The sequence below is a fragment of the Mesorhizobium sp. P2_B5 genome (genome assembly GCF_056404775.1).
The window spans coordinates 1-181539 of sequence record NZ_JBFUDJ010000012.1; the positions used below are offsets into that span (position 1 = coordinate 1).

169 protein-coding genes and 4 pseudogenes are annotated in these 181539 nt (G+C 63.1%); 82 read left to right on the forward strand and 91 right to left on the reverse strand.

Annotated elements, in window-relative coordinates:
• Positions 1-111: pseudogene (locus tag AC1D1N_RS27185) on the forward strand (IS5/IS1182 family transposase); the annotation flags it as partial.
• A gap of 180 nt (positions 112-291) precedes the next feature.
• Here AC1D1N_RS27185 and AC1D1N_RS27190 read toward each other — a convergent pair.
• A complete protein-coding gene (locus tag AC1D1N_RS27190) occupies positions 292-954 on the reverse strand; it encodes a LexA family transcriptional regulator (RefSeq protein WP_477352174.1) in 663 nt (220 codons plus the stop codon).
• A gap of 531 nt (positions 955-1485) precedes the next feature.
• Between AC1D1N_RS27190 and AC1D1N_RS27195 the strand changes: the two genes are divergently transcribed.
• Positions 1486-2178 carry a GcrA cell cycle regulator gene (locus tag AC1D1N_RS27195; protein ID WP_477352176.1) on the forward strand — a complete coding sequence of 231 codons (693 nt, stop codon included), beginning with the start codon at positions 1486-1488 and terminating at the stop codon, positions 2176-2178.
• Positions 2179-2473: 295 nt separating this feature from the next.
• Positions 2474-3073, forward strand: a complete 600-nt coding sequence (locus AC1D1N_RS27200; protein WP_477352178.1) for a DUF6456 domain-containing protein — start codon at positions 2474-2476, stop codon at positions 3071-3073.
• Between the two features lie 61 nt (positions 3074-3134).
• Here AC1D1N_RS27200 and AC1D1N_RS27205 read toward each other — a convergent pair whose 3' ends face one another.
• Positions 3135-3455, reverse strand: a complete 321-nt coding sequence (locus AC1D1N_RS27205; protein ID WP_477352180.1) for a hypothetical protein — start codon at positions 3453-3455, stop codon at positions 3135-3137.
• Positions 3456-4007: 552 nt separating this feature from the next.
• Complete coding sequence (locus AC1D1N_RS27210; RefSeq protein ID WP_477352182.1) at positions 4008-5288, reverse strand: DUF763 domain-containing protein; 1281 nt, start codon at positions 5286-5288, stop codon at positions 4008-4010.
• A 182-nt stretch (positions 5289-5470) separates the two neighbouring features.
• On the opposite strand from AC1D1N_RS27210, the gene AC1D1N_RS27215 reads away from it, so the two are divergent.
• Positions 5471-5647 carry a hypothetical protein gene (locus tag AC1D1N_RS27215; RefSeq protein ID WP_477352184.1) on the forward strand — a complete coding sequence of 59 codons (177 nt, stop codon included), beginning with the start codon at positions 5471-5473 and terminating at the stop codon, positions 5645-5647.
• Positions 5648-5697: 50 nt separating this feature from the next.
• On the opposite strand, the gene AC1D1N_RS27220 is transcribed toward AC1D1N_RS27215, so the two are convergent.
• The 5 genes from AC1D1N_RS27220 to AC1D1N_RS27240 all read right to left on the reverse strand — a co-directional run bounded on the left by AC1D1N_RS27220 (position 5698) and on the right by AC1D1N_RS27240 (position 11975).
• Positions 5698-7647: a GAP1-N1 domain-containing protein gene (locus AC1D1N_RS27220; protein WP_477352185.1), complete on the reverse strand. Its 1950-nt coding sequence runs from the start codon at positions 7645-7647 to the stop codon at positions 5698-5700.
• 2 nt (positions 7648-7649) lie between these two features.
• Positions 7650-8546, reverse strand: coding sequence for a TRAFAC clade GTPase domain-containing protein (locus AC1D1N_RS27225; protein WP_477352187.1), 897 nt, complete (start codon positions 8544-8546; stop codon positions 7650-7652).
• A 2-nt stretch (positions 8547-8548) separates the two neighbouring features.
• Positions 8549-9463: a TRAFAC clade GTPase domain-containing protein gene (locus tag AC1D1N_RS27230; protein ID WP_477352189.1), complete on the reverse strand. Its 915-nt coding sequence runs from the start codon at positions 9461-9463 to the stop codon at positions 8549-8551.
• Between the two features lie 119 nt (positions 9464-9582).
• A complete protein-coding gene (locus tag AC1D1N_RS27235) occupies positions 9583-10668 on the reverse strand; it encodes a GTPase-associated system all-helical protein GASH (protein WP_477352191.1) in 1086 nt (361 codons plus the stop codon).
• Positions 10668-11975, reverse strand: coding sequence for a metallophosphoesterase (locus AC1D1N_RS27240; RefSeq protein ID WP_477352193.1), 1308 nt, complete (start codon positions 11973-11975; stop codon positions 10668-10670). The genes AC1D1N_RS27235 and AC1D1N_RS27240 overlap by 1 nt, the downstream gene beginning before the upstream one ends.
• Positions 11976-12222: 247 nt before the next feature.
• On the opposite strand from AC1D1N_RS27240, the gene AC1D1N_RS27245 reads away from it, so the two are divergent.
• Positions 12223-13104 (forward strand): transglutaminase family protein, encoded by an 882-nt coding sequence (locus AC1D1N_RS27245; RefSeq protein WP_477352195.1) that lies wholly within the window; start codon positions 12223-12225, stop codon positions 13102-13104.
• 196 nt (positions 13105-13300) lie between these two features.
• Here AC1D1N_RS27245 and AC1D1N_RS27250 read toward each other — a convergent pair whose 3' ends face one another.
• Together AC1D1N_RS27250 and AC1D1N_RS27255 are read right to left on the reverse strand one after the other, a co-directional pair.
• Positions 13301-15256, reverse strand: coding sequence for an acyltransferase family protein (locus AC1D1N_RS27250; RefSeq protein ID WP_477352196.1), 1956 nt, complete (start codon positions 15254-15256; stop codon positions 13301-13303).
• 318 nt (positions 15257-15574) lie between these two features.
• A complete protein-coding gene (locus AC1D1N_RS27255) occupies positions 15575-15796 on the reverse strand; it encodes an alkylphosphonate utilization protein (RefSeq protein ID WP_112567164.1) in 222 nt (73 codons plus the stop codon).
• A gap of 188 nt (positions 15797-15984) precedes the next feature.
• Here AC1D1N_RS27255 and AC1D1N_RS27260 point away from each other — a divergent pair, with 188 nt between their 5' ends.
• The gene (locus AC1D1N_RS27260; protein WP_477352198.1) at positions 15985-16338 is read left to right on the forward strand and encodes a cupin domain-containing protein; all 354 of its coding nucleotides are present in this window, start codon (positions 15985-15987) and stop codon (positions 16336-16338) included.
• A 78-nt stretch (positions 16339-16416) separates the two neighbouring features.
• On the opposite strand, the gene AC1D1N_RS27265 is transcribed toward AC1D1N_RS27260, so the two are convergent.
• On the reverse strand, positions 16417-16656 hold the full coding sequence (locus AC1D1N_RS27265; RefSeq protein WP_477352200.1) for a hypothetical protein: 240 nt from the start codon (positions 16654-16656) through the stop codon (positions 16417-16419).
• A 169-nt stretch (positions 16657-16825) separates the two neighbouring features.
• On the opposite strand from AC1D1N_RS27265, the gene AC1D1N_RS27270 reads away from it, so the two are divergent.
• From AC1D1N_RS27270 to AC1D1N_RS27280, 3 genes are all read left to right on the forward strand, one after another.
• Positions 16826-16999, forward strand: coding sequence for a hypothetical protein (locus AC1D1N_RS27270; protein WP_162712445.1), 174 nt, complete (start codon positions 16826-16828; stop codon positions 16997-16999).
• 48 nt (positions 17000-17047) lie between these two features.
• A complete protein-coding gene (locus AC1D1N_RS27275; RefSeq protein ID WP_477352202.1) occupies positions 17048-17530 on the forward strand; it encodes a pyridoxamine 5'-phosphate oxidase family protein in 483 nt (160 codons plus the stop codon).
• 86 nt (positions 17531-17616) lie between these two features.
• Positions 17617-17847: a hypothetical protein gene (locus AC1D1N_RS27280; RefSeq protein ID WP_436259267.1), complete on the forward strand. Its 231-nt coding sequence runs from the start codon at positions 17617-17619 to the stop codon at positions 17845-17847.
• 519 nt (positions 17848-18366) lie between these two features.
• Here AC1D1N_RS27280 and AC1D1N_RS27285 read toward each other — a convergent pair.
• A complete protein-coding gene (locus tag AC1D1N_RS27285) occupies positions 18367-18645 on the reverse strand; it encodes a hypothetical protein (RefSeq protein ID WP_436259268.1) in 279 nt (92 codons plus the stop codon).
• A gap of 87 nt (positions 18646-18732) precedes the next feature.
• Between AC1D1N_RS27285 and AC1D1N_RS27290 the strand changes: the two are divergent.
• Positions 18733-18915, forward strand: a pseudogene (locus AC1D1N_RS27290) (alpha/beta fold hydrolase); the annotation flags it as partial.
• Positions 18916-18996: 81 nt separating this feature from the next.
• Here the strand turns inward: AC1D1N_RS27290 and AC1D1N_RS27295 are convergent.
• The 15 genes from AC1D1N_RS27295 to AC1D1N_RS27365 all read right to left on the reverse strand — a co-directional run bounded on the left by AC1D1N_RS27295 (position 18997) and on the right by AC1D1N_RS27365 (position 34341).
• Positions 18997-19380 carry a response regulator gene (locus AC1D1N_RS27295; protein ID WP_477352204.1) on the reverse strand — a complete coding sequence of 128 codons (384 nt, stop codon included), beginning with the start codon at positions 19378-19380 and terminating at the stop codon, positions 18997-18999.
• Positions 19373-20425, reverse strand: a complete 1053-nt coding sequence (locus AC1D1N_RS27300) for an HWE histidine kinase domain-containing protein (RefSeq protein ID WP_477352206.1) — start codon at positions 20423-20425, stop codon at positions 19373-19375. The genes AC1D1N_RS27295 and AC1D1N_RS27300 overlap by 8 nt, the downstream gene beginning before the upstream one ends.
• An 82-nt stretch (positions 20426-20507) precedes the next feature.
• Positions 20508-21578: a sensor histidine kinase gene (locus AC1D1N_RS27305; RefSeq protein WP_436259271.1), complete on the reverse strand. Its 1071-nt coding sequence runs from the start codon at positions 21576-21578 to the stop codon at positions 20508-20510.
• A 784-nt stretch (positions 21579-22362) separates the two neighbouring features.
• Complete coding sequence (locus AC1D1N_RS27310) at positions 22363-23193, reverse strand: metal ABC transporter permease (RefSeq protein ID WP_352560725.1); 831 nt, start codon at positions 23191-23193, stop codon at positions 22363-22365.
• A complete protein-coding gene (locus AC1D1N_RS27315) occupies positions 23177-23971 on the reverse strand; it encodes a metal ABC transporter ATP-binding protein (protein WP_477352208.1) in 795 nt (264 codons plus the stop codon). The genes AC1D1N_RS27310 and AC1D1N_RS27315 overlap by 17 nt, the downstream gene beginning before the upstream one ends.
• A gap of 26 nt (positions 23972-23997) precedes the next feature.
• Positions 23998-24879 (reverse strand): metal ABC transporter solute-binding protein, Zn/Mn family, encoded by an 882-nt coding sequence (locus AC1D1N_RS27320; protein WP_477352210.1) that lies wholly within the window; start codon positions 24877-24879, stop codon positions 23998-24000.
• Between the two features lie 227 nt (positions 24880-25106).
• The gene (locus AC1D1N_RS27325; protein WP_477352212.1) at positions 25107-25985 is read right to left on the reverse strand and encodes an intradiol ring-cleavage dioxygenase; all 879 of its coding nucleotides are present in this window, start codon (positions 25983-25985) and stop codon (positions 25107-25109) included.
• A 5-nt stretch (positions 25986-25990) separates the two neighbouring features.
• Positions 25991-27745 (reverse strand): FAD-dependent oxidoreductase, encoded by a 1755-nt coding sequence (locus tag AC1D1N_RS27330; RefSeq protein WP_477352214.1) that lies wholly within the window; start codon positions 27743-27745, stop codon positions 25991-25993.
• Entirely contained in the window at positions 27738-28826 is a 1089-nt protein-coding gene (locus AC1D1N_RS27335) for a branched-chain amino acid ABC transporter permease (RefSeq protein WP_477352216.1), read from the reverse strand. The genes AC1D1N_RS27330 and AC1D1N_RS27335 overlap by 8 nt, the downstream gene beginning before the upstream one ends.
• 5 nt (positions 28827-28831) lie before the next feature.
• Complete coding sequence (locus AC1D1N_RS27340) at positions 28832-29695, reverse strand: branched-chain amino acid ABC transporter permease (protein ID WP_477352218.1); 864 nt, start codon at positions 29693-29695, stop codon at positions 28832-28834.
• Between the two features lies 1 nt (position 29696).
• Positions 29697-30401, reverse strand: coding sequence for an ABC transporter ATP-binding protein (locus AC1D1N_RS27345; RefSeq protein ID WP_477352220.1), 705 nt, complete (start codon positions 30399-30401; stop codon positions 29697-29699).
• The gene (locus AC1D1N_RS27350) at positions 30401-31120 is read right to left on the reverse strand and encodes an ABC transporter ATP-binding protein (RefSeq protein WP_112567134.1); all 720 of its coding nucleotides are present in this window, start codon (positions 31118-31120) and stop codon (positions 30401-30403) included. Before AC1D1N_RS27350 ends, AC1D1N_RS27345 begins: the two co-directional genes overlap by 1 nt.
• A 2-nt stretch (positions 31121-31122) precedes the next feature.
• On the reverse strand, positions 31123-32403 hold the full coding sequence (locus tag AC1D1N_RS27355; RefSeq protein WP_436259279.1) for an ABC transporter substrate-binding protein: 1281 nt from the start codon (positions 32401-32403) through the stop codon (positions 31123-31125).
• A 22-nt stretch (positions 32404-32425) separates the two neighbouring features.
• Positions 32426-33487, reverse strand: coding sequence for a maleylacetate reductase (locus tag AC1D1N_RS27360; protein ID WP_477352223.1), 1062 nt, complete (start codon positions 33485-33487; stop codon positions 32426-32428).
• The gene (locus AC1D1N_RS27365) at positions 33484-34341 is read right to left on the reverse strand and encodes a dioxygenase family protein (protein ID WP_436259281.1); all 858 of its coding nucleotides are present in this window, start codon (positions 34339-34341) and stop codon (positions 33484-33486) included. The genes AC1D1N_RS27360 and AC1D1N_RS27365 overlap by 4 nt, the downstream gene beginning before the upstream one ends.
• A gap of 90 nt (positions 34342-34431) precedes the next feature.
• On the opposite strand from AC1D1N_RS27365, the gene AC1D1N_RS27370 reads away from it, so the two are divergent.
• The 3 genes from AC1D1N_RS27370 to AC1D1N_RS27380 all read left to right on the forward strand — a co-directional run bounded on the left by AC1D1N_RS27370 (position 34432) and on the right by AC1D1N_RS27380 (position 38227).
• Complete coding sequence (locus tag AC1D1N_RS27370; protein ID WP_477352225.1) at positions 34432-35382, forward strand: LysR family transcriptional regulator; 951 nt, start codon at positions 34432-34434, stop codon at positions 35380-35382.
• Between the two features lie 471 nt (positions 35383-35853).
• A complete protein-coding gene (locus tag AC1D1N_RS27375; RefSeq protein ID WP_477352227.1) occupies positions 35854-36588 on the forward strand; it encodes a class I SAM-dependent methyltransferase in 735 nt (244 codons plus the stop codon).
• A gap of 100 nt (positions 36589-36688) precedes the next feature.
• Positions 36689-38227, forward strand: a complete 1539-nt coding sequence (locus AC1D1N_RS27380; RefSeq protein WP_477352229.1) for a winged helix-turn-helix domain-containing tetratricopeptide repeat protein — start codon at positions 36689-36691, stop codon at positions 38225-38227.
• A 43-nt stretch (positions 38228-38270) separates the two neighbouring features.
• Here the strand turns inward: AC1D1N_RS27380 and AC1D1N_RS27385 are convergent, their stop codons facing one another.
• A complete protein-coding gene (locus tag AC1D1N_RS27385) occupies positions 38271-38564 on the reverse strand; it encodes a hypothetical protein (RefSeq protein WP_477352231.1) in 294 nt (97 codons plus the stop codon).
• 231 nt (positions 38565-38795) lie between these two features.
• Here AC1D1N_RS27385 and AC1D1N_RS27390 point away from each other — a divergent pair, with 231 nt between their 5' ends.
• The 7 genes from AC1D1N_RS27390 (at position 38796) to AC1D1N_RS27420 (ending at position 47423) form a co-directional block, all read left to right on the forward strand.
• Positions 38796-40343, forward strand: a complete 1548-nt coding sequence (locus AC1D1N_RS27390) for a winged helix-turn-helix domain-containing tetratricopeptide repeat protein (RefSeq protein WP_477352233.1) — start codon at positions 38796-38798, stop codon at positions 40341-40343.
• Positions 40344-40573: 230 nt separating this feature from the next.
• Complete coding sequence (locus tag AC1D1N_RS27395; RefSeq protein ID WP_477352235.1) at positions 40574-41458, forward strand: AraC family transcriptional regulator; 885 nt, start codon at positions 40574-40576, stop codon at positions 41456-41458.
• Between the two features lie 230 nt (positions 41459-41688).
• Positions 41689-42747 (forward strand): ABC transporter substrate-binding protein, encoded by a 1059-nt coding sequence (locus tag AC1D1N_RS27400; protein ID WP_477352237.1) that lies wholly within the window; start codon positions 41689-41691, stop codon positions 42745-42747.
• Between the two features lie 92 nt (positions 42748-42839).
• Positions 42840-43664, forward strand: a complete 825-nt coding sequence (locus tag AC1D1N_RS27405; protein ID WP_477352239.1) for an ATP-binding cassette domain-containing protein — start codon at positions 42840-42842, stop codon at positions 43662-43664.
• Positions 43661-44920: a sugar ABC transporter permease gene (locus tag AC1D1N_RS27410; RefSeq protein WP_192248854.1), complete on the forward strand. Its 1260-nt coding sequence runs from the start codon at positions 43661-43663 to the stop codon at positions 44918-44920. The genes AC1D1N_RS27405 and AC1D1N_RS27410 overlap by 4 nt, the downstream gene beginning before the upstream one ends.
• A gap of 24 nt (positions 44921-44944) precedes the next feature.
• Entirely contained in the window at positions 44945-45673 is a 729-nt protein-coding gene (locus AC1D1N_RS27415) for an SDR family oxidoreductase (protein ID WP_436259285.1), read from the forward strand.
• A 142-nt stretch (positions 45674-45815) separates the two neighbouring features.
• The gene (locus AC1D1N_RS27420; RefSeq protein ID WP_477352242.1) at positions 45816-47423 is read left to right on the forward strand and encodes an FGGY-family carbohydrate kinase; all 1608 of its coding nucleotides are present in this window, start codon (positions 45816-45818) and stop codon (positions 47421-47423) included.
• Positions 47424-47439: 16 nt separating this feature from the next.
• Here the strand turns inward: AC1D1N_RS27420 and AC1D1N_RS27425 are convergent, their stop codons facing one another.
• The 7 genes from AC1D1N_RS27425 to AC1D1N_RS27455 form a co-directional block, all read right to left on the reverse strand.
• Positions 47440-48372 carry a phosphatidate cytidylyltransferase gene (locus tag AC1D1N_RS27425; RefSeq protein ID WP_436261951.1) on the reverse strand — a complete coding sequence of 311 codons (933 nt, stop codon included), beginning with the start codon at positions 48370-48372 and terminating at the stop codon, positions 47440-47442.
• 34 nt (positions 48373-48406) lie between these two features.
• Positions 48407-49075 carry a lysophospholipid acyltransferase family protein gene (locus tag AC1D1N_RS27430; RefSeq protein WP_112567450.1) on the reverse strand — a complete coding sequence of 223 codons (669 nt, stop codon included), beginning with the start codon at positions 49073-49075 and terminating at the stop codon, positions 48407-48409.
• A 3-nt stretch (positions 49076-49078) separates the two neighbouring features.
• Positions 49079-49513, reverse strand: coding sequence for a hypothetical protein (locus AC1D1N_RS27435; RefSeq protein ID WP_477352244.1), 435 nt, complete (start codon positions 49511-49513; stop codon positions 49079-49081).
• On the reverse strand, positions 49510-50856 hold the full coding sequence (locus AC1D1N_RS27440; protein WP_477352246.1) for a phosphatase PAP2/dual specificity phosphatase family protein: 1347 nt from the start codon (positions 50854-50856) through the stop codon (positions 49510-49512). Before AC1D1N_RS27440 ends, AC1D1N_RS27435 begins: the two co-directional genes overlap by 4 nt.
• Positions 50857-50861: 5 nt before the next feature.
• Positions 50862-52643: a bifunctional alpha/beta hydrolase/class I SAM-dependent methyltransferase gene (locus AC1D1N_RS27445; protein ID WP_477352405.1), complete on the reverse strand. Its 1782-nt coding sequence runs from the start codon at positions 52641-52643 to the stop codon at positions 50862-50864.
• Between the two features lie 41 nt (positions 52644-52684).
• Entirely contained in the window at positions 52685-53287 is a 603-nt protein-coding gene (locus AC1D1N_RS27450; protein WP_477352248.1) for a CDP-alcohol phosphatidyltransferase family protein, read from the reverse strand.
• A 150-nt stretch (positions 53288-53437) separates the two neighbouring features.
• Positions 53438-53920 carry a hypothetical protein gene (locus AC1D1N_RS27455; RefSeq protein WP_477352250.1) on the reverse strand — a complete coding sequence of 161 codons (483 nt, stop codon included), beginning with the start codon at positions 53918-53920 and terminating at the stop codon, positions 53438-53440.
• 220 nt (positions 53921-54140) lie between these two features.
• On the opposite strand from AC1D1N_RS27455, the gene AC1D1N_RS27460 reads away from it, so the two are divergent.
• Together AC1D1N_RS27460 and AC1D1N_RS27465 are read left to right on the forward strand one after the other, a co-directional pair.
• The gene (locus AC1D1N_RS27460; RefSeq protein WP_477352252.1) at positions 54141-55514 is read left to right on the forward strand and encodes an NfeD family protein; all 1374 of its coding nucleotides are present in this window, start codon (positions 54141-54143) and stop codon (positions 55512-55514) included.
• The gene (locus AC1D1N_RS27465; protein WP_436259292.1) at positions 55511-56269 is read left to right on the forward strand and encodes a slipin family protein; all 759 of its coding nucleotides are present in this window, start codon (positions 55511-55513) and stop codon (positions 56267-56269) included. Before AC1D1N_RS27460 ends, AC1D1N_RS27465 begins: the two co-directional genes overlap by 4 nt.
• Before the next feature lie 119 nt (positions 56270-56388).
• On the opposite strand, the gene AC1D1N_RS27470 is transcribed toward AC1D1N_RS27465, so the two are convergent.
• The gene (locus tag AC1D1N_RS27470; RefSeq protein ID WP_477352254.1) at positions 56389-57318 is read right to left on the reverse strand and encodes a LysR family transcriptional regulator; all 930 of its coding nucleotides are present in this window, start codon (positions 57316-57318) and stop codon (positions 56389-56391) included.
• A gap of 97 nt (positions 57319-57415) precedes the next feature.
• Between AC1D1N_RS27470 and AC1D1N_RS27475 the strand changes: the two genes are divergently transcribed.
• Entirely contained in the window at positions 57416-58426 is a 1011-nt protein-coding gene (locus AC1D1N_RS27475) for a zinc-dependent alcohol dehydrogenase family protein (RefSeq protein WP_477352256.1), read from the forward strand.
• A 64-nt stretch (positions 58427-58490) separates the two neighbouring features.
• On the opposite strand, the gene AC1D1N_RS27480 is transcribed toward AC1D1N_RS27475, so the two are convergent.
• From AC1D1N_RS27480 to AC1D1N_RS27490, 3 genes are read right to left on the reverse strand one after another with little or no spacing between them, the layout of a single operon-like run.
• Complete coding sequence (locus AC1D1N_RS27480; RefSeq protein WP_477352258.1) at positions 58491-60806, reverse strand: xanthine dehydrogenase family protein molybdopterin-binding subunit; 2316 nt, start codon at positions 60804-60806, stop codon at positions 58491-58493.
• A complete protein-coding gene (locus AC1D1N_RS27485; protein ID WP_477352260.1) occupies positions 60803-61786 on the reverse strand; it encodes an FAD binding domain-containing protein in 984 nt (327 codons plus the stop codon). The genes AC1D1N_RS27480 and AC1D1N_RS27485 overlap by 4 nt, the downstream gene beginning before the upstream one ends.
• Complete coding sequence (locus AC1D1N_RS27490; RefSeq protein WP_436259297.1) at positions 61783-62277, reverse strand: (2Fe-2S)-binding protein; 495 nt, start codon at positions 62275-62277, stop codon at positions 61783-61785. Before AC1D1N_RS27490 ends, AC1D1N_RS27485 begins: the two co-directional genes overlap by 4 nt.
• Positions 62278-62552: 275 nt before the next feature.
• Between AC1D1N_RS27490 and AC1D1N_RS27495 the strand changes: the two genes are divergently transcribed.
• Positions 62553-63194, forward strand: a complete 642-nt coding sequence (locus AC1D1N_RS27495; protein WP_436259298.1) for a TetR/AcrR family transcriptional regulator — start codon at positions 62553-62555, stop codon at positions 63192-63194.
• A 59-nt stretch (positions 63195-63253) separates the two neighbouring features.
• A complete protein-coding gene (locus AC1D1N_RS27500) occupies positions 63254-64252 on the forward strand; it encodes a bestrophin family protein (protein WP_477352263.1) in 999 nt (332 codons plus the stop codon).
• Positions 64253-64405: 153 nt separating this feature from the next.
• On the opposite strand, the gene AC1D1N_RS27505 is transcribed toward AC1D1N_RS27500, so the two are convergent.
• Together AC1D1N_RS27505 and AC1D1N_RS27510 are read right to left on the reverse strand one after the other, a co-directional pair.
• Positions 64406-64678, reverse strand: coding sequence for a hypothetical protein (locus AC1D1N_RS27505; RefSeq protein WP_112566658.1), 273 nt, complete (start codon positions 64676-64678; stop codon positions 64406-64408).
• 236 nt (positions 64679-64914) lie between these two features.
• Entirely contained in the window at positions 64915-67005 is a 2091-nt protein-coding gene (locus tag AC1D1N_RS27510; RefSeq protein WP_477352265.1) for a bifunctional AfsR/SARP family transcriptional regulator/alpha/beta hydrolase, read from the reverse strand.
• A gap of 171 nt (positions 67006-67176) precedes the next feature.
• Here AC1D1N_RS27510 and AC1D1N_RS27515 point away from each other — a divergent pair, with 171 nt between their 5' ends.
• The gene (locus tag AC1D1N_RS27515; RefSeq protein ID WP_477352267.1) at positions 67177-67497 is read left to right on the forward strand and encodes a hypothetical protein; all 321 of its coding nucleotides are present in this window, start codon (positions 67177-67179) and stop codon (positions 67495-67497) included.
• A 27-nt stretch (positions 67498-67524) separates the two neighbouring features.
• Here the strand turns inward: AC1D1N_RS27515 and AC1D1N_RS27520 are convergent, their stop codons facing one another.
• The 5 genes from AC1D1N_RS27520 to AC1D1N_RS27540 form a co-directional block, all read right to left on the reverse strand.
• Positions 67525-67815 carry a hypothetical protein gene (locus tag AC1D1N_RS27520; protein ID WP_477352269.1) on the reverse strand — a complete coding sequence of 97 codons (291 nt, stop codon included), beginning with the start codon at positions 67813-67815 and terminating at the stop codon, positions 67525-67527.
• Positions 67816-67827: 12 nt separating this feature from the next.
• Positions 67828-70377: a caspase family protein gene (locus tag AC1D1N_RS27525; protein WP_477352271.1), complete on the reverse strand. Its 2550-nt coding sequence runs from the start codon at positions 70375-70377 to the stop codon at positions 67828-67830.
• Positions 70378-70642: 265 nt separating this feature from the next.
• Entirely contained in the window at positions 70643-71647 is a 1005-nt protein-coding gene (locus tag AC1D1N_RS27530; RefSeq protein ID WP_477352273.1) for a zinc-dependent alcohol dehydrogenase family protein, read from the reverse strand.
• A 49-nt stretch (positions 71648-71696) separates the two neighbouring features.
• Entirely contained in the window at positions 71697-71969 is a 273-nt protein-coding gene (locus AC1D1N_RS27535; RefSeq protein WP_436259306.1) for a hypothetical protein, read from the reverse strand.
• A 153-nt stretch (positions 71970-72122) separates the two neighbouring features.
• Positions 72123-72875 (reverse strand): DUF899 domain-containing protein, encoded by a 753-nt coding sequence (locus tag AC1D1N_RS27540; protein WP_477352276.1) that lies wholly within the window; start codon positions 72873-72875, stop codon positions 72123-72125.
• A gap of 387 nt (positions 72876-73262) precedes the next feature.
• Between AC1D1N_RS27540 and AC1D1N_RS27545 the strand changes: the two genes are divergently transcribed.
• Both AC1D1N_RS27545 and AC1D1N_RS27550 read left to right on the forward strand, forming a co-directional pair.
• Complete coding sequence (locus AC1D1N_RS27545) at positions 73263-74483, forward strand: helix-turn-helix domain-containing protein (protein WP_436259308.1); 1221 nt, start codon at positions 73263-73265, stop codon at positions 74481-74483.
• A 29-nt stretch (positions 74484-74512) separates the two neighbouring features.
• On the forward strand, positions 74513-75145 hold the full coding sequence (locus tag AC1D1N_RS27550) for a Vgb family protein (protein ID WP_477352407.1): 633 nt from the start codon (positions 74513-74515) through the stop codon (positions 75143-75145).
• A gap of 49 nt (positions 75146-75194) precedes the next feature.
• On the opposite strand, the gene AC1D1N_RS27555 is transcribed toward AC1D1N_RS27550, so the two are convergent.
• On the reverse strand, positions 75195-75500 hold the full coding sequence (locus AC1D1N_RS27555) for a hypothetical protein (protein WP_112566614.1): 306 nt from the start codon (positions 75498-75500) through the stop codon (positions 75195-75197).
• Positions 75501-75753: 253 nt separating this feature from the next.
• Between AC1D1N_RS27555 and AC1D1N_RS27560 the strand changes: the two genes are divergently transcribed.
• The gene (locus tag AC1D1N_RS27560) at positions 75754-76365 is read left to right on the forward strand and encodes a sulfotransferase family protein (RefSeq protein WP_477352278.1); all 612 of its coding nucleotides are present in this window, start codon (positions 75754-75756) and stop codon (positions 76363-76365) included.
• Between the two features lie 164 nt (positions 76366-76529).
• Here the strand turns inward: AC1D1N_RS27560 and AC1D1N_RS27565 are convergent, their stop codons facing one another.
• The 3 genes from AC1D1N_RS27565 to AC1D1N_RS27575 form a co-directional block, all read right to left on the reverse strand.
• Positions 76530-77261 carry a DUF2270 domain-containing protein gene (locus AC1D1N_RS27565; protein ID WP_436259310.1) on the reverse strand — a complete coding sequence of 244 codons (732 nt, stop codon included), beginning with the start codon at positions 77259-77261 and terminating at the stop codon, positions 76530-76532.
• Positions 77262-77422: 161 nt separating this feature from the next.
• Positions 77423-77653 (reverse strand): hypothetical protein, encoded by a 231-nt coding sequence (locus AC1D1N_RS27570; protein WP_477352280.1) that lies wholly within the window; start codon positions 77651-77653, stop codon positions 77423-77425.
• A 95-nt stretch (positions 77654-77748) separates the two neighbouring features.
• Positions 77749-78051, reverse strand: coding sequence for a hypothetical protein (locus AC1D1N_RS27575; RefSeq protein WP_112566602.1), 303 nt, complete (start codon positions 78049-78051; stop codon positions 77749-77751).
• A gap of 303 nt (positions 78052-78354) precedes the next feature.
• Between AC1D1N_RS27575 and AC1D1N_RS27580 the strand changes: the two genes are divergently transcribed.
• The 8 genes from AC1D1N_RS27580 to AC1D1N_RS27615 all read left to right on the forward strand — a co-directional run bounded on the left by AC1D1N_RS27580 (position 78355) and on the right by AC1D1N_RS27615 (position 87791).
• Positions 78355-79497, forward strand: a complete 1143-nt coding sequence (locus AC1D1N_RS27580; RefSeq protein WP_477352282.1) for a helix-turn-helix domain-containing protein — start codon at positions 78355-78357, stop codon at positions 79495-79497.
• A 327-nt stretch (positions 79498-79824) separates the two neighbouring features.
• A complete protein-coding gene (locus tag AC1D1N_RS27585; protein WP_477352284.1) occupies positions 79825-81567 on the forward strand; it encodes a putative bifunctional diguanylate cyclase/phosphodiesterase in 1743 nt (580 codons plus the stop codon).
• Between the two features lie 246 nt (positions 81568-81813).
• Positions 81814-82356, forward strand: a complete 543-nt coding sequence (locus tag AC1D1N_RS27590) for a ubiquinone biosynthesis methyltransferase UbiE (RefSeq protein ID WP_477352409.1) — start codon at positions 81814-81816, stop codon at positions 82354-82356.
• A complete protein-coding gene (locus AC1D1N_RS27595) occupies positions 82353-83531 on the forward strand; it encodes a methyltransferase domain-containing protein (RefSeq protein WP_436259315.1) in 1179 nt (392 codons plus the stop codon). Before AC1D1N_RS27590 ends, AC1D1N_RS27595 begins: the two co-directional genes overlap by 4 nt.
• A complete protein-coding gene (locus AC1D1N_RS27600) occupies positions 83528-85894 on the forward strand; it encodes a SpoIIE family protein phosphatase (protein ID WP_436259316.1) in 2367 nt (788 codons plus the stop codon). Before AC1D1N_RS27595 ends, AC1D1N_RS27600 begins: the two co-directional genes overlap by 4 nt.
• Before the next feature lie 2 nt (positions 85895-85896).
• Positions 85897-86457, forward strand: a complete 561-nt coding sequence (locus AC1D1N_RS27605; RefSeq protein WP_162712409.1) for a slr1658 superfamily regulator — start codon at positions 85897-85899, stop codon at positions 86455-86457.
• An 18-nt stretch (positions 86458-86475) separates the two neighbouring features.
• Positions 86476-86814 carry a slr1659 superfamily regulator gene (locus tag AC1D1N_RS27610; protein WP_112566593.1) on the forward strand — a complete coding sequence of 113 codons (339 nt, stop codon included), beginning with the start codon at positions 86476-86478 and terminating at the stop codon, positions 86812-86814.
• Positions 86815-87122: 308 nt separating this feature from the next.
• Complete coding sequence (locus AC1D1N_RS27615) at positions 87123-87791, forward strand: ATP-dependent DNA ligase (protein ID WP_477352286.1); 669 nt, start codon at positions 87123-87125, stop codon at positions 87789-87791.
• A 49-nt stretch (positions 87792-87840) separates the two neighbouring features.
• On the opposite strand, the gene AC1D1N_RS27620 is transcribed toward AC1D1N_RS27615, so the two are convergent.
• Complete coding sequence (locus AC1D1N_RS27620) at positions 87841-90063, reverse strand: sensor domain-containing diguanylate cyclase (protein WP_477352288.1); 2223 nt, start codon at positions 90061-90063, stop codon at positions 87841-87843.
• 145 nt (positions 90064-90208) lie between these two features.
• Entirely contained in the window at positions 90209-90397 is a 189-nt protein-coding gene (locus AC1D1N_RS27625) for a hypothetical protein (RefSeq protein ID WP_142868598.1), read from the reverse strand.
• Positions 90398-90576: 179 nt separating this feature from the next.
• On the opposite strand from AC1D1N_RS27625, the gene AC1D1N_RS27630 reads away from it, so the two are divergent.
• From AC1D1N_RS27630 to AC1D1N_RS27640, 3 genes are all read left to right on the forward strand, one after another.
• Complete coding sequence (locus AC1D1N_RS27630) at positions 90577-92865, forward strand: cation:proton antiporter domain-containing protein (protein ID WP_436259320.1); 2289 nt, start codon at positions 90577-90579, stop codon at positions 92863-92865.
• Positions 92866-92933: 68 nt separating this feature from the next.
• On the forward strand, positions 92934-93548 hold the full coding sequence (locus AC1D1N_RS27635; RefSeq protein WP_352587666.1) for a LysE family translocator: 615 nt from the start codon (positions 92934-92936) through the stop codon (positions 93546-93548).
• A 353-nt stretch (positions 93549-93901) separates the two neighbouring features.
• Positions 93902-94204 (forward strand): DUF1330 domain-containing protein, encoded by a 303-nt coding sequence (locus tag AC1D1N_RS27640; RefSeq protein ID WP_142868601.1) that lies wholly within the window; start codon positions 93902-93904, stop codon positions 94202-94204.
• Between the two features lie 50 nt (positions 94205-94254).
• Here AC1D1N_RS27640 and AC1D1N_RS27645 read toward each other — a convergent pair whose 3' ends face one another.
• Together AC1D1N_RS27645 and AC1D1N_RS27650 are read right to left on the reverse strand one after the other, a co-directional pair.
• Positions 94255-94884, reverse strand: a complete 630-nt coding sequence (locus tag AC1D1N_RS27645) for an ankyrin repeat domain-containing protein (RefSeq protein WP_477352291.1) — start codon at positions 94882-94884, stop codon at positions 94255-94257.
• A gap of 136 nt (positions 94885-95020) precedes the next feature.
• Positions 95021-96232: an MFS transporter gene (locus tag AC1D1N_RS27650; RefSeq protein ID WP_477352293.1), complete on the reverse strand. Its 1212-nt coding sequence runs from the start codon at positions 96230-96232 to the stop codon at positions 95021-95023.
• A gap of 246 nt (positions 96233-96478) precedes the next feature.
• Here AC1D1N_RS27650 and AC1D1N_RS27655 point away from each other — a divergent pair, with 246 nt between their 5' ends.
• Positions 96479-96907, forward strand: coding sequence for a VOC family protein (locus tag AC1D1N_RS27655; protein WP_436261954.1), 429 nt, complete (start codon positions 96479-96481; stop codon positions 96905-96907).
• A gap of 93 nt (positions 96908-97000) precedes the next feature.
• Here AC1D1N_RS27655 and AC1D1N_RS27660 read toward each other — a convergent pair whose 3' ends face one another.
• Positions 97001-97585, reverse strand: a complete 585-nt coding sequence (locus AC1D1N_RS27660; protein WP_112566575.1) for a dihydrofolate reductase family protein — start codon at positions 97583-97585, stop codon at positions 97001-97003.
• A gap of 120 nt (positions 97586-97705) precedes the next feature.
• Here AC1D1N_RS27660 and AC1D1N_RS27665 point away from each other — a divergent pair, with 120 nt between their 5' ends.
• Positions 97706-98122 (forward strand): winged helix-turn-helix transcriptional regulator, encoded by a 417-nt coding sequence (locus AC1D1N_RS27665; RefSeq protein ID WP_112566572.1) that lies wholly within the window; start codon positions 97706-97708, stop codon positions 98120-98122.
• A 374-nt stretch (positions 98123-98496) separates the two neighbouring features.
• Here AC1D1N_RS27665 and gcvA read toward each other — a convergent pair whose 3' ends face one another.
• Positions 98497-99396 carry a transcriptional regulator GcvA gene (gene gcvA / locus AC1D1N_RS27670; RefSeq protein WP_477352295.1) on the reverse strand — a complete coding sequence of 300 codons (900 nt, stop codon included), beginning with the start codon at positions 99394-99396 and terminating at the stop codon, positions 98497-98499.
• 118 nt (positions 99397-99514) lie between these two features.
• Here gcvA and AC1D1N_RS27675 point away from each other — a divergent pair, with 118 nt between their 5' ends.
• On the forward strand, positions 99515-100219 hold the full coding sequence (locus tag AC1D1N_RS27675) for an SDR family oxidoreductase (RefSeq protein ID WP_436259324.1): 705 nt from the start codon (positions 99515-99517) through the stop codon (positions 100217-100219).
• Between the two features lie 30 nt (positions 100220-100249).
• Here the strand turns inward: AC1D1N_RS27675 and AC1D1N_RS27680 are convergent, their stop codons facing one another.
• The 8 genes from AC1D1N_RS27680 to AC1D1N_RS27715 all read right to left on the reverse strand — a co-directional run bounded on the left by AC1D1N_RS27680 (position 100250) and on the right by AC1D1N_RS27715 (position 108382).
• Positions 100250-101158: a carbohydrate ABC transporter permease gene (locus tag AC1D1N_RS27680; RefSeq protein ID WP_477352298.1), complete on the reverse strand. Its 909-nt coding sequence runs from the start codon at positions 101156-101158 to the stop codon at positions 100250-100252.
• Between the two features lies 1 nt (position 101159).
• Entirely contained in the window at positions 101160-102011 is an 852-nt protein-coding gene (locus tag AC1D1N_RS27685) for a carbohydrate ABC transporter permease (protein ID WP_477352412.1), read from the reverse strand.
• Positions 102012-102299: 288 nt separating this feature from the next.
• On the reverse strand, positions 102300-103625 hold the full coding sequence (locus AC1D1N_RS27690) for an ABC transporter substrate-binding protein (protein ID WP_112566560.1): 1326 nt from the start codon (positions 103623-103625) through the stop codon (positions 102300-102302).
• 39 nt (positions 103626-103664) lie between these two features.
• Positions 103665-104750: an ABC transporter ATP-binding protein gene (locus tag AC1D1N_RS27695; protein ID WP_477352300.1), complete on the reverse strand. Its 1086-nt coding sequence runs from the start codon at positions 104748-104750 to the stop codon at positions 103665-103667.
• 196 nt (positions 104751-104946) lie between these two features.
• Positions 104947-105537 (reverse strand): DUF922 domain-containing Zn-dependent protease, encoded by a 591-nt coding sequence (locus AC1D1N_RS27700; protein WP_477352302.1) that lies wholly within the window; start codon positions 105535-105537, stop codon positions 104947-104949.
• Positions 105538-105617: 80 nt separating this feature from the next.
• Positions 105618-106901 carry a D-tagatose-bisphosphate aldolase, class II, non-catalytic subunit gene (locus AC1D1N_RS27705; protein ID WP_477352304.1) on the reverse strand — a complete coding sequence of 428 codons (1284 nt, stop codon included), beginning with the start codon at positions 106899-106901 and terminating at the stop codon, positions 105618-105620.
• Positions 106898-107884, reverse strand: a complete 987-nt coding sequence (locus AC1D1N_RS27710) for a tagatose kinase (RefSeq protein WP_477352306.1) — start codon at positions 107882-107884, stop codon at positions 106898-106900. The genes AC1D1N_RS27705 and AC1D1N_RS27710 overlap by 4 nt, the downstream gene beginning before the upstream one ends.
• Positions 107885-108124: 240 nt before the next feature.
• Entirely contained in the window at positions 108125-108382 is a 258-nt protein-coding gene (locus AC1D1N_RS27715) for a DUF1127 domain-containing protein (protein WP_436259330.1), read from the reverse strand.
• Between the two features lie 170 nt (positions 108383-108552).
• Between AC1D1N_RS27715 and AC1D1N_RS27720 the strand changes: the two genes are divergently transcribed.
• The 3 genes from AC1D1N_RS27720 to AC1D1N_RS27730 all read left to right on the forward strand — a co-directional run bounded on the left by AC1D1N_RS27720 (position 108553) and on the right by AC1D1N_RS27730 (position 111132).
• Positions 108553-109974 (forward strand): LuxR C-terminal-related transcriptional regulator, encoded by a 1422-nt coding sequence (locus tag AC1D1N_RS27720; protein WP_477352308.1) that lies wholly within the window; start codon positions 108553-108555, stop codon positions 109972-109974.
• A 131-nt stretch (positions 109975-110105) separates the two neighbouring features.
• Positions 110106-110735 carry a glutathione S-transferase family protein gene (locus tag AC1D1N_RS27725; RefSeq protein WP_477352310.1) on the forward strand — a complete coding sequence of 210 codons (630 nt, stop codon included), beginning with the start codon at positions 110106-110108 and terminating at the stop codon, positions 110733-110735.
• Positions 110736-110883: 148 nt separating this feature from the next.
• On the forward strand, positions 110884-111132 hold the full coding sequence (locus AC1D1N_RS27730) for a hypothetical protein (RefSeq protein ID WP_112566670.1): 249 nt from the start codon (positions 110884-110886) through the stop codon (positions 111130-111132).
• Positions 111133-111163: 31 nt separating this feature from the next.
• Here AC1D1N_RS27730 and AC1D1N_RS27735 read toward each other — a convergent pair whose 3' ends face one another.
• The 5 genes from AC1D1N_RS27735 to AC1D1N_RS27755 all read right to left on the reverse strand — a co-directional run bounded on the left by AC1D1N_RS27735 (position 111164) and on the right by AC1D1N_RS27755 (position 116537).
• On the reverse strand, positions 111164-111661 hold the full coding sequence (locus AC1D1N_RS27735; RefSeq protein ID WP_477352312.1) for an N-acetyltransferase family protein: 498 nt from the start codon (positions 111659-111661) through the stop codon (positions 111164-111166).
• 10 nt (positions 111662-111671) lie between these two features.
• Positions 111672-112688 carry an ABC transporter permease gene (locus AC1D1N_RS27740; protein ID WP_436259334.1) on the reverse strand — a complete coding sequence of 339 codons (1017 nt, stop codon included), beginning with the start codon at positions 112686-112688 and terminating at the stop codon, positions 111672-111674.
• Positions 112685-114250: a sugar ABC transporter ATP-binding protein gene (locus AC1D1N_RS27745; protein WP_477352315.1), complete on the reverse strand. Its 1566-nt coding sequence runs from the start codon at positions 114248-114250 to the stop codon at positions 112685-112687. The genes AC1D1N_RS27740 and AC1D1N_RS27745 overlap by 4 nt, the downstream gene beginning before the upstream one ends.
• 87 nt (positions 114251-114337) lie before the next feature.
• A complete protein-coding gene (locus AC1D1N_RS27750) occupies positions 114338-115285 on the reverse strand; it encodes a substrate-binding domain-containing protein (RefSeq protein WP_192249021.1) in 948 nt (315 codons plus the stop codon).
• Positions 115286-115529: 244 nt separating this feature from the next.
• On the reverse strand, positions 115530-116537 hold the full coding sequence (locus tag AC1D1N_RS27755; protein WP_477352317.1) for an aldo/keto reductase: 1008 nt from the start codon (positions 116535-116537) through the stop codon (positions 115530-115532).
• Between the two features lie 324 nt (positions 116538-116861).
• Between AC1D1N_RS27755 and AC1D1N_RS27760 the strand changes: the two genes are divergently transcribed.
• The 20 genes from AC1D1N_RS27760 to AC1D1N_RS27855 all read left to right on the forward strand — a co-directional run bounded on the left by AC1D1N_RS27760 (position 116862) and on the right by AC1D1N_RS27855 (position 140102).
• Positions 116862-117056, forward strand: a complete 195-nt coding sequence (locus AC1D1N_RS27760; RefSeq protein WP_477352319.1) for a hypothetical protein — start codon at positions 116862-116864, stop codon at positions 117054-117056.
• A 91-nt stretch (positions 117057-117147) separates the two neighbouring features.
• The gene (locus AC1D1N_RS27765; RefSeq protein ID WP_112566525.1) at positions 117148-117372 is read left to right on the forward strand and encodes a hypothetical protein; all 225 of its coding nucleotides are present in this window, start codon (positions 117148-117150) and stop codon (positions 117370-117372) included.
• 46 nt (positions 117373-117418) lie between these two features.
• A complete protein-coding gene (gene ligD, locus AC1D1N_RS27770) occupies positions 117419-119908 on the forward strand; it encodes a DNA ligase D (RefSeq protein WP_477352321.1) in 2490 nt (829 codons plus the stop codon).
• A 418-nt stretch (positions 119909-120326) separates the two neighbouring features.
• Positions 120327-121232, forward strand: a complete 906-nt coding sequence (gene ku, locus AC1D1N_RS27775; protein WP_477352323.1) for a non-homologous end joining protein Ku — start codon at positions 120327-120329, stop codon at positions 121230-121232.
• Positions 121229-122350: a tetratricopeptide repeat protein gene (locus tag AC1D1N_RS27780; RefSeq protein ID WP_477352325.1), complete on the forward strand. Its 1122-nt coding sequence runs from the start codon at positions 121229-121231 to the stop codon at positions 122348-122350. The genes ku and AC1D1N_RS27780 overlap by 4 nt, the downstream gene beginning before the upstream one ends.
• A gap of 232 nt (positions 122351-122582) precedes the next feature.
• The gene (locus AC1D1N_RS27785; RefSeq protein WP_477352327.1) at positions 122583-123227 is read left to right on the forward strand and encodes an alpha/beta hydrolase family protein; all 645 of its coding nucleotides are present in this window, start codon (positions 122583-122585) and stop codon (positions 123225-123227) included.
• 7 nt (positions 123228-123234) lie between these two features.
• Positions 123235-124005, forward strand: coding sequence for an exodeoxyribonuclease III (locus AC1D1N_RS27790; RefSeq protein WP_477352329.1), 771 nt, complete (start codon positions 123235-123237; stop codon positions 124003-124005).
• Positions 124006-124111: 106 nt separating this feature from the next.
• Positions 124112-125710, forward strand: coding sequence for a WD40 repeat domain-containing protein (locus AC1D1N_RS27795; RefSeq protein WP_477352331.1), 1599 nt, complete (start codon positions 124112-124114; stop codon positions 125708-125710).
• A 203-nt stretch (positions 125711-125913) separates the two neighbouring features.
• Entirely contained in the window at positions 125914-127656 is a 1743-nt protein-coding gene (locus AC1D1N_RS27800; RefSeq protein WP_477352333.1) for an alkaline phosphatase, read from the forward strand.
• 116 nt (positions 127657-127772) lie between these two features.
• A complete protein-coding gene (locus tag AC1D1N_RS27805; RefSeq protein ID WP_436259345.1) occupies positions 127773-128234 on the forward strand; it encodes a hypothetical protein in 462 nt (153 codons plus the stop codon).
• Positions 128235-128239: 5 nt separating this feature from the next.
• Positions 128240-128944, forward strand: coding sequence for an ABC transporter ATP-binding protein (locus AC1D1N_RS27810; RefSeq protein ID WP_477352335.1), 705 nt, complete (start codon positions 128240-128242; stop codon positions 128942-128944).
• An 18-nt stretch (positions 128945-128962) separates the two neighbouring features.
• A complete protein-coding gene (locus AC1D1N_RS27815) occupies positions 128963-130210 on the forward strand; it encodes an ABC transporter permease (RefSeq protein WP_477352337.1) in 1248 nt (415 codons plus the stop codon).
• Positions 130211-130414: 204 nt separating this feature from the next.
• Positions 130415-132433, forward strand: coding sequence for an amidase (locus tag AC1D1N_RS27820; RefSeq protein WP_477352339.1), 2019 nt, complete (start codon positions 130415-130417; stop codon positions 132431-132433).
• 176 nt (positions 132434-132609) lie between these two features.
• On the forward strand, positions 132610-133146 hold the full coding sequence (locus AC1D1N_RS27825; protein ID WP_477352341.1) for a cysteine hydrolase family protein: 537 nt from the start codon (positions 132610-132612) through the stop codon (positions 133144-133146).
• A 31-nt stretch (positions 133147-133177) separates the two neighbouring features.
• On the forward strand, positions 133178-133627 hold the full coding sequence (locus tag AC1D1N_RS27830) for a GFA family protein (RefSeq protein WP_477352343.1): 450 nt from the start codon (positions 133178-133180) through the stop codon (positions 133625-133627).
• A 328-nt stretch (positions 133628-133955) separates the two neighbouring features.
• A complete protein-coding gene (locus tag AC1D1N_RS27835) occupies positions 133956-134954 on the forward strand; it encodes a LacI family DNA-binding transcriptional regulator (protein WP_477352345.1) in 999 nt (332 codons plus the stop codon).
• Positions 134951-136474, forward strand: a complete 1524-nt coding sequence (locus AC1D1N_RS27840; RefSeq protein ID WP_477352347.1) for a sugar ABC transporter ATP-binding protein — start codon at positions 134951-134953, stop codon at positions 136472-136474. The genes AC1D1N_RS27835 and AC1D1N_RS27840 overlap by 4 nt, the downstream gene beginning before the upstream one ends.
• On the forward strand, positions 136467-137516 hold the full coding sequence (locus AC1D1N_RS27845; protein ID WP_477352349.1) for an ABC transporter permease: 1050 nt from the start codon (positions 136467-136469) through the stop codon (positions 137514-137516). The genes AC1D1N_RS27840 and AC1D1N_RS27845 overlap by 8 nt, the downstream gene beginning before the upstream one ends.
• Positions 137517-137638: 122 nt before the next feature.
• Positions 137639-138622 (forward strand): substrate-binding domain-containing protein, encoded by a 984-nt coding sequence (locus AC1D1N_RS27850; RefSeq protein WP_477352351.1) that lies wholly within the window; start codon positions 137639-137641, stop codon positions 138620-138622.
• A gap of 172 nt (positions 138623-138794) precedes the next feature.
• The gene (locus AC1D1N_RS27855) at positions 138795-140102 is read left to right on the forward strand and encodes a mechanosensitive ion channel family protein (protein WP_477352353.1); all 1308 of its coding nucleotides are present in this window, start codon (positions 138795-138797) and stop codon (positions 140100-140102) included.
• Here the strand turns inward: AC1D1N_RS27855 and AC1D1N_RS27860 are convergent.
• Together AC1D1N_RS27860 and AC1D1N_RS27865 are read right to left on the reverse strand one after the other, a co-directional pair.
• A complete protein-coding gene (locus tag AC1D1N_RS27860) occupies positions 140077-140526 on the reverse strand; it encodes a pyridoxamine 5'-phosphate oxidase family protein (RefSeq protein ID WP_477343139.1) in 450 nt (149 codons plus the stop codon). The two genes, AC1D1N_RS27855 and AC1D1N_RS27860, sit on opposite strands and share 26 nt — an antisense overlap.
• Before the next feature lie 62 nt (positions 140527-140588).
• Positions 140589-141128: a flavodoxin domain-containing protein gene (locus tag AC1D1N_RS27865; RefSeq protein WP_477352355.1), complete on the reverse strand. Its 540-nt coding sequence runs from the start codon at positions 141126-141128 to the stop codon at positions 140589-140591.
• A 403-nt stretch (positions 141129-141531) separates the two neighbouring features.
• Here AC1D1N_RS27865 and gloA2 point away from each other — a divergent pair, with 403 nt between their 5' ends.
• Positions 141532-141915: an SMU1112c/YaeR family gloxylase I-like metalloprotein gene (gene gloA2 / locus AC1D1N_RS27870; protein WP_477352357.1), complete on the forward strand. Its 384-nt coding sequence runs from the start codon at positions 141532-141534 to the stop codon at positions 141913-141915.
• A 598-nt stretch (positions 141916-142513) separates the two neighbouring features.
• Here the strand turns inward: gloA2 and AC1D1N_RS27875 are convergent.
• Both AC1D1N_RS27875 and AC1D1N_RS27880 read right to left on the reverse strand, forming a co-directional pair.
• The gene (locus tag AC1D1N_RS27875; protein WP_477352359.1) at positions 142514-142828 is read right to left on the reverse strand and encodes a hypothetical protein; all 315 of its coding nucleotides are present in this window, start codon (positions 142826-142828) and stop codon (positions 142514-142516) included.
• A gap of 178 nt (positions 142829-143006) precedes the next feature.
• Positions 143007-143846 (reverse strand): hypothetical protein, encoded by an 840-nt coding sequence (locus AC1D1N_RS27880; RefSeq protein ID WP_477352361.1) that lies wholly within the window; start codon positions 143844-143846, stop codon positions 143007-143009.
• 332 nt (positions 143847-144178) lie between these two features.
• Between AC1D1N_RS27880 and AC1D1N_RS27885 the strand changes: the two genes are divergently transcribed.
• Positions 144179-144661, forward strand: coding sequence for a HEPN domain-containing protein (locus AC1D1N_RS27885; protein ID WP_477352363.1), 483 nt, complete (start codon positions 144179-144181; stop codon positions 144659-144661).
• A gap of 71 nt (positions 144662-144732) precedes the next feature.
• Here AC1D1N_RS27885 and AC1D1N_RS27890 read toward each other — a convergent pair whose 3' ends face one another.
• The 7 genes from AC1D1N_RS27890 to AC1D1N_RS27920 form a co-directional block, all read right to left on the reverse strand.
• The gene (locus tag AC1D1N_RS27890) at positions 144733-145545 is read right to left on the reverse strand and encodes an SDR family NAD(P)-dependent oxidoreductase (RefSeq protein ID WP_477352365.1); all 813 of its coding nucleotides are present in this window, start codon (positions 145543-145545) and stop codon (positions 144733-144735) included.
• Positions 145545-146561 carry a sugar phosphate isomerase/epimerase family protein gene (locus tag AC1D1N_RS27895; protein ID WP_477352367.1) on the reverse strand — a complete coding sequence of 339 codons (1017 nt, stop codon included), beginning with the start codon at positions 146559-146561 and terminating at the stop codon, positions 145545-145547. Before AC1D1N_RS27895 ends, AC1D1N_RS27890 begins: the two co-directional genes overlap by 1 nt.
• Entirely contained in the window at positions 146558-147322 is a 765-nt protein-coding gene (locus AC1D1N_RS27900) for an SDR family NAD(P)-dependent oxidoreductase (protein ID WP_477352369.1), read from the reverse strand. The genes AC1D1N_RS27895 and AC1D1N_RS27900 overlap by 4 nt, the downstream gene beginning before the upstream one ends.
• Positions 147323-147351: 29 nt before the next feature.
• Complete coding sequence (locus AC1D1N_RS27905) at positions 147352-148458, reverse strand: ABC transporter ATP-binding protein (RefSeq protein ID WP_477352371.1); 1107 nt, start codon at positions 148456-148458, stop codon at positions 147352-147354.
• An 82-nt stretch (positions 148459-148540) separates the two neighbouring features.
• Positions 148541-149446: a carbohydrate ABC transporter permease gene (locus tag AC1D1N_RS27910; RefSeq protein ID WP_477352373.1), complete on the reverse strand. Its 906-nt coding sequence runs from the start codon at positions 149444-149446 to the stop codon at positions 148541-148543.
• Positions 149439-150374, reverse strand: coding sequence for a carbohydrate ABC transporter permease (locus tag AC1D1N_RS27915; RefSeq protein ID WP_112561838.1), 936 nt, complete (start codon positions 150372-150374; stop codon positions 149439-149441). Before AC1D1N_RS27915 ends, AC1D1N_RS27910 begins: the two co-directional genes overlap by 8 nt.
• A 77-nt stretch (positions 150375-150451) precedes the next feature.
• A complete protein-coding gene (locus tag AC1D1N_RS27920; RefSeq protein ID WP_477352375.1) occupies positions 150452-151720 on the reverse strand; it encodes an ABC transporter substrate-binding protein in 1269 nt (422 codons plus the stop codon).
• Positions 151721-151865: 145 nt separating this feature from the next.
• On the opposite strand from AC1D1N_RS27920, the gene AC1D1N_RS27925 reads away from it, so the two are divergent.
• Complete coding sequence (locus AC1D1N_RS27925; RefSeq protein ID WP_203280668.1) at positions 151866-153071, forward strand: ROK family transcriptional regulator; 1206 nt, start codon at positions 151866-151868, stop codon at positions 153069-153071.
• Positions 153072-153338: 267 nt separating this feature from the next.
• Here the strand turns inward: AC1D1N_RS27925 and AC1D1N_RS27930 are convergent, their stop codons facing one another.
• The 6 genes and pseudogenes from AC1D1N_RS27930 to AC1D1N_RS27955 all read right to left on the reverse strand — a co-directional run bounded on the left by AC1D1N_RS27930 (position 153339) and on the right by AC1D1N_RS27955 (position 161141).
• On the reverse strand, positions 153339-154094 hold the full coding sequence (locus AC1D1N_RS27930; protein ID WP_477352414.1) for an alpha/beta fold hydrolase: 756 nt from the start codon (positions 154092-154094) through the stop codon (positions 153339-153341).
• Positions 154095-154600: 506 nt separating this feature from the next.
• Positions 154601-154717, reverse strand: a pseudogene (locus tag AC1D1N_RS27935) (short-chain dehydrogenase); the annotation flags it as partial.
• Between the two features lie 76 nt (positions 154718-154793).
• Complete coding sequence (locus tag AC1D1N_RS27940; protein WP_477352378.1) at positions 154794-155465, reverse strand: VOC family protein; 672 nt, start codon at positions 155463-155465, stop codon at positions 154794-154796.
• 125 nt (positions 155466-155590) lie between these two features.
• Positions 155591-156877, reverse strand: coding sequence for an epoxide hydrolase family protein (locus tag AC1D1N_RS27945; protein ID WP_477352380.1), 1287 nt, complete (start codon positions 156875-156877; stop codon positions 155591-155593).
• A 125-nt stretch (positions 156878-157002) separates the two neighbouring features.
• On the reverse strand, positions 157003-159876 hold the full coding sequence (locus AC1D1N_RS27950; protein ID WP_477352382.1) for an ATP-binding protein: 2874 nt from the start codon (positions 159874-159876) through the stop codon (positions 157003-157005).
• A 224-nt stretch (positions 159877-160100) separates the two neighbouring features.
• The gene (locus AC1D1N_RS27955) at positions 160101-161141 is read right to left on the reverse strand and encodes an aminopeptidase (RefSeq protein WP_477352416.1); all 1041 of its coding nucleotides are present in this window, start codon (positions 161139-161141) and stop codon (positions 160101-160103) included.
• Between the two features lie 245 nt (positions 161142-161386).
• On the opposite strand from AC1D1N_RS27955, the gene AC1D1N_RS27960 reads away from it, so the two are divergent.
• The 7 genes from AC1D1N_RS27960 to AC1D1N_RS27990 all read left to right on the forward strand — a co-directional run bounded on the left by AC1D1N_RS27960 (position 161387) and on the right by AC1D1N_RS27990 (position 168093).
• A complete protein-coding gene (locus AC1D1N_RS27960; RefSeq protein ID WP_112561833.1) occupies positions 161387-161617 on the forward strand; it encodes a hypothetical protein in 231 nt (76 codons plus the stop codon).
• Between the two features lie 306 nt (positions 161618-161923).
• Positions 161924-162589, forward strand: a complete 666-nt coding sequence (locus AC1D1N_RS27965) for a hypothetical protein (protein ID WP_112561868.1) — start codon at positions 161924-161926, stop codon at positions 162587-162589.
• A 7-nt stretch (positions 162590-162596) separates the two neighbouring features.
• Positions 162597-165275, forward strand: coding sequence for an OmpA family protein (locus tag AC1D1N_RS27970; RefSeq protein ID WP_477352384.1), 2679 nt, complete (start codon positions 162597-162599; stop codon positions 165273-165275).
• Between the two features lie 11 nt (positions 165276-165286).
• On the forward strand, positions 165287-165781 hold the full coding sequence (locus AC1D1N_RS27975) for a Rab family GTPase (protein WP_112561831.1): 495 nt from the start codon (positions 165287-165289) through the stop codon (positions 165779-165781).
• A gap of 3 nt (positions 165782-165784) precedes the next feature.
• Entirely contained in the window at positions 165785-166855 is a 1071-nt protein-coding gene (locus AC1D1N_RS27980; RefSeq protein WP_477352386.1) for an adenylate/guanylate cyclase domain-containing protein, read from the forward strand.
• A gap of 134 nt (positions 166856-166989) precedes the next feature.
• A complete protein-coding gene (locus tag AC1D1N_RS27985; RefSeq protein WP_477352388.1) occupies positions 166990-167580 on the forward strand; it encodes an ankyrin repeat domain-containing protein in 591 nt (196 codons plus the stop codon).
• A 12-nt stretch (positions 167581-167592) separates the two neighbouring features.
• Positions 167593-168093 (forward strand): YHS domain-containing (seleno)protein, encoded by a 501-nt coding sequence (locus AC1D1N_RS27990; RefSeq protein ID WP_477352390.1) that lies wholly within the window; start codon positions 167593-167595, stop codon positions 168091-168093.
• Positions 168094-168105: 12 nt separating this feature from the next.
• On the opposite strand, the gene AC1D1N_RS27995 is transcribed toward AC1D1N_RS27990, so the two are convergent.
• Entirely contained in the window at positions 168106-170295 is a 2190-nt protein-coding gene (locus AC1D1N_RS27995; protein ID WP_477352391.1) for an adenylate/guanylate cyclase domain-containing protein, read from the reverse strand.
• A gap of 104 nt (positions 170296-170399) precedes the next feature.
• On the reverse strand, positions 170400-172577 hold the full coding sequence (locus AC1D1N_RS28000) for an adenylate/guanylate cyclase domain-containing protein (protein ID WP_477352393.1): 2178 nt from the start codon (positions 172575-172577) through the stop codon (positions 170400-170402).
• Positions 172578-172755: 178 nt separating this feature from the next.
• Here AC1D1N_RS28000 and AC1D1N_RS28005 point away from each other — a divergent pair, with 178 nt between their 5' ends.
• The 4 genes from AC1D1N_RS28005 (at position 172756) to AC1D1N_RS28020 (ending at position 176956) form a co-directional block, all read left to right on the forward strand.
• Positions 172756-173451, forward strand: coding sequence for a class I SAM-dependent methyltransferase (locus AC1D1N_RS28005; protein WP_477352395.1), 696 nt, complete (start codon positions 172756-172758; stop codon positions 173449-173451).
• 476 nt (positions 173452-173927) lie between these two features.
• On the forward strand, positions 173928-175454 hold the full coding sequence (locus AC1D1N_RS28010; RefSeq protein ID WP_477352397.1) for a winged helix-turn-helix domain-containing tetratricopeptide repeat protein: 1527 nt from the start codon (positions 173928-173930) through the stop codon (positions 175452-175454).
• 349 nt (positions 175455-175803) lie between these two features.
• On the forward strand, positions 175804-176148 hold the full coding sequence (locus AC1D1N_RS28015) for a hypothetical protein (RefSeq protein ID WP_477352398.1): 345 nt from the start codon (positions 175804-175806) through the stop codon (positions 176146-176148).
• 652 nt (positions 176149-176800) lie between these two features.
• Complete coding sequence (locus tag AC1D1N_RS28020) at positions 176801-176956, forward strand: DUF1127 domain-containing protein (RefSeq protein ID WP_352561095.1); 156 nt, start codon at positions 176801-176803, stop codon at positions 176954-176956.
• 101 nt (positions 176957-177057) lie between these two features.
• Here AC1D1N_RS28020 and AC1D1N_RS28025 read toward each other — a convergent pair whose 3' ends face one another.
• Complete coding sequence (locus AC1D1N_RS28025) at positions 177058-177450, reverse strand: sulfotransferase (RefSeq protein WP_477352400.1); 393 nt, start codon at positions 177448-177450, stop codon at positions 177058-177060.
• A gap of 111 nt (positions 177451-177561) precedes the next feature.
• Between AC1D1N_RS28025 and AC1D1N_RS28030 the strand changes: the two genes are divergently transcribed.
• Positions 177562-178773, forward strand: coding sequence for an aminotransferase-like domain-containing protein (locus AC1D1N_RS28030; protein WP_477352418.1), 1212 nt, complete (start codon positions 177562-177564; stop codon positions 178771-178773).
• Between the two features lie 158 nt (positions 178774-178931).
• On the opposite strand, the gene yghU is transcribed toward AC1D1N_RS28030, so the two are convergent.
• Entirely contained in the window at positions 178932-179801 is an 870-nt protein-coding gene (gene yghU / locus AC1D1N_RS28035; protein ID WP_477352402.1) for a glutathione-dependent disulfide-bond oxidoreductase, read from the reverse strand.
• Positions 179802-180226: 425 nt separating this feature from the next.
• Here yghU and AC1D1N_RS28040 point away from each other — a divergent pair, with 425 nt between their 5' ends.
• Positions 180227-181138 (forward strand): S1C family serine protease, encoded by a 912-nt coding sequence (locus tag AC1D1N_RS28040; protein ID WP_112566930.1) that lies wholly within the window; start codon positions 180227-180229, stop codon positions 181136-181138.
• A 291-nt stretch (positions 181139-181429) separates the two neighbouring features.
• Here the strand turns inward: AC1D1N_RS28040 and AC1D1N_RS28045 are convergent.
• Positions 181430-181539 (reverse strand): annotated as a pseudogene (locus tag AC1D1N_RS28045) (IS5/IS1182 family transposase); the annotation flags it as partial.

Below are 181539 nucleotides of genomic sequence, written 5' to 3' on the forward strand. Positions count from 1 at the left end.
CGCATGCGACTTTGCGCCATCCGCTATCGCGGCCTGGCCAAGGCGGCAGGACAGGTCCTCATCGCGGCCATGGCCTTCAACATGCGCCGCTGGGTAACGCTGGCCACCTGAGCCTGGGTCGCACTGCGCCCGAAACCCACCGAATACGCCAACTCCTACCCTATCCGGCCGCAAACCCGCGCCGGAAAGCACCTCGATGCGCCCCTGCCGTCTCTCCAGGCATCCAAAGCCCGATAACGCAACAGGCCCGCAAGGAGGGAGATTAGCTGTATGGCCGCCGGCGCCCGCGCCTCACATATCGATCATCGAGCGCTTCACCCGGCCGATGATGGTGATGGCGCCTTCGAGCGCTGGCGGCGGGATGTCCATGTAGGAGGCCGGCTGGAAGGGCGGGTTCTCGTTGGGGCGATAGCGCTTGTAGGTGGCCTGGCCGCTTTCGTCCGAAATGACGTAGCAGCCATTGGTCACCAGCCGCTTGTCGCGCAGGTTGACGAAGATGATCGAATCCGGCGGCGATATCTTGTTCATCGACGGGCCATCGACGCGCAGCGCAATCCACTGGCCCTGCTCGAGATCGGTGGTGGGGATGGTCGGATAGTCGCTGAGATTGACCACCATGTCCTGGCTGCCGAGTTCGCCGGCGCTGATCCACGAGACGATGGGCACGTCGACCGTGGCCAGCGACGGCATCGGGATCTGCCGGCCCGCCTCGTCAAAGCGGAAATGGCCGCCCGCAAGGCTGCCGCCCTCACCGTTGAACAGCAGCCAGCCGGGGTCGACGCCGAACAGGCGGCCGTATTTCTCCGCCGCCTTGCGCGACAGCGGCCGGTTGCCGTTCTCGTGGCTGATCAGCGTGTTCTTGTTGATGTCGCGCAATGCCCGCGCGGCGTCGCTCGGCGAGGCATAACCCGCCTCCGCCCGTGCCTGCTGCAATCTGTGCCTCGGTTCCTGCATCGTACAAATTGCCTGAAAACTATCGTCCAATACGTACGATTTCGCTTGCGTACGTTTCGTACATATCGTACGCTTAGCGCATGATCAAACAAACCGCAAGCGTTTCCGCAGGCATCGTCAGCTTTCTCCCATCGTCCGGGCCGTCCTCCTCCCGGTCCGGACGCAAACCGGGGCTTCTGCCCCGGATCCGGTCGGCCTCCCCCTGTCGATCGGAACGGCCGGAGCCGCTCCTCTCCCGGCTCCGGCCACCTTTTTGCCCGATGGCGCCGCCGGTGCGCCAAGGGCTGCTTCCGGCGGGCAGGGCATCTCCTGTATCCGCACGGAAGACGGCACTGTCATCCTGTTTGACCGGCTGACGGGGAGGGCGGTTTCCGCCCTCACCAAAGCGGCAGCGGAAGCTGCATTGCGGCATCTCGTAGGCTCCCTGCCGGCCGCCAGCACCGCCTGACAATACCAAACCCGACGTTCTGAACCTTTGCCTTGGCCCTGAGGCCGAGCGCCTGCCTTTTTGCGCAAATCAATGGATCCGACATGACTGCCTATACCGAGACCGAATTGCAGGAGATTGCCGGCTGGCTCAGGGATGGCCTGTCGGCGGCCAGGATCGCCATCCGCTTCACGGCGCAGCGCGGCAGCCCGGTCTCGCGCAACGCCATCATCGGCATCGTCCACCGCAACAGCGCGCTGAAGACCATCGGCTTTGCCAATCCCGAGGGCGGCCGGTCCGGCGGCCGACCCAGGAAGAATGCGGCAAGGGCGAGTGCGGCCAACGAGAACACCGCGGGGAAGAATCCGCCGGTGCAGCCGAACAAGCCCGTAAGGCAGCCAGACGTTTCGAAGCAGGCAGCACCAACCGCGCCGGTCGCCAAACCGGCCCCTCAGTCACCGGCCAAGCCACTATCGCCGCCTCGGCCGGCACGCTCGATCCCGGACGAGGGGCGACTGGTGGTCGACGGCGAAATCTACCGCTTCAAGATCCCGGCGCCGCGCCCCGCCGCCATCGGTCGCCAGCCGCATGTCGCCGCCATGCGCTTCATCGATTGCCTGTTCGACCGCTGCCGCGCGCCGCTCGACCTGACGCTGGAGGAGGACCTCGAAAATGATGAGCCAGGCAGCCGGCCGGGATCGGACATGCTGTGCTGCGGCCTGCGCACAAGCGCGCTGAAAAGCTACTGCGAATATCACCAGGCGCGCTTCCACCGGGCTGTGGTGGAGGTGGTGTAGACACCAGTTTCGGCGAGGGCTGATCGCCAGGCATCGGCTCCGGTGCGCTGGCGAAGCGATGAGCAGTGACAGGTCGGCGGGACAGCGCCCCCCTCTGTCCTGCCGGACATCTCCCCCACTTGGGGGGAGATCGGATGTCGCCGCCGCTTTCGCCAATCGCCAACGTTGCAAAAAGGCGCCGCCGCGGAAACTGCCAATCTCCCCCCTCGTGGGGGAGATGTCCGGCAGGACAGAGGGGGGCGCGAAGGAACGCCAACCTTTCCAGCTCAACAATCCACCCCACAAGGATCACCCGATGAGCAAAAAAACCGCGCAGAAAGCAAAGCCCCCAAAACTGCCCAAAGACGAAGCCGAGCAGGTGCGCATTCGTCGCGAGATCGGCCATGATTTCGCGCTGACGGATGATCGCTTCGGCCGCAAGCGGCTCAGCGTCGGCACCGAGGAGGCGCGGCGCGTCTACGAGGTTTCCAATGGCGGCTACACCGCGACCGGTGGTGTCGTGCGGCTGCGCAATGTCGATCCGCTCGTCGGCATCACCTCGCTGACGCGCCAGCAGCGCGAGGCCGGCCAGCGCTTTCGCGATGATTTCGAGCGCGCCTCACGCGAGGGGCTGCGGCCGATGCCGTGGGAAGAGCGCGTCGACGGCGGCCGCATCAATGGCGGCATGCCCGATCGCGTGCTCAACGCCGGCCGCGCCCATGCTGGCGCCAATGCCGCATTGGCGCATTGGGAACTGGCCGACGCCGTGCGCCAGATCTGCCTCGACGGCCAGTCGGTGAAGTCGCTCGCCGAGCGCACCGGCGAGGGACGCGATGTGGTGGTGAAGCTGCTGAAGGTCGGGCTCGACCTGCTGGCCGTGCATTACGGGATGATGCTGATGCGCAAGCCGCGATAAGGCCGGCGCAAGAAATCGGCCGGCCGACAGATGCCGGCCGGACCGGTTCACGCTATCGGGATCACCGCTCGCAAACGCGGATTTCCTCAACGATCCTGTGGTGATGGCGCCAATGCTTGACCAGCTCTATGTGGCAGCGGCGATGATGCCTGTGGTACCTGTGATACCGGTGATACCTGTAGCTGTTATCGTAGGCATCATACTGATAATAGGGCCGAGGTGCGTAGCGATCGCGGTAATAGTCGCGATATCCGTCATTGTAATAATCGTCATAGTAGCCGTTACCGATGCCGATCACGACGCGCCCGCCGGCATTCGCCGGGGCAATCATCGCCGCCGCTGCGGAGATGGCGATAATCGAAGCAAGCAGGAGCTTTCTCATGGCTGCCTCCTGTTCAAGGTTGATCTAATATAACCCCCGGGGCGCGACCTCGTTCCATAGTTACGAGATGTGACAACCCCCTGCGCGTGGTGCATACGCGATGAGGGTAGCCACCGTCGCCACCTGTCAGCATCATCCTCCCTTTTTTGATCCGTTCGCCACGCCTGTTGAAGGGCGCAGCGTGAAGGGTATGAAAACAGGCGCTTGGAGCAATTCAGTGAATCAAGTCCTGAGCCGGAAGGTGCCTACAGGAGCATTTACACAAGGGTAGCGCCGCCCCTCATCCGCCTGCTGTCCCCTTCTCCCCGTATAGTGACGGGGAGAAGGGGACAGCCGCGACCTCGGCGCCCTTTCTGCGACGTTGGTGATTGGCGAAAGCGGCGAGGACAGCATCTTTCTCCCCGTCACTATACGGGGAGTTGAGGAATGGTCCGCGAAGCGGACGAAAAGCCAACTGCTTGGCTTTTCGAATGACGAATGTCCGGCAGGACAATGAGGGGCGGCGCTGACAAACGATCCTTGTCAATGCGTCAGGCCGATTCAGCGTGCGTGCTAGGCACCCTTCTTCAGCGGCTTCCGCACTTCACCATCCTCCGGCGCCTTCTCCCACCCGAACACGCTGCGTCCGCCAAGCAGATGCGACTGGTCGAACTCGCCGGCGACGATCTCCTTCAGGCTTGGCCCGGTGACGTAGCGCTCCAGCCGCCGCGCTTCGCCATCCAGCCGCTGCAGCGCGCCGAGCTCTTCGTTGCGGCCGAGCTTGGCCTTGCCGACGGCCGATTTCAGCACCGCGATCGTCTCGTCATACACTTTCAGCGGCACCGGGAAGGGGTGCCGGTCCTTGCCGCCATGGGCGAGCGAGAAGCGCGCCGGATCGGAGAAGCGGCAAGGCGCGCCATGCACCACCTCCGCCACCATGGCCAGCGCTCGCACGGTGCGCGCACCGACGCCCGGCACCAGCAGCAGTTCGGGAAAATCCGCCGGCCCGCTTTCGATGGCGGCGGAAATGTTGCCGTGCAGCCGGTGCATGACGATGTCGCTCTCGCGCACGTCATGATGCGCCGGCATTACGAGGTTGGGCAGCATCGGCTGAGCCGCGGGTTTCGCAGGCGGTGCTTTCGGCGGCGGCTCCAGCACGGCAAGCTCGTCCAGGATCCGCTCCGGGCTCATGGTCTTCAACAGGTCGAGCTGGCCGGTCCGCGACGGCTCGGCGCGATGGTCGGTGAGGTTGACGATCTCGCCCTGGGCCTCGCCCTCGATCGCTGCATGCGGCTGGTCGACGAAGCTGGTCAGCCCTTCCGACAGCCAGTGGTAGCGGCGCGCCTGGCGGCTGTCGCCGTTCATGCCTTGCTGCACCACCACCCAGCGGCTGTCGTCGGTGACGATGAAGCCGTGCAGATAGAGGTCGAAGCCGTCCTGCACGGCCGCACTGTCCACCTTGGCGACCAGGCGGCTGGCGGTGGCGAGGGCTGCGCCATCGATGCCGACACGTTCGCCGATCGCCGTCAGTTCCTGCGGCGTCTTGCGTGAATGCGCGCCGCGCCCGCCGCAGACATGGATGCCGAGCTCACGCGACATCGGGTTCAGCCCCCGCTTCAAAGCGCCGACGACCGAGGTGGTGATGCCCGAGGAGTGCCAGTCCATGCCCATGACGGCGCCGAAGGACTGGAACCAGAACGGATGCGCCAGCCGCCGCAACAGCTCGTCGCGGCCATAATGATGGATGATCGCCTCGCACAGCACCGCACCCAGCCGCGTCATGCGGTCGCCCAGCCATTTCGGAACCCGCCCGCCATGCAGCGGCAGGTCCGCACTGCCGCTTCGCTGCGTCAAAGTCTTGTTCTCCGTGGCTAGGTGCGCACCGGCTGCGCGCCTGAGATCTAGATGGCATCTGAGTGAAGATTTGCAAGCGTGGTAGGCGCAGTCCTTTTCGCTCGGCTGTCCCCCGCTGGCACCCGTCCTTGCGATCCCACCAAAACCGTTTGAATATGCGCGTCGCCGCTTGGGGGAGCCACGTGGCGCACATCGCTGTGGTCACGCATGAATATGACCGGTTCCAGATCCACCAGGGCCAGCCGGTGCTGCTCGACGCCAACCCGACGCCCGGCCGCCCGAGAAGCGTGCGCTCCATGCTGGTGGAGGCGGCGGCGAATCTGGCTTATGGGTTTGAGGGGATGATGGGGAGGCGATGAGGGGCGGAGGCGCTCCCGCCGCGAGGCGGGATAGAGGCTGGCGAGCCGCGCTACCAACCTCGAAACGGGTTCCAAGTGCTTATCCTTTCGGATTGCTTCGTAACCCGTGTCTCGAACACGACATCCTGGTCGCTACGCAGCAATCCGAAGGTTTGAATTTCGTGTCGGCCCAGCCGCGACTCTCGATGCATGTTTCCGACGGCGAGCAACAATCTGCGTCGAATATCCCAGTTATCCCAACTGAGATCTGGAAGGTTCTTGCGAAGCAGATCGATAGACCGGTCTGGCAACAAGCTGCTGGAAGCGGCCCTTAGAAGGTCTGAGATGCCGAATGCGACAAGAGTTACGCTTGCTGGGCTCGAAGATTTCATCGCTAAGACGAAAAGAAAGGCCTGAAGCTCTAGTCGGGCTGCAGACCGAACATCGTCTGTGATATGCGACAGTGCATTGGCGAATAGTTTAGCTACCTCATTGCCATGGTCGGGTATTGGATACTCCATGAGTCGAACAATGCGGGCCATGTCAGAAGTCGTTACAAGTCTTTCGACAATGCCGCAATTTAGTATTTCTTCAGACCGAGCATGTAATGCCTGAGGCCAAGACGAGTCGAGCTTTTCATTTTCATCCGCCCAAAGAACCGCGTCGAACATCTCGTTGGGGTAGAGATCGAATAGCTCCAGCGCGTCTGAGGATGGTCGCTGCGCGATCGATCGTAGTATCGTGGAACGCGTATCGAGCCAATCTGTGTCAGAATATAAGGTAACTAGTTCGGCGGGAGTAAAATACTCTAGCGCACGGGGTGCTATGAGATCAGGGCGGACCCGGAGAATCTTTGCTCGTACTGAGTTTGGAAGTTCCGCATTGTGAACGATGCTTTCATCGGCGGATGCATAGAGCGCACGCTCAATGGGGGCCGATCGATTCGCAAGCGATTTGCCTTGCGAGCCATAGACCCAACCAACGGTTGCCATTTCGCTAGGCGAGCCAGAAAGTCGCGCTTCGATCTCGTCGTCGGTGGCAAGTTCGGTAAGACCGTCAAAGTCCGCGAGCAATCTGATCAACGCACTCGTCGATACGGCCGGACAAATTGCGAGCCCTGGGGATCCTACGCCGAGAATATCGCGTTTAAGCGTCTTGGCGTCAGCTGGATCACGGAAGGTTTCAAATACCGAAATCGCCCAATCGTACGGGAACTGCTTGATATGCCCTGACGCTAAATTCTGATGGAGCTTCACGAGTGTCTGATAACGTTTGCGAGGCTCCTGGAGATCGCCGCCATATCGCCAAAGGAATCGCCGAAGAGGAGTTATTGTGCCAGTACACGCATCGGCAACTGCGGCCGAGAGCCATGATAGCTCGCCGCGCCCAGCTATCTCTGGGATTTGCTCGCTGCGCGTGAAAGAGAGGTCATACTTCTCGGCGACACGTGTGTGCGGGTTGCTCCGTGCGGTTCTAAAGCTGAAGTTGGATCGAAGGCGCGGCCATTGCTGGGACCAGATCGCCATGATTGCTACTTCAAGTTCCTCTTCCTCGAAGTTGACACTCAGAGGCGAATTCCTACCGTGGTAATAGGAGTCCATTATCAGTCGGATCGGTCCACTACTGGAGGGCTTTCTCTGAGAAAAACTCTCCATCACGTGCAAAGGTGACTCGAACGCCTGCGTGCTGGCGTTGTCGGGCTTTCGAAAAAGCTGCAACAACGGCGCAAGATCCGCTAGAGACACAAGTAGCCTCGAACTGATAATGAGAACGTGGCTCCATACGCAACCTGGTCGAGGCATTTCCGGGGCGGACCAGGTCCGAACTAAGGCGTAGTGCCGAGACTCGCGCAACAACAAACCTGTTAGGTAACTATCGGCGCCTTGCATGGTGACGCCTGTTGCCAGGTCGCTCGCCGCGGCCAAATCGTACGTATCGCGCGACGGGAGTCGCACGGAGGCAGCCAATTGGCGATGGCCGTCCGAATACCCGAACAGGGCCTGATCGACTTTGTTACCCACGGTTACCCACGCTTTTCATCGGTCGCAGTTCCGCTCAACCACGCGAGGGGATCAGTTAGATCGTGTTTTTCGGCCCCAAAGCCTTCGACCCTGATTCTTGTACTCGCTTTTGCAACCTTCAATAGCTTGTCCCTGTCGTTAGCCGCCGCGGTTGGAATTTCTTTGTTTGGAACACGCCCTCCCTGAGCCGAAATGCCATAGACGCGAAAGCTGATCCAATCATTCGCCCGAAGGAATTGATCTAGAAGGGGCATTTTCTCCTCCAACCAAGCCTCGGGACTGACATTTCTGACTAAGTCCCAAGCCGAAATGATGACCGCGATCTTCTGTAATCTTCTGGGGAATGGGGGGGCGACGAATGTCTGAAGAAGATCGACAATCTGAACCTGTTGGGGCGCCTTGGCGGCATCCCACGCCACCTCCCTCGTTTTTGCCGGCTCGTGCTGATCTGTTCCAAGTTCGGGGAACTCTCCAAGCATCTTCAGTATCGTCAGCGAGTCTTCTTTCCGATTGGCGCTCACGAAGAGAAGGATGCCGTCTGTCGCCTCGATGAGTTCGCCGAAACTAGCTTGGCATGTCCTGGTTGCGAAGCAGCGCTCATAACTTTCGCCAGATAGGTCGGTAAATTCGAGAGCAGTCTCTCCTCCGCCAACTTCATCGACAAGATTGATGCGAATGAGTTCTGATCTTTCGGTGTTGGTGCGGCCGATCTCCCAACCTTCCGCCCAAGTTTTAGCTATCTCTTCGAGGTACCGAAATTCACCACGGTGTTTGCCTTTCTTCAATTTTGTGGGCACATCCCGGCTATCCAAAATGTGCCACAGAGCGGCAGCAAATGTGGTCTTGCCGGAGCCCTGTAGGCCAACGACAAGATGACGGTGCGTGATCTGTGTGGCCATAGTCAATCCCGCCAAACCCAATACGTATCGAGCTTGTCAATTTCCCGGGCAGCCGAACGCAGCGCGCGGGGCGCGATATCGGGAAGCGGACCAGGTTCCATCCATCTCTTCAACAGCTCAGCGATTCCAATCAACCCCATACTTGGGTGCGCTTTCGGCATGGCGCAAATGCGATGCGATGATAGGTTGAAGGAAGCGCTCTTCATTTCGGCGGCGATTTGCCACTCGATCTCGTTTACGAAGTCAGCAACATCCTTGGCTATCCGCTTGTCGACAGTCTTCACCAAGTCAATCTTTGTCAGAAGCGTCTCCACGCTGTGAGCGTGTTCCAAGGCGCCGTTGTCATTCAGAGCGTGTATCATCTGCTTGAAATGTCTGATGTAGACGTGTCGTTCCTCGGGGTTGCATAATTTCTTGCCGTCCAGCACGAACGCGACCCGATCCGCCTGTTTCAGTTCCGTCAATTCACCAACTAGCGTGGTGTCTTCGCGCGCAGCGGAAAATATCTCTCCAGATCTATCGGAAATCACGAGTTGCCCGAGCTCGCCTATTGGGTCGCGAAGTGAGAGATGAAAATAATAGACCGGATCGTCGCGACTTGTCCTCGGCGTTGCGGGAACAAAGGATTCGGACGTTGTCCTAGCGCGGTGAAACCGCTTGTCAAATCCGATTAAGGTTCGGCTTCCCGCGAAACGAAAGTTTCCAACTGGGCCTTCGCAAAACGCTCCGTACAGAGCGGCGAGAAGCGTCGTCTTCCCTGCGTCATGTTCACCAACAAGCGAAACAATCTGTGGAGCAGCGCCGGCAAGCAACTCGTTCAGTTGTTTTTGAGTCATCGCATCGGACGATGCGACGGTCCACTCGTCGTCCGATTCTTTTGGGTTTTCCACTGCGGCAGATTGATCAGCCTCTGCCACTGTCTCCTCGTCCAGCTCAGTAAAATTCGGGCAGGACTCCAAGGGGTCTCGATGGAGTTCGCAAACTCCAGTTGTTGGTGCTTTGCATGTTGGTTGCGAGCAAGTGCGCGCCACAATGGTCACTGCGCTATGACCCTTCCGAGCAAGATCCTTTCTCGAAAGGTCTGCAATGCCAAGTCAACGGACCTAATTTCGACCTCCGGCTCAAGCCCAGTTTGACGCTTGTACGAGGTGTGCCATTCGTTCTTCCCATTGGCCTTGGCGAATGACAGAGCAGTGTGGACCGGAAATATGCCTCCAACCACTGGCGATACTCCATGGACTAACGAATCCAGTTCTGTCGGTTCCAGAGCGTCGATAGCCGAATGTAACGACAACAGCGAAGAAGCCGACTCTCCAATAGACCGACGCAGTATCGCAGCTACTCCGTATGGGCCTGGAGGCTGTCGTATGAAGGCCCCGGTGTCCGCTCCGACAATCAGTGGGCGCGCATTTGCGTTGATTTCCGACAATGGCTTTTCTACCGCTTTTCCCCAGCCGCCGATGTGCCACCAGAGAAGATCGATTTCTTCGGCAAGGCGGTCTTGGCGCCGATTTGCAGCCGCCAATGCAGCCGCCACGCTAGATGCGAAATCTGTGCCATTCGAATAAAACTCGTCCATGATGCCTTCGATGGTTTGGCTCAGATGCTCGCCGGCAAGCTCAGATTTTATCGCGGCGTAATCTTCGGACCAGTCAGATTGTTCGGGAAAAGTGACATCGAGCTTAGGTGGGGTCGGACCGGCGACGGCTAGATTCGCCAGCGCGTCCGCGGCGAACCGAGGCAGTTCGACATCTACACATCTCCTAACCCCCGCGAACGTTGTGGCGAGGACCGTGGTGGCCGTCGACACTCCACCATCGCTGGTGGCGATCAGATCCCTCAGCACAATTGCGGCAAGGCGTCCCGCCTCAACATTGTCCTGCTGCATTACAAACTGCGCATCGGCTGCGGCGACGATCTCGGCAAACCAAGCGCTGTCAACCAGACTTTGTGGCAGCGAGAATGCAAGTTCGCAAAGCTTGTAGACGCGATCGCTGCTGGCAATCGCCTTTCGCAGTTCGGCGTGCGCTGCCTCTCTCATCGCGATGATGGGTCGGTCGGCGTTTGGTAACAGATTGCGATAGGATTCTATGAAACTGAACGGCGCCGATCCTTGACTCATCAAATGCCCTTTCCGGGGGATTCCGCCGCCGTCAAAGCAGCATCCAATTCTTTTAATTTGCCTTTTTCGTCCGACCGTCGAACCGCGGCAACAGCAATCTGGTAGTCTTTCAACTTGTCGTCACCAGGGTCAGTCAAGCCCAATTCTTCGATCACGGCACGCTGCTCCGCCACCTTCAGCCTGAACATCTTCAACGTCACCGTCCGGATGTCCGGAACTGTCCTTTGAGGCATTGATGCAGAACTATTTTCGCTACTCGACGCTGGAACTGCCACGACCGCCTCCGATGACAAGGCTGCCGGAGGATACCATATGGGCAGCTTGAAAGTACTTTTCCATGTCGGTTCGCCTTCATCATTAGGCAAAGCAAGGAAGCGATTTGCCGCATACATCCTCACCGAGATCTCCACCTCGAGATTTCGATCGGCACCTTTTCCATCCACGCGGACATCGATCCAATTGTATCCAGGATGCCAACCTGGCTCGTCTCGATCGGGCTGAAGTGCGCCAGCCTTGATCCTAACAAAGCGTTTTGTCGGCTCCACGCGGACGTCGTGCTCATGACCGAACACATGTATTTGCGCCATCTTCTCGATGCGATCCTTGAAGTCACGGCCGTTGCGGAGCCATTCGAACGGATGATGACACGCCACAAGGTGCACAACGCCTTTCTCCCGCTCAATTTGCGCCGCGGCAGGATCGATGAACATCACGTTCGCCGCGTCGTCGTCGTTGCTGACCAAGACGGAATTGAACCCCCACAATCGCAATATCGAGTTGTCATTCAGCGTTAGGTCGCGAGAAGCGAACGGCAACGACTTCTCATTATTTTCCCGATAGGGACCTAGATCGCATAGGAATTGAGCGGCAAACCGATTATAATTTTCGATCGGTTCGAAGAACGTCTTCGCGGATCGTTCGTCATGCATATATGCCGAAAGCCTGTCGTTTAGCGTCGGCCCTTTTAGCATCCGAAGCTGTTCTCTTGCAGATACGTCTACAGGCGCCTTTGCAGCATCTCGGTTGAAGTCATGATTTCCTGGGATGACAAAAATGTTTCTAAAGTCACATCCGGCGGCTGGGCATAGCTTTTCTTCCAGCCATTGCTTGGCAAAGTCGTATTCCTTTTTCTTCCCCGCGAACGCTATATCGCCGGACAGCAAAATTGCATCGGCGCTGCAGCCTTTTTTTTCTCGTTGGGATTCAACATCGTCGATGATGTCGTCTCTCAGGCCCTTATTTGGATCGTCGGGTTGGCCGACATGCTTTTCTTTGAAATGGATGTCGGAAACGTGGATCAGCATCATCTTTTTATTTTCCCCCGCCCGACATGCATATCAGCGACGCCCTTTGGCGCGCAACAATCTGTTTTCCGGTTTGCGCCTTTGGTCATGTCGACGTAGCGGGCCTTGGGGAAGGCGCCCGCGCCATCCTTTCGCGACCCCGAAGGCTTGCATCGAAAACAGTTCGCGAAGGCCCCCAAACCCGCCCCATCGGCTGCACCCCCAAAACACTATATGATCGCGCCCCAGGCCAATTTGCCGACGAGCTCCGATGCCGATTTTTTCAGTCAAGCACACGACCGTCTATCGCTATCGCCGGCCCGTGAGCTTTGGCGAGCATCGGGTGATGTGTCGGCCGCGCGACAGTTTCGATCAGCGGCTGCTGGACCATGCTTTGTCCGTGGACCCCGAACCCAAGGCGGTTGGCTGGATCCATGACGTTTTTGGCAATTGCGTTGCGGTGATCGATTTCGAGGGTTCGGCCAAGGAACTCCGTTTCGCCACGGACATCCGGCTCGATCACACGCCGCAGCATGCGCCCGATTTCCGCATCGATGAGACCGCGCTGATTTATCCATTCTCCTACGATCCCGACGAGGCGGCCGACCTTGCTCAGACCATGGAGCGCCATCATCTCGACGACGGCGACGAGGTCGGCAAATGGGCGCGACAGTTCGTCAGTGCCACGGGACACACCGAGACCGGCAAATTGCTGATGACGCTCTGCTACGCCATCCACGAGAGCTTCGTCTATTCCCGGCGGGTCGAAACCGGGACGCAGCCGCCGCTGATGACCTTGCATCTGCGCAAAGGCACATGCCGGGACTTTGCGCTTTTCATGATGGAGGCAGTTCGCTCGCTCGGCTTTGCTGCCCGCTTCGTGACCGGCTACGTCTATGTGCCGAGCCGCGACAGTGCGGATGTGCGCGGCGGAGGCTCGACACATGCCTGGTGCCAGGTCTACCTGCCTGGCGCCGGTTGGGTCGAGTTCGATCCCACCAATGGCATTGTCGGCAACCGGGATCTGATTAGGGTGGCCGTCGCCAGGCATCCTCAACAAGCCATACCGCTTTCTGGAAGCTACTCCGGCAGCGCCTCGAGTTACCTGGGGATGACCGTTGAGGTGAAGGTGACGAAGGAAACCGGCGCATAGGCTCCCTCGGCATGGGTTTCTCCAGCATGGCGTTCGGCCGCCGACAGGCGGGAGCCGGGTGAAAGGTGCTCCAGCCTGGAAGCACCTCTCACCCGCATTTGCCCCGATCCGGGAGGGGACGGATCGGAGCAATGTGACCTCTCCCTTATGCAGAAAGGTCAGGCCGCCAGCGCCCCCGCTGTTCCCATCTAACCCCCTAAAACAGCGCCTTCTCCACCACCGGCTCCAGCGATTCCGCAAACGGCGTCGCCAGATGGTGGCGGTCGCGGTAGGCGAGTTTGCCGTTGATGAAGGCGTGACAGGTGTGCTGGTCGCAGAACTGGTTGGTCAGGTCGATGTAGCTGGCGCCGGGCACGGCGCGCACGATGTCGCGCTCTATCGCCGCGCCGGCGTCGTTGGCGGCCTCGGCCCGTTTCTGGTCGCACAGCGACGGCGTCTGCCCGCGCCACAGCGCACGCGCCACGCAGGTGTCGACATGGTCGTCGTTGAACGGCACGTCGCGGATGAAGGCGACCTTCAGTCCGGCCTGGCTGAACGCTTCCAGCGTCGCGCGCAGGCCGGCGCGCGCATCGGCATCCCGGCTTTCGGGCATCTGCATGCCGACCGACATCTTGCGCAAACTCGACTGCGCGATCTCCGAGATCACCACCAGGCTCGGCCGCGCGGCGATGATCTGCCTGATCGATCGCTCGCGCCACTGATCGCACTCGGTGTAGTCGCGTTTCAGCTTGCTCACCCAGACCGTCATCCGCGAGGCCCGGCAGGACGATTTGAGCCAGGTGACGACCTTGGTGTCGTTTTTCTCGGCCGCCTCGATCAGCGGCGTCGACCAGTGGTCGGCATGCGAGTCGCCGAACAGCGCGATGGTGCGCCCAGCGGTCCTGGTCCCGAACATGCAAGGTTTTGGCGTCACCGTCTCATAGCTGAGAACGCAGCCGGCCTCGCGGGCAGTGGAGGGGCGCGCCGCGCTGGCGGCGATGCTGCGCTGCTGCGGATCGAGATCGTGGACGACCAGCCTGGCATTGGCGTAGGCGGCTGCGACGCCGGTGCCGGTGAGGAGGAGAGCCGGCACCAGCGCCCGCGCCGCATTGGCCATCAGCCAGCCGTTGCGGCGGATCGGGTTCTCGATGACATGGTAGGTAAACAGCGACAGCGCCAGCGTCAGCGCCATGCAGCCGAGCCGCTGCAGCGGTGAAAGCTCGGGCACCAGCGTCGCGGCATAGACGATCACCGGCCAGTGCCAGAGATAGAGCGAGTAGGAGAGCTTGCCGACCCACTGCAGGGGCGGCAGCGCCAGGACGGCGCTGGGGCCATTCCTGACCTCATTGTTCACGCCCTTGCCCGCTCCCGCCAGCAGCAACAGCACGGTGCCGGCCACCGGCATCAGCGCCATGAAGCCGGGGAAGGGGGCGTCCTCGTTAAAGCTGAGATAGGCGCCGCCGATGAACGCCAGGCCGAGCCATGCCAGCGGCGCGGCGAGAAGCGGGCGGTCCTGCCAGAATTTTTGCGGCACCATGGTCGCCAGCCCGCCGGCGGCGAATTCCCAGGCGCGCAGCGGCGAGAAATAGAAGGCCCAGGGCTGCGCCATGGTGGTGAGCCAGGCACAGACGGCGAACGAGATGAGGCCGGCAATGCCGATCACCAGGATCGCGCCGCGCTTGCCGGGGCGCAGCCATGCCGCCAGCACAAGCAGCGCCGGCCAGGCGAGATAGAATTGTTCCTCCACCGACAGCGACCAGAAATGGATGAACGGGTTGCTGGTCGCATCCGCCGCGAAATAGTCGAACGACCAGCGGATCAGCCAAAGATTGATCATGTAGGCCGAGGCGTACATGGCGCCCTTGGAATAGAGCGACTGTTCCTCCGGCGCCAGGATGAAGGCGCCGGCCACCAGCGTGGCAAGGATGACGAACAGCGACGCCGGCAACAGCCGCCTGGCGCGCCTGGCGTAGAAGCGCCACAGGTCCAGCCGTCCGGTCTCGGTGATTTCGGCGAGCAGATGGCGGGTGATCAGATAACCCGAGATGACGAAGAAGATGTCGACGCCGGCAAAGCCGCCGGGCAGGCCGGTGAGGCCGAAATGGAAGGCGATGACACCGGCAACCGCCAGTGCGCGCAATCCTTCGATATCGGGCCGGAACGATGCTGGCACGGTGAAACCTCGTCCTGTCGCATGATCCCGGAGCAAAGTCCGCCTGGCCGAGATGCCGGAACATCTGGCCGGGGATCACACGTGCTGCAGCGTCCCTGCGCGCCGGGATGGACGCGTGGGGCCGTAGCCGTTGACAGCCCGCCCGATGCAAAGACTCGACCCTGCAGGCCGATATCGCAATGCAACAAATCTAACGCAGTGCAACATAAGTGGAGGTTAACTCTCTTCTCCCCGTTCACGCGGAGAGGGGACGCTCTTACCCCGCGTCTGCAATCTCCGACATTCGGGGTCGGCACCCGCCTCGCCTCTCCCTTGTAATCACGCCTTCTTCAAAAACTCCGTTTTCAGCACCAGGCCCTTGACCTGCCTGGTGTTGCATTCGATCTCACCAGGATTGCCGGTGAGGCGGACGTTCTTCACCAGCGTGCCGCGCTTGATCGTCTCCGATGTGCCCTTCACCTTGAGATCCTTGATCAGGGTGACGGAATCGCCCTCGTTCAACTGGGTGCCGTTGCTGTCTCTAACGATCGCGTCTGTCATAGTGAGCCTTTCCTGCTGCTGGTTTTCGCGCAGCCGCACGCTTCGCCTATCCCGCCGATGCCGGCCCGGTCAAGCGTGGCAGGCTATGGCCGCGCCGGGGCGCCCACCGCAACCGCCCCCGCGTTGCCCTTGTCATGAGCATCGGCTATTTCACCGCCAGCCAATGCAGGCGCAAACGGAGCCCGACCATGACCAACACCACCATCCTCAAATTCGGCGCTGTCGAGCATGCCGATGGCGAAGACTTGCCGGGCTGGATCGCGGTCGAGGGCAGGCCGACCATGCAGACCGCCGTCCACCACACCACCGCCGACGGCACGGTGATGTCGGGCACCTGGCGGGCCTCGCCCGGCACCTACCACGCCACCTATACCGACTACGAGTTCGTGCACATGATCGCCGGCCGCATCATCATCACGCCGGATGGCGGCACGCCGGTCGAGGTCGGTCCGGGCGATGCGTTTGTGGTCGAAGCCGATTTCAAGGGCACCTGGCAGATCCTCGAGCCGGTGACCAAGCACTTCGTCGTCAGGGCTTCCTGATCGACCGTCGTCAGGGTTGCCTGATCGACTCTTCGTCAAGCTTGCTTGATCGACGCCAATATCACAGATCGGCGCGCTTCATCGCGCCGGTTTGTCGCGCGTCCTCTGCGGAATGCATTGCGGCGCCGATCTGCCGACGATCCTGTTGATTATGGCTTCATCGGCATCTTCATGGCCGGTCAGTTCGCGCAGCAGATCCCTTGCATGCTGGATCCAATACCGCTCGACGATCAGCCCTTCGGCGACCGAGAGCCTGAACGCACTTCTGACAATGTCGAAGTCGTGCGCGGATATGAAGGGTGCTGTGTTGTCTTCCATCGTATGGCTCCCGCAGGGCGGGAGTACGATGTACACTCTCAAGCACCGGTGCCCGTGACATGGCCGGCGACACCGGCATTATACGCCCTGGCAAAACATTAGCGAGTCATTCCGGTCGAGACGGAACCGATCGCCATCCCCGACGGTTGTGTCGCAGGAAGGCGGCCGCATGCCCCTCACGGTTCGAGCCACACTCTGCGAAATCCGCGACGACCTCCATGCCTTGCGCAAGACGGTGGCCGCGCGCGGCCAGATCGAGACGATCCAGGCCATCGATGCGCTGATCGGCGTCGCCGAGTCGGAGGCGGTCCGCGCCATTCGGCGCATCGATCTCGGGGCCTGATTTTCAACGCAGGGATTTCAACGCACACGATTATCGACGGGAAGAACAATGGACATCAGGGAGATGACGCAGCAGGAATGCACCACCATGCTGAAGTCGGCCAGGCTCGGCCGGCTGGCCTGCGTCCGCGACAACCGGCCTTACGTGGTGCCGATCCACTTTGCCTTCGGCGACAATTTCATCTTCAGCTTCTCGCTGCCGGGCAAGAAGGTCGAATGGATGCGAGAGAACCCGAATGTCTGCCTGCAGGTCGACGATGTCGGCACCGTTCATGGCTGGAAGAGCGTTGTCGTCGACGGCCTGTTCGAGGACCTGCCCAAACCGCCCGCGCTCGACGCCACGATCCCCGCCAGGGATCAGCAGATCCCTGCATCCAATCACGACCGGGACTTTGCCTGGTCGCTGCTGCAGAAGCACTCTAATTGGTGGGAGCCGGGCGCGTTGAAACCCGGCGAGCAGGCCGGTTCGGGCAGCCATCTGTTCTACCAGATCAGGATCGAGGCGATCTCGGGGCGACAGGCGTATCGCTAGGCGCGCCGCCCGACAGGTCGACGGGGGCACCGCTCGTCGGTGGAGGCCATTGCAGGATTGGAACGTCTTGGCGCTCGAGCGCGTTTATGTCCATCAGGGAGTATCAAAAACAAATGGCCATTCACACGGATTACCGAACGAATAGAGCCGACTATGCGATTGCAGCAAAGCCGAAGCCGACTGGCGCTGCTGTTGCCGCCGAAGCAAAAAAGAAGGCGGTGCGACTTAATGATCAGCTTAACGATCAGCGTTCCGCCAGGCTGTCAGCAAATCCATCGGATACATCGGACAAGCCCAAGCCCCGGCCGCGCGGTTGATTTCGGCGCCCAACGCCGCCGTCTTAATATTGTCCCCCAGTACCGAAGCTTTGCGGATCGAGCGGCGCGTTTCCACGATCCGACCGAATTGAGGCACCGCCTTGCGAAGCGGCGTTTTGCGGGCAGGGCCGTCTCCTCCTGGAACACGACAGGAATTCCAGGCGCAAAAAAACCCGCGTCCGGAGGGGGTCGGGAGGCGGGTTCTTTAACGACCAAGCGCTTTGGGACGCTCGATGTACCTATCAACGCATCAGTAAGGCGTTTGTTCCCTTGGAAGACAGTTAGTCGATAATCTGCACAAACTCCTTGGTGGGCTTCGCCTTCGCGGGACTGGCGAGCCCTTGGCGCTAACTCTGGCCAACGCCTATCATTCCACGTCGCCTAAACGCGGCGTCACCAAAGATCGGCAATTTCGAGAGTCAGGAGGACACAAAAAGCCCACGCCTCCGGCGGAGGACGCGGGCCGATCAAGCGGCGTGCGGGAACCAAAGGCTCCGGACTGGGCGATGATCTTTGTTGTCAGTACCAGCGTCCGCGGCCGTAAAAGCCGCCGCCACCGAGTAACAGAACAATAAGAACGATGACGAGAATTGTGGTGATATCCATATTTCGTCTCCTATGCGCGGCGCCAACGTTCGGCGTATGCCGCTCTTGCCTGACCAGTGACTTGTGCCTGCCGTAAACCGGGTGGCCTAACGCAAACCAAAAAAGCTCATTATCGCCAGCACAATAACGACGGCTCCGACCAACCAAATAATGCTGTTCATGACGGCCCGCCTTTTTCTTGAGCTGCAGCAAAACAATTGCCGCTCAATACCAACGGCCGCGCGGCGTTCTTGTTCCAAAGGGCGGAACCTCCGGCCGCGGCCAAGGTTTAGCTACTTGATGTTCGAAGGTTTCCGGCTCGAGACAATCCAGCTGCCCGAGGCGACGCTTCGGGTCCGGCACGGCGGTGCGGGACCGCCGGTTTTGCTTCTGCATGGCCACCCGCGGACGCATGCCACCTGGCACCGTGTCGCCCCGCCTCTCGCCGAAAACCATACGGTGGCTTGTCCTGATTCCAGAGGCGCTCGCGGCAGAAATCCTGGCCTTCCTGAGTTCCACCTAGCTCTGAACGCCAGACAGCCGGCCAAACAGTTGCTCCCGTATTCAGGGAGCAAGAAGGTGGTCGAGTTTTGCGGTCAGTTCGTCAAAGCTGAACGGCTTGCGAAGCACGGCGCGGCTGCTGAAGCCTTCGCGCATGTCGCGATCGTTGTTGCCGGTCGAGTAGATGAACGGCACGCCATGCTCGGCAAGCGCGTCGGCTACCGTGTGGCTGTCGTCGCCATCCAGATTCATGTCCAGCATGGCGGCGTCGAAGACCTGCGCCTCGATCAGCGCGATTGCCTTTTCGATCGTGGCGGCTGAGGTCACGGATTCGCAGCCAAGGTCGCCCAGCATGTCCTCGATCATCATCAGGACCAGAATTTCATCCTCGACAACGAGGAGGCGACGGCCAGAAAGAAGTTTATCTCCAGACAGCAGTTTATCCATCGCGTGATCCCGGTACCGGAATGTTCATCGTGCAAATCAACCCATCCGGACGATAGTCGAGTTGCACAGTGCCTTCGAGTTCGTGGGTCAGGCCGCGCTCGATCACACGCGAGCCGAACCCTTTTCGCAGCGGCTGCGCAACCGGCGGCCCGTCCTTCTCTCGCCAGGAAAGGACCAGCAATCGGCCATCGGGCGTCGGCTCGATCGTCCAGTCGATCCGGATCGAACCCTTGTCATTGGAAAACGCGCCGTATTTCACCGCGTTGGTTGCGAGTTCGTTGAAGGCGATGCCAAGCGCCAGGGCCGCCTTGGTCGAAAGGCGAATATTCTCGCCTGAAATCACCAGGCGCTCCGCCTGCCCGTCACTGACCCCGAACGGTTCCAGGGCATCGTGCAGCACGTCAAGCAGCCCGGCGCTGTGCCAATTTTCACGGGTCAGCAAATTATGCGACCGGGAGAGTGCAAACAGCCTGGACTCGACGGCTTCGCGGATCGCCCGCGGGTCGGAATTGGCGCGCGACGCCTGCCAGACGATCGACTGAACCGTTGCGAGCGTGTTCTTGACGCGGTGGTTCAGCTCTTCGATCAGCATTTTGGACTGCGCCTGCTCCTCCTTGTGTTTGGTCAGATCGACGAAGGAGGTAAAATACTGGACGATGGCGCCGCTCTTATCCCGCACAGGACTGGCGAAAAGCCCCGCCCAGAATTCGCTGCCGTCCTTGCGCCGGTAGAGGATTTCCGTGCCCGCCTCCGCGTTGGCTTCGAACTCGAGCTTTATGCGCTTCAGCGCCCCGGCGTCGCTGGCGTCGGCCATCAGGAAATTCAAGGACTGACCAAGGACTTCTTCCCTGGCGTATCCGGTCAAGGCGAGGAAGGCGTCATTGGCAAAAATGATCGGATTGCCGGGTTCCTTTGCATCGGTGAAAACCATCGCCATTCGTGTCGTCTCGGCGGCAACCACGAACGGGCCGAGGTCGTCGTGAAAGCCATCGACCTCGGCTTCGGCATCTTTCTGCTCTTCGGACTTGGCAACTATCTGCGACATATCGACTATCGATCCCGCGCCTTAGTGTAATCCAATCTGATGGCGAAGCGTGTCCAGGCTCTCGCGGCAGGATGGATTCACGCTACGCCGCGCGCGGTATCCGCGAGGTGAATGTCGCCCTGGTCACCGACACGCTGGTGCCGTTGGAGTCGCTGACGACGTCCACCCGGGCTTCAAGCTGCTTGACCAGCGCTTCGACGATGGCTGTTCCCAGGCCCACGCTCGACACGTCGTTGGCGAGTTTGCCGGCGCCATTGTCCGAGACCGTCAGTTTCCAGTCGCTGCCGTTGGTCTCCCAGGACACCTGGATCAGCGCTGCCGCCTTCTCCCGGGGGAAGGCATATTTGATCGCATTGAGAACGAGTTCGGTGACGATCAGGCCGAGGCTCACCGCCTTCTGCGAATCGATTCTGCCGCCTTGCGCTGTGACGTTGACGGCGATCGGCTGAGCATCGCCGACCATCGACGAGGCCAGGCTGCTGCACAGTTTCGGCAGATAGGAGCCGACATCGATTTCGTCGAGACCGGCCTCGGTGTGGAGATGACGCTGCACTTCGGCGACCGACAGCACGCGCTGATGGGCGTCCTTGAGGTGCTGGCGGGTTTCCTCGGAGGTGACGGATCGCGCCTTCAGCAACAGGATGCTGGCGATGATCTGCAGGCTGTTGGCAACCCGGTGCTCCATCTCGCGCAGCAGCACATCCTTCTGCCGAAGCAATTCTTCGGTGCGGCCGAGAAGCTCTGCTTTTTCCTTCTCGATGACGCGGCGCGCCGTTATGTCGTTGAAGGCAAGCAGGATGGTGATGGCCGAACTGTGGTCGTAGAGGACTTTCCGCGCGTTGAGCAGCATCGTGCGTCGGCCGATATTGGGGAAATCATAATCGACCTCGAAGCCGTCCATGGCGGTCTTCTCGGGGATGATCGTCTCCAGCAACAGACGCAGGGCGGGAATATCCCATTGGCCGTCGCCGAGCGCATAAAGCAAGGCGCCGTGCGTCTGTTCTGGGTCGACCTTGAAGGTCTGATAGAAGGAGCGGCTGGCCGCCAGCACATGAAACTTTTCGTCGAGCACGAGGAAGGGCTCGACAATCGTATTGACGATCGCCTGCGCCAGCGTCTGCGCGTCCTCGATATTCGCGATGGGGTGGAACAAGGCTCAAAGCCGATCTGGAGGCGCACCGCCTCCGCTCAACCTCTTCTCTTACACCATTGCCAGGCAGGAGTCGCGAATTGAATCGATCCGGCCGGTGCCGACGCGATGTTGTGATTTCCTTGCGCAGTCGCCAGCGTCCCCCTCATCCCGTCGGGAAGAGGAGGACGTAGCAAAGCGAATATCGGTTAAGGGGCGTCACCTCGTTCGCTTCGAACCGATGCGGATCGGAAAGCTGAGACGATGGCGTTCGGCGGTGCTTTGTCGATGAGGTCGCCCGTCAAGATCGCCGCACCGCTGCCGGGCGACCTTGCCGATTGTCAGCCAAGAGCGAGCGGCGCACTCCGAGAGTGCATGCCGCCCGTCCGGCGCCGGGCCGTCAATGCTGTTGTAACGAAACCCCCCAGCCCCGTCTCAACCGCCACGGCCATGGCGTGACCCATGGCTTGGTATACGCATGCACCCCCGCGGTCTGTCAACGCCCGCCCAGAGGGATGCCTGGAGGTCGATTTTGTACCTCCCGGCTGGCTTTCCGGGCAAGTGCATGGAGGCCATCTGTCACGACAAAATCGTTGTAAGTGGCGGTTTTCCGGGCTTTCCCGCGGCTCGGGAGCGGCGACGCCGGCGTCACTTCCGTCGCGATCTAGGCGCTTGAATCGATTTGCCTTTCCCGGCTGAAACGTTTCAGGAGGCTGGTTTTCAACCTGACTTTTTTTGGGTGTAATTCCCCAACGTCCGTTTTGGGCTTTGCAAGCCGGTCTGGCCGATCCGCCGCCCGGCATTGCAATCAGGGATTGCCGTCGGCCAATCGCGCCTCCGGTGCGGCCGTCGAGCGCCGCGCCATGCCGCTGATGACATAGGCGGCAGCGCCCAGCGCCGTGATCCAGAAGCTGGTCGGCCAGTCGGTCAGGAAGGCGAGCGACAGGCTGATCCAGGCAATGACGACGGCAAGCGCGATCGAGGCCAGCACGCCGGCGGCGACGCCGCTGGTCAGCCTGAGCGCGGTGGCGGCGGGCGCCACCATCAGCGCGAAGACCAGCAGCACGCCGACGATCTGCACCGCCTCGGAGGTGGCGACGGCGACCAGCACCATGAACAGGGTCGAGACCAGGGTGATCGGCACGCCGCGCGCTTCGGCGAGTTCCGGCTGCAGGCTGGCGAACAGCAGCGGCCGGGCGATCAGCACCAAAGCGGCGAGGATTGCCACCGCCAGCACCGCCAGCACGATGACGGTGCGCAGGCTGATGCCCAGCACATTGCCGAACAGCACGTTGGTCGCCTGCGAGGCGAAGGCGGTGTAGAAATGCAGAAACAGCAAGCCGAGACCCAGCGACAGCGTCAAAACGATGCCGATGGCGACGTCGCGATGCGCGCGTTCCCCGAGCAGTCCGATACCGATGCCGGCAGCGATCGTGAACACGGTGAGACCCAGAAACGGCGACAGCCCGATCAGGCCGGCACCGGTGGCGCCGGGAAAGCCGACATGGGAGAGCGCATGGCCGGCGAAGGTCTGGCCCCTGAGCACGAGGAAATAGCCGACTGCGCCCGAAACGATGCCGACAATGGTGCAGGCATAGAAGGCGTTGCGCATGAATTCATAGTCAAAGATCGTGGACATGCGCCCCGCTTTCCAGTTCGACATCGTCGGCCATGACGAAGATGCGGCCGGCGACGCGCACCACATTGATGTGGGTACCGTAGAGCCTCGACAGCACCGGTCCGCTGATGACCTCGTCGACGGAGCCGATCGCGGCCTTGCCATTGCCGAGATAGAGCACGCGGTCGACAGCGCGCAGCAGCGGGTTGATCTCGTGCGAGCAGAACAGCACCGCTATGCCCAGCCGCTCGCCGATCTCGTGCACCAGCTCGATGATCGCGCGCTGATGCGCCGCGTCGAGGCTGATCAGCGGCTCGTCGAGCAGGAGCAGTTGCGGATCGCCGATCAGCGATTGCGCGATCAGGACGCGCTGGCGCTCGCCGCCGGAAAGCTCGGCCAGCGGCCGCCGCGCGAGATCGGTGGCGCCGATTGCTTCCAGCGCCTTCCAGGCGGCTTCCTTCTCGGCGCTGGACGGGATCGGCCAGCCCCAGCGATGCCCGCCGGCAGCACTCAGCACGAAGTCGAAGCCGCTGATGCCGACATCGCCAAGCGCGCGCCGCGCCTGCGGCATATAGCCGATTGCGGCATTGCCGCGCGTCGGCGGTTTGCCGAGCACCGAGATGGCACCGCCGGCCGGCTTTATCAGGCCGAGTATGGCGCGCAGCATCGTCGTCTTGCCGGCGCCATTGGCGCCGAGCAGGCCGATAAAAGCGCCTTGCGGAATCGAAAAGGAGACGTCGGATAAAACCCGGCGTCCCCCATAGGTCAGCGTGACCTTGTCGAATTCAATTGCGTTCATTTAGTCACGTTTATTGGCAGTCATGTTCATTGTGTGCGGGCTGCGAGCGCCTTCTGGACCGCGTCGATCTGGCCGCCGAACCAGGTCTGGATCGTCTGTCCCGCCGGTTCCGTCTCGGTGACGCCGATGACGGTGACTTTGTTCTGTTTTGCGATGTCGAGCAACCTTGTCGTGGCCTCGTCGGTCACCTGCGAATTGTAGAACAGGATCTTGGCCGAGCCGTCCTTCAGGCTGTTCTCGAATGCCGCCACCTGGGTGGCGCTCGGCTCCGCATCGTTCATCAAGGCCACCTGGAAATCATAGTTGAGCATCTTGAGGCCGAGCGCTTCCGCCATGTAGCCGAAGACAGGCTCGGTGGCGGTCACCTCGGTGCCGGCGTAGGTCTTCTTGACGTCGGCGATTTCCTTGTCAATGGCCTCGAGCGAGGTCTGGAATGCCTTCAGGTTCGCCTCGTAATGCACGGCATTGGTCGGATCGCGCTTGGCAAGATCGGCGCTCAGCGCCTTGGCGATGGCCGGCAGCGTCGCCGGGTCATACCAAAGATGCGGATTGTCGCCTGACTTCTTGCCGATCAGGTCGGCGGCAACGATGGTCGTGCGGTCTTTGCTGGTCGAGGCTGACAGCAGCTTGTCCATCCATGGATCGTAGTCGGCGCCGTTGTAGATGACGATCTTGGCGTCGGCGATGGTGCGCGCCGTCGACGGGCTGGTCTCGAACAGATGCGGATCGTCATCGGGATTGGCCAGGATGCTGGTGACCGTGACATCGCTGCCGCCGATCTGGCGGGCGAGGTCGCCATAGAAATTCTCGGCCGCCACGATGGTCAGCTTGTCTTCAGCGCGGGCGGCCGTGCCGGTCAAAAGCGGCACCGCAACCAGCAGCGCGGCGAAAAAGGGAAGGGATCGCATCCGTGGTCTCCTTGCAGTCTGGAAGGCCCGTCGCCGGAGAGGCGGCGCCGTGTAACTGTATAACAGTAACAATATAACGTTTGCGTCAAAAATACGGCCGATGTCAATGGGCTTTTTGAGCGGCGAAGTTTTTCGCGCGCACAAAAGCGTGAGCGGCCCCACGCCGATCGGGCGAGGGCCGCTCACGCCTTCAAATGATGTCCGAAAGGGCAGGGCTGACGGAGCGACTAACCTCTCGCCAGTACGAAATCGTGCTCCACTTCCCAGAACGGGCCGGCGAATTCGAGGTCCTTGGCGCGCGCTGGATCGTCGACGCGCTTGAACTCGGCGAGCAGGCTTTCCTTCACGCCGAACACCGCGTCCGAATCGATGTAGGGGTCATCAGGGTCGAAAATGTGGGTGGTCAGCGTCTCGAACCCATCGGCCTTGAGGATGTAGTGGAGATGCGCCGGGCGGTAGGGGTGGCGTCCCATCGCATCGAGCAGTTTGCCCACCGTGCCGTCAGCCGGGATCGGGTAGAATTTCGGCTTCACCGCGCGGAACCAGTAGCGGCCGTCGGCGCCGGTGCGGAAGACGCCGCGCAGGTTGAAATCGGGCTGGATGCCCTTTTGCTGCACGTCATAGAAACCTTCGTCATTGGCTTGCCAGACATCGAGCACGGTGTCGGTGATCGGTTTGCCCTCGGTGTCGAGGATGCGGCCATGGATGAACATGTCCTCGCCCTTCTGGTCGAGGCAGATGTTGGCGCCCATCGGCAGTTCCGGCGCGTCGGCGATATGGAACGGTCCGAGCACCGTCGATTCCGAAGCGCCTGACGGTTTGCGGTTGTTGATGGCGTCGACCAGCATCGAAACGCCGAGCACATCCGACAGGAGAATAAACTCCTGTCGCCATTCGGTGCAGAGCTGGCCGGTTTTGGTCAGAAACAGGATGGCGTCGAACCATTCCTCCTGCGTCGGCTCGATCTCCTTGACCGCCTCATGCAGCTTTCGCGTGATAACCTTCATCACCGCCTTTAGCCGCTCGTCCTTGGCGTTCTTGTTGCGGCCGGTGACGACCTCGACCGAATTCGCCTCGGTGAAGAAGCCTTTCTCGTGCGCTTCCATATTTCTCACCTGTCCAGGATTGATGTCAGGGCTTTGCGTAAGTCGGCGGTCGGATCGCTGCTGATAGCATCCTTGCGCCAGCCGACATGCTGGTCGGGCCGCACCAGAAGCACGCCGCTGTCGCGGATTTCGCGGGCACGAGCCCAGTCGCCGGAGAAGTCCTGCCAGGCCTGGCGTGGGCCGATGAGATGGCCAGCAATGTCGATGCCGAGCTCCTTGCCGACGGCCTTTGCCGCGTCGAGCCAGCCCCGGCCGCCAATGCCGGTCAGCACGGTGAACTGGCCATGGCCGGTCAGGTCGAGCGTGGAAACCTTGTCGCCTTTGTCGGAGTGCACCCAGACATGTGGCAGCCGGGCGCCCGGCCAGGATGTCGGTTGATAATGCAGCTCAGCGTCCTTTTCGAAGGCCGGCTCTTCCTGGCCGTCGCTGACGATGGCGTTCGAGATATAGCGCTGGTTCATCTCGACGCCATGGGCGTCGAATTCATAGACCTTGGCGGCGATGGTCTCGCGGATACTCGCCCGCTGCGCCTCGGCTGCCGGCGTGTTGTCGCAGCGCGCATCCATGTTCGACTGCATCTTCACCGGGTCGATGGAATCGAGCAGGCCGAGCGCTTTGAAGATCGGGCCGAATTCCTCGATCGACTTGTTGGCGCGGGTGACGATCTGCTTGGCAACCGGCGCGCGCTCCTGCGAATAGCTATCGAGGAGTTTTGGGCCGGCCTTGCCCTTGATGACATGGGCAAGTTTCCAGGCGAGGTTGAACCCGTCCTGGATCGAGGTGTTGGAGCCTAGTCCGTTCGACGGCGGATGACGATGGATGGCATCGCCCATGCAGAACACGCGGCCCTTCGAGGTCTGCGTGGCGTACATGTTGTTGACCGTCCAGGTCGACACCGACTGGATCTCGATCTCCAGATCGGGATCGCCGACGAGGTCGCGTGCCACCTTTTTGGCGAAGGCGTCGTCGACCTTGGGTGCGGGCTGGTTGATGTCGTAGCCCCAGACGATCAGCCACTCGTTCCACGGCCGGATCATCCGCACCAGGCCCATGCCGATGCCGCCGACATCGGCGCCCGGTTGCACCACCCAGTAGAGCACGGAGGGACGGTGCGCGACGTATTTGGACAGATCTGCCTTGAACAGGATGTTCATCGAACCGCCTACGCCCATCTTGCCTTCGAACGGCAGGCCGGCATGTTCGGCAACCAGCGAATTGCCGCCATCGGCTCCGACCAGATATTTCGAGCGGATGGTGACGTCCTTGCCGGTCAGCCGGTCGCGGCAAATGGTGGTGACGCCGTCGGCATCCTGCACATGCGAGAGATACTCCATCGACATGCGCGCTTGCGTGCCGCGCGAACACGCCGTCTTGAACAGCAGCGGCTCCATGAAAGTCTGCGGCAGATCGTTCATATGCGCCGGCGAGGATAAGAGATGTTCGGCGCGCGACAGCGGATGCTTGCCCCAGCTGCGCATGCGGCCAATCTCTTCGCCGGCGAGCGAGGTGCAGAACACGTTCTCGCCCATCAGATCCTGCTCGGTCGCGTGCATATAGGCCTCGCCTTCCACATCCTTGCCAAGGTCGCGCAGCACCTCCATCGTGCGCTGGTTGGTGATGTGGGCGCGCGGTGTCGCCGCCAGCCAGCGATAGCGGTTGATGACCATGTTCTCGACGCCATAGGTCGAAAGCAGCGCCGCGGTCGCCGAGCCCGCAGGCCCGGTTCCGATGGTCAGCACGTCGGTAGTGATGTCAGCCATGCGGCCCTCCCTTTTTACTTGATGGCATAGGTCCGCCGGTCAATCGGCGGCGAACCGGAAAAAGCTGGATGCCGGTGCGCTCGGCGAAAAGGCCCCACAGGCCACGCGGCGCAAACAGCATGATGACGATGCCGATCAGCCCGAGGATCAAGAGATACCAGGAGCCGTAATCGGCGAGCAGGTTTTGCAGGATGTAGAAGACGATGACGCCGACGATCGGCCCTTCGATGGTGCCGATGCCGCCAATGACGACGATGAAGATGACATAGGCCGTCCAGTCGACGACGGAGAAGGCGGCGTCGGGCGAAATGCGAGCTTTCTGTACATAAATCAGCGCGCCGGCCAGGCCGGTGCCGAAGGCGGCTGCGAGATAGACCAACGTCTTCATGCGGCGCGCATCGACACCGACCGAGCGTGCTGCCTCCTGGTTGTCGCGCACGGCGGCGAGGCCCAGCCCCTGTTTCGAACGCAGCAGGCGATAGACGAGGCCGATCGTGGCGATGGCCAAGAGCAGCGCCAGCCAGTAGGTCAGGATGTCACCTGCGCCTGACGATTTGACGCCGAACAGCTCACCAATGAACTTCAGTGCAGGCATGTCGCGGGTCGCTTCGCGCGGCAGCGAGGTGCCGGTGCCGCCGCCCAGCATCTTCCATTGCGCCAGCGCCAGCCGCACCACTTCCGCGATGACCCAGCTGCCGATGGCGAAATACGCGCCTTGCAGGCGAAACAGGAAGAAGGCGGTCGGGATGGCGAGCAGGGCACTGGCGATGCCGGCGAGCAGGATCGCGATCAGCGGGTCGAGCCCGGCGAAGATGACAAGCGCGAACATGGCGTAGGCGCCGAAACCGACAAAAGCCTGCTGCCCCACCGAGACCAGCCCGGCATAGCCTGCCAGCAGGTTCCAGTTCTGTGCCAGCACCAGCATGGTCAGGATGAAGAACAGGTCCTGCAGCACGCTGCGCGAGGCGAAGAGCGGCGCGGCGAAGGCGAGCAGGATGACGAGCGCGGCGACGATGGCGAATGTCGCCGATGCTTTGGTGCGGGTCTCGACTTTCCAGGGTGTGAGTGTGACGTCGGTCATGGCGCTCAATCCACCGCCCGCGGGAACAGCCCGCGCGGCCTGACCAGCAGCACCAGCAGGAAAGCCAGATGCCCGGCGAGGATCTGCCATTCCGGATTGATCGCGGCGCCAAAGGTCTGGGCGATGCCGATGACGATGCCGCCGGCGAGAGTGCCCCACAGCGAGCCGAGGCCGCCGATGATGACCGCCTCGAAGGCATAGATCAGCCGCGCCGGTCCGATGGTCGGATCGAAATTGGCGCGCGTGCCGAGGTAGAGCGCGGCGATCGTCACCACCACCATGGCGATGCCGGTGGCGGTGGCGAAGATGCGTTTCGGCTGGATGCCCATCAGCCCGGCGGTGACCGGATCGTCCGAGGTGGCGCGAAAGGCGCGGCCGAGCGAGGTGCGATAGAAGAGCTGGTTGAGGGCAACGATCACTGCGATGGCCGAGGCCAGCGTCAACAGTGGCATCACGCCGACATTGATCGGCCCGAGCCCAACCGAAGCCGATTCCAATCCACCGATGGAGATGCGCCGGCTGTCAGCGGAGAAACCTTCGAGCAGGCCGTTCTGGATAACGATAGACAGACCGAAGGTGACCAGCAGCGGCGGCAGGATATCGGTGCCCAATGTGCGGTTGAGCAGGAAGAACTGCAGCGCCCAGCCGATGGCGAACATCAGCGGCATCGCCACCAGCGCCGCCAGGAATGGGTTGAGGCCAAGGGTGGTCAAGAGCACCAGGATCAGAAAGGCAGCGAGCACGATGAGGTCGCCATGCGCCAGATTGACCAGCCGCATAATGCCGAAGACGAGGCTCAAGCCCGCCGCGAAGAGCGCGTAGAGGCCTCCGAGCAGAATGCCCTGGATGATGGTGTCGAGCCACGCCATGTCAGGCCACCCCGAAATAGGCGGCGTGGATCTTTTCGCGCGTCAGCGCTGCCGGCGCCCCGGAGAGCGTGATCCGCCCTTCCATCATGCAGTAGACGCGGTCGGCGACTTTCAGTGCCTGGCCGATATCCTGCTCGACCACGACGATGGAAGCGCCGGCTTCGCGGATGCGCGGGAAGGCGGCGTAGATATCCTTGATCACCACCGGCGCCAGGCCAAGGCTGATTTCGTCGCACAGAAGCACGCGCGGGTTGGACATCAGCGCGCGGCCGATCGCCAACATCTGCTGCTGGCCACCCGACAGCGCCGTGCCCGGATTGGCACGCCGCTCCCTGAGGATCGGGAACAGCTCGTAGACGGTGTCGAGGTTCCAGTGTCCCTCAATCGTGCGGCCATAGCGGCCGATGAGCAGGTTCTCCTCGACGCTGAGCGAGGGAAACAGTTTTCGCCCCTCGGGCACCATGGCGATGCCATGTGCAACGATGTCTGGCGCGGGCAGGGCGCCGATCTTCTTACCATCGAACAGCACGGCATCAGGCTGGTTCGCCAATATGCCTGATATCGAGCGCATCAGCGTCGTCTTGCCGGCGCCATTGGCGCCGATGATGGCAATGGTCTCGCCCTGATCGAGCGCGATGTCGACGCCGAACAGCGCCTGGAAATCGCCATAGCGCGCGGTGAGGTTTTTGGTCTCGAGCAGCGCCATCAGACTTCGATCCCGAGATAGATCTCGCGGACCTCTCGCGACGCCATGACGGCATCCGGCGCGCCCATCCCGATGATCTTGCCGAAGTTCAGAACCAGCAGCCGTTCGACCACCGAGTTCAGCGCATGCAGCACATGTTCGATCCAGATGATCGACATGCCGCCTTTGTGGATGCCTCTGATGGTGTCGACCAGCATCCCGCATTCGCCTTCCGTCAGACCGCCGGCGATCTCATCCAGCAGCAGTAGCCTCGGTTCGGTCGCCAAGGCGCGGGCCAGTTCCAGCCGCTTGCGCTGCAAAAGGCTCAAGCCGCCGGCGGGGTGGTTAGCGCGGTCGATCAGCCCGGTCTCGACCAGGATCTCGGCACAACGCTTGCTGACCTCTGCTTCGGTCTTCCTTGCGCCGAAGGCGCCGGCGACCAGCAGGTTCTCGAACACGGTCAGCTTTTCGAAAGGCTGTGGGATCTGGAATGAGCGGCCGACGCCGGCAAAGCAGCGCTGCATCGGCGGCAGTCTTGTCACGTCGCGGCCATCGAAAATGATGGTGCCGGCATCGGCCGCTATGTTGCCGGTGATCAAGTTGAACAGCGTCGACTTGCCGGCGCCGTTCGGGCCGATGATGCCCAATGCCTCGCCCTCGCCTAGCTCGAACGAAACCGCGTCGGCGACCGTGAGGGCGCCGAAGCGTTTCGAGACATTGGCGAGCGCGAGGATGGCCATGGCTAGGCGATGGCTTCCATCTTGCCGCCGGTCGGGATATTCGGCGCAGTCTTGTTGTCGGTGATGACGAGGTCGTAGCCGCCACCATCCTTCAGCCGCCACTGGCCGCCGACCAGCGGCGTCTTGGCGATGTTCTTGGCGGCAAAGGGCGGCAGGTTGGCGCCGTCCCAGGCGATCGGCCCGACGAGCGTGTCGAGCTTGGTCGCGGCAATCGCTGCAGCCACCTTGTCGCCGTCGTCGGGCGCGCCGGCGCGCTTCATCACGTCGACGGCAATCTCGAACAGCGCATGGACAAAGCCGATCGGCTGGGTCCATTGCCGGCCGGTGGCCTTGGTGAAGCCCTCGGCGACCTGCGCCGAGCTTTCGCCGGTCAGCGACGATTTGAACGGATGGTTGGGCGTCCACCAGACTTCCGACGACAGATTGTGACCGGACTTGCCGAGCGCCTCGACCGATTGCGGGAACAGGATCGCCTTGCCAATCGACGCCACTTTTGGCGTGAAACCCTGCTGCTTGGCCTGGTTCCAGAAGGTGGTGAAATCGGGCGGGATCATCACGCCGGTGATGATTTCGCAGGAGGCGCCCTTGAAGGCGTTGATCTGCGCGGAAAAGTCGTCGGTCAGGTTCTGGTAGCGGCCGGTGTCGGTCAGCCCGTAGCCGCCCTTGGCCAGCACCGGCGGGAAGCCGACCGTGCCGTCACCCCAGGCGTTGCCGTCGCCATCATTGGGGAACAGGCCGCCGACCTTCTTGTTGGTCTCGACCTGCGCCCACATGTTGGTGAAGACGGCAATGACGTCCTCCAGCCCCCAGAAGAAATGGTAGGCATAGTTGAACGGCTTCCACGAAGCGGGATCGCCGGGATTGCCTTGCTGGCCGATGAACCAGGGTTGCCACGGCGCCACCGTCGACAGGCACGGCACCTCTTCCGCCTCGCAGGTGGTGGCGACGGGATTGGTGGTCTCCGGTGTCGAGGCGACAAGCATCAGATTGACCTTGTCGTTGACGATCAGCTCCTTGGCGACCTCCGCCGCCCGATTGGGGTTGGACTGGCTGTCCTTGACGACCACCTCATAGTTGAGACCGGCGGCCTTGGTGGCCGCGAGAAAGCCGTCGATGATGAATTTGTCGGCCTCGGCGAAGGCGGCCAGCGGGCCGGATTGCGGGCTGACATAGCCGAGCTTGATCGGCGCGTTCTGGGCGATCGCCGGCATGGCGAGACCCGATGTCCCGGCGAGCAAGCCGGTAGCGGCCGTGTTGCGGATAAATTCGCGTCTGGTAATCATGGATAGTCCTCCCTTGTTGCCGTCAGTTCTGCGGTCGTCTTCCCTCCCACGCGTCCTGCAGCAGGGCGCGGATTGCGGCGCGGTCGAAAGGCCGTGGATTCCAGTATGGATTCTTGGTCGCGATCTCGGCGGCGCGGTCGAGATCGGCCTGCTTGAGGCCAAGTTCCCTGAGTGTCAGCGGCGCGCCGACCGCCTTGGCGAAATCATGCAGACCGCCGCCGGCGCTGCCGCCAAAAATGTCGGCGACAGGTTTGAGCAGGTCAGGCACGGCGACGGCGTTGAAGCCGATCGTGTGCGGCAGCATCACTGCATGCGTCTCGGCGTGCGGCATGTCGAAGGAGCCGCCCAGCGTGTGGCAGATCTTGTGATGCAGCGCCATGCCGACGGTGCCGAGCACCGTGCCGCACAGCCAGGCGCCGTAGAGCGCCTCGCCGCGTGCCTCAAGATTTTTCGGATCCTTGATCAAGACCGGGAGGGCCGTCTTCAGGGCGCGCAGCCCATCGGTCGCCATCAGGGTGGAAATCGGATTGCGGTACTGTGCGTAGAGCGCCTCGGCCGCATGCGCCATGGCGTTGAGGCCGGAGGTGACGCTCACCGCCACCGGCAGGCCGATGGTCAGCTCCGGATCGTAGATCACCACTTCCGGCAGGATCTTTGCGTCACGCACTGTGGTCTTTTCGCCCTGCTCGGTCTGGCCGAGGATCGGCGTGACCTCCGAGCCGGCATAGGTGGTCGGGATGACGATCTGCGGCAGGTCGGTGCGATACGCGATCGCCTTGCCGAGGCCCGTGGTCGAACCGCCGCCGAGCGCGACGACGCAATCGGCGTTGACCTCTTGCGCCTTCACCATCGCCGCCTCGGTCACTTCGACCGGCGTGTGCATGGCAGCGCCGGAGAAGACGCCTGCGGCTAGTGATCCGATTTGCTTCGCCAGCATCTCGCCATCGGCTGCCTGATGCGGTGTCGACAGCACCAGCGCGCGCTTGCAACCGAGCTTTTCGATCCAGGTGCCGACCTCGGCCGATGCGCCATTGCCGAAGACGATATGCGCCGGGCTGCCGGAATAGGTGAACGTCCTTGTCATGCCGCCCGGCTCCCTTTGCGCGCCATCGCCAGAACGAAGGCGAAATCGAGCGACCAGTCTTCACCGGTACGCTTGAAGTCGCCGACCAGCTCCGGCTTGACGCCAAACAATGCGTCTTCGCTCAGATGCGGATCGCCGCTCTCGAACACTTGCGTGGTCAATGTCTCGAAGCCATCGGCGCGGATGAGGAAGTGGATATGCGCCGGGCGGCTGAGCGGATAGTTCAGCTGCCTGAGCATCTGTCCGACAGGTCCGTCGTCCGGCACGCCGTAGCCAGCAGGCTTAACGGTGCGATAGTGGAACCGGCCCTCCTTGTCGGTGGCGAAGACGCCGCGGAGATTGAATTCCGGCTGTAGGTCAGGCTGCTGGTTCTCGTAAAAACCTTGCGCGTTGGCTTGCCATGTCTCGACCGTCGCGCCGGCGATCGGCAGCCCGTCGAGATCAGTCACCCGTCCCGTCACGGTCAGGGATTTGCCGGCGCCGTCGAGCGAAATGTCGGCGCCGAGTGCCAGCCTCGGCGCGTCGGAGCGATAGAACGGCCCGCGCACTGTGTTGGGCGTCGCGCCGTTCGGCCGCCGCGAGTTGATCTCCTCGACCAGCGCGGTGACGCCAAGCAAATCGGACAACAGCACCCATTCCTGCCGCTTGTCGTCGCTGGCATGGCCGATCTCGGTGAGGAAGGCGATGGCCTGGCGCCAGTCGGCCGCGCTCGGGCGGGTTTCCCTGACGATCTGGTGGAGGTGGTCGACAACCGTGGCGAGAAAACGCGGCAACGGTCCAGCCTTCGCCTTGAGCAGGCGCTGGGCGACCATCTCGGCCGAATTGGCCTCGCTGAACGACGGAATGCCGGACATGTTCCTCCTCGGTTTCATCTCAGGGAGGACATTAACGCAGGCCAAAGACAAAGATGATGATTTCTGCCCGATTTAATATACCATATCGTTATGAAGCTCGATGAAAGGCATTTGATCCAACTGGCCGCCGTGGTGCAGGCGGGCGGAGTCACCGAAGGGGCTGCCCTCATCGGCCTGTCGCAGCCGGCTGTCTCGCGCACTTTGTCGATGCTGGAGAAGCGGCTGGGCGAGCCGCTGTTCCTGAAAGGGCGTCGACCCTTGCAGCCGACCCCACTCGGCCGCGCGCTCGCCGATCATGGCCAGGTGATGCTGACGGCGTCGCGCAAGGCGTCCGACATCGCCGCAAATTTCAGCCAGGGCCGCTCCGGCGTGGTGCGGGTCGGCGGCACGCCGTTCTTCATGGATGCATTGATCTCCGGCATGATCGCCGATTTCCAGAACGCCTATCCGGACGTCCGCGTCGACCAGAGCTATGGCTATCTCTCCGACCTGCGCGCCGCCATCAATGCCGACCGCATCGACCTTGCCGTCTGCCCAATCGACATTCTCGAAGAAGGGTCGGGTATGGAGTTTCGCGAGATCCTGCCGGGCCGCAACGTCGTCGCCTGCCGCGCCACGCATCCGTTGCTGCTGCGGCGCAAACTGAAAACCGGCGACCTGCTCGACTATCCCTGGATCGCGCCGCCGCCAGGCAGTCCACTGCTGGAGGATCTGCGCAGCCTGCTTTTGTCGCTCGGCGCCACCGAGATCAAAATCCGCTATTCCGGCGGATCGCTGACCAGCGCCATCAACTACATGAAGGAAACGGACGCGCTGACGGTTTTGCCGCACAGCGTGGTCTTCGCCTTTCGCAAGGACAAGTCGATCACCGCACTTCCCGTCGCCATCCCGCATCCCGAGCGTGCGCTCGGCCTGCTGAGACGCGCCGACACGCCGCGCGCGCCGGCCGTCGATGCTTTTGCCCGCCACATCCGCCAGAGCTTCGACAACCTCAAGCACCTGATCAAGCGCCATGAGCAAGCGGTGATCTGGGGGGCTTAGGCGCGGCTGGCTCTCACGCCAATTTCGGCCGAATTTCAGCCTGCGGTCAGGACGGTTGACCGGGATCCAGGCACCATGGCTGCATTCCACGTGGCTGAAGGATCACGCCATGACGCCCGCCGAAATCGTCCTTGCCGCATTCACGGTCTTCAACGCATATCGTGTCCTACATCCGCAGATCGTCTGTGTCGTACGCGATCCCCATGGCGCCTCGGCTATCGACCTGGATCATCTGGCTCGCCGGCAGTGCTGCGACCACGGCATATGCGTTCGTCAACATATGGGACATCTGGCTTGCCGCTGTGAACGCCGTGTACACGCTTTGCTGTCTCGCCATCATCCTCCTCACCGCGTGGAAACGGGCGCGGCATCGTGATCTCGAATGGACATCGTCGGCGCCCGGCCCTCTTTGGCCCCGCTGTAGGAAAGCAGCAGGCAGAACCACAGACTTGAAACGGGAACAAAACCGCCATGGCAGACGCGCACATCAAACACTGGGATGAGAACCATTCCCGCGGCTTCCTGGACAACGGGCGCTATTTCGTGCCGGAACGCGAGCGCCAGATCGAGATCATCGCCGACCTCATTCCGCAACCCGCGCGGGGCGGCCTGCTGGTGGAGCTGTGCTCGGGCGAAGGGCTGCTCAGCCGCGCGCTGCTGGAGCGCTTTGCCGACTGCCATGTCCTGGCGCTCGACGGCTCGGCCGAAATGCTGGAGCAGACGCGGCAAACCTGCCGCGACCATGCCGGCCGCCTGACCGCGGCCGCGTTCGAGCTGGCGGAGCGCGACTGGCGAGGTTTTGCCGAGCCGCCGCATGCCATCGTCTCCTCGCTCGCCATCCATCATCTCGACGGCCGCGAGAAGCGGACATTGTTTGCCGACCTTGCGGCGGCGCTTAGCCCCGGCGGGGTACTTATTGTGGCCGACATCGTGCGCCCGCCAAGCGCCAGCGGCCTCGCCATCGCCGCGCGGCAATGGGACGAGGCGGTGCGCGCCCGGGCGCTGGCGATCGACGGCGATCTCGCCGCCTTCGCCGAGTTCAATCGGCTGGGCTGGAATTACTTCCGCAACCCCGACGGCGAACCGATCGACAAGCCGTCCTCGCTGGCCGAGCAACTCACCTGGCTTGCGCAAGCGGGCTTCACTGAAGTCGACTGCGCCTGGCTGTTCGCCGGCCACGCCATCTTTAGCGGGCGAAAGCCTTGATGTCTTGGGGCGGGCGTGATGTCTTCGAGCATGCGACGGCCGTGACAGACTCCTAGCCGTCGCGCGGATCGAATTGGTTGACGTCTCCTCGAGGGGCGACATGACGACGTTCGAATTCTCCGGCCACAGGCTCGATCTGCACAGGGGCAGGCTGCAGAGGGGCAGGCACGACGTCGACCTGCGCGCCAAGTCGCTCTCGCTGCTCGTCTACCTCCTGGAAAATGCCGGCCGCGTCATCGGCAAGGACGAGTTGGTCAATGCGGTCTGGCCGAACGTCGCCGTTTCCGACGATTCGCTTACCCAATGCATGAAGGACATCCGCAAGGCGCTCGGCGCCGAGGCCGATGGCCTGATCCGCACTGTGCTGCGGCGGGGCTATGTGATCGACGAGGAGCGCGTGCGCCGCCTCGAGGATCGGGTCGCGACCGGGAGCGGGGAGGGCAGCGCCGACGACAGGCCGTCGATCGCGGTGCTGCCTTTTGAGAATCTCAGCGGCGACCCGGCGCAGGACTATTTCGCTGACGGCATGGTCGACGAGATCACCACGGCGCTGTCGCGCATGCGCTGGCTGTTCGTCATCGCCCGCAATTCGAGCTTCGCCTATAAGGGCGAGGCCGACGGCGTGAAACGGGCCGGAGCCGAACTCGGTGTGCGCTACGTGCTGACCGGCAGCGTCCGCAAGGCCGGCGATCACATCCGCCTCACCGGACAGCTCATCGACTCCGCTTCCGGCAAGACGATCTGGGCCGACCGCTACGACGGCATCATGGCCGATGTGTTCGACCTGCAGGACAGGCTTGCGGAGAGTGTCGTCGGCGCCATCCAGCCGTCCATCCTGTCGGCCGAGATCGAGCGTTCGCGGCGCAAGCGGCCGGAAAGCCTCGCCGCCTACGACTACGTGCTGCGCGCCTTTCCGCTCACCTGGTCGCTCGAGCGCGTGCAGAACGAGGAGGCCGGCACGCTGCTTGAACGTGCGATCGCGATCGAGCCGGATTATCCGCTGGCGCTTTCGCTGCTGGCCTGGTGCCATCTGCAGCGCGCGGGCTACCGCTGGACCGAAACGCCGGCCGCTTCCCGGGAGGAGGGCCTGCGCCTGGCGCAGAAGGGCGCGGCGCTCTCCGGCGACGACCCGATGGTGCTTGCCGTGCTCGGCGCGGCGCATTCCTTTGCCCGCGACTACGATGTCGCCGACATATATCTGGCGCGGGCGCGCGCGCTCGATCCGAATTCCGCCTGGGCCTGGCTGCGCAGCGCCTGGCTCGATGTCTATCGCGAGCGGCCCGAGGCGGCGATCGAGAAGTTCGAGCATTTTGGACGGCTGAGCCCGCGCGACCCGATGGGCTACATGGCCGAGATCGGCATCGGCGCCGCGCATTTCGTCGCCGCGCGCTATGACGAGGCGGTGGCGCTGACGCAGCGCGGCCTTAGCCGGCAGCCGGGCGCCTGGTGGGGACTGCGCCTGCTGGTCACGGCGCTGGTTCATGCCGGTCGCAAGGACGAGGCACGGCACGCTTGCCGCAGGCTCATGGAAACCTACCCGGGCCTCACCATTGCCAGGGTTGGCGACGCCTCGCCCTTCGACGCGGGCACGAGCGAACGCATCGCCGCCGGCCTGCGCGAGGCCGGCCTGCCGGACTGACCGTGATCCGGAACCAGATCCGGTGCGGGGCTTGCGCCGGTGCTCAGCATTCGCGGCAATGGCGGCGATCATCTACTATCTGCGCAAGCACCTCGGTGGGGTCGCGCTCGACCGGCAGGGTGAGCGCGTTTTCAATGTCGAAGGCGGTCAGGCCGATGTCGCGGCGCTCGCATTCACTCAAAGCGGCAAGCACGGCCAGCTCGCCGCGCGCCTTCCAGAAGCGCGGTAGCCACAGCAGCGTCCATTTCGCCGCCGCGTACAGCCGGAAGAACAGGGAGAAGGAAGGGCGCCGCCCGTAGCCGGTTTCGGCACCGATGAAATGATCGATCGTCGTCATGGGGTTTGTCTCCGTGCTGGACATGGTTGCCTCCTGTTGTGATCTCCGGCATTCGGCGCAGCCTTGGCCTGTGCGTCGGTTGCAGTGATCTCGCCCACGCGTTGCGGCTTCGGTTTTCTTGCCACCTTCATCGTTGAGTGCGAGATTGCGCTCGTCCGAGATGCATGTCCGGAAAGCGGTCTGAAAGAGTACTGACGAAGCCCTGAAAATTGCGAGGAGCAGACAGTCGCGATGAACGCCGAGCCGCAGCCGATCTATCGCTTCGCCGGCTTCAGCCTCGACACGCGCGCCGGAGTGTTGCGCGACGGTTCGGGCGAGATCGCGCTTCGCCCGAAATCGCTCGACCTGCTGATTTTTCTTATCCGCAACGCCGGCCGGCTGGTGTCGAAGGACGAGCTGCTGCATGCGGTGTGGAGCGACGTGATCGTCACCGAAGATTCGCTCACCCAATGCATCAGCGACATCCGCCGCGCCCTGGGCGACAAAGCGCAGACGCTGGTCCGCACCATGCCACGCCGTGGCTACATGTTCCCCGGCGAAGTGCTGGAGCGACCGCCAGCTGTCGATGCGCGTCCGTCGCCTCAGCTCCCCGACAAGCCGTCGCTCGTCGTGCTTCCGTTCGAGAACCTGTCGTCGGACCCGGAGCAATCCTACCTGGCCGACGGCACGGTAGAGGAGATCACGGCGGCGCTGGCGCGCATTCGCGGCCTGTTCGTCATGTCGCGCAACTCGGCCTTTGCCTACCGCGGCCAGGCGCTCGACCTGCCGCGCATCGGCCGCGAGCTCGGTGTCCGGTACGTGCTGGAAGGAAGCGTGCGTCGGCATATCGATCAGCTCCGCATCTCGGCCAGGCTTATCGAGGCCGAGACCGGCAGCCTGATCTGGGCGGAAGGCTTCAAGGGTGACATCGCGGATACGTTTGCGCTGCAGGATAATGTGACGGCGGGTGTCGCAGGCGCCATCCTGCCGTCGATCCAGATGGCGGAAATCGAGCGTGCGCGCCGCAAGCGGCCGGGCGACCTGCAAACCTACGATCTGGTGATGCGCAGTCTGCCGCATGTCTGGGCGCTCGGCCGCCAGGACAATGCGATCGCCATCGAGACGCTGGAGAAGGCTTTGCTGGGCGATCCCGACTATCCGCTGGCCCTGTCGCTGCTGTCCTGGTGCCATGCGCAGCGCAGCGTCTACAATTGGTCGACCTCGCCTGAGGCCGACCGGCGGCGTGCGCTGGGGCTGGCGGAGCGATCTGCCGAACTCAACGGTGACGATCCATTTTCCCTGGCCGTGCTCGGCGCTGCCCACACCGTGTCGAGCAATTTCGTCACTGCAGCCGCGTTGCTTGAAAAGGCGTGTTCGATCGATCCCAATTCGGCCTTCGCCTGGAACAGGAGCGGCTGGGTTGCAGCCTACAGAGACGAGGTCGAGCGGGCGGTCGAATGCTTCGAGCGGTCGTTGCGACTGGGGCCGTTCGATCCCATGGTTTATACCTGTCATTTGGGTCTGGCTGTCGTGCATTTCAGCGCAGGGCGGCCCGGCCAGGCGGCGGATCTGTATCTGCGTGTCCTGGCGGAGCATCCGAACGCCTTGTGGATCCTGCGTACGCTGATCCCGGCCCTGGTCGAAGCGGGACGCCTCGACGAAGCCCGGCAGCATATGGCGCGTTGTCAGCGCGAATATCCGGAGCTCACCTTGCGGGCGGTTCGCGACTCGATGCCCTTTAGAGTTGAAATTCTCGACCGACACGAAAACGCGCTGAGAAGCCTTGGAGTGCCGGAGTAGGGAACCACTTGCTGGGGCGGAGTACGATGCGAGAGACGCCGCCCTGTTCGCAAATGCGTCGCCTCGGCCGCAAAAATGTCAAAAAAGTATCAGTGTGATGGACACACCGTGGTGGCGGCGTCGCCGATTGCCGCCTAAGCTTTGATCACTGCAGAGAGCGGCAAACGCGGCCTGCGGGAGAGGGCACTGCAACTGGTCGCATGACCGGACCGGCGCCGGGAGGAACTGACATGAATCCGGACTTGGAAGTCGTCCAGATCAGACGTGGCGAGTCGTTCAAGGCCTGGGCCCACGGCTACCCCTTCCACACCGTGCGCTGGCACTTCCATCCCGAATACGAAATCCATCATGTCGTCGCGACGTCAGGCCGCTATTTCGTCGGCGACTTCATCGGCGAGTTCGAGCCCGGCAACCTCGTGCTCACCGGCCCGAACCTGCCGCACAATTGGGTCAGCGACGTTCCGCCTGGCACCAGCGTGCCGCTGCGCGGCCGCGTCGTGCAATTCTCGCAAGAGTTCATTGCCGATGCCACGACGGCGCTGCCGGAGCTTGCCGGCTGCGCGCCCATCCTCGAGCTCAGCCGCCGCGGCGCTTTGTTCTCCACTGCCACAGCTAAGCTTGCCACACCTGTGCTGGCCGAACTGGTCGAAGCGCAAGGCGTGCGCCGAATCGCTTTGTTCATGGAGCTCATTGACATTCTGAGCCGCGCCGCGGATGTGCGGACGCTGACCAGCGCCAGCTATCTGCCCGATCCCTCCGGCTTCATGTCGGCCGGCGTCAACAAGGCGCTTGCCTATATCAATGCTAATCTGACGGAGCCGTTCAGCGAGAGCGATCTGGCGGCGATTGCCGGGCGCAGCCCGAGCGCGTTTTCGCGCAGCTTCCGCCGCCACACCGGCATGGCGCTGGTGCAATATGTCAACCGGCTGCGCATCAACCTCGCCTGTCAGTTGCTGATGAGCGAGGCCGACATGCCGATCACCGAGATCTGCTACGCCGCCGGCTACAACAACATCTCGAATTTCAACCGCCAGTTCCTGACGCAGAAAGGCATGTCGCCTTCGCGCTTCAGGGCCTTGCTGGCGGAAAACATCAGTGCGGAGATTGCCGCCTAACAGGGAGGACCGGGAGGAGCTTTAGACATTTTGGGAAGAAAGGACGCGGGGCGTGCGTTGGAGGTGCCCCGTGCTGGAGATCGCTTGTCCTGAAATCCAGCGATATCAAGAGGATGCGCAGCACGGATCAAGTGCGTCGTCATCCCTCGCAACAGTTCGACTTGCAGTCAAGGCCCGGCGCGCCATGTGGTGACAGGGCTTCGTGAAACAATTGAAACGGAGATATCAGAATGACCAAATTTGCTTCGACGGGAGCCATTGCGCTCACGCTTTCTCTCCTCAGCGGCACCGCCGCCTTTGCAGCCCCTGTCACCGATGCCACGGTCGCCTTCCTGATGCCCGACCAGGCCTCGACGCGCTACGAGCAGCACGACTATCCCGGCTTTGCCGCCGAGATGAAAAAGCTGTGCCCCGGCTGCAAGGTGATCTACCAGAACGCCGATGCCGACGCCTCACGCCAGCAGCAGCAGTTCAACTCGGTGATCTCGCAAGGCGCCAAGGCGATCGTGCTCGACCCGGTCGACTCGACCGCTGCTGCCTCGCTGGTCAAGCTGGCGCAGAGCCAGGGCGTCAAGGTCATTGCCTATGACCGGCCGATCCCGACGGCACCGGCCGACTTCTACGTCTCGTTCAACAATGAAGGCATCGGCAAGGCCATCGCCGACTCGCTGGTAGAACACCTCAAGGCGCTCAAGGTCGATCCGGCCAGCGGCGGCCTGCTGCAGATCAACGGTTCGCCGACCGACGCGGCCGCCGGGCTGATCAAGAAGGGCATTCACTCGAGCCTCGACAACAGCGGCTACAAGATCCTGGCTGAATACGACACGCCGGAATGGGCGCCGCCGAAGGCGCAGCAATGGGCAAGCGGCCAGATCACCCGCTTCTCCACCCAGATCGTCGGCGTCGTCGCCGCCAATGACGGGACCGGCGGTGGCGCCATCGCCGCCTTCAAGGCAGCCGGCGTCGATCCGGTGCCGCCGGTCACCGGCAATGATGCGACCATCGCCGCCCTGCAGCTGATCATCGCCGGCGACCAGTACAACACCATCTCCAAGCCCAGCGAGATCGTGGCCGCTGCTGCCGCCAACGTCGCCATCCAGCTTCTGTCGGGCGAGACGCCGAAGGCCGAAATGACCCTCTACGACACCCCTTCGCAGCTGTTCACGCCGGCGGTGGTGACGCAGGAAAACCTCAAGGCCGAGATCATCGACAAGAAGATCAACACCGCCGAAGAGCTCTGCGTCGACCGTTACGCCGAAGGCTGCAAGAAGCTCGGCATCACCAACTGATCGGATTATCCTGACCCTGACTTCCGGCTGCCTTTGCGGCGGCCGGAAGTCCGCAGCCACTCTTGACCGGTCATCCGGAAAGGTTTGCCACTATGTCTGACATCTCTGACGGACCGGTTTCGGCGGGTGAGCTGGTGCTCAGCCTGCGCGGCATTTCGAAGAATTTCGGCGCCGTTTCGGCGCTCACTGACATCGATCTCGACGTCCATGCCGGCGAGGTGGTGGCGCTGGTCGGCGACAATGGCGCCGGCAAGTCGACGCTGGTCAAGATCCTCGCCGGCGTCCACCAGCCGACCTCGGGCACCATCAATTTCCGCGGCAAGCAAGTGACCATGCCCGACCCGAGCGCTGCCTTGACGCTTGGCATCGCCACCGTCTTCCAGGATCTGGCGCTGTGCGAAAACCTCGATGTCGTCGCCAACATTTTTCTCGGCAAGGAGCTCAGCCCGCTGCGGCTGGACGAGGTGGCGATGGAAATCCGCGCCTGGACGCTGCTCAACGAATTGTCGGCGCGCATTCCAAGCGTGCGCGAGGCTGTCGCCTCGCTGTCCGGCGGCCAGCGCCAGACCGTGGCGATTGCCCGCTCGCTGCTGCTCGACCCAAAGGTCATCCTGCTCGATGAGCCGACCGCCGCGCTCGGCGTCGCCCAGACGGCGGAGGTGCTGAACCTCATCGACCGGGTGCGTGAACGAGGCCTCGGCGTGTTGATGATCAGCCACAATATGGAAGACGTGCGCGCCGTCGCCGACCGCATCGTCGTGCTTCGGCTCGGGCGCAACAACGGCGTATTCGAACCCGACGCCTCCAACCAGGACCTGGTCAGCGCCATCACCGGCGCCGCCAACAACGCGGTGTCGCGCCGCGCCGAACGGCGCAAGGCAGCCGAACAAGCGCACAATCTGGAGCAGCGGCCATGAGCGCGGAGCCCAAGCAGGACATCTCCTCGTCGACGGCACTCGACCGCAGCGACGTGCGCGTCAAGCACCAGGCCGGCGTCGGTGGCGCGATCAGCGCCTTCTTCGACCGCGTCCGCTCCGGCGACCTCGGCTCGCTGCCGGTGATCGTTGGTCTCGTCATCATCTGGAGCGTGTTCACCGCCCTCAACCCGGTCTTCGTCTCGTCGAGCAACCTGGTCAATCTGCTGTTCGACTGCTCGACCGTCGGCGTCATCGCGCTCGGCATCGTCTGCGTGCTGATGGTCGGCGAGATCGACCTGTCGGTCGGCTCGATCAGCGGCTTTGCCTCCGCCATGGTCGGTACGCTGTGGGTCAACCAGGGCTGGCCGGTGGCGCTCGCGATTGTCGCTGCACTCGCTGTCGGCGGCTTCATCGGCGCGCTCTACGCTTTGCTGTTCAACCGGCTCGGCATGCCGAGCTTCGTCTCGACGCTCGCCGGCCTGCTCGCCGTGCTCGGCCTGCAGCTCTACATCCTGGGCTCCACTGGCTCGATCAATCTGCCCTATGGCTCGAACCTGGTGAATTTCGGCCAGTTGCTGGTCATGCCGGATTGGCTCTCCTATGCGCTGGCCGCAGTTCCCGGCATCGTCATGCTGATCACCGGCCTGCGCACTGTCAGCCGCCGCCGCGCCGTGAATTTGTCGGCGCCGTCGGTCGGCGGCCTCATCGTGCGGGTCGCCGCCTTGACCATCCTGCTCGAGCTGATCGTCGGCTATCTCAACCAGGCGCGCGGCATACCGTGGATGTTCGGCCTGTTCGTCGGCCTGGTGGTGGCGATGAACTATGCGCTGACCCGCACCCAATGGGGCCGCTCGATGACCGCCGTCGGCGGCAACCGCGAAGCGGCGCGCCGCGCCGGCATCAAGGTGCGCTCGATCTATCTCAGCGCTTTCGTCATGTGTTCGATGTTCGCCGCTCTCGGCGGCGTGCTGTCGGCGGCGCGGCTGGCCTCGGCCAGCCAGCAGGCCGGCACCGGCGACGTCAACCTCAATGCCATCGCGGCGGCGGTCATCGGCGGTACCAGCCTGTTCGGCGGCCGCGGCAGTGCCTACTCCGCGCTGCTCGGCATCATCGTCATCCAGTCGATCGCCAGCGGGCTAACCTTGCTCGATCTGTCGTCGTCGCTTCGCTACATGATCACCGGCGCCGTTCTGGCGATCGCGGTCATCGTCGACTCCCTGGCACGCCGCTCGCGGGTTTCCCACGGCCGCGCCTGAACGCAATCATAACTCGAGGATAAAATGGCTCAGGATTTGAGTGGAAAAGTCGCGGCGATCACCGGCGCCGCCTCGGGCATCGGGCTGGAATGTGCTCGAGCGCTGATTGCCGCCGGCGTCCGCGTCGTGCTGGTCGATCGCGCCGAAGACGCCTTGAAAAGCGTCTGCGCCGAACTCGGTCCCAATGCCATCCCGCTGGTCATCGATCTGATGAAGCCGGCCAGCGTCGCGACGATGATGCCGCAGATTCTGGAGAAGGCCGGCCAGCTCGATATCTTCCACGCCAATGCCGGCGCCTATGTCGGCGGCCCGGTGCTCGACGGTGATCCCGATACATGGGACCGGGTGCTGAACCTCAACATCAATGCGGTGTTCCGTTCCATCCACGCCGTGCTGCCACATATGGTCGAACGCAAGACCGGCGACATCATCGTTACCTCTTCGATCGCCGGACTGGTGCCGGTCGTCTGGGAGCCGATCTACACCGCCTCCAAGCATGCCGTGCAGGCCTTCGTCCACACCGTGCGCCGGCAGGTCGCCCCGCACGGCCTGCGCGTCGGCGCGGTGCAGCCGGGGCCAGTGGTGACGGCGCTGATCAGCGATTGGCCGAAGGATAAGCTTGATGATGAACTGGCCAAGGGCGGCCTGATTCAGCCCGTCGAGGTGGCCGAAGCCGTGCTGTTCATGCTGACGCGGCCAAGGAACGTCACCATTCGCGATCTGGTGATCCTGCCGCAGAGCAATGATCTTTGAGGGAGTAGGGCAGTAAGGCAGTAGGTGAGGGACCTTTGCCCTTGCGGCCGACCGTTCACGACTGACAATCTCCCTACTGCCCTACTGCCCTACTGCCCTACTGCCCTACTGCCCTACTGCCCTACTCACTCGAGGTCCCCCCATGTCCCACTTCCTCGGCATCGACGTCGGCACCGGCAGCGCCAGGGCAGGGGTGTTCGATAGCAAGGGCACCATGCTCGCCTCGGCCAAGCGCGACATCGCTCTGTTCATCGAACCCGGCGAAGTCGCCGAGCAGTCGAGCGAGGACATCTGGTGCGCAGTCTGTGCCAGCGTGCGCGAGGCGGTGACGAAGTCGGGGCTCGCCGGGCGCGACATTGCCGGCATCGGCTTCGACGCCACCTGCTCGCTGGTTGTGATCGGCAAGGGCGGCGCGCCGTTGCCGGTCGGCCGGTCCGGCGATAACGAACGCAATATCATTGTCTGGATGGATCACCGCGCGCTCGACCAGGCGCAGCGCATCAATGCCGGCAAGCACGCCGTGCTCGACTATGTCGGCGGCACCATCTCGCCGGAGATGGAAACGCCGAAGCTGCTGTGGCTGCGCGAGAACCTGCCCGCGACCTTCGATGCAGCGGAGCATTTCTTCGACCTGACCGACTATCTGACCTGGCGATCGACCGGCAGCCTGGAACGCTCGATCTGCACGCTGACCTGCAAATGGACCTATCTCGGCCATGAGCGGCGCTGGGACGACGCGTATTTCCGTGCCATCGGTCTGGGTGCGCTCGCCGACGAAGGCTTCGCGCGCATCGGCACCGAAGTGGTCGAAGGCGGCACCGCGCTGGCTCAGGGCCTCACCGAGGCGGCGGCCGTCGATCTCGGCCTGCTGCCGGGAACGCCGGTCGCAGCCGGCCTGATCGATGCGCATGCCGGCGGTGTCGGCACGGTTGGCGGCACCGGTTCGGTCGGCACGCTGCAGTCGCGCATGGCCTATGTTTTCGGCACGTCGGCCTGCACCATGGCCAGCACCAGCGAGCCGGCCTTCGTGCCGGGCGTCTGGGGGCCGTATTTCTCCTCGATGGTGCCGGGCCTGTGGCTCAACGAAGGCGGCCAGTCGGCGGCGGGTGCGGCGATCGACCATCTCGTCGCTTTCCATCCGGCCTCGGCGGAAGCATCCGCAAAAGCCAGGGCGGAAGGTCTCGGCCTGACGGCCTGGCTTGGCCGGCGGGCGACGACGAAGTCCGCTGATCTGCCCGCAGTGGCGCGCCTTGCCGAAGGGCTGCATGTCGTGCCGGAATTCCTCGGCAACCGCTCACCCTTCGCCGATCCTGAATCCAAGGCGCTGATCGCCGGGCTCGGGATGGATACGTCTCTCGACAGCCTGGTCGCGCTCTATGTCGCCGGCCTGCTGGGCATCGGCTATGGCGTGCGCCAGATCGTGGCGGCGATGGCCAACAAGGGCATCGCCATCGACACCATCGTCGTCAGCGGCGGCGCCGCGCAAAGCGACCTGGTGCGCCAGCTGCTGGCCGACACGACAGGGCTGACCGTCGCCGGATCGACCTCGCCGGAGCCGGTGCTGCTCGGCTCGGCCATATTGGCCGCAGTGGCGGCGGAAAAATATCCCGACGTAACAGCGGCGATGACTGGCATGTCGCGCATCGGCGACATCTATCGCCCGACCGGCGGCGATCTCGTGCCCTGGCACGACAAGCGCTTCGCCGCTTTCGAACTGCTGCAGCAGGCGGGCCGCGCGATCCGCGAGTGAAGGAGCGCGCTTCCGCTCACACCGTCCAGAAATAGCGGACGATGTGAAAGAACACCGGGGCGGCGAAGACCAGGCTGTCGGCGCGGTCCATCATGCCGCCATGGCCTTCAATGAGGTGGCCCCAGTCCTTGACGCCCTGGTCGCGCTTGATGGCGGACGCGACCAGACCGCCGAGAAATCCCATCAGGCAGGCGATGAAGGCGACGCCTGCCGCTGCCAGCGGCGAGAACGGCGTGAGGAACGACAACAGCGCGCCGAGCAGGCTCGACGCCACCAGCCCACCGACCAGCCCTTCCCAGGTCTTTGACGGCGAGACGGAGGGCGACAGCAGATGCCGGCCGAACAGCTTGCCGAAAATATACTGGAAGACGTCGCTGCCTTGCACGGTGATGATCAGGAAGGCGATGAGCAACAGGTTGCGGCCCTCGAAACCGGGCACGTTCAGCGTCAGCAGTGCCGGCACGTGGCTGACGCAGTAGACCGAGATCATGACCGCCCATTGCTGTGCGGACACGCGCTCGAGGAAGCGCTCGGTGTCGCCGTTGAGCGCGGTGATCGCCGGCATCAAGAGGAAGCAGTAGACCGGGATGAAGATGGTGAAGAGCCCGTACCAGGCGGTCCACACCAGCCAGTACTGGTAGGGGATGATGATGCCGAACATGCCGAGCAGCACCCAGTGGTCGCTGCGCCGGCTGTGGGTCAGCGTCACGAATTCGCGCAGCGCCGCAAACGAGATCAGTGCAAACAGGATGGTCATGCCGGTGCGGCCGAAGAAGAAGGCAACGGTGATCGCCACCACCATCACCCACCAGGCGTTGATGCGCTGGTTGAGGTTGACGAGCGTCGAGGGCAGCGGCTTCGGCGCCCGCCACGACAGGATGCCGGCAACGATGCTGGCTGTTGTCAGCACGCAGACCAGGCCGACCAGCAGGATGACGGTTTCATGCATTGGCGGCAGTGTCATGCGACGTCTCTGATCATGGCTAGTCGTCCCGATCGGGGCGCGGGTCGAGCGATAGCAGCGTCTGGCGCGCGCGCTCGAGGAAGGCGCGGCGTTCCTCGCCGGGTTCGATCGCCACCGGCGGACCGAAGACGACGCGGCACAGAAGCGGCACAGGCAGGAACTGGCCCTTGGGCAGCACGCGCGACATGTTCTCGATCCAGCACGGGATGAGTTCGACGTCGGGCCGCGCCATCGACAGATTGTAGAGGCCGGAGCGGAACGGCAGCAGATCTTCTTCCGATGTGTTGCGGGTGCCCTCGGGAAACAGGATCAGCGAATGTCCCTGGTCGAGCACCGACAGCATGATCGAGATCGGATGCTGCGTTTCGTCGGTCCATTGCCGGTGGATGAGCACGGAAGACAGCATGTCCTCGGCAATGAAGCGGCGCAGCCGCGACTTGCCCCAATATTCGGCCGCCGCCACCGCATGCGTGCGGGCGCGCACCTTTTCGCTGAGGCAGGCCGACAAAAGGATGAAGTCGCCATGGCTGGCATGGTTGGCGAAGTAGATGCGCTGCCGCTCCGACGGCTGGCTGCCGTTCCAGATTGGCCGCACACCGGTCACCACCCAGGCCAGCGCCGACAGGCCGACCGAGGTCACCGTCTGCAGCAAGGTGAAAGTGTTGGCGCGAAGGTGAAGCTTGGTCATGGCTCAAACAAACGCCGCGACGAGGCATGCCGCCGCAAACACCGCGAGCGCCATGCGCTGTCTTGTCAGCAGGCCTTGCGTGCCTGCCATGCGATGATCGAGCGAGCGGCCGCCGGCAGCGGCGGGTTTCAGGCGCATGCGCGCCAGCACATCGTCGACCACGGCGCCGCCGGCGGCCTCGGTGGCGTGGCTCGCCATCAGCCGGAACAGCAGCGCGTCGAACAAAAGCAAGGCCGAAAGCGCCAGCGTGGCCACGGCACTCGCCGCCGCGGCCAGCCAGGCGGCCGCAGACAGCGCTGTCGTCTGCGGGGCGGCCACCAGGCCGATGATCGGCGCTGCCATAACGGCGGCCACCACCAGCAGGATCGGCCATGCGGCCTGCACCATCAGCCGGGCGGCGAAGACCTCGGCCTTCTCGGGAAAATTCTCGCCATTCATGCCGCTTCGTCCGCCTTGCTGTGGAGATGCACGGGCCGGCCCGAGGCGGCGAGTTTCTTGCGCGCCTGTGCGGCTGTGTGCGCGCGCCCGGTCACCACCAGCCAGTCGGCGACGATCGCCGCACTGCGCTGGAAGCCGAGCGCGCAGCAGACCAGCACGGTGCCGCGCCGGCGCGCCAGTTCGATCGCCGCCACCGCCCGCTCCAGCCTGTCATGCGGCGGCGCCACGAGGTCGAGCATGGCATAGCTGATCCAGCGGCAGGTCACCCCACGCGGCCGTTCCAGTTCGCCGGCTAGGTCGACCACCGTGCCGAAGCGATTGGCCTCGTCGGCGGTCGGAAAGCGGCCGAAGAAAACGCTATCGGTGATCTCGGACTGCGGCGCCAGTTCGCGGGTCCATGCCCAGACATTGACCCGGGCGCCAAGCCGGTAGGGCAGGAGCAGGAGGCGGCTGGCCAGCGAGACGCTGCCGTCGGCCGCCTTCTGGAACACCTTCGCGCCGGCCCCGGCATAGCCGAAGGCGACGATGGCCAGCGCCAGTGCAGGCCACAGCAGGATGAGCGAGACGGCCGAGATAAAGGCGCCCCCGGCGGCGCCGGCAAAGGCAAGGACCGCGCCCAGCGCATAGTAGCTCGCCAGTCGCCGCGCCTTCGGGTCGGCGGTCGGTCGGAAGCCCCAGAAAGGCAATTCACCTTTGGCCGGAAACAGCCACAGCGCAAAGAGGCCGAGCAGCGTGCCGGTCGGAATGTCGATGAAATGATGCTGCCAGGTCGTCAGCACCGAGGCGCCGATGAGAAAGCACCAGACATGCCAGACCGGTCTCAGAATGGCGCCGAGACGGTGGCGTGCCAGAACGTGACGCCAGTGATCCCAGATGATCACCAGGAGTGCGATGTGCAGGGATGGCGCCTGGTTGAAGGGTTTGTCGAAGCCGCCGAGCACCGCAAACAGGAAGCCCGGCAGGCCGGTAGTCGTGGGCCGCACGAAAGTCGCCGTCAGCGGGAACAGGATGAAGCAGGAAACGGCAACGACCTGCGCCGTCAGATAGCGGCCTGCGAGCCGGTCGACGCCGCGTCTGGTCGTGTTGAGCAGCAGCGACAGGCCATAGAACAGATTGATCGACCAGTAGGGCACGATCGTCCAGGCGATGAACGGGATGGCGTGTTCCCAGGCAAAGACGATGCTGCCGACATGGTCGCGCCGCGATGCCAGCCAGTTGGCAAAGCCATAGGTTGAATAGAAGAACGGCGCCAGCAGCGCCAGCCAAAGTGCGGCCCGCAGCACGATGCCGAAATAGGGTTCCCGCGCCGGGGCGGGAGCAGGGTCGGTCACAGGCACGGCCATGGTTCTCAGACGCGCCGAGCGACTGAAACAGTGAAGATGCCCCACTGGTCGATGCGCTGGTCGATCTTCTCGAAACCGGCCGCCGTCACCAGCTGGTCCATCTCGCCTTGCGTGCGCCGCCGCATCACCCAGGCCTGGCCGCCGCGATGCGAGGTCAGGCTGCGCGCGATCATTTCCAGCTGTGGGTGCCAGGGCTGATTGGTGTAGATCAGCAGGCCGCCGGGCTGCATGGCGCTGGCCAGCCCAGCGAGCGAGCGGGAAATCATCTGGTTGTCGGCGAACAATTCGTACAGGCCGGAGACGATGGCGAGGTCCGGCGCCGGATTGAGCCGGGCCAGCATTTCGGCATCGAAGGCGTCGGCCTTGCGGAAAGAGACGCTGGTCGGCAAATCCCGGTCGGCGATCAGTTTCGAGCCCAGCCCGACATTAATGTCGGAATAATCCTGCAGCCGCACACTGGCCGGCGGCTCGGCGCATTTGGCGACGGCATCGAGCACGTAGCGGCCATGGCCGGCGGCGATGTCGAGCATGTGGACGGGACGGCCGGCCGCCTTCAGGCTGGCGACGGCATTGCCGATCAGCTCTTCCAGATGCAGCTTGCGCTGGCGGATGCCGCGCCAGCCGATGGCGTCGAGGAAGGTGCGGTCGATCATGTGGCCGATGAAGCCGGTGCCGCGCGCCTCGTTCTCGTAGACATAGTCCAGCGTCGAGCCGGAATCGAAGCCGGTGGCAATGCCCGTCTTCATACCCGAAGACAGCCAGGCGCCCATGCGGATCGAGGCGCGGCTCATGGCCCAGTAGAGGCCTTTCGGCGACAGCAGCGCCAGCGGCGAGGCCAGCTTCTCGGCCTCATCGCGGGTGTAGCCGACGCGGTCGGCTGAGGTCAGGTCGATTGTCTTTTCCGGTGCGGCGAACTGCTTTTCGAGGAACGGTCGGATAAGGTCCAGCGCCTGGCGGCGATCGCGTTCGCCCAGCGTATCGTGGAAAAAGCCGGGCAGCACATGCCGCTCCTTGGCGCTGCTGCCGAGATTGACGAAGAATTCGTGCTGCGGTGCATGCCGCACCACCCAGTCGCTGCCCGAGATCAACAGCTGCGTCGGCACGGTGATGGCACGGGCGTCCGAGACGATGCGGGCGGCGTGGTCATAAAGTTCGACCAGGATGTTGGAAGCGATCGGCCGCGTGATCAGCGGGTCGGCATCGAAGGAAGCGATGCGCTCGGCATCATGCGTCAGGAACTTCGCCTTGACGTAGGAATTGACGAAGAAGCGGCCCTTGAGCTTCTGCCACAGCGCAATGCCCTCCTTGGCGAAGGGCACGTATAGCTTTACAGAAAAGGCCGGCGAGGCCACCACCAGTGCACGGATGTCGGGCGCATAATCATGTACCCAGGCGGCGGCAAGGACCGCGCCGAAGGATTGCGCGATCAGCGCGATGTCGCGCCGGTCAAAACCATCGCGGCCGATCTCGCGCACCAGGCAGTCGATGTCACGCACCAGCGCGGCAAAGGACGGCGCATAGCCGCGCTCGCCGGCCGAGCGGCCATTGCCGCGCGCGTCCCAGGCATAGAAGGCATGGTCGGGCATGGCGAGTTCGTCGACCAGATGCGCCATGCGGCCGCCGTGCTCGTGGCCGCGATGGAACAGAAGGATCGCGCCTTTGGGTGTCGGCCCTACCGCCGGCCAGTAGCGGTAAAAAATCTCGGTGCCGTCATGGCTTTTGAAGGTGCGCTCCTGCGCCACGCGCTCGAGGCTTGCCGGTGCTGCAGCAGCGATGGTCTGGTGGATCATGGTTTCCCTCTGGCGGCCGGGTCCCTGACGCTTCGGCATCAGGCGTCGCCCGCTCTAAGGCCGCTGCGTATCCGGTTGATGGCGGTTACCACAGACAGTGTAGCCAAGACCGGAAACACAAAGGGCGCGACCACCTCGATCCACAGGCCGCAAGCGATGAGGAAGCCGATGACACCGAGCATCAGCGCCCGGTCGCTCTTGCCGAACGGGCCGGTATAGTTGCGCCCGCTTCCGGCAGCGACGCCGAGCACGCCGGCGAACTCGACAAGCACGGCGGCGATGGCGAAGGCCACGACGCCCCAGGCCGGGAACAAAGTGGCGAAGGCCAGGATCAGCGCCAGGTCGGAGACGACGTCGCAGAGTTCGTTGAGATACATGCCGAGTTTCGAGGCCTGCCCGTGTTCCCTGGCCAGCATCCCATCAATGGCGTTGAGCGCCATGCGCACGAACAGCACCACCGGCATCAAAAGGAAAACCAAGGGATAGAAGGCAAGGATGGCAACCACCAGGCCGGTGGCGATGGAGAGCGCGGCGGCAAGAAGCGTGATCTGGTTGGCGGTGACGCCGGCGCCGGCCAGCCGGTCGGCCAGCGGCCGCAACCTGGCCTGAAAGGCCGGTTTCAGTGCATAGAGCGTAGGCATATGCGATCCCCCGACCGCGGCTCATGACAGTGTCGGCGAGATTGGTCAATCGCGGGGCGAGACGCAAGGGGTGGGCCTCTTCACCGGCAAACAAAATGGCGGGCTCAAAGCCCGCCATCTCCATGCAGTAATTCGGTCAGGGCTATGGCCTCAGTCAGCGTCGCCAGCTGAACCCTTGCCGCACTGCGCCAGCACCTTGCCGATGGCAGCGCTCGACCCCGTCAACGGAAAGCTGTTCTCGCCGTATTTGTCGGCTGTAACCGTGACGTCGCCCTTGCCTCGCAACAAGGCGAGCAGCGGGTCGGCCGCGCCTGACAATTCCAGCGTGAAATAATTGTACATCGCCTCGAGTTGGAGTGTTTTGGTGACGCTCTTGTCGCCGGCCTTGAAGGTGAAGGAGCCGCTGATGCCAGGCTCCAGCTGCTGGCCCGAGGCGCCGAGATCGTAGCTCAGCACCGGCTTGTCGAAACAGACCAGCATCAGATGCGCATCGGCCTTCGGTCCGCCGCACACCGAGGCCGTCAGCACGCTGCCGCCCTCGTCTTCCTCCATCTTCGCGGTCCAGCCGCACGCTGCCGCAAACACCGGCTGCGCGGCCTGGAGTGTGGCCGCGACGGCCACGATGAATTTCACCAATCCCCTTCTCATGGTCTCCCCCAGGCCACCCAGGCATCCGCGGCCCGGATCACAGAGAATAACTGAAGCCGGGCGTTACGCCGATAGTTGGCGAAAACTGCTGCGGGCGCAATCTCCCCCTGAGATTGCGCGCTCAGCCGCGTTCGCCAATCATCGGCACCACTCCCCATGGACTTCGCCAAAATACAACCCATATTGAATCTATGGAGCTTTGAGCGTGACCTTCGCGCGGGTGGCCCTTTTTGCTGCGGCCTTCGTTGTCGCGGCTGTCGTTTCTCCCTTCTCATCAGCCGAGAGCGAGAAGGTCGCGCTGAGCGTCGCCATCGACGGCGCCATCGGGCCGGCAAGTACCAGGCAACTCAAGGAAGCGCTTGATGTTGCCGCCAGGCGGGACGCCGAAGTCCTCATCCTTCAGCTCGACACGCCTGGCGGGCTGGTCACTTCGATGCGCGAGATGATCGCCGACATCCTGGCTTCGCCGGTGCCTGTCATCGGCTATGTCGCGCCGGCCGGCGGCCATGCGGCGAGTGCCGGCACCTATATCCTCTATGCCACCCATGTGGCTGCGATGGCGCCCGGCACCAATCTGGGCGCGGCGACGCCGGTCGAGATGGGCGGGCTGCCGTCGCTTCCCGGCGGCGACAAGAACAAGGGCGAGGAGAAGGACGCCACCGGGCGGCCGGCGAGCGACGCCATGATGGCCAAGGTAACCAATGATGCGGTCGCCTTGATCCGCTCGCTCGCCGAACTGCGCGGGCGCAATGCCGACTGGGGCGAAAAGGCCGTGCGCGAGGCGGCGAGCCTGTCGGCCAACGCGGCGCTGCAGGAGCATGTCATCGACTTTGTGGCCCGCGACACCACCGAGCTCCTGCAACTGGCCGATGGGCGCACGGTCGATGTGGCCGGCAAGAAACAGGTGCTGGCGACCAAGGGCCTGCCGGTCGAAACGCTGGAGCCCGGCTGGTTCATCCGGCTGCTCTCCGTCATCACCGATCCGAACATCGCGATCATCCTGATGCTGGTCGGCGTGTACGGTATTGTCTTCGAGTTCACCAGCCCCGGCGCGGTCGCGCCCGGCGTCATCGGCACGATCTGCCTCGTGCTCGGCCTCTATGCGCTCAATCTCCTGCCGATCAACTATACCGGCCTTGCCCTGATGCTGCTCGGTGTTGCCTTCCTCGTCGTCGAGGCCGTCAATCCCACCGTCGTGCTTGGATTCGGCGGCGTCGCCGCCTTCCTGCTCGGCGCCGCCATGCTGCTCAAGACTCAGGGGCCGGGCTTCGCCATGTCCTGGGCCGTCATCGGCCCCGCCGCGGCGCTGACGCTGGGGCTGGCGCTGCTGACCGGCACCTTTGTCTGGGCGGCGCGCAAGAACCCGCCGCGCGTCGGCGGCGAGGCCATGCGCGGCCAGCCCGCCGAGATCCTCGACTGGCAGGGCGGTGAGGGCCATGTGCTGGCCTTGGGCGAGCGCTGGCGGGCGAAGGCCGACGAGCCCATCGCACCCGGCGACAGCGTCGAGGTCACCGATGTCAGCGACCTCGTGCTGACCGTGCGGCGGCGCGATGCGGCAAGGAACGGAGCAAAACAATGAGCATCGGTTACGTGGCCTATCTGTTGCTTGCGCTGGTCGTGGTCATCTTCCTGTCCGCGGCCATCCGCATCCTCAGGGAATACCAGCGCGGCGTGGTCTTCACGCTCGGCCGCTTCACGGGGGTCAAGGGTCCCGGTCTCATCCTCCTCGTCCCCTTCGTCCAGCAGATGGTGAAGGTCGACCTGCGCGTCGTGGTGCAGGACGTGCCGCCGCAGGACGTCATTTCGCGCGACAACGTCTCGGTGAAGGTCAACGCGGTGCTCTATTTCCGCATCGTCGATGCCGAGCGGGCGGTCATCCAGGTCGAGGACTTCATGGCCGCCACCAACCAGCTGGCGCAGACCACGCTGCGCTCGGTGCTCGGCAAGCATGAGCTCGACGAGATGCTGGCCGAGCGCGACAAGCTCAACAGCGACATCCAGGAGATCCTCGACCAGCGCACCGATGCCTGGGGCATCAAGGTGTCCAATGTCGAGATCAAGCATGTCGACCTCAACGAGAACATGATCCGCGCCATCGCCAAGCAGGCCGAGGCGGAACGGCTGCGGCGCGCCAAGGTGATCAATGCCGAGGGCGAGCAGCAGGCGGCGGCGAAACTGGTCGAGGCGGGCCGGATGCTGGCGGCCGAGCCGCAGGCCATGCAGCTGCGCTATTTCGAGGCTTTGCACGACATCGCCGGCGAGCGCTCGTCCACGGTGGTGTTCCCGCTACCGGTGGATCTGCTCAGCCAGTTCCTGAAGCAGCAGGGGAAGTGAGCGAAGGCCTGAGTCGGCGCGACGGGCGAGGAAACCAAGCTGGAATGAAAGCCGCTTTCCTTCGCACCCACCTTATGGTCTGCCGGCCATCTCTCCGCAAAAGGGGAGACTGGCAAGCCTCACCGCCGCCAGGGCGGCTCCGGGGCGAAGCGCTTGCCGATCCAGTCGGCGAAGGCGCGCGTCTTGGCGGCTTGTCCCTTGGCTGAGGGCGTGACGACATAGATCGCGCCTTCGTCGGCCAGCGTCCAGCCTTCCAGGATTGGCACCAGCCGTCCGTCGGCGAGTTCGCGGCCGACCAACCAGTCAGTGCTCATCATCAGGCCGACGCCTTGCACGGCGGCCTCGACCAGTACCTCGGCATCATCGGTGACCAACGGCCCGGAGACTTCGACGCGCACGCTCCGGCCCTCCCGGTCGGTCATCTCCCAGGCGGGAAAGGTCTGGAAACCGCTGAAGCCCAGGCAGGAATGTTCGAGCAGCGCCCGCGGTGTCTCCGGCCTGCCCTTTCGGGCGAGATATGAGGGGGCGGCGCAGAGCAGCCGCCGCCGCGTCGCCACCTTGCGCGCCACCAGGTGCGAATCCTCCAGCGCGCCGAGCCGCACGGCGACGTCGAAATTCTCGGCGACCAGATCGGCGAAACGGTTGGAGAATTCGGCCTCGATGCGGACATCGGGAAATTCGGCAAGGAATTGCGGCAGCAGCGGCCCGATCCACATGCGCCCGAACGTGCCGGGCAGCGCCAGCCTGAGCAGGCCGCGCGGGCCGCCGCCGGCATGCGCCGACGCGGCAGCCTCGGCCTCGTCCACGGAGGCGAGGATAGCGCGCACCCGCACCATGAATTCGGCGCCCGCTTCCGTCAGCGACACGCTGCGGGTCGTGCGATGGAGCAGCCTGACGCCCAGCCGCTCCTCCAGCGATTGCAGGCGCCGCGACAGGATGGTCGCGTCGCGCCCGATACGCGCCGCCGCCCTGGTGAAGGACCGCGCCTCGGCGATGGCCGCGAAGGCCGCCATTTCGGCAAGGGTCATCGGCTCATGAGATTGCTGCATAAGTCACACTACTGAAATGTAAAAGGCAAGGATTATCCAGACATATCGCAGCAGTTAGCTTCACTCAACCCATCAATCGTCCCACCGGAGTGAAACCATGAAAGCCATCGAACTGAGCCAACCCAGGCTGGACGCCTTCCGCGCCGCCACCATTACCACCCCCGAACCGCAGCGCGGCGAGGTGCTGATCCGCCAGCGTGCGGCGAGCCTCAATTTCGTCGATGTCGCGGTGGCGAGCGGCAACTATCCCGGGCCGAGCTTTCCGCTCATCCCGGTCGCCGACGGCGCCGGCGAGATCATCGCGCTGGGCGAGGGGGTTACGGGATTCGCCGTCGGCGACCGCGTCGTCGCCCATGCCAAGCCACGCTGGATCGGCGGTCCGCCGCGGCCTTACGAGATGACGCAGATGCGCGGCATCTCGCTGCCGGGATCGCTGGCCGAATATGTCGCGCTGCCGGCCAACTCGCTCGTGCCGGTCCCGGCGCATCTCTCCTTCGAGGCGGCTTCGACGCTGCCGATCGCCGGCACCACCGCCTGGAACGCCATCCGCGCCGCCGATGTCGGGCCGGGCTCGGTCGTCGTGCTGCTCGGCACCGGCGGCGTCTCGATCTTCACCTTGCAGCTTGCGAAAGCCGCCGGCGCCACCGTCATCATCACTTCGTCGTCGGACGAGAAGCTGGAGCGCGCGAAGGCACTCGGCGCCGATCATCTCATCAACTACCGCGCGACGCCCGACTGGGACGGCAAGGTGCTGGAACTGACCGGCGGCCTCGGCGCCGACCTCGTCGTCGAAACCGCCGGCACCGCCACCTTCGCCCGCGCCGTCAACGCCACCGCGCCCGGCGGCACGCTGTTCACCATCGGTTTCGTCACCGGCGCCGAGGCCACGGTCAACCTGCTGCCGATCATCATCAAGGCGCTGAAGGTGGTGGGCAACAACACCGGATCGGTGTCCGACCTTCGCGACGCCGCCCGCGCCATCGGTGCAGCCAGGATCGAGCCGGTCGTCGACAAGGTTTTTTCGCAGAACGAAGCGGTCGAAGCCTACGCACACATGGCCGCCGGCGGCCTGCACTTCGGCAAGCTGGTGTTCGGGTTGGAGTGGTAGGTAGGGGCCGACGCCGGAGATTGGCGAGGCGAGGGTGACGACGATCTCCCCCGCCATCGCTTCCCTAAATCAGCTTCTCCAGCGTGATCGGCAGGTCACGCACTCTTTTGCCCGTGGCGTGAAACACAGCATTGGCGATCGCCGGCGCCACGCCGACGATTGCCAGTTCGCCCACGCCCTTGCCGCCGAGCACCGAGGAATGCAGGTCGGGAATGCCGACCGAGATCACTTCGATATCGGGGATGTCGGCATTGGTCGGCACCAGATAGTCGGCGAGGTTGTTGTTGACGATGCGGCCATGCCTGCGGTCGACGATGCCTTCTTCGAGCAGTGCCTGGCCGATGCCCATGATGATGCCGCCCTTCCACTGGCTTTCGGCCAGTTTCGGATTGTATAGCCGGCCGGAATCCAGCGCCGACACCACGCGCGACACGCGCACCGTGCCGAAATCCTCGTCGACCCGCACTTCGATGAAATGCGCGCACCAGGAGTGGCGCGAGTAGTCGCCCTCGGTGTGCGGCACCGACGTGGCGATGGTGGTGTAGTTCTTGTAGCGGTCTTCGGCGCTCGAATTGGCCGGCATGGTGTCGCCGGTGGCTTCGATGCGGTCACGGCCGACGCTCGCCAGCAGTTCGGCAATCGAGACATCGGGACCATCGCCGCGCGGCGCGGTGATGCGGCCATTGGCGACGACCAGCGTGTTGGCCTGCAGCGCGTGGAAGGGCGAGCGCGGATCGCTGATCGCCAGCCCGACCAATTGGTCGAGCGCCGATGTCGCCGCCTTGTAGACGGCGCCGGTCATCACGCCGGCCAGCCGCGACCCGCCGGCGACGCCGGCGCGGGGAAAGCGCGAGTCGCCGAGCTTGACCACGACATCGTCGGCCGGCACGCCGACCGTCTCGGCCGCTGTCTGCGCCAGGATGGTGTAGGTGCCCTGGCCCATGTCAATCGAGGAGCTTTCGACCTCGACGGAGCCGTCGGCGAGGATGCGCACGATGGCCTCGCCATAGGCGCGCCGCACCGGATAGGTGCCGGCGGCGACGCCCCAGCCGATCAGCTGCTGGCCGTCGCGCATCGAACGCGGCTTGGGCGTGCGATTCGACCAGCCGAAGCGTTCCGCACCTGCGGCAAAAGCCTCGCGCAACTGCCTTGTCGACCAGGCCTTTTTCGCCTCAGGATCCTGTTCGGCGTAGTTCCTGAGCCGGATCTCCAGCGGGTCGATGCCGACCTCATAGGCGAGCTCGTCGATGGCGCATTCGATGCCGAAGGCGCTGGGGTTCTCGCCGGGCGCCCGCTTGGCGCCGGGCACCACCGTGTTCACCCGCACAACATTCTGCTTCGAGGAGAAGTTGGGCGTGGCGTACATGATCGAGGTGACCGAAGCCAGCGGCTCGACCCACATGCCGTCGACCGCGGTCTCGTTGACGCCGCGATGCACGATCGACTGGATCTTGCCGTCACGGCCGGCGCCGATCGTCACCGTCTGGCGGGTCGCGGCGCGGCCGCCATAGGAGGTGAAGTTCTGCGGCCTTGTCAGCACCAACTTCACCGGCCGTCCGAGCATTTTCGCCGAGGCCGCCGCCACCGCGCTGTGGGCGAGCGCCAGCGCCTTCGAGCCGAAGCCGCCGCCAATATAGGGCGAGACCAGCCGCACATTCTCGAACGGCACGCCGAACCATTCGGCATAGGTGCGCGCCATGCCGTCCAGCCACTGGCTGGGCTCCCAGATGGTGAGCTCTTCGCCCTGCCAGCGCGCGATCAGCCCATGCGGCTCCATCGCCGCCTGGTATTCGCGCTGCGTATTGTAGGCGGCGCAGATGCGCACCGGTGCGGCGGCGAACGCCGCTTCGGCGTCGCCCCATTCCTTGGTCATGGCATCGATCGGGATGCCGTCGCCGGCCTTGGCATCGCTGAGGTCGACGATGGCCGGCGTCTCGTCATAGCTGACCTCGATCAGGGCCGCCGCGGCGACCGCCTGCTCGAAGGTCTCAGCCACGACGGCAGCTATATGCTGGCCGGAATACGTGACCGTGCGGGCGAGCGGTGAGTATGTCTTCTGCGTTGGCGGATTGCCCAGCCAGTCCGACGCGCCTTTGATCTCCATGATGGTGTCGGGCGTCAGCACCAGAAGCACGCCCGGCGCGGTCTCCGCGGCCCGTGTGTCGATCGCGCGCACCGTGCCGGCGGCGATGGTGGCCTCGACCATCACCGCATGCGCCAGCCCGTCGAGCTGCTGCTCGAAGGCGTATTTGGCAGCACCGGTGATCTTGGCCGGGCCGTCGACGCGCGACAGCCGTCCGCCGACCGCGCCGTCGGAGGCGTCGCCATGTCTCGAATCGGCATGTCTTGTATTGGCATGTCTGATGTTTTGAACGGTCATGCCGTCTCTCCCAGTTTGAGGATGGCGCGCGCGACCACGCGGGGCGCGAGCTCGATCTTGTAGTGGTTGGCGCCATGGTCGACGGCGCCTTCCATGGCGAGCCCGCTCGCCTTGCGCACGGTGTCTTCGTCCAGGACCTTGCCTTTCAGCGCCTCTTCCACGGCGCGCGCCCGCCACGGTTTTGTGGCGACGCCGCCGAGCGCGACGCGCAGGTCGCGGATGGTACGGCCGTCGGCTTCCAGCTCCAGCCCGACCGCGGCACTTGCCGCGGCGAACTCGTAGGACTGGCGGTCACGCACCTTGAGGTAGGTCGAGCGCCGCGCCGCGGCCGAACCGGGGATCTCGATCGCGGTGATCATCTCGCCGGCGCGGATGTCATGCTCGCGCTCAGGCGTGTCGCCCGGCAGCAGGAAGAAATCGTCGACCTTGAGCACGCGCTGGCCGAGATGGACCGTCGCATCGAAGGCGACGAGCGCGGTGGCGAGGTCACCGGGATACATGGCGATGCAGGCCTGGCTGGTGCCGAGCAGGGCGTGGCCCCGCGTCACGCCGCCGATCGCCGAGCAGCCGCTGCCGGGCTCACGCTTGTTGCAGGCGGAAAAGTTGGAGGGATCGCGGAAATAAGGGCAGCGCGTGCGCTGCATCAGATTGCCGCCGACGGTCGCCATGTTGCGCAGCTGCGCCGAGGCGGCCTGCCACAGTGCTTCCGAGACGGCAGGAAAATGGCTCTTGATCCCGGCATGGTCGGCGACATGGCTCATTTTCGCCAGCGCGCCGAGCGTGGCGTGGCTTGCATCGACGCTGATCGTGTCCAGCCCCTTGAGATGGGTGATGTCGACCACGGTCTCAGGCTGGGCGACGCCGCATTTGGCGAGGTCCACCAGCGTCGTGCCGCCGGCAAGCAGCATGGCGCCGGGAAGCGCCGTCGCCTTGCGCGCGGCCTCGATGCTGTCGGCGCGAACGTAGGAAAAATCCCTCATGATGCCACCTCCAGGGCCGCCTGGCGCACGGCGGCGACGATGTTCGGATAGGCGCCGCAGCGGCAGAGATTGCCGGCCATGTATTCGCGGATCTCGTCGTCGGAACCGGCATGGCCCTCGCGGATGCAGGCCACCGCCGACATGATCTGTCCCGGCGTGCAATAGCCGCACTGGAAGGCGTCCTGGTCGAGGAAGGCCGCCTGCACGGCGTCGAGCGTGCCGTCGGCTCCGGCGAGCCCCTCGATGGTGGTGATTTCGCGGCCTTCGACCTGCGCGGCCAGGGTCAGGCAGGCAAGCACGCGCTCGCCGTCGACATGCACAGTGCAGGCGCCGCACTGGCCGTGGTCGCAGCCCTTCTTGGTGCCGGTCAGGTCGAGGCGATCACGCAGCGCGTCGAGCAGCGTCACGCGCGGCTCGACCTGCAGTTCATGGGAATGGCCGTTGATGGTGAGGTGGATCGGGATGGTGGTGGAGGTGATTTGGTCGGTCATGAGGCGTCTGGCTCCAGTTGCTTGACGCTAGGGGATTGAAATGGGGCTTGGGTGGGGGAGGGCAAGGGCGGCGGAGAGCGTGATCTCCCCCACGAGGGAGGAGATTGGCAGCTTTGCCGCCCCGACTCTCCAGCGGGCAGGGGATGCTTCAGTCTTCACACTCTCAGCACGTGACATACCGGCTCCCCTGATTATATGATAAGACTGCTCCACTAAAACGGAGGCGCCTCCGTTTATCTAGGTGGGGGCTTACCCCTCGGGGTTCAAGCCCCCATATGTCGACAGTGGAGAAAAAATTGGACGACCAGCAGACAACAACCGCCCAAGGTGCGCGCGAAGCTGCAGCGCCGAAGCCGCTGCGCGCCGATGCGCAGCGCAACCGCGACCGGCTGGTCGAAGTCGCGGCAACGGCTTTTGCCGAGCAGGGCGTCGATGCCTCGCTGGAGGAGATCGCACGCCAGGCCGGTGTCGGCATCGGCACGCTCTACCGGCATTTCCCAACCCGCGAGCATCTGGTCGAGGTGGTCTACCGGCGCGAAGTCGAAGCACTCTGCGCGGCTGCCGACGACCTCGCCAGCCACCATTCGGCCGACATGGCGCTGGAACAGTGGATGCAGCGCTTCGTTGACTACATCGCCACCAAGCGCGGCCTGGCGGCCAGTCTCCGCATCCTGTTCAACACCAATTCCGCCGTGTTTTCCGACTTGTCGGGCCGGGTGTCGCTGGCCTTGCGGCAGCTGGTCGAGGCGGCGGTGGCCGAAGGCTCGATCCGCGGCGACGTCGACGCTTCCGATGTGCTGCATGCACTCGGCGGCATCTACTCGGCCCCCGACACCAAGGACTGGCGCGACCGCTCGCGCCGGCTGGTCAAGCTGCTGATGGACGGGCTGCGGTTTGGGGCTGCCAAGGCGCGGTGAGGTAGATTTCATATCGGCAGGGCAACAACCAAGCCCAACCACATTTTGAGGGACATAGGATGTATGTAGGCCGCTCCTACAAGGTGATCGATTTTGCGCTGTGGTCGCGGCGCAGTGTCATCTACATGGTGGTTGTGAGCGCACTTGCCGTGGTCGCTTACCGTCTGCCGGCCATTGCCGGGCTCTCGGTGCCGTGGTCGGTGGTGCTCGTGCTTGGAACCACCGTCTCGCTGGTCGCCGGGTTCAAGAATTCGCAGGTTTTCACCCGCAGCGGCGAAGCGCTGCAGGCCTTTGCACAAATCACTGCGAGCAGCCGGATGTGGTCCAATTTCTGCAGGGACTTCACCGATGCGCCGGCGGCAAATGAGCTCATCTATCGCCATATCGCCTGGATGACAGCGCTGCGCTTTTCCCTGCGGCGACCGATGCCGTGGGAATCCATGGCGCGGGCCGCCAATATCGAGTACCGGCGGCGCTACCGCATCCAGGAGGACACCGGCTCGGTCGCCGACGAATTGCGCCCGCTGCTGGGCGAACGGGCCGAGAGCGTGTTGAAGTCGCCGCGGCCGGCGATAGCCCTGCTCGAAATGCAATCGGTCCAGGTCAACGGCTTGTTCAAGGACGCAAAGATCCCTGCGCAGATCTATGCCGAGATGACGAAACTGATCCGCGACTTCCATGACCAGCAAGCGCGCTGCGACCGCATCAAGAACAATCCGTATCCCCGCCAGTATGCCATCGTCAGCTCCATGTTCGTCATGATCTTCTGCACGCTGTTGCCGTTCGGCGTGGTTCCGGTGTTTGCGGATATGGGCAAACTGGGCGGCGCGCTCAGCCCGATCGCGATCTGGCTGACGATCCCGTTCAGCACGCTGTTGGGCTGGGCTTACATGTCTCTCGATCAGGTTGGCGAGAGCAGCGCAAACCCTTTCGAGGGCAACGCCAACGATGTTCCGATTTCGCAGATCTGTCGCGACATCGAGATCGAACTGCGCGCCGGGCTTGGCGAAGCCAATCTTCCCAAGCCGTTGTTGCCGGTTAACGATATCGCGACCTGACTTGGCGAGCGTCCGTCCCTGCAAAGCACTTTCGGGGAACCAGCTTCAGCCCGATCACGCCGGCCACAATGAGAACGCTCCAGAAAATTTCTCGTCGCCGCCTCTGGCGCTTGAAGCCAAAAATCCGGTCTGCCGGTTTCCGCAGGTCAATGGCTATCCCTTCGTCTCGACCAGGATCACCAGCGACTCCGGCACCACGCCATCGTGAGCCATCGCATCCGCGGCCGCCTTGCTTTGCATCATGGCCGCGAGCTTATCCATGTCCGGAACGTCCATCATGATCGCGACCCGTTTCGGGTTCTGCGGATCGACGAAGGTGCGGACGTTGGTGATCCCGAGCGAACCGAAAAGCTCCTTGCGCTTCGGTGACGAGAGCCAGTGCTTGGTATCTTTCGAGATGTTGTGATGGCCAATAACGGTCGGCATGGCATCCTCCCAAGGTGCCGCTGCGGTCGCAATCGCCCGCTTGTTGCGGTCTACCTGCGCGAGCCAGTGAGCGCCGTTTCTCCCGGGCTGTCAATTAGCCGCTTCTGATGTGCAGTCTCCGGTCGATCGCGGTTAGCAAGGACAGAAGCGCCTCCCTCGTAGCTGACGACTTTCGGCTGCTGTGATTGGTGGACCCTCGAGCGCTGGCGAGCGTCGCTTTCCCACACTTCGGCCGCTCAAGCCGTACCATCGACCGAATAGAACGGAAACGCGCCGGGCAGGCCGCTTGCTGCCATTTCGCCACGCTCCTCGAACCGAAGGCCGGAGCCGACCACGAGATCGCGCACCGTCCGTGACGCGATGATTTCGCCCGGCTGCGCATGATCCAGCAGCCGCAACGACAGCTCGATCGCTGCGCCGGAAAATTGATAGCCGCGCTGCTCGCACTCGCCGATATGCACCGCCGAGCGGACCTCGACACCGGATCGCCGCAAGCGATCGCGAATGGCGATCGCGCACTGGATCGACCGTGTTGGCCGCTGGAACACCGCGAGCACCTTGCCGTCCGCTCGGCTGATCTCTCTGCCTTCGGCCGCGACGAATTCACCATGGAGCGCCTCGGCGTGCCGCTCGGCCGGCTCGATGCCGAAAGGCGAGCCCGTCATATCTAGGGACAGCACCGACACCAGCAGCCGTTCGCCTGGAACCGCCGGCAAGGCGCCGGTGACGAAAGCCTGGATCTCGTCGACGAGGCGATCGGAATTCTCGCCCCAGATCACGTGGTCGCGGCCGGCGAACTCGACGTATCTGGCGCCTTCGATATGTGTCGCCAGGTAGCGTCCCTCTTCCCGCTTTACCCAGCGGTCGCCGGTCGCCTGCACGATCAGCGTCGGAACATGGATGGCAGACAGAATGTCGCGAACGTCGATTTCGGTTCCCCAGCGCCAGAGCGCGATCGCGTCGGCGGGCGAGGCTGAATTCCTGAGATAGGCGGCGAACCATTCCTGCTCGAACGTGTCGCTCATCAGACTGGGCGCTGCGTTGCTCATATCCGCCGCCGCTCCCCATTCTCTCTCGACGATCGCCAGATCTTCTTCCACCTGCTCGCTTGTCTTCGCCCAGGGATAGTTTTTCGACCATCTGCCGCTGGCATAGGCTCCATTGAGCACGAGTGCCGCGGTGCGCTCGGGATAGGTCGCCGCGAACAGCATGCACATTGGGCCGCCCTCGGAACTGCCGAACAGAACCGTGCGCTTGGAACCGACCGCATCGAGCACCGCCCGCATGTCTTCCATGCGTTCTTCCAGCGTCGGCAAGCCGACATTGCGGTCGGACAAACCGGTGCCGCGTTTGTCCGTGCGGATCAGGCGCGAAAAGCTGCCGAGACGCCTGAGCACATGCGCAAGCCGCGGCGAGTCCCAGGCAAGGTCGAGGTTAGACACCCATCCCGAGACATAGATCAGGTCGATCGGGCCGTCGCCTGTGACCTGATAGGCAATGTTGACCCCCGCCGATTTGACGTAGCGGGTCTGCGGCCGCGCGGGTTGGTGACTGAAGCCGGTGGCGTCATCCGCATCGGTCGTGGGTGGCCGTGCCGGCGCTATCGTGCGGCGTGTCCGCAGCGTCTCGAACAATTGCCGCGTCTCCGGCTCCGGCTGCAGCTTGAGATCGCGTTGAAGCGCAGTGCGGCAGTGCTCATATTGCTTCAGCGCGAGATTGGTCCTGCCTTGCGCCGCATAGGCGCGCATCAAGGCACGGTGGACGTCCTCCCTCAGCGGCTCCATGGTGAGCAGGCGCGTCGCCGCACGCACGCACGCGGCAGGATCGTTCGTCGCGGCATAGTGCGCGACGAGCCTGTCGAGAGCGGCCACGGCCAAAGCCCGCAGCCGCTCGCGTTCGATCCTCAGCCAGTCCTCGAATGGCTCCTCCTTCAGGCCGAAGCCGTCGAGCAGGTCGCCGCGGTAGACATTGAGCGCCAGTTCGAGGTCTTCGGGTGCGGGGCTGGCGACCAGTGCCTCGAACCGCGCTACATCGAAATCAAGGCCGTCGAGATGCAGAGCGACGCTGTCGCCGTCGGTGAGGAAGCGGCCGCCGCCGCATGCCTGCATGGCCTTCCTGACCGACGATACCGCCTGCCGCAGGCTCATTCGCGCCTGCGCCTCGCTGTTGATGCCCCAGAGCAAGGTCGCCAGCTTCTCGCGCGACTGCGAATGCCCCGACTGGAGTGCGAGATAGGCGACCATCGCACGCGCCTTGCGGCTGATGGCCGGAACCGCGGCCCCGGCAAAGTCGAAACCACCCAGCAGGTGAAGATAAGGTCCGGTCATCGGATCCCGCCACGGTCACAGCATGACGACGATCCGCTCAAGCTCACTCCATTTCAACAATTATTCCGCCGCCGAGGCGCTTTTCACGATTCCATCACGCAGGTTCCCACGCGTTTCTCACGACGCTTGAGGAGATTGTCCGCACTGGCTCTCTTTTCGCAGGAGGACACCGTGCATCACCCTGGCTCGACCGAATGGCCCATCTGGCATGACAACCCCGGGCGCGACCGGCAGGAGCTTGGCGCGCCATCGCGGCACGACATTGCGCTGGCTCGCTATCTCGAAACGCAACAAGCCCATCGGGAATCGACGGCTCGCAGGCTCGATCCGGCGGCGGTCGCAGCCTCTGCAGCGTTCGTCGGCCGCGCTTTCCGCGCAGCGCTAGGCCCAATTGTCCGCGGCGCGGCCAATGCCGTGGCCTGGATGGACGATTTCGGCTTGACGTTATCCAAGGCCCATGCGGTCTTCAGCAAGACCGTCTGGGGCCGCTGAACGCGGCGGCGCCCCTTGGTGACGATCTCATCCCCAACCACCGCCGCCGCCACCACCGCCGCCGCCTCCGCTGCCGCCGAGGGCAGGAATCACGGGCGGCTTTTGGGGGTTCTCCTCGGCCGGCTTCACCACTTTGCCGGTGGCCGCCTTCTTGTATCGGACCACCTTCGGCTGAGGCGCTACGCGAACCACCTTGCGATGTTCCACCGGCGGCGCCGGCTCAAACATCGGCGACACCGAGGTGCAGCCCATGAGCCCGGCCAGAACGCCGGATAGAATTGTCCCGATGAATACCTGCTTCAATGCCTTGCCCACCATGGCCTCCATTGTTCAGAACAAGTCCCGACGCGGATTGGCTTCTTCCCAGACCCCCCGGGCCGCTTTGACCAGTTGCGTGTCCAGCGAACCGGACATAGGGGTCTTCGACTTGAGCTCTTGACGGAGCGCATCCAAGGCTGCCGTTTTCGGCTTCGTGCCGAACTGCGCCAGGCCTTTCTTTGCGTCCGGAAGCTCCTTGCGCAGGTCCAGCGCGACGGCGAATGCCAGGAAACGCACCGCGACAGCCTGATCGGCCGTGTCGCCTTTCGCCATTTCGAGTGCGGCGCGATCATAGGCGCTGGACGGATCGCCGCGCGCGGTTGCCAGTTCGAACAGCCTTTGCGCTTCCGCCGGGTCCTGGCGCACGCCGACGCCATCCCTGTACATGCGGGCGAGACTGCCGGGGGCGTAGGGCTGGCCAAGATCGGTGGCCTGCTGGAACAACGCCTGCGCTGTCTTCGGATCCTTGTCGATGCCCTGGCCGGCGAGGTAATTGCGGCCGAGCAGGTTCATCGAATACATGTCCTGCCGCTGCACGCCCGCCTGCAGGAAGGCGACCGCGCGGGCCGGGTCGGCAGGCACGCCGTTGCGGCCCTCGGTGAAGATCGCGGCCAGATCGTTCATGGCATAGGTGTGCCCCATGGCCGCCGCCTTGAGCAGCAGGTCGAGGCCCTTGGCCGTGTCGCGGTTGACGCCATAGCCATTGAACAAAGCGCGGCCCCACGAGGTCATTCCGTAGGGATCGCCCTTGTCGGCGGCAGCCTTGTAGAGAGCGTTGGCCTGGGTGCGGTCGATGGGCGTCCCGGTCCCTGTTGCGTGGAGATAGCCGAGTTCGAAGATGGCGCGCACATGCCCCTTCTTGGCGGCGTCCTCGATCGCTGTCTTGGCCTCGGCGACCTTGCCGGCAGCTAGCAGCGCGCGGCCGAGCTCGTAGCGGAAGCGGGCGACATCGGGATAGGTTTTCACCGCGGCCTCGCAGGCCGCAACAGCATCGGCGCCGATCTCGTTCGGCAGCAGGCCGGGCACCACTCCTTGCAGGTCGAGAGGCTCGCCGGCGGCGGTATCGCAGGCATCGACCGTCGGCGACAGCTTCATCGTCGCGGGCTTCGACGAATTGCTGTCGGCCCGGATTTCGAAGCCGACCTCGACCGGCGCTCCGGCGCCGATCTGCGGCTCGTAACGAAGGTGGTCGACTTCACCCGCCAACAGGCTCGATTGCGGCGACAGGGTCCGATCCGGCAGCGACAACGTCCCCGTTGCCGGATAGCCCGAGACCTTCAGGCTGACGGCCGGATCGTCGGTCGGGAAATCCAGATTGAGCGCAACAGGGCCAACGCCGACGGGAATATCAAGTTTGCGGTTCTCGATCGCTTCGGCGGCACCGGTGATGTGGATGCCACGCTCCAGCACCTGCTGCTTCTGCTCGGCCTCGAGCGAAGCCATGATCTGCTGGCCGGCGGCACCTTCGCCGCTCTTGACGCGAAACACCAATATGCCCTGGCTTCCGCCGCCCCAACTGTCATGCGTGGCATAGGCGAGCATATCCACCTCGTCCTGCGTGGCGGCCCCCTTGGGGACATCCATCTGCAGGCGCGGCAGGTCCTTGCCCGCGATCGGTTCGCCCACCGCGACGTCCTTGCCGTCCAGCATCAGACGGCCCATTGCGGGTGGCCTTTCGATGCTGACGGTGATGGCGCCGCCATCGATATCGACCGGCTCCGGCAGTCCGAGGGCGACAGGACCGACCCCCGACAGCACCACCTTCTCCAGCACCGGCGGCAGCGAAGGCCGGTTGCTGCGGCGCACCAGCACCACGTCATCGATGAGCGAGGAATTTTCCCACGGCACCTGCATGCCGTTGGTGGCCTGCACGACATCGCGGCGCACCGCCGACATGACCGTGCGGATCTCCTGGTTCGGCGCCAGCGCGCGGCGTGAAAATGCCGATGAAAACGGGCTGAGGTCGCCGCTGCCGTCATAGGCGACGGCGCCCGGTTCGGTGGCGAAGGCAATCAGCGTGTTGAGCGAGCTGCGCACCTGCGCCAGCCCGGTGTTCCCGGCGGTGACAAGCTGGTCACGCAGCCAGTAATTGTTGCGCGGGAAGGGGTTGTTGCGGCAGGCATCGAGGATGATCACCTGGATCTTCGACTTCGAGCGCAATTGCTCCAGCACATCGTTGAGCTTGATGGCCTGGACCTCGATGTCGGCGGCCTTTTTCAACGAGGCGTCGACCGGTATCAGGAAATTCTCGCCGCCGATCTGGAAGCCGTGCCCGGAATAGTAGACGACGGCGAGATCGGCGCCGTCGACGGCGGCCAGGTAGTCCCGGAACTGGCCTTCGAATTGCTGCTTGGTGAGATTCTCGGCGACGAAAACCTCAAAGCCGGCCAGCCGGAACGTGGCCGACACGTCCTCGGCATCCTTGGCCGGGTTCTTCAGCGCCGGGATGTCTCGGTAGTCGGAATTGCCGATGACGAGAGCGACCCTTCGATCGGCGCAGGCCTCAAAGGTTGTGAGGCTAACGAGGATGAAGGCCGCGATGAATCCGCAAAGTCGGAGCATGGCAAAACCCCTGGCCGCTGCCTGACGCCGACGAGAATACCGCTTGCGGCATCAAGGTCCGTTGACAGTATGCAACCTGCCACAGGATAAAGTGAAAGACCCGTCACCGCCAGCCCATGGCAGGCGATTTCTTTCGACGCCGACGGACCATGGTGGCAGTAGCACGCGCTTCAAGAGCGGGTATGTGACAAGTCTCACAGTTCGCATGGACGTGCTGAATGCGCCGTTCGACGCCAGGGACTGGTGGGCTGCGGCCAGGATGCGTTCAAACTTCGAGGCAAACCTTGCCGAAATGCTGTTGCGTCTCGTAGTGGCTGAAGGCGGCGGCGATGTCGTGCAGTGGAAAGCTGCTGTCGATGACAGGTTTCAAACGGTTGACCTCTATCGCCCGGATCATGTCTTCCTGGTCGGCCCTGCTGCCGATGGAAATCCCGCTGATGCGGATCTGGTTCGAGAACAGCGCCGGGATCGAAACCTCGGCCGCAAAGCCGGTCAGCACGCCGACGAGCGCGATGTGTCCGCCCGTCCGACAGGCCGCGATCGACTGCGCCAGCGTCGCGGGTCCGCCAACCTCGATCACGTGGTCGACGCCGCGTCCGTTCGTCAAATCCCTCGCCTTGCCGCCCCAGTCGGACACAGCCTTGTAGTTGATAACGCTGTCGGCGCCGAGGCGTCTCAGCTTCTCCAGCTTTTCTTCGCTGGACGAGGTGGCGATGACCCGGGCGCCAGCGGCCTTGGCAAATTGCAGCGCAAACAGCGACACGCTGCCGGTGCCAAGGATCAGCACCGTGTCGCCGGGCTTCACCTTGCCGCACGTCACCAGGCCTCGCCAGGCGGTAACGCCCGTGCAGGTAAGCGTTGCCGCCTCGAGATGCGTATAGCCCGCCGGCGCCTTGGTGAAGGCCTGCGCCGGCATGCACACATATTCGCTGGCGAAGCCGTCGAAACTGTCTCCCGGAATGTCGCGCCTTGTCTCTAATGTCATGTCGCCGCCCAGCCAACCGGGATAGAAGGTGCTGACGACGTTATCTCCTGACTTGAAGACATTGACGCCGTCGCCGACGGAAATCACTTCGCCGGCGCTGTCCGACAGCGGCACGCGGCCGTCTGCGAGCGGCACCTTGCCTTGCACGGCGAAATCGTCGCGCATGTTGAGCGAGCAGGCGCGGATCCTGACCAGCACCTCACCCGGCCCAGGCCGGGGCTGATCCTCCTCGACCAGGTCGAGCTTGTCCAACCCGCCCGGCGCTCTCAGCCTGACCAGCCTCATTATGTCTCTCCGACGTGCGGGGTGTTCAGAATGGCAGTGGCGAGCCGGACTATTGCCGGACCAGCCGGCCGGAAATCACATGCAACCATGGCGCCAGATGAAAGGCGCTCATCAAGAGATACATCACAGGCATGCCGGTGAGCAGGGAGGCATTGGCGCCCAGGCACGACATCATGCTGTCGCCAGTGTGAATGCAGGTAAGCAACGCCATAGCAGCGAAAGTCGGCGCCGCGGCGAGGCACAGCCAGTCGGCGACGCCGAGAGGCGCCGCGCCGGTGGATTGAGGGATCTCGCTGCCGATGCCTGTGCCGATATCGCTCATGGTTCTCATCCTTCGAAAGGTTGGGTTCCTCGCCCCCACAAAGTGGGGGAGAGGTGGCTCGGCGAAGCCGAGACGGAGAGGGGGCTGCGCCTTACAAAGGCCGCTCCGCGGCCACCTCTCCCCCGCCGTCGGCGGGGGCGAGGAACTCGGTCCTTACTTGCCGTCCTTGTCGCGGAACGCGGCTTCGCCGGCGGCGGCCACCGCTTCCCATGTCTTGTCGGGCGCGGCGTCGTAATTGTCGTGCCAGTTCCACCAGCTGTAGAGTTCGGTCTGGGGATAGCCTTCGGGCGAATCCTCCCAGACCTCCTGGCGGCCGAGCGGTGTGGCGTCGAGATAGCTCCAGACCGTGCCCATCTGCTCGTCGCCGCGGCTGTTGATGAAGTAGGTGCGATACACCTTCTTGCCGTCCTGGATGAACACGTTATGGCCGTGCCATTCGTCGACGCCGAAGTCTTTGTCGAAGCCGTCGGTGATTGTGTACCAGGGCATCTCCCAGCCCATCCGCTGCTTCAGGCTGACAATGTCGGCCTGCGGCGCGCGCGAGGCGTAGACCAGCGTGGTGTTGCGGGCGTTGAGATGGGCGAGATGGCCGACCTGGTCGGCGCCGAGTGAACAGCCGCGGCAGGCATGTTCGGGCCAGCCATAGACGCCGGGTTCGTAGAATGCGCGGTAGACGATCAGCTGGCGGCGGCCCTCGAACAGGTCCAGCAGGCTTGCCTTGCCGTTGGGGCCTTCGAACACATAGGCCTTGTCCACTTCCATCCACGGCATCCGCCGGCGTTCGGCCGAGAGCGCATCCCTGGCGCGCATCGTCGCCTTTTCCTTCACCAGCATCTTTTCGCGCTCGGCTTCCCATTCCTGCCTTGAAACGATTGGCGGGGTCTTCATTGCCACGTGCTTGGTCATTGCTCATCTCCTTTGCCGGTCATTACGCCGCTGCGGCCTGTCGTTGCCTGATGATCGTGAGGTAGGGTGGGGCCGGGAGGCGGCGAGGGCGGAGTTACAAATGTGACGGGATTTGACGGAGGCCCACCGCAGCAGGGGTGGCGGGGCCGCGCAGTGTGCTCAAGATCCTCGGAAGCAGGCATTGTCAGTTATCTCCAATGAGAAGCTCAAAAATACCATCTGAGATGCTCAGGCTAGCGAATGCCGATATTGGCGTCAACGACAGCCCGAGTGTCTCCTGCCAGTCCAGATGGCTAGGTTGCCGTTCCAGCTTGCTGCTTGGCGGCAGTGACTTAAGTTAGGGCCGTGACCGGCGGGGATGGGAGTTACAAGTGTGACGGGATTTGAATGGACTCGCTGATCACCGCAGCAGGGCTGGCGCTGGCGGCGGGTGATCCGCTGGCCGCGCTCGACCGCGTCGCCTTGCGCGAGGATGCACCGGCGCTGGCGCTGCGCGGCATCGCGATGGCGCAGCTCGGCGATCTCGATCGCGCCAAGCTGCTGCTGCGGCGGGCCGGGCGCGCCTTCGGTCCGAAGGAGGCGGTGGCGCGCGCTAGATGCGTCGTCGCCGAAGCCGAGATCGCGCTGGTCTCGCGTGACCTCGGCTGGCCGGCCAAAGCGCTCGATGCGGCGCGGGTGACATTGGAAAAGCATGGCGACCGGCTGAATGCCGCGCATGCCGGGCATCTCAAGGTGCGGCGCCTGCTGCTGATCGGCCGGCTCGACGAGGCTGAAGACGTGCTGGCCGGGCTCGATCCGGCGCCGCTGCCGCCGGCCTCACGCGCCGCGCATGAACTGGCCGTCGCCGGCATCGCCATGCGCCGTCTCAAGACGAAAGCCGCGCGCGCAGCCCTTGAATGGGCGCGCCATGCCGCCCGCCGGGCCGGCATTCCGGGTCTTATGGCAGAGGTCGACAGCGCCTTCCTGTCACTCGAGACGCCGGCGGCTCGGCTGATCGCGGCTGGCGAGGAACGCCCGCTGCTGCTCGAGGAGGTCGAGGCGCTGGTGGCGTCACCGGCGCTGGTCATCGATACGTTCCGCTATGTCGTGCGCAAGCAGGAAATCACTGTCTCTCTGGCCACGCGGCCGGTGCTGTTTGCGCTCGCACGTGCGCTCGCCGAAGCCTGGCCGGCGGATGTGCCGAGGGCGACGCTGATTGCCCGCGCCTTTGGCGGCAGGCATGTCGATGAATCGCATCGTGCCAGGCTGCGGGTCGAGATCGGCCGGCTGCGCGCCGAATTGCGGCCGCTGGCTGGCATCGAGGCGACCAGCCAAGGCTTTGCGCTTGCGCCGCGCCAGGCAGGCGTGGTGGCGGTGCTGGCGCGGCCGATCGAAGAACGGCACGCGGTGGTGCTGGCCTTCCTGGCCGATGGTGAATCCTGGGCAAGCTCGGCGCTGGCGCTGGCGCTCGGCGCCGGCCAGCGCAGCGTGCAGCGAGCCCTCGAGCAACTGGCCGAGGCCGGCAAGGTGCAGTCGTTCGGTCACGGTCGCGCGCGCCGCTGGATGACGCCGCCTGTGGCCGGTTTCACGACCACCTTGTTACTCCCGGCGCCGCTGCCGAACGGCTAGGAAAGGTGACCATGATCGAGGACCAGGACGTGAAACATTCAGCCGCCGAAATCCTGCGTGAATACGGGCCCTTTCCGGATGTCGACACCGTGCATGGCGTGAGCTTCGACGGACAAAATGTCTGGTTCGCCGCTGGCGAGCGGCTGACCGCCTTCGATCCGGCAAGCGGTGAGACGCTGCGCTCGATCGATGTCGCAGCCCATGCCGGCACCGCCTATGACGGCCGGCATCTGTTTCAACTGGCCGGGGATCGTATCCAGAAGATTGATCCGGATACGGGGCAGGTGCTGGCCACCATCCCGGCGCCTGGCGGTGGCCGCGATTCCGGCATGACCTGGGCCGAGGGCACGCTGTGGGTGGGGCAGAACCGGGCACGCCAGATCCACCAGATCGATCCCGACACCGGAAAAATCCTGCGCACCATCGAATCCAACCGCTTCGTCACCGGGGTGACCTGGGTGGATGGCGAACTGTGGCATGGCACCTGGGAAGGTGACCACAGCGATGTCCGGCGCGTCGACCCGCAGACCGGAAAGGTGCTGGAGCGGCTCGACATGCCGGCGGGGAAGGGCGTGTCTGGGCTCGAATCCGACGGTGGCGATCGCTTCTTCTGCGGCGGTGGCCCCGGCGGCATGGTGCGAACGGTGCGCCGGCCGAGATAGGGCCGCGGCCGGCGGCGTTCGCCTTATGGTGCGGAACCTTCTGCCGAGATCATATGCCGGAGCCGTCGAGCTGCTGGGCGTCTTCGCCTGCCCAGGGCGCCGGCATGGAAGCCCGACTCAGATTGGCCGTCGGCAGCGGCATCCAGCATTTCAATTCGGGTTCAGGATATTCGATCACGCGTCCCGGCGACGAATCGGAAGAGCGCCAGCCTTCGCTACCGAACTGGTCGGCGCGCGACCAGTAGGCGAGGTCGACCTCGGCCGGCCCCTGTTCCGACGGCCTCACGGTGACCAGGATGCGGCTGCCGTCCTTGGGGGCGCTCGCCATATGCCGCCAGCGATCGGGTTCATCCATCTCATGTCCTCCTGCGGTCTGCAATCTGGCTGAATAGTCGCTTCGTGGCCGAGGCCGGTCAACCGATCTTTGTGTGGGACAGATCTATCGTTGGCGGCTAATCTGGCCCGGGCGCAGTCCTGATATATGCGATGAAGAGTGAAGAGTTGCTGCCCACGCGGCGCTTCCTGCGGAGAGGCTGCTATCGTGCAGCCGCTGAGCGATGCCAACCTGCCAGCTGACCGACCTCGGCGGTTCGAGCCAGGGAGGAAAAATGTCGATCAAGGTGATCGGGACGGGCTTTGGTCGCACCGGAACGGATTCGATGCGCGAAGCGCTGACGATACTCGGCCTGGGCCCCTGTCATCACATGTCCGAAGTCATCGCCAACGAGGAGCAGAAGCGGCTCTGGCGTGCACTGGCGAAGGGTGCTGCGCCTGATTGGAGCGAGCTGTTTGCCGGCTATGCCTCCTGCATGGACTGGCCATCGGCGCATTATTGGCGCCAGCTGATCGAGGTCTATCCCGATACCTCGGTCATCCTCACCTGGCGCTCGCCGGAAAGCTGGTGGCAGAGCTTCGAGAAGACCATCCTGGCCGGCATCAGCCAGCTCCAGGATCAGGAGGCGCTGGGCATTTCCTTGGTCGCCAAGCAGGTCTTTGGCGGCAAGGCGCATGATCGCGCGACCGCGATCGCCCTCTATGAAGCCAACGTCGCCGCGGTCATGGCGACAGTTCCGCCGGAGCGGCTGCTGGTCCATAAACTGGGCGACGGCTGGGAGACCCTGTGCGCGCATCTGCGCGTTCCAGTGCCCGACCAGCCCTATCCCAACCGCAACGACACCAAGGAATTTCAGGCGCAATTTGGGCTGAACCGGCGGCGCTGAGCAAGGTCTGCGGCTTCGCCAAATCCGCTGCACGACCGGTGATGCCGACCACCTTGTCCTTGATATCGCTCGATGCGCTGCGCCATCGCGGCTAAGCCGACACGCGTCGGTATGCCTGCGAAACAATTGCATCCAAAACCGGATTGCGCTTTCGGGGACAATGTTCAGACGTGCACGGTACCATGCGAAAGCTCGCCCTCGTCGCTGGAGATGAGGAAAGCGGCGGCAAGCATGCCGACATAGAGCAACCCGACCAGGCACACCACATAGATCCCCGGAACAGGGCCGAGCTGCGCCACGCGAGCGGCATCGAGGAACGACGCGCCGAAACCGATCGGCGATCCTTCGCGTTGCAGGCTGGGCGTCGTGATCTTCAGCACCCAGGCCAGCGTCAGGATCGTGTACATGAAAATGTAGTTGCGGCGCAGCCGGCGCACCAAAGCCGCGCGCTGCGAAATCAGGAAGCGCGGCGAACGCAGGCCCTCGCCGACGATGGCCAGCCAGTTAGAGGCGTAGTCCGGCTGCGGCGAGAAGATCTGTGCGAAATAATAGCGCTCGAATTGGCGCACCCTGGCCCGGTAGACGTCGAAGAAGCGATAGCGCCGCGCCTCGATCCACAGAAGCAGCGTGATCAACAGCATGGCGAACAGCAGCACGCCGTGATGGGCGCTGGGTGTCGACAGCGAGACAGAGAGCATGGCGGCGACGACGGTGATCGCCCAGTTGCTGGTGCGGTCCAGACGGTCGCGCCAGCCGGCCATGCGGGCGATTTCGGCGCGATGGAAATGTGACATGGTGGTCGCGAGTTCCGATGAGGTGAGCTTCAGGGCGAACGCATCCGACACCCGCGGCGCTGCTGCCGCTTCGGCTGGCTTCACAGTCTGGACCTGGGACATCCCTTTGCCATGCGCCTCCCAACGCCATGGCCGGCCGAAACGACGCCGGCCACTCCCCAAAAACCACAACGCGCGGTCGGCTGAAACGTTCCAGCCTCTTTCCTTGGAGGGGTTTATGCGCTCAGCCATACCCGCTCGGCTACGCGATCGAATACGGTGCGCTAATGCCCGCTTCCCGCGACCTTTTGCCGGCGAGACCTGACGGCTCCCAGCAGTTCGCGCTCGCTGGTGTGAGCATTTCGAAAAATGGCCACAACCATCACCGCCAGGATTTCGGCGTCCGGGTCCAAGGGGTTGAGATGTTCATCCGCGCAGACCTGATCGAACACGTGTTCGCAAATACCCAGATCGTGGGGGCTGAGGCAGGTGCGGTTGAAGCGCTCACGCGGCATTTTGGTGCGAACCTTTCAGGGCCCGCTGCCCGACGAGTCGCTGAGGCGATGGAATGCTCCAGCGATAATATCGTCGACAGTGTATTGCGGTGAGTTTACTCGTTTCCTGACGATCGAACGGTCAGCAATCCCAAAATTTCCGCGCACTCACGAGCTTTATACTGACCAATGTTCATCAACTGGTAGTAATCATTCCGCTTGTTTTCCGGGATATGAAAGCCGCGCCTAAAATCGGCCGCCTCCTTCGGAGTTCGAGTGCAGCCGATTTTACTGGCTGTGACTTTCAAACTTGCCAGTGAGCATCCGATCCTGGCCGCAATATCCTTCAACGGCTCGTTGTTAACGTATCCGTCAAGAATTATCTTGCGACGAGCTTCGCTGTTGAGTTTTGCGTTCATTTACAGGGTCTCCCCAACTACGCTTCCACAATGCTCAATTCTATATGCAGCGGGCTGAAGAGTGTCGTTAGCGCCGCATCCAGAAACTTATCTCGGAATGCATTTCTTGCTGTTACTCGGCGTTATCGCCGGCTCTGTCGACGCGAGTTCCGCTGTAGTTGGCAGGGTTGCGGCTGTGGTCATCGAACGGCTTGATCTGGCTGATCTGTCGATATCGGCCTCAAAGTCTTGCCAGATGCCCGAAGTACACCACATGATTGAGAGGGGCATGGGACATACCCGAATCGGATATGGCACCACGCGATGGACGCTAAAAAGCCAGACGAGGCACCTGCGAGGCGGCCGCCGGAGCGTGATCGACGTCGTTGGCCGCGCGAAGCTCAACCTCACAACGAGTCAGCTTCGCCACTCGCGCCGGCGCTCGAGCCTTTGTCCTTTTCAACGCTCGAACTGGCGCCAGAGGATCAATTCGCCGCCTGGCAAGCGCATATGGCTCCGCTTGTCGAGGTCAAGTTGCCGGATGACAAATCGCCGGACGATGGCTTTCTCGCCGACCACACGGCCTGGAACCTCGGTGGCATGCTGATCGTTCAGCAGCGCGCAGCGGCACACAGTTACATGCGTTCTGCCGCAAAACTCCGGTCCAGTTCGATCGATCACTGGTGCATCGCCTTGCCCCATACTGGCCGGTCATGGACGGAGGTCGATCGTCGCGTTGCAGAAAGCCAGCCGGGCAAATTGGAGATCAGATCGCTCGGCTACCCGTTTCGCGGGAGGGCAACGGACTCTGAAAGTCTCCTTCTGTATATGCCGCGTGATTTGTTCGCCGATGCGGCGGCAAGCCTCGACGCGAAGAACAATTCAATTCTGTCTGGCAACTTTGCCAACCTGCTGGTCGGCTACATCAACAGCATAGAGGCAAGACTGGGCAGCCTCACGGCTGACGATCTGCCTCGCATCGTACACGCAACGCGCAGCATGGTCATCGCCTGCCTCGGGCCTGCGGCGGAACATGCTGCCGCCGCCGAACAACTGGCGAATGTTGCGCTCATGGAGCGGGCGCGCAGATACGTCCACCAGAATCTGGATGCGGCTCATCTGACACCGGATTCAATGTGCCGGGCGCTCGGTGTCTCGCGCTCCCGTCTCTATCAGTTGTTCGAACCAAGCGGTGGTGTTCTCCATTACATCCAAAGCCGCCGGCTTCTGGCAGCGCATATTGCACTCAGCGATCCGCTGGACAGCCGGCGAATTGTTGAAATAGCCGAGGCCTTCGGGTTTAGTTCAGCGGCCAATTTCAGCCGGGCATTCAGCAAGGAATTCGGTTACAGCCCCCGCGAAGGTCGCAGCACGGTGGTGTTGTCGCGACCGGCCCACTCTGCTTCGCATGCCGAACACCAGAAGGCCTCTTCCTTTGAAGGTTGGCTCAAAGCGCTGGGAAGCTGAAACAGGATCGGCGATTTTTGGACGGACCGGTCTCAAAAAAGGTTGCCGGGCGGGGAAGGCCACACCGCCTCATGGACCACAATATTTTCGTGTCGCGTCCACCGCGCCATCAATCATATGGCTAATTCCCACCGCTTGCCGATTTATTAACGAACTGTGACTGGTCATCATTCTCGATAATTTGCCGCCAATCACTGCCGGGCATACATTGCAACTACGCAGCACGCGGAACTTGTTAAGACTGCCAGTTGAAAGTTTGCCAAGCCTGACAGTTATGCTATTTCTGGACTGGGGGAAGCGAATTTGCACCGCCTATGGAGGTGGCTCTTGCACCCAGAGGCATCAGGCGTCGGCACGGAGAGTGAGGAGCCCTCCTCAAGCGATGTTCCACGTGCCGGCGAAGCGCTTCTCGCTGACCTTTTGGCAAACACGACCGAACTTTTGTCGTTCTATGACCGCGACTTCTGCCTGACGCACTACGCAACCAAGCTCAAAGGCGTGTACGGAGGCGCGGTAGCGCCGGGTGTCGCCGTTTGGGAGATCTACCCGAGCTTCCTCGATGCGGGGTACCGCGACGAATTTCTTCGTGTGTTCCACGGCGGCACTCCGGCAAGCATCGACTTGCCGCGATCATCGGACGAAGCGCCCCGTTCCGTTTTCGTCTTCGCCGCCGCGAATGGTGTGGGAATCATCGAGACAAGGGGGCACGGCGAGCGGAGCGCGGCGGAGGAGCAGGAGCATGTAATTCTGCTCCATCAGGCGACGCACGACGTGCTGACCGGACTGCAGAATCGGCGGCGGTTCGGCGAGCGGCTACAGCAGGCGCTCGCGGCCATCGGCGGAGCAAAGCCGAAAGCCGCCCTGCTGCAAATCGACCTCGACGATTTCAAAGCGGTCAACGACACGCTCGGTCATGGAGCAGGCGACACGCTTCTTCAACTCGCAGCGGGTCGAATCCGCGACGCGCTGCAGGACGGCGAATCCGCATACCGGTATGCCGGCGATGAGTTCGCCGTCATCCAATTGGGAAAGGATCAGCCTGCGGAAGCCGAGCGCCTCGCAGGATCGTTGGTCGACGCGTTCAAGGAGCCGTTCGTCATCAACGGCATTCCCGTCTTCGTCGGCTCGAGTATCGGAATTGCTTTCGGGCCGGAGCACGGTACCGATGGCGAGCAGTTGATGAAAGCCGCGGACATTGCTCTTTACGCAGCCAAGACGGATGGACGCGGTTGCGCTCGAACGTTCAACCGTTCGATGCTGCTCTTGCTCGAGCAACGCGAGAATCTGAGGCGCAACCTTCGAACCGCGCTGGAGCGGGGCGAGCTTTATTTGGAGTATCAGCCGCTCATTCGGTCTCCCGCTTCGGTGATCGGTTTCGAAGCGCTACTACGGTGGCGGCACCCCGAGATCGGAATCATTCCACCCGGCGTGTTCATACCGATTGCCGAGGCGGACGGTCTGATGGACGAGATTGGACGATGGGTGCTTGAGGAGGCCTGTCGCCAGGCATTGACGTGGCCCTCCTCGCTGACGATCGCAGTGAACCTGTCGCCTGCTCAGTTCCTTAGCGGATCGCTGACTGACACCGTGGCTCAGGTCATCGACGCAGTTGGAATCCGGGCCGACCGACTTGAACTCGAGATAACCGAAACGGTTCTTCTCGAGAAGACGATCGACAATATCGACACGTTAAACACTCTGAACGTCTTGGGAATACGAATATCGCTCGACGATTTTGGAACATACTACTCATCGTTGAGCTATCTTAAGAACTTTCCCTTCGACACGTTGAAGATAGATCAGTACTTTATTGCGGACCTGGGGACCGATCTCAAAAGCCAGACCATCGTGCGATCGATCATAAATCTGGCGCACGGCCTGGGAATAAGCGTCACCGCCGAGGGGGTCGAGACGTCGGCACAGGCGCGGTGGCTGATCAAGGAGAACTGCGATTGCCTGCAGGGCAATTTCCTGGGACGCCCACTCGGAGCCGATGCAATTGGCAATTTCATCAGACGATCCCAGCTGAGGGTGGTGCGAGCGATGGAGGAATCAAATCGGGCGGTTTAGAGCGGTTTGATAGAACCACTGACCCTAAGTATTTGTTTTTACACAAATCCGGACGGAAAACCGCTACGCATGTTTCCTGGAATTGCTTTGCACCTTGCACCCTTTGTTAACGGTGAAGTGGAGATTTGTGGAAACGACCGAGGCAGATGCCGCTCAATTCTTCGAGTCGGTGCAAGAGTGACTCATCACGGCGCGGGGTGAAATTTTTCGTCGCGGAGACCATCGCCTTACCAGGGCTCAATGCTGATGGAACAAGGGAGGATGCCTGTGGGACCTGTTCATCATGAACTGGCTGGCGAGCCGACTTTTGCGCCCATGATCCAGATCGACATGGAAATCAAAGCTTTCGTCTCCGCCTGGAGACACTGCGATTATGTCTCGACATACACGGCCCGGATGATCAGTCAAAACAGATCAGACTCGGTCCGGCATTCAAATCTCTTTTCCTCTGCCCTCAATGAATTGCTGGAAGTCGCCTTTCGTACGCGCCATGCCGGTGGTGAACTGGCATGCAGGGTGTCCCGCCACGGCGCGACGGACAGGATCGAACTGACGTTCCCATGCGTGCCAGAGGAGCGCCAATTCTATGAAGAAGCCGTGTCACGCGTCGCAGGGACAGAGGCCAGGGAGCGATACCTCAATTCGGTGTCTGGGGATGTCGCGCCCAGCCGGGAGGTTGTGCTCCTGGAACTGGCTGTCGACTACAACGCGGCACTCAGGGTGGAGGAAGCCGATGGTGATGCAATCAAGCTTGTCGTGGATCTCCCGCTTGAGGGCCTGCAACATTGAGCCCTTACGACCTCCTCCCGCGCTTCAAGGCGCAATATGACGCCAACAACCAGGAGTTCTCCATATCCGGGGTGGTCCGGCCTCAGGCAATCGATGAACTTGGGCCCAGCATAGCATTGCTCCGCGATGCGATCGGCCGTGTGCGCGGCGTTCTCTACGTCAATGTCAGACGCCTGACGCAGATGAACAACGCTGCGTTTCACGCCTTTTCGAGGATCCTCATCGACGCCTGCCGCGCTCGGCCCGATCTCAAATTCGTCGTCATCACGTCAAGCGTCGTCGGATGGACCTCGCGAAAATTCGGTCGCTTGAGCGGAATCGAGCCGAACATCACGGTCGAGGAGTATGACAGCGAATTCTATCCGGGACAGGGCTTCCTCGAGGAAGGCGGGTTCGTTCCGATCCTGCGTTCACAGACGAAGATGACCTGGCGCCACGAGCGCGCAATCTTGCCGCGACACGGCATGAGGCAGGGGATCGTCATGGCCGACATCTGTTGCGGGATCGGCGATTTCGCCGTGCTCGTGCAGAAGGAGTTCCAGCCATCGCGGATCGTCGCCCTCGACCACTCCATATCGAGCCTGAACTATGCTCGACAGGTGATGCGGGAGTTCGATATCCGGGGCATCGAATATACCTATGGCGATGCGTCGGAGATGCTGCTCGACGAAGCGCAGTTCGACCTGGTGACCTGCCGGCATTCCCTTCAGATATTCAATCGGCCTGAACTCATCCTCAAGGAGCTCTACCGCATATGCAAGCCGGGCGGGCGGGTCTACATCACCAACGAGAAGAATTCGCATTGCCTCGGCGAGCCGCGCGCCGAAAGCATCCGTTGGACCTATAACGAGGTGGCGAAGCTGTTCGGGCATTTCGAGATGGACGTCGAGCTTGGGCCCAAGAGCCGGCGATATCTGATGGAAGCAGGATTCGAAGACATCCGTGTGGAGACCTTCATGGTCACTAACCTGGACGGCGATCCGCAGGATTTCGCCGATGTCATTGCGGCATGGGCGGATGTCTATGCGGGCGAGATGGCGACCAGGCGCGGCGATGGACCTGAGTTCGTCTCACAGTTCCGGCAGGGTTTCGAGGACCACATTTTCGCTGCGCTCCACCCTAAAGGTTATGCGGGTTGGCCGATCTGGGTTGCATCGGGGCGACGGCCGCAATGAAAGCCGACAATGAGCCTACACCGCGCTTCGGCCTGCGCTCCTTTCGAGCGAAATTCGTGTTGGTCGTTGGCGGCGCCGTCCTGTTCGACCTCCTGCTGAGCGGTGGCCTGGCCCTTTGGAACGTTCAGAAGCTGTCGCGCGACGCAACATCGGAAGTCGGTGAGGGCCTGACGACCGCAAACCAGGAATACATTCGTTCCTATGCCGAATCGACAGCGTTGAGCGTCGATCTGCTGCTCGATCGGGTTCACGGCGACGTCAAGGCGCTGGCTGGCGTACTGCAGGCCCAGATCAACGAACCGACGAGGCAGCAAGAGGTCGGAGCGACGCTTTCGCATGAAGCGCCCGGCTCCGTGAAGGTCGTCTACGACGCGCAGGGCGATTGGGCGCAGAACCTGCCCGGCGCGCCTTCCGTGGTCAGTGTCTGGGGCTACCTGCTGGGCGCCGACCACGCTCCGCTGCCGGGCGTTCAGAAGGAAATAGATGACAGTACCGTGATCGATCTCGTCGCGCCGACTCTCATGGCCAGCGGATCGTCCAAACTGCAAATGTACTATATTGGTCCAAAAGAACGGCCGATCTTCAGGACGGTGCCGTATACGGACCAGGCGCAGACCTTCGACAAGCTTTATCCGGGCCACAACAAGGCGGAGTTCTGGGAGTTCTTCTTTCCGGGAATCTATGGTTCATGGCAGCAATGGGCCAGGGATCCGGGGTCGCGTCCGGTCCCTGACGATATCACCCAGACAGCGCCTTACACCGATGCAATCACGGGAAAGCTGATCGTCAGCTTTTTCCACCCGCTGTGGACGCGCGATCGCACCGGTATCGCCGGTACGGCCGGGGCAGACATCACTCTCGATCAGCTCGCGGAAGTCGTCGAAAGGGTGAAGATCGCTGAAACCGGGTTCGGCTTCCTCACCATGTCGACTGGCAATGTGGTGGCGATCAATCCGTCGGGCCAGGCGATCATCGGCCTGACTTCATCAAGCGACGCGGGCACGCAGGGCGTCACCGGCCTGGAGCGGTCCCTGCGGGGAAGTACTCAGCCGGCTATCGCATCGCTGCCACTCGGCCAGAACAATGACGGTGTCATTCAGCATATCATGCTCGACAACAAAGGCGAACGCGTACCCTACATTGTTGTCCTCAAGCGCCTGAAGCCGACCAATCTGTGGAGTTCGGGACCGATCAAGTCCGAAACGATGTCGGTCGGGATCGTCGTCCCCGAAGGGGAGATCTACGCGTCCCTGTTTGCCGCGCAGAAGAGCATTTCGCGCGCAACCAATCGTATCCTGCTCTTTCAGATCGGTGCGATCATCGTTTCGCTTCTGATTGTTTTCGCGGCCGTGCTCGGAATTTCGAAGCGGATCACCGCAGGCCTCAGGGCGCTTGCCAGTGCCGCCCAGCGGCTCCAGACCAAGGACTATTCAGTCCGCGTCAGCATTCCGACGCGCGACGAGGTTGGAGCCGCTGGCATTGCTTTCAACCGCATGGCCGAGCAGATCAGCTTCCACACGGAAAACCTCGAGCAACTCGTCGACGAACGAACCAGAGAACTCGGCGACGCCAATCAGGAGATTTCCGCTCTCAACGAAAAGCTGCAGGACGAGAACGTCCGCCTCGGCGCCGAGCTCGCGGTTGCCAAGCAGATCCAGTTGATGGTCCTGCCGAAACCATTCGAACTCGAAGCGATTCCGGGGCTGGAGATCGCAGCCTACATGCGGCCGGCCGACGAGGTCGGCGGTGACTATTACGACGTCCTGCAGAACGGATCACGGATCAAGATCGGCATCGGCGACGTGACCGGTCATGGTCTCGAGAGCGGCGTGCTGATGCTGATGGTCCAATCCGTCGCACGCGCGCTGCAGGAGACCGACGAAGCGGATCCGCACCAGTTTCTGGACCGGCTGAACAGAGCGATCTACAAGAACATCGAGCGGACGAACACCGGCAAGCATCTCTCGCTGGCCTTTCTTGACTTCGAGGATGAGCGGGTAACGCTATCCGGCCAGCATGAGGACGTGCTCGTCGTGCGTGCGGACGGGGAGGTCGAACGCATCGATACGCTTGATCTGGGTATGCCGGTTGGTCTGGAGAATGACATCTCGAAGTTCATCGACACGCGTGACATCCAGTTCGAGAGTGGCGACGTGATCGTGCTGCACACCGACGGTGTGACCGAGGCGGAGGATCAGGACAAAAGGCTATTCGGGTTCGAGCGCCTCTGCCAGAGCGCAAAAAAACGTTACGGCGGGAGCGCCGAGGACATCAAGACCGGGATCATCGAGGATCTGATGGCGCATATCGGAGTCCAGAAGATCCATGACGACATCACCCTCGTGATCATAAGGCACACATAGCAATGACAACGCTGTTCGGGACCCCTGACATTGCAATCGGGATGAAGGAGAGCGTCAGTCGCGTTCGGCTGTTCGACGGACCTCTCGACTTGAGTTGGCGTCATTGTGCCACGACCTCGGACTTCATCGCCGATCTTTTCGCGTTGCGCTTCCGGTCATCCCGCAATGACTACATCGAAGTGCGGCACAGCATCGGATATCTGGTCAACGAGCTCATCGAGAACGCCGTCAAGTTTCGCGCACCGGGCGAGATCGTGATCGAGGCGTCGATGGATTCGGAGTGCTTCAAGCTCAAGGTGTCGAATGACGTCGATGGCAAAAACGCCTCCGAGTTCAAGAACCTCTTGGCGGACATCACGGTTGGCGACCCCAGAGACCTGCTGATACAGCGAATTGAAGCGAATGCCGCGAGCCCCGACGTGTCACGCTCCGGACTCGGATTGCTGACGTTGATGAGCGACTATGGCGCACGCCTGGCCTGGATATTCAGCTCCGCCGACGAAAGCGATCGGATTTGCCTGGAAACCTACGCCTCCATTCCGATCTCGCAAACGCACAACTAGAAGAAACGAAGCCAGGTCATGGAAATCAAGACAGACGACTACCGAGTGTGGAACGAAGGAAGCGATATTTTCTTCGACGGCGCTATGCGGCTTGCCAGTTCCGAGGCCGGTGCGCCCATCACGGCTCTGGCGACCAGTGTTCTTGCCTCAAATCCCGCTTCCATTACACTCAATCTGAAGGACCTTCACTTTCTCAACTCTTCTGGCATCAACCTGCTGGCGAAATTTACCATCGAGGTACGCAAGCATCCCGATGTTCGACTCGTCGTGCGTGGAACGCCCGACATACCCTGGCAATCGAAATCGCTGCCAAACCTGAAGAAGCTGCATCCCACCCTGGTGCTTTTGATGGACTAAGGCCTGTTGGTTTTCAGGCCTGAAGACCAACAGGCCTAACTGGGTCGTCTAAATTGGCCAAGGGACTGCGTGAGCCAGCGGCAATCCCGGGTAGCATCGACCGGTCGGTGCGAGTGCGCCGCACCGAGAGCGAGATATGTACGCCAGGATAAGTATCTGGATGCGAAGCTAACGACATTCCGGCCCCGTCCGTAGATGTTTGCGATAGTCCGGCGGGGGCTCGGCACAGGCGGCAGGCGTCCAGATAGCTGGTGTGTCGCCGCCTGTGCCGACAAACGCCCCCCTCTACGCGGTCAAAGGTGTCCGTCTTGAGTAAGCGTAGCAAGGTCAGCGGCGGCCGGCTGGAGTTCATTCCGCCGCAGATCCCTACTCTGGTCAAGCAACCGCCCGAAGATGAGGGATGGGTTCACGAGGTCAAGTTCGACGGCTACAGGACGCAGCTCATCATCGATCAAGGTGGTGTGCGTCTTTTCAGTAAGAACGGCCATGACTGGACGGCAAAATACTGGCCCATCGCGCTGGCAGTCGAGCTGCCATGCAGGGCTGCCATTCTCGACGGCGAGGTCATTGTAGCCGGTGAGCAGGGCGCTCCCGATTACCCTGCGCTGGAAGCCGCGATCTGGAATGAGCCGAGCCGGCTGGTGTTCGTGGCGTTCGACATCCTCCATCTCGATGGTCGCAATCTTGCCCCCTTGCCCCTGCTGCAGCGCAAGCACGCGCTGTGGCAACTGGTTGAGCCTGGCGCCGGCAAGATTCGGTACAGCGAGCATTTCGACGGCGATGCGCTGGCGATCCTTCGCGCCATCGACAAGATGGGGCTTGAGGGCATCATCTCGAAGCGCGCCGACGGCCGCTACCGGAGCGGACCGTCGACCACATGGCTGAAGGCCAGATATTTCGAGGAAGGCGATTTCCGAATTGCCGGGCGTCATTCGCAAGCCTGGCACGGCTCCAATGGCCCTGATGGCCACGCTTGACGGCGAGAGACGGTACATCGGCAGCGCTGACTGCAGCTCGGACCGCCAGTTAGCCCTTGTTGTCTACACTCGCTTTCGCGGCGGCCGATACCAGCTGGATCGCGGGCCGCTCGCCGGGAGTTCCGCTCTTGGCGACGACGACGCGGTCGCGTCCTTCGCCTTTGGCATCGTAGAGCGCGTGGTCGGCGGCATTGGTGATTTCTGCCCAACCCGACCCATGCTCGGGGTAGGCGGCGACACCGAACGAGACCGTCACGGTGCCCAGCGTGCGGCCGCGATGCGTCAGGTGAAGCTGCCTGATTGCCTGGCGCAAGGCTTCCGCGCGCTCGGCGCCTTCCTCGAGCGAGCATCCCGGCATGACGATGGCGAATTCCTCGCCGCCGTAGCGCGAGACGACATCGCTGTCTCTGGCGTGCTCGATCAATGTTGCGGCGACCTGCTTCAAGACGAGGTCGCCCGCTTCGTGCCCGAACGTGTCGTTGAATTGTTTGAAATGATCGACGTCGAGCATGAGGATCGTCAGCGGCTGGGCCGAGCGCTCCATCCGGCGCAGTTCGCGGCTGCTCGTTTCCTCGAGATAGCGCCGGTTGAACAGGCCGGTGTTCGGATCGCGGATCGATTGCTGCCGCAACGTCTCACGCAGGCGCAGATTGGCCAGCGCCAAGGCCAGCGTGTCGACGACGCCGCGCAGGATCTGCTGCCTTTCAGCCAGCCATTGCGGCTTCTCGACTGCGTTCGGCTCGCACAGATGCAGGATGCCGAGCGTCTCGCCTTGCGCCGCCAGCGGCATGCAGACATAGCCCTTCTTGCCATTCTCGGTGATATGGGCGCAGCGCGGCGTCAGCAGGCCCGGGCCGGCGACATGCTCCTGGCCGCGCCGCAGCGCCCAGCAGTCTTCGGGCGCAAATTGCGTGGCGCTCGACCGCACGTCGCCCCAATGCGCCATCTCCTCGACCAGATTGCGCGAGGCGCTGGTCAAATGCACGGTTCCGCTCAAACCGCCGAGGAACTCTGTCATGGCCGTGCCGACCACTGAGAAAGCTTCGGGGAAGGTCACGCAGGCTTGCAGCAACTCGCCAAGCTTCACCAGGCGGGTGGTGGTTTCCGACTTCTCGTGCAGTTCGCGGTTAAGCACCGCCAGCTGATCGGCACGCTCGTTGACGACCCCTTCGGCGCGGCGCAGCTCGCTGATGTCGTTGAGGGTGAGGACCAGACCGCCGTCGGATCGGCTGAGCGGACTGCAGCTGGCGATAACCGGCAGATGCGATCCATCGGATTTGGTCAGACGCACCTCGCCCTGGTGCTGGCGGCCGGTGGCCAACGCCATTTCGATCGGTGAAGCGCCGGCTGCGAACGCACCGCCTCTCGGGTCGCGCACCGTCAGCACAGCATCCCATTGCTGCCCGACGATCTTGTCGGCGCGGCGCCCGATCATTGTTGCGGCCGCCGGATTGGCGCTGGCGATGCGGCCGTCGCTGTCCAGCACCACGATGCCTTCGGCCGCCGTCTCGACGATATCCTCGACATGCGCCCGCGCCGATGCAAGCTGGTCCGCCATGATGTTGAACCCGTCGGCCAGCTGTCCGAACTCATCCTTGCGGGCATGGCTGATGCGGGTCATGGCATTGCCGTTCGCCAGCGCTTCCATGCCGCCCATCATATCCTTGAGGCCGGAGCCGAAACGGCTAAGCAGCATCCATGCAAACCCCACCGCGACCAGCACGGCCGCCGCCGCGCTGAGACCAACCAGCCAGAGCATGCTGTTGGTGCGCTGTTCGGCTGCATGCAGAACGGGATCATATTCCAGCAGCACGGCGCCGATGATCATATCCTCGGGATATTCGATCGGCACGGCGAGTACGGCGTTGACTTCCTCCGGGTCGACGAATTTGCGCGGGATGCCGTCCTCCAGCGTCTGGCCGATTTCGTTGCCGGGATCGTGTTCGAATTTTTCGCCGATCTTGTGCTCTTCGTCGGCGGCATGGGCAACGACGTTCTTGTTGCGGTCGAGGACCAGGAAATCCCGACGCATGCGGCGATGCTGGTGCTCCATGAATTGCTTGAGCGCCTCTGGCCGCTCGAACAGCGAAGGCGTCCCGTCGGACGGCTTGAAGACGATGGTGTCGGCCAGTTCGCGCGCGACGTTGGTCGCTTCGGTCAGTCCAAGATATTTGGTCGCGGCGATCTGCGTGAAGATGGCAACGCCGCCAACCAGCCCGATCAAGGCCGCGGCGCTTACCATGCTGAGGATGATCTGGCTTCTAATGCGCATGACACGAATCCGCCGAGGATACAGGCATCCTATGCGCTGGATCGAGCCTGTATTTCATTGTCTGTCTTTTATTACCAAATGCTTATCAACGTGCTAACGGCGGCATGCCGAGGCCGCTCCTACCCGAAGCGGCCTCTTCGTGGGACTACCGCAGCCTTGCCGACCGTGGAAAATCCACCACCTCCGCCACCGGCCGTGTGTACTGGGCCGCAACGATCGCCTCGATCAACAGGTCGAGCGCCGCAAGGGCCTCGCTGCTCGTTTCGTCGTCGCCGCGCAGATAGTGGCCGGCCCGCTCCAGATGCAGCCGGGCGGCGGCAAAGTCGCTTTTCATTAGCTTCTCCTTATTTCCCGCCGTGCGCCGAACATGAGCGACTCGCTTTACCCGAAAGCAAACATCCACAGCCGCCTTTGAATCGAATTGTCCTGATCTCGCCGGATGTGCTGGATGGGAGCGGCACCCGTGCAACCGATGTCGCATGCAACCGTTATTTCGGGCAGAATGAGGGGTGCATGTCTTTATCGTTCCCGCACAAATGGCGCTGGCTTGTCGCGACCGCGGCGGCGACCCTGTTGCTCACCCCGGGCGCTGCCTTGCCGGCTGAAAAGACCGGCATGTCCAGCGAAGGCATTTTCGTTCTGGAAATCATCCTGCTGCTGGTCGTCGGGCGCGGCCTCGGCGAGCTGCTCGAACGCATCGGCCAACCGGCCGTCATGGGTCAGCTCATCGGCGGCATCCTGCTCGGACCCTCGCTGCTCGGCTGGCTTTGGCCTGAGGCGGAGCGTCTGGTTTTCTCCGGCGACGCCTCGCAAAAGATCATGATCAACGCCATCGCCCAGCTCGGCGTGCTGATGCTGCTCCTGCTCACCGGCATGGAGACCGACCTCAGACTGGTGCGCAGGGTCGGCCGCGCCTGCTTCTCGATCTCCGCCGCCGGCGTCGCGATTCCCTTCGTGCTCGGCTTCGCGGCGGCGCAGGCCATGCCTGCGTCGCTGCTCGCCGAGGGCAGCGAGCGCGTCGTCGCCGGCCTCTTCCTCGGCACCGCGCTGTCGATCTCCTCGGTCAAGATCGTCGCAATGGTGGTGCGCGAGATGAACTTCATGCGCCGCGACCTCGGCCAGATCATCGTCTCCTCGGCGATCATCGAGGACACGATCGGCTGGGTGATCATCGCCATCACAATCGGCATCGCGACCAAGGGCCGCATCGACCTCGGCAGCCTTGCCTTCACGCTTGCGGGCGTCGCCGCCTTCATGGCCTTTTCCTTCACCCTCGGCCGCCGCATCGTCTTCGACGCCATCCGCTGGACCAACGACAGTTTCAGCAGCGAATATGCCGTCGTCACCGTCATCCTCGCCATCATGGGCGTAATGGCTTTGATCACCGAGCTGATCGGCGTCCACACCGTGCTCGGTGCCTTCGTTGCCGGCATCCTTGTGGGCGAGTCGCCGATCCTGTCGCGCCACATCGAGAGCCAGTTGCGCGGCGTCATCACGGCGCTGTTCATGCCGGTGTTCTTCGGTGTCGCTGGTCTCTCGGCGGACCTCACCGTGCTCCTTGATCCGCAACTTGCGCTGCTCACCGTGGCGCTGGTTGCCATCGCCAGCTTCGGCAAGTTCGCCGGCGCCTTCACCGGCGCGGAGTTGGCCGGCATGAGCCGCCGCGAGGGCATCGCGGTCGGCTGCGGCATGAACGCGCGCGGCTCGACCGAGGTCATCGTCGCCTCGATCGGCCTTTCGATCGGCGTGCTTTCGCACAACCTCTTCACCATGATCGTCACCATGGCCGTCATCACCACGCTAGCGATGCCACCGACGCTGCGCTGGGCACTTGGTCGCCTGACACTCGGCGAGGCCGAAAAGAAGCGGCTGGAGCGCGAGGAGGTCGACCAGCGCGGCTTCGTCGCCAATCTGGAGCGGCTGCTGGTGGTGGCCGACGAAGGCGTCGTCGGCCGCTTCGCCGCCTACATGGCCGGCGTGATCGGCGCCGGCAAGCCGATGACAGTGCTGCATGCCGGCGGCGAGAACGAAGCCGAGCCGGGAGTGGAACCGAAGCTGGAGGAGATCGAGAAGGGGGCCGAGCACAACCGCGAGGCGGCGAAGGAGGCCGACGAGCAGCCCGCCGCCAAGGCTCCCGTCACCCGCAGGCACGGCAGGCACGTATCGGCCGAGACCGTGGCGAAGGAGGCGCGCAAGGGTTACGGCATGCTGATTGTCGGGCTCGGTCGCGCGCTTACCGCCAAGGGCGGCTTCAGCCGCCGCCTCGACGAGATCGCCGGTGCCTTCGACGGTCCGCTTTGCCTGGTGCTGAAACCCGCCACCGCCGGCCGGCAGATGCCGAGGCTCGGTCCCGAGTCGGGCCGGATCCTGGTGCCGGTCAACGGCACGTCGGTCGCCCGCCGGGGCGCCGAGCTGGCGCTTGCCATTGCCAGCGTCACCGGCGCGCCGGTCAAGATGCTCTATGTTGCGCGGGTCGGTCGCGACGAGCCGCGCGACACCGTCTCGCATCGCCGCAGGGAGGCGGTGCTGAAGGACATTGTCGCGCTTGCCGACCGCTACGGTGTCGAAGTCGAGACCGCCATCCGCAGCAGGGCCGCCGCCGCCGATGCCATTGCCCGCCAGGCTGGCAGGGGGGTGGCGTTGATCGTCATGGGCGTGGCGCGGCGCCCGGGCGAGGAACTGATGTTCGGCGAGACGACGAGCGATGTGCTGCAGCGCTGCCGCTGCCCGGTGGTGCTGGTTTCCGACGAGCGGCTGCCTCGCGAAGACACCCGCGTGGCCTCGCGCTCCAGCACCGGTTGACAGGGCAGGGCGGCGATCCGATTGTCGGCGCCTCCATTCCGCATCTGGTCATCGAAAGGCAGACAAGAATGACTTTGTCGGGTTTTGCCGCCTATTCCGGCGCACTGGCGATCGCCGCCATCATTCCCGGTCCGCAGATCGTCGCCATCGTCGCGCAGGCGCTGAAAAGCGGCTACCGGCAGGCGGCCTGGATGACCGCCGGCATGGTGCTGGGCGACGTGCTTTATCTCGCCGCCGTGCTTGCCGGCCTGGCCTTCATCGCCGAGACCTTCAGCTTTCTCCTGATCGCCATCAAATGGGCAGGTGTCGTCTATCTCTGCTATCTGGCGGTGCAGTTCTGGACTTCGGGCGAGACCTTCAATGTGGCTGAGACGGGCAAGGCCGGCGGCGGCAGAAGCGCGTTCGTTTCCGGTGTCCTGGTCACGCTCGGCAATCCCAAATCGGTGCTGTTCTACATCTCCATCCTGCCGACGGTGGTCGATATCGGCGCGCTGTCGCCGCTCGACGTGCCTGTCCTGCTAGCCATCACCGCGATCATCCTGACGGCGGTGCAATTCCCGTTCGCTATTGCCGGGGCGAGGACCCGCCACACCCTGCAGTCGCCACGTGCCACGCGCCTGTTCAACCGCGGCGCCGCCGTCTGCATGGGCGGCGCAGCGGCGACGATTGCGCTCAGGAACTGATCGTCCGGCCTCAAAGTCGGACCAGATCGGCTATTCCTTAGCGGCGCGGAAGGCGCTCGGTCGCAGGCGCCTTCCTGCACAATGGCACGCTGGCCATGTTCGAACGCCAGGGCTTTCAACGCAGCCGCCAGATCGGCAAGCATCGCTGGGTGGTCGCAAGGACGGTGGAGGCCGGCGGCGCCTGATAGCTTGGTTCACCAAGCCGTCTCCTCGGATGCGCTTAATATGATTTGATACTAATATGATTGCCGCATCAGCAGATTTCGACGACTTCGGCGGGCGCCGATGCCGTTGCTGATGATGTGCAAGGCAATTTGAGAAGGGACGATTGGCAAACAGGGAGGAGACACGGGATGGCGGCCTATCTTATTGCCGATGTCGATATCACCGACGCGGCCGTATTCGATCAATACAGGCGTGAGGTTCCGGCCACCGAGGAGCGCTACGGCGGCCGCTATCTCGCGCGCGGCGGTGCGACCAAGGTGTTCGAGGGCGACTGGCACCCGCACCGCCTCGTCATCATCGAATTTCCCGACATGGCATCGCTTTCGGCCTGGTATGACTCGCCGGAATACGAGCGTTTGAAGGAGATCCGCTTTCGCAGCGCCAGGACACGCATCCTGGCTGTCGAAGGGATCGCGTTGTCGCCGACCTAGGCCGTGATCTGTCGCGCTGGGAGAAATGTGGCGGAGCGATCCGCCGCGCTTTACTTGCCTTCGAAGAAAGCGTGGATTGCGGCTTCCAGCGTCTCGATAAGCTCGGCATTGCGGGTGCTGCCGGCCCAGATCAAGGCATTGAGCCGCATGTCCTTGTTGAGGAAGTTCACCTTCCTCGTTTCCAGCAGATATTGCACCACGTCATAGTGCCGCCCCTTGATCGCCTCGATGAGCGCGCTGTTGCGGCCGGTCTTGTCGGCCGCATTGACATCGGCGCCGTGTTCGACGAGCAGCTTGACGATATTCAGATGCCCGGTCCTTGCCGCCTCGATCAGCGCTGTCCGGCCATAATAATCGGCGCGCGCGTCGATATCGATGTCGGGATGCTTGATCAGCGCCGTTATGGCGGCGTGGTGTCCCTTGGCCGCGGCGAGGCTGAGCGGCGTGCACTTCCATTTGTTCCTGGAATTCACGTCGATCTGCGGATGCGAAATCAGCGCTTCGAGCACCGGGCCGCGGGCGTTGTGGGCCGCCAGATGCAACGCCGACCAGCCGCCTTCATCCGTCTGGTTGATGTCAGCCCCCGCCGCCAGCTCGGCGCGGAGGGTCTCGACGTCGCCTTTCTCCGCCGCGCCCAACAGGGTCGACCAGCCTCTCGCGTCCTCGGCTTCCAGGCCCACTGCAACTGCCTCCGTGAACAGACTTGGCTAGGATCGCACGCCGGCCTGGCCGGCGTGCGGTATCTTCGGCCGGAAGCCTTTCATAATCGCATGCATGGGGCAAACAGATTTCCGCGCCTGGCGGGAACCAGGGATTTCAAGCCGCTTGCAGCCGCTCCCGGCCGGGCTGCGGCGGGAAGGCGATGGCGATGCCGGCCGCACCCAAGCCAACTAGCGCCGAGCCGATGAACAGCCAGGAATAGCTGGCATAGGCGTCGAAGATCATGCCGCCGGCGAGCGGCCCGAACGACATGCCGAGGCTGGACAGCAGCGTGGCGGCGCCAAGCACCGTGCCGATGATGCGCGGCCCGAAATAGTCGCGCGCCAGCACGGCATAGAGCGGCATGACGCCGCCATAAGTGGCGCCGAAGATGATCGCCAGGAGATAGAACTGCTCGAGATTGCCAACGGCGAGATAGGCGGCAATCACCACCGCCTGGATGGCGAGGCCCACGATCAGCACCGGCTTGGCGCCCAGCCTGTCGCCGAGCACGCCGTAGAGCACGCGCCCGCCAAGGCCGGCAAGGCCCTCGACGCTGTAGATCGACACGGCGGCCATGGGTGCTACGCCGCAGGACATGGCATAGCTCACCATGTGGAAGATCGGCCCGGAATGCGCCGCGCAGCAGGCGAAGAAGGTCATCCCCAGCACCAGGAATTGCGGCGAGCGCAGCGCCTGGCCGACGCTGAAGCCGGGATCGTCCGCGGCAGGCGCGGGCGCACTGCCATCCGCTGCCGCGACCGCCATCGATGGCTGGCGCACCAGGAAGACGGCCGGCAGCAAAAGCACCCAGGCCATGATGCCGATGTCGAACATGGCCGTGCGCCAGTCATAGGCGGTGATCAGCCAGCGCGCGAAGGGCGAGATGGTCATCGGCGCCACGCCCATGCCGGCCGAGACCAGCGACACGGCAAGGCTGCGATGAGTGTCGAACCAGGCGGTGGTGAGCGCGATCATCGGCGCGAAGAAGGCGCTCGCCGCCAGCCCGACGATGACGCCGTAGCTCAGCTGGAAGACGATGAGCGAATTGGCGCGGCTCGCCACCACCAGCGACAGGCCAAGCAGTACCGCGCCGGCAAAGACGACGGGGCGGGCGCCGACGCGGTCATAGATGGCGCCCCAGGCGAAACCACCGGCGCCCATCACCAGAAAGTTCAGCGTCATGGCGCTGGAAATGCCGGTGCGCGACCAGTTGGTGTCGAGCGCCATCGGCTCGAGAAAGATCGCCAGCGAAAACATCGCGCCGAGCGCCACACAGGTCATCAACGCGCCCGCCGCGACGATCACCCAACGATAGGAATTGTTCATGGTCTTCTCCCGAATCGGTTCGATGCGGCGCGCCAGCTCCGTTGCGCCGCTTGCGTCCGAAGGACGTTGGTGGGATTTCGAATCCGACAATCCGGTTGCATTTTTTATCCGGTTTAGGCGGAAGTCCATCCGGATGTCGTGAAGGCAGGGCGCACGAGGTCAGAATCAGGTCGTGATGCAACAAAAATGCCGTGCCGAATTGACGAGGCGCTTCTCGACCATAGTTTACGATCTTCTGAACCGGAGATATCGTTCATGGAGCTGCATCGCGGCCGCCTCATCGACCACATTCAGCTGGTGGTCAGGAATCTCAAGGCCAGCCGGCGCTTCTACGAAGCGGTGTTCAAGGTGCTCGGCATTCCGATCGGCGGCGAGGCCGAGGACTATTTCTGGGCCGACGAATTGTTCATCTCCAGTCTCGACAGCCGGGCGGCGAGGGGGCAGCTGACCGGGCGTCACCATTTGGCCTTCCAGGCCAGGGACAACGCCATGGTCGATGCCTTCTACAAGGCGGGCTTGGCTGCCGGCGGCACCGACAATGGTGCGCCGGGCGAGCGGCCCTACCATCCCGGCTACTACGCCGCCTTCCTGCTCGACCCCGACGGCAACAACATCGAGGCGGTGTTTCACGGGCAGGCGAAGCGCAGCGCTGCTTCGGTCGAGATCAATTTCTAGAGCAGTTCCAAGAAGGCTCCCAGCGGTTCTCGCCCGGAATTCTCTTGAAAACAAGGAGTTGCAGCGGTTCACCGATTCAATCGTTGAACCAGATCAAGCCGGGGCGTAGCGGTTCACCACCATGCCGCAGGCATAGGCTTTCGAGCCGACGAGGCGCAGTTTTCTGAAGCCGCCCTGGTCGAAAACCCGCTCGCCGTCGCCGAGCGCCGCCGGATTGATGAACAGCTGGAACTCATCGACCAGCCCCGCCGCAATCAGCGCCGAGGCAAAGCCGGCGCCGCCGAACACCGCCATGTCGCCACCGCCCTCGGCTTTCAGCGCCTTGACCTCGCGCGGCAGGTCGCCGCTGGCAAGCGTCGTGCGCTCCCACCGCGATGATGCGAGCTTGTCGCTCAGCACCACCTTGCGTGCCTCGACGATGCGCTGCGCAAAGGCGTAGAAGGGATCGCGCGGATAGTTTTTCGCCGCATTGCCCCAGTGGGTGAGGTAACCCTCTTCGGCCATCTTGCGGCTGAGCAGGATGGTGTCGATGCCGGCGAACACGGCGTTGAAATCGTGCTTCAATTCGTCGTCCCACGGGGAATTGCCGCCCCATTCCCAGAGCTGCCAGTGCTCGTCGCCGGCCGCGCCGACAAAACCGTCGACCGACATCTGCATTTGCAGGATCAGCTTTCTCATCGTCGTTCTCTTCATTCGACCTGAGTGTCGTCCAGGTGGAAAATGGTTTACTTCTAAAATCATTGACGCAAGGAGAAAATGATGTCAATAGTAAAGTGATTTAAAAACGGAACCATAGAAATGTCGACCAGGGAAAGATCCGGTTGCCCCATCAGCCTCTCGCTCGAACTGCTCGGCGACCGCTGGACGCTGCTGATCGTCCGCGACCTGGTTTTCGCCGGGAAGACTCACTTCCGGGAGTTTTTGCAGTCCGACGAGGGCATCTCGTCGCGCACGCTGGCCGAGCGGCTGCAGACCTTGCAGGATGAGGGCATTGTCACCAGAAGCGACGACCCCACCCACAAACTCAAGGCGATCTACCGGCTGACCGAGGCCGGCATTGACCTGTTGCCCGTGCTGGCGACGCTTGGTGCCTGGGGCAGCAAATACCGCAACGCCGATAACGAATTGGCCAGGATCGCCGACGAACTGGCCGCGGGCGGGGAGGTTGCCCTTGAGCAGATGAAGAAGAAGCTGCGCGCCGAGCATATCGGCTAGGGCGAGAAGTTTCTGCCGGCAGAACTGCAGCCGGAACGCAGCGGCGTCAACGCCCGCTCTTCGCAACTCGGCCTCTACCTCGTCGGCTTCTACAATCCGGTCACCGGCCTGCTCAGGGAAATCGGCAGGGAGGCGAAGGCGGTGGCGGCTGACATTGCGCGGCGAGGGTAAAGGGAGCGCTGTCAGCGAAGATGCCAATCTCCCTCCTTGCGGGGGAGATGCCCGGCAGGGCAGAGGGGGGTGTGCTGTCCCTCTGGCCTGTCAAACTATCGGTCAGCCCCTGGATTCGGGGGTAGGAACGGACGACGTCGATCGTTGGCGTTCCTTCACACCCCCCTCTGTCCTGCCGGACATCTCCCCCGCAAGGGGGGAGATCAGCTATCCTCCACCCCCGCCTCATCCAGCAGCCATTGTCGCACCGCCTGCGTCGGTTCGGGATGGCGTTGCTTGCGCGGCATCACGACATAGAAATCCTGCGTCCCACGCATCTCAGCGTTGATCGGCTGCACCAGCCGGCCGGCGGCGAGGTCGGCGGCGACCAGGAAGCGACTGGCGAGCGCGATGCCCTGGCCGGCAATGGCGGCGTCGATCGCCAGTCCGGTCTGGTTGAAGCGCATTCGTTTTGCCTCTGGGGCCATCTTCAGGCTGAGCGCCTTTTCCATGAATTCGGGCCACAGATTGTGCGTGTCGTGCAGCAGGACATGATGCTGGATATCCGTCGGCGCAATCTGCTTCGCGCCGGCCGGCAAAAGGGCAGGGCTGCAGATGGCGACGATCTGCTGTGGAAACAAAAGATCCACCATCAGGCCGGGGCCGAAGGGCGAACGCCCTTGCCTGACCGCAATGTCGACGCCGTCGGCCTGGAAACTCGACAGGCTTTCGCTGGCCAGAATGCGCAGATCGACCAGCGGATTGTGCGCCACGAACTCCGGCAGCTTCGGGATCAGCCATTTGGTGGCAAAGCTCGGCGTCACGCTGATTGTCAGCCGCGCCGGTTCGGGGCGCAGCAGCAAAGTGGCCTCCGAGATCAGCTCGAAGGCACGGCGGATGTTGGGCACATAGGCGCGGCCCTCGTCGGTGAGCGCCAGGCCGCGGGGCAGCCGCTCGAACAGTTTTGCGCCGAGATCGGCCTCCAGCCCGCGTATGTGCTGCGCCACCGCCCCTTGCGTCACGTTCAGCTCCTGCGCGGCGATGCGGAAGTTGAGATGACGCGCGGCGGCTTCAAAGGCGCGCAGAGCATTCAACGGCGGCAGGCTCAGGAAGGCTTCGGGCATGCAGGAGTTTTTCTACAGCTTGATTTCAGGCTTTCTGGTTCGAACCAGCGGCGGAATCCAGCTATATCACCTTTTGAATGCGCAACGCATGCGCCGCAAGACCGCAAGGAGAGAAGAAATGAGTGTAGAAAAAGTGGCAGTCGTCGTGGCCGGTGGCAGCGGCATGGGCGCGGCAGCGGCAAAGCGCCTGGCGGCGGACGGTTTCAAGGTTGCGATCCTGTCGTCCTCCGGCAAGGGCGAGGCGCTGGCCAAGGAGCTTGGCGGTCTCGGCGTCACCGGCTCCAACCAGTCGAATGACGATTTGCAGCGGCTCGCCGATCTCACGCTTGAGCGCTTTGGCCGCATCGACGTGCTGGTCAACAGCGGCGGCCACGGGCCGCGCGCACCGATCCTCGAAATATCAGACGAGCAGTGGCACACCGGGCTCGACGTCTATCTGATGAACGTCATCCGACCGGTGCGCATCCTAGCGCCGCAGATGGTCAAGCAGAAGGCCGGCGCCATCATCAACATCTCGACGGCATGGGTTGTCGAGCCGAGCCCGATGTTCCCGACTTCCGCCGTGTTCCGCGCCGGCCTTGCCGCTTACACCAAGATCTTCGCCAACACCTATGCAGCGGACAATGTGCGCATGAACAATGTGCTGCCCGGCTGGATCGACAGCCTGCCGGCCACCGAGGAGCGCCGCGACAGCGTTCCGATGCAGCGTTACGGCACGTCGGAGGAGATCGCCGCCACCATCGCCTTCCTCGCTTCCGAAGGTGCGGGCTACATCACCGGCCAGAACATCCGCGTGGACGGCGGCATCATCCGCGCGATTTGATGCATCGCGCAGCCTGCATGAGCCGGCGCGTTACTCCTTCACCGCGCCGGTCATCGAGGAGACGTAGTGCTCGACAAAGAAGGAATAGAGCACGACCACCGGAAGCGAGCCGATCAATGCTCCCGCCATCAGAGCCCCCCATTCATAGACGTCGGAGCGCACCAGTTCGGTCAGCACGCCAACCGGCACGGTCTTGTTTTCCGAAGATTGGATGAACGTCAGGGCATAGATGAACTCGTTCCATGACAGGGTGAAGGCGAATATGCCGGCCGAGATCAGGCCGGGCACCGACAGCGGCAGCACGATCTTGGTGAGTATCTGCCACCGGCTCGCCCCGTCTATCAGCGCGCATTCCTCCAACTCGAACGGGATCGAGCGGAAGTAACCCATCAAAAGCCACGTGCAGAACGGTACCAGGAAGGTCGGATAGGTAAGGATCAGCGCGAAGGGCGTGTCGTAAAGCCCAAGGTTGAACACCATCACCGACAGCGGAATGAACAGGATCGAGGGCGGCACGAGATAAGCGAGGAAGATGCCGAGGCCGACCTGCCGCGCCCCGGAAAACCGCAGCCGCTCGATCGCATAGGCAGCGAAGACCGACGCCAGCAGCGACAGGAAGGTAGCGGCGGTCGAGATGATGATCGTGTTGAGCAGCCAGCCCGGATAGGACGTCTCGAACAAGAGATAACGGATGTGCTCCAATGTCGGATGCACGACCCAGAACGGATTGAACTGCGCATAGTCGGTCATTTCGAGATTGGGCTTAACCGCCGTGATCGTCATCCAGTAAAAAGGAAACAACAGCACGATGACGAACACCAGCAACGGCAGATAGACCGTTACCACGCGGCGCGGCAGGCTCTGCAGGTAGCCCATGCCGCCTTCGTCGAAGTCCGGACGCTTCGTCTTTTTGGTCGCGGCCGTCTTGATCATGACCATGTCAGTCTCTTCCACCTTGTTGCCATTTGCGGCGTTGCAGGCCGAAATAGCTGAACAAAATCGCCGCCAGCAGGAACGGGATCATGGCAACCGCGATGGCCGCGCCCTCGCCAAGCTGGCCGCCGGAAATGCCGCGCTGGAAGGACAATGTCGCCATCAGATGCGTGGCGTTGACCGGTCCGCCGCGGGTCAGCACATAGATCAGCTGGAAATCGGTGAAGGTGAACAGCACCGAGAAGGTCATGGTGATGGCGATGATCGGCGTCAGCAGCGGCAGCGTCACATAGCGAAACAATTGCCAGCGAGTGGCGCCGTCGAGCGTGGCGGCCTCGTAAAGCGACTGCGGGATCGTCTGCAGGCCGGCAAGCAGTGTGATGGCGACGAAAGGAATGCCGCGCCAGACATTGGCCGCGATGACCGAGGCGCGCGCGTTTGTCGGATCGCCGAGGAAATTGATGCGGTGGTCGATCAGGCCCATCTGCTGCAGCGCCCAGGACAGGATCGAGAACTGCGAATCGTAGATCCACCAGAAGGCGATGGCCGAGAGCACGGTTGGCACCACCCATGGCAGCAGGACTACCGCGCGGAAGAACGATTTGAACGGCAGGTTTTCGTTGAGGATAAGAGCGAGCCAGAGGCCGAGCACGAACTTCAGGATCGAGGCGCTGATCGTGTAGAGCAAGGTGTTGAAGACGGAGAGCCAGAAGACGTTGTCATTCCACAGATATTGGTAGTTCTCGGTGCCGATGAAGATGCCGGAGCGGCCGATGCGGGCGTCGGTGAAGCCGAGCCAGACGCCGAGCCCGAGCGGATAGGTCAGGAAAACCAGGAGCAGCGCCGCGGCCGGCAGCATGAATCCGAAGCCAAGGGCATTGCGGCTCTCGGACAGGCGCGAAAGCAGCGACGGGCGCGGCTGGGCGGCAACGGACGACACGGCCATGAACAGCTCCTCACGAGCAATTCCAGGAAAAGTGTGTAGCGGCTTTCCGTCCGGAATTGCGTAAAAACGAACACTCAGAGCAGGGCAGCGGTTCTATCGAAAGCCGAACTGCTCTAGCAGGCCTCCTGGTCGACCCGCACGGCCACCAGGCGATTTCAGGAACCGGACCGGGCAGCACGGCTGCCCGGTCCGGCTGTGCTCCTAGACGCGGTAGTACCGGTTGGCGCGCTTCTCCGCCTCTTCCATCGCCTCCTGCGGCGTCGCCTGGCCGGTCACGGCCTTGGCGAACATGTCGACCAGCACGTAGTCGGCCATGGTCGCCGCCGAGGCGTAGCCGAGCGGCCCGGCATAGCCGTTGGGACGCAGCGTCGCCGAGGCCTTGGCATAGGCGGCATTGTTCGGGTCGGCCGTCCACACCGGATTGCTGTCGAAAGCCTTGAGCGTCTGGCAGCAATAGCCGGCCGAGGAGGTGATCCAGTCCGACATTTGCGGATCCTCGAACATGAACTGCAGATAGGCCTTGGCCGCATTGGGGTAGGGCGTGTAGTCGAAGATGACAGCCGTGGTCACCTGGAACAGTTCAACCGATTTTCCGACGGGACCGATCGGCAGGTTGGTCGTGCGGATGTCCTTGGCGATCTCTGCCAGTTTCGGATCGTTGTCCTTGTTGGTCTTGGCCGTGTAATAGGCGGAAATGCCGTTGGCGATGACGCCGAGTTCGCCGGCCAGGAAGGCGCGGTTGTTGTTGACGTCGAGCCAGCTTTCGGTGCCGGGAATGAAGGTCTTGTAGAGCGCCTGCGCGTACTCGATCGCCTTCAGCGTCTCGGGACTGTTGATGGTCACCTTGCCGCTCTCGTCGACCATCTGGCCGCCATGGCTCCACAACAGCCAGTGAGCGTAGTTGTTGCCGTCGCCGACGCCGTGGCCATGCGTGAAGCCGGCCGGATGTCCCTTTGCCTGCAATGCCTTGCAAAGCTCGAGGAAGCCCTTCGTGTCCTTCGGAAACTCCGAGAAGCCAGCCTCCTTCACCCAGCTTTCGCGGTAGACGATGGCATTGCCGATCGTGGCCAGGGGCAGGCCGATGAATTTGCCGTCCCTTGTCGCATACTGCTTCGGCCCGTCGTGCCAGCCGCCGTATTTCGAACCCAGATACTCACCCAGTTCCGTCACGTCGTGCAGCTTGTCGGGATATTGATGCGGATCGTCGAACCAGACGAGCATGAGGTCCGGGCCGGAGCCGACATTGGCGGCAACCGCCGCCTTGGGGCGAATGTCCTCCCAGCTTTCCTTGTCGACGCGAACCTCGACACCTGTCGCCTCGGTGAACCGCTTGGTGTTGGCCAGCCATTGAGTCTCATCGCCCGAGACGAAAGGCGACCAGCGAAGCAGCCGCAGCTTCGCGCCGTCCTCAGGCTTGTACTTCAATCCCTCCTGGGCAAAAGCGGGCGAACCGACGAAGCGGCTTCCCAAGGCTCCCGCCGCAACACCTGCGGTCGTGCGGATTACATCCCGTCTCGTGAATTTCATGGTAGTCTCCTCCGGTTTATTTTCCTTGCAGTGCGGTCCTTACCATCCAGTGGGCGTTTCGAATCGTGTTCCGGTTTTGCCGTCAAACAGATGGATCAAACCAGGTTCGGCGGCGAGCCGTATGATTTCGCCCGGCGCGAAGGAATGGCGTTCCCGGAAATTCGCGACGATCTCGTCGCCGCCGGCGGTGCGGCCGATCAACTGTATTTCCGACCCGGTCGGCTCGACCACCACGACGGTGACCGGAATGCCCTGATGGGGCGACAGGCGCAAATGCTCGGGCCGTATTCCCAGCACCACCGGATGACCATTGGCGACGGCCGGCGCTGCGGTCAACGGAAGGGAAATCCCCCCGGAGCCTCGAAAGGACGGGGAGCCGTCGGTTGCGATTTCACCCTTGATAAGGTTCATGGCCGGCGAGCCGATGAAGCTTGCGACGAAGAGATTGTTCGGCCTGTCGTACAGTTCCAGTGGGGGCCCGATCTGCTCGACGATGCCGTCATGCATGACGACGATCTTGTCGGCCATGGTCATGGCCTCGATCTGGTCGTGGGTGACATAGACCGTGGTGGTCTTGAGACGCTGGTGCAGTTCCTTGATCTCGGCGCGCATCTGCACCCTGAGCTTGGCATCGAGATTGCTGAGCGGTTCGTCGAACAGGAAAACCTGCGGATCGCGTACGATCGCCCGGCCCATGGCGACGCGCTGGCGCTGGCCGCCGGAAAGCTGACGTGGATAGCGCGTCAGCAATGGCAGCAGCCCCAGAATTTCGGCCGCGCGCTGAACGCCGGCATCGCTTTCTGCTTTCGAAACACCCTTGAGCATGAGCGAGAACGCCATGTTCTCGGCCACGGTCATATGCGGGTAGAGCGCATAGTTCTGGAAGACCATGGCGACGTCGCGCTCTTTTGGCGCAACGTTGTTGACGACACGCTCGCCAATGGCGATCTGGCCGCGCGAAATCTTTTCCAGGCCGGCGATCATCCTGAGAAGGGTCGATTTCCCGCAACCCGACGGCCCGACCAGCGTGACGAACTCGCCGTCATTAATGTCCACACTGACGCCATGCAGAACCTCGACGGTCCCGAACGATTTGTAAACGTCGCCGATCGCGACAGACGCCATCGATTTCCTCCCGAACAGCTTCTTGCGACGCCCCGAAGGAAACCGCTCCTCTCCCGCCTCGCGACCGTCTCCCATTCCCCCCAATAGGTCGCGCGACGATCAGACGGTAGCGCTACCAAGCCTGCCTGTAAAGCGGCCACGCGGCCGGTGCTCTTGTCGTTCGAAGGCTCGGCGCAACGACTGGCAGCTCGGCAAACTACCCTCCATTCACAAAAGCCAGCACCAGCTTCTGCAAATTGCCACCAGGACCGAATTCGACCTTGTCGAAGTCGCGGCTGGCCTGCCGCTGCGCCAGTGAGATCTGGGCAAGCTGCCGGGTCAACTCGGTCCTGATCTTTGTGCAGCCGGGGTCGTCGGCGACGGTCATGCCGACGCTGATCGCCTCGATCTTGCGCACCATCTCGACGATGGCTGCGCCATGCACCTTTTCATGGGCGGCGAGCCCGGCGGCGAAAATCTCCCAGCTCTTCTGCACGGCGGGAGACAGCGGCGCGGCCGGCTTTGGCAAGGTGTAGGTTATGATGAGTTTCGGCCGCGCCGATTTGAGCACGCAGGCGCCGCCTTGCGGCTTGTAGTCCCGGGTCCAGGTCAGCTTGAAATTGGTGTGTGCAATGACGCGGCCTTTGCCCAGCAAGGGGCCTGATTCGCCGATCGACGCGTAGAGTTGAGGGCCGCTCTTGCCTGATATGGCGTAGGTCTCGACCTTCTCGACCGGCTTCCAGTCCGCGCGTGCGGGCGAGGCGAGCAGCGAAGCCGCCAGTAGTACGAACAAAACGACTGGTTTCATGCTGATGTCAAAGGGCTGCCAAGGGTTGTGCCCTTCGCTCTAGCATTGAGCGCGGAGGCTGACAAAGCGGCTTCGGGATTTTAATCCCTGCCGCCGCGGCAAGCGGCGTCGTAGTCCGCCAGCACCTGGCCGACCGCCGCATGAAAAATCGCCTCGGGATTGCCAGCCGGTCCAAGCGTGGCCGGCAGCGTCGGCAGGAACTGCCGCATCAGCGTTTCGGGAATGGCGACGTCGGTGAGCGCCTTGCGCAGGCGGTCGACGGCGGCGATGGCGGTGGGGTTGCTCCAGTAGTAGCGGATACGGTCGCTGTAGCTGTAGTGCCGCTGCAGATAGAGGCTCGCCTTGTCGCCATGATAGTGGCTGTGCCAGTGGCCCGGCGCGGCCAGCATCACTTGCTCCATGGTGCGGGCGAGTGGCCGTTCGCCATATTCGGCAACCATTTCGGAGGCGATGAGGTCGAGACCGTAAAACGCCTCGCGCAGGGCAAATGTCAGGCCCGGGCCGACCTTGAGGATCGGAAAGCCGTTTGCGACGAGTGCTGTCAGTGCCGTGCGGCTCTGATAGTCGGTGGAATGCGCTTCGTACACGAGCGACGGCTCCTCATCGAGCAATCCGGTCAGCGCTTTCGACGCCTCCGGCGCATAGGCGACGACATTCTGGCTGCCGAATTCCACGCCCGGCTGTACCACCACGGCGATAACGCGGCCAAAGGCATCCGTCAGGCCTTCGCGGGCAAAGATGTCGCGATGAATCTCGATCGTGTGGCGCGCCGCTGCCGCTTCAGTAGGCTTCAACTCGCCGATCGCATGATCGACGCCTCCCGGAGCGGGAACCTCGGTGCCGATAATGTAGACTGGCAATGCGCCACCGCGCGCGAGCGCTGCTTTTTCAGCCGCCTTGGCCAACCGCGCCGCCCTGATAGCGATGATCTCGTCATCGAGTGCCGCCGGCTCGCCGGCGCATCCCATCGAGGCGTCGAGATGGATCTTGCTGAAGCCGGCCCAGACGCAAGCCGTGACCATGGCTTCGGCCTTGCTCATCGCCTGTGCGGCCGGCTCCGCACGCCACGGGTTCGGCCCGAGATGGTCACCGCCAAAGATGATGCGCCGGGGGTCGAGACCTTCCCTGCTGGCGATCTCCAGTACGAAGGCCACGAACACCTCCGGCGTCATCCCGGTATAGCCGCCGAACTGGTTGACCTGATTGCAGGTTGCCTCGATCAGCAGGGTGGCTTCCTTGTCCGCGACGGCGCGCCGTATCGCCGTCTGGATCACGACAGGATGGGCCGAGCAGATCGAGGTGATGCCGTAGGGCGCCCCATTCCGGCGCGCGCTGGCGAGACCAGCAAGCGGGTTGGTCTTCATGTCGCTCTCGCGGTCCCGGCGATGAAATCGTCAAGCACGTCGAAGCCGGCGGTGCCTTCCATCGGGCCTTGCCGCGTGACGTTGCGGGCGCCGGCGGCGTTGGCATAGAGCAGCGCCTTGCCGGGCTCCATCCCCTGGCGTCGGCAGGTCAGATAGGTGGCGCCAAAGCAATCGCCGGCGCCGGTCGGGTCGACCTCTTCGACCTGGAAACCGGCGCAGTCGATCCGGGTGCCGTCGGCGCCGAACCAGGACGAGCCGGCGGCACCGCGCTTCAGCACGATCTCGCCGACGCCTCTGGCAAACAGCGCCGTCACCGCCTGTTGCTCGTCATCGACGCCGGCCGCGGCCAGCAATTCGCCGCCGGACGGCAGCAGCAGGTCGGCATCGTCGACCAGTGCTGAAAACAGCGCGCCGTCGGCACCGTCAATCAACTCCTTGCGCATGTTCGGGTCGAAGGAGGTCGAACCGCCGCGGGCGCGCACTGCCTGCACGGCGTAAGTGACGATTTCCCTCAGCCCGGCCACCGACAACGTCGACCCCATAATGTGCAGATGGCCGGCTCTATCCGCCAGCAGACGTGCAGCGGCGGTGAGGCGGATTTGGCCGGCGGCGGATTCGGCGATGTTGTAGACAAAGTCGCGGCCGCCATCGGGCCGGTAGCGCACAAAGGCGCATCCGGTCGGTAAGCGGTCGCTGACATCGACCGCAGAGATGTCGACGCCGTCGCGCTTCAGTCTTTCCAAGTTGAGGGTACCAAAATCGTCGCGGCCGACGCAGCCGATGATGCCGGCGCCGCCGCCCAGCCTGCCGACCTGGTCGATGAAGATCGCCGGTGCGCCGCTCGGGTAGGGACCAACAAGTGTCAGCGGTTCGAGGAAACCCATGCCCCGGTCGGTCGCCATGATCTCGACCAGGATTTCGCCGGCCACGATCGTCGGCCCCACGGCCTCGGCGGCGATCTCGCTGCGGCGCGAAAGGCTCATGCTTGCACTTCCTCCTCATCCCACCCGACTGCCCGTGGGCATGGCCGTCCAAGCCTGTTGCCGGGGTAAATCGCAGCGATGGCGAAGTCAACGAAACTTTACGCGCGTATATTTTATTTTTTCACCGCGCTGATATCGCAGGATTCGGGTGGCTGCTGTTAGGCCACATGCAAAGCAGGCGGCGACCGCAGCGAAAGGAAGACCATGCTCACGCTTCATGGGACAAGTCTGCTCCAGATATCATCGCCGCCAGAACGGCTTGGCAAGCTCGATCTCGACGTGCTCCATGGTCAGGCCGATGTCGTCGATCAGTTCGGGCGTGTCCCTCGCCATCAGCGCCAGCTCCTCGCGAAACAGGGCACGCTCGGACCATGTGGTAATCAGGCCGATCAGGCCCAGCCGGCGCTCAGAGCGGCTGGTCGCGCTGGCCGGCGGTTGGCGAAGGTCGAGCTGCACGGCATCGTAAAGCTCGGATACGGTGGTCAGCATGGTTTTCATCGCTTTGCTCCCTCGGCATGAATGGCCCTGTTGGGAGGGCATGCGAGAAGCTTCGGCCTCAGACGGCGATCGCGCCATCGGCCAGATGCGGTGTTTGGGTTCCCGCATTTGTAGTATTTTGCGTCGGCAACAGTTGAAACCATGCCGATCAGATGGCAGGAAGTTTCTTCATGAACCGCATCGCGACGTCTTCACGGGCTGGCGCGCTATCGGACCGCGAGCGCGCGGTGGCGGAAAAATTTGCCTCGGGCCTGACCTATCGCGAGATCGGCGAGGCGCTGTTCATCGCCCCTTCGACGGTCCGGACCCATCTCGCCGCGATCTATGACAAGCTCGGCGTCAACAACAAGATCGCGCTTGCCTCGCACATCAATGGCGCCGCCGTGCTTGCGCCTTCGCCGGCCGAGGCTCTGCCGGTGCTCGCCATGTTTCCGATCGAATGCCTGAACACCGAGGAGCGCTGGCGTCGCTTTGCCGATGGCCTGTCATCGGACATCAGCATCGATCTCGCGCGTTACGCCGATCTGCCGGTTATCGCGTTCCACACCATGAAGTCGCTGGGCAGCAAGCCCGCCGATTTCGTCGCCGACGGCAAGGCGCTGGGCGTCACCTATATCGTCTCGGGCCAGTTGCGGGCCGATGATCGGCGGGTCCGGCTGACGATCGAATTGGCCGACGCGCTGAACGGCGTCAGCTTGTGGAGCGATCGCTTCGATCGCCCGCTGGAGGATGTGTTCGCCTTGCAGGACAGCCTGACCGAAAGCGTCATCAACGTGCTGGCTGGATGTGGTGGAGCGATTGCTACCGTCGGCCGCAACGCCATTCGCCGCAAGCCGCCCGCCAGCCTGCGCGCCTATGACCTCTATCTGCTTGGCGTCGAGCAGCACAACACCTTCAGCCGCGAAGGCAATGCGGCGGCGATCCGGCTGCTGTCACGCGCGCTCGAGCTCGATCCCGGCCTGGTCAGGGGCTGGATCGAGCTCGCTTACGCCTATTCGATCCAGTCCTGCCACGGCTTCGGCGGCGATCTGAAGGGGGCGGTCGAGAGATGGCGGGTGGCGGTCGAAAATGCGCTCCGGCTCGACCCTTTGGACTGCAGCGCTCAAACCTGCCTGGGCGACCTCATGGGATGCCTTGGCGATCTCGATGCGGCGGAGCGCGCCTACCAGCGCGCTTTCGAATACGGTGCCAACCATGCCGACACGCTGGCGCTGCTGGCCGGCAGCAGGGCCCTGGTCACTGGCGATCCGGCCGAGGCGATCCCGCTGATGGAACGCGCCATGCGCCTCAACCCGCTGGCGCCTTCCTGGTATTTCGGCATGCAGGGCCGCATCCTGTTCGCCGCCGGCAGGCATCGCGAGGCCATCGCATCGCTGCGCAGGGGCGCGCCGGATTCCCCCAACATACTGATGTTCCTGACGCTGGCGCACACGGCGGTCGGGGATGGCTCGGAGGCAGCCGTGTTTGCCGCTAGGCTCCATGCAGAGTTCCCCGAGTTTTCGGTCGAACGCTTCATCGCCGGCTATCCCGTGACCAACCCTGATGCCGCGCAGGCCATTCGTCACGCCGCAAAGCTGGCGAAGCTCGGCTGAGACCGGGTCAGAGGGGCGCTGTCCCGCCGGCCTCGAAGCGCGTGGCTTGACCCGCGACCCCGTCGCGGGAAACGGGTGGCCACTACGCGGCCGTCGTGCAAACTTATGCCGTTCGCACGAGGGGGACAGCCATGCTCACGCTTCATGATTATCTGCCGTCGCAAAATGGCTGGAAGGCGAGGGTCGTGCTCGGGCTGCTCGACATTCCCTACGAGAGCCGCCTGGTGTCGATCTTCGAGGGCGAGAGCCATACTGACACCTTTCTGAAACTCAACCCGGCCGGCGCCGTCCCGGTGCTTGAACTCGAAGATGGGCGCGCGATTGCTGAATCGAATGCGATCCTCATTTACCTCGCCGAAGGCACGCCGTTTCTGCCGGCCGACCGCTATGTCAATGCCAAGATCATGCAATGGCTGTTCTTCGAACAGTACCATGTCGAGCCGGTCATCGGCTCGCTGCGTTTCTGGACGCTGACCGGAAGGCTGGAGCGCAACCAGGCTATGGTCACGGCCAAGCGCGAGGCCGGCGCCCGCACGCTCGCCGCGCTGGAGCGCAGCCTGACCGACACGCCGTTCCTTGTCGGCGACACGCTCACCATCGCCGACATCGCCGTCTATGCCTACGGCCATCTGGCCGAAGACTGCGGCTATGCGCTGGCGGATTTTCCGGCGGTCCTCGCTTGGATGGACCGGGTGCGCCACGCCATTGGTCCCGGCTATCCCGTTCATGTCTACGGCATCGATCCGCATTCGGGTGCCTGACGGCAAAAGCCGCACGTTCACCTTGTCTGGTCGAAAACAAGACCCAGATTCTGCTTTGTCGGCGGTTTTCGAGCTCGCAATCCGCCGGCTGGATGCCGGATCCCGGCGTCATCTCGACGACAGGCCGGCACCTTGCATGGAGGTGACCATGACACGCGACGACATCATTTCGGTGTTGGGGCCGGTAGACGAGGCGGTCATTGCCGACATCGCGCTGACCGACGCCAGCCTTGAAGAACTGCGCGAGGCCTTCGCCTGGCTCAGTGCCGACGAGGCGCTGGTCAACGAGGGCCGCCCCTTGCCGGGAACGAAGGTGGCGCGGCTGATCGAAATTCTCGATATGCCGGACGACGAGGACGGGCCACGGGCGTTGGCGGCCCAGGGGTTAGGGCAGTAGGGTCCGGACTACCTTACTTCTTCCTATTCCCTCACGCCCTCGACAGCAGCCTGCGCATGATCACTGAGGCATGGCCGCCGACGCCGTGCGCGGCCGGCCGGCGCTCGACCGCTTCGAAGCCGTGCTTGCGGTAGAAGGCGATCGCCCGGTCGTTGCCTTCGATCACTTCCAGCGCAATGCTGGGGATACCGGCGTGGGCGGCGAGTACCGCGTGCAGCAGGTCGGTGGCGAGCCCGCTGCCGAATTCGGTCTTGTCGATATGCAGCCGGTCGAGCAGGACGTCGCCGCGATCGTCCATCGCCGCCATCGCATAGCCGGCGATCGACCCGTCCGGCCGTTCGGCCACGAAGGACATCTTGTTGTCATCCAGCAATTCAGCGGCCAGCCGCGCGGGCGCATGCTTGTCGTCCGAGAGCCGCGCGGTGGTCTCGGGCCCCATGATCGGTGAATAGGTGCGTCGCCAGGATTCGCCCAACAACCGTGACACCGACGGCACGTCTTTCCTGGTCATCGCCCTGATCTGAACCATCGCCGAACCCTTACCGCCTGACCCGCGACTTCAGCCAGCGGTCGAAGGCCACCGCCAGGATCAGGATCAGGCCGATGACGATGCTTTGTGTGTAGGACGAGACATTGTTGAACTGCAGCCCGTTCTGCAGCACACCGATCAGCGCCGCACCGACCACCGTGCCACCGACCGAGCCGATGCCGCCGAACAGCGAAGTGCCGCCGATGACGACGGCGGAAATCACCGTCAGTTCGTAGCCGATGCCGGCGACGGCCTCGGAGGAGTTCAGTCTTGCCGACAGCACGAAGGCGGCCAGCCCGGCGAAGAAGCCGACGATGACATAGACCGAGATCAGGATGCGGTCGACGCGAAGGCCCGACAGCCTTGCCGCTTCGGCATTGCCGCCGACGGCATAGACGGCGCGGCCGTAGCGCGTGTAGCGCAGCACGATGTGGCACAGGATCGCGGCCACCGCGAAGATGATCGCCGGCACTGGCACCGGCCCGATCAGGCCCGTGCCGAACCAGCGCATCGAGGCGTCGAAGCCCGAGATCGGGCCGCCATTGGAGATGGTCAGTGTCAGGCCGCGAAACACCGTCAGCCCGCCCAGCGTGACGACGAAAGGCGGCACTTTCAGCCGGGTTATGGCGAAGCCTTGTACACCACCGGCGAGCGCCCCGACGACGACGGCGGCAAGCAGGGCGGCGAACCAGCCATATCCTTGAGTGCCCGAGGTCGACAGCGACAGCGTGTTGGCGGTGCCGCCCTTGGCCACCACCGCCGCCACCATGCCGCAGAAGGCGAGCAGCGAGCCGACCGAGAGATCGATGCCGGCGGTGAGGATGACGAAGGTCATGCCGAGCGCGATCAGCCCGGTGATCGAGATCTGCCGCAAAATGTTGAACAGGTTGATCGGGTCGATGAAGCTCGGCTTCAAGACGGTGAAGATGACGATTAGCACCGCCAGGAACATCAGCGGTCCAAAGCTCATCAGAAGCCGCGCGATGTTGATGCCGCTACGCTCGGTCTGTTCGGTGGTGCTGGTCATTGCGTCGCTTCCTGCTTCCGGTCGAGCGCCATCAGTTCCATCAGTTTTTCCTCGGTCGCTTCGACGCCCGGCATCTCGCCGGTGATGCGGCCGCGCCGCATGGTGACGATGCGGTCCGACACCGCCAGCACTTCGGGCAGTTCCGACGAGATCATCATGATGGCGATGCCGCGGGCTGCCAATTGCACCAGGATCTGGTGCACTTCGGCCTTGGCGCCGACATCGACGCCGCGCGTCGGCTCGTCGACGATCAGCACCTTTGGGTCGCGCGCCAGCCAACGCGCGAGGATGACCTTTTGCTGGTTGCCGCCCGACAGGCCCTCGATCGCCTGTTCGGGCGAGGCCATGCGGATCGATAGCGCCTTGCGGTAGCCGGCCAGCGCCTCGCGCTCGCGCCGCTCGGCCATGAAGCCGGCGCCGTTGCTGTAGCGGCCAAGCGAGGCGATGGAGAAATTGTTGAGGATGCCAAGTGCTGCGAAGATCGCCTGGTGCTTGCGGTCTTCCGGCACCAGGCCGATGCCCAGTTTGATGGCATCGGCGGGGGAAGCCGGCGCGATCGGCTGGCCGTCGAGCGCAATCGTGCCGGCCGCGATGCGGTCGGCGCCGAAAATGGCCCGTGCAAGCTCAGTGCGGCCGGAGCCGACGAGGCCGGCGACGCCGAGGATTTCGCCGGCCTTGAGGTCGAGATCGACGCCTTCGAGCACGATGGCATGCGGCGCCAGCGGATCGCGCACTGTCCGCAAGCCGCGCACTGAGAGCCTGACCGCGCCGGCAACATCGCGCTGCGTCGGCCGGGCGTAGAGTTCGGAGGCGGCGCGGCCGACCATCTTCTCGATGATTTTAGGAATCTGGATCGGTTGGCCGTCACGGTCGAGATGGCCGGCCAGCCTGCCGTCGCGCAGTACCGTCATGCGGTCGCAGATAGCCGACGCCTCTTCCAGCCGATGGGTGACGAACATGATCGCGACGCCGTCCTTGCGCAGCCGGTCCATGATCGACATCAGCTTCTGGACCTCGGTCTCGGTCAACGCCGAGGTCGGTTCGTCCATGATAATGAGGCGGCTTTTCAGCGACAAAGCGCGGGCGATCTCGACCAGCTGCTGCTCGGCCACCGACAGCGACGACACCGGCGTCGACGGATCGATGGCGAGGCCGACGCGGGCGATAATCGCGCGCGAGGCGTCCTCCATCTTGCGCCAGCTGACCAGCCCGAGCGGCCCGAGCGGCGCGCAGCCGATGAAAATGTTTTCCGCCACCGTCAGCGTCGGGATCAGGCTGAGTTCCTGGTAGATGGTGACGATGCCATGGCGCTTGGCGTCCTGCGGACTGGAGGGCGCGTAGTCGGCGCCGTCGAAGACGATGCGGCCGCTCGACGGCGGCATCACGCCGGACAGAATTTTCAACAGCGTCGACTTACCGGCGCCGTTCTCGCCGAGCAGGCCGAGAATCTCGCCTGGCCGGACCTCGAGCGAGACGTCGCTGAGCGCGGTAACGCCGGAAAAATGCTTGGTCACGCCTTCGACGAAAAGGAGCGGGGGCGATGATGCGGTGGCTTCAGCCATGGACAAGGGTGGCTCCCGGATTGCGACAGGAAAGAGAGAGGCGCGACAAAGCACGACCTCCCTCCGTCATGTACTTGCCTCTCACCCTTACTTCGTCTCGTTCAGCCTCTCCGCCTTGTCGAGATTGTCCTTGCCGATGACGATCGGCGTCAACAGCACCAGCTTTTCCTTCGGCTCGGTCTTGTCCCTGGCGAAGGCGACCGCGATCTGCACGGCGGTGCGCGACTGCTGGCCGGGGAACTGTTCGACCGTGCCGGCGAGCTTGCCGTCACGCACGGCGACGAGTGCTTCCGGCAGCGCGTCAAAACCGTAGATCTTGACGTCGTTGAAGTTGCGCGCAGCACATGCCTCGAGCGCGCCGAGCGCCATGTCGTCATTGGCGCAGATGATGGCGTCCGGCTTGCCGTTGGCGGCAAGGCCGGCCTCGGTCACCGACAGCGCTTCGGCGCGGGCGAAGTTGGCGGTCTGCTCGAAGATGATCTGGTATTTGTCCTTGAGCGGATCGAGCACATTGTGCACGCCCTTGTTGCGGTCGATCGCCGGACCGGCGCCCGGCTGGCCCTGCAGATGGAACAGCTTGGCGCCGTTCGGAAACGCCGCCACCATGGCCTGCGCCTCGGCTTCGCCACCCTTGACGTTGTCGGCGCCGACATGGGCGAGGATACCCTCGACCCCGTCGACGCGGCGGTCGATGGTGACCACGGGAACGCCGGCCTTGACCGCTTCCTCGATCGCCGGCGCCAGCGCGTTGACGTCAAGCGGCGAGATGACGATGGCGTTGACCTTCTGCACCAGTGCGGCCTCGATATCGGCGGTCTGCTTCGGCGCCGAGTTCTGGCCATCGCTTTCGGTCAGGTTGACGCCTTGCGCCTGCGCCTCCGCCTTGATCTCGTTCAGCATGTGGACGAAGAACGGGAAGCCGAGATTGGGCACCGAGCCCAATATGGTCAATTTGTCGGCGGCAAAGGCCGAGGACGCGGCCAGCGCCATTGCGCCGGTCGCCACGGTCGACAGCAGGAATTCGCGTCTGTTCATCAGATATCCTCCACACATAGACGCAGGGCGCCGAAGCCTGGAGCGGCTCGGGACGGTTCATGCGTCAATTCAAAAATGGAGTGTCCTGTGAACGCCCAAGGGGACGTGAGGCGCTCCAACCGGTCCGCCGCAACGTTCTCCTCCGCACGGCGCCGACGGTGGGGATGCTAGCCAAGGTAAATCGATTTCGCAAGAACGGCTGGGGCTGTCCTTTTCTCCTACAGGGGGGAGGGGGAAGATCGCTCTAGCGATCGATCGTCGACATCACCCGCTCATTATAGCGCGGGCCTGAGACCTTGCCGGGCGCAAGTGCTGCATCGAGGGTGGCCATCTCGGCGGCGTCGAGTTTCAGCGCGGCCGCCGCGACGTTCTCGTCCAGATACTTGCGCCGTTTGGTGCCGGGAATCGGCACGATGTCGATGCCGAAACCGTTGCTCTTGCCGAGCACCCAGGCCAGCGCGATCTGCGCAGGCTTTACCCGCTTGGCGCTGGCCACCTCCTGCACAGCGGCGGCGGCCGCAACGTTGGCGTCGAAATTGGCACCCTGGTAGCGCGGGTCGCCGCGGCGGAAATCGCCTTCCGGATAATCCTCGGCGCGCTTGACGTCGCCAGCGAGGAAACCGCGGCCGAGCGGCGCGAACGGCACCAGGCCGATGCCGAGCTTCTTGAGCAGCGGGATGATGTCCGGCTCCAGGTTGCGCTCCCACAGCGAATATTCGCTCTGCAGCGCCGATACCGGATGCACGGCATGCGCGCGGCCGATGTTGACGGCACCTGCCTCCGACAGGCCGAAGAAGCGCACCTTGCCCTCGGAAACCAGCCGGCCAATCGTGCCGGCGACGTCTTCCATAGGTACCGCAGGGTCGACGCGGTGCTGGTAGTAGAGGTCGACATGGTCGGTGCCGAGCCGCTTCAGCGAGCCTTCCAGAGCCTCGCGGATATGCGCCGGCCGGCTGTCGCGCTCGGTGCCGACCTGTCTGCCGTTTTCGATGCGGAAGCCGAATTTGGTGGCAAGCTTCACCGCATCGCGCCGGCCCTTCAGCGCCCGCCCAAGCAGTTCCTCATTGGCATAGGCGCCGTAGACTTCGGCCGTGTCGAGAAAGGTGCAGCCGAGTTCGATGGCGCGGTGCAAGGTGGCGATCGATTCCGCCTCGTCGGCCGGCCCGTAGGACTGGCTCATGCCCATGCAGCCGAGGCCGATGGCGGACACCTGCAGCCCTTGGCTGCCGAGTTTGCGGGTCCTCAATGTCATTGTCTGTGATCTCCGGGAGGATAGATGGAGTTATAGGAGCCGCTCGCCCAACTTCCAGTGGCGCTCGGCGGATTCCGCATCGATCGCATAGGGCATTCACGCCAGCGAGCCTGGCCGCGTCTGGCAACTCAGCGAACTGGCTGCCGCCGCCTTCAAGCGTATCACCGGCGGCGCGCCGAAGATCTATCGCAGTAGGGTGAGAGCGCGGCGCGAGTTGGCGGCGGAATTGAGGTGTTCTCAGGTTGAAATTAGAGCAAACGCCCTAATTCCCTGGTCGAGTTGTGCAAAAGCCCTATATGCGTGGCGGAAAGCATAGGAGATGACATGATCGCCAATCGCACAACCGCCGAAGAGATGGCTCGAACTGTAGGTGTTGACCCGGACACATTCCGCGCAGCGTTGCGGAGCGTGAAGCACCCCCGGAAACGCAACACAGATTGGGAAGTGAAAATTGGCGGCCCTTCGTATTCGGGAATGCGCACCGTTCTGGCCAGTCTGATACAGCGGAAGGCTGCCTGACGCCGACAAGCAGTCAAAATTGACAGAGCACCTGATCTCCAGCATCCTTAGGTAGCCGTTATGTCCTGCGGCTGTTGTGTATGAGCGTCGGATGGTCAGTCCTACTTCCAGCCAGAATTCCAAGCGCGCCGCCGTGCGCAAGGCGCTCGACCGGCACAAGGTGTATGTCACCGCGCAAAGCTTTTCCGGCGGCGTCTACTCTGCCCGCGTGCTGGTCGATGGCGAAGCCTACTGGGTCGACGAGTTCCGGCTGAGCCAGCTTCAGGGCGGTCTTTCCCCGGCCGAGCTCGATCTGACGCCGGCCACCGACGATTGAGCTGCCATCGATTGAGCACCGACCGCATCCCGCCTAGCATGCGGACATGACCGCCCCGCCCAAGCTCAGAGCCTATCGCGCCAAGCGCGAATTTTCGAAAACGCCGGAACCGGCGGGCGGGCTGGTTTCAGGCGATGGCAACCGCTTCGTCGTCCACAAGCATCACGCCACCGCCGACCATTACGATTTGCGCCTGCAGGTCGGCGGCGTGCTGAAAAGCTGGGCGGTGCCGCGCGGGCCCTCGCTCAAACCGGCCGACAAAAGACTCGCGGTCGAGACCGAGGATCATCCGCTCGAATATATCGACTTCGAAGGCGTCATTCCCGAAGGCGAATATGGCGGCGGGCCGATGATCGTCTGGGACACCGGCACCTGGGCGCCGATGGACGATGTCGAAAAGAGCCTGCGCACCGGCGCGTTCAAGTTCCGGCTGGCTGGCGAGAAACTCAACGGCGGCTGGATGCTGACCCGGCTGAAGCCAAAGCCCGGCGAGGACGAGAACAAGAAGAACTGGCTGCTGTTCAAGGAGCGTGACCTTGCCGCCGATACCAGCCTCGACATCCTGGAAGCGCGGCCGGAAAGCGTGAAATCCGGCAAGCGCATCGAGGAGCTGGTGGCGCCGCCGAAAAAGCCGGCCCGCCTGCCGCCGAAACCCGGCGCGCTGAAACCTGGCGCATTGCCCGGCGCCGTGCGAGGCGATCCGCCGTCGCGCATCGAGCCGCAACTCGCAACCCAGGTGCCGAAGCCACCGGGCGGGCCGTTGGAGGATACGGGCGAGCTCTGGCTGCACGAAATAAAATTCGACGGCTATCGCACCATGGCGCATATCGTCGATGGCGAGGTCCGGCTGATCACGCGCGGCGGCATCGACTGGACGAAACGCTATGGCGACCTGCCGCAAGCCTTCTCGCGCCTGCCGCTCAGCCAGGCAATCATCGACGGCGAGATCATGGTGCTGGACGAAAAGGGCATTTCGCGTTTCGCCCTGCTGCAGGATGCGCTGTCGGCGGGTGCGGGCAGCAAATTGCATTTCTACGCCTTCGACCTGCTGCATCTCGACGGTTGGGATCTGCGCAAGGCACCGCTCGCAAGGCGCAAGGCGTTGCTCGCGGAGCTGCTCGCAGGGATGGGCGCCAACTCCGCCATCCAGCTGAGCGATCATGTCGAGGGCGACGGGCAGGGGCTTTACGACCAGGCGACCGAGCACGGGCTGGAAGGTATCGTCTCCAAGCGCGCCAACGCGACCTACCAGAGCGGCCGCACCAAGAGCTGGACCAAGGTCAAGGCGCTGCAGAAGGGCGATTTCGTCATCGCCGGCTACACCATCTCCGACGCGGCCGAAGGGCTGGCCGCGCTCGGCATGGCCGAATTCGAGGATGGCGAACTGCACTATCGCGGCAAGGTCGGCACCGGCTTCGATGCCGCGACGGCTGCCGAATTGCTGGCCCGGCTGGAGCCGCTGCGCGATGGCGCGACGCCACCCGAGGGTGTGCCACGCGAGATCATGCGCGAGATGAAATGGGTGCGGCCAATGCTGTCGGCCCGCATCCACTATGCCAACCGCACGGCGGACAATTCCCTGCGCCATGGTGTGTTTCGTGGCTTGCGCGATGTCGGCCTGTCGACGCCGGTCTCACCCAAGCGCAAGCGGCTGATCGCCGAGGCCGATCTCGCCACCATCTGGGTGACCAATCCGGAGCGCCGGCTGTTCGGCAAGACCGGGCCGACCAAGCTCGACATCGCCGTCTATTACGCGCTGGTCGGCGATTTCATGCTGCCGCACATTATGGGTCGCCCGGTGTCGCTGGTGCGCTGCCCGACCGGCCTGCCGAAGGACTGCTTCTTCCAGCGTCACGCCTTCACCGGAATGCCACCCTCGGTGGTGACGTTCGATACTGTCAATTCCGAAGGCGAGACCAAATCCTTCCTGTCGGTCGAGGGCGCCAAGGGCTATCTGGCGCTGGCGCAGTTCGGCGTCGTCGAGTTCCACACCTGGGGCACGCACCGCACCAGCCTCGACAAACCCGACCTGATCGTCTTCGACCTCGATCCGGGCGAGGGCATTGCCTGGCGCGAAGTGGTCGAGGCCGCCGTCCACATCAAGGGCCAGTTGGAAGGGCTCGGCCTTGTACCGTTCGCCAAGACATCAGGCGGCAGCGGCATCCATATCACGGTGCCGGTGACGCAAAAGCAGAATTGGAAAAAGCTGCATCAGGCGACCAGCGCCATCTCCACCCATCTGGCGGCCACTGCCCCAGACACCTTCACCACCACCATGGGCAAGGAAAACCGCAAGCGGCGTATCTTCATCGACTACCACCGCAACGCGCGCGGCCACACCTCCGCAGCCCCCTATTCGCTGCGCGCCCGTACCAACCTGCCGGCCTCGACGCCGGTGAGTTGGAGCGACCTGGAGACGATCGATGCGCCGCAGGATCTGAACTACTCCTCGCTGCCGGGGCTGTTGGCGACGTCGGGCGATCCCTGGGCGGACATGGAGGATTTCGCCCGGGATTTGCCGACTTTCAAAATCTAGGTTCCTCGCTCCCACACAGTTGGGGGGAGAGGTGTCCGCGTAGCGGACGGAGAGGGGGCCAGCGCAGGCGCTTCGAGGTTGAGGCACACCCTGGAAACACTCAGGCCGCGCCATTCCCCCTCTCCGTCTCGGCTTCGCCGAGCCACCTCTCCCCCGCCAAAGCGGGGGCGAGGAACCCAAATCCATCGACGCTTCGGACAATTTGAATTATTCTCGACCTTGGACCTCCGAGGCGGCTGGAAGATTTCGCTAGGGATTTGCCTGTATCGTGCGGGGTCGGTGTAGGATTTTCTCGGCGCCAATCGTCCTACGGACGAAAAGCGCTGCAAAGAGCATGATCCCGAAAAGTGGGAACCGGTTTTCGGATAAGATCGTGCTCAAGCAAAATGTCAGTGCGTGGCCGCGTAGGAGAGAGTTCATGGCGCCCAGGGCAAGTTGGAAAGGTTACCTCAAGCTCAGCCTCGTCAGCTGTCCGGTCCGGCTCTATCCGGCAACGACGACCAGCGAGCGCATCACGTTCAATCAGCTGCACAAGAAGACCCACAACCGCATCAACATGAAGCCGGTCGACCCTGAACTCGGCCTGGTCGAGCGTTCGGATCTGGTCAAGGGCTACGAGTACGAGGACAAGCAGTACATCATCATCGATGATGCCGACCTCGAAGCGGTGCGCATAGAATCCAACCACACGATGAACATCGAGGCTTTCGTCGACGAAGACGAGGTCGACGTCATCTATCAGGACGCGCCCTATTACATGGCGCCGGATGGCGCCATGGCCGAGGAGACCTTCGCCGTGCTGCGCGAAGCGATGCGCAAGTCCGGCAAGCTCGCCATCGCCCGGCTTGTTCTGTCCAGCCGCGAGCGCGTGGTGACGATCGGTTCGCGCGAGAACGGCATGTTCGTCTGCACCTTGAGGAACCCGAACGAAGTGCGTGGCACGGCTGAATATTTCGGCAACATCCCGGCCGGCAAGCCCGACCCCGAAATGCTGCAATTGGCCGAGGCGCTGATCAAGCAGAAAGAAACCACCTTCGACCCGAAGAACTACGAGGACCGCTACGAGGTCGCGCTGATGCAGATGATCCGCGAGAAGCTCAAAGGTCACAAGCCGATCATCGCGGCGGCTCCCGAACGCGGCAATGTCATCAACCTGATGGATGCGCTCAAGGCCAGCCTCTCGCAGTCCGCCAAGCCGCCCGCCAAGTCGAAGAGCAAGGCTGACGAGGCTGAAAAGCCAGCCGCCAAGGGTAAGGCCGGCGCAGCCAAGGAAAACCCGTTGAAGGCCAACCTGCTCAAGGCCGTCGGCAAGAGCAAAGGGTGACGGCGCCGACCGGTATAATCCCCGGCGCCGTTTTCGGCAGCATCGGCGCCCTGGCGGCGTTTCCGTTGCGGCTGGCCGCGCGCGAGGTCGAGCGCCGGCACGGCCAGTTGCGGCGCGGCGTCACCAGGCGCACCAGCCATATCGTGTTTGGGCGCACGCTTCTCGCCAAAGCGGGCATCGCCAAGGCAGGCGATGCCGAGATCGAGCGCCGTGTCTCAGCCGAGCGCGCCGCCGGCCGCACACTCCTCAGCGAGAACGGCTTTCTGCGCCTGCTCGGCCTGATGAAGGCGCCCGAGGCGTCGTCGCTGTCCAGGCAATCGCTCATCGACCAGTCGAAACTGTCGGGCACCGATCTCGACCTGCTCAGCCTGTTCGACGCTTTCGAGCATGATGGCGAACCCTATTCCTTCCGCGACCTGATCCTCGCCCGCAAATATGCCGGGCTGGTCGCCGGCGGCGCGTCATGGGGCGCGATTGCGCGCTCTGTGCACCGCTCCGGCCCGGTCGCCTCGCTCACCGCCAAATCGCTCAATGTCGGCTCGCAACATGGCCGGCCCGATGCGATCTATCTCGAAGGCGGCCAAAGCGAACTCGACGGCCAGCTGCTGTTCGACCTCGGCAGCGCAGCCGGCGACGACACGTTGGAGGACTTGTTCGCCGAGGCTGAAAGCGCGGAGGAACAGGGCGACCACGAGCAGGCCGCGACCCTTTACCAGCGCTGCCTCAGCATCGATCCGAGCGACGCCATCGCCGCCTTCAACCGCGCCAACTGCCTGCGCGGCGCCGGCCGTGTCAGCGAGGCCGCTCATGACTATGCAAGGGCGATAAAGCTCGACCCGGCCTTCGTCGAGGCCTGGTTCAACCTCGCCGGGCTGATGAGCGATCAGGGCAAGGTAGCATCGGCGCGCCGGCACCTGCAGAAAGCGATCGCCCTCGACAAGACTTATGCCGATCCGGTGTTCAATCTTGCCCGTCTGGAGTTCGACGCCGGCAATCTGGCAGAGGCACGGCGGAACTGGGCGCGCTATCTCGAACTCGATGCTGACAGCGAATGGGCCCGGACGGCGGCCAAGGGGATACAGTTCGTGGATTTGCAGATGGCGAGGACGGTGGGGTGACGATGATTGGCGAAGGCCGAGATGACGGCCAATCTCCCCCCTTGTGGGGGAGATGTCCGGCAGGACAGAGGGGGGCGCTGTCCCGCCGACACATCGACCCATTTCAAAACGCATTGTTCCGGAGAGGTCTGATTGAAGGCCTGCGTTCCTTCGCGCCCCCCTCTGCCCTGCCGGGCATCTCCCCCACGAGGGGGGAGATCAGCAGCCTCGCTGTCGCGCGAAAGGCCGCCCCATGACCACCTTCCTCTTCGACGGCTTCGACACCGCCCCCGTCACCATCCTGCTCGCTCACGGCGCCGGTGCGTCGATGGATTCCCCTTCGATGACCGCCACCGCCAAGGCGCTGGCCGCGGCCGGCTTCCAGGTCGCGCGCTTCGAATTTCACTATATGGCGGCGCGCCGCTACGGCCAGCGCAAGCCGCCGCCGCGCGCCGAGACGGTGAACCCGGAATACATCAAGGCGATCGCCGACCTCAGGGCGAGGGGCGTTGCCGGTCCACTCATCATCGGCGGCAAGTCGATGGGCGGGCGCGTCGCCTCGATGGTCGCCGACGAGATGTTTGCCAAAGGCGAGATTTCAGGCCTCGTCTGCCTCGGCTATCCCTTCCATCCGCCGGCCAAGCCGGAGCAACTCAGGACCAAACATCTCGCCGGTCTCAAGACACCGACGCTGGTCTTCCAGGGCACGCGCGACGAGTTCGGCACCAGGGAAGAGGTCGCGACCTACGGCCTTTCCCACGCAATCGAAGTGATCTGGCTGGAGGACGGCGACCACGATCTGAAGCCGCGCAAGGCGATTTCCGGCTTCTCAACGGCGGATCATCTGAAGACGCTGGCCGAGACGGTGAAGGCGTGGGCGGGGCGGATCGTCTTCTGATCGCCAAATGAAACTCGCCTCCTTCAACATCAACAACATCAACAGCCGGCTGCAAAACCTGCTGGCATGGCTGGCGTCAGCCAAACCCGATGTCGTCTGCCTGCAAGAGCTGAAGGCGCGCGACATGCAGTTTCCGCGCACGGCGTTGGCAGACGGCGGCTATGGCGCGGTGTGGAAGGGCGAGCCGACCTGGAACGGCGTTGCCATACTGGCGCGAGGATCCGAGCCGGTGCTGACCGCGGACGCGCTGCCCGGCGATGACTCCGACAGGCAGAGCCGCTACATCGAAGCGGCGGTGTCGGGTGTCGTCATCGCATGCCTTTATGCGCCCAACGGCAACCCGCAGCCGGGGCCGAAATTCCAGTACAAGCTGGCCTGGCATGAAAGGCTGGAAGCACATGCCGAACAGCTGTTCGACACCGGCCTGCCGGTGGCGCTGGTCGGCGACTACAACATCGTGCCCGAGCCGCGCGACATCTACGCCACCCGGTCCTATGACGACAACGCGCTGGTGCAGCCGGAAAGCCGCGCGTCGTTCCAGCGGTTGCTCGATCAGGGCTGGACGGATGCGTTGCGCAAGAAACATCCTAAGGAGACGCTCTACACATTCTGGGACTACCGCCGCAACCGCTGGCCGCGTGACGCCGGCTTGAGGCTCGACCACATTTTGCTGTCGAAGAAACTGGCGCGCCGCCTCACCGCTGCCGGCATCGATCGCGATGTTCGCGGCGAGGACGGCGCCAGCGACCACGCGCCGGTATGGGTGGAATTGAAGTAGCAGCGTGATGTCAGCCACTTTCATACTTGGCATTTTGCGTTACGCGTTTCATTGCTAGTTTCGTGACAGGGCGGCCGCACAGCACGCGGCCTGGGGAAGAGAGCCAATGAACAGGGGTGCCGACAGGCTGCTCGCGCTGGTCTTGCTGGTTATCGGCGTTGGTTGCTTCGCCATGCTGCGTCTGGCGCAGGGCGACGCAAGCATCGCGACATCCCTCGCGTCCATGCGCTCCGTGGCCCTTTTCGTGGCAGGCGTGGTCTGCGAGATCGGGGCGCTGTTGTTCTTTGCCGGGCTGTTGCCGCGCGGTTCGGCCCACCTGTCCGGAGCACCGCTGTTCGGCCGGGCCGCTGAGGTACAAAATCCCGGCAGACCGAGGCTGCGGCAAGTTTTCCTGGTTCTGCCGGCGCTTGTCGTTCTGGCGTTGCTGGCCGATCGATTCGGCCCATGGCTGGTTCATCGCTCCGCTCCGGGCGGCGAGGTGGCCGCCCCGAAGGAACCCAAGGCCGAGCCGAAGGGTCAGGATATCGCCAGTGTTCCGCCCGACCTGGCGGCGCCGCCAACTCCGCCGAGTTCGCCGCCGATCGCTATCCCGCCTGAGCCAACGCCGCCCGTGCAGGCAGCCAAACCGCCGGAGCCGGCGCCGCCTGCGCCGCCACAGCCACCTGACGTCGCACTTGCTCCGGCAACCCCGCCACCGGAAGCGGCCCCGCCGCCGGCTCCAGCCACACCGCCACAAGCCGCACTTCCAACACCGCCGGAAACGGTCGCGCCCTTGCCTCCGGCCGAACCACCACTGCCGACCGAGCCCGACGGTCACCGCGACGCCGTCGTCTGGCTCGCCGTGTCAGCCGATGGCCGCGACATCATGAGCGCCAGCACCGACCACATGATCAAGCTCTGGGACATCGCCGGCAAGCGGCTGATCCGCAATCTCGGCGAGCACAAGGACATGGCGCGCACGGCCCTCTTCATGCCCGACGGCGCCACCGCGCTGACCGCCGGCGACGACGGCGAAATCGTGCTGCGAAAGCTCGCCGACGGCACTGTGCTGCATGTGTTCTCGTCGGGGCAGAATGGCGGCGTGCGCAAGCTGGCCATCAGCCAGGACGGCAAGCGTGCCGTCAGCGGCCACGACACCGGCAATGTCATCGTCTGGGACCTGGTGAACAAGTCAGCACTGCATGTGATGACCGGGCACGACTGGCCGATAAGCACTGTCGCCATCTCGCCCGACGGCACACGCGCGCTGAGCGGCTCCATCGACGGCACGTTGAAATTCTGGGACGTCGAAAGCGGCAAGCAATTGCGCAGCTGGCACGGCCACGAGCAGGGCACCTACGGCGCCGTCTTCACCGCCGACGGCCATCACGTCATCACCGGCAGCGGCGACTATACGATCAAGCTCTGGGACCTCGACACGTTTAGGCAACTGCGCCGCTTCGAAGGCCACGAAGGCACCGTCTACACGCTGGTGCTGTCGGACGACGGCAAGCGACTGGCCTCCGGCTCGCTCGACGGCACGGCGCGGCTGTGGGACGTCGACACCGGTAACCAGATCGCCATGTTCGACAGCCGCACCGGCCCGATCTACGCCGTCGCCTTCGCGCCCGACGGAACGCTGCTGACCGGCGGCGACGACCGCACCATCAGGGACTGGCCGGCGACAGGCGACGGCGAAATCCTTTTCGCCGGTGCGCCGCAGTAAGGGTGCTGATTAGGTCGCATATTCGCCGCACGGAATGGCCGGCAATACAAGCGCACGCTGCATCGCCAGCGTTCACTCCCGATTCTCAACCGGCTTCGGATGACGCAGAAATGTGAGCGGCCCCGGAGAGGTTTTGTCATATAACGGACATCGGCAACGACTACCAAAAACTGCCTTTTATCAGTCAATTTTGGAGGTCACTTATGCTTCGCCCCCTCATCGCGCTTGCCGTTACGACAAGTCTTGCCAGCGCTGCTGGTGCTGCCACGATCTATCCTCTCGACCGCGCCACCATCCTCGCCCAGTCTCCTTTCGACCTGAAGGTCGAATTCGACAAGGTCGTCACCCCCGACCAGGTCACGGTGACGATCAACGGCAAGCCGGCCGAAGAGGTCCTCGGCAAAAAGGTCGAGTTCGTTGAGAAGGAAGAGGGGGTCGATGCCTCCGCCATTTTGATCCGCGCTGCCAGCATCGCCCAGCCCGGCACCTATGAGATCGAAGCCAAGGCTGGCGACGAGACCAAGTCCGTCAAATGGGAGGTGTTCGGAACCTCGGCGACCCCGCGCGCCAAGAACGTCATCTTCCTGCTTGGCGACGGCCTCTCCGTTGCGCATCGCACCGGTGCGCGGATCATGTCCAAGGGCATGACCGAAGGCAAGGCGAACGGCCGGCTCAACATGGACGATCTCGACCATATGGCCTTTATCGGCACGTCGTCGACCAACGCGATCGCCACCGACAGCGCCAACACCATGTCGGCCTACATGACCGGCCACAAGACGGCGGTGAACGCGCTCGGCGTCTATGCCGACCGCACCAAGCCGAGCCAGGATGACCCGAAGGTCGAGACCATCGCCGAGGCTCTGCGGCGCACCGGCAAGAAGTCGATCGGCGTCGTCTCGACGGCCGAGATCGAGGACGCCACCCCGGCGGCCGTCGTCTCCCATACCCGCAGCCGCAGTGACAAGGCCGACATCGTCGGCATGTTCTACCAGACGCAGCCCGACGTCATCCTCGGCGGCGGTTCCGCCTATTTCCTGCCGCAGAGCACGGCCGGCTCCAAGCGCAAGGACGACACTGACTACATCGCGAAATTCCGCGATGCCGGATACGCCCTTGCCACCGACAAGACCGAACTCGAGGCTGCAGCCAAGACCAACACCGGCAAGATCCTCGGCCTGTTCCATACCGGCAACATGGACGTCACGCTTGACCGCGACTTCCTCAAGAAGGGCACCGTGGAAACCTTCCCCAATCAGCCGGGTCTCGTGCAAATGACCAATGTTGCACTTGGTGAGCTGTCGAAGAACCCCGAAGGCTTCTTCCTGATGGTCGAAGGCGCCTCGGTCGACAAGATGTCGCATCCGATGGACTGGGAGCGCTCCATGGTCGAGGTCATCGAATTCGACAAGGCGGTCGGCGTTGCGATGGAATTCGCCAAGACCCATCCCGACACGATGATCGTGATGACCGGCGACCACACCCACAGCGTTTCAATCATCGGCACCATCGACGACAGCAAGCCAGGCCCCGACATGCGCGACAAGGTCGGTGTCTATGCCGACGCAGGCTTCCCGAACTACGAGGACAAGAACAACGACGGTTATCCCGACAGCGTCGATGTCTCGCGCCGTCTGGCCATCTTCGGCGCCAACTTCCCCGACTATTACGAGACGTTCCGCCCGAAGCTCGACGGCCCGTTCGTGCCGGCGGTGCAGAACGAGAGCAAGCAGTATGTCGCCAACGAGAAGTACAAGGACGTGCCCGGCGCCGTGCTGCGCATCGGAAATCTGCCGAAGTCGGCCGATACAGCGGTCCATGCCGTCGATGACGTCGTGCTGCAGGCCATCGGTCCGGGTGCGGAAGGCTTCAAGGGCTACATGGAGGAGAGCGACGTCTATAAAGTCCTCGCCGACGCCCTCGGACTGGCGCCGGCGACGAACTGAGCCGTGCAGCCTATGATGATCCCGGCCGCTCCATCCGGCGCTTGCGGATGGAGCGACCAGGGACGATGGTTCGGGCGCTGACGGCGCCCGCGCCAATCGACAAGGGAATAGCAATCATGGAGTGCAGACCGATCACCCGTCGCGGCATGCTGCTCGGTTCGGCTACGGTCTGTCTTTCCCAGGCTTTGCGCCGCGCGTCGGCCGCGCCCGCGCCGCTCACCTTCGATGACCTCTATGCCAAGATCGGCGTGCTCGGCATGAGCTTCTCCGACAAGGTCAAGACGCTTGCCGGCCAGGATGTGACCATGCGGGGTTTCATGGCGCCGCCGCTCAAGGCCGAGGCGAAATTCTTCGTCCTGACCGAGATTCCGATGGCGCTCTGTCCGTTCTGCTCATCCGATGCCGATTGGCCGGACAACATCGTTGTCATCTACCTCGACCAGGCGCAAACCTTCGAACAGGCAAACGCTCTCATCGAAGTGGCAGGCAGGCTGGAAACCGGCTCCTGGACCGATCCGGAAACCGGCTTCGTCAGCCTTTTGCGCATCGTCGATGCGCATTTCTACCGGGCGGCGTAGCCATCATGCTCGGCCTGTCCGTGCGGGATTTGCGGGTTTCCTTCCGTGACCTCGAGAAGCCGGCGCTCGCCGTGCCTGCGCTGGAGATCGCGGCCGGCGAGAAAGTCGCCGTGACCGGGCCTTCGGGATCGGGCAAGACAACGTTCATCAACATCGTGACGGGGCTGGAAAGGATACGGCAGGGATCGGTGCGCTGGAGCGATACCGAGCTTTCCAGCCTCTCCGAAGCCAGGCGCGACCGCTGGCGTTCCGCCCATGTCGGCCTGGTCATGCAGGAGTTTTACCTCTGCCCCGGCCTGTCGGCGCTGGAAAACGTGCTGCTGCCCGGCCGGTTGTCGAGGGTTCGCCCCGCGGCCGAACTGAAGGCGGAAGGACTGCGGCTGCTCGAACGGGTCGAAATCTCGCGCCCGGGACAGCCGGTCGAAACCATGTCGCGCGGACAGATGCAGCGGGTCGCGGTCGCCAGGGCGCTGGTCACCAGACCGGGCATTATCGTCGCCGACGAGCCGACCGCCAGCCTCGATGCCGATGCTGGTATCGCCGTGGCGAACCTTTTGCTGCAATTGGCCGGCGAGGCGGGAACGACGCTCATCGTCGCCAGTCATGAAAAACGGCTGATCGGAAGGCTGGACCGGATCATCCGTCTGGAGGCGGGCCAGGTGACGCGCGACACAGCGACTTTGCAGGACATACGCGATGAAGCGTTTTGAGCTGGAAAGGAATAGCCGATGCTCCGCTTCATCGCCGCGGATCTGAGGCGCCACTGGATCGGCGTGGCTGCCGTGGCCTTGCTGATCGCGCTTGCGACCGCACTCGGCGTTGCGGTGACGCTCAGCGAGCGGGCGCTGCGGCTGGGCAGCGCGCAAGCCGCTGACGCCTTCGACCTTGTGATCGGCGCGCCGGGCAGCGAAACCCAGCTGGTCCTGTCCTCGGTATTTCTCCAGGCCGCGCCGCTGTCGCTGATGCCGGGCGATGTGCTCTCCGGGCTCATCAGGGACAAGCGGGTGGCCTGGGCAGCGCCTGTCGGCTTTGGCGATTTTGTCGAGAACTTTCCGATCGTCGGCACCACGCAAGCGCTGGTCGATGGACTGGGCGGCGTCTCCGAGGGCCGCACATTTGCGCTGCTTGGCGATGCGCTGGTCGGTGCCGCCGTGCCCAAAAGCGTTGGTGCCCGCTTTCATCCCGCGCACGGCCAGCTGCATGCGGCGATCGAAATCCACAATGATTTCACCTATACGATTGTCGGGCGCCTCAGCCCTACTGGCACAGCCTGGGACCGGGCGATCATCGTGCCGATCGAGGCGGTCTGGCATGTTCATAAGCACGAGAATGGACGCGCCGGAATAGCAGCACTGGTCAAGCAGGTTGACGCAAAAGATGGTGCCGAACCGCACGGTTTCGAAGCGCCGATCAACCCCGATGCCGTTCTCGATCCCTCGGCGCCCGGCCTGCCCGCCGTCCTGGTAAAACCGCACACCATCGCCGACGCCTACAAGCTGCGCCAGCAATACCGCAGCGACCGCACGCTGGCGGTCTTCCCCGGCGAAGTGCTGACCCGGCTCTACGGGACCCTGGGCGATGCAAGGCGCATCCTTTCTTTGGTGGCGGCCGGGGCGCAATTCCTCGTCGCGGCGGCAATCCTTTTGGTCGTTATCGTCCATGTTCTCCAGCGAAGGCATCAGATCGGCGCCCTGCGCGCCTTCGGAGCGCCCCGCGCGGTGGTGTTCGGGATCGTCTGGGTGGAAACCTTTGTCATCGTCGGCGCCGGTGTCCTGCTCGGTTTCCTCTTCGGCTATCTCGCCGCCCGAACCATCGCGCATACGATGGGCGAGGCGAGCGGTTTTTCCATGCCTGTAACATTCCGCATCGAGGATATGCGCTCAGTGCTGATCCTGCTTGGCGTGGCGGGCCTTGCCGCCGTGGTGCCGTCGATCCTCGCCTATCGGCAATCGCCCGCGCAGGCGCTGAGGAACTAGACCCCGCTGTCGCTTGAACACCCCCCTCTGGCCTGCCAGCCATCTCCCCCGCAAGGGGGGAGATTAGCAGTTTCGGCGTCAACGCCATTCTCTTGAACGACGGTGGATTGGCGAAAGCTTGCGTGACGTCCGATCTCCCCCCTTGCGGGGGAGATGCCCGGCAGGGCAGAGGGGGGTGTGAAGGAACGCTAACCGAGCATCCCCATGCCCAATCTTCACCTCGTAGAAGCCTCGATCGCCGACCTGCGCCATGCGCTGGAAGACGGCACCGTCACCAGCGTCGAACTGGTCGGCGCCTACCTCAGCCGCATTGCGCATTACGACCGCCATGGCATTGCGCTGAACGCCGTGCCGGTGCTCAACCCCAAAATGTTCGAGGAAGCTGCCGCGTCCGATCTGCGGCGGCGCAATGGCGTCACGCTCGGTCCGCTCGACGGCATCCCCTATACCGCCAAGGACAGCTACAAGGTCAAGGGCCTGACGGCGGCGGCCGGCTCGCCTGCTTTCGAGCATCTCGTCGCCAATGATCACGCCTTCACCATTGCCAGGCTGCGAGCCGGCGGCGCGGTGCTGATCGGGCTGACCAACATGCCGCCAATGGCCAATGGCGGCATGCAGCGCGGCGTCTATGGCCGCGCCGAAAGCCCATACAACGCCGATTACCTGACCGCCGCCTTCGCCTCCGGCTCGTCCAACGGCTCGGGTACGGCCACCGCCGCCAGCTTTGCCGCCTTCGGGCTCGGCGAAGAGACATGGTCGTCGGGCCGCGCGCCGGCTTCCAACAATGCGCTGGTCGCCTATACGCCGTCGCGCGGCATCATCTCGGTCCGGGGCAACTGGCCGCTGGTGCCGACCATGGATGTGGTGGTGCCGCACACGCGCGGCATGGCCGATATGCTGGAACTGCTTGATGTCATCGTCGCCGACGACGCCGAGACGCGCGGCGATTTCTGGCGCGTGCAGCCCTGGGTGCCGATCCCGAAAAGCGCTGATCTGAAGCCCCCAAGCTACGCCGCGCTCAGGCTGGAAGGCTCGTTGAAAGGCAAGCGCCTCGGCGTGCCGAAAATGTATATCGGCAGCGACCCGGAAGCGACAAAGCCGATCGAGACCCGCACCTCGGTGGTCGACCTCTGGCGGCAGGCGGCAAGCGATCTGGAAAAGCTCGGCGCGGAAGTGGTCGAGGTCGATTTTCCTGTCGTCTCCAATTACGAGCGCGACCGTCCGGGCGCAAAGTCCATGGTCGAGCGCGGACTGGTCCCGGCAGCCTTCGCCGAGCGCGAAATCTGGGATCTGTGCATCTGGGGCTGGGACGATTTTTTGCGCGCCAATGCCGATCCCGCCATCCCCGATCTGGCTTCGGTCGACGGCCCCAAAATCTTCCCGCAGCCGCCGGGCACGCTGCCGGATCGCTATGGCGACGACGGTTTCGATCTGGCCGACTATGTCACCCGGGCCAGGCAGGGCGTGACGCCGCTCCGGGACATTCCCACTCTGGCGGAAGGGCTCAAGGGGCTTGAGGCAACGCGGCGCATCGATTTCGAGGACTGGCTCGATGAGCATAAGCTCGACGCGGTGGTGCTGCCGGCGGTCGCCGATGTCGGGCCGGCCGATGCCGACGTCAACGAAGCCTCGGCAGACCTTGCCTGGCGCAACGGCACCTGGGTCGCCAACGGCAATCTGGTCTGGCGCCATCTCGGCATCCCGACCGTCACCGTGCCGATGGGCACGATGACCGATATCGGCATGCCGGTCGGGCTGACTTTCGCGGGCAAGGCCTATGACGATGTCAGGCTGCTGCAATTCGCCGGCGATTTCGAACGCTCCACCAAACGCCGCACCGCCCCGCCGCGTACGCCGGCGCTGGCGGATGATATGTTTGCGACGCGCAATGGATTGAGGGCCAACGATGCGTCGCCGCTGACGCTCACGATTGCTGCCGAGACGAGAGATCTGGGAGATCAGGCAGAGATCGCCGTTACGGTCGAACTCGAAGCTGCCATCGGCGTGGAAAGCGCCAGCGTCAAGGTTCATGTCAATGGCGAGCCTGTCGCCATGCAGCGAAGCGGCGCAAGTTTCCATGGTCGCATCGTGGTGCCAGCTGTTGAGCATGAGCGGACGCACAGCGTTTGGCGCGGCGCTTACGGTTCGATCGTCACTGCAATCGTGCGGCTCGAAGACGGACGCACCGCCGGCGACTATGTCGTGATGGGTGGGATCGGGTGAGCGATTCTCCCCCCTCGAGGGGGAGATGGCCGGCAGGCCAGAGGGGGTCGGCTCGACCGGGCTCGGCCTCCTGCGACAGATGAGGGTTAGCGCTTCACGCGCGGCGACCCCCTCTGTCGCCTTCGGCGACATCTCCCCCTGCTTGACCCGCACACCTCCCGCGCTATCTTCGCGCCATGCCAAAACTCGCTCCCCTCATCGTCATCGATCTCCAGACCAACATGTTCGACGGGTGCGTCGAGCCGCCGATCCACGATGCGCCGGGCATTGCCCAGCGCACCCGCTCCCTGATCGACTGGGCGCGGCGCAGCGGCAGAAAGGTCGCGTTCGTCAGGCATGACGGGCCGGCCGGCGATCCGCTGGCGCCGGGCGAGCCGGGCTGGCCGGTATGGCCGGAACTCGGCCAGGCCAAGGACGAGCCGACCTTCTCCAAGAGCGTCCGCAACGCCTTCTCCAATCCCGACCTTGGCGCCTGGGTGGCCGGGCAGGGTGCTGATGAAGTCGTGCTCGCCGGCGCGCAGACCGATTTCTGCATCGCCGGCACCGTCAAGGGCGCTTTGGCCGAAGGCCTTGCCGTCACCGTCGTGTCCGATGCCCATTCCACGCTGGATACGCCCGACGCAACCGCTGCCGAGATTATCGCCCGGTACAATGCCGACTTCACCGATGCCGGCGCCACGCTGGTGACGACCAAGGCGCTGACCGGCAGCTGAAGCGCCGCCGCCAAGAAGACAGGAGGCTGCCTTGCCAACCCTGACCTTGCCGGCCGAAGGCGGCTGTCGCTGCGGACGCGTGCGGCTGAAAATTTCCGCAAAGCCGCTTTTGACGATGGCCTGCCATTGCACCGGCTGCCAGACCATGTCGGCCAGCGCCTATTCGCTGAGCGCCGCCATTCCCTCGGAGGGCTTCGAGATCACCCAAGGCGAGCCGGTGATTGGCGGCCTGCACGGCGCGTCAAAACACTATTTCTGCGGCTACTGCATGACATGGATGTTCACCCGACCCGAAGGGCTCGACTGGTTCGTCAATCTGCGCCCGACCATGCTCGACGAACCCGGCTGGTTCACGCCGTTCATCGAGACATGGACCAGCGAGAAGCTGCCCTGGGCGGAGACGCCGGCGGTGCACAGCTACGAGGCGTTGCCGACGCTTGAGGCGTATGAGGGGCTGGTGGCGGAGTTTGCTGGGCGCTGACGCTGAGCGCTGCCGATCTCCCCCCTCGTGGGGGAGATGCCCGGCAGGGCAGAGGGGGGCGCGAAGGATCGCCAACCTCGCGAACCGGCCGGCCGCTTTTTCCTCTCGACAATCAGACACTTCCAACACGCTGACACGCTGGCGGGACAGCGCCCCCCTCTGGCCTGCCGGCCATCTCCCCCACGAGGGGGGAGATCAGCAGCTTCCACGAAAAAAATCCATCGAATCGATTGCGCAAACGTTTCGATCACCTTAAGCTTCTCCGAAATCCGCCATCAGAGCGGACCGGAAACGCATAGGGAGGAGCGCTTGCAGGCGCTGAATTGTCTTGCCGACAATGGCTGAAGTGGCGCGGCGCGCCGGCGTGTCGGTGTCGACCGTCTCGCATGTCGTCAACAACACGCGCTTCGTTTCGCTGGAGAAGGCGAAGCTGATCAACGACGCCATTGCCGCCATGGGCTATCAGCCCAACGAGCTGGCGCGGTCGCTGAAGGCCTCAACCACCAACAGCGTCGGCCTGGCGATCTCGGCGATCTCCAATCCCTATTTCACCGACATCATCTGCGCGGTCGAGGCCGAATGCGCGCGCCTCGGCCTGATGGTGTTTCTCTCCGACACGCAGGAAGACCCGGACCGCGAGCTGCAAGTGGTGCGCGCCTTCCATCAGCGCCGCGTCGACGGCGTCATCCTGGCGCCGTCGGGTTCGCCGCAACGCGCCATCGACTATCTCGCCGACAAGAAAGTGCCGTGCGTTTTGATCGACCGCTTCGCCGACGACCGCTTCGATCAGATCGGCGTCGAGAACGACACGGCGATGCGCGCGCTGATCGACCATGTCGCCTCCTTCGGCCACAAGCGCATCGGCTACATCGCCGGACAGCCGGGGCTGGCGACGACGCGCGAGCGCATCGAGGCATTCCAGGCTTCGCTCGCCGCCAATGGACTTGAAAGCGTGCCGCACTATGTCTCGCCGGAGAATGTCGACACGGCGGCGGCGACCGCATCAACGCATGCGATCCTGTCGCTGCCCACGCCGCCCACCGCATTGGTCACCGGCAACAACATGACGACGATCGGGGCAGTCCGCGCCATCCGCGAAAAGGGTCTTTCGATCCCGCGCGATCTGTCGCTGGTCGGCTTCGACGATTTCGAATGGGCCGACTGTTTCGAGCCACGGCTGACGCTGGTCGAGCAGCCCTGCACCGAGATCGGCCGCCAGGCCGCGGCACTGCTCAGCGCCCGCATCGCCTCGAGCGAAGCGCCGCCCCAAGCCGTGCGGCTGCAGGCGACGCTGCAGACCCGCCAATCCTGCGGGAGGCCGAAATGACCGCGCCGCTTCTGGTGATGACCGGCGCGGTCAAACGCTTCGGCGGCGTGCAGGCGTTGCGCGGCGTCGATTTCGACCTCAAGGCGGGCGAAATCCACGCGCTGCTCGGCGAAAACGGCGCCGGCAAGTCGACGCTGATGAACCTGTTGTCGGGCGTCTACACGCCGGACGAAGGCACGATCGAGATCGACGGCAAACCCGTGCGCTTCAACAACCCGCGCGAAGCGCAGGCCGCCGGCATCGCCACCATTTTTCAGGAGCTCGACCTCGTGCCGTCGCTCGATGTCGCGGCCAATCTGTTCCTCGGCCGCGAACTGATGCGCCCGGGCGGCTTCCTCGACGTGCCGGCGATGCGCCGCGAGGCGAAGAAGCGGCTGGAGGCGATCGAGATCGCCATCGATCCAGGGGCGATGGTGGCGGATTTGTCGATCGGCCAGCGCCAGGTGGTGGCGATCGTCAAGGCGCTGTCCTATGCCTCGCGCGTGCTGATCATGGACGAGCCGACGGCCGCACTCACCGTGGGCGAAGTCGACCGCCTGTTCGACATCATGCGCAAGCTCGCCGCCACCGGCGTCGGCATCGTCTACATCTCGCACCGGTTGGAGGAAGTGCCAGGCATTGCCGACCGGGTGACGGTGATGCGCGACGGCCGTGTCGCCGGGATCACCGAACCGCACGCGCCGCAGGCCGAGCTGGTGCGGCTGCTGGTCGGGCGTCCGCTGGACGAACTCTATCCGCAGCGCGCCAAAGGGGCCGGCAAACCGCTGCTCAGCCTGCGCGATGCGAGCTTTCGGCTCGCCCGCGACAGCGCCGGCTGGCAGGCGCCGCAAGGCGTGTCGCTCGACGTGCATGAAGGCGAGATCGTCGGCCTTGCCGGCATTATGGGGGCAGGGCGCACCGAACTCTTGTCCGCCCTCTATGGCACCGGCCTGTCCGGTCGCTGGGAGGGCGAGGTCGCCATATCGGGCAAGCCGGTGAAACTTGACTCCATCAAGGCCGCCCGCCACGCGGGCATCGCCTTCGTCACCGACGACCGCCGGGGCTCGGGCCTGATGCTGCGCATGGCCGTCGGCCTCAATCTGGTGATGTCGGTCATATCCAGAATTTCGCCGAACTGGCTGGTGTCGCCGCGGCGTCAGGCCGAGGCGGTGAAGGAATCCTTCAGCCAGTTCGATATCCGGCCGAAGAACCCTGATATCGCGGTCGGCGCACTGTCCGGCGGCAACCAGCAGAAGGTGGTGCTGGCCAAGGAGATCCTCGGCAACCCGCGCCTGCTTCTGCTCGACGAGCCGACGCGTGGCGTCGATGTCGGCGCCAAGGGCGAGATCTACGCGCGGCTCAGGGCACTCGCGGCGCAAGGGCTCGGCATTCTGGTCGCGTCCAGTGAGATGCCGGAACTGATCGGTCTGTGCGACCGCATCGTGGTGCTGCGCCAAGGGCGCAATGTGGCGGAATTCATGGGCGGCGTCGACGAGCACACGGTGCTGGCCGCGGCAAACGGCAGGAGGCCTGATGTCTGACGAGAAGATTTCGGTGGCAGGCGCACCCGTGACGGCGCCCCGAAAACATCGCGATCCGCTGGCGCTCATCGTGCGCTTCCAGAGCCTGATCGGCCTGGTGCTGGTGGCGATCGGCGGCATCATCTTCTCGCCACGCCGCCATGGCGAGATACTGTTCCTCAACCCCGACAACATCGCCAACATCGTGCGCGCCGTGTCGGAGACCGGCATCATCGCCATCGGCATGACCTTCGTCATCATCACCGCCGGCATCGACCTTTCGGTCGGCGCGGTGCTGGGCCTCTCCAGCGTCGTCACCGCATCGATGATGATCTCCGGCGGCTTCGGCCTGATCCCCACCATCCTCGCCGTGCTCGCCATGGGCATCGTCTTCGGCGCCATCCAGGGCACCATCTCCACCCGCTTCCGGCTGGAACCCTTCATCGTCACGCTGGCCGGCCTGCAGGCCGCGCGCGGCCTCGCGCTCGTCGTGTCGGGCAACCAGTACATCAACATTTCCTATGGCGACGGGCCGGGCCTCGCGCCGCCTGTGTTCGCCGTGCTTGGCGAGCGGCTGTTCAACAACACCGTGCCGGTGGCCACCCTGGTCTTCATCGTCTTTGCCGCAATCGCCACCATCGTGCTCAACACCACGCGCTTCGGGCGCTATGTCTTTGCCGTCGGCGGCAATGAGCGCGCCGCGCGCATTTCCGGCGTGCCGGTGTCGATGGTGAAGATCTCGGTCTACGCCATCACCGGCTTTGCCGCCGCCCTTGCCGGCATCGTCCACGCCGGCCAGTTCAATTTCGGCAGCGCCAATGACGGCATGGGCTATGAGCTGACGGCCATCGCCGCCGTGGTCATCGGCGGCACCAGCCTGTTCGGCGGCGCCGGCTCCATGGTCGGCACCGTCGCCGGCACCATCATGCTCGGCGCACTCGCCAACATCCTGCAGCTCAACAACATCACCCCCGCCATGCAGCTGCTCGCGACCGCCGCGATCATCGTTCTGGCGGCAGTGCTTCAATCCCTCGTTCGCCGCCGCGAGGGTTTGGGTCGTTAATGCATGTCGCGCAAAGGTGAAATCGGTTTTGCGACAACGACATGCATCAACAAACAAGGAGGAGACGGCGAAACGTCAAACCAAGGTCTGGCCCCCCGGCCCGACGAGGAGGAGAGTGAGTTATGAGAACCATTACAAGCGCATCGACCCTCAAGGCCGTGCTTCTGGCCGGCGCCGGCCTGTGCATTGCCGGCACCGCCTATGCCGCCGAGCCGCTGGTCAAAGCCTGCGCCAAGGACGGCCAGTTCATCATCGGCTTTTCGCAGGCCAACAATGCCGAGCCCTACCGCCAGCACGTCAATGACGAGCTGGAGGCGGCGGCCAAGGAAGTGCCTGGCTTCACGCTGCAGATCGCCGACGGCGCCGGCAACGTCAACACGCAGACCTCGCAGGTCGACAATTTCATCACCCAGAAGGTCGACATCCTTTTGATCTCGCCCTTCGAGGCGGCGCCGCTGACGCCGGCGGTGAAGCGCGCCATGGATGCCGGCATCCCGGTCATCGAGCTCGACCGCAAGACGGTCGGCGACCCCGGCAAGGACTACACCGCCTTCATCGGCGGCGACAATTTCAAGATCGCCGAGGAAGCCGGAAAGTACACCGCCAAGACCCTGCTGCCCGATGGCGGCGAGGCGGCGGTGCTGCAAGGCCTGCCGAGCTCGACGCCGGCCGTCGAGCGCCTCAACGGCTTCAAGGAAGGCGTGAAGGGCAACCCGAAAGTCCAGATCGTGGCCGAGCAGGCCGCCGACTGGGTGCCGGATAAAGCCCAGGTCGCCTTCGCCGCCATGCTGCAGGCGCACCCCGATATCAAGGTGCTCTACGCCTCCAACGACATGATGGCCGCCGGCGCGCTGCTCGCCGCCAAGGGCGCAGGCAAGGACGTCAAGATCATCGGCACCGACGGCCTGCCGGGCCCGGCCGGCGGCATCGAGGCGGTCGCCAAGGGCGACTGGGTCGCAACCTTCACCTACCCGACGGGTGCCAAGGAAGCGATCGAGATGTCGAAGAAGATCCTGCTCGATTGTGCGACTTCAGTGGAACCGACGGTGACGGTGGAGACGACCGCGATCACGGCGGAGAATGCCAAGCAGCTGATGGGGAAGTAGGGCTGGCGATCATCTTGCAGGAATCAGTGGCAAGGCCCCCTCGCGGGGCCTTGCTGCGTTTGTTCCGCCGCTGCCGCTCACAAAGCCATCCTCAAGCTCAACTTGACCAATCGCAAGGCCGACGACATTGTGGACCGCGAGTTGCAATTCGTAGCCAAGTGGTCGTGTGGCAATGGATTTTCGCGACGCCATCGATAGAGCGCTGGCCTGGGCCGGCGGATGGTTCGACTATGCCGCCGCGCCCTGGTTCGTCTATCAGATCGGCATCATTGCCTCGCTCTTTGCGATGGCGAAGCTGGCGGCGCTGCGGGTCGAGCCTCTTGTCGAGAACCAGGCACGCCAGATCAAGGGCCATCCCGGACTCTTAAGGGTCGTCATCGCGCTGTTGCGTCGCACCGACTGGATCCTGTTCAATATCTTCCTGTTTGCCGCGCTCAACCTGTTGCTCGCCATCACCTGGCCGAGCCGCACCCATCTCCTGCTCGTCGCGCTGTTGCTCTCGCTGGCGTGGCTGTTTGCGACCGTGCTGTCGCGCATCATCCGCAACCGCCTCGTCGCGCGCACGCTGGGTTGGCTGGCCTGGATCTACGCGGCCCTTGTCATACTGGGCGTCAGTAACGAGGCGGCCGCCTTCCTCGACAGCCTGGCAATCCCTCTGGGCGCGGTTCGCATTTCGGCCCTTATGGTGCTGAAGGCGGCGCTGCTCCTGATCGCCACGGTCTGGCTTGCGGTGGTCACTGGCAATTACATCGATGAGCGCGTCCGCCTCTCCGAGGAGCTGACACCGTCGATCCGCGTCCTCGTCGGCAAGGTCGCCAAGATCGGCCTCGTGCTGGTGGCCGGCGCCGTGGCACTTTCGGCCGTCGGCCTCGACCTGACGGCGCTGACGGTGTTTTCCGGCGCCGTTGGTGTAGGTCTCGCTTTCGGTCTGCAGAAGGTCGTCTCGAATTTCGTCTCCGGCGTGATCATCCTGCTCGACAAGTCGATCAAGCCGGGCGACACCATTTCGCTCGAAGGCACCTTCGGCTGGATCCGCGAATTGCGGGCGCGCTTCGTCTCGGTGGTGACGCGCGACGGCCGCGAATTCCTGATCCCCAACGAGGACTTCATCACCCAGAGGGTCATCAACTGGTCGTTCAGCGACAACCTCGTGCGCCTCGACGTGAACTTCGGCGTCTCCTACGACGCCGATCCGCACAAGGTCAGCGAACTGGCGATAGAGGCCGCGATCAGCGTCGGCCGGGTCGAGGCCGACCGGCGACCGGTCTGCTGGCTGACCGACTTCGGTGACTCCTCGCTGAACTTCGTCCTGCGCTTCTGGATCCGAGACCCGCAGCAAGGCCTGACCAACGTGCGCGGCAAAGTGCTGCTGGCGCTGTGGGACACGTTCAAGGCAAACGGCATAAGCATCCCTTATCCGCATCGCGAGATCATCATGAAACAGGCTGGGCCGGTCAGACCAGGGCACGACGACCAGTGATCTTCTCGATGTTGATGCGGAAGAAGAGGTGAGGCGGACTGGCCACCTTGTCCTCGGCGTAAGGTGTCTCGCTGCCAGGTTCCCACCAGTTGGGGCGCGCTTTCTGCAACAGCGACCAGGCATGGTCGCGCTCATTCTGCCGAGGGCCCGCTTCGGCCAGTTCTTCGTAGAGGCCGAAAGCAACGACACTCCACCAGCTGCGAGGGTTGGCAATCTCGTCGACTTCGAAGCAGACCTGAGGATGTTCGCGCATCGCCCGGACCTTCTGGCCGATGAGGGAGAAGCTGTAGATGTGGCCGTTCTCGTAAACGAAGCTGATCGGTACGACGTACGGCATCCCGTCCCTTAAGCACGCGAGGTGCCCGACCCTGCTGTCGGCCAGGTGCATCCTGCATTCTTGGGCGGTCATCTCAGTGACGGTCACGGGACTCCCCAGGTGAAAGGGCCAGCTTCACTTTGTGCATCTCGATGCAGGCTGCGCCGGACTCAGGCACCTCCTTGTTTGGCCGTCTCGAGAAATCGATCGGCGAAGTCGGCGAGTGCGTTCCAGTCAGTGAATTCGTGATCGCGCTCGGGGCTCGGGCCGCCGCTCTTCATGACGACGAATTTGACGAACTGCTCCTGAAAGTAATCGTACTTGGTGAAGCGCAATGCGCCCCCGAGAAGAAGGGTCATGCGTGGTTGCCACCCTGTCACGGAGACGAAGCGATCCACATACTTTTGAGCCTCCGGCTTTTGGTCTTCCAGCGCCGCCGACAGACTGACGGATATGAGGGCCGAGGGCCTGGTGCTCAGCGCCTCGTGATGCGCAAATACGAAGTTCGTGACGGTTTCCTGGTGGTGCTCCTGGTGGACCGACGCGGCAATGACGAACGCGTCGAAGTGTCCGAGCTTCAAATCAGATGCGAGCGCTGTGCTATCCAGCAGCTCGACCTGGTGCCCGCGCTCGCGAATATGCGTTGCCGCCCGTGCGGAAATCTTCTCCGTCTGCCCTTCGGTCGTTCCATAGACAATCAGGACGTTCACGATGTCCCTCCGACAGCAGAAGAGACATTCACAAGGACGATCGATACGAGCCAGCCCGGCATCCCGGTACCTCAATGCTGCGCGCATTATAGCCCATGGAACGGGCTGCACGAACTGCTTTTCTCAGCGGCACGAAGAAACCGATCAGAGCCATGATCAGCACCATAAGCCATCCGATTATGACCATCCGCCACGGGGGCGGGCGCTGCGATTGAGGCGCTCTATTGCGTCGGGGCCTGGGCGGGGGCCGGGCGGGGCACTGACAGACAACGGGCAGGCCGACCATCCGACGCTGTGCCCAATCCGGACAAGGCGACCCTCGCGAACGGCGACATCAACAAAGTGCCCCGCGTACCCGATGGTGACCTTGGCCTGAAATCCCGGCTTGGCTAGAGTTCGTAGCATGCTGAACGCCATTCACCACGTCGCGCTCATCTGCACCGACTACGACCGGTCGCGACGGTTCTACGTCGAACTCCTCGGCCTCGAACTGATCCGGGAGTTCTATCGGGAAGAGCGGCAGTCATGGAAGGCGGATCTGCAGATCGGGTCCGTCCAACTGGAATTGTTCTCCTTCCCTGCACCAGTGATGCGGCCGTCCCATCCAGAGGCGACAGGCCTGAGACATCTGGCATTTGCCGTGGCGAATCTTGATCCCGTAATTATGCGCCTGGAAGCCGCCGGCGTTGCCGTTGAGCCAATCCGGATCGACCCATATACAGACCAACGGTTTACCTTTTTCAGAGACCCAGATGGATTGCCGCTGGAACTCTACGAAGCCCCATAAGGAATGGTTAGCTTTCGCGACCACGTCATCGGAGGTGGGAACGCCACTGCCAGGGATTTAGCGAGCCGCCGCCTGCCTACGTTGCGTTCAGCTCTGCCAGGTAAGCATTCGGTCCCTGGGAGCCGCACGCCAACGCTAGACAACTACAGTCTGGTCCGCTTTGGCGCACTCCCCTCGGCACGCCAGCCCGCGCGCAGCCTCACGGCGTGGCCGTAAACCCGCACTGCTTCTGGTCCATCTCGATCTGCTTGGTGATGCGGATGGCGTTCTGGGCCTCCGTCACCGAGCCGCTGTTGACGGTCTTGTCCTTCAGCGGCCTGACGGCTGGCTGCAGGCACCGTGCTTGCCGAGGAACAAGGCGTCGCCCCTGGAATCGTTTCGGCCAGTTGCAGCATATGAAGGTATTGAAGTACTCGCAGATGAACGAGCTGAAGGCGCGATACGCTTGGATTGAGTAGGAGGAAGAGAGAAATCCTGAGATCGGGAAGCATACCCTGAAGTACTAGGTGTACGAGAGAGCCCTCCATTTCGCGGCGGAAGTGCCTCGATCCGTCACCTCTTGCTTCTCGTCAACTTACGCGCTTCTCCTGGAATTGCGCTATTGCAAAACTCTGTCCAGGAAACTCAGCAAAACCGGGCAATAGGTTATCTTTTGCTTTGGCGTAAGAGGACTTGCCAATCGCTCTGCCCGGACTTCGTCGATAATATAGGCGAAGTCGGGATGGACCTTGATAATGCCGTCCAGCATCGCGCCGGCCGCCGCCCGCTTTTCGGCAGGGATGCTGCAAATATCGCCTAAGATCGGCACGTCGGCCAGCATGGCAACAGTGAACTTGATATTGCCCGTCGTTTCGGCATGCGCCCCGGTGGCAAAGGACGTCGAGACGAGAAGGGGGATCAGGAAAGATTTCATCTGCGTTGGCTCTCCAACTGCCAGGCTAACCTTTCTCGCGCGCCTTGTCGAAGCGCCAGCGGCTGCTCGTCACTTAAGGCAAGCTGTGTCACCCGCACGGCGAAGTCCGCTTCTCGCCTCATGTCACCCTGGAGCCCCCTTCAACAAGTCCAAGGCTGGGCGGGATGGGCTGCCTCATTCACGGCGTGGTCGTGAACCCGCACTGCTTCTGTTCCATCTCGATCTGCTTGGTGATGCGGATGGCGTTCTGGGCGTAGGCCTCCGTCACCGAGCCGCTGTTCACGGTCTTGTCCTTCAGCGGGCTGACGGCTGCGCACAGGTGGAAGACGTGCTCCGTGTCGGACTTCGCGGCGCCGTTCTCCGGCGCGATCCAGTACACGATATCCTGACCGTTGGGATGGGCCGCGTCCTTCGTCGCCGCGGCCACCGTGGTGGAGTCGGTGGCGATCGCCTGCGCCTGGGCGGCGACTTCGGGCGAACAGGCCGTGGTCGGCTGCCCCGCCTTGATCTGGGCCGCGCACTGGTTCATGTCCTGCGTGTACTGCTCGACCGACGGCGGCTGGTAGCTGACCCCGATCAGCGTCGCCAGCACGGCCAGCACAGCGCCGACGCCGCCGGCAATCTTCTTGCTCTTCGGATCCATGTTCTTGTCGTTGAGGATCAAAAGAACCAGCGGCAGGAAGGCAATCAGCGTGATGATCGCGCCGAGCTGGTTCTGGACGAAGAACCTGAATGTGTCGGATTCGCGGGCCGGGTCCTTCCTGTTGGCCGCCTTCCAAAGCAGGCTGCCGGCGATGGCGAAAATCGCGATCCCGACCAGAATGCCGATCAGCAGCGGCAGGTTGCCTTGGTCGAACTTGTGCCGGTAGAGCAAGACAATGCCGGCGATCTCGCCGCCAATGGCAATGATCCACGACAGCGCGGCGAAAAGCCGGAGGCGCGTGGCGCCGGCCTTCTGGCCCTGCGATGCTTGCCAATCCTTGGTAACGTCTGCGGCCGGCTTGTTGTCGTCGGTCATGACCAGGTCCCCCGATATCGACGCTTTTGCCGGGCGGCGTCATATCGAAAGGCGCCCGGCGCAGCGTCATTGAACGAACGTCGCCTGCCTCGGCGGCGAAAGCGCCACGGCAGACCGTATCCCAATCCTTATTGCGCATGAGGGGATTCGTCCATAGCCACGGGGCAGGGGCCGGCGATGGCTGCGTTCTCCTTCATCTCCGCATCATTGCAGTCATTCCCTCGGTTCCGAAAGAACCCCGCGCACGGCTGACGACGGACATTTGCCGACACTAAGTTGGTGTGGGATATTTCAATATCGCCAAAGGCAACATTCTAAATTGCAGGAATGCGATGACAGAAGACAAATATCCGGGAGAGCTTGCTTCCCCGCAGCAGATCCATCAACTGGCGGAAGAGTATCGCAAGGGGGCAACCCTGCTTCTTCAGCTTGGCCGATCAGGCAAGCCGCTTAGCCGAGCGCCGTTTAGACTGTCCGCCATCCACGCGATCGAACTCTATCTGACCGCACTTTTGCTCCACCGTGGGCACAGTCCCAATCAAATCCGCAAAATGCACCACGACTTGGCGGCGCGGACGGAACATACTCTGGAAGCAGGACTGCGCCTTCGCACGAAAACCACCATTCATCTTCAGTCGCTCACCCAGAACCGGGAATATCTCATCTCCCGCTATGGCCCAGAACTGGCGGCAACCGCCTCACAGATCAACCGGCTTACCGCCACTCTGGAAGAGGTGGCGGCAAAGGTCACCCTTTTGATCGTGCCGCCGTCAAAAACAGTGCAACCGGCTGCCGCCGTAACTGGCAAGGCCTGAGCCGATTACCGCCTTGCGCGGTTCAGGGCTGTGGTTCGTCCTCAACGGCCAGCCGGCGGCACCGCCACCCTTCACCCCGGAAAGATCGTAAACCCGCCGTCGACGCGGATGACCTGGCCGTTGATGAAGCGCGCGCGGGGGCCGGCGAGGAAGGCCACGGCCTCGGCGATCTCTTCCGGCTCGGCATAGCGGTTCAGCGATTTCCGGCTCGAATCCATGCGCTCCGGATCGACCACGCGGGTCGCCTGGAACCGTGCCGTCTTGGTGGCGCCGGGGCTGACCGCATTGATGCGCACGCCGTCGTCGATCAGTTCCTTGGCGAGGCAGCGCGTGTAATGCACGACCGCGGCCTTCAAGGTGGAGTAGACGACCTCGGGCGAGCAGCCGAGATGTGCCGCCGCCGACGCGATGTTGATGACGGAGCCGCCACCGCGCTGCTTCATGGGCGGCACGAAAGCCTGGCAGACCAGCATCGTACCGATCAGGTTGTTCTCGGTGAGCACGCGTATGTCGGCCAGTTCGATGTCGAGGGCGTTGTTGGGGTTCGGCTTGCCGCCCTTGGCGCCGATGTCGCCGCCGGCGCAATTGACCAGCACATGCACGTCGCCGAGATCGGCTTCGATCTTGCGCTTCATCTCGGCCACCGCCTTCTGGTCACCGATGTTGCCGGTCACCGAAGTGACCTTCGTGCCATGCCGCTTCAGGCGCTCGACCACTTCGCCGAGATTGGCGAACTCGCCATATTTGGCCGGCGCTGTTTCGTCCATGTCGTGGATCGCGACATTGGCGCCGAGTTCCGCCAGGCGCTCGGCCATCACGCGGCCGAGGCCACGGCCGGAGCCGGTTACGAAGGCGGTCAATCCATCGAGTTCACGTGCCGTCATCAGATCTTCTCCATCAAACCAAGGTTGCGCATGTTGGCGGCGCTGCGCCGGATCATGTCGAGCTCATAGGAAACCAGGGTACCGTCGTCCTCGCGCTCCCAGGGCGTGCGGTAGTCGGCATCGTCGGGCAGCCGGTTGCGCTGGGCTGCCGCCAAGCAGGCGGCAAATTCGCGCGCCGTCTTCTCGGGATAGCCGTGCCACCAGTCGTCGCTGAGGAAGCGGACATGCCGCGCCTCCAACGCGCCCGGTTCAAGGACGGCGGTCATGTGGTCGTGGTGTTGGCCGAGGATGGCAAACAGCTCGGCAAACGGCACCGCGCCGTCGCCGATGGCGCAACGGATCAGCCGGTAGCCTTCGCTCGTGAACTGCACGCGGTAATCCTTGAGGTGGACATGGCGGACATAAGGGGCGATCCGCCGCGAAAAATCGAGCGGCGCTTCGCCGACAGGGAATGTGTTGCCGGTGTCGAAGGTGACGCCGACGCCGTCGCCGCCAAGCGCGCAGAAATCGACGAGCTCCTGGCTGGTGAAATCCTGGTGGTTTTCGATCGTAAGGGCATAACCTTCGGCATTCGCGCGGGCACCCCACTCCACCAATCGCTCTCGAATGATGCCGGCGTACTCGCTCCATCTCTCGCCGGCGGCGTTGCGGTCGCCACACAGAACCGGCGTCAGCGCCGTTCGGATGATCTTGGCCCTGAGCAGGCGTGCGGCCCGAAATGCGTCGTCGAGCGGTTCGCCCACCAGAAGGCCGCCGCTGACGATCGGCGTGATCCCGAGGCCGGCGAGCCTTTCGCGCAGCGCGATCACCGCGTCGTCGGAAAGCTCGCTCAGCCATGGCACCCAGATCTCCAGCACCCGTGCGCCGAGTTCGGTCGCCAGCGCGATGAAACCTTCCAGCCCCGCCGGCCTGGGGTTGGCGCGTGGCGTGCCGCGACCCTGGAGGCCGAGATGATAAGTCAGGCCGTAGGGGTTCAGGCCGACCTCGAGCATGAAGCGATCCTTTGGTTGGGTCATCGCAGGCCGGCATCCACGGTGATCGACTGCTTGGTGATCATGCGGCTGTCGTCGGCGGCGAGGAACAGCACCGTGCGCGCGATCTCGTCGCCGAGCAGAACCCTGCGGATCATCTGGCGCTGCACGACCTGGTCGACCGACGCCTGCGTCTTGAACCAGAGCTGCCGTTGCCGGTCGGTGATGACGGCGCCCGGCTCGATGGCGTTGACGCGGATGTTGTCGGGGCCAAACGCCTGCGCCAGCGCGAAGGTCAAGCCGACCACCGCGGCCTTGGCCGCCGCATAGGGCGCCATCTGTGCCGCGCCGGAACGCCAGGCGATCGAGGAAAAATTGACGATCGAACCAAAGCCCAATTCCTTCATGTGCGGATGCACTGCCTGGGCGGCAAAGAAGTGGTGCCTGAGGTTCACGTCCTGGGCGTGGTCCCAGGTTGCCTGCGTGATGTCGGCAACCGGGTGGCGATTGTCGTCGGCGGCGTTGTTGACCAGCACCGCGACAGGTCCCAGCCGCTCGCGCACCGTACCGATCGCAGCCTGGAGGGCGGGGATATCGGTCACGTCGCAGCGCAGGAACAGCGGCGCGTGCGGTGCCGCGGCGAGTTCGCGCGCGAGCGCCTCGCCGGCCTCCTGCTGCAGATCGATAAACGCGACGCGCGCGCCATTGGCTGCGAAGGCGCGGACCGTGTCGGCGCCGATGCCCGACGCGCCGCCGGTGATCAGCACGACACGCTCAGTCAGGCTCGGATAAGTGGCAAAAGACAAGGCGGAACTCTCTTCGGATCAGGCGTCGGTCAGATCAGGCGTTGGGTCGTCGGGTCGAACAGGCAGGCACGCGCCATGTCGATGCCAAGCGTCACCGTCTCACCCATGCCTGGCGTGCCGTCGGGGTCGAAGCGACCGGTGATCTCCTTGCCGCCCAGGCGCAGAACGGCCATGGTCTCGGCACCCGTCGGCTCGACCAGTTCGACCACGGCATCGATTTGCGCGATGCCTGGCTTGCGGCGCGCAAGATCGGGATCGAACCGGTAGATGTGCTCCGGCCGGATGCCGAGAATGAGCTGTCGCGGCGTATCGGATGGAAGGGCCTGGACGATCGGCAGGCTGGCCGTCTTGCCGTCGGCGGTCTGCAAGGCAACAGCGGGGCGGCCGCCTTCTTCGCCGAGTTCAGCCGGCAGGAAATTCATCGCCGGCGAACCCATGAAGCCGGCGACGAACATGTTGGCCGGACGGTTGTAGATCGTGGCCGGCTCATCGAATTGCTGGACCTCGCCCTGATGCATCACGGCGATGCGCGATGCGAGCGTCATCGCCTCGACCTGATCATGGGTGACGTAGACCGTCGTCTTGCCGACGCGGTGATGCAGCTTCTTGATTTCGGTGCGCATGTCGACGCGCAGCTTGGCGTCGAGATTGGAAAGCGGCTCGTCGAACAGGAACAGTTTCGGGTCACGCACCAGCGCCCGGCCCATCGCGACGCGCTGGCGCTGGCCGCCTGAGAGCTGTCCGGGCTTGCGCCCAAGCAGCGGCTCGATCTGCAGGAAGGCGGCAACTCGCTTGACGGCCTCGTCCTGCTGCGGCTTCGGCACGCGGCGGCTTTCCATGCCGAAGGTGATGTTCTCGCGCACCGTCATCGTCGGGTAAAGCGCGTAGGACTGGAACACCATGGCGATGTCGCGGTCCTTCGGCGCAACCGAATTGACCAGCCTTCCGTCGATGCGGATCTCGCCGGAGGTAACAGATTCCAGCCCGGCGATCATCGCCAGCAGGGTGGACTTGCCGCAGCCGGAAGGCCCCACCAGCGCGATGAACTCGCCGTTCTGCGCCTCGAGATCGATGCCCTTCAGCACCTCGACCGCGCCGAAGTTCTTGCGCAGGGATCGGATGGTCAATGTCGACATGCAATGCCCTTCTTGGCGGACGGGACGATCGGCGACAGGAGACAGGCTCCGCTCACTTGATTGCGCCTCACTTGATTGCGCCTCATTTGATCGCACCCTGGGTCAGGCCGCGGACGAAATACTTGCCGCCGAAGAGATAGATCAGCAGCGGCGGCAGCGCGCCGATCAGCACGGCGGCGCTCATGACATCATAGGCGCGTACATTGGTGCCGCTTGCCGTCAGCGCGACGAGCGCGGCGGTGATCGGCTGTTGCTGCCCGGAGGTGAAGACGACACCGAACAGATATTCGTTCCAGATGCCGGTGAACTGCCAGATCACCGTGACGATCAGGATCGGTGAGGAGAGCGGCAGAATGATCTTGCGGAAGATGCGCCAGAAGCCTGCGCCGTCGATGCGCGCCGCCTTGATCAGATCGTCGGGGATGCTGACGTAGTAGTTGCGGCAAAACAGGGTGGTGAACGAAATGCCCTGGATGACGTGGATGAGGACGAGCCCGTAGACCGAATTGCTAAGCCCCAGATTGCCGAGGATGAACGCCCACGGCATCAACGAAATCTGGCCCGGAATGAAGACGCCGAGCAGCATGCAGGTGAACAGCGCTTCCGAACCCTTGAAACGCCATTTCGACAGGATGTAACCGTTCATCGCGCCGACCGCTGTCGAGATGATCGTCGCCGGGATCGTCATTTTCAGAGAGTTGTAGAAGTTGCGCTGCATGCCCTCGCAGGTGCCGCCGATGCAATAGGTGCTCCAGGCCTGGCCCCAGGCGTCGAGGCGGAAGCTGCGTGGCAGCGAGATCAGCCCGTTGCGCGCGATCTCCTGCTGATCGCGGAATGAATTCAGCGCCACGACCAGCAACGGGATCAGGTAGATCGCCGCGAAGACAACCAGCAGCCCATAGATGACGAGGCGGGTGAGGAAATGCCTCCGCGCCGCAACCGTGGCGGCGCGACGATCGAGCGACTGGTCCAGTGAGACGTCAGCCATGGCCGGCTTCCTTGCGCCGCCGCCAGACCACCCAGAACGAATAGGGCACCAGCACCACGGCAAGAGCGGCAAGCATCATGATGGCCGCCGCCGCACCTTCGCCGATCTGGCCGCGTTGGAACATCAGGTCATAGACGTAGATGGCGGGGAAGGTGGTCGAGATTCCCGGGCCGCCCTTGGTGAGGGCAGCCACCAGGTCGAAGGTCTTGATGGCGAACTGGATCTGGATGACGGCGACCGCCAGGAAGATCGGCGCAATCGTCGGCAGAAGCACTTTGCGATAGATGCGGAAGGTCGATGCGCCGTCGATCTGCGCCGCCTTTACGAGATCCTGATCCACCGAGCGCAGACCGGCCAGGAACAGCGCCATGGCAAAGCCAGAGGCTTGCCAGACGCCGGTGATGATCACAGCGTAGATCGCATAGTGCCGGTCGCTGGCGAGTGCGAAACTGAAGCTCGTCCAGCCGAAACCACGCACCATCGCCTGGATGCCGTCGACCGGGTTGTAGAGCCAGCTCCAGACCGTGCCGGTGACGATGAAGGAGACGGCCAGCGGATAGAGGAAGATCGTGCGCCAGGCCGCTTCGCCGCGCACGCGCTGGTCGATCAGGATCGCCAGCAGCAATCCCACGGCCATCGAGCCGACAATGTAGAAACCGCTGAACAAGAACAGGTTGTTGTAGGCGATGTTCCAGCGCCGGTTCGCCCACAGCGACGCGTAGTTGTCCAGGCCGACGAAGCCGTAGGTCGGCAGCAGCGAGGAGTTCGAGAGCGAGATGTAGAGCGTCCAGCCGGTGAAGACGAAGACGTAGACGAAGCTCGCCACCAGCGAGGGGCCGAGCACCAGCAAGGGCATCGCGGAGCCCAGCCGCTCCCGCCAGGGGCGGGCGGGGGCCGGGACCGACAGGATCAGGTCGTGATTTGACATTCAGAGTATGGGACTGGCAGGGACTGGGATGGCGGATGGCCGGGTGCGGATAGACATTGCGCCCGGCCGTTCCCCGTCTATTTCTGTGCTTCGGCCGCGTCGGCCATCGCATTGGCGCCGTCCTCGGCTGACATGTCGGGCGTCGCCACGAACTCGGTGATGGAGTCCATGATCGCGCCGCGCATCTTCTGCGGGATGGTCATGTTGTGCGCCATCGAGCGCACCAGCGTGCCTTCCTTGATCGACGCCTGCAGATCCTTCTGCGACAGCTGCTGGCATGGATTGAAGCCCTTCGACAGATCGATATCCAGGCGTGAGGGGATCGAGCCCTTGGCCTGGTTGAAGACCGTCTGGAAGTCGGGCGACAGGATCAGGCTGGCAAGCAGCTTCTGGCCGTCGATGTAATCCTGGTCCTTCTGCTTGAAGAACACCACCGAGTCCGAGTTGAGGATGAAGCCGGGTTTCCCCCAATCGGTCGGCGCTTGGGCGCAGACATAGTCGGTGCCTTCCTTGAAGCCGGCGGCGGTCAAAAGGCCGATCGTCCAGTCGCCCATGATGTGGAACGCCGCGTCGCCCTTGCCGACGAGCGCCGACATCGAATCCCAGTCGCGGCCGACCATGCCAGGATCCATGTACTTGCTCGTCATCAGGCGCATCTGCTCGAAGGCCTTGACCATCCCCGGGCTGCGCATGGCTTCGACATCGCCTTCGACGAAGGCCTTGCGATAGAGATCGATGTCCTGGCCGTAGAGCACGACCTCGAACACCGTCGAATCCGTCCAGTCGGCGGTCGAATGCGAGATGCAGATCTTGCCTGAGGCGACGATCTTGTCACAGGCCGCATTGAACTCGGCCCAGGTCTTGGGCATTTCCGCCACGCCGGCCGCCTGCATGACCTTCGGCGAGGCCCAGAGCCAGTTGATGCGGTGGATGTTCATGGGAGCGGCGACCCATTTGCCGGTTGGTTTCATCACCGGCAGCAATTCCGGCGCGACCACTTTCTCCCATCCTTCCGAGGCTGCCAGCTCGTCGAGATCGGCGGTCATGCCGGTCTCGTTCCACTCGGCGATTTCCGGGCCTTTGAGCTGCACGGCAGGCGGGGCATTGCCGGCGATCACGTCGGCACGCAGCTTGGCCAGCGTATTGGCCGTATGACCGGCGATCGAGGTCTGTTCCCATTTACCGCCCTTGGCGGTGAACATCTCGCCGAGCTTGGCGATCGCCTGCGCGTCCGATCCGGTCGCCCATTGGTGCAAAAGGTTCGTCTTGGGCTCGGCGAAGGCCGCCCCGGCGACAAGGGTGCACGCAGCAGCGGCGACCGCGAAGGCGGTCATAACGGATTTCATGGTTTCACTCCCACATATGGTTGCACGGTTCGTATCGACCGCTTATGGCCGCGGTTTGAAGCCGCTGCCGGCGAGATGCGTTAATCTCGAGTTCTTTCCAAGATGACATATTGGAGCTATCAGTCAACGATGTTTATGTTGATCCATGACAAAACCTTCGCTTAGAACCTGGCTGATCGACCGACCGTCCGCGTCGCCGGAGAGCATGATCGTGCGCTGCCTGAGCGAGCGCGGCGTACTCTCGGCGTCGCAGATCGCACGCGTCACCGGTCTGGCGCGCTCAACGGTCTCAACCGCGCTCAACGGCTTGAGAAGGTCGGGGATGGTGATCGAAGCTCCGACCAGCAGCGCTGGCATCAGAGGTATCGGCAGGCCAGCCGCGGCCGTTACGCTCAATCCGACAGCAGGCACCTGCGTCGGAATTCACCTAGCTCTTCAGCAGATACGGCTCATCGTCGCCGATGTCTCGCATTCCGTCATTGCCGAACAAACTATACCGATGGATCTCGACTACCAGCCGCAACAGGCGGCCCAGATGGTCAAATCGGCAATTGCCCAATCTTACAAGGAAAACGGTCTGCCGGTGGCGGGGCTCCTGGGGGTTGGGGTTTCCGTCTCCGGCCCTGTCAGCCGCGATGGAGTGGTGCTGCGCGCGAGCATGGTTCCAACATGGGCCGGCGTCAACATACGAGATGTGTTCGGACCCGTCCTGGAACAGCCGATCTTCGCCGACAATGAGAGCAACTGCTCGGCCATTGCGGAGCTGATGTGGGGCGCGGCCGTCGGCCAGGACGATTTCGTGCTGTTCAAGATCGATCTGGGTGTCGGCGGGGCCATTGTACAGCATGGCCGGCTGGTGACGGGCATCGCCGGCGGCGCCGGCGAATTCGGGCATATCAGCATCGATCCCGGCGGCGATCTCTGCCGGTGCGGCAATCGCGGATGCCTGGAGCTCTATGCGAGTTTTGCGCGGCCGCTGGAACAGATTTCGCGTGTCGTGGGGCGGCAAGTCACAATGGACGATGTCATCACCATGGCCGAAGAGGGCGACGTCAGGGCACTGCGGATGATCGAGGATACCGCCGAGATCGCCGGCCGGGGTCTCGGCCTGATCGGCTCGGTGCTCAATCCGCCGCTTATCATCATCGGCGGCCACATGGCTTTGGCTGGCGACATTCTGCTGACGCCGCTGATCGCCTCCTATGAACGCCACACGCTCATCAAGTCCCGCGATATCGCTCCGGCCCTGCGCACGCGCATCATCGTTGGCAAGCACACCGAAAACGATTCACTGCTGGGCGCGGTCGGCCTCGTGCTGAGACACCAGACGAAGGAACTGTCGCTCGGTTGAGGGGTAGGGACAGGCGCTTGTGCCAGGGCGTATTGACTGACGGGGGGCTGCGGATAGGGGGCTGCTGATACGGCAAGTCCCAAGAGATGCGGTGAATGGCCGCTTCGCGCCTCAAGGCGGCCATGCGGGTGAGTTTCTGCGCTTATCCAAAAAGCGGACGACTTTTTCACATACCGATGTGCCGGCGGAGGCAGTCTGTTTCCCAAGCACACGTATTCGCCGTCGTTCTGCGCGGCGAATACGTAGCCGTAGCGAAACACGCCCCGGTCATCGGATCTTTGCCGATACCTCGCGTGATGCCTGATCAATCGTATCAGCGATGATTTTAGGCTGGGTCACGAAGAGCGCGTGGCTAGCTGACACTTTCGTAACCTTTGCGCCGATGCGTTCCGCCATGTGCAGCAACATGGCCTGATCGAATGCCTTGTCCTCAGTGGCGATAACAGCCCAGCTTGGCTTCGACCGCCACGCCGCATTCTTTAGCTTCGTGCCAAAGGCCGACATGTTGATCGGGACCTGCGAATCTCTCATGAAGATCACGTCTTTGTCGCTCACATCGTGAGCGAAGCCGGATTTGAAGTTTTCTGGCTTCACGTAGCCGAAACCGTCAACTGTGGTCTCGACGACGAACTCGGTAGCTGGCGCGAAACCTTCATATTGCTGGGCAGATGATTCACCTGCATCGGGCGATAGGGCCGAGATGTAGACGAGCCCAGTGACTTTCGGGTCAACGCCGACCTCGGTAATCACTGTGCCGCCCCACGAATGCCCGACGAGGAGCGTTGGGCCATCCTGTCGGTCGAGAGCACGCTTAGTCGCTGCGACATCGTCCGCAAGCGACGTCAGAGGGTTCTGAACGATCGTGACGCGATAGCCGCGCTGAGTGAGCTCGTCGTAAACGCCGCGCCAGCCGGAACCGTCGGCGAACGCTCCATGCACCAATACGACGTTCTTGACAGATTGTGCGCCGGGGATGCGGTCTGCGGCCTGGGAAGGCAAAGTTGAGGCGAGGGCGGCCGCCATCGCGGTCGCGGCGAGGAGGCTTTTCGATGCGGTCATTGAAGGTTCCTTTCTGATTTTCGGAAAAAGACGAATTTGGTCGATTCGGCTCTTGAAGAGTGCACCTCCGACTGTTTGCGTACGCTCACAACAGATACGCACGCAAAAGGGTTGATGCCTCGTCGCCAGGCGCAGGTCGAAAGGGCGGGTGAGGGAACTGGAAAGCCTACGGTGCCATAGGCGGATACTTGGTTCGGCTGGGGCTCAGGTTGCACTTAGTCGTAGATGGGTGGACGTCACAGGGCTCGTTCGAATGTTTCGGAAAGCGACATTCCGTAGACCTCCATTGCGACTCTCAATCACCAAAATGTATGCGAAACGTGGAGAAAGGTGCTATCTAATTTGATTAATAATTTTATTAAGATCAGCAGATTTTAAATCCTCTGAGAGATATTGTCGTATAATTTTTGCAAATTATGGAAGAATCTTCCATACTCATTCTGAACCGTGCCGACATTGAGGTTCTCCGCGAGGGCGCCCTGTATCGACGTTACATGGATCACGACACCGCTGCCGAGTGCCACCATCTCAGGCACGAACTCCCGATCGAGCCGCACTGCGGGCAGCAAGTTCAGTCCAAGCTCCCGCAGGCAACTTTGTGGCAGAGGCGGCCGTTGTGAGAGCCACGCCGCTCCTTTGGTTCAAACCGACCGACAGCCCGCTCTATAGAGGCAGCTCCTTGCCCGCGTGCTCCGCCGCCATGTGCTCAGCGTACCAGTCCGGCCAATTCTCATCACGCTGGCCGCCTGTCCGCTTCTCGTGCTCGCCATGGGCCACGGACGCACGCCGGAGCGCGGCCGCGAGCTCGGCCGACGAGCCAAATGTGGTTTCGCCGGTTTCGACGCGGCCGGGCGCTCGCGCAGTGACCTCCTGCAGCATCCAGATATTTCCAGCCGGATCGCTGAAGGATGCCCACGACAAGTAGCTGCGCCGTTCGGGGTCCGGACCGCTGACACGGCCTTCACTGCCGGCATAGTGGAACACTTCGCTCACGTCGACGCCGCGATCGGCAAGTTCGGCGCGCGCTACCTCAATGTCCGACACGACGAGCTCGCCAGCGCTTTTGAGGACATCGAGTTCGAGCCGGGCATAGGGTTCCGTTGTGGTCCTTGAGCCAAACACTACCGAACACGGGGAGCCCGGAGGCGTAAACTGGATGACACGAAATCCGTCGCCTGTGAGGTCGGCGTCCAGTCGCCAGCCCAAACCGCTATAGAAGTGCTTGGCACGGTCGACGTCCGAAACGGGAATGACCGCGACCTCGAGCCTAATGTCTACGCCTCGCGCTGCGGGTGTTGCGATTGCGGCTTCGCCGCGTTGTGGAATTCTGTTCATGTCCATTTCCTCCGATTTTAGCGGTTTGTGAGTTCACGTGCGGCGGACCGGGGCGTGTGCCCGGTCCGTCTTGGAAGGAGAGCGGAGCGGCAGGCGCCCCGTTCGTCTCATATCGCCCGTTCATCTCATATCGATTGTCGAAGCGACCGGAACGCGGCGCGAAGCTCTTCGGTAAAGAGCTTCGGCTGTTCCCAGGCAGCAAAATGACCGCCCTTGTCGACCTTGTTGTAGTGGATGAGCTTGGGATACGCCCGTTCCGCCCAACTCCGCGGCGTCTGGTAGAGTTCGTCGGGGAAGACGCTTACGGCAACCGGAACGGAGACGCCCTTGGGACTGAAAAACGCGAGCTTATTCTCCCAATAGAGGCGACCTGACGAAACCCCTGTGTTGGTGAGCCAGAACAGCGTGACATTGTCGAGGACATCGTCCGGGGTGAGGCCTTCAGTCTGCCCATCGAACGAACGCGCGATCATCTGCAGACTGGCCATGTCGTGGTCGAGCAGGAAGGTGGCGAGGCCGATGGGCGAGTCCGCAAACCCGGTCAGTGTTTGCGGGCGCGTTGCCATCCAAAGGGCGTAGTAAACATGCTTGTAGAAGAAAACGAGCTGTTCGTACGTGCTTCTCTCCTCATCGGACAGACCGGACGGCGCCGGCGCACCGGCGAAAGATGCCTGGTCGATCTCTGCAGGAATTGCGCCGGGCATGTTGGTGTGAATGCCGAGCAGTTCCGGCGGCGCCTGCACGCCCATCTGCTCCGTGACGGTAGCGCCCCAGTCGCCACCCTGCGCGACAAAGTGCTTGTAGCCAACGCGCCGCATCAGCGTAGTCCATGCCTGCGCGATCCGTTCGGGACCCCAGCCGGTCGTCAGCGGTTTGCCGGAAAATCCATAGCCCGGCATCGACGGAATTACGATGTCGAAGGCATCCGATGCGCTGCCGCCATGCGCGGTGGGATTGGTCAGCGGCTCGATGATCTTGAGCTGCTCGATGATTGAACCTGGCCATCCGTGCGTGACGATGAGCGGCAGTGCGTTTTCATGCACCGAACGAACGTGGATGAAATGGATGTCCAGTCCGTCAATCTCGGTGACGAAGTGCGGATAGGCATTCATCCTCGCTTCCGCCTTCCGCCAGTCGTATTCGGTCTGCCAGTAACGCAGAAGCTGCTTGACCGTCTTAAGCGGTACGCCCTGCGAGTAATCGGTGACAGTTTCCTTGTCGGGTAACCGGGTCTGCGCTAGGCGTTGACGCAGGTCGGCCAGTTCTCCCTCTGAGGCACTGAAAGTAAAGGGGCGAATCGAGTCGGCCCCGGTTGCCGCATGTAGCGCAGAGGGAAGCGCGCTAACGGCCCCGGCTGCAACTGCGGTGGCAAGAAGTTCGCGCTGCGTGGGCGACACTGATGCTGATGACATGACATCCTCCTCTATTTTTCTATTTGTTCGGATGCGGTCACGCAGGTCGCATGCCGCAGAGGCATGTTCGCTCGGAGAGGAAGGAATTACGCGTTATGCGTTGTTAAGAGTCGTTACACTGGGGGTCAGCCCGGTGCATTTGCACTGTTCAATTCGGCGAGCAGGGCGCTCGCCGCATTTACATCCGCGGTTTGCACGCCTTCGCCGAACCGCTGAAGGAGCCGACCGAGCAAATCCCGGGCACGATCTGCCTGACCGTGTTGCTGCCAAATTCTGGCCAGCGGTATGGCTGCCCTCAACTCCCACGCCGTCGCCGATTGTTTACCTGCCCAGTAGATCGCTTGAAGCAGCGAGTCCTCAGCCGCACTCACATCGGGCGGAGAATATGCCAGGCGAATTTCGGCCCGCACACGCAGCAGATCAGGACGATCATACGTCTCGCCGGCCTGGTCCGCCAAGGCAATCGCCCGGTCGATTGTGGTTGCAGCCTCATCAAGCTGGCCGCTTCGCATCATGCCTTCGGCAAGCGCTCGCAAGAATGCCGTCGCAAGGATATTGAACCGTTCAGCGCTCAGCGTCGCAACAGCGTTCCGGAGCAATTGCGCGCCCTCGGCCGGCTCGCCTTGCAAGATCATGAGTTCGCCCCTCAAGGCAAGCCCCATGGCGTGATAAGGGGCCAGGGAATACTTCGCTGCATAAGCCAGAACACGTTCGACCCATTGCGCCGCGCGGTCAAAGTCGCCGCTCCAGAGGTAGACCGGCACAGTGTAAACAAGCGACATGCAAACCGCGACCGGGTGCTCACGTTTGGTTGCCTCCTCGACGGCCTGGTCCGCAGTTTTGAGCGCTCTCTCCGGCATGCCTCGCAACCACAAGGCTCGCGCCAGCGCTATCAGCGCGCGTATCCTGTGGTCGTAGCCGAAGAAGTCGACCTGGACGCTGCCGGCGTCTGCTTCCAGCTCCAGTCCACGCTCGCTGTGTCGCTGTGACGCCGCCTGGTTTCCGACCAGGTGATGTGAAACGCCGAGCATCCACTCGGCCATGATGATCCCTGACTGCTCCCCAAGCTCTGCCGCAACGAGGACGCTACGCTCAGCGCAGGCGAGGGCGCCGCGAAAGTCTCCGATCCGTGTGAGAAAGATGTTCAGTCCGGCCAGCAGATGTAGCTTGTACTGGCCGTCCCGCAGCGCCTCCGCCAGTCCGATGCCTCGCTCGATGGCCTTTCTGACGGCATCGCCGTTACCGCGTGTGAACATCGACGAGATCGCCAACGCTGCTTGAAGCGCCAATTCGCGCTCCGTTCCGCGATCTGCTTCTCCCAACGCGGACAAGCCCCGCTCGCACCACCGTTCGCACTCGCCCAGAAGCGAGAACCCCAAGAACAGAGGCGCCGCTCCGGCTGCAAGTTGGACACCGTTCTGGGCCTCGCCGCCGTCCGAAAAGCTCCACTCGAGTGCTGCTCGAATATTGCCCATGTGCGGCTCGTAAGCGGAGACGTCGCGGTTCCCGAACGCAGTCGCTCTTGTCGAGTCTGGTTTGAAGCGATCGGCATAGTGATGCGCATGTCGCCTCGACAGCACCGCGCCTTCGCCGGTTTCGGCAAGCTTGGCTGCCGCATACACTCGACTGGTATCGAGGAGCCGGTGGTAAGTCGATCCCGCCAACTCGGACATCCTGATAAGCGACTTGTTGACCAGGCTCTCGACGGCGTCTGCCACTGCTGGCGCATCGGCTTCACCGTCCGACGCGATTGCTATGGCATCGTTGAGCGTGAAAGGGCCGACGAATACAGACAGCCGGCGCAAGATCGTCTGTTCGTACGGGGAGAGCAGGTTGTAGCTCCAGTCGAACATTGCCTGAAGCGTTTGATGACGTGGAATAGCGCTTCGCCGGCCATGCCATAGAAGCTTGAAGCGATCATCAAGCAGTTCGGCGGTTCCGCGAATTCCGTAGGTGCCAACGCGGCCGGCCGCGAGTTCGATTGCCAGTGCTATCCCGTCAAGCCGACGGCATATCGCCGCCAGGATCGGCGCGTCCGCATCGCTGAGTTCGGCACCAAGGCCGCCCGCGACGGCGCGTTCCATGAAGAGCTGCACAGCCGGCGCGGCAAGTGCCTGCGCAGCGGTTAACCCACTGTCTTCAGGCGGCCCTTCAAGGGGCGTCAGCAGATGCACATTCTCGCCCTCGACACGCAGGGCCTCGCGGCTGGTTGTCAGCAGGTGCATAAGAGGGATCTCGGCAAACAAACGCTCTGCCAGCACTGCGACGGCATCGATCACATGCTCGCAACTGTCCAGGACGAGAAGAGTCGGCTTGTCGACCAGAAAGGCAACCAGAGCAGAAACCGGGTCCTGTGTCGCATGACTGCTCAAACCCAACGTTGACGTCACAGCGCCGGGGACGAGGGATGCATCTCCCAGCGCGCCGAGATCGAGAAAATAGATCTGATCGGAAAACGCGCCGCGCAAGGAGTGGGCTATCGCAACCGCGACGGTCGTCTTACCCATGCCTCCCGGTCCGACCACATTGACGAACCGCCGCTCCGAAAGGAGAGAGGACAAGGCGGCAACTGTTTCTTCGCGCCCGATCATCCTTTCAAGTCGCGGCGGCAGCCTTTTGGGCCGATCGGCTCCTAAGCTGGGCGGGGTGGAGATCATGCGAGCGGAGCTCTGCACCGGTGCTACGAAACTGTAGCCCCGTCCGGCCACATTGGCGATGTATCGGTTGCCATCTTTCCCGTCACCCAAAGCCTTGCGAAGATTGGAGAGGTGTACCCGGAGACTTCCCTCCTCAACGATTACGTCGGGCCAGACACGCTTGAGCAGCTCCTTGCTGCTCAGGACTTCCCCGGCGTGCTCCACCAGTACGATGAGGATATCCAACGCCCGGCCGCCAATCGCGACAGGTTCCCCGCCTCTTGCGAGCAATCTCTCAGAAACGCTCAGGCGAAAAGGGCCGAAAGACGCAATCACGTCATGAGAAACGTTCTGATCGAGCATGGTGGATTCCGGTAGCTCGTGGCAGCCTTAGGGGCCGCGCTCAATGCGAGAAGAACATCTGCCTGCGAGACGGGCGCCGACCTTCCACGGGTTTATGGCGCACCTGAGCATATACGACATGCGCATTCCGGTGCAATCCGGCGAATTTCAACCAAGACCAGCCACGTAGGCTGTCACTGCATCTGATGCTCGTTTCGGACCATTCTCGGGGCCGGCTTTTCCGTTCAGCCACACCTATCCGCAGCCTTGAGCGCTTCGGCACGGGACGATTTGGGCAAATCCGCGATCCGTCGAACAGAGGCGTAAAACCTTGGATAATCGCCCGAACACAGGTCGAACAAGCGAAGAAAGGCCGGAACCTGGTCACCGTAGACGGCAGTCGCGGCAAGCTTTGCATTGTTGATCGGGGCAGCGAACCAGGCGTCGTATCCCCGGTATCCGGCCCAGTCTTTGTCGCGCATCTGCCGGTAGCGCATCCGCAGCCTGTCGATCGTGGCTGTTTTGGCAGCCGCCATCTGCTCCGGCGTGCGGGGACTTGCATAGACCTGCCTCAACTCGTCGCGCGTTTTCGACACCAGTCCGAGAAAATCGGCGCGGCGCTTGCGATCGGCTTCGTAGCGGCGCAATCCGGCCCGATCACCGGCGGCGCGGAGCCACTTCCTGACGCCGGTGGTTTCGACGGCAACGGCGAAAGCCTCGTTGAATGCGGAATCGCCATCCACATAGAGCCGCTGATGCGCCAGTTCATGAAAAACAAGGCTTGCCAGATAGGTGTCATCCTGACGCAGCATGGTGCTCAGCAGCGGGTCACTGGACCAGCCCAGCGTGGAATAGGCGGTGACGCCCGTGACATAGACGTCCAGCCCCTGCCCATGAAGCTCGACAGCGCTCTCGGTCGCCGATTTCCGCGAGAAGTAACCCCGGTATGGAACGCAGCCGAAGACCGGAAAGCACCATGTTCGTGGCGCGAGCGAGAATTGCGGCGCGGCAAAAACCGCCCAGGTCACCGCATCCCGGTGGATGTCGACATAGCTCCGGTAGCTGCTGTTGTCGGGCAGCGCCAGCTCATCTGTCGCAAACCATCTTATGGCGCGCGCCGACGTCAGCTTGGCGCGCAAGGACTCAGGCGTCGAAGGATCATGAATGAGTTTCCCGACATTCCTGCGCGCGGCCATGATCTGTACATGGCCCTCCAGCGACTGCGCGTAATAGGAAATGCTTGTGCAGCCGGTTACCCCGGACGCCATGATCGCCGCGGCAAGCATCCGAAGAACGCGCTTCACAGTCTGCCCACCCTTGCTCGTCGCCCCATGCAGCGATGTCTCGATCCCCCGCTCTCAAACAGGCGCACCGATTTTCGTCAAGCTCTACAGGGGCAGCGGGTCGGACTTTCGGCTTTGGCTGGGTTGGCAATGCGGCCATTCGCCTTCGATGGACGCAAGTCCACCGGTATCGGCGGAGCCGCGAATCTGTGTTAAGCCGCCGCTCAACCAACCAAAGGACGACAGCTGTGAGCGAACCCACCGTGGCCCAGGCGACCGAGAGCATCTATGCCTCGCTTCGGGCGGACAATGCCGACATCGACGCCCATATCGCGACGCTCAAGGCGGCGCTGGCTCGAGAAGGAATAAAACAGGCGGTGTTCGATCCGACCAAGTTGGCGCAGAACAACCGCCAGGGCCGCAAGTTGATGCAGGCATATTTTCGGCAACGCGGCGTGAGCGTAAGTTTTTCGGACTAGCAGAGCCGCGCGCGTCGACTAGCTGCCGGCCATAGCCCAGACCGGAAACTCCCACAGTATTGCCTTGTAATTGGCGAAGCGCTCCTTATCGAATAATATTGAGCGCAATATTGCAGTTGCCGCCGCCGCCATTTGAAATGGCCTGGTCCCAAACGTCCATTGCTGAGTCGGCGCGCGGCAATCGGCTGCCTCACGAATCAACTTAAGTCAAGAGATACCGACTTGCGAGCCGGGTATTTTGCTGACATGCTCTGTTTTTTATGGGGTTTTGCACCTTGGCAGGTGCTCAAATGGAAGGGCAAAAGCATGGCAAAGGAATCTACGAATACCGTTTCTTCGGAAAAGAAGGCGGACGCAAATCTGATAGGTAACGCAGAAGGAAACGGGCTGAACTTCCTGGGAGTCCAGGCTCGCGAGAACGGGGCCCCCGGCGACGCTGTAGGTGTCGACAAGATACGCGATCTGCTGTTCGGCAACCAGATGCAGGACTATGACCGCCGTTTTTCCAAGCTTGAAGAACGGGTCTTGCAGCGCTTCAAGGATGTCGAATCCGAGGCCAAGCGCAATCTCGAAATGTACGAGTCGAATGCAAAGAAGCAGATCGATTCGCTTGCGGGGCAATTGCGGAGCGAAAAAGACTCACGAGCCGATGCCGACAAGGAGATCGATCGGAATCTTCGCGAGCAAAACCAGGCCCTTGAAAAGCAGGTGCGCACGTTGTCGGATCAATTGAGCGCACTTGAGCGCGACGTTTCGGACCGGATAAATCGAAACGATCATTTGCTGCGTGAGGAAATCAAGCAGAAGAATGAAGGCGTTCAGATGCTGATCGAGAAGATGTTTGCCGATCTCAGCAACGTCAAGACCGACCGAAATCTTTTGGCCGGCCTGTTTGTCGAGGTTGCAAAATGTCTGAATCAGGATCCTGTCGGGAGCAAGAGCAACTCGGACCGTAGCTGGAAAGTGAGTTGATGGGACCTTGACGTCAACCGTCGACCCAGTCAGCCTTCCGAAAAGAACAGCCTCGAACGATACAGAGATTGATCGCGAGGCTCTGGCTCGTCTTTTGATCGAAATTGCCCGGAACGTTGATCCGGACTACCGTGTGCGTTTCGAGGCAGTTCCAACCGCCGATCCTCGCATGGAAACGCTGCGCCAGTTGCTGGTCGGCCGCGAGATTTCGGAGCTTTCACGCGTTACGCAGCTGCTCGGCGAACCCGAGCAGCTTGCTGCAGCCGTTGGCGATGTTCTTCCCAATGCGGCCGCGCTGGCGTCTCATGCGCAACTCGGCGAGGCGCTTGCGCCGGCTGTCGAACGGGCTGTGCAACGGTCGATCCAGAGAAGCCCGCGCACGCTGACGGATATATTGTATCCGGTGTTTCTGCCGGCAATTCGCAAGTCGATCGGGGAAAAGATCGACCAAACCTTCCAGTCGCTGAATGAAACTCTAAGACATATATTTACCTGGCATGGCCTCAAGTGGAGATTTGAAGCTTGGAGAACAGGTGCAAGCTTCTCTCAAGTTGTTCTTAAGCACTCTCTTGTATATCGTATAGAGCATGCCTTTCTCATTCATCGCAATTCAGGTCTTCTGATAGCTCATGTAACGGCTGATAACGCAACGAGTGAAGATCCTCAGCTCATTTCTTCGATGCTGAGTGCAATTCAAGATTTTGTGAAGGACTCATTTAACGAGAAAGAGCAGAGCGGCCTGGACACAATCCGTTTTGGCGACCTTCGTCTCTGGTCGGAAGTTGGACCGTTTGCGACCCTGGTTTCGGTGATCCGGGGAAATCCGCCAGAGGAACTGCACGACATAGTTCGCGATGTATTGCTTCGCATCCATGAGGAATCCTCACAGGCTTTAGAGCAGTTTGACGGCGACGGTTCGCAGTTGGCTTCCGTAGAGGCGCAGCTGCAGACCTGCGTCGAGCTGAAGCAGGATGAATCGCACGAGGGATTTCCCTGGCTGGTGGCGGCCGTGGCCTTGCTGCTTTTGAGTCTGGCAGGCGGTTGGTACTTTCTTTCCTGGCAATCAGCGCAGCGCTGGCAAGCTTATGTATCGCGCTGGCAGGGTTACGTATCGCGACTGGAGGCCCAGCCGGGCATCATCGTTGCCGAACAACAGGTACGCGATGGCCAATTCTATATTGCCGGTCTGAGAGACCCGCTTGCCGCCGACCCGCAGTCGCTGTTGTCCGGAACTGAGGTCGATCCCGCCCAGGTTCATTCGCAGTGGCAATTCTATCAGAGCCTTGAGCCGGAGTTCGTGTTGAAGCGGCTGACGGCGTCGCTGGCTCCACCGGATTCAGTACGACTTTCGATCGTCAATGATCGCATCGTCGCCGAGGGTGAGGCTCCCGACACGTGGATCAACCGGGCGCGCGCAGCCGCCCAGCAGCTTTCGGCAGGCGGGCCGGTCTTCGATATTTCGGGGGTTCGTGACGTAAGCCCCGAGGTACGCGAGGCGGAGCGCTGGCAGGCCTATGTGTCGCGAGTGGAGACCCAGCCGGGCATCATCGTTGCAGAGCAAAAGATACGCGATGGCCAATTCTACATTGCCGGCCTGAGAGACCCGCTTGGCGCCGACCCGCAGTCGCTTTTGTCCGGAACGCAGGTCGATCCGACCCGTGTTCATTCGCAGTGGCAATTCTATGAGAGCCTTGAGCCGGAGTTCGTGTTGAAGCGGCTGACGGCGTCGTTGTATCCGCCCGATACAGTGCGACTTTCGATCGTCAATGGTCGCATCGTTGCCGAGGGTGAGGCTCCCGACACCTGGATTGATCGGGCGCGCGCAACGGCCCGACAGCTTTCGGCAGGCGGACCGGAATTCGACATCTCCAAGGTTCGTGATGTGAGCCCCGACGCACGCGCGGCGGAGCACTGGCAGTACTATGTGTCGCGGCTTGAGGCCCAACCGGGAATCATCGTCGCCCAACAAACGGCGAGGGGCGGACATTTCTACATTTCCGGCCTGAGAGACCCGCTCGCCGCCGACCCGCAAGCTCTGCTGTCTGGAACGGAAGTTGATCCCGCCCGCGTTCATTCACAGTGGCAATTCTATCAGAGCCTTGATCCGAAGTTCGTGGTGAAGCGGCTGACGGCGTCGCTGAGCCCGCCGAAATCGGTTCAGCTTTCGATCGTCCAGGGTCGCATCGTTGCCGTGGGGGAGGCTCCTGCCGGCTGGATCAGCCGGGCGCAGGCCGCCGCCGACCAGCTTTCGGCGGATGGAGTGATTCTGGATGTCTCGCAGCTGAGCGAGATGAACCTTGCAGAACTTAATTATTTGCGAGAGGCCATCCAGACGACCGATATCTTCTTCTCTTCCGGCAAAGTTGTGCCGGGACCGGAGCAGACGCCGGTCCTCGACCGATTGGCGGATCAAATAAAGGAATTCGCCGAAAAAGCCCGCAAGTCAGGCGTAACAGCGCGGTTCATGTTGACCGGCCATTCGGACACCACGGGCCGTGAGACGGCCAACGCTTCAATCAGCGCCGCCCGCGCCGAGACAGTTCGTGCGCTTCTCAACAAGCGCGGCGTCTCTCCGGAACTGCTGCTGGTTCGGGGCGCGGGCACCTTTGAGCCGCTGGTGCCTGAAGATAGTCAAGCTGGGAGCTCCACCAATCGCCGGGTTTCGATTACCGTAAACCTGGACTAGCGGAGCCCAAAATGTTGCAAAAAAAGATCTGTATGCTCGGCGGGTTCGCTGTCGGAAAGACGAGTCTGGTTCGCAGGTTTGTGCAAAGCATCTTTTCAGAAACCTACTTGACCACGGTGGGAGTGAAAATCGACAAGAAGAGTGTCGAGCTCCCGGGCAAAACCGTGGATCTGATTTTGTGGGATTTGGCTGGAGAAGACGATATCGGCTCATTCCGCGTCAGCTATGTCCGAGGTGCAACCGGGCTCGTGCTCGTTGTTGATGGAACCCGCGCCGCAACCCTTGCCGTGGCCCTCACGCTGCGCGAACGGGTCGAGGCCGAATTCGGCGCTATGCCGTTTATATTGCTGATCAACAAATCCGATCTGGCCGATCGGTGGGCAATATCGGATAGTGAGATTGACGAACTGAGGCAGCGTGGATGGCAAATCTATCTAACAAGTGCGCTCACAGGTGAGCATGTTGATGATGCGTTTCATCAACTTGCCTTGATGGTCACAAAATAGACCATGCATGGATTGCCAAAAGAGGTCGGAAATTGGATTTTCAACTTCTTCTACAATGGGCACGCTGTCGCATATGTAAAAATCGACGCCCAGCTTTGCGTAGCTGCCAAGGGCGGTAACGTTGAACATCACGGACTCTCATCGCTTCGCATCGGCGAGCCTGTTGCCGAGCAACTTGAATTCATGGAAGGGCTGCTGCCCTGCCCGGAGCTTCCGTTTCGCATTCCCATGGTCGAACTGCCCAGCGGGCGTGTCGCGGACCTTCATTTTTTTGCTGACGATGACTGCGTGTGGCTGGTCTTTCTTGACGCCTCGGCCGAACGCGCCAACAGGCAGCGGCTTCAGCAGAAGGCTTATGAAATGACGCTCCTGCAAGAGAGGGAGCGTCAACTCAACGAGAAACTGCAAGCGGCGAACGAGGCGTTGAGGAAGAGCCAGGAGGGATTGGCGCGTGAATACCAGCGCGCCGAAGCCTTGCTCCTCAACATTCTTCCGGCGTCGATCGCGGAGCGGCTGAAAGCGCACAAGAAAATTGCTGACAACCACGCAGAGGTGAGTGTGCTTTTTGCCGACATCGTCGGCTTTACGGAACGAGCGCGGACCGTCGGAGCCGTGACGACGCTCGCTATTTTGAATTACTTCTTCAAGGCGGCGGATCGGCTCTCTGAACGACATGGCTGCGAAAAGATCAAGACAATCGGCGATTGTGTGATGGTCGTCGCTGGCCTGCCCACCGCGCGATCCGATCATGCAAAAGCCCTCGCGCAGTATGCCGTTGAGCTGCGCAAGGCGGTTAAGCGCGAACGCTTCGCGGGAGAACCGATAAGGCTCAGGATTGGAATTCACTCCGGACCAATCGTCGCCGGCGTCATAGGCAAGAGGCGGTTCGCTTATGACCTGTGGGGTGAGACCGTTAATCTCGCCTCACGCATTCAAACGTCCGCGGAGCCCGATGAAATCCGTATTTCGGACGCAACTCATCAACTGCTCGGACCAAAGTTTGCTTGCGACCCACTCGAGGAAACGGAATTGCGTGGTGCAGGTCGTGTGCGAATGTGGCGGCTCCCGGCCTGATTGCCGCTTGGCAGTGCCGACCCTGGAGCGCATAGCATCTCAAGCCGGCCCGGCCGCGCCGTCCGCCAGCATCTGCCCCGATAAGCCCAACGCAGCTTGTATGATTCCAAGCTAATATATGCTATCCCTGCCTCATGCGCGGACTGCTGGCACTTGGAATGCTGGTATTGGCGGCTACAACTGCAGCCGCAGGTGAGCAATTGTTCGACTCCATCGCCGCCGGCGACAAGCGTGCCGTGGAGCAAGCCCTGGCAGGCGGTGCCGACGTCGACAGTCGGGCACGCGACCAGGCAACCCTCCTCATCGCTGCAGCGCTCGACAACCAGCCCGAAATCGCCGAATTCCTGCTGGGCAAGGGCGCCGACGTCATGGCGCGTAACTCGGGCGGCTTTACCCCGCTTCATGCGGCGGCCTTCTCGGGCAGCCTGCCGATCGCCAAGCTGCTGCTGGAGAAAGGCGCGGTGCTCGACGATGCCGCCAACAAGGCGGGCGCTACGCCGTTGTTGGTGGCCGGCGAGGAAAACCATCTTGAACTGGCCGAATTCCTTATCGCGAAAGGTGCCGATGTGAACCATCCCGAGGGTCATGGCTACATGCCGTCGACGCGCGCATTCTGGAAGGGCAACACGGATATCCTACGACTGTTCAAACGCCATGGCGCTACCTGCCAAGACAAAATCCTTGGCGAGGCGAACGCGGCGAAGTGCGCCGAGATCCACGATTAACGGAGGATGCAGATGAGCACGATGATCAAGTCACGATTGGTTCGGAATTTGGGGGCGGCCATGGTCGCGGTAGCTGCGGTCGCCGGCGCGGGATCGGCCCGGGCCGACGATTCGGTAAACACCGGCTATTTCGGCGGTGTGGCGATCATGGGCTACGACACGGTCGCTTACTTCACTGACGGCAAGGCCGTGAAGGGCTCCGAAGAATTCACTTATGAATGGCTGGGAACACCTTGGCATTTCGCCAGCAAGAAGCACCAGGAAATGTTCATGAGCGAACCGGTCAAGTACGCTCCTCAATATGGTGGCTACTGTGCTGGCGAAGTCGTGGGCGGTGGGGTCACGATCAATGTCGATCCGGAGGCATTCAAGATTATCGACGGCAAACTCTACCTGATCTACGACGTCGACAATGCGGACGATTTCGCCGCGCATGCGGCTGAAAACATACCGAAAGCCGACGCCAACTGGCCGCAGGTCGCGGCCAATTTGGAGCTCGACAAGTATCACTGAGACCAGGTTCGCCTACTGGACGACCGTGAAGTGAAACACCTTGCTTGTATTGGCATAGGAGTAGCCTTTGCCGGCGTCGTCATTGCGTCTGTAGACGGGACCGCAGTCGGGGCGCCCGAACAGGTTCTCGCTCTGCTCGCATAAGAGATCGCCATCGACGTAGACGGTTTCGGTGACCAGCCGCGTCGTCGTGCGGAAGGCCGCCTTACCGTCGCTCCCGATCTGAAGGAAGGCTGGTTGCAGACCGGGTTCGATCTGGCCTTGCAATGTATGGCCAATGACGAGGGACGCGATCTCAGCGCCCTTCAACTGGTCGTGCTCGTCCGGGGTAAAGCCGTAGCGCCATTGGGGTAGGCCTGCCTGGCGCAGTGCGTTGACGAGGATCGCCAGATCCTGCGGATTCCGGAAATGTGCATGAGTCATCTGCCACCCAGCCAAAGAGTCCACGTAGCTGGACCCTGCTACGAGGTGGAGCCCAGCTGCGATTTCGGCTTTCGCATCCGGTAGACGGCCGCCGCGGACATACGCCGCAGCGAGTGTAAACCGAAAGTTGCCAACCGTGGACGCATCGTCGCGGGTGCGTTCGAGAGTCTCGATCGCTTTATCGACATTCCCCTGAAGAAGAAAAACCAGCCCTGCAGTTTCCCTGTTGATGGGTGAAAGGTTGGGGTCGAGTCTGAGCGCTGTCTCGACCGCCGCGGCTGCCTCGGCATAATTCCCGGCGCATAACTGAATATATCCAAGGGCTGCTTGCGCCTCTGCATCGCCCGGACCGATTGAAACAGCCTTCTTGGCAGAGGCAATCGCATCTTCGTAGCGGCGATTCACGACCTGCATGATACCGAGAATGGCATAGGGCGATGAAAGGTCCGGTTCGAGTTCCAAAGCTCGGCTCGCCTTCTCATAGGCTCGCTTGCGCGCGGGCGCGCTCTGCATGATGTCGTTGACGGCCTCGCGCCAGATATAGACTGTCGTGCGCGCGTCGGCCGCAAAGGCTTCCGCGAAGGCTGGGTCGAGCCCTTCCGCCTTTTCATAGAGCGCAAGCGCCTTCCGCAGCCCGGCTAGCAGGACGTTGCGTGACGCCGTCTCGGCTTGGAGATAGTAGTCGTAGGCCTCGAGATTGTTCGTCGGCGGGCGTGCCATGCGCTCGCTTTCCGCTGCCGAAGGTTGCATGCCAAGCGCTTTGGCGATCTCTCCGCTCATCTCTTCCTGGACGGCAAACACGCCAGCCATGCCGCGGTCGAACCGGTTGGCCCACAGATTGTCGCCCGTTGCCGTATCGATGAGCTGGGCATTGAGGCGAATCTGCTCGCCGGTGCGGCGGACGCTGCCCTCGACAACGTAGCGGACGCCAAGGTCGCGCGCGACATCGGCCAGCGCTGCAGGCTTGTTCTTGTAGGTGAACACCGAGTTGCGCGCGATGACGTCCAGACCTGAAAGCTTGGTGAGGTCGGTGATCAAATCCTCGGTGATGCCGTCCACAAAATAGTCCTGGCTCGGATCACCCCCGAGGTTTGTAAACGGCAGCACGGCAACCGATGGTCGGTCGGCCAGGGAAGATGTCCCCGATTGCCACGCAAACAATCCTGCAAGGAGCACGACGAGCAGGACCGCGATTCCTGCCATCCCGATCGCCCGGGGGGATACCGGCCGGCGCACCGCCGCCTTGATTTTACCCGATGCTGCGGGATCCAGCAGCAGCCGATACGCGCGAACCGGATCGGCGATGTTCTTGAGGCGCTGCTCGCCAAGACTGGCAAAGCCGACATCAACCTTGTGCAGCGCGTGATCGAACGCCGTGCCCGAGATGCATACACCCCCCGGCTCGGCCATAGCCTCGAGGCGCGCGGCGATGTTGACGCCATCGCCGTAGATGTCATTTTCCTCGACAATGACGTCGCCGAGATTGACGCCGATGCGAAACCGGATCTGCCGGGCATCAGCGGTGCCATTGTTGCGATCGGCCATCCGGCGTTGAATCGCGGCAGCACACTGGACGGCATCGACGACGCTGGCGAACTCGACCAGCGCCCCGTCGCCCATAAGCTTGATAATGCGCCCGTGAAATTCCTTGATCGCGGGGTCGACCAGTTCGCGACGGCAACTTTTCAACCGCTCGAGTGTGCCGACCTCGTCCCCGCCCATGAGGCGGCTATAGCCAACCACATCGGCAGCAAGGATTGCGGTAAGCCGTCGCTCCATACCTGCCTGCGCCCTCCCGTCCGATCACGCGGCTTCGTCGCAGCCTATTCCAGTCCCGGGTCGGACGCGAGCGTAAGCAGCCGCTTTCACCGAGACGCGTGCATCTACTGAATCACCGTGAAGTGGAAGACCTTGCTTGAGTTGACGAAGGTGTAGCCGCCGCCTTCATCGTCACGGCGCCTATAGACGGGTCCGCAGTCGGGGCGCCCGAACATATTCTCGCTCAGCTCGCACAAGAGGTCGCCATCGACGCGGACGGTCTCGGTGACCAGCCGCGTAGTGGAGCGGAAGGCTGCCTTGCCGTCCCTCCCGACCTGGAGAAAGGCTTGTTGGAGACCTGGTTCAAGCTGGCCCTGCAGCGTATGGCCCAGCACCAGCGAGGCGATCTCCTCGCCCTTCAAGCGGTTGTGCTCGTCGCCGGTGAAGCCGAACGGCCATTCGGGCAAGCCCGCCTGCTGTAACGCGTCGATGATGAGAGCCAAATCCTGCGGGTTGCGGTATTGCGCACCGTTGACCCGGAATGCGGACAACGAATCGAACCCCGATTCCGACATGGCGCGCAGTCCCTCGACGACCGCCGCCCTGGCATCCTGCAGGCGGCCGGCGCGGGCGTAGGCGGCACCAAGCGTGATCGTGAAATCTCCGACTGATGGCGCTTCGTTGTGGATGCGTTCGAGCGCTTCGATCGCCTTGTCGTTGCTACCTTGAATGAGAAAGACCAGACCGGCAATTTGCCGGTTGATCGGTGAAAGGTTGGGATCGAGTCTGAGCGCGGTCTCGACCGCTGCCGCTGCCTCGGCATGATTGCCTGCGAACAGTTGCACGTATCCCAGAGCTATTTGCGTCTCTGCATCGCCGGGGCCGAGCGCAACGGCTCGCTCGGCCGAAGCGATGGCTTCCTCGTAGCGGCGATCCACGACCTGCATGATGCCAAGAATCGCATAAGGCGACGAAAGGCCTGGGTCGAGTTGCAGCGCGCGGCTTGCCTTCTCATAGGCGCGCTTGCGCGCCGGCGCGCTCTGCAGAATGTCGTGGAACGATTCGCGCCAGATAAAGACTGTTGTGCTTGCGTCAGCCGCGAAGGCTTCGGCAAAGGCGGGGTCAAGCTCCTCCGCCTTGTCGTAGAGCGCAAGCGCCTCCCGCAGCCCGTCGCGCCGGCCGGTCCGTGCTGTCTGCTCGGCCCGAAGATAGAAATCGTAGGCTTCGAGGTTTTCCGTCGGCGGGCGCGCCATGCGCTCGCTCTCCGCTGCCGAAGGTTGCATGCCGAGCGCCTTGGCGATCTCCCGGCTCATCTCGTCCTGGACACTGAACACTCCAGCCATGCCGCGGTCGAACCGGTTGGCCCACAGATTGTCGCCCGTTGCCGTATCGATAAGCTGGGCGTTGAGTCGGATCTGCTCGCCGGTGCGGCGGACGCTCCCCTCGACGACGTAGCGGACGCCAAGGTCGCGCGCGACGTCCGCCAGCGCTGCAGGCTTGTCCTTGTAGGCGAACACCGAGTTGCGCGCGATGACGTCCAGACCGGAAAGCTTGGTGAGGTCGGTGATCAGATCCTCGGTGATGCCGTCCGCGAAATAGTCCTGGCCAGGATCGCCGCCGAGGTTTGCAAACGGCAGCACTGCAACCGATGGCCGCGATGGCGCTGAGAACTTCTGCCATGCGAAAATGCCGGCAAGCACGACGAGTGCCAGAGCCGCGACACCCGCCAGGATCATGACGCGCGATCCCGGTCGGTGTGGCGCGGCCACGACCTTGCCCGATGCCGCGGGATCCAGCAGCAGCCGATAGGCGCGAACCGGATCGGCAATGTTCTTGAGGCGCTGCTCGCCAAGACTGGCAAAGCCGACATCAACCTTGTGCAGCGCGTGATCGAACGCCGTGCCCGAGATACATACACCCCCCGGCTCGGCCATCGACTCCAGTCGCGCGGCGATGTTGACGCCATCGCCGTAGATGTCATTTTCCTCGACGATGACGTCGCCAAGATTGACGCCGATGCGAAACCGGATCTGCCGGGCATCGGCGGTGCCTTTATTGCGATCGGCCATCCGGCGTTGGATCATGGCAGCGCACTGGACCGCATCGACAACGCTGGCGAACTCGACCAGCGCCCCATCGCCCATGAGCTTGATAATGCGCCCATGGAATTCCTTGATCGCAGGGTCGACCAGTTCGCGACGGCAACTTTTCAACCGCTCGAGCGTGCCGACCTCGTCCTCGCCCATGAGGCGGCTGTAGCCAACCACATCGGCAGCAAGGATTGCGGTAAGCCTTCGCTCCATGTGCGGGTGTCTTGCCCCCCTGGGTCAACGCTTCGCTGACGAACGTATTCTAGTACTACATTGATTGCGAGCGTGCCCGGCCCTGGGGCAGCGGTCAATGCAACCACCACCCCCTGGCCACTTACTTTACGTTCAGCTCCATCATGTAAGGCTTCGCAATCCCGGAGGCCTTACGCCAATGCTGGACAATTACGAGGTGGACCGGTTTGGCGTGATCCACCAGATCGACGTCACGCCGATCAAATACGACAAGCAATACATGTCCTATTACGAGGACCTGAGCGACCGCACCATCAAGCTCGGCTATCAGCGGCTTGGCTGGGTGCTGGGGATCACCGGTGAGATACCGCGGTCGGTGCTCGAGATCGGCTATGGCACCGGCACGTTTATCGAGGCGGCCAAGATTACCGGGGTTGCCGACTGTGCCGGCTGCGACATCACCCGGTTTCCGCTGCCCAAGGGCGTCCGCTTTGTCGATTGGGATGAGGCGCTCGCCGGGTCGTGGGATCTCGTGGCGATGTTCGACGTGCTCGAGCACATCCCTGACTTAAGTTTTCTCGCCCGCCTTCAGGCTCGCCATCTGGCCATCGCCGTTCCTTATTGTCGCTGGCGTGAACTCGGCGCCGATGGCGACGCGTGGTTCGAGACGTGGCGCATGCGTCTGCCCAACGAGCATTTGCACCATTTCGACCGGGACTCGCTGGTGGCGCTGCTGGCGCACCACGGCTTCGAATGCGTGACGCTGAATGGCTTCGAGGACGGCATCAGGCTGCGGCCGGGCGAGGCGGGTCCGAATATTCTGTCCGGCTTTTTCAGAAAGCCTCATCCGAAGATTCGCAGGCTCCGGAATAAGGGCTTATCCGACAGCGGCTGAATCGACACTTCAGCCCAGCAGGCCAAGTGTCTGACATCGTTGCACGCGTGTACTCTTGCGCGGCTCTTCGTGGCGCATCTCCCATCCTCTAACTTATTTGCATACAAATGTTTCTGGCGGGCATGCTATGTGAACCGCTTCACCGTTGCCGCGCCATAGATCGGTTTCAGAGGCCGTGCAAGAGCGGGCCCGAGGCAGCGTTCTGCTGGGTCGACCCGGGAAGCACCGAACCGCAAATGGCGGCTACCAGTAGCGTCGCGCAGCGATCGCGGAGCGACCGGACAAGATCGGGTGGCAGACATCGTTTATCCCTTCCTGCGCGGTCGTGCTTCGTTGCGACGACCCTCGTCCGAGTAACGGGCGAGTTCCGATCGTTTGCCTAAATTGCGCCGGCCAGAGCCCTGAAAGGATGGAGAGCCGTCGCCGACGTCCTAGTGTATGCTAGGCGACGGAATTCGTCACACGTGGGGATCGTCATGGTCGGTTCGCCAGCAACTGCCACCCTTGTCCTCAACGACAAGGTTGTCGTTGACCTGGAAGGCGAGACGCTCCGTCTTGGCAACGGCGACGCAATCGCCCTCAGGCCGCAGGCCTTTGCGGTCCTTCGCCACCTCGTCCAGAACGCGAACAGGCTGGTCAGCAAGGCCGAGCTGCTTGAAGCCGTCTGGGGAGGCGCCGCCGTTACCGACGACAGTCTCGTTCAATGCATCCACGAGATCCGGCGAGCGCTCGGCGACCAACGGCATGCGGTCTTGGCCACCGTCTCGCGGCGGGGCTACCGCCTGTCGCTGGAGGGTGGCGACGAGAGTGCGCTCGGCGGCCCTTCGATCGCCGTGCTGCCGTTCGCCACCATGAGCGGCGACGAGCCGCATGACTACTTCGCCGATGGCCTGGTCGAGGACATCATCACCAACCTCTCGAAGATCCCGGGCCTGTTCGTCATCGCACGCAATTCCTCCTTCGGCTTCAGGGGCGAGAAGGCCGATCCGCGCACAATCGCCGCTGAACTACGCGTTCGCTACCTGCTGCAGGGCAGCTTGCGGCAGTCCGGGGGGAGACTTAGGATGAATGCCCAGCTTGTCGACGGTGCAACGGCCACGCATGTCTGGGCCGACAGGTTCGAGGGCGCGGTAACGGACGTGTTCGAACTCCAGGATCGGTTGACCGAGCAGATCGTGGGCTCGATCGAACCGAGTGTCCGTCGTGCGGAGATCGAGCGCGCGCGCCGCAAGCGGCCCGAAAGTCTGGACGCGTACGATCTCTACCTTCGGGCCCTGCCGCACGCGCATGCGAACACGCCCGTCGAGACGGACAAGGCCCTGCAACTGCTGGCGCGCTCGATCGAGCTTCAGCCGGACTATGTCGCTGCGCATGGCTACGCCGCATGGTGTTACGAGCAGCGCTACCTCCGCAACGGTTTGGATCCCGCAGACAAGGCGGCCGCACTCAACCACGCCGACATTGCGTTAGGCATCAACAGCGACGACCCGCAGGCGATGAGCATCGGCGCGTTCGTCCGCGCGAACCTCACCCAGGACTACGACATGGCCCTCGAGGTGCTCGACCGGGCCCTCGCATTGAACCACAATTCGGCCTTGGCCTTTGGCTTCAGCGCTTTGGTCAGTGCCCACAGCGAGCGACACCAGCGGTCGGTGGAACATGCGCACAAGGCGCTGCGGCTGAGCCCGCTCGACGATCCGCTGAGCTACCATCCCTACTGCGCACTCGCCCTGACCCACCTCTTTGCCGAAGCCTTTGCCGACGCGGCGAGATACGCCGCTCTGGCGGTCCGGGCCAATCCCGGCTTCAGCATCCCGTACGCCTATCTCGCGGCCAGCCACGTCGGCCTTGGCAATGTCGAAGCCGCGCACTCTGCGGCACGGCGACTGATCGAGGTGGCGCCGAATTTTTCGGTCGGCGGCTACGTGCGAACTAACCTGTTTCGGCCCTACTTGATGGACGCGCTGGCAACAGCCTTGCGAACGGCAGGGCTTCCTGAATGAGGCAGCCAGCGCGGACCGAACAGCGCGCAGGTGCAGCGCTGTCACAAGCCGCCGGTCCTCTCCAGCCTCCTCGGTGGGTTATTATTGCAACGTGGGGTTGAGCGCAGCAAAGCGACGACTCGCATGACGCGCATCGGAAACGCTTTCCGAGAGAGGGAGGGAGCCTCTCCTTCGCTTGGGCTACGAGCGGGGCCTTTCAGTGCCATTTATTAACCTGAGTTCCGAGCCCTGCGAGGATGCCGATCGGGGAAATATCGCCCTTTGATCGGAGTCCTTTCGTTACATCCGGCAGGACTTCGCTCACACTTGCCGGCGGATTTGCCACCTGCTGTCCGCCGGAACACGACTGATGAATCGCGCTTGGTGTTTCTCAGCTACCCTAGCGATGCTGTCTTGCTGGAATGGCGCTGGCGCCCACGACACCGAATCGGGATGGACCTATCCACCCGCTTGCTGCCGAGGCGACCAAGAGAGAGGCGATTGCCAGGAAATTCCGAATACCAGTGTGAGCACCGGCCCTGATGGTTTCAGAGTGCTGCTCAATCCGGGCGACCATCACCTCGTCACAAGGCAACACTTTTTCCGAATTCCGTATGGCGACACCATTCCGTCCGGAGACAGCCATTTTCACATTTGCTTGCACCCAGCCGAAGATCACGCAAACTGCTTCTTTGCTCCTCCCGACGGATTTTGATTTGCGAGGCATCGGACGCATCCTATGGCGCCCGCGGAAGGCTCTCCTAAGGGGAATATGGACCTCCTCTAAGTCATGCAGTCGTTCGGAGATCCAACGCAGCATCGGGAAGACCACTGGCTAGGCCAGGGGGGATTTCGGCGTTCGCTACATGCTCGCCACGCTCGGACGCTTTTCTGATGTGGTTGTCTCGCGCCGGCCCGAAGTGCCGACTCGACCTACAGTTTGCGAGGTCGCAGGCCGAGCATTTCGCGGAGCCCGGAATGTCGGCCTGCTAACGTCTGCAGCCTAGAGGCTGCCGGTCCGCAGTCGGCCAAAATGCGACATTCAGTTCTTCCGTTCCGAGGTCCGCCCGCAGGCCGAAACTGATCCGGGAGGGCATGCTATCCATCGCGGCCGTTTGAGCCAGAGCGTGTTGACCATCGAACAGCAACCTTCACAGCCGCCCCAAGTGTCTGACATCGTCGCACGCGTGTACTCTTGCGCGGCCCTTCGTGGCGCATCTCCCATCGTCTAAACTGATTTGCATACAAATGTTTCTGGTGGGCATGCCTATGTGAACCGCTTCACCGTTGCCGTGCAATCGATCGGTTACAGAGGCCGTGCAAGAGCGGGCCCGAGGCAGCGCTCTGCTGCTGCATGGAGGTTACCGATGTTTGAAAGTCTCACCAGAATTCGCGCCGCCTTGGCGCGCGTCAGCAGGCACAGGAAGACCGTGAGGGCACTGAATGCGTTGCCGACGGAGATCCAGAAGGACATTGGCTGGACGGAGTCGAAGGCGATCGATGAGATACGGCTGCCGTTCTAGGCGGTCGCGGCGCCGAAATCGCACGCGCGAGGCGCGGCGACTGCTGAGGCAAGCCGGTCGCCCAACTCCCAAAGTGGAGGCAGGCATCTTGCTCTCCTTGCCTACCCCAGCCACCACCACAGCGCCGCCAACACAAGCACGATCGCCGCGACCGACAGCCCCAGCATGATGTAGCTGCCCTTGATGATGTCGCGGATGATCTTCTTGATACTTTCGCGGTCGTTGAGGTTAGGGAAGGGCTCGTTGGGCAGCGCGACGCCGAGGAAGGCGCAGAGCGGAGCCCAGCCGTCGCTGACGTTGAACACCAGGAGCTTCTCCGGCGGCACGGCCGCCTCCACCTCCTCGGTGTAGGCATTGTAGCGCGCCACTGCCTTGGCGCGGTCGTCCATCACGCCGGCCAGTGTGCGGCCCCAGATCTTCGGGCGCGCAACAATTTTCCACGTTGAGCGGTAAAAATGTGTTTGCTTTTGCGCCTGGGCCACGCGGAATGGCATTCTGGCTATTCCAGCAGGCGAGGGAGCCTGATAATAGGTCAGCTAGATTGACCTAAATTTGCATGGTCGGAACGATCATGCTCGACCAGATGCCGTATCCCGGGAGGTGGGCTGATGAGTTTGATGGACCTGTTGGCGTCGCGCGCCTCGCGCATGAAGGCGTCGGAAATCCGCGAGCTGCTGAAACTGCTCGACCAGCCCGACATCATCTCGTTTGCCGGCGGCATCCCCGATCCGGCTTTGTTTCCCTCGCAAGCCATCGCCGATGCCTATGCCTCGGTGCTCGGCGGCCCGGACGCGGGCACGGCACTGCAATACCAGGTCTCGGAAGGCTATCTGCCGCTGCGGCACTGGCTGGCCGGCCAGATGGGCAAGCTCGGCATCGCTTGCGATGAGCACAACATCTTCATCACCTCCGGCTCGCAGCAGGCGCTGGATTATCTCGGCAAGCTGTTCCTGTCGCCCGGCGACACCGCACTGGTGACGTGGCCGACCTATCTCGGCGCGCTGCAGGCCTTCAACGCCTATGAGCCGCGCTATGACCGGCTGACCCCGGATGGCGGCAACATGACGCCGGCGGCCTACCAGCAGGCGGCCGCTGCCGCTGGCGGCAAGGTGAAATTCGCCTATCTGGTGCCCGATTTCGCCAATCCGACCGGCGAGACGCTGAACCGCGCGCAGCGCGAGGCGGTGCTCGACCTCGCCGGCGAGCTCGACATCGCCGTCATCGAGGACGCCGCCTATCGCGCGCTGCGCTATGACGGCGAGGGCGAGCCGCCCATCCTGGCACTCGACTGCGAACGCTCCGGTGGTATCGACAATGCGCGCACGCTCTATTGCGGCTCGTTCTCAAAGATCCTGTCGCCGGGCATGCGCGTCGGCTGGGTCTGCGCGCCGCGCCGCGTGGTCGAGCGCTTGGTGCTGATGAAGCAAGCCTCGGACCTGCACAGCCCGTCGATCAACCAGCTGGTCATGCACCGCGTCTCCGAGGCCGTGTTCGACCGCCAGGTGGAAAAGCTGATCGGCGCCTACCGCGGTCGCCGCGATGCTCTGCTTGCCGCGCTCGAGGCTGAAATGCCCGAGGGTGTGAGCTGGAGCCGCCCCGAGGGCGGCATGTTCGTCTGGCTAACGCTGCCCGAGGGCTCGGATGCCACAGCGCTGCTCGCCCGCTCGGTCAAGGAAGCCCGCGTCGCCTTCGTGCCGGGCAATGCCTTCTATGCTGACGGTTCCGGCCGCAACACGATGCGGATGAGCTTTACGCTGGCGGATGAACGCGCAGTGGGCGAGGGCGTGCCGAGGTTGGCGCGGTTGATGAAGAGCTAATCTGCCCCCTCGAGGGGCAGATGGCCGGCAGGCCAGAGGGGGGTCGCTTCGCGTAGAGCGCCAACCTCCTTCTGCCGCAAGGAGGCCGAGCCCGGTCGAGCCGACCCCCTCTGTCGCCTTCGGCAACATCTCCCCCTCGAGGGGGGAGAGTGGCAGCCTCACTCCGCCGCCACCAATTTATCCTGCGTCTTGGTCTCGAAATCGCCGGCGTCGTGGCGTTCGTGCAGCTGCATGGCCGGATCGCCGAAGGCGCGGTTGACCATGCGGCCGCGCTGCACCGTCGGGCGGGCGTCGATCGCCTTGGCCCAGCGCTGCACGTGCTCATAGTCCTGCACCGACAGGAACTCGGCGGAATCATTGTACATGCGGCCGAGCGCCAGCCCGCCATACCAGGGCCACACCGCCATGTCGGCGATCGAATAGCCGGCGCCGCCGAGATACTCGGTCTCCGCCAGCCGGCGGTCGAGCACGTCGAGCTGGCGCTTGGTCTCCATGGCGAAGCGGTCGATGGCGTATTCGAATTTCTCCGGCGCGTAGGCATAGAAATGGCCGAAGCCGCCGCCGAGATAGGGTGCCGAACCCATCTGCCAGAACAGCCAGGACAAGGTTTCCGCGCGCGCCGGCTGTTCGGTCGGCAGGAATTCACCGAATTTTTCCGCGAGATAAAGCAGGATCGAACCGGATTCGAAGACGCGGACCGGCGTCTTGCCGCCGCGGTCGAGCAGCGCCGGGATCTTGGAATTGGGATTGACGTCGACGAACCCCGAGCCGAACTGGTCGCCATCGTTGATCTTGATCAGCCAGGCGTCGTATTCGGCGCCCTTGTGGCCGAGCGCCAGAAGCTCCTCCAGCATGACGGTCACCTTGACGCCGTTCGGCGTCGCCAGCGAGTAGAGCTGCAGCGGATGCTTGCCCACCGGCAGCACCTTGTCATGCGTCGGGCCGGCAATCGGCCGGTTGATGCTGGCGAACGTGCCGCCATTGGCTTTCTTCCAGCTCCAGACTTTCGGCGGGGTGTATTCGGTCATGCGAGGAATTCCTTGGGTTTGGCGGGGGCGGAAACGACTTGCGCAACGGCGCGAGACTGATGGCGGAAAGTCGGCGAAAGGTAGATGCTGCAAAAGATAGGTGCAAATTAGAAAGGTTCAACTTGTGTTGAACTATTATCAATATCCGCGCCGCCCTCATCGCCCTGCCGGGCACTTCTCCCCGTATAGTGACGGGGAGAAGGACGCTTTCGCCTACTGATTTCGCCAATCACCAGCGTTGGCTGGAAGGGCGCCGAAGTTGCGGCCATCTCCCTTCTCCCCGTCACTATACGGGGAGAAGGTGCCGGCAGGCGGATGAGGGGCAGCGCCAGCCTCTGAAATGATTGCCTTGTTGCCTAAGCCCTTGCGTCTCGTGCAGCGCGGCATACCTATAGAGGGTAATCCCCGCCCGCCAGGATGAGAGCATGCCCATAGATCCCCTGTCCCCGCTCTTGCGTTCCGTCGTCGCCGTGCGCGCCACGGTTCCCGACGACGCCTTTACGGCGAACGCCCTGGGCACGCGCCGGGAAGGCAGTGGCGTCGTTATCCGCGCTGACGGGCTCGTGCTCACCATCGGCTATCTCATCACCGAGGCGGAAGAGGTCTGGCTGACCGATCAGGACGGCCGCGTGGTGCCGGCGCATGCGCTGGCCTATGACCAGGAGACCGGCTTCGGCCTGGTGCAGGCGCTGGCGCCGCTCGGCCTGCCGGCGGTGGCCTTGGGTGATGCCGAGAAAGCCAAGGTCGGCGACCCCGTGGTGTTTGCCGACGGCACCGGCCGCTCGGTCAAGGCGCACATCGTCACCAAGCAGGAATTCGCCGGCTATTGGGAATATCTGCTTGACGAGGCGATCTTCATCGCGCCGGCGCACCCGTCCTGGGGCGGCGCGGCGCTGATCGGCCAGGACGGCAGCCTGCTCGGCATCGGCTCGCTGCTCCTGCAGATGAGCCGCAATGGCGAGGTCGCCGACATCAACATGGTCGTGCCGATCAACCTTCTGACGCCGATCCTCGACGACCTGTTGACACGCGGCCAGGTGGCGAAGCCGCCACGGCCGTGGCTCGGCGCCTTCTCGGCGGAGTCGAACGGCGCCGTGATTGTGATGAGTGTGGCCGAAGGCGGCCCCGCCGCCAAGGCCGGCCTGCGACAGGGCGACATCATCTCCGACGTGCGCGACGGCGAGGTCGACGGTCTCGCCGATTTCTACCGCAAGCTATGGCAGAACCCCGCCGGCTCCGAGATCCCGCTCAGGGTGGTGCGAGACGGCCGCGAAACCTGGCTCAGGGTAAAATCCGCCGACCGCAACAGCTTTTTGAAGAAGCCGCATCTGCAGTGAAAGCTCCCCCTTCCTTCCCCCCTTGTGGGGGAAGGTGGATTGCCGCGAAGCGGCAAGACGGATGAGGGGTGTTCCAGCGGAGTGAGACGTTGGCGTTCCCTGGAACACCCCTCATCCGTCTCGGCGCTAAAGCGCCGATCCACCTTCTCCCACAGGGGACCTGTTGCGCAGTTTGAGGTGCGCGACGGCGGGATGGGAATGCAGCCGGTCGTCACTTGCGCTTGGGGATTGAGGCCTAGTTTTGGGGTTTGAGGTGGCGGTTCGGCCGGTACGGCCGAGCTGCAGGCGCACCTATCCCGTGATGGCCGCCCATCGGCGCATGTTGAAGGCGATGGCCGCCATCGTCACCTGAGCGGTAGCCTTGGCCAGTCCGATGTAGCGGATCGTGGTCAGCTTCATGC

What these genes read in the sequence shown, in the direction of transcription:
- AC1D1N_RS27640 (WP_142868601.1), top strand. Translation starts at nt 93,902, where the DNA reads ATGGCGGCCTATCTTATTGCCGATGTCGATATCACCGACGCGGCCGTA.
- AC1D1N_RS27340 (WP_477352218.1), bottom strand. Translation starts at nt 29,695, where the DNA reads ATGGCGTGGCTCGACACCATCATCCAGGGCATTCTGCTCGGAGGCCTC.
- AC1D1N_RS27505 (WP_112566658.1), bottom strand. Translation starts at nt 64,678, where the DNA reads ATGCCGACCGTTATTGGCCATCACAACATCTCGAAAGATACCAAGCAC.
- AC1D1N_RS27415 (WP_436259285.1), top strand. Translation starts at nt 44,945, where the DNA reads ATGGCTCAGGATTTGAGTGGAAAAGTCGCGGCGATCACCGGCGCCGCC.
- AC1D1N_RS27885 (WP_477352363.1), top strand. Translation starts at nt 144,179, where the DNA reads ATGACAGAAGACAAATATCCGGGAGAGCTTGCTTCCCCGCAGCAGATC.
- AC1D1N_RS27525 (WP_477352271.1), bottom strand. Translation starts at nt 70,377, where the DNA reads ATGCTCCGACTTTGCGGATTCATCGCGGCCTTCATCCTCGTTAGCCTC.
- AC1D1N_RS27915 (WP_112561838.1), bottom strand. Translation starts at nt 150,374, where the DNA reads ATGTCAAATCACGACCTGATCCTGTCGGTCCCGGCCCCCGCCCGCCCC.
- AC1D1N_RS27225 (WP_477352187.1), bottom strand. Translation starts at nt 8,546, where the DNA reads ATGGCCACACAGATCACGCACCGTCATCTTGTCGTTGGCCTACAGGGC.
- AC1D1N_RS27465 (WP_436259292.1), top strand. Translation starts at nt 55,511, where the DNA reads ATGAGCATCGGTTACGTGGCCTATCTGTTGCTTGCGCTGGTCGTGGTC.
- AC1D1N_RS27485 (WP_477352260.1), bottom strand. Translation starts at nt 61,786, where the DNA reads ATGAGGGATTTTTCCTACGTTCGCGCCGACAGCATCGAGGCCGCGCGC.
- AC1D1N_RS27690 (WP_112566560.1), bottom strand. Translation starts at nt 103,625, where the DNA reads ATGAAATTCACGAGACGGGATGTAATCCGCACGACCGCAGGTGTTGCG.
- AC1D1N_RS27310 (WP_352560725.1), bottom strand. Translation starts at nt 23,193, where the DNA reads ATGTCCACGATCTTTGACTATGAATTCATGCGCAACGCCTTCTATGCC.
- AC1D1N_RS27895 (WP_477352367.1), bottom strand. Translation starts at nt 146,561, where the DNA reads ATGACCCAACCAAAGGATCGCTTCATGCTCGAGGTCGGCCTGAACCCC.
- AC1D1N_RS27635 (WP_352587666.1), top strand. Translation starts at nt 92,934, where the DNA reads ATGACTTTGTCGGGTTTTGCCGCCTATTCCGGCGCACTGGCGATCGCC.
- AC1D1N_RS27705 (WP_477352304.1), bottom strand. Translation starts at nt 106,901, where the DNA reads ATGAAGACCAACCCGCTTGCTGGTCTCGCCAGCGCGCGCCGGAATGGG.
- AC1D1N_RS27650 (WP_477352293.1), bottom strand. Translation starts at nt 96,232, where the DNA reads ATGAACAATTCCTATCGTTGGGTGATCGTCGCGGCGGGCGCGTTGATG.
- AC1D1N_RS27245 (WP_477352195.1), top strand. Translation starts at nt 12,223, where the DNA reads ATGCCGATTTTTTCAGTCAAGCACACGACCGTCTATCGCTATCGCCGG.
- AC1D1N_RS27575 (WP_112566602.1), bottom strand. Translation starts at nt 78,051, where the DNA reads ATGAACGCAAAACTCAACAGCGAAGCTCGTCGCAAGATAATTCTTGAC.
- AC1D1N_RS27255 (WP_112567164.1), bottom strand. Translation starts at nt 15,796, where the DNA reads ATGACAGACGCGATCGTTAGAGACAGCAACGGCACCCAGTTGAACGAG.
- AC1D1N_RS27675 (WP_436259324.1), top strand. Translation starts at nt 99,515, where the DNA reads ATGAGTGTAGAAAAAGTGGCAGTCGTCGTGGCCGGTGGCAGCGGCATG.
- AC1D1N_RS27430 (WP_112567450.1), bottom strand. Translation starts at nt 49,075, where the DNA reads ATGACCAAGCTTCACCTTCGCGCCAACACTTTCACCTTGCTGCAGACG.
- AC1D1N_RS27375 (WP_477352227.1), top strand. Translation starts at nt 35,854, where the DNA reads ATGGCAGACGCGCACATCAAACACTGGGATGAGAACCATTCCCGCGGC.
- AC1D1N_RS27320 (WP_477352210.1), bottom strand. Translation starts at nt 24,879, where the DNA reads ATGCGATCCCTTCCCTTTTTCGCCGCGCTGCTGGTTGCGGTGCCGCTT.
- gcvA (WP_477352295.1), bottom strand. Translation starts at nt 99,396, where the DNA reads ATGCCCGAAGCCTTCCTGAGCCTGCCGCCGTTGAATGCTCTGCGCGCC.
- AC1D1N_RS27975 (WP_112561831.1), top strand. Translation starts at nt 165,287, where the DNA reads ATGTTGCAAAAAAAGATCTGTATGCTCGGCGGGTTCGCTGTCGGAAAG.
- AC1D1N_RS27940 (WP_477352378.1), bottom strand. Translation starts at nt 155,465, where the DNA reads ATGAACAGAATTCCACAACGCGGCGAAGCCGCAATCGCAACACCCGCA.
- AC1D1N_RS27790 (WP_477352329.1), top strand. Translation starts at nt 123,235, where the DNA reads ATGAAACTCGCCTCCTTCAACATCAACAACATCAACAGCCGGCTGCAA.
- AC1D1N_RS28000 (WP_477352393.1), bottom strand. Translation starts at nt 172,577, where the DNA reads ATGGAGCGAAGGCTTACCGCAATCCTTGCTGCCGATGTGGTTGGCTAC.
- AC1D1N_RS27715 (WP_436259330.1), bottom strand. Translation starts at nt 108,382, where the DNA reads ATGAAAACCATGCTGACCACCGTATCCGAGCTTTACGATGCCGTGCAG.
- AC1D1N_RS27685 (WP_477352412.1), bottom strand. Translation starts at nt 102,011, where the DNA reads ATGCTGCCGGCCGCGGCGCTGCTCCTGGTTTTCCTGACCTATCCGCTC.
- AC1D1N_RS27800 (WP_477352333.1), top strand. Translation starts at nt 125,914, where the DNA reads ATGCTTCGCCCCCTCATCGCGCTTGCCGTTACGACAAGTCTTGCCAGC.
- AC1D1N_RS27785 (WP_477352327.1), top strand. Translation starts at nt 122,583, where the DNA reads ATGACCACCTTCCTCTTCGACGGCTTCGACACCGCCCCCGTCACCATC.
- AC1D1N_RS27420 (WP_477352242.1), top strand. Translation starts at nt 45,816, where the DNA reads ATGTCCCACTTCCTCGGCATCGACGTCGGCACCGGCAGCGCCAGGGCA.
- AC1D1N_RS28010 (WP_477352397.1), top strand. Translation starts at nt 173,928, where the DNA reads ATGGTCGGTTCGCCAGCAACTGCCACCCTTGTCCTCAACGACAAGGTT.
- AC1D1N_RS27385 (WP_477352231.1), bottom strand. Translation starts at nt 38,564, where the DNA reads ATGACGACGATCGATCATTTCATCGGTGCCGAAACCGGCTACGGGCGG.
- AC1D1N_RS27765 (WP_112566525.1), top strand. Translation starts at nt 117,148, where the DNA reads ATGGTCAGTCCTACTTCCAGCCAGAATTCCAAGCGCGCCGCCGTGCGC.
- AC1D1N_RS27435 (WP_477352244.1), bottom strand. Translation starts at nt 49,513, where the DNA reads ATGAATGGCGAGAATTTTCCCGAGAAGGCCGAGGTCTTCGCCGCCCGG.
- AC1D1N_RS27945 (WP_477352380.1), bottom strand. Translation starts at nt 156,877, where the DNA reads ATGTCATCAGCATCAGTGTCGCCCACGCAGCGCGAACTTCTTGCCACC.
- AC1D1N_RS27380 (WP_477352229.1), top strand. Translation starts at nt 36,689, where the DNA reads ATGACGACGTTCGAATTCTCCGGCCACAGGCTCGATCTGCACAGGGGC.
- AC1D1N_RS27855 (WP_477352353.1), top strand. Translation starts at nt 138,795, where the DNA reads ATGGATTTTCGCGACGCCATCGATAGAGCGCTGGCCTGGGCCGGCGGA.
- AC1D1N_RS27330 (WP_477352214.1), bottom strand. Translation starts at nt 27,745, where the DNA reads ATGGCTGACATCACTACCGACGTGCTGACCATCGGAACCGGGCCTGCG.
- AC1D1N_RS27720 (WP_477352308.1), top strand. Translation starts at nt 108,553, where the DNA reads ATGAACCGCATCGCGACGTCTTCACGGGCTGGCGCGCTATCGGACCGC.
- AC1D1N_RS27275 (WP_477352202.1), top strand. Translation starts at nt 17,048, where the DNA reads ATGGACATCAGGGAGATGACGCAGCAGGAATGCACCACCATGCTGAAG.
- AC1D1N_RS27910 (WP_477352373.1), bottom strand. Translation starts at nt 149,446, where the DNA reads ATGGCTGACGTCTCACTGGACCAGTCGCTCGATCGTCGCGCCGCCACG.
- AC1D1N_RS27760 (WP_477352319.1), top strand. Translation starts at nt 116,862, where the DNA reads ATGATCGCCAATCGCACAACCGCCGAAGAGATGGCTCGAACTGTAGGT.
- AC1D1N_RS27665 (WP_112566572.1), top strand. Translation starts at nt 97,706, where the DNA reads ATGTCGACCAGGGAAAGATCCGGTTGCCCCATCAGCCTCTCGCTCGAA.
- AC1D1N_RS27450 (WP_477352248.1), bottom strand. Translation starts at nt 53,287, where the DNA reads ATGCCTACGCTCTATGCACTGAAACCGGCCTTTCAGGCCAGGTTGCGG.
- AC1D1N_RS27265 (WP_477352200.1), bottom strand. Translation starts at nt 16,656, where the DNA reads ATGGAAGACAACACAGCACCCTTCATATCCGCGCACGACTTCGACATT.
- AC1D1N_RS27365 (WP_436259281.1), bottom strand. Translation starts at nt 34,341, where the DNA reads ATGTCCGGCATTCCGTCGTTCAGCGAGGCCAATTCGGCCGAGATGGTC.
- AC1D1N_RS27240 (WP_477352193.1), bottom strand. Translation starts at nt 11,975, where the DNA reads ATGATGCTGATCCACGTTTCCGACATCCATTTCAAAGAAAAGCATGTC.
- AC1D1N_RS27750 (WP_192249021.1), bottom strand. Translation starts at nt 115,285, where the DNA reads ATGAACAGACGCGAATTCCTGCTGTCGACCGTGGCGACCGGCGCAATG.
- AC1D1N_RS27475 (WP_477352256.1), top strand. Translation starts at nt 57,416, where the DNA reads ATGAAAGCCATCGAACTGAGCCAACCCAGGCTGGACGCCTTCCGCGCC.
- AC1D1N_RS27480 (WP_477352258.1), bottom strand. Translation starts at nt 60,806, where the DNA reads ATGACCGTTCAAAACATCAGACATGCCAATACAAGACATGCCGATTCG.
- AC1D1N_RS27405 (WP_477352239.1), top strand. Translation starts at nt 42,840, where the DNA reads ATGTCTGACATCTCTGACGGACCGGTTTCGGCGGGTGAGCTGGTGCTC.
- AC1D1N_RS27880 (WP_477352361.1), bottom strand. Translation starts at nt 143,846, where the DNA reads ATGACCGACGACAACAAGCCGGCCGCAGACGTTACCAAGGATTGGCAA.
- AC1D1N_RS27985 (WP_477352388.1), top strand. Translation starts at nt 166,990, where the DNA reads ATGCGCGGACTGCTGGCACTTGGAATGCTGGTATTGGCGGCTACAACT.
- AC1D1N_RS27260 (WP_477352198.1), top strand. Translation starts at nt 15,985, where the DNA reads ATGACCAACACCACCATCCTCAAATTCGGCGCTGTCGAGCATGCCGAT.
- AC1D1N_RS27625 (WP_142868598.1), bottom strand. Translation starts at nt 90,397, where the DNA reads ATGAAAAGCGACTTTGCCGCCGCCCGGCTGCATCTGGAGCGGGCCGGC.
- AC1D1N_RS27755 (WP_477352317.1), bottom strand. Translation starts at nt 116,537, where the DNA reads ATGACATTGAGGACCCGCAAACTCGGCAGCCAAGGGCTGCAGGTGTCC.
- AC1D1N_RS27335 (WP_477352216.1), bottom strand. Translation starts at nt 28,826, where the DNA reads ATGACCGACGTCACACTCACACCCTGGAAAGTCGAGACCCGCACCAAA.
- AC1D1N_RS28015 (WP_477352398.1), top strand. Translation starts at nt 175,804, where the DNA reads ATGAATCGCGCTTGGTGTTTCTCAGCTACCCTAGCGATGCTGTCTTGC.
- AC1D1N_RS27890 (WP_477352365.1), bottom strand. Translation starts at nt 145,545, where the DNA reads ATGACGGCACGTGAACTCGATGGATTGACCGCCTTCGTAACCGGCTCC.
- AC1D1N_RS27995 (WP_477352391.1), bottom strand. Translation starts at nt 170,295, where the DNA reads ATGGAGCGACGGCTTACCGCAATCCTTGCTGCCGATGTGGTTGGCTAT.
- AC1D1N_RS27930 (WP_477352414.1), bottom strand. Translation starts at nt 154,094, where the DNA reads ATGGCGGCCGCCCTCGCCTCAACTTTGCCTTCCCAGGCCGCAGACCGC.
- AC1D1N_RS27920 (WP_477352375.1), bottom strand. Translation starts at nt 151,720, where the DNA reads ATGAAATCCGTTATGACCGCCTTCGCGGTCGCCGCTGCTGCGTGCACC.
- AC1D1N_RS27540 (WP_477352276.1), bottom strand. Translation starts at nt 72,875, where the DNA reads ATGACCAAGCACGTGGCAATGAAGACCCCGCCAATCGTTTCAAGGCAG.
- AC1D1N_RS27815 (WP_477352337.1), top strand. Translation starts at nt 128,963, where the DNA reads ATGCTCCGCTTCATCGCCGCGGATCTGAGGCGCCACTGGATCGGCGTG.
- AC1D1N_RS27235 (WP_477352191.1), bottom strand. Translation starts at nt 10,668, where the DNA reads ATGAGTCAAGGATCGGCGCCGTTCAGTTTCATAGAATCCTATCGCAAT.
- AC1D1N_RS27360 (WP_477352223.1), bottom strand. Translation starts at nt 33,487, where the DNA reads ATGACAAGGACGTTCACCTATTCCGGCAGCCCGGCGCATATCGTCTTC.
- AC1D1N_RS27580 (WP_477352282.1), top strand. Translation starts at nt 78,355, where the DNA reads ATGGACGCTAAAAAGCCAGACGAGGCACCTGCGAGGCGGCCGCCGGAG.
- AC1D1N_RS27530 (WP_477352273.1), bottom strand. Translation starts at nt 71,647, where the DNA reads ATGAGGCTGGTCAGGCTGAGAGCGCCGGGCGGGTTGGACAAGCTCGAC.
- AC1D1N_RS27695 (WP_477352300.1), bottom strand. Translation starts at nt 104,750, where the DNA reads ATGGCGTCTGTCGCGATCGGCGACGTTTACAAATCGTTCGGGACCGTC.
- AC1D1N_RS27205 (WP_477352180.1), bottom strand. Translation starts at nt 3,455, where the DNA reads ATGAGAAAGCTCCTGCTTGCTTCGATTATCGCCATCTCCGCAGCGGCG.
- AC1D1N_RS27990 (WP_477352390.1), top strand. Translation starts at nt 167,593, where the DNA reads ATGAGCACGATGATCAAGTCACGATTGGTTCGGAATTTGGGGGCGGCC.
- AC1D1N_RS27605 (WP_162712409.1), top strand. Translation starts at nt 85,897, where the DNA reads ATGACAACGCTGTTCGGGACCCCTGACATTGCAATCGGGATGAAGGAG.
- gloA2 (WP_477352357.1), top strand. Translation starts at nt 141,532, where the DNA reads ATGCTGAACGCCATTCACCACGTCGCGCTCATCTGCACCGACTACGAC.
- AC1D1N_RS27825 (WP_477352341.1), top strand. Translation starts at nt 132,610, where the DNA reads ATGCCAAAACTCGCTCCCCTCATCGTCATCGATCTCCAGACCAACATG.
- AC1D1N_RS27315 (WP_477352208.1), bottom strand. Translation starts at nt 23,971, where the DNA reads ATGAACGCAATTGAATTCGACAAGGTCACGCTGACCTATGGGGGACGC.
- AC1D1N_RS27590 (WP_477352409.1), top strand. Translation starts at nt 81,814, where the DNA reads ATGGAACAAGGGAGGATGCCTGTGGGACCTGTTCATCATGAACTGGCT.
- AC1D1N_RS27370 (WP_477352225.1), top strand. Translation starts at nt 34,432, where the DNA reads ATGAAGCTCGATGAAAGGCATTTGATCCAACTGGCCGCCGTGGTGCAG.
- AC1D1N_RS27620 (WP_477352288.1), bottom strand. Translation starts at nt 90,063, where the DNA reads ATGCGCATTAGAAGCCAGATCATCCTCAGCATGGTAAGCGCCGCGGCC.
- AC1D1N_RS27680 (WP_477352298.1), bottom strand. Translation starts at nt 101,158, where the DNA reads ATGGTCATGATCAAGACGGCCGCGACCAAAAAGACGAAGCGTCCGGAC.
- AC1D1N_RS27190 (WP_477352174.1), bottom strand. Translation starts at nt 954, where the DNA reads ATGCAGGAACCGAGGCACAGATTGCAGCAGGCACGGGCGGAGGCGGGT.
- AC1D1N_RS27300 (WP_477352206.1), bottom strand. Translation starts at nt 20,425, where the DNA reads ATGTCGCAGATAGTTGCCAAGTCCGAAGAGCAGAAAGATGCCGAAGCC.
- ligD (WP_477352321.1), top strand. Translation starts at nt 117,419, where the DNA reads ATGACCGCCCCGCCCAAGCTCAGAGCCTATCGCGCCAAGCGCGAATTT.
- ku (WP_477352323.1), top strand. Translation starts at nt 120,327, where the DNA reads ATGGCGCCCAGGGCAAGTTGGAAAGGTTACCTCAAGCTCAGCCTCGTC.
- AC1D1N_RS27490 (WP_436259297.1), bottom strand. Translation starts at nt 62,277, where the DNA reads ATGACCGACCAAATCACCTCCACCACCATCCCGATCCACCTCACCATC.
- AC1D1N_RS27345 (WP_477352220.1), bottom strand. Translation starts at nt 30,401, where the DNA reads ATGGCGCTGCTCGAGACCAAAAACCTCACCGCGCGCTATGGCGATTTC.
- AC1D1N_RS27610 (WP_112566593.1), top strand. Translation starts at nt 86,476, where the DNA reads ATGGAAATCAAGACAGACGACTACCGAGTGTGGAACGAAGGAAGCGAT.
- AC1D1N_RS27660 (WP_112566575.1), bottom strand. Translation starts at nt 97,585, where the DNA reads ATGAGAAAGCTGATCCTGCAAATGCAGATGTCGGTCGACGGTTTTGTC.
- AC1D1N_RS27600 (WP_436259316.1), top strand. Translation starts at nt 83,528, where the DNA reads ATGAAAGCCGACAATGAGCCTACACCGCGCTTCGGCCTGCGCTCCTTT.
- AC1D1N_RS27570 (WP_477352280.1), bottom strand. Translation starts at nt 77,653, where the DNA reads ATGCCGCGTGAGCGCTTCAACCGCACCTGCCTCAGCCCCCACGATCTG.
- AC1D1N_RS27565 (WP_436259310.1), bottom strand. Translation starts at nt 77,261, where the DNA reads ATGTCCCAGGTCCAGACTGTGAAGCCAGCCGAAGCGGCAGCAGCGCCG.
- AC1D1N_RS27980 (WP_477352386.1), top strand. Translation starts at nt 165,785, where the DNA reads ATGCATGGATTGCCAAAAGAGGTCGGAAATTGGATTTTCAACTTCTTC.
- AC1D1N_RS27425 (WP_436261951.1), bottom strand. Translation starts at nt 48,372, where the DNA reads ATGCATGAAACCGTCATCCTGCTGGTCGGCCTGGTCTGCGTGCTGACA.
- AC1D1N_RS27955 (WP_477352416.1), bottom strand. Translation starts at nt 161,141, where the DNA reads ATGCTTGCCGCGGCGATCATGGCGTCCGGGGTAACCGGCTGCACAAGC.
- AC1D1N_RS27520 (WP_477352269.1), bottom strand. Translation starts at nt 67,815, where the DNA reads ATGGTGGGCAAGGCATTGAAGCAGGTATTCATCGGGACAATTCTATCC.
- AC1D1N_RS27350 (WP_112567134.1), bottom strand. Translation starts at nt 31,120, where the DNA reads ATGGCCATCCTCGCGCTCGCCAATGTCTCGAAACGCTTCGGCGCCCTC.
- AC1D1N_RS27545 (WP_436259308.1), top strand. Translation starts at nt 73,263, where the DNA reads ATGGACTCGCTGATCACCGCAGCAGGGCTGGCGCTGGCGGCGGGTGAT.
- AC1D1N_RS27820 (WP_477352339.1), top strand. Translation starts at nt 130,415, where the DNA reads ATGCCCAATCTTCACCTCGTAGAAGCCTCGATCGCCGACCTGCGCCAT.
- AC1D1N_RS28005 (WP_477352395.1), top strand. Translation starts at nt 172,756, where the DNA reads ATGCTGGACAATTACGAGGTGGACCGGTTTGGCGTGATCCACCAGATC.
- AC1D1N_RS27805 (WP_436259345.1), top strand. Translation starts at nt 127,773, where the DNA reads ATGGAGTGCAGACCGATCACCCGTCGCGGCATGCTGCTCGGTTCGGCT.
- AC1D1N_RS27280 (WP_436259267.1), top strand. Translation starts at nt 17,617, where the DNA reads ATGTCCATCAGGGAGTATCAAAAACAAATGGCCATTCACACGGATTAC.
- AC1D1N_RS28040 (WP_112566930.1), top strand. Translation starts at nt 180,227, where the DNA reads ATGCCCATAGATCCCCTGTCCCCGCTCTTGCGTTCCGTCGTCGCCGTG.
- AC1D1N_RS27400 (WP_477352237.1), top strand. Translation starts at nt 41,689, where the DNA reads ATGACCAAATTTGCTTCGACGGGAGCCATTGCGCTCACGCTTTCTCTC.
- AC1D1N_RS27295 (WP_477352204.1), bottom strand. Translation starts at nt 19,380, where the DNA reads ATGGATAAACTGCTGTCTGGAGATAAACTTCTTTCTGGCCGTCGCCTC.
- AC1D1N_RS27735 (WP_477352312.1), bottom strand. Translation starts at nt 111,661, where the DNA reads ATGGTTCAGATCAGGGCGATGACCAGGAAAGACGTGCCGTCGGTGTCA.
- AC1D1N_RS27535 (WP_436259306.1), bottom strand. Translation starts at nt 71,969, where the DNA reads ATGAGCGATATCGGCACAGGCATCGGCAGCGAGATCCCTCAATCCACC.
- AC1D1N_RS27270 (WP_162712445.1), top strand. Translation starts at nt 16,826, where the DNA reads ATGCCCCTCACGGTTCGAGCCACACTCTGCGAAATCCGCGACGACCTC.
- AC1D1N_RS27630 (WP_436259320.1), top strand. Translation starts at nt 90,577, where the DNA reads ATGTCTTTATCGTTCCCGCACAAATGGCGCTGGCTTGTCGCGACCGCG.
- yghU (WP_477352402.1), bottom strand. Translation starts at nt 179,801, where the DNA reads ATGACCGAATACACCCCGCCGAAAGTCTGGAGCTGGAAGAAAGCCAAT.
- AC1D1N_RS27395 (WP_477352235.1), top strand. Translation starts at nt 40,574, where the DNA reads ATGAATCCGGACTTGGAAGTCGTCCAGATCAGACGTGGCGAGTCGTTC.
- AC1D1N_RS28025 (WP_477352400.1), bottom strand. Translation starts at nt 177,450, where the DNA reads ATGCCATTCCGCGTGGCCCAGGCGCAAAAGCAAACACATTTTTACCGC.
- AC1D1N_RS27700 (WP_477352302.1), bottom strand. Translation starts at nt 105,537, where the DNA reads ATGAAACCAGTCGTTTTGTTCGTACTACTGGCGGCTTCGCTGCTCGCC.
- AC1D1N_RS27355 (WP_436259279.1), bottom strand. Translation starts at nt 32,403, where the DNA reads ATGATTACCAGACGCGAATTTATCCGCAACACGGCCGCTACCGGCTTG.
- AC1D1N_RS27410 (WP_192248854.1), top strand. Translation starts at nt 43,661, where the DNA reads ATGAGCGCGGAGCCCAAGCAGGACATCTCCTCGTCGACGGCACTCGAC.
- AC1D1N_RS27850 (WP_477352351.1), top strand. Translation starts at nt 137,639, where the DNA reads ATGAGAACCATTACAAGCGCATCGACCCTCAAGGCCGTGCTTCTGGCC.
- AC1D1N_RS27740 (WP_436259334.1), bottom strand. Translation starts at nt 112,688, where the DNA reads ATGACCAGCACCACCGAACAGACCGAGCGTAGCGGCATCAACATCGCG.
- AC1D1N_RS27730 (WP_112566670.1), top strand. Translation starts at nt 110,884, where the DNA reads ATGACACGCGACGACATCATTTCGGTGTTGGGGCCGGTAGACGAGGCG.
- AC1D1N_RS27325 (WP_477352212.1), bottom strand. Translation starts at nt 25,985, where the DNA reads ATGGAAGCGCACGAGAAAGGCTTCTTCACCGAGGCGAATTCGGTCGAG.
- AC1D1N_RS27390 (WP_477352233.1), top strand. Translation starts at nt 38,796, where the DNA reads ATGAACGCCGAGCCGCAGCCGATCTATCGCTTCGCCGGCTTCAGCCTC.
- AC1D1N_RS27845 (WP_477352349.1), top strand. Translation starts at nt 136,467, where the DNA reads ATGTCTGACGAGAAGATTTCGGTGGCAGGCGCACCCGTGACGGCGCCC.
- AC1D1N_RS27470 (WP_477352254.1), bottom strand. Translation starts at nt 57,318, where the DNA reads ATGCAGCAATCTCATGAGCCGATGACCCTTGCCGAAATGGCGGCCTTC.
- AC1D1N_RS27950 (WP_477352382.1), bottom strand. Translation starts at nt 159,876, where the DNA reads ATGCTCGATCAGAACGTTTCTCATGACGTGATTGCGTCTTTCGGCCCT.
- AC1D1N_RS27905 (WP_477352371.1), bottom strand. Translation starts at nt 148,458, where the DNA reads ATGTCGACATTGACCATCCGATCCCTGCGCAAGAACTTCGGCGCGGTC.
- AC1D1N_RS28020 (WP_352561095.1), top strand. Translation starts at nt 176,801, where the DNA reads ATGTTTGAAAGTCTCACCAGAATTCGCGCCGCCTTGGCGCGCGTCAGC.
- AC1D1N_RS27555 (WP_112566614.1), bottom strand. Translation starts at nt 75,500, where the DNA reads ATGGATGAACCCGATCGCTGGCGGCATATGGCGAGCGCCCCCAAGGAC.
- AC1D1N_RS27440 (WP_477352246.1), bottom strand. Translation starts at nt 50,856, where the DNA reads ATGGCCGTGCCTGTGACCGACCCTGCTCCCGCCCCGGCGCGGGAACCC.
- AC1D1N_RS27840 (WP_477352347.1), top strand. Translation starts at nt 134,951, where the DNA reads ATGACCGCGCCGCTTCTGGTGATGACCGGCGCGGTCAAACGCTTCGGC.
- AC1D1N_RS27965 (WP_112561868.1), top strand. Translation starts at nt 161,924, where the DNA reads ATGGCAAAGGAATCTACGAATACCGTTTCTTCGGAAAAGAAGGCGGAC.
- AC1D1N_RS27560 (WP_477352278.1), top strand. Translation starts at nt 75,754, where the DNA reads ATGTCGATCAAGGTGATCGGGACGGGCTTTGGTCGCACCGGAACGGAT.
- AC1D1N_RS27495 (WP_436259298.1), top strand. Translation starts at nt 62,553, where the DNA reads ATGTCGACAGTGGAGAAAAAATTGGACGACCAGCAGACAACAACCGCC.
- AC1D1N_RS27925 (WP_203280668.1), top strand. Translation starts at nt 151,866, where the DNA reads ATGACAAAACCTTCGCTTAGAACCTGGCTGATCGACCGACCGTCCGCG.
- AC1D1N_RS27195 (WP_477352176.1), top strand. Translation starts at nt 1,486, where the DNA reads ATGACTGCCTATACCGAGACCGAATTGCAGGAGATTGCCGGCTGGCTC.
- AC1D1N_RS27745 (WP_477352315.1), bottom strand. Translation starts at nt 114,250, where the DNA reads ATGGCTGAAGCCACCGCATCATCGCCCCCGCTCCTTTTCGTCGAAGGC.
- AC1D1N_RS27510 (WP_477352265.1), bottom strand. Translation starts at nt 67,005, where the DNA reads ATGACCGGACCTTATCTTCACCTGCTGGGTGGTTTCGACTTTGCCGGG.
- AC1D1N_RS27710 (WP_477352306.1), bottom strand. Translation starts at nt 107,884, where the DNA reads ATGAGCCTTTCGCGCCGCAGCGAGATCGCCGCCGAGGCCGTGGGGCCG.
- AC1D1N_RS27810 (WP_477352335.1), top strand. Translation starts at nt 128,240, where the DNA reads ATGCTCGGCCTGTCCGTGCGGGATTTGCGGGTTTCCTTCCGTGACCTC.
- AC1D1N_RS27200 (WP_477352178.1), top strand. Translation starts at nt 2,474, where the DNA reads ATGAGCAAAAAAACCGCGCAGAAAGCAAAGCCCCCAAAACTGCCCAAA.
- AC1D1N_RS27725 (WP_477352310.1), top strand. Translation starts at nt 110,106, where the DNA reads ATGCTCACGCTTCATGATTATCTGCCGTCGCAAAATGGCTGGAAGGCG.
- AC1D1N_RS27875 (WP_477352359.1), bottom strand. Translation starts at nt 142,828, where the DNA reads ATGAAATCTTTCCTGATCCCCCTTCTCGTCTCGACGTCCTTTGCCACC.
- AC1D1N_RS27500 (WP_477352263.1), top strand. Translation starts at nt 63,254, where the DNA reads ATGTATGTAGGCCGCTCCTACAAGGTGATCGATTTTGCGCTGTGGTCG.
- AC1D1N_RS27795 (WP_477352331.1), top strand. Translation starts at nt 124,112, where the DNA reads ATGAACAGGGGTGCCGACAGGCTGCTCGCGCTGGTCTTGCTGGTTATC.